The 230,686-nt window shown below is 68.0% G+C and carries 168 protein-coding genes and 9 tRNA genes (2 of these 177 running past the window's edge); 86 read left to right on the forward strand and 91 right to left on the reverse strand.

Annotated features, from left to right (window positions below; genetic code table 11):
- From pheA to A4F85_RS04945, 15 genes are all read left to right on the forward strand, one after another.
- Nucleotides 1-210, forward strand: the end of a protein-coding gene (gene pheA / locus A4F85_RS04875; RefSeq protein WP_013801628.1) for a prephenate dehydratase. Its footprint begins 891 nt before the window's first position; 210 of the gene's 1,101 nt are visible here — the last part of the coding sequence; the start codon falls outside the window, past its left edge; the stop codon is at nucleotides 208-210.
- The gene (locus A4F85_RS04880; protein ID WP_012206521.1) at nucleotides 210-1,088 is read left to right on the forward strand and encodes a prephenate dehydrogenase; all 879 of its coding nucleotides are present in this window, start codon (nucleotides 210-212) and stop codon (nucleotides 1,086-1,088) included. Before pheA ends, A4F85_RS04880 begins: the two co-directional genes overlap by 1 nt.
- Before the next feature lie 114 nt (nucleotides 1,089-1,202).
- Entirely contained in the window at nucleotides 1,203-3,230 is a 2,028-nt protein-coding gene (locus A4F85_RS04885) for a bifunctional 3-phosphoshikimate 1-carboxyvinyltransferase/cytidylate kinase (protein WP_063325832.1), read from the forward strand.
- A gap of 167 nt (nucleotides 3,231-3,397) precedes the next feature.
- Nucleotides 3,398-5,101: a 30S ribosomal protein S1 gene (gene rpsA / locus A4F85_RS04890; protein ID WP_288124655.1), complete on the forward strand. Its 1,704-nt coding sequence runs from the start codon at nucleotides 3,398-3,400 to the stop codon at nucleotides 5,099-5,101.
- A 90-nt stretch (nucleotides 5,102-5,191) separates the two neighbouring features.
- Nucleotides 5,192-5,533: an integration host factor subunit beta gene (locus A4F85_RS04895; RefSeq protein WP_063325833.1), complete on the forward strand. Its 342-nt coding sequence runs from the start codon at nucleotides 5,192-5,194 to the stop codon at nucleotides 5,531-5,533.
- Between the two features lie 80 nt (nucleotides 5,534-5,613).
- Complete coding sequence (locus A4F85_RS04900; protein ID WP_063325834.1) at nucleotides 5,614-5,934, forward strand: LapA family protein; 321 nt, start codon at nucleotides 5,614-5,616, stop codon at nucleotides 5,932-5,934.
- Nucleotides 5,924-7,099, forward strand: a complete 1,176-nt coding sequence (gene lapB / locus A4F85_RS04905) for a lipopolysaccharide assembly protein LapB (protein WP_034395011.1) — start codon at nucleotides 5,924-5,926, stop codon at nucleotides 7,097-7,099. Before A4F85_RS04900 ends, lapB begins: the two co-directional genes overlap by 11 nt.
- 260 nt (nucleotides 7,100-7,359) lie before the next feature.
- The gene (locus A4F85_RS04910) at nucleotides 7,360-7,761 is read left to right on the forward strand and encodes a ComEA family DNA-binding protein (RefSeq protein ID WP_063325835.1); all 402 of its coding nucleotides are present in this window, start codon (nucleotides 7,360-7,362) and stop codon (nucleotides 7,759-7,761) included.
- Between the two features lie 139 nt (nucleotides 7,762-7,900).
- Nucleotides 7,901-10,879 carry a monovalent cation/H+ antiporter subunit A gene (locus A4F85_RS04915; RefSeq protein WP_063325836.1) on the forward strand — a complete coding sequence of 993 codons (2,979 nt, stop codon included), beginning with the start codon at nucleotides 7,901-7,903 and terminating at the stop codon, nucleotides 10,877-10,879.
- Nucleotides 10,879-11,244: a Na+/H+ antiporter subunit C gene (locus A4F85_RS04920; RefSeq protein WP_012206529.1), complete on the forward strand. Its 366-nt coding sequence runs from the start codon at nucleotides 10,879-10,881 to the stop codon at nucleotides 11,242-11,244. The genes A4F85_RS04915 and A4F85_RS04920 overlap by 1 nt, the downstream gene beginning before the upstream one ends.
- Nucleotides 11,241-13,037 carry a monovalent cation/H+ antiporter subunit D gene (locus tag A4F85_RS04925; protein ID WP_012206530.1) on the forward strand — a complete coding sequence of 599 codons (1,797 nt, stop codon included), beginning with the start codon at nucleotides 11,241-11,243 and terminating at the stop codon, nucleotides 13,035-13,037. The genes A4F85_RS04920 and A4F85_RS04925 overlap by 4 nt, the downstream gene beginning before the upstream one ends.
- On the forward strand, nucleotides 13,034-13,525 hold the full coding sequence (locus tag A4F85_RS04930; RefSeq protein WP_012206531.1) for a Na+/H+ antiporter subunit E: 492 nt from the start codon (nucleotides 13,034-13,036) through the stop codon (nucleotides 13,523-13,525). The genes A4F85_RS04925 and A4F85_RS04930 overlap by 4 nt, the downstream gene beginning before the upstream one ends.
- On the forward strand, nucleotides 13,522-13,800 hold the full coding sequence (locus tag A4F85_RS04935; RefSeq protein WP_012206532.1) for a K+/H+ antiporter subunit F: 279 nt from the start codon (nucleotides 13,522-13,524) through the stop codon (nucleotides 13,798-13,800). Before A4F85_RS04930 ends, A4F85_RS04935 begins: the two co-directional genes overlap by 4 nt.
- Complete coding sequence (locus A4F85_RS04940; RefSeq protein WP_012206533.1) at nucleotides 13,797-14,180, forward strand: monovalent cation/H(+) antiporter subunit G; 384 nt, start codon at nucleotides 13,797-13,799, stop codon at nucleotides 14,178-14,180. The genes A4F85_RS04935 and A4F85_RS04940 overlap by 4 nt, the downstream gene beginning before the upstream one ends.
- Before the next feature lie 243 nt (nucleotides 14,181-14,423).
- A complete protein-coding gene (locus A4F85_RS04945) occupies nucleotides 14,424-15,293 on the forward strand; it encodes an LOG family protein (RefSeq protein ID WP_013801619.1) in 870 nt (289 codons plus the stop codon).
- 69 nt (nucleotides 15,294-15,362) lie between these two features.
- On the opposite strand, the gene A4F85_RS04950 is transcribed toward A4F85_RS04945, so the two are convergent.
- The 6 genes from A4F85_RS04950 to A4F85_RS04975 form a co-directional block, all read right to left on the reverse strand.
- Nucleotides 15,363-16,544, reverse strand: a complete 1,182-nt coding sequence (locus tag A4F85_RS04950; protein ID WP_013801618.1) for an MFS transporter — start codon at nucleotides 16,542-16,544, stop codon at nucleotides 15,363-15,365.
- Nucleotide 16,545: 1 nt separating this feature from the next.
- Nucleotides 16,546-18,036: a DNA recombination protein RmuC gene (locus A4F85_RS04955; RefSeq protein ID WP_034398730.1), complete on the reverse strand. Its 1,491-nt coding sequence runs from the start codon at nucleotides 18,034-18,036 to the stop codon at nucleotides 16,546-16,548.
- Between the two features lie 110 nt (nucleotides 18,037-18,146).
- Nucleotides 18,147-19,154 (reverse strand): 2-hydroxyacid dehydrogenase, encoded by a 1,008-nt coding sequence (locus A4F85_RS04960; protein ID WP_012206537.1) that lies wholly within the window; start codon nucleotides 19,152-19,154, stop codon nucleotides 18,147-18,149.
- A 37-nt stretch (nucleotides 19,155-19,191) separates the two neighbouring features.
- Entirely contained in the window at nucleotides 19,192-20,619 is a 1,428-nt protein-coding gene (locus A4F85_RS04965) for a sodium:proton antiporter (protein ID WP_063325837.1), read from the reverse strand.
- A gap of 61 nt (nucleotides 20,620-20,680) precedes the next feature.
- A complete protein-coding gene (gene pncB / locus A4F85_RS04970) occupies nucleotides 20,681-21,901 on the reverse strand; it encodes a nicotinate phosphoribosyltransferase (protein ID WP_013801614.1) in 1,221 nt (406 codons plus the stop codon).
- Between the two features lie 115 nt (nucleotides 21,902-22,016).
- On the reverse strand, nucleotides 22,017-22,478 hold the full coding sequence (locus A4F85_RS04975) for an acyl-CoA thioesterase (RefSeq protein WP_034394994.1): 462 nt from the start codon (nucleotides 22,476-22,478) through the stop codon (nucleotides 22,017-22,019).
- Between the two features lie 323 nt (nucleotides 22,479-22,801).
- On the opposite strand from A4F85_RS04975, the gene A4F85_RS04980 reads away from it, so the two are divergent.
- The 3 genes from A4F85_RS04980 (at nucleotide 22,802) to A4F85_RS04990 (ending at nucleotide 25,588) form a co-directional block, all read left to right on the forward strand.
- Entirely contained in the window at nucleotides 22,802-23,350 is a 549-nt protein-coding gene (locus A4F85_RS04980; RefSeq protein ID WP_013801612.1) for a phasin family protein, read from the forward strand.
- Between the two features lie 301 nt (nucleotides 23,351-23,651).
- Nucleotides 23,652-24,698: a Fe(3+) ABC transporter substrate-binding protein gene (locus tag A4F85_RS04985; protein ID WP_012206542.1), complete on the forward strand. Its 1,047-nt coding sequence runs from the start codon at nucleotides 23,652-23,654 to the stop codon at nucleotides 24,696-24,698.
- Between the two features lie 131 nt (nucleotides 24,699-24,829).
- Nucleotides 24,830-25,588: a 3-hydroxyacyl-CoA dehydrogenase gene (locus A4F85_RS04990; protein ID WP_013801611.1), complete on the forward strand. Its 759-nt coding sequence runs from the start codon at nucleotides 24,830-24,832 to the stop codon at nucleotides 25,586-25,588.
- Nucleotides 25,589-25,741: 153 nt separating this feature from the next.
- On the opposite strand, the gene A4F85_RS04995 is transcribed toward A4F85_RS04990, so the two are convergent.
- Both A4F85_RS04995 and A4F85_RS05000 read right to left on the reverse strand, forming a co-directional pair.
- Entirely contained in the window at nucleotides 25,742-26,584 is an 843-nt protein-coding gene (locus tag A4F85_RS04995; protein ID WP_063325838.1) for a hypothetical protein, read from the reverse strand.
- A 21-nt stretch (nucleotides 26,585-26,605) separates the two neighbouring features.
- Nucleotides 26,606-28,321 carry a cyclic peptide export ABC transporter gene (locus A4F85_RS05000; protein ID WP_063325839.1) on the reverse strand — a complete coding sequence of 572 codons (1,716 nt, stop codon included), beginning with the start codon at nucleotides 28,319-28,321 and terminating at the stop codon, nucleotides 26,606-26,608.
- Nucleotides 28,322-28,566: 245 nt separating this feature from the next.
- Here A4F85_RS05000 and A4F85_RS05005 point away from each other — a divergent pair, with 245 nt between their 5' ends.
- The 5 genes from A4F85_RS05005 to A4F85_RS05025 all read left to right on the forward strand — a co-directional run bounded on the left by A4F85_RS05005 (nucleotide 28,567) and on the right by A4F85_RS05025 (nucleotide 33,965).
- Entirely contained in the window at nucleotides 28,567-29,532 is a 966-nt protein-coding gene (locus A4F85_RS05005; RefSeq protein WP_063325840.1) for an alpha/beta hydrolase, read from the forward strand.
- Nucleotides 29,533-29,681: 149 nt separating this feature from the next.
- On the forward strand, nucleotides 29,682-30,794 hold the full coding sequence (locus A4F85_RS05010; RefSeq protein WP_063325841.1) for a GNAT family N-acetyltransferase: 1,113 nt from the start codon (nucleotides 29,682-29,684) through the stop codon (nucleotides 30,792-30,794).
- An 11-nt stretch (nucleotides 30,795-30,805) separates the two neighbouring features.
- Complete coding sequence (locus A4F85_RS05015; protein ID WP_063325842.1) at nucleotides 30,806-32,104, forward strand: lysine N(6)-hydroxylase/L-ornithine N(5)-oxygenase family protein; 1,299 nt, start codon at nucleotides 30,806-30,808, stop codon at nucleotides 32,102-32,104.
- A 214-nt stretch (nucleotides 32,105-32,318) separates the two neighbouring features.
- A complete protein-coding gene (locus tag A4F85_RS05020) occupies nucleotides 32,319-32,918 on the forward strand; it encodes an RNA polymerase sigma factor (protein WP_013801605.1) in 600 nt (199 codons plus the stop codon).
- A gap of 12 nt (nucleotides 32,919-32,930) precedes the next feature.
- Nucleotides 32,931-33,965: a FecR family protein gene (locus A4F85_RS05025; RefSeq protein WP_063325843.1), complete on the forward strand. Its 1,035-nt coding sequence runs from the start codon at nucleotides 32,931-32,933 to the stop codon at nucleotides 33,963-33,965.
- 76 nt (nucleotides 33,966-34,041) lie between these two features.
- Here A4F85_RS05025 and A4F85_RS05030 read toward each other — a convergent pair whose 3' ends face one another.
- From A4F85_RS05030 to folC, 27 genes are all read right to left on the reverse strand, one after another.
- On the reverse strand, nucleotides 34,042-36,441 hold the full coding sequence (locus A4F85_RS05030) for a TonB-dependent siderophore receptor (protein ID WP_063325844.1): 2,400 nt from the start codon (nucleotides 36,439-36,441) through the stop codon (nucleotides 34,042-34,044).
- A 180-nt stretch (nucleotides 36,442-36,621) separates the two neighbouring features.
- Nucleotides 36,622-55,164, reverse strand: coding sequence for a non-ribosomal peptide synthetase (locus A4F85_RS05035; protein ID WP_063325845.1), 18,543 nt, complete (start codon nucleotides 55,162-55,164; stop codon nucleotides 36,622-36,624).
- Nucleotides 55,164-65,153: a non-ribosomal peptide synthetase gene (locus A4F85_RS05040; protein ID WP_063325846.1), complete on the reverse strand. Its 9,990-nt coding sequence runs from the start codon at nucleotides 65,151-65,153 to the stop codon at nucleotides 55,164-55,166. The genes A4F85_RS05035 and A4F85_RS05040 overlap by 1 nt, the downstream gene beginning before the upstream one ends.
- 10 nt (nucleotides 65,154-65,163) lie before the next feature.
- Nucleotides 65,164-69,885, reverse strand: coding sequence for a type I polyketide synthase (locus A4F85_RS05045; protein WP_063325847.1), 4,722 nt, complete (start codon nucleotides 69,883-69,885; stop codon nucleotides 65,164-65,166).
- Nucleotides 69,885-75,224: a non-ribosomal peptide synthetase gene (locus tag A4F85_RS05050; protein ID WP_063325848.1), complete on the reverse strand. Its 5,340-nt coding sequence runs from the start codon at nucleotides 75,222-75,224 to the stop codon at nucleotides 69,885-69,887. Before A4F85_RS05050 ends, A4F85_RS05045 begins: the two co-directional genes overlap by 1 nt.
- Nucleotides 75,225-75,244: 20 nt before the next feature.
- Complete coding sequence (locus tag A4F85_RS05055) at nucleotides 75,245-76,234, reverse strand: TauD/TfdA family dioxygenase (protein WP_016450666.1); 990 nt, start codon at nucleotides 76,232-76,234, stop codon at nucleotides 75,245-75,247.
- Nucleotides 76,231-76,920 carry a 4'-phosphopantetheinyl transferase family protein gene (locus A4F85_RS05060; protein ID WP_012206557.1) on the reverse strand — a complete coding sequence of 230 codons (690 nt, stop codon included), beginning with the start codon at nucleotides 76,918-76,920 and terminating at the stop codon, nucleotides 76,231-76,233. The genes A4F85_RS05055 and A4F85_RS05060 overlap by 4 nt, the downstream gene beginning before the upstream one ends.
- Nucleotides 76,898-77,641: a thioesterase II family protein gene (locus tag A4F85_RS05065; RefSeq protein WP_063325849.1), complete on the reverse strand. Its 744-nt coding sequence runs from the start codon at nucleotides 77,639-77,641 to the stop codon at nucleotides 76,898-76,900. Before A4F85_RS05065 ends, A4F85_RS05060 begins: the two co-directional genes overlap by 23 nt.
- A 5-nt stretch (nucleotides 77,642-77,646) precedes the next feature.
- Nucleotides 77,647-77,931, reverse strand: coding sequence for an MbtH family protein (locus tag A4F85_RS05070; protein WP_034395838.1), 285 nt, complete (start codon nucleotides 77,929-77,931; stop codon nucleotides 77,647-77,649).
- Nucleotides 77,932-78,082: 151 nt separating this feature from the next.
- The gene (locus tag A4F85_RS05075; RefSeq protein WP_043824402.1) at nucleotides 78,083-78,607 is read right to left on the reverse strand and encodes a sigma-70 family RNA polymerase sigma factor; all 525 of its coding nucleotides are present in this window, start codon (nucleotides 78,605-78,607) and stop codon (nucleotides 78,083-78,085) included.
- Between the two features lie 717 nt (nucleotides 78,608-79,324).
- Nucleotides 79,325-79,401: transfer RNA gene (locus tag A4F85_RS05080), tRNA-Asp, on the reverse strand.
- Between the two features lie 44 nt (nucleotides 79,402-79,445).
- Nucleotides 79,446-79,521, reverse strand: a tRNA-Glu gene (locus A4F85_RS05085).
- 37 nt (nucleotides 79,522-79,558) lie between these two features.
- Nucleotides 79,559-79,634, reverse strand: a tRNA-Ala gene (locus tag A4F85_RS05090).
- Nucleotides 79,635-79,760: 126 nt separating this feature from the next.
- A complete protein-coding gene (locus tag A4F85_RS05095; RefSeq protein ID WP_013801593.1) occupies nucleotides 79,761-80,096 on the reverse strand; it encodes a P-II family nitrogen regulator in 336 nt (111 codons plus the stop codon).
- A gap of 16 nt (nucleotides 80,097-80,112) precedes the next feature.
- Nucleotides 80,113-83,202, reverse strand: coding sequence for an efflux RND transporter permease subunit (locus tag A4F85_RS05100; RefSeq protein WP_013801592.1), 3,090 nt, complete (start codon nucleotides 83,200-83,202; stop codon nucleotides 80,113-80,115).
- A 4-nt stretch (nucleotides 83,203-83,206) separates the two neighbouring features.
- Nucleotides 83,207-84,424 carry an efflux RND transporter periplasmic adaptor subunit gene (locus A4F85_RS05105; protein ID WP_034395847.1) on the reverse strand — a complete coding sequence of 406 codons (1,218 nt, stop codon included), beginning with the start codon at nucleotides 84,422-84,424 and terminating at the stop codon, nucleotides 83,207-83,209.
- A 41-nt stretch (nucleotides 84,425-84,465) separates the two neighbouring features.
- Nucleotides 84,466-85,896: a TolC family protein gene (locus A4F85_RS05110; protein ID WP_063325969.1), complete on the reverse strand. Its 1,431-nt coding sequence runs from the start codon at nucleotides 85,894-85,896 to the stop codon at nucleotides 84,466-84,468.
- A gap of 217 nt (nucleotides 85,897-86,113) precedes the next feature.
- Nucleotides 86,114-86,482, reverse strand: coding sequence for a hypothetical protein (locus A4F85_RS05115; protein ID WP_224986538.1), 369 nt, complete (start codon nucleotides 86,480-86,482; stop codon nucleotides 86,114-86,116).
- 283 nt (nucleotides 86,483-86,765) lie between these two features.
- A tRNA-Asp gene (locus A4F85_RS05120) sits at nucleotides 86,766-86,842 on the reverse strand.
- A gap of 44 nt (nucleotides 86,843-86,886) precedes the next feature.
- Nucleotides 86,887-86,962 (reverse strand) — tRNA-Glu (locus A4F85_RS05125).
- Between the two features lie 38 nt (nucleotides 86,963-87,000).
- Nucleotides 87,001-87,076 (reverse strand) — tRNA-Ala (locus A4F85_RS05130).
- Between the two features lie 70 nt (nucleotides 87,077-87,146).
- Nucleotides 87,147-88,553 carry a glutamate--tRNA ligase gene (gene gltX / locus A4F85_RS05135; RefSeq protein WP_063325850.1) on the reverse strand — a complete coding sequence of 469 codons (1,407 nt, stop codon included), beginning with the start codon at nucleotides 88,551-88,553 and terminating at the stop codon, nucleotides 87,147-87,149.
- Nucleotides 88,550-89,764 (reverse strand): O-succinylhomoserine sulfhydrylase, encoded by a 1,215-nt coding sequence (locus tag A4F85_RS05140; protein WP_063325851.1) that lies wholly within the window; start codon nucleotides 89,762-89,764, stop codon nucleotides 88,550-88,552. Before A4F85_RS05140 ends, gltX begins: the two co-directional genes overlap by 4 nt.
- Before the next feature lie 218 nt (nucleotides 89,765-89,982).
- Nucleotides 89,983-91,491 (reverse strand): amidophosphoribosyltransferase, encoded by a 1,509-nt coding sequence (gene purF, locus A4F85_RS05145; RefSeq protein WP_012206568.1) that lies wholly within the window; start codon nucleotides 91,489-91,491, stop codon nucleotides 89,983-89,985.
- A 133-nt stretch (nucleotides 91,492-91,624) separates the two neighbouring features.
- Nucleotides 91,625-92,116: a CvpA family protein gene (locus tag A4F85_RS05150; RefSeq protein WP_012206569.1), complete on the reverse strand. Its 492-nt coding sequence runs from the start codon at nucleotides 92,114-92,116 to the stop codon at nucleotides 91,625-91,627.
- A gap of 49 nt (nucleotides 92,117-92,165) precedes the next feature.
- Complete coding sequence (locus A4F85_RS05155) at nucleotides 92,166-93,101, reverse strand: SPOR domain-containing protein (protein ID WP_063325852.1); 936 nt, start codon at nucleotides 93,099-93,101, stop codon at nucleotides 92,166-92,168.
- 70 nt (nucleotides 93,102-93,171) lie between these two features.
- Nucleotides 93,172-94,494 (reverse strand): bifunctional tetrahydrofolate synthase/dihydrofolate synthase, encoded by a 1,323-nt coding sequence (gene folC / locus A4F85_RS05160; RefSeq protein ID WP_063325853.1) that lies wholly within the window; start codon nucleotides 94,492-94,494, stop codon nucleotides 93,172-93,174.
- A 79-nt stretch (nucleotides 94,495-94,573) separates the two neighbouring features.
- Here folC and A4F85_RS05165 point away from each other — a divergent pair, with 79 nt between their 5' ends.
- From A4F85_RS05165 to argG, 4 genes are all read left to right on the forward strand, one after another.
- Complete coding sequence (locus tag A4F85_RS05165) at nucleotides 94,574-94,951, forward strand: ArsC family reductase (RefSeq protein ID WP_063325854.1); 378 nt, start codon at nucleotides 94,574-94,576, stop codon at nucleotides 94,949-94,951.
- 127 nt (nucleotides 94,952-95,078) lie between these two features.
- On the forward strand, nucleotides 95,079-95,822 hold the full coding sequence (locus A4F85_RS05170; protein WP_063325855.1) for a glycine zipper 2TM domain-containing protein: 744 nt from the start codon (nucleotides 95,079-95,081) through the stop codon (nucleotides 95,820-95,822).
- Nucleotides 95,823-95,949: 127 nt separating this feature from the next.
- On the forward strand, nucleotides 95,950-96,267 hold the full coding sequence (gene ppnP, locus A4F85_RS05175) for a pyrimidine/purine nucleoside phosphorylase (protein ID WP_012206574.1): 318 nt from the start codon (nucleotides 95,950-95,952) through the stop codon (nucleotides 96,265-96,267).
- Between the two features lie 118 nt (nucleotides 96,268-96,385).
- Nucleotides 96,386-97,720, forward strand: coding sequence for an argininosuccinate synthase (gene argG, locus A4F85_RS05180; RefSeq protein WP_013801583.1), 1,335 nt, complete (start codon nucleotides 96,386-96,388; stop codon nucleotides 97,718-97,720).
- Nucleotides 97,721-97,787: 67 nt separating this feature from the next.
- Here the strand turns inward: argG and A4F85_RS05185 are convergent, their stop codons facing one another.
- Nucleotides 97,788-98,687 carry a LysR family transcriptional regulator gene (locus tag A4F85_RS05185; protein WP_063325856.1) on the reverse strand — a complete coding sequence of 300 codons (900 nt, stop codon included), beginning with the start codon at nucleotides 98,685-98,687 and terminating at the stop codon, nucleotides 97,788-97,790.
- 138 nt (nucleotides 98,688-98,825) lie between these two features.
- Here A4F85_RS05185 and A4F85_RS05190 point away from each other — a divergent pair, with 138 nt between their 5' ends.
- Together A4F85_RS05190 and A4F85_RS05195 are read left to right on the forward strand one after the other, a co-directional pair.
- Entirely contained in the window at nucleotides 98,826-99,695 is an 870-nt protein-coding gene (locus tag A4F85_RS05190; RefSeq protein WP_012206577.1) for an MBL fold metallo-hydrolase, read from the forward strand.
- A gap of 98 nt (nucleotides 99,696-99,793) precedes the next feature.
- Entirely contained in the window at nucleotides 99,794-100,159 is a 366-nt protein-coding gene (locus A4F85_RS05195) for an SPW repeat protein (RefSeq protein WP_034395872.1), read from the forward strand.
- A 96-nt stretch (nucleotides 100,160-100,255) separates the two neighbouring features.
- On the opposite strand, the gene murB is transcribed toward A4F85_RS05195, so the two are convergent.
- Nucleotides 100,256-101,356, reverse strand: coding sequence for a UDP-N-acetylmuramate dehydrogenase (murB, locus tag A4F85_RS05200; protein WP_063325857.1), 1,101 nt, complete (start codon nucleotides 101,354-101,356; stop codon nucleotides 100,256-100,258).
- A gap of 104 nt (nucleotides 101,357-101,460) precedes the next feature.
- Here murB and A4F85_RS05205 point away from each other — a divergent pair, with 104 nt between their 5' ends.
- The 3 genes from A4F85_RS05205 to A4F85_RS05215 are packed head-to-tail and all read left to right on the forward strand — an operon-like array spanning nucleotide 101,461 to nucleotide 103,676.
- On the forward strand, nucleotides 101,461-101,946 hold the full coding sequence (locus tag A4F85_RS05205) for a YajQ family cyclic di-GMP-binding protein (protein WP_012206580.1): 486 nt from the start codon (nucleotides 101,461-101,463) through the stop codon (nucleotides 101,944-101,946).
- 34 nt (nucleotides 101,947-101,980) lie between these two features.
- On the forward strand, nucleotides 101,981-102,646 hold the full coding sequence (locus A4F85_RS05210; protein WP_063325858.1) for a retropepsin-like aspartic protease family protein: 666 nt from the start codon (nucleotides 101,981-101,983) through the stop codon (nucleotides 102,644-102,646).
- 40 nt (nucleotides 102,647-102,686) lie between these two features.
- Nucleotides 102,687-103,676, forward strand: a complete 990-nt coding sequence (locus A4F85_RS05215) for an HD-GYP domain-containing protein (RefSeq protein ID WP_034395880.1) — start codon at nucleotides 102,687-102,689, stop codon at nucleotides 103,674-103,676.
- A 38-nt stretch (nucleotides 103,677-103,714) separates the two neighbouring features.
- On the opposite strand, the gene A4F85_RS05220 is transcribed toward A4F85_RS05215, so the two are convergent.
- The 9 genes from A4F85_RS05220 to ybaK all read right to left on the reverse strand — a co-directional run bounded on the left by A4F85_RS05220 (nucleotide 103,715) and on the right by ybaK (nucleotide 114,922).
- Nucleotides 103,715-104,683 carry a Bug family tripartite tricarboxylate transporter substrate binding protein gene (locus tag A4F85_RS05220; protein WP_043819635.1) on the reverse strand — a complete coding sequence of 323 codons (969 nt, stop codon included), beginning with the start codon at nucleotides 104,681-104,683 and terminating at the stop codon, nucleotides 103,715-103,717.
- Between the two features lie 92 nt (nucleotides 104,684-104,775).
- A complete protein-coding gene (locus A4F85_RS05225; RefSeq protein WP_063325859.1) occupies nucleotides 104,776-105,822 on the reverse strand; it encodes an amidohydrolase family protein in 1,047 nt (348 codons plus the stop codon).
- 180 nt (nucleotides 105,823-106,002) lie between these two features.
- Nucleotides 106,003-107,763 carry an FAD-dependent oxidoreductase gene (locus A4F85_RS05230; protein ID WP_063325860.1) on the reverse strand — a complete coding sequence of 587 codons (1,761 nt, stop codon included), beginning with the start codon at nucleotides 107,761-107,763 and terminating at the stop codon, nucleotides 106,003-106,005.
- Nucleotides 107,742-109,286 (reverse strand): polyamine aminopropyltransferase, encoded by a 1,545-nt coding sequence (locus A4F85_RS05235; RefSeq protein ID WP_013801576.1) that lies wholly within the window; start codon nucleotides 109,284-109,286, stop codon nucleotides 107,742-107,744. Before A4F85_RS05235 ends, A4F85_RS05230 begins: the two co-directional genes overlap by 22 nt.
- An 87-nt stretch (nucleotides 109,287-109,373) precedes the next feature.
- The gene (locus A4F85_RS05240; protein WP_063325861.1) at nucleotides 109,374-111,521 is read right to left on the reverse strand and encodes a TonB-dependent receptor; all 2,148 of its coding nucleotides are present in this window, start codon (nucleotides 111,519-111,521) and stop codon (nucleotides 109,374-109,376) included.
- Nucleotides 111,522-111,710: 189 nt separating this feature from the next.
- Entirely contained in the window at nucleotides 111,711-111,929 is a 219-nt protein-coding gene (locus A4F85_RS05245; protein ID WP_013801574.1) for a DUF350 domain-containing protein, read from the reverse strand.
- A gap of 18 nt (nucleotides 111,930-111,947) precedes the next feature.
- Nucleotides 111,948-113,480 (reverse strand): DUF4178 domain-containing protein, encoded by a 1,533-nt coding sequence (locus tag A4F85_RS05250; protein WP_063325862.1) that lies wholly within the window; start codon nucleotides 113,478-113,480, stop codon nucleotides 111,948-111,950.
- A 98-nt stretch (nucleotides 113,481-113,578) separates the two neighbouring features.
- Complete coding sequence (plsY, locus tag A4F85_RS05255) at nucleotides 113,579-114,259, reverse strand: glycerol-3-phosphate 1-O-acyltransferase PlsY (protein WP_013801572.1); 681 nt, start codon at nucleotides 114,257-114,259, stop codon at nucleotides 113,579-113,581.
- 168 nt (nucleotides 114,260-114,427) lie between these two features.
- Nucleotides 114,428-114,922, reverse strand: a complete 495-nt coding sequence (ybaK, locus tag A4F85_RS05260; protein ID WP_012206589.1) for a Cys-tRNA(Pro) deacylase — start codon at nucleotides 114,920-114,922, stop codon at nucleotides 114,428-114,430.
- 57 nt (nucleotides 114,923-114,979) lie between these two features.
- On the opposite strand from ybaK, the gene A4F85_RS05265 reads away from it, so the two are divergent.
- From A4F85_RS05265 to A4F85_RS05275, 3 genes are read left to right on the forward strand one after another with little or no spacing between them, the layout of a single operon-like run.
- Nucleotides 114,980-115,528, forward strand: coding sequence for a DUF2975 domain-containing protein (locus tag A4F85_RS05265; RefSeq protein ID WP_063325863.1), 549 nt, complete (start codon nucleotides 114,980-114,982; stop codon nucleotides 115,526-115,528).
- Nucleotides 115,529-115,530: 2 nt separating this feature from the next.
- Nucleotides 115,531-115,746, forward strand: a complete 216-nt coding sequence (locus A4F85_RS05270; RefSeq protein WP_013801570.1) for a helix-turn-helix domain-containing protein — start codon at nucleotides 115,531-115,533, stop codon at nucleotides 115,744-115,746.
- The gene (locus A4F85_RS05275; RefSeq protein WP_063325864.1) at nucleotides 115,743-116,360 is read left to right on the forward strand and encodes a hypothetical protein; all 618 of its coding nucleotides are present in this window, start codon (nucleotides 115,743-115,745) and stop codon (nucleotides 116,358-116,360) included. Before A4F85_RS05270 ends, A4F85_RS05275 begins: the two co-directional genes overlap by 4 nt.
- Nucleotides 116,361-116,377: 17 nt before the next feature.
- On the opposite strand, the gene A4F85_RS05280 is transcribed toward A4F85_RS05275, so the two are convergent.
- The 3 genes from A4F85_RS05280 to A4F85_RS05290 form a co-directional block, all read right to left on the reverse strand.
- Nucleotides 116,378-117,439: an aldo/keto reductase gene (locus A4F85_RS05280; protein WP_063325865.1), complete on the reverse strand. Its 1,062-nt coding sequence runs from the start codon at nucleotides 117,437-117,439 to the stop codon at nucleotides 116,378-116,380.
- Between the two features lie 104 nt (nucleotides 117,440-117,543).
- A complete protein-coding gene (gene hppD, locus A4F85_RS05285; RefSeq protein WP_063325866.1) occupies nucleotides 117,544-118,638 on the reverse strand; it encodes a 4-hydroxyphenylpyruvate dioxygenase in 1,095 nt (364 codons plus the stop codon).
- Between the two features lie 21 nt (nucleotides 118,639-118,659).
- A complete protein-coding gene (locus A4F85_RS05290; protein WP_063325867.1) occupies nucleotides 118,660-120,084 on the reverse strand; it encodes an amino acid permease in 1,425 nt (474 codons plus the stop codon).
- A gap of 320 nt (nucleotides 120,085-120,404) precedes the next feature.
- Between A4F85_RS05290 and A4F85_RS05295 the strand changes: the two genes are divergently transcribed.
- Nucleotides 120,405-121,052, forward strand: a complete 648-nt coding sequence (locus A4F85_RS05295; RefSeq protein ID WP_016449233.1) for a TetR/AcrR family transcriptional regulator — start codon at nucleotides 120,405-120,407, stop codon at nucleotides 121,050-121,052.
- On the opposite strand, the gene A4F85_RS05300 is transcribed toward A4F85_RS05295, so the two are convergent.
- From A4F85_RS05300 to A4F85_RS05315, 4 genes are all read right to left on the reverse strand, one after another.
- A complete protein-coding gene (locus A4F85_RS05300; RefSeq protein WP_016449232.1) occupies nucleotides 121,025-121,936 on the reverse strand; it encodes a LysR family transcriptional regulator in 912 nt (303 codons plus the stop codon). The genes A4F85_RS05295 and A4F85_RS05300 overlap by 28 nt on opposite strands.
- 83 nt (nucleotides 121,937-122,019) lie before the next feature.
- Nucleotides 122,020-123,111, reverse strand: a complete 1,092-nt coding sequence (locus A4F85_RS05305; protein WP_012206598.1) for an ABC transporter ATP-binding protein — start codon at nucleotides 123,109-123,111, stop codon at nucleotides 122,020-122,022.
- 6 nt (nucleotides 123,112-123,117) lie between these two features.
- A complete protein-coding gene (locus tag A4F85_RS05310) occupies nucleotides 123,118-124,857 on the reverse strand; it encodes an ABC transporter permease (protein ID WP_012206599.1) in 1,740 nt (579 codons plus the stop codon).
- A 77-nt stretch (nucleotides 124,858-124,934) separates the two neighbouring features.
- Nucleotides 124,935-126,263: an ABC transporter substrate-binding protein gene (locus tag A4F85_RS05315; protein WP_063325868.1), complete on the reverse strand. Its 1,329-nt coding sequence runs from the start codon at nucleotides 126,261-126,263 to the stop codon at nucleotides 124,935-124,937.
- Nucleotides 126,264-126,464: 201 nt separating this feature from the next.
- Here A4F85_RS05315 and A4F85_RS05320 point away from each other — a divergent pair, with 201 nt between their 5' ends.
- The 3 genes from A4F85_RS05320 (at nucleotide 126,465) to A4F85_RS05330 (ending at nucleotide 128,258) form a co-directional block, all read left to right on the forward strand.
- On the forward strand, nucleotides 126,465-126,779 hold the full coding sequence (locus A4F85_RS05320) for a type II toxin-antitoxin system HigB family toxin (RefSeq protein WP_013801561.1): 315 nt from the start codon (nucleotides 126,465-126,467) through the stop codon (nucleotides 126,777-126,779).
- An 11-nt stretch (nucleotides 126,780-126,790) separates the two neighbouring features.
- Nucleotides 126,791-127,177 carry a helix-turn-helix domain-containing protein gene (locus A4F85_RS05325; RefSeq protein ID WP_063325970.1) on the forward strand — a complete coding sequence of 129 codons (387 nt, stop codon included), beginning with the start codon at nucleotides 126,791-126,793 and terminating at the stop codon, nucleotides 127,175-127,177.
- 103 nt (nucleotides 127,178-127,280) lie between these two features.
- Complete coding sequence (locus A4F85_RS05330; protein ID WP_063325869.1) at nucleotides 127,281-128,258, forward strand: alpha/beta fold hydrolase; 978 nt, start codon at nucleotides 127,281-127,283, stop codon at nucleotides 128,256-128,258.
- A 55-nt stretch (nucleotides 128,259-128,313) separates the two neighbouring features.
- Here A4F85_RS05330 and A4F85_RS05335 read toward each other — a convergent pair whose 3' ends face one another.
- Nucleotides 128,314-130,848, reverse strand: coding sequence for a penicillin acylase family protein (locus A4F85_RS05335; protein ID WP_063325870.1), 2,535 nt, complete (start codon nucleotides 130,846-130,848; stop codon nucleotides 128,314-128,316).
- A gap of 185 nt (nucleotides 130,849-131,033) precedes the next feature.
- Here A4F85_RS05335 and A4F85_RS05340 point away from each other — a divergent pair, with 185 nt between their 5' ends.
- Entirely contained in the window at nucleotides 131,034-131,414 is a 381-nt protein-coding gene (locus tag A4F85_RS05340) for a hypothetical protein (RefSeq protein ID WP_034395933.1), read from the forward strand.
- Between the two features lie 148 nt (nucleotides 131,415-131,562).
- On the opposite strand, the gene A4F85_RS05345 is transcribed toward A4F85_RS05340, so the two are convergent.
- The 4 genes from A4F85_RS05345 to A4F85_RS05360 all read right to left on the reverse strand — a co-directional run bounded on the left by A4F85_RS05345 (nucleotide 131,563) and on the right by A4F85_RS05360 (nucleotide 136,368).
- Nucleotides 131,563-132,312 carry a sterol desaturase family protein gene (locus A4F85_RS05345; RefSeq protein WP_016449226.1) on the reverse strand — a complete coding sequence of 250 codons (750 nt, stop codon included), beginning with the start codon at nucleotides 132,310-132,312 and terminating at the stop codon, nucleotides 131,563-131,565.
- 19 nt (nucleotides 132,313-132,331) lie between these two features.
- A complete protein-coding gene (locus A4F85_RS05350) occupies nucleotides 132,332-133,324 on the reverse strand; it encodes an LD-carboxypeptidase (protein WP_013801556.1) in 993 nt (330 codons plus the stop codon).
- 379 nt (nucleotides 133,325-133,703) lie between these two features.
- Complete coding sequence (gene tadA, locus A4F85_RS05355) at nucleotides 133,704-135,131, reverse strand: tRNA adenosine(34) deaminase TadA (protein ID WP_082848112.1); 1,428 nt, start codon at nucleotides 135,129-135,131, stop codon at nucleotides 133,704-133,706.
- Nucleotides 135,100-136,368 (reverse strand): branched-chain amino acid ABC transporter substrate-binding protein, encoded by a 1,269-nt coding sequence (locus tag A4F85_RS05360; protein WP_063325871.1) that lies wholly within the window; start codon nucleotides 136,366-136,368, stop codon nucleotides 135,100-135,102. The genes tadA and A4F85_RS05360 overlap by 32 nt, the downstream gene beginning before the upstream one ends.
- 503 nt (nucleotides 136,369-136,871) lie before the next feature.
- Here A4F85_RS05360 and A4F85_RS05365 point away from each other — a divergent pair.
- Entirely contained in the window at nucleotides 136,872-138,878 is a 2,007-nt protein-coding gene (locus A4F85_RS05365) for a peptidase U32 family protein (protein WP_063325872.1), read from the forward strand.
- On the opposite strand, the gene A4F85_RS05370 is transcribed toward A4F85_RS05365, so the two are convergent.
- Both A4F85_RS05370 and A4F85_RS05375 read right to left on the reverse strand, forming a co-directional pair.
- Nucleotides 138,842-139,123: a hypothetical protein gene (locus tag A4F85_RS05370; RefSeq protein WP_063325972.1), complete on the reverse strand. Its 282-nt coding sequence runs from the start codon at nucleotides 139,121-139,123 to the stop codon at nucleotides 138,842-138,844. The genes A4F85_RS05365 and A4F85_RS05370 overlap by 37 nt on opposite strands.
- Before the next feature lie 10 nt (nucleotides 139,124-139,133).
- Complete coding sequence (locus A4F85_RS05375) at nucleotides 139,134-141,476, reverse strand: FdhF/YdeP family oxidoreductase (protein WP_063325873.1); 2,343 nt, start codon at nucleotides 141,474-141,476, stop codon at nucleotides 139,134-139,136.
- Nucleotides 141,477-141,604: 128 nt separating this feature from the next.
- On the opposite strand from A4F85_RS05375, the gene A4F85_RS05380 reads away from it, so the two are divergent.
- The gene (locus tag A4F85_RS05380) at nucleotides 141,605-142,063 is read left to right on the forward strand and encodes a GNAT family N-acetyltransferase (RefSeq protein ID WP_063325874.1); all 459 of its coding nucleotides are present in this window, start codon (nucleotides 141,605-141,607) and stop codon (nucleotides 142,061-142,063) included.
- A 12-nt stretch (nucleotides 142,064-142,075) separates the two neighbouring features.
- Here the strand turns inward: A4F85_RS05380 and A4F85_RS05385 are convergent, their stop codons facing one another.
- Entirely contained in the window at nucleotides 142,076-144,862 is a 2,787-nt protein-coding gene (locus tag A4F85_RS05385; RefSeq protein ID WP_063325875.1) for a LuxR C-terminal-related transcriptional regulator, read from the reverse strand.
- Nucleotides 144,863-145,044: 182 nt separating this feature from the next.
- Here A4F85_RS05385 and A4F85_RS05390 point away from each other — a divergent pair, with 182 nt between their 5' ends.
- The 15 genes from A4F85_RS05390 (at nucleotide 145,045) to A4F85_RS05460 (ending at nucleotide 161,529) form a co-directional block, all read left to right on the forward strand.
- Nucleotides 145,045-145,827 (forward strand): SDR family NAD(P)-dependent oxidoreductase, encoded by a 783-nt coding sequence (locus A4F85_RS05390; RefSeq protein WP_013801549.1) that lies wholly within the window; start codon nucleotides 145,045-145,047, stop codon nucleotides 145,825-145,827.
- A gap of 133 nt (nucleotides 145,828-145,960) precedes the next feature.
- A complete protein-coding gene (locus tag A4F85_RS05395; RefSeq protein WP_012206616.1) occupies nucleotides 145,961-147,145 on the forward strand; it encodes an acetyl-CoA C-acetyltransferase in 1,185 nt (394 codons plus the stop codon).
- Nucleotides 147,146-147,214: 69 nt separating this feature from the next.
- A complete protein-coding gene (locus A4F85_RS05400) occupies nucleotides 147,215-148,039 on the forward strand; it encodes an ABC transporter ATP-binding protein (protein ID WP_063325876.1) in 825 nt (274 codons plus the stop codon).
- Entirely contained in the window at nucleotides 148,023-148,748 is a 726-nt protein-coding gene (locus tag A4F85_RS05405; RefSeq protein ID WP_063325877.1) for an ABC transporter ATP-binding protein, read from the forward strand. The genes A4F85_RS05400 and A4F85_RS05405 overlap by 17 nt, the downstream gene beginning before the upstream one ends.
- A 5-nt stretch (nucleotides 148,749-148,753) precedes the next feature.
- Entirely contained in the window at nucleotides 148,754-149,626 is an 873-nt protein-coding gene (locus A4F85_RS05410) for a branched-chain amino acid ABC transporter permease (protein WP_063325878.1), read from the forward strand.
- Nucleotides 149,627-149,756: 130 nt separating this feature from the next.
- Nucleotides 149,757-150,785: a branched-chain amino acid ABC transporter permease gene (locus tag A4F85_RS05415; RefSeq protein ID WP_013801544.1), complete on the forward strand. Its 1,029-nt coding sequence runs from the start codon at nucleotides 149,757-149,759 to the stop codon at nucleotides 150,783-150,785.
- A 29-nt stretch (nucleotides 150,786-150,814) separates the two neighbouring features.
- Nucleotides 150,815-151,672, forward strand: a complete 858-nt coding sequence (locus tag A4F85_RS05420; RefSeq protein WP_063325879.1) for an enoyl-CoA hydratase-related protein — start codon at nucleotides 150,815-150,817, stop codon at nucleotides 151,670-151,672.
- A gap of 156 nt (nucleotides 151,673-151,828) precedes the next feature.
- Complete coding sequence (locus A4F85_RS05425; RefSeq protein WP_063325880.1) at nucleotides 151,829-153,037, forward strand: ABC transporter substrate-binding protein; 1,209 nt, start codon at nucleotides 151,829-151,831, stop codon at nucleotides 153,035-153,037.
- Between the two features lie 34 nt (nucleotides 153,038-153,071).
- The gene (locus A4F85_RS05430) at nucleotides 153,072-154,727 is read left to right on the forward strand and encodes a long-chain-fatty-acid--CoA ligase (protein WP_047326793.1); all 1,656 of its coding nucleotides are present in this window, start codon (nucleotides 153,072-153,074) and stop codon (nucleotides 154,725-154,727) included.
- A gap of 12 nt (nucleotides 154,728-154,739) precedes the next feature.
- Entirely contained in the window at nucleotides 154,740-155,822 is a 1,083-nt protein-coding gene (locus A4F85_RS05435; RefSeq protein WP_012206624.1) for a CaiB/BaiF CoA transferase family protein, read from the forward strand.
- A 9-nt stretch (nucleotides 155,823-155,831) separates the two neighbouring features.
- Nucleotides 155,832-157,394 (forward strand): long-chain-fatty-acid--CoA ligase, encoded by a 1,563-nt coding sequence (locus A4F85_RS05440; protein ID WP_063325881.1) that lies wholly within the window; start codon nucleotides 155,832-155,834, stop codon nucleotides 157,392-157,394.
- A gap of 25 nt (nucleotides 157,395-157,419) precedes the next feature.
- Nucleotides 157,420-158,568, forward strand: a complete 1,149-nt coding sequence (locus A4F85_RS05445) for an acyl-CoA dehydrogenase family protein (protein WP_063325882.1) — start codon at nucleotides 157,420-157,422, stop codon at nucleotides 158,566-158,568.
- 77 nt (nucleotides 158,569-158,645) lie between these two features.
- On the forward strand, nucleotides 158,646-159,536 hold the full coding sequence (locus tag A4F85_RS05450; RefSeq protein ID WP_063325883.1) for an SDR family oxidoreductase: 891 nt from the start codon (nucleotides 158,646-158,648) through the stop codon (nucleotides 159,534-159,536).
- 17 nt (nucleotides 159,537-159,553) lie between these two features.
- Nucleotides 159,554-160,366: a crotonase/enoyl-CoA hydratase family protein gene (locus tag A4F85_RS05455; RefSeq protein WP_063325884.1), complete on the forward strand. Its 813-nt coding sequence runs from the start codon at nucleotides 159,554-159,556 to the stop codon at nucleotides 160,364-160,366.
- A 260-nt stretch (nucleotides 160,367-160,626) separates the two neighbouring features.
- The gene (locus A4F85_RS05460; protein WP_063325885.1) at nucleotides 160,627-161,529 is read left to right on the forward strand and encodes a 3'-5' exonuclease; all 903 of its coding nucleotides are present in this window, start codon (nucleotides 160,627-160,629) and stop codon (nucleotides 161,527-161,529) included.
- Here A4F85_RS05460 and A4F85_RS05465 read toward each other — a convergent pair.
- Complete coding sequence (locus A4F85_RS05465; RefSeq protein WP_063325886.1) at nucleotides 161,526-162,704, reverse strand: GGDEF domain-containing protein; 1,179 nt, start codon at nucleotides 162,702-162,704, stop codon at nucleotides 161,526-161,528. The genes A4F85_RS05460 and A4F85_RS05465 overlap by 4 nt on opposite strands.
- 315 nt (nucleotides 162,705-163,019) lie before the next feature.
- Between A4F85_RS05465 and A4F85_RS05470 the strand changes: the two genes are divergently transcribed.
- Complete coding sequence (locus tag A4F85_RS05470) at nucleotides 163,020-164,309, forward strand: O-acetylhomoserine aminocarboxypropyltransferase/cysteine synthase family protein (protein ID WP_034395982.1); 1,290 nt, start codon at nucleotides 163,020-163,022, stop codon at nucleotides 164,307-164,309.
- A 63-nt stretch (nucleotides 164,310-164,372) separates the two neighbouring features.
- Here the strand turns inward: A4F85_RS05470 and A4F85_RS05475 are convergent, their stop codons facing one another.
- The 4 genes from A4F85_RS05475 to A4F85_RS05490 all read right to left on the reverse strand — a co-directional run bounded on the left by A4F85_RS05475 (nucleotide 164,373) and on the right by A4F85_RS05490 (nucleotide 168,855).
- Nucleotides 164,373-165,422, reverse strand: a complete 1,050-nt coding sequence (locus tag A4F85_RS05475) for a hypothetical protein (protein ID WP_063325887.1) — start codon at nucleotides 165,420-165,422, stop codon at nucleotides 164,373-164,375.
- An 86-nt stretch (nucleotides 165,423-165,508) separates the two neighbouring features.
- Nucleotides 165,509-166,807 (reverse strand): ergothioneine biosynthesis protein EgtB, encoded by a 1,299-nt coding sequence (egtB, locus tag A4F85_RS05480; RefSeq protein ID WP_063325888.1) that lies wholly within the window; start codon nucleotides 166,805-166,807, stop codon nucleotides 165,509-165,511.
- Nucleotides 166,794-167,852, reverse strand: coding sequence for an L-histidine N(alpha)-methyltransferase (egtD, locus tag A4F85_RS05485; RefSeq protein ID WP_063325889.1), 1,059 nt, complete (start codon nucleotides 167,850-167,852; stop codon nucleotides 166,794-166,796). Before egtD ends, egtB begins: the two co-directional genes overlap by 14 nt.
- Nucleotides 167,853-168,240: 388 nt before the next feature.
- Nucleotides 168,241-168,855, reverse strand: a complete 615-nt coding sequence (locus A4F85_RS05490) for an OmpW/AlkL family protein (protein WP_013801530.1) — start codon at nucleotides 168,853-168,855, stop codon at nucleotides 168,241-168,243.
- 230 nt (nucleotides 168,856-169,085) lie between these two features.
- Between A4F85_RS05490 and A4F85_RS05495 the strand changes: the two genes are divergently transcribed.
- The 6 genes from A4F85_RS05495 to A4F85_RS05520 all read left to right on the forward strand — a co-directional run bounded on the left by A4F85_RS05495 (nucleotide 169,086) and on the right by A4F85_RS05520 (nucleotide 176,614).
- The gene (locus A4F85_RS05495; protein ID WP_013801529.1) at nucleotides 169,086-169,601 is read left to right on the forward strand and encodes a sigma-70 family RNA polymerase sigma factor; all 516 of its coding nucleotides are present in this window, start codon (nucleotides 169,086-169,088) and stop codon (nucleotides 169,599-169,601) included.
- A complete protein-coding gene (locus tag A4F85_RS05500; protein WP_063325890.1) occupies nucleotides 169,598-170,635 on the forward strand; it encodes a FecR family protein in 1,038 nt (345 codons plus the stop codon). Before A4F85_RS05495 ends, A4F85_RS05500 begins: the two co-directional genes overlap by 4 nt.
- A 103-nt stretch (nucleotides 170,636-170,738) precedes the next feature.
- On the forward strand, nucleotides 170,739-173,210 hold the full coding sequence (locus A4F85_RS05505) for a TonB-dependent siderophore receptor (protein WP_063325891.1): 2,472 nt from the start codon (nucleotides 170,739-170,741) through the stop codon (nucleotides 173,208-173,210).
- 279 nt (nucleotides 173,211-173,489) lie between these two features.
- Nucleotides 173,490-175,004, forward strand: a complete 1,515-nt coding sequence (locus tag A4F85_RS05510) for a hypothetical protein (protein ID WP_063325892.1) — start codon at nucleotides 173,490-173,492, stop codon at nucleotides 175,002-175,004.
- A gap of 117 nt (nucleotides 175,005-175,121) precedes the next feature.
- Entirely contained in the window at nucleotides 175,122-175,742 is a 621-nt protein-coding gene (locus tag A4F85_RS05515; RefSeq protein ID WP_034396003.1) for a glutathione S-transferase family protein, read from the forward strand.
- A 617-nt stretch (nucleotides 175,743-176,359) separates the two neighbouring features.
- Entirely contained in the window at nucleotides 176,360-176,614 is a 255-nt protein-coding gene (locus A4F85_RS05520) for a hypothetical protein (RefSeq protein ID WP_012206639.1), read from the forward strand.
- A gap of 34 nt (nucleotides 176,615-176,648) precedes the next feature.
- Here the strand turns inward: A4F85_RS05520 and A4F85_RS05525 are convergent, their stop codons facing one another.
- The 8 genes from A4F85_RS05525 to A4F85_RS05560 all read right to left on the reverse strand — a co-directional run bounded on the left by A4F85_RS05525 (nucleotide 176,649) and on the right by A4F85_RS05560 (nucleotide 187,743).
- Nucleotides 176,649-177,455, reverse strand: coding sequence for a tetratricopeptide repeat protein (locus A4F85_RS05525; protein WP_063325893.1), 807 nt, complete (start codon nucleotides 177,453-177,455; stop codon nucleotides 176,649-176,651).
- A 32-nt stretch (nucleotides 177,456-177,487) separates the two neighbouring features.
- Entirely contained in the window at nucleotides 177,488-178,096 is a 609-nt protein-coding gene (locus A4F85_RS05530; RefSeq protein ID WP_063325894.1) for a hypothetical protein, read from the reverse strand.
- A gap of 307 nt (nucleotides 178,097-178,403) precedes the next feature.
- Nucleotides 178,404-179,381: a DUF808 domain-containing protein gene (locus A4F85_RS05535; protein ID WP_063325895.1), complete on the reverse strand. Its 978-nt coding sequence runs from the start codon at nucleotides 179,379-179,381 to the stop codon at nucleotides 178,404-178,406.
- Between the two features lie 128 nt (nucleotides 179,382-179,509).
- Nucleotides 179,510-180,742 carry a VWA domain-containing protein gene (locus A4F85_RS05540; RefSeq protein ID WP_063325896.1) on the reverse strand — a complete coding sequence of 411 codons (1,233 nt, stop codon included), beginning with the start codon at nucleotides 180,740-180,742 and terminating at the stop codon, nucleotides 179,510-179,512.
- Nucleotides 180,739-183,324 (reverse strand): DUF5682 family protein, encoded by a 2,586-nt coding sequence (locus A4F85_RS05545; RefSeq protein WP_063325897.1) that lies wholly within the window; start codon nucleotides 183,322-183,324, stop codon nucleotides 180,739-180,741. Before A4F85_RS05545 ends, A4F85_RS05540 begins: the two co-directional genes overlap by 4 nt.
- 51 nt (nucleotides 183,325-183,375) lie before the next feature.
- Nucleotides 183,376-184,458, reverse strand: coding sequence for an AAA family ATPase (locus A4F85_RS05550; RefSeq protein WP_012206645.1), 1,083 nt, complete (start codon nucleotides 184,456-184,458; stop codon nucleotides 183,376-183,378).
- Nucleotides 184,459-184,528: 70 nt separating this feature from the next.
- Complete coding sequence (locus A4F85_RS05555) at nucleotides 184,529-186,301, reverse strand: DUF5691 domain-containing protein (RefSeq protein WP_063325898.1); 1,773 nt, start codon at nucleotides 186,299-186,301, stop codon at nucleotides 184,529-184,531.
- On the reverse strand, nucleotides 186,298-187,743 hold the full coding sequence (locus A4F85_RS05560) for an SWIM zinc finger family protein (RefSeq protein WP_063325899.1): 1,446 nt from the start codon (nucleotides 187,741-187,743) through the stop codon (nucleotides 186,298-186,300). Before A4F85_RS05560 ends, A4F85_RS05555 begins: the two co-directional genes overlap by 4 nt.
- A gap of 478 nt (nucleotides 187,744-188,221) precedes the next feature.
- On the opposite strand from A4F85_RS05560, the gene A4F85_RS05565 reads away from it, so the two are divergent.
- Together A4F85_RS05565 and A4F85_RS05570 are read left to right on the forward strand one after the other, a co-directional pair.
- The gene (locus tag A4F85_RS05565) at nucleotides 188,222-189,541 is read left to right on the forward strand and encodes a putative DNA modification/repair radical SAM protein (protein WP_063325900.1); all 1,320 of its coding nucleotides are present in this window, start codon (nucleotides 188,222-188,224) and stop codon (nucleotides 189,539-189,541) included.
- Nucleotides 189,542-189,556: 15 nt separating this feature from the next.
- Nucleotides 189,557-190,396 carry a TIGR03915 family putative DNA repair protein gene (locus tag A4F85_RS05570; protein WP_063325901.1) on the forward strand — a complete coding sequence of 280 codons (840 nt, stop codon included), beginning with the start codon at nucleotides 189,557-189,559 and terminating at the stop codon, nucleotides 190,394-190,396.
- Between the two features lie 64 nt (nucleotides 190,397-190,460).
- Here A4F85_RS05570 and purL read toward each other — a convergent pair whose 3' ends face one another.
- Entirely contained in the window at nucleotides 190,461-194,495 is a 4,035-nt protein-coding gene (gene purL / locus A4F85_RS05575) for a phosphoribosylformylglycinamidine synthase (protein WP_063325902.1), read from the reverse strand.
- 177 nt (nucleotides 194,496-194,672) lie between these two features.
- Between purL and map the strand changes: the two genes are divergently transcribed.
- Nucleotides 194,673-195,488, forward strand: coding sequence for a type I methionyl aminopeptidase (map, locus tag A4F85_RS05580; RefSeq protein WP_063325903.1), 816 nt, complete (start codon nucleotides 194,673-194,675; stop codon nucleotides 195,486-195,488).
- A gap of 89 nt (nucleotides 195,489-195,577) precedes the next feature.
- Complete coding sequence (locus A4F85_RS05585; protein WP_197485450.1) at nucleotides 195,578-198,211, forward strand: [protein-PII] uridylyltransferase; 2,634 nt, start codon at nucleotides 195,578-195,580, stop codon at nucleotides 198,209-198,211.
- A 76-nt stretch (nucleotides 198,212-198,287) separates the two neighbouring features.
- Here A4F85_RS05585 and A4F85_RS05590 read toward each other — a convergent pair whose 3' ends face one another.
- On the reverse strand, nucleotides 198,288-199,781 hold the full coding sequence (locus A4F85_RS05590) for a nucleobase:cation symporter-2 family protein (RefSeq protein WP_063325905.1): 1,494 nt from the start codon (nucleotides 199,779-199,781) through the stop codon (nucleotides 198,288-198,290).
- Nucleotides 199,782-200,070: 289 nt separating this feature from the next.
- On the reverse strand, nucleotides 200,071-200,610 hold the full coding sequence (gene def / locus A4F85_RS05595; protein ID WP_063325906.1) for a peptide deformylase: 540 nt from the start codon (nucleotides 200,608-200,610) through the stop codon (nucleotides 200,071-200,073).
- 288 nt (nucleotides 200,611-200,898) lie between these two features.
- Here def and A4F85_RS05600 point away from each other — a divergent pair, with 288 nt between their 5' ends.
- The 4 genes from A4F85_RS05600 (at nucleotide 200,899) to A4F85_RS05615 (ending at nucleotide 201,680) form a co-directional block, all read left to right on the forward strand.
- A complete protein-coding gene (locus A4F85_RS05600; RefSeq protein WP_049801494.1) occupies nucleotides 200,899-201,267 on the forward strand; it encodes a YbaN family protein in 369 nt (122 codons plus the stop codon).
- 87 nt (nucleotides 201,268-201,354) lie between these two features.
- A tRNA-Asn gene (locus A4F85_RS05605) sits at nucleotides 201,355-201,430 on the forward strand.
- A 53-nt stretch (nucleotides 201,431-201,483) separates the two neighbouring features.
- Nucleotides 201,484-201,559 (forward strand) — tRNA-Asn (locus A4F85_RS05610).
- A 45-nt stretch (nucleotides 201,560-201,604) separates the two neighbouring features.
- Nucleotides 201,605-201,680 (forward strand) — tRNA-Asn (locus A4F85_RS05615).
- A gap of 44 nt (nucleotides 201,681-201,724) precedes the next feature.
- Here the strand turns inward: A4F85_RS05615 and A4F85_RS05620 are convergent.
- Nucleotides 201,725-202,051, reverse strand: coding sequence for a hypothetical protein (locus tag A4F85_RS05620; protein WP_012206656.1), 327 nt, complete (start codon nucleotides 202,049-202,051; stop codon nucleotides 201,725-201,727).
- 235 nt (nucleotides 202,052-202,286) lie between these two features.
- Between A4F85_RS05620 and aat the strand changes: the two genes are divergently transcribed.
- The 3 genes from aat (at nucleotide 202,287) to A4F85_RS05635 (ending at nucleotide 204,771) form a co-directional block, all read left to right on the forward strand.
- Nucleotides 202,287-203,072, forward strand: coding sequence for a leucyl/phenylalanyl-tRNA--protein transferase (gene aat / locus A4F85_RS05625; protein ID WP_063325907.1), 786 nt, complete (start codon nucleotides 202,287-202,289; stop codon nucleotides 203,070-203,072).
- Nucleotides 203,069-203,818, forward strand: coding sequence for an arginyltransferase (locus A4F85_RS05630; protein ID WP_012206658.1), 750 nt, complete (start codon nucleotides 203,069-203,071; stop codon nucleotides 203,816-203,818). Before aat ends, A4F85_RS05630 begins: the two co-directional genes overlap by 4 nt.
- 128 nt (nucleotides 203,819-203,946) lie before the next feature.
- Nucleotides 203,947-204,771: an IclR family transcriptional regulator gene (locus A4F85_RS05635; protein ID WP_013801509.1), complete on the forward strand. Its 825-nt coding sequence runs from the start codon at nucleotides 203,947-203,949 to the stop codon at nucleotides 204,769-204,771.
- Nucleotides 204,772-204,882: 111 nt separating this feature from the next.
- Here the strand turns inward: A4F85_RS05635 and A4F85_RS05640 are convergent, their stop codons facing one another.
- From A4F85_RS05640 to A4F85_RS05670, 7 genes are all read right to left on the reverse strand, one after another.
- The gene (locus A4F85_RS05640; RefSeq protein WP_013801508.1) at nucleotides 204,883-205,980 is read right to left on the reverse strand and encodes a serine hydrolase; all 1,098 of its coding nucleotides are present in this window, start codon (nucleotides 205,978-205,980) and stop codon (nucleotides 204,883-204,885) included.
- A gap of 119 nt (nucleotides 205,981-206,099) precedes the next feature.
- Nucleotides 206,100-207,638 (reverse strand): 2-isopropylmalate synthase, encoded by a 1,539-nt coding sequence (locus A4F85_RS05645; protein ID WP_063325908.1) that lies wholly within the window; start codon nucleotides 207,636-207,638, stop codon nucleotides 206,100-206,102.
- A gap of 99 nt (nucleotides 207,639-207,737) precedes the next feature.
- The gene (leuA, locus tag A4F85_RS05650; protein ID WP_063325909.1) at nucleotides 207,738-209,429 is read right to left on the reverse strand and encodes a 2-isopropylmalate synthase; all 1,692 of its coding nucleotides are present in this window, start codon (nucleotides 209,427-209,429) and stop codon (nucleotides 207,738-207,740) included.
- Between the two features lie 226 nt (nucleotides 209,430-209,655).
- Nucleotides 209,656-210,489: a CDP-diacylglycerol--serine O-phosphatidyltransferase gene (pssA, locus tag A4F85_RS05655; protein ID WP_012206663.1), complete on the reverse strand. Its 834-nt coding sequence runs from the start codon at nucleotides 210,487-210,489 to the stop codon at nucleotides 209,656-209,658.
- 210 nt (nucleotides 210,490-210,699) lie between these two features.
- The gene (gene ilvC / locus A4F85_RS05660; RefSeq protein ID WP_012206664.1) at nucleotides 210,700-211,716 is read right to left on the reverse strand and encodes a ketol-acid reductoisomerase; all 1,017 of its coding nucleotides are present in this window, start codon (nucleotides 211,714-211,716) and stop codon (nucleotides 210,700-210,702) included.
- 72 nt (nucleotides 211,717-211,788) lie between these two features.
- Nucleotides 211,789-212,280 (reverse strand): acetolactate synthase small subunit, encoded by a 492-nt coding sequence (gene ilvN, locus A4F85_RS05665; protein WP_012206665.1) that lies wholly within the window; start codon nucleotides 212,278-212,280, stop codon nucleotides 211,789-211,791.
- 154 nt (nucleotides 212,281-212,434) lie between these two features.
- A complete protein-coding gene (locus tag A4F85_RS05670; protein WP_043819761.1) occupies nucleotides 212,435-214,216 on the reverse strand; it encodes an acetolactate synthase 3 catalytic subunit in 1,782 nt (593 codons plus the stop codon).
- Nucleotides 214,217-214,493: 277 nt separating this feature from the next.
- Here A4F85_RS05670 and A4F85_RS05675 point away from each other — a divergent pair, with 277 nt between their 5' ends.
- From A4F85_RS05675 to A4F85_RS05700, 6 genes are read left to right on the forward strand one after another with little or no spacing between them, the layout of a single operon-like run.
- Nucleotides 214,494-215,066 carry an RNA polymerase sigma factor gene (locus A4F85_RS05675; protein WP_013801505.1) on the forward strand — a complete coding sequence of 191 codons (573 nt, stop codon included), beginning with the start codon at nucleotides 214,494-214,496 and terminating at the stop codon, nucleotides 215,064-215,066.
- Complete coding sequence (locus A4F85_RS05680; protein ID WP_063325910.1) at nucleotides 215,063-215,521, forward strand: DUF3619 family protein; 459 nt, start codon at nucleotides 215,063-215,065, stop codon at nucleotides 215,519-215,521. Before A4F85_RS05675 ends, A4F85_RS05680 begins: the two co-directional genes overlap by 4 nt.
- 20 nt (nucleotides 215,522-215,541) lie before the next feature.
- Nucleotides 215,542-216,393, forward strand: a complete 852-nt coding sequence (locus tag A4F85_RS05685; RefSeq protein ID WP_013801503.1) for a DUF3106 domain-containing protein — start codon at nucleotides 215,542-215,544, stop codon at nucleotides 216,391-216,393.
- Nucleotides 216,394-216,422: 29 nt separating this feature from the next.
- Complete coding sequence (locus A4F85_RS05690) at nucleotides 216,423-216,968, forward strand: RDD family protein (protein WP_034396055.1); 546 nt, start codon at nucleotides 216,423-216,425, stop codon at nucleotides 216,966-216,968.
- A 40-nt stretch (nucleotides 216,969-217,008) separates the two neighbouring features.
- Nucleotides 217,009-217,422 carry a diacylglycerol kinase gene (locus A4F85_RS05695; RefSeq protein WP_043819740.1) on the forward strand — a complete coding sequence of 138 codons (414 nt, stop codon included), beginning with the start codon at nucleotides 217,009-217,011 and terminating at the stop codon, nucleotides 217,420-217,422.
- Entirely contained in the window at nucleotides 217,419-218,012 is a 594-nt protein-coding gene (locus tag A4F85_RS05700; protein WP_012206672.1) for a TIGR00730 family Rossman fold protein, read from the forward strand. Before A4F85_RS05695 ends, A4F85_RS05700 begins: the two co-directional genes overlap by 4 nt.
- Before the next feature lie 101 nt (nucleotides 218,013-218,113).
- Here the strand turns inward: A4F85_RS05700 and A4F85_RS05705 are convergent, their stop codons facing one another.
- Nucleotides 218,114-218,452: a P-II family nitrogen regulator gene (locus A4F85_RS05705; RefSeq protein ID WP_012206673.1), complete on the reverse strand. Its 339-nt coding sequence runs from the start codon at nucleotides 218,450-218,452 to the stop codon at nucleotides 218,114-218,116.
- A gap of 71 nt (nucleotides 218,453-218,523) precedes the next feature.
- Nucleotides 218,524-220,173, reverse strand: a complete 1,650-nt coding sequence (locus A4F85_RS05710) for an NAD+ synthase (protein ID WP_063325911.1) — start codon at nucleotides 220,171-220,173, stop codon at nucleotides 218,524-218,526.
- An 86-nt stretch (nucleotides 220,174-220,259) separates the two neighbouring features.
- On the opposite strand from A4F85_RS05710, the gene A4F85_RS05715 reads away from it, so the two are divergent.
- On the forward strand, nucleotides 220,260-221,483 hold the full coding sequence (locus tag A4F85_RS05715) for a GNAT family N-acetyltransferase (protein WP_063325912.1): 1,224 nt from the start codon (nucleotides 220,260-220,262) through the stop codon (nucleotides 221,481-221,483).
- A gap of 3 nt (nucleotides 221,484-221,486) precedes the next feature.
- On the opposite strand, the gene A4F85_RS05720 is transcribed toward A4F85_RS05715, so the two are convergent.
- The 4 genes from A4F85_RS05720 to A4F85_RS05735 form a co-directional block, all read right to left on the reverse strand.
- On the reverse strand, nucleotides 221,487-223,313 hold the full coding sequence (locus A4F85_RS05720; RefSeq protein ID WP_082848114.1) for a methyl-accepting chemotaxis protein: 1,827 nt from the start codon (nucleotides 223,311-223,313) through the stop codon (nucleotides 221,487-221,489).
- A 491-nt stretch (nucleotides 223,314-223,804) separates the two neighbouring features.
- Complete coding sequence (locus A4F85_RS05725) at nucleotides 223,805-225,574, reverse strand: methyl-accepting chemotaxis protein (protein ID WP_063325913.1); 1,770 nt, start codon at nucleotides 225,572-225,574, stop codon at nucleotides 223,805-223,807.
- Between the two features lie 181 nt (nucleotides 225,575-225,755).
- A complete protein-coding gene (gene ppa / locus A4F85_RS05730; RefSeq protein ID WP_013801496.1) occupies nucleotides 225,756-226,283 on the reverse strand; it encodes an inorganic diphosphatase in 528 nt (175 codons plus the stop codon).
- A 153-nt stretch (nucleotides 226,284-226,436) separates the two neighbouring features.
- Nucleotides 226,437-226,979 carry an Mpo1 family 2-hydroxy fatty acid dioxygenase gene (locus tag A4F85_RS05735; protein ID WP_063325914.1) on the reverse strand — a complete coding sequence of 181 codons (543 nt, stop codon included), beginning with the start codon at nucleotides 226,977-226,979 and terminating at the stop codon, nucleotides 226,437-226,439.
- A 62-nt stretch (nucleotides 226,980-227,041) separates the two neighbouring features.
- On the opposite strand from A4F85_RS05735, the gene A4F85_RS05740 reads away from it, so the two are divergent.
- The 4 genes from A4F85_RS05740 to A4F85_RS05755 form a co-directional block, all read left to right on the forward strand.
- On the forward strand, nucleotides 227,042-227,878 hold the full coding sequence (locus tag A4F85_RS05740; RefSeq protein ID WP_013801494.1) for a Crp/Fnr family transcriptional regulator: 837 nt from the start codon (nucleotides 227,042-227,044) through the stop codon (nucleotides 227,876-227,878).
- A gap of 95 nt (nucleotides 227,879-227,973) precedes the next feature.
- Nucleotides 227,974-229,407 carry an aldehyde dehydrogenase family protein gene (locus tag A4F85_RS05745; protein WP_063325915.1) on the forward strand — a complete coding sequence of 478 codons (1,434 nt, stop codon included), beginning with the start codon at nucleotides 227,974-227,976 and terminating at the stop codon, nucleotides 229,405-229,407.
- Between the two features lie 75 nt (nucleotides 229,408-229,482).
- On the forward strand, nucleotides 229,483-230,091 hold the full coding sequence (locus tag A4F85_RS05750; RefSeq protein ID WP_063325916.1) for a DUF2889 domain-containing protein: 609 nt from the start codon (nucleotides 229,483-229,485) through the stop codon (nucleotides 230,089-230,091).
- A 24-nt stretch (nucleotides 230,092-230,115) separates the two neighbouring features.
- On the forward strand, nucleotides 230,116-230,686 hold the 5' portion of the coding sequence (locus A4F85_RS05755) for an SDR family oxidoreductase (RefSeq protein WP_063325917.1). 215 nt of this gene lie beyond the right edge of the window; the window shows 571 of its 786 coding nt (coding positions 1-571); its start codon is at nucleotides 230,116-230,118; the stop codon falls past the right edge of the window.

Genomic DNA, 230,686 nt, shown 5'->3' on the forward strand with positions numbered 1-230,686 from the left:
GTGCATGACCTGCTGGTGCCGCTCAAGAGGCACGGCGTGTCGATGACGCGCTTCGAGTCGCGTCCCGCGCGCACCGGCCAGTGGGAGTACTACTTCTACATCGACCTCGAAGGCCACCCGGCACAGCCCAATGTGGCCAGCGCGCTGGAAGAGTTGCGCGGCCTGTGCGCCTTCTACAAGGTGCTGGGCACCTACCCGGTATCCAAGTGATGCAGCCCTTTGAACAACTGGGCCTGATCGGCTGCGGCCTCATGGGCGGCTCGTTCGCCCTGGCGCTCAAGCAGGCAGGGCTGGTCAAGCGCGTCGTGGGCTACAGCAAGTCGCCTTCGACGACCGAACGCGCTCGCCAGATGGGCGTCATCGATGTGGAGGCCCCCTCCGCCCTGCTGGCCGCCGCCGGTGCCGACCTGGTGCTGCTGGCCGTGCCCGTGGCGGCGACCGAGGCCACGCTCAAGTCCATCAAGCACCTGGTCACGCCCGAGATGATGATCATGGACGTGGGCTCCACCAAGGTCGATGTGGTGCATGCCGCCCGCTCGGCCCTGCGCGACCAGCTCGGCTCCTTCGTGCCGGCCCATCCCATTGCAGGCAAGGAAGTCTCGGGCGTCGAGCACTCCGACCCCCAGCTGTACAAGGGCGCACAGGTCATCCTGACGCCCACCGAACGCACGCTGACCGACCACCTGCAAAAGGCCCGCTCCCTTTGGGAACTGCTGGGCTGCCGCGTGCGCGCCATGTCGCCCGAAGCCCACGACAGCGCCTTTGCCACGGTCAGCCACCTGCCGCATCTGCTGGCCTTCGCCATGATGCAAAGCGTGATCACCCAGCCCGACTCCGACGACGTGCTGTCCCTGGCCGGCCCCGGCTTCCGCGACTTCACACGCATTGCCGCAGGCGATCCCAAGATGTGGCGTGATGTGCTGCTGGCCAACAGCGAGCAGGTTCTGGCACAGTCGCGCCAGTTCCAGCAGGCGCTGCAGCAACTCGAATCCCTGATCCAGGCCGGTGACGGACAAGGTCTTGAAGACCGCCTGACCCTGGCCAGCGCCGCGCGCGCCCATTGGCGCATGGGCGCTCCGCGCCGCTGACGCGCAACGCAGGGCAAGCGCCAGACGCAAGCCCGGCGCACCCAAAGCGCTCCTGTGCATTGCGGCCGGCGCGGCCGCAATGCCTCCCGACAGCCTGTTTGCATCCGAATTGCCATGTTCAGTACCGCCTTTCTCGATATCCCCCCTCTTTCCCGCGCGCAGGGCACGGTGAGCCTGCCGGGCTCCAAGAGCATCTCGAACCGCGTGCTGCTGCTCGCGGCACTGAGCCAGGGCACGACCGTGGTCCACGACCTGCTTGACTCGGACGACACGCGCGTCATGCTCCGGGCCCTGCAGCAACTGGGCTGCACGGTGGAGCCCGCCACCATCACCCTTGGCCAGCCCGTGCGCATCACCGGCCTGGGCGGCGTCCTGCCCTCCGGCGCCAGTGCCGAGCTGTTCATGGGCAACGCCGGCACGGCCATGCGGCCGCTGACGGCAGCCCTGTCCGTGCTGGGCGGCGACTTCAAGCTCAGCGGCGTGCCGCGCATGCATGAGCGCCCCATCGGCGATCTGGTCGATGCGCTGCGCCAGCTCGGCTGCCGCATCGACTATCTGGGCAACGAGGGCTTTCCTCCGCTGCACATCCGCCAGCCCGATTTCTCGCAGTTGCCGCACAGCCCCATCCAGGTGCGTGGCGATGTCTCCAGCCAGTTCCTGACCTCGCTGCTGATGGCGCTGCCGCTGCTGGCCAACACGCGCGACATCACCATCGAAGTCGTGGGCGAGCTGATCTCCAAGCCCTACATCCACATCACGCTGGAATTGCTGGCCCGCTTCGGCATTGCCGTGCACAACGAGAACTGGCAGCGCTTCACCATCCCGGCCGGCAGCCGCTACAGCTCGCCGGGCGAGATCCATGTCGAGGCAGACGCCTCGTCGGCCAGCTACTTCATCGCACTGGGCGCCATCGCCTCGGACAGCGCCGAAGGCATCCGCATCCTCGGCGTGGGACTGGACTCCATCCAGGGCGATATCCGCTTTGTCGAGGCCGCGCGCGCCATGGGCGCCGAGGTGGAAGGCGGCCCCAACTGGCTGCGCATCCGCCGTGGCGCATGGCCGCTCAAGGCCATCGACCTGGACTGCAACCACATCCCCGATGCCGCCATGACGCTGGCCGTCATGGCCCTGTATGCCGATGGCACGACCACGCTGCGCAATATCGCAAGCTGGCGTGTCAAGGAAACCGACCGCATCGCGGCCATGACCAAGGAGCTGCGCAAGCTGGGCGCCGATGTCGAGGAGGGTGCGGACTACATCCGCATCACGCCGCCCGCGTCCACCGCCGCATGGCGTGCGGCCAGCATCCACACCTATGACGACCACCGCGTTGCCATGTGCTTCTCGCTGGCGGCCTTCAATCCGGCCGCCCTGCCCGTGCGCATCGAAGACCCCAAGTGCGTTGCCAAGACCTTCCCCGACTACTTCGAGGCCCTGTTCTCGGTCTGCGAGACGGCCCGCGCGCGCATTCCCGTGATCTGCATCGATGGCCCCACGGCCTCGGGCAAGGGCACGATTGCCGCCGAGGTCGCCCAGGCTCTTGGCTACCACCTGCTGGACTCGGGCGCGCTGTACCGGCTCACGGGGCTGGCCGCATCGCGCGCCGGCCTGGTGCTGGACGAACCGCACGCCCAGCAGATCGCCGTGCTGGCGCGCGAACTGCCCGTGCGCTTTGACGCCGAGCAGCGCATCTGGCTGGGTGACGAGGATGTCACCCTCATCCTGCGCAGCGAGGAGTCGGGCATGAACGCCTCGCGCGTCTCGGCCCTGCCTGCCGTGCGCGACGCACTGGTGGACCTGCAGCTGTCCTTCCAGCAGCTTCCGGGGCTGGTTGCCGACGGCCGCGACATGGGTACGGTGATCTTTCCCCATGCTCCCCTCAAGGTCTATTTGTCGGCCTCCGCCGTCTGTCGCGCCGAGCGCCGGCATAAGCAGTTGATTTCCAAAGGAATTGCCGCTAACATAAGCGCCCTTCGGGCTGACCTTGAAGCACGCGATGCGCGGGACATGAACCGCAGCGTCGCACCGCTCAAGCCCGCCCAGGATTCCATGCTGCTTGACAGCTCCGAGCTCTCCATCGAAGAGGTGGCAGAACAGGTGCTTTCGTGGTGGCAGGAACGCCAGCCGTTCGGCCGCGACTGATTGCCAGTTGCGCCGCACGGTCGGCAAACCCGCCCTCCGGGCCCAGACATGGCGGCACCGCCCCATGTACGGCCCGAGGTCCATAGACTCCAACACCGTGGTTGAACCCACAACACCTCCGCAAACAGTCCTAGAAACGCCTGGCAATAGTGCCGGCGGAAACCTGTTTGCGGGCAAGGAAATACATGTCTGAATCTTTTGCCTCCCTGTTTGAAGAATCGCTGCAACGCACGGAAATGCGTCCTGGCGAGGTCATCACCGCTGAAGTCGTGCGCGTTGAGCACAACTTCGTCGTCGTGAACGCTGGCCTGAAGTCGGAAGCCTACGTGCCAATCGACGAATTCAAGAACGACCAGGGAGAAATCGAAGTCCAGGTGGGCGACTTTGTGTCGGTCGCCATCGGCTCGATCGAAAACGGCTACGGCGACACCATCCTGTCGCGCGACACCGCCAAGCGCCTGGCCTCGTGGCTGGCTCTGGAAAAGGCCCTGGAATCGGGCGAATTCGTGACCGGCACGACCTCCGGCAAGGTCAAGGGCGGCCTGACGGTGCTGGTCAACGGCATCCGCGCCTTCCTGCCCGGTTCGCTGATCGACACCCGTCCGATCAAGGACCTGACTCCGTACGAAAACAAGACGATGGAGTTCAAGGTCATCAAGCTGGACCGCAAGCGCAACAACGTGGTGCTGAGCCGCCGCGCCGTGGTCGAAGCCTCGATGGGCGAAGAGCGCGCCAAGCTGATGGAAACGCTGAAGGAAGGCGCCATCGTTCAAGGCGTGGTCAAGAACATCACCGAATACGGTGCGTTCGTGGACCTGGGCGGCATCGACGGCCTGCTGCACATCACCGACATGGCATGGCGCCGCGTGCGTCATCCTTCGGAAGTCGTGCAGGCTGGCCAGGAAATCACCGCCAAGATCCTCAAGTTCGACACCGAGAAGAACCGTGTCTCGCTGGGTCTGAAGCAAATGGGCGACGACCCGTGGATGGGCGTTTCGCGCCGCTACCCCTCGAGCACCCGCCTGTTCGGCAAGGTCACGAACATTGCCGACTACGGCGCGTTCGTCGAGCTGGAACCCGGCATCGAAGGCCTGGTGCACGTCTCCGAAATGGACTGGACCAACAAGAACATTGCTCCGACCAAGCTCGTTACCCTGGGTGACGAAGTCGAAGTCATGGTGCTGGAGATCGACGAAGACAAGCGTCGCATCTCGCTGGGCATGAAGCAGTGCAAGGCCAACCCCTGGCAAGAGTTCGCGCAGAACACCAAGCGCGGCGACCGCGTCAAGGGCCCGATCAAGTCGATCACCGACTTCGGCGTGTTCGTGGGTCTGGCTGCCGGTATCGACGGCCTGGTGCACCTGTCCGACCTGTCCTGGAACGAGCCCGGCGAAGCCGCCGTGCGCAACTACAAGAAGGGCCAGGAAGTCGAAGCCATCGTGCTGGCCGTGGACGTCGAGCGCGAGCGCATCTCCCTGGGCATCAAGCAGCTGGACAGCGATCCCTTCACGACCTTCGTGACCGTGAACGACAAGGGCCAGATCGTGTCGGGCAAGGTCAAGACGGTGGACGCACGTGGTGCTGAAATCGACCTGGGCGAAGACATCATCGGTTACCTGCGTGCTTCGGAAATCGCCGTGGACCGCGTGGAAGATGCCCGCTCGGTGCTGAAGGAAGGCGACGAGATCACCGCCGTGGTGGTCAATGTGGATCGCAAGACCCGCAACATCCAGCTGTCGATCAAGGCCAAGGACCAGGTCGACCAGCAAGAAGCCATGGCTTCCCTGTCCGCTCAGTCGGCCAAGGAAAACGCCGGCACGACCAGCCTGGGCGCCCTGCTGCGCGCCAAGCTGGACAACTCCGACAAGTAATCAGCAGCCAGTCTGCTGACCGCTGAAGGTCGGATGCGACGGGCGCCTCCGGGCGCCCGTCGCCATTTCAACCCCTGATTCCTATCCTTGATGACCCGATCCGATCTCGTCGAAGAACTCGCCGCCCGCTTTGGCCAACTGAGCCAGCGCGATGCCGAGCAGGCCGTCAAGACGATTCTTGACGCCGTCAGCGATGCCCTGGTGCGAGGCCATCGCATCGAAATCCGCGGCTTTGGCAGTTTCTCGGTCAACCATCGCCCGCCCCGCATGGGCCGCAATCCCCGCAGTGGCGAGGCCGTCCACATTCCGTCCAAGCGCGTGCCGCACTTCAAGCCCGGCAAGGCCCTGCGCGAAGCCGTGGACCTGCGCCCCGGTGCGGTCATCGATACAGACAACACAGGCTCCGGCACAGGCACCGGCCCTGCCGCCTGAAAGCGGGCTGACCGGCTGCGCGCGCCGCAGCCGCCCTCTCCGCCAGGCTCTAGAATCGTTCCCGTCACACAAGGGAACACATGAAGTACTTCCTGTGGCTGCTCAAGGCGGCCATTTTTTTTACGCTGTTCGCTTTCGCCCTGAACAACCAGCAGGACGCGACGGTGCACTTCTTCTTCGGCACCTCCTGGACTGCGCCGCTGGTACTGGTGGTGCTGGCCGCCTTTGCACTGGGCCTGATCGTGGGCGTTCTGGGCATGGTGCCGCGCTGGCTCAAGCACCGCAACGCCGCGCGCTCGACCCAGGCCACGGTGCCTGCCGTGGCCGAGGCACCGGCAGCGGCCACAGCGCCCAAGCCCGCCCCATCCCCCATCCTGCCGGGCGACGTGCATGGAATTTGATCTGAGCTGGATATTGCTGGGCCTGCCCGTCGCCTTCGTGCTGGGCTGGCTGGCCTCGCGCTGGGACCTGAGGCAGATTCGCGCCGAAAACCGCCAGGCGCCCAAGGCCTATTTCAAGGGCCTGAACTTCCTGCTCAACGAGCAGCAGGACAAGGCCATCGACGCCTTCATCGAAGCCGTGCAGAACGACCCCGACACTTCGGAGCTGCACTTCGCGCTGGGCAACCTCTTTCGCCGCCGTGGCGAATACAACCGTGCCGTGCGCGTGCACGAACACCTGCTGTCGCGCGGCGACCTCAGCCGCGTGGACCGCGACCGCGCCCAGCACGCGCTGGCCCAGGACTTTCTGAAGGCAGGCCTGCTCGATCGCGCCGAGGACGCGCTGCGCCGCCTGGAAGGCACGGCCTTCGAGGCCGAAGCCCGCCTGGCCCTGCTGGCCATCTACGAACGCTCGCGCGACTGGACACAGGCCGCCGCCATTGCGCGCCGCATGCAGGAAGCCAACCAGGGCGACTTCAGCGGCCGCCTGGCCCACTACCTCTGCGAAGACGCCCAGGCCCTGTTGACCCAGGGCCAGCAGGCCGAGGCACTGCAGCGGCTGCAGCAGGCCATCACCACCGCCCCACAGGCCGCACGCCCGCGCCTGGAGCACGCGCAGCTGCAGCACCGCATGGGGCAATCGGCCCAGGCCCTGCACACGTTGGAAAGCCTGGCCGAGCAGTCCCCGGCTTCGCTGCCGCTGGCGGCTCAGCTGCTGGTGGACATTGCCGCCGCCACGGGCCAGCGCCAGCACATCCACCAACTGCTCAGCCAGCAGTACGAGCAGGCACCCTCGCTGGATCTGCTGCAGGCGCTGGTCGCGCTGGACGCTCAGATTGAAGAACAGAGCAACGATGGTGAAACCAAGGCACCGGGACGCGCACGCCTGGTCCAGCATCTGGACAGGGAGCCCTCCCTGGTGGCTGCCGCGCAGTGGCTGGCAGGCGAGAAGCTGGCCGAGGAGCAGTACCACCCGGCCGTGCAACGCGCGCTGGACCACGCGGCCAAGCCGCTGACCCGCTACCGCTGCGCGGCCTGCGGCTTCGAGGCACGCCAGCATTTCTGGCATTGCCCCGGCTGCCAGAGCTGGGACAGCTATCCGGCCCGGCGCGTCGAGGAGCTGTAATGCGGGGCAGGCGCGAGAGGCAGCTCCACCCCCTGCATCGCGTCACCCCCATTGGCAAACACGGCATGGACGGTGTATTTTCAGAGTATTCCTAGAAACCGCCTTGGCAGGCGCATGGCCATTGACTTTGCACACTTTCGGCCATGCCTGCACGGGCCTGCTGGCCCCCTTCACCGCCTAGCCGCACGCCAAGGCCCTGCATAAGATGCCTCTGGGTCGCAATGTTGCGGCCCTCAACATTTTGGGATCAGGAGGTTTGTATGTTCAGAAAACTGATGGCTGGCTTCATTGCACTGCTGTGGTCCGTGATGGCCCTGGCTGCCGTGGAGGTCAACAAGGCGAATGAAGCCGAACTGACATCCATCAAGGGCATTGGCCCGGCCATGTCGGCACGCATTCTCGAGGAGCGCAAATCCTCCGCCTTCAAGGACTGGCCCGATTTCATTGCACGCGTCAAAGGCGTGGGCGAACCGACCGCCGCCAAGTTCTCGGGTGAAGGCCTGACGGTCAATGGCACCAGCTACAAGGGCCAGGGAGCCAAGCCCGATGCAAAGGACACGGCGGCCAAGGACACCAAGGACACGGCAGCCAAAGGCGCAAAGCCGACCAAGGACCAGGCCTCCAAACCGGCCACGCCAGCCAAGGCCGGCGCGGCCTCCTGAGTACGCCAACTGTCTCTATCCAACCCGCTTCGGCGGGTTTTTCATGCGTACTACCCTCGGGGTATGCGCGGCCATAGCCTGAAACATGCTCAGGTTTTCATAGCGAAGCAAAAAACCTTGCCCGTAAAATGAACCGCCCATGCCCCTGATCACCCTCATCCTCCTACCCTTCATCGGCAGCCTGATTGCCGCAATGCTGCCCGCCAATGCGCGCAATACGGAGTCAACGCTGGCCGGCGTCATTGCTCTGGGCTGCGCCATCCAGACGGCATTGCTGTTCCCCCAGATCGCCGATGGAGAGGTGCTGCGCCAGGAGATCGAGTGGCTACCGGCACTGGGACTGAATCTGGTGATCCGCATGGACGGCTTTGCCTGGATGTTCTGCATGCTGGTGCTGGGCATAGGCTCGCTGGTGGTGCTTTATGCGCGCTACTACATGTCGCCGGCCGATCCCGTGCCGCGTTTTTTCTCGTTTTTTCTGGCCTTCATGGGCGCGATGGCGGGCGTGGTGCTGTCGGGCAACATCATCCAGATTGCCTTCTTCTGGGAGCTGACCAGCCTCTTCTCCTTTCTTCTGATCGGATACTGGCACCACCGCAAGGATGCGCGCCGGGGCGCGCGCATGGCGCTGACGGTGACGGGAACGGGCGGCCTGGCCATGCTGGCCGGCATGCTGGTGCTGGGCCACATCGTGGGCAGCTATGACCTGGACAACGTGCTCATCGCCGGCCAGCAGGTGCGCGACCACCAGTTGTATCTGGTCGCCCTGGTGCTGATCCTGCTGGGCGCGCTGACCAAGAGCGCGCAGTTCCCCTTCCACTTCTGGCTGCCGCACGCCATGGCCGCGCCCACGCCGGTGTCGGCCTACCTGCACTCCGCCACCATGGTCAAGGCCGGCGTCTTCCTGCTGGCGCGCATGTGGCCCGTGCTGGGTGACACCGATGCCTGGTTCTGGCTGGTGGGCGGAGCCGGCGCGGCAACGCTGCTCATCGGTGGCTATCTGGCCATGTTTCAGCACGATCTCAAGGGATTGCTGGCCTATTCGACGATTTCCCACCTGGGCCTGATCACGCTGCTGCTGGGCCTCAACAGCAAGCTGGCCGCCGTGGCTGCGGTGTTCCACATCATGAACCACGCGACCTTCAAGGCCTCGCTGTTCATGGCCGCAGGCATCGTTGACCATGAAAGCGGCACGCGCGACATCCGCCGCCTCTCGGGCCTGCGGCACATGATGCCCATCACGGCGACGCTGGCCTGCGTGGCCAGTGCGGCCATGGCGGGCGTGCCGCTGCTCAACGGCTTCCTGTCCAAGGAAATGTTCTTCGCCGAGACCGTCTACCTGGACGCTGCCCCCTGGGTGCGCACGGCCCTGCCGGTGGCCGCCACGGTGGCGGGCATGTTCAGCGTGGCCTATTCGCTGCGCTTCACCATCGACGTCTTCTTCGGCCCCAAGGCCACCGACCTGCCGCACGAGCCGCACGAGCCGCCGCACTGGATGCGCGTGCCCGTCGAGCTGCTGGTGCTGGCCTGCCTGGTGGTGGGCATGCTGCCGGCATGGGCGGTGGGCAGCTTCCTTGCAGCGGCCGCCACGCCCGTGGTCGGCGGCGATCTGCCCGAGTACAGCCTGGCCATCTGGCACGGCTGGAACATGCCCTTGATCATGAGCCTGGTTGCCCTGATTGGCGGCATCCTGCTGTACATGCTGCTGCGCTGGCAGCGCCAGGCCGGCCACATCGATAACGCACCGCTGGTGGGCACGCTCAGCGGCCAGCGCATCTTCGAGAACCTGCTGGCCCGCCTGTCCCTGCTGGGCCGCTGGTCGCGCCGGCGCCTGTCCACCATGCGCCTGCAGTGGCAGATGCTGTGGCTGGTCTGCACCGCCGTGCTGGCGGGCGTTCTGCCGCTGTGGCTGCAGGGCATCAAGCTGGGCGATCGGGGCATGCTGCCGCTGTCGCCCGCCTTCGTGCTGCTGTGGTCGGTGGGCATTCTCTGCGCCCTGGGCACGGCCTGGAAGGCCAAGTACCACCGGCTGACCGCGCTGATCATGCTGGGCGGCGCCGGCCTGTGCACCTGCCTGACCTTCCTGTGGTTCTCGGCGCCCGATCTGGCGCTGACCCAGCTGGTGGTCGAGGTCGCCACCACGGTGCTGATGCTGCTGGGCCTGCGCTGGATGCCCAAGCGCGACAAGAGCCTGCACATTCCCGTGCTGTCCGCCGAGCTACGAGCCCGCTCGCGCCGCATGCGCGACCTGCTGCTGTCGCTGGTGGCCGGGGGCGGCATGGCCTGGCTGGCCTTCGCCATGATGAGCCGCCCCTTCTATGACGGCGCCTCCACCTTCTTCCTCGAACATGCGCTCAGCGACGGCGGCGGCACCAATGTGGTCAACGTCATGCTGGTGGACTTCCGTGGCTTCGACACCTTCGGCGAAATCGTGGTGCTGGGCATCGTGGCCCTGGTGGTCTATGCCCTGCTGCGGCGCTTCCGCCCGGCGCGCGAGACGCTGGACCTGCCCGAACAGCAGCGCTACGTGCCAGGCGACCTGCAGACCGATCTGTTCAATCCGCGCAATGCCGGCGATACAGCCGTGGGCTACCTGATGGTGCCCGCCGTGCTGGTCCGCCTGCTGCTGCCTTTCGCGGCCCTGGTCTCGGTCTATATCTTCATGCGCGGCCACAACGAACCCGGAGGCGGCTTCGTCGCCGGCCTGGTGTTCTCGGTCGCCTTGCTGATGCAGTACATCATCTCCGGCACGCAGTGGGTCGAGGCCCACTTGCCGATCTTCCCGCGCCGATGGATCGGTGTCGGCCTGCTGTTCGCACTGGGTACCGGCATGGGCTCCATCGTGGCCGGCTATCCCTTCCTCACCAGCCACACCTTCCATATGACCCTGCCAGTCGTCGGCGACGTGCATCTCGCCAGCGCCCTGTTCTTCGACATCGGTGTGTTCTCACTGGTGGTGGGCGCGACCATGCTCATTCTGACGGCCATCGCCCACCAATCGGTGCGCAGCCACCGCTACCACGCCCGCCTGCTGGAGGAGCAGCAACAACAGGCCGAGGAGGCCGAAGCCGCCGTGCAACAGGCCACCGCCGCAGCCCTGGCGCGAGGAGGTTTCTGATGGAAGTCGTGCTTGCCATTGCCATCGGCGTACTGACCGGCTCGGGCGTGTGGCTGCTGCTGCGCCCACGTACCTACCAGGTCATCATGGGGCTGGCCCTGCTGTCGTATGCGGTCAACCTGTTCATCTTCAGCATGGGCCGCCAGGGCCTGGCCATTGACAAGGAGCCCGTGCTGCGGGCCGGCGTGCCGCAGGATCTCGCGCACTATGCCGATCCCATGCCCCAGGCGCTGGTGCTCACGGCCATCGTGATCGGCTTTGCCATGACGGCGCTGTTCCTCGTGGTGCTGCTGGCCTCGCGCGGCACCACGGCCACCGACCATGTGGACGGAGCCCATTCCCGCACCGAGCAGGAGATGCCATGAACGAGCTGACCGCCCGTCTCATGCCGCACCTGATGCTGGCGCCCATCGTGCTGCCCATGCTCTCGGCAGCGCTGATGCTGCTGCTGCGCGAGGAGCGCCAGCGCGTGAAGTTCGCCCTTGGCCTGGTGTCCACCGTGCTGGGCCTGGGCGTGGCCGTGCTGCTGATGCTGTGGACCGACCAGGCCGGCGCACCCGTCAACCTGGGCGTCTACATGCCGGGCAACTGGCCCATGCCCTTCGGCATCTCGCTGGCGCTGGACCGCCTGACCGGCATGATGCTGGTGCTGACCTACACGGTGGCCCTGGCCTCGCTGATCTTCTCCAGCGCCCGCTGGCACCGTGCGGGGATGCACTTTCACTCGCTGTTCCAGTTCCAGCTGATGGGCCTGAGCGGCGCCTTCCTCACGGCGGACCTGTTCAACCTGTTCGTGTTCTTCGAGATCATGCTCGCGGCCTCCTACGGCCTGTTGCTGCATGGCTCGGGCCGGGCGCGCATCCAGGCGGGCCTGCACTACATCGCCATCAACCTGGCCGCCTCGTCGCTGTTCCTCATCGGCGTGTCCATGCTCTACGGCCTGACCGGCACGCTGAACATGGCCGATCTGGCGCGCGCCATTCCCCAGATCAGCAGTGCCGACCGCGGGCTGCTGCATTCGGCAGCGGCCATCCTGGGCATCGCCTTCCTGACCAAGGCGGCCATGTGGCCGCTGAACTTCTGGCTGGTGCCGGCCTACAGCGCGGCCACCGCGCCCGTCGGTGCCGTGTTCGCGCTCATGACCAAGGTGGGCGTCTACGTGGTGCTGCGGCTGTGGACGCTGCTGTTCAGCTCCGAGGCCGGCTCCTCCGCCCTGTTCGGCAGCACCTGGCTGATCGTCGGCGGCATGCTGACCATGGCCTTCGGCGGCCTGGGCATGCTGGGCTCGCAGCGCCTGACGCATATCGCGGGCTTTGCGGCCATCCTGTCGTCGGGCACCCTGCTGGCTGCCACGGGCTTTGGCCAGAACGCACTGACGGCTGGGCTGCTGTACTACCTGCCCAGCTCCACCCTGGCCGTGAGCGCGCTCTTCCTGATTGCCGACGTGGTGGACCGCTGGCGCGTGGATGACGACGCGGGCGAGCCCTATGAAGACGATGAGGCGCCCTTCCTCAACGCCGAACTGCTTCCCACCGAGGGATTCAACCTTGACGAATCCGAAGAGGTGCTGATCGGCCGGGCCATTCCCGCCGCAGCCGCCTTCATCGGCCTGAGCTTCATGCTGGCCACCCTGGTGGTTACCGGCCTGCCCCCGCTGTCGGGCTTCGTGGGCAAGTTCGCCATGCTGTCTGCCCTGCTCAACCCGCTGGGCCTGGGCAACTCCAGCGGCTTCCAGGCCGGCTGGGCCGGCTGGGTGCTGGTGGCGCTGATGATCATCACGGGGCTGCTGGCCCTGCTGTCGCTGGTGCGCGCCGGCATACGCCACTTCTGGGCGACCGAGGAGCAGAACTCCCCCTCGCTGCGCGTGGTCGAAGGCCTGCCCATCGCCTTGCTGCTGGCCTGCTGCGTGGCACTGACGATGCGCGGCGGCGAGCTGATGGGCTACACCCAGCGCGCAGCCGATGCGCTGCTGGCACCCGATGTCTATGTGCGCTCCGTCATGGGCACGCAGCCCGAGCCCAGCCCGGCAGAAAAGAAGGCCCGCCTGGAAGCCGGCCCTGAAGGCGCGGCACGCGCCGCGGCCCAGGCCAGTGGCGCGCCCATACCCGCAGGCATAGGCGATGCAGGCACGACGGCGGGCAAGGAGGATTCCCGATGATGAAAACCCTGCTGCCCGCGCCGCTGCTGTCGGTGGCGCTGTTCCTGCTGTGGCTGCTGCTCAACCGTTCGTTCAGCAGTGGACAGATCCTGCTCGGCGCATTGCTGGGCCTGCTGCTGCCGCTGCTGCTGCGCGGCCTGCGCCCCTTGCCCGTGCGGGTGCGCCATCCGCTGACCATCCTGCGCCTGGCGCTGCGCGTGGTCTGGGACACCTCGGTGTCCAACTTCAACGTCGTGCGCTTCATGCTGTTTCCGGGCATGCGCAAGCACCCGGCCAACTTCGTGCGCATCCCGCTGGAACTGCGCGACCCCAACGGCCTGGCCGTGCTCGCCATGATCGTGTGCATCACGCCCGGCACGGCCTGGGCCGAGATCTCGCGCGACCGCTCGCAGCTCATGCTGCATGTGCTGGAGGTCGATGATCCCGAGGAGATCGTCCAGCACGTCAAGCGTTGCTACGAGCGCCCCCTGATGGAGATTTTCGAATGATGCCCTGGTTCCACTGGACTTTGATGTTCGCGCTGGGCCTGCTGGTCGCGGCCATGGGCTGCGCCGTGCTGCGCCTGCTCAAGGGCCCGCACGCCCAGGACCGCGTGCTGGCGCTGGACTGCATGTACCTCAACGGCATGCTGGCCATGCTGCTCATGGGCATCATCTACGACAGCACAAGCTACTTCGAGGCGGCCTTGCTGGTCGCGCTGTTCGGCTGCGTGGGCTCCACCGCCATGGCCAAGTTCCTGCTGCGCGGCGAGGTGATCGAATGACGCCGGAGACCACACTGCCGCTGTGGTGCCAGATCCTGGTTGCCGCGCTGGCGCTGGGCGGCGCCATCATCGCCTTCCTGGGCTCCATGGGACTGTGGCGGCTGGGCAGCTATTTCGAGCGCGTGCATGCGCCCTCCATCATCGCCACCATGGGCTGCTGGCTGATCATGCATGCCACCTGGATCTACTTTTCCGTCAGCGGCCAGAGCCTGGCCGTGCATGCGCTGCTGATTGCGGTCTTCATTTCCGTGACCGTGCCCATCACCACCATCTTCCTGATGCGCGCAGCCCTGTTCCGCGCGCGCCGTGCGGGCCAGGACGTGCCGCCGCCGCTGAGCACCGTCGTGCGCAACGAACCGGCCGAGCACCCGGACGTCTGAAATCGCTTGCAGCGCCTGAAAATGCCCGCCCATTGCCGGTGGCGGGCCCCAGGCCCAAGCCCTGCCCAACTGCTCAGCATACGAATCTGCCGCCGGCCCCGTCAATGCGCAAAGCAACGGATACGCGAGCCCCGCGGCTATGAGTTTGTGAGCGTATAGTGCAGTCATCATCTGCGCTGGCAACGCATTTGATGGAACGGCCACAGGCGTGGCCGCCCTGGGTTTTTCTGTGTACGAGGGTTCATGCAAATCTCTTCCCCCCTGACCGATACCGATCTGGCCAACGGCTGGTCGGCCCTTCACAACCAGGCGCACAACGGCATGGCATTGCAGCAGAATTCCAATCGCCTCGCCTTCGCGGACCCGGAATTCATGTTCCGCCGCGAGACCCGCGGCATCCGCATGCAGCTGGAGCTGCTCAAGCCCGACCTTGCGCAGATCGAACGCGGCATAGAAAACACCGTCGTGGTCTATGGCAGCGCGCGCTTCGTGGACCTGGAGCAGGCCGAGCAGCAACTGGCCGACGCGCAGGCCAGCGGCGATGCACAGCGCATTGCAGTGGCCGAGCGCGCCGTGCGCAACGCCCACCGCTACGAGCAGGCCCGCGCCTTCACGCGCATCGTGGCCGCCGACAGCCTGAACCAGCCGCCCGAGGAGCGCCTCTATATCTGCACCGGCGGCGGCCCCGGCATCATGGAGGCGGCCAACCGTGGCGCCCATGATGTGGGCGCACCCAGCATCGGCCTGAACATCGAGCTGCCGCACGAGCAAAACGGCAACCGCTTCATCTCGCCGGACCTGAGCTTCAAGTTCCACTACTTCGCCTTGCGCAAGATGCATTTCATGATGCGCGCCAAGGCCCTGGTGGCCTTCCCCGGCGGCTTCGGCACGCTGGACGAGCTGTTCGAGGTGCTGACCCTGATGCAGACCGGCAAGACGCATTCCGTGCCCGTGATCCTGTTCGGCACCGAGTTCTGGAAGCGCCTGCTCAACATCGACCTGATGATCGAGGAAGGCACGATCTCGCCCAAGGACCTGCAGCTGTTCCGCTATACCGATGATCCGGTGGAGGCCTGGGCGCTGATCAAGCAGTTCCACGCTGGCGGCTGGTAAGCCGCAGCGGCCGGCAGGCCGCCACCGCATCGCAAGGCGATCTGCGCACCAAGGCGCAGGTCGCCTTTTTCATTCCGGCTTGCGCGGCGGCAGCCCCATGAACCAGGCCGTGCGGATGCCCGAGGCCACGGCCGCGCCCACCACCCAGAACAGCGCAGACACCCCTATCAGCGCCCCCGCCGAGCCGAACAGCACGGGCATGGCCACGCTGGAGGCATTGATGGCCATGAGCCGCAGGCCCAGCGCCTCGCCATGGCGGTGCTCGGGCGTGATCTGGTGCAGCATGCTCATGACCATGGGCTGCACCGAGCCCAGCGAAAAGCCCAGCAGCACCGAGCACACGCCCATGGTCAGTGCCGAGTCCATGAAGGGGTACAGCGCAAAGACGAAGGCGGTGATGGCCATGGCGCCGGAGATCACGGCGCCTTCGCGCAGGCGCTCGGCCACCAGCGGCATGGCCAGGCGGATGGCGGCGGCCGCCACGGCAAAAATGCCCAGCAGCGTGCCGATGACCGAGGCGCTCAACCCCTTCTCATGGCCCAGCAGCGGCAGCACGAAAGTGTGCACATCCCAGCACGCCGACTGCAGCCAGTTGACCAGCAGCAGGTTGCGGAAGTTGCGGTCGCGCAGCAGGTCCCAGGCATGCTGCTTGGGGCCGCCGATGGGCGCGCGCACGGGCGGCAGCTCCTGCGTGTGGCGCACCCAGCTCCAGGCCAGCACGGGCACCAGGGCCAGCAGGCCGAAGGCGACGCGGTAGCCCATGGTGCTGCCCTCGCCGCCAAAATTCGCGTGATCGATCAGCAGCCCGGTGCTGAAAGGCCCGATGAAATTGGAGATGGCCGGCCCTATGGCCAGCCAGCTGAACACCTTCTTGAGCGCCAACGCATCGTGGGTGACCCGCCCCGCATGGCGCTGCACGGCAATCACCACCGCACCGCTGGCACCGCCCGTCAGCAGCGCCACCAGGCACAGCACGGGATAGACCGGAAACGCCAGCGCCAGCGCGCAGCCGCCGCTGGCCGCCAGCATGGACAGGAAAAACGGCTTACGAAAACCATGCTTGTCCGCAAAGCGTCCGGCCGGCAGCGCCAGGAACACCTGGGTCAGCGCAAACAGCGCCAGCAAGATCCCCACGGCCGCCGCGCTGTAGCCCTGCTGCAGCGCCAGCAAAGGCGCGGCCAGCCGCATGCCGGCCATGGTGGCGTGCACGCTGACCTGGGCCATGATGACTTTGAACAGCGCCAGATTCATCTCAGTCCTGCTCCGACCCTGGCTCCATGCCTGCCGCCGTGTCCTTGTCGTCCGGCAGACCGGGCAGCCCTGCGCTCGAGGCCGGCGCGGGCAGCTCCTGCACATCGCGCAATTGCCGCTGGATGGCGCGCGTGCGAACACCCACCTGCTCGAAGCGCTTGGCGGCGGCATCAATGGATTTGCGCGTGGCATCCACCACTTCGCCGAACTTGGCGAACTCGGTCTTGACCTGGCCCAGCACGGCCCAGACCTCGGAGGAGCGCTTTTCGATGGCCAGCGTCTTGAAGCCCATCTGCAGGCTGCTGAGCATGGCCGCCAGGTTGGCCGGGCCGGTGACCATCACGCGGCAGCCGTTTTGTACGGCCTCGACCAGGCCGGGGCGGCGCATGACCTCGGCAAACAGGCCTTCCGTGGGCAGGTAGAGCACGGCAAAGTCCGTGGTGTGGGGCGGGCTCACATACTTGCCATGGATCTTGCGGGCCTCGAACTTGATCGATGCCTCGAAGGCATTGCCGGCTGAGGCAATTGCGGCCTTGTCCGCCGCATCCTGGGCATCCAGCAGGCGCTGATACTGCTCGACCGGGTATTTGGCATCGATGGGCAGCCAGACCGGCGTCTCGTCGCTGCGTCCGGGCAGGCGGATGGCGAACTCCACCATGTCGTCGCTGCCGGGCACGGTCTTGACGTTGCGCGCGTACTGCTCGGGCGTGAGCACGTTCTCGATGATGGCGCCCAGCTGCAGCTCGCCCCAGGTGCCGCGCGTCTTCACATTGGTCATCACACGCTTGAGGTCGCCCACGCTGCCGGCCAGCGTCTGCATCTCCCCCAGGCCCTTGTGCACCTGCTCCAGCCGGTCGCTGACCAGCTTGAACGACTCGCCCAGGCGCTGCTCCAGCGTGGCATGCAGCTTCTCGTCCACCGTGCGCCGCATCTCCTCCAGCCGCGCCGCGTTGTCCGACTGGATGGTGGCCAGGCGCTCGTTGAGCGTGCCGCGCAGCTGTTCGGCATGGACCTGGCTGGATTGCGCCAGCCCGCCCAGCTGCTGCTGGATGTCGTTCTTGAGGGAGTCCAGCGTGCTGCGCGTGGTCTGCGCCAGCGCCTCGAAGCGCTCCTGCACATGGGCGTTGAAGCGCTGCGTGCTTTCGCCCTGGGCCTCGCGGGCCTGGGCGCTGTCGGCGGCCAGCCGCACGGTGAGCCGGCCCAGTTCCATGCGAAAGGCCGCCAGCGCCTCGCCTTGCTCGCGCCGCGCCGCCTGGGCATCGAGCTGGGCCTGGGCCAGATGGGCCTGCAGCTGCTGCGACACACGGTCCAGCCCGCCGTCGCTCTTGGCCACTGCCATCTGCGTGGCCTGGGCGCCGCGCTCGAGCTGCTGCAGCCGCACATCCAGCATCTGCAGCGCCTGCAGCAACTGCTGCGGCGCCACCCCGTCATCGCGCTGCGCCGAGCGCCTGCACAGCAGCCAGATCACGGCCGCCTGCCCCAACAGCAGCACGGCCCATGCCGCCCACCACACTCCGGATATCTGGGTCAAGATCTTGCTTCAGCTCCATGCAGCGGGAAGCGGCCAGGGCCTGCCTTCCCGCGATTGTCGGAATACGGCACTCAGGCCTTGGCGCGCGCGCCTGCGGCCGCCGCCTCGGGCTGGTTGACGGGCGTGCGCGGGCCCTTGCCGCTCAGAAAGTCGATCAGGTTGTCGGCTGCCAGCTCGGCCATGGCGCTGCGCGTGCCCATGGTGGCGCTGGCGATGTGCGGGGTCAGCACGACATTGGGCACGGTCAGCAGGTCGGGATGGACCGAGGGCTCGCCCTCGAACACGTCCAGGCCGGCGGCGGCAATGGTCCTGTCGCGCAGCGCCCTGGCCAGCGCCGCGTCATCGACGATGCCGCCGCGCGCGATGTTGATCAGCGTGGCCGTGGGCTTCATCCTGGCGATCTCGGCCGCGCCTATGGTGTGGTGGTTTTCCTTGGTGTAGGGCAGCACCAGCACCACATGGTCGGCCATGGCCAGCAGTTCGTCCTTGCCCACGTAGCCGGCCTTGCATTCGGCTTCCAGCTCGGGCGACAGGCGCGAGCGGTTGTGATAGACCACCTTCATGCCGAAGCCATGCGCCCCGCGTTTGGCAATGCCCTGGCCGATGCGGCCCATGCCGATGATGCCCAGCGTGCTGCCGTGCACTTCCGAGCCGGCAAACAGGTCGTAGCGCCAGGAGTTCCACTTTCCTGCGCGCAGGTAGTGCTCGCTCTCGGTCACGCGGCGGGCCGTGGCCATGAGCAGGGCGAAGCCGAAGTCGGCCGTGGTCTCGGTCAGCACGTCGGGCGCGTTCGTGCCCTGCACGCCCGCTGCCGTCATCGCGGGCACGTCGAAGTTGTTGTAGCCCACGGCCATGTTGGCCACGACCTTCAGGCGCGGGCAGGCCGCCAGCAGTGCCGCATCGATGGTCTGCGAGCCTGTGGTCAGCACGCCGTCCTTGTCCTGCAGATGCGCGGCCAGCTCCTGCGGGCTCCAGACCACGTCGTCCTGATTGGACTCGACCTCGAAGTGCTGCTCCAGCTTGCGCACCACCTCGGGCGGGATGGCGCGGGCGATCAGGATGCGGGGTTTGCTTGCCATGTCTGTCTCTTTCCTTGTCTTGGCGGGAGGCGGTTATTCAGCGGAACCAGATGAAGCTCATCAATACGAACAGCGGCACCAGAATGCCCAGCGACCAGGCCATGTAGCCGAAGAAGCTGGGCATCTTCACGCCGCGCTCCTCGGCAATGGCCTTGACCATCAGATTGGGCGCGTTGCCGATATAGGTGTTGGCACCCATGAACACCGCGCCCGCGGAGATGGCCGCCAGCGTGGAGGCCATCGTGGTCATCAGCTGCGCGGCGTCGCCCCCTGCGGTGTTGAAGAACACCAGGTAGGTCGGCGCGTTGTCGAGGAAGGAGGACAGCAGGCCCGTGGCCCAGAAGTACATCAGCGGATCGGGCGTGCCGTCGGCGCGCGTGACGGCGCCCACGATGGCGCCGAACGGCCCGCCCGTGCCCGCCTTGAGCATGGCGATCACGGGGATGATGGTCAGGAAGATGCCCGCGAACAGCTTGGCCACTTCCTGCATCGGCCCCCAGCCGAATTCGTTGGCCTGGTGCACGCTGCGCGGCGTGAGCCGCAGGGACAGCAGCGCCACCACGATCAGGCCCGCATCGCGCACCAGCCCCGGCAGGCCCACATGCGTGCCGGCCAGCACCAGCCCCGCATCGGTGCGCCACAGGCCGCTCATCAGCACCAGGGCCACCACGGCCAGCAGCAGCGCGAAGTTCACGCTGCCATCGAAGCCCAGGCGGCTGGCGCGGCCCGAGGCGTCGATGCTGGGCGTGGGATCGGGCAGGTCCGCCTCGCCGGCCTTGCGCAGCAGCCAGGTGTCGATCGCGTAGAACAGCGCCAGCAGCACGCCGACCAGGAACAGGGTCTCGGTGAAGATGTGGCGCACCGTCCAGAAGAAGTCCACGCCCTTGAGAAAGCCCAGGAACAGCGGCGGATCGCCCAGCGGCGTCAGCGAGCCCCCGGCATTGGAGACGATGAAAATGAAGAACACCACCACATGCACCTGGTGCCTGCGGTTGTCGTTGGCGCGCAGCAGCGGCCGGATCAGCAGCATCGATGCGCCCGTGGTTCCCATGAAGCTGGCCAGCACGGCGCCGATCGCCAGGATGGCCGTGTTCAGCCCCGGCGAGCCCTTGAGATTGCCGCGCACAAAGATGCCGCCCGACACCGTGTACAGCGCCGTCAGCAGGATCACGAAGGGCAGGTACTCGGCCAGCAGCGCATGCACCAGGTTGGCCAGGGCCGCACCCGTACCGAACACCGCTGCAAAGGGCAGCAGGAAGGCCAGCGCCCAGGCCGCCGTCAACTTGCCGAAATGCCGGTGCCAGAAATGGGGCGCCGCCAGCGGCACCAGGGCAATCGACAGCAGCATGCCCGCAAAGGGCACGCCCCAGAGCACCGACAGCTGGCCGCCATCGATCTCGGCCGCCAGGGCCCAGGAGGGCACGCAGGCGACAAGCAGCACCAACAATCCACGCAAGGCCTTCATGGTCCCGTCTCCTCTTTGTTCTGTATTCACTGTCCCCTCCTGGCAGCGGGCCGCGCAGCGATCAAGTCTGTGCTGCGGGCGCCGCGATCTCGAACACCTGGCGCAGATAGGCCAGGTATTTCTCGTCGTCGCACATGCTCTTGCCCGGCGTGTCCGAGAGCTTGGCCACGGGCTGGCCGTTGCAGCGCGTCATCTTGATGACGATCTGCAGCGGCACATGGTCGGGCGCGTCGCCCAGGTCATTGGTCAGGTTGGTGCCGATGCCAAAGGCCAGCTGGCAGCGCCCGTGGAAGCGCTGGAACAGCTCGATGGTGCGCGGCACCGTCAGGCCGTCGCTGAAGATCAGCGTCTTGGTCAGCGGGTCGATGCGGTTGGCGCGGTAGTGGGCCAGCAGCCGCTCGCCCCACTCGAACGGGTCCCCGCTGTCATGGCGCGCGCCATCGAAGAGCTTGCAGAAGTACAGGTCGAAATCGCGCAGGAAGGCCGACATGCCGTAGACGTCCGACAGCGCAATGCCCAGGTCGCCCCGGTACTCGCGCGCCCAGGACTCGAAGCCGAAGATCTGGCTGTCGCGCAGGCGCGGGCCCAGCGACTGGCAGGCCTGCAGGTATTCATGGGCCAGCGTGCCCAGGGGCCGCACGCCCAGCTTCATGGCATACAGCACGTTGCTGGTGCCCGCGAACTGCCCCTCGGACTCCGCGGATGCGCCGGGCCGGCCCAGGCGTGCGCACAGCACGCGCAGCACCTCTTCATGCCAGGCCCGCGAAAAGCGGCGGCGCGTGCCGTAGTCGGCAATCTTGAGCTGCTCCAGGCCCGGCTGCTGCAGCAGCGCGATCTTGGCATCCAGCCGGCGCCGGCCCTCGGGAAAATCGGGCACCGGCTGGGTGTTGCGGAAGTACACCTCGTTGACGATGGCCAGCACGGGAATCTCGAACAAGATGGTGTGCAGCCAGGGCCCGCGGATGGTGATGTCGATCTCGCCGCTGGGCAGCGCCTGCACCGTGACGCACTTCTCGTTGAGGTGGAACAGGCTCAGGAAATCGACGAAATCGCTCTTGATGAAGCGCAGCGAACTCAGGTAGGCCAGCTCTGCATCCTGGAACCGCAGGCTGCACAGCGAGCGGATCTCGGCCCGGATCTCGTTCACATAGGGCGCAAGCTGCACTCCGGGATTGCGGCACTTGAAACGGTACTCGACCTGTGCCCCGGGAAACTGGTGCAGCACCACCTGCATCATCGTGAATTTGTACAGGTCGGTATCGAGCAGGCTGGTGATGATCATGGACAGAGTCGGGCGGTAGGCGCCCAAGCGGTCAGATGGCAGACAGCTTTCGAGTGTAGGCCATCCACACGCCGCCGCGCTGCGAGCGGGCGCCTTGCATGCGCCCCGAACGCCATCAACCGCGCAGCAACGGCTCCAGCACCCGGCGCAGCGCCTGCGGAATCTGGGCAGGCCGGCGCGTCTGCCGGTCCACATAGACATGGACGAAATGCCCGGCTGCGGCCGACAGCGGCTCACCCTGCGCAAACAGCCCCACCTCGTAGCGCACGCTGGAGCCGCCGATGCGGGCCACGCGGATGCCGGCCTCCACCTCCTGCGGAAAGGCCAGCGGGGCGAAGTAATTGCATTGGGTCTCTATGACCAGTCCTATGGTCTCGCCCGCATGAATGTCCAGCGCGCCCTGCTCTATCAGATGGGCATTCACCGCCGTATCGAACCAGCTGTAATAGACGACGTTGTTGACGTGCCCGTAGACATCGTTGTCCGACCAGCGCGTGCTGATGCGTCGGAATGCCGCATAGGCCGAACGGGGCTGCGGCGCGGGGCGGCTCGGGGGCGATTCATTCATGGCGGCCATTGTGCCGCCGGCCGAATGCGCCCTGTCCCCGGACACTGTCGCCATCACGACGCGCACTGCCGCCAATCACTCGCCAGGCGAGTAAGCATGCCAACTGAAAAATGTCGTCAAACCGACATAAAACCAATTCAAAATCAAAGACTTACAAAAAACCCACAGCTTTCCGAATTTTTTTGCTGCACCGCAGCATCAGGTACTTGATTCCTTTTTTGCAATCCCTACAATAAGACCCATGCTGCACTGCAACATGACACTCAGTCAGGTCAGCGCAGGCAATTCCCCGTAACCCGAGACCCCTGTGGTCCGTTTTTCTGGAGACTGACATGAGCTTGACCCCTGACCAAATCCTGAGCGCACAAAAGGCCAACCTGGAAACCCTGTTCGGCCTGACGAGCAAGGCCTTCGAAGGCGTTGAAAAGCTGGTGGAACTGAATGTGACCGCCTCGCGCGCCGCATTGACCGAAGCTGCCCAGCACACCCAGGCTGTCCTGAGCGTCAAGGACGCACAGGAACTGCTGTCGCTGCAGGCCAACCTGTTCCAGCCCCTGGCTGAAAAGACCGCTGCCTACAGCCGTCACCTGTACGACATCGCCAGCGGCACCGGCGCCGAACTGGCCAAGACCTTCGAAAGCCAGGCTTCCGACCTGCAAAAGAACTTCAGCGCCCTGGTGGACACCACGGCCAAGAACGCACCCGCCGGTTCCGAAACCGCCGTTGCCGTGATGAAGAGCGCCGTGTCGGCTGCCAACAATGCCTTCGAGTCGGTGCAAAAGGCCGTCAAGCAGGCATCGGACCTGGCGGAAGCCAACTTCACGGCCGTGACCAACACCGCCAACGAAGCCGTCCAGTCGGCCCAGACCCGCAAGCGTTGATCACGCTGTCTTACAACAGGGCTGCGTGCAAGAATCAGTGATTACCCGCATAATTGCACGCATCCCGGGTCGAAAGACCTGACCAGTTGTCTCCTTGGATCCTCTTGAAACCCCCGTTTCTGGATCCTTTCAAACCCAGTCTTTGGACTGGGTTTTTTTTCGTGCGCTTTTTCGCGCGCCATGGCTCGCGGCCCACCAAGGACCACCGCGCACAAGCCCTTAGACGGGCCCCACCCTTTATTAAGAACAATTCGCGTTTGACCTATCATCGCGCTTTGCCAACAAAGAGAGGCCTGTCTTCATGTCGAAATCCCTGAAAGCCCTGTTTGCCGCTTGCGCCCTGGTGGCTGCCGGCACAGCCATTGCCGACTCCCAGGTCGTCAACCTCTACTCCGCGCGCCACTACTCCACGGACGAGGAGCTGTACAACGGCTTCACCAAGGCCACCGGCATCAAGATCAACCGCGTGGACGGCGACGACGCCGGCATCATTGCGCGCCTGAAGGCCGAGGGTCAGGCCTCGCCGGCCGACGTGATCCTGCTGGTCGATGCCGCACGCCTGTACCGCGGCGAGGTCGATGGCCTGTTCCAGCCCATCCACTCCAAGCTGCTGGAAGACGCCATCCCATCCAACCTGCGCGCCCAGCCCACGGCCGATGGCATCAGCTGGTTCGGCCTGTCCACACGCGCCCGCGTCATCGTCTACAACAAGGCCAAGGTCCAGCCCGCCGACGTGCAGAACTACGAATCGCTGGCCGATCCCAAGTTCAAGGGCCAGCTTTGCATCCGCTCGGGCTCGCATCCCTACAACCTGAGCCTGTTCGGCACCGTGGTCGAGCACATGGGCGACCAGAAGGCCGAAGGCTGGATCCAGGGCATGAAGGCCAACCTGGCCCGCCCGCCCAAGGGTGGCGACACCGACCAGATCAAGGCCGTGGCCTCGGGCGAATGCACCATCGGCGTGACCAACAGCTACTACCTGGCGCGCATGATGCGTTCGGGCAAGCCTGAGGACCAGGCCGTGGTCGGCAAGATCGGCGTGGTCTTCCCCAACCAGTCCAGCTGGGGCACGCACCTGAACATCGCAGGCGGCGCCGTGGCACGCCATGCCAAGAACAAGGACAACGCCGTCAAGTTCCTGGAGTACCTGGCCAGCCCCGCCGCCCAGAACTACTTTGCCAACGGCAACAACGAGTGGCCCGCAGCCAAGGGCGTGGAACTGGACAACCCTGCCCTCAAGGAGATGACCGGCGGCAAGCCCTTCAAGAGCGAGACCATCCCGATCACGGCCGTGGGCAAGAACATGACCAAGGTCCAGCAAATGCTGGACCGTGCCGGGTTCCAGTAACCCCCATCGCGCCCATCACCAGCCCGGCACTGCCGGGCTTTTTCTTGGGCGCGACATGGCTGCAGCCGGGGCTGCATGCATAATTTGAGAGTTACGTTTACGTCAACGTCAGATAACCAAGGAGACATTCCATGCAGATCAAGGACCGGGTATTCATCGTCACGGGCGGCGCCTCCGGGCTGGGCGAAGGCACGGCGCGCATGCTGGCGGCCGAGGGCGGCAAGGTGGTGATTGCCGACATGCAGGCGGACAAGGGCGAGGCCGTGGCGCGCGAGATCGGTGGCGTCTTCGTCAAATGCGACGTGAGCCAGGAGGCCGATGGCCAGGCCGTGGTGGACAAGGCCGTGAGCCTGGGCAAGCTGGCAGGCCTGGTCAACTGCGCAGGCATTGCGCCCGCCGAGAAGACCGTGGGCAAGAACGGCGCGCACAACCTGGCGCTGTTTTCCAAGACCATCACGGTCAACCTGATCGGCAGCTTCAACATGATCCGCCTGGCCGCCACCGCCATGTCGGCCAACGAGCCCGAGAGCACGGGCGAGCGCGGCGTGCTGATCTCCACGGCCAGCGTGGCCGCCTACGACGGCCAGATCGGCCAGGCGGCCTATGCGGCGTCCAAGGGCGGCGTGGTCGGCATGACGCTGCCCATTGCGCGCGACCTGGCGCGCAACGGCATCCGCAACATGACGATTGCCCCCGGCATCTTCGGCACGCCCATGCTGTTCGGCATGCCGCAGGAAGTGCAGGACGCGCTGGCCGCCGGCGTGCCCTTCCCCAGCCGCCTGGGCACGCCCCAGGACTACGCCAAGCTGGTGCGCCACATTCTGGACAACGACATGCTCAATGGCGAGGTGATCCGGCTGGATGGGGCCATTCGTCTGGCGCCGAAGTAAGCACCCCCTGAGCGGCTGCGCCGCTTCCCCCTCTCTTTCTCGCTTCGCGAGGGAGGGGGACGACACCCTAGCGGCGGGGCGGCGCGGCCGGCATAGGCCCTTGCTCGGTGTCCCTCGCGTTGGGCCGCGCCGTTTTTGGAGATACGCGCGTTGTCAGGCCATGGTGCGTGCAGGCTCTTTGGCCATCATCTCCAGCCCCTTGCACAATGCAGGGAACAGGCTGTGCTGGAAGTTGTTCCAGCGCAGTTCGAGGATGGTGTCTTCGGGATCGATGTCGGTGCCCAGCACGTCGGCGATGACTTCGCCGGAGTCGATGCCGTTGTCCACGTAGTGAAAGGATGCGCCGGTCTTGAACAGGGGCGGGACCTGGCGCTGTTCCATGGTCTTCCAGTCCACGATCTTGTAGCCCTGCGCGCCATGCAGCGCGTCCAGCGTGGCGCAGGCGCCCCGGCGTTCATAGGGTGACTCCAGCCGCGTGATGCCGGGGTGGATGTTGGCGATCCTGCGGTGGAACAGGGCCCCGGGCCGCACGAGCCGGTCCAGGATGACGAGCAGGCCGTCCAGCACCACCCGCTCGGCACCCAGCTGCACCAGCCTGTCCTGCAGTTGCGCCTCAAACATCTGCTTGCCCGCGGCGCGCTGCGGATCGTTCAGCGGCAGGCGCCGGTAGGAGGACGGCACGGCCATGAGCAGGTCATTGACCCTGCGCCCCTGGATGCGCAGGTCCGGCGGATAGAACCAGCGGCCGCCCGGCTGGTAGCTGAAGCCGTAGTCGCCGATTTTTTCCCGGTCGCGCGGCGAGGCCTCGTCGTCGTCGTGGATCACGGCCTCCAGGCTGTAGATATCGCCCAGCGGGCTGGTGTCCAGCAACTCGCCCAGGTATTCGAGCGGCGACTTCATGTAGCGCGTTGCGCCCTTGTAGGCGATGTGCTGGCCGGCCTGGTCGGCGGCGGCGTTTCTCAGGGACCAGATGTAGACGAGTTTTGTCTTTGCCATGTTCGTGGATTCAGCAGGAATTCAGATGTCGGCCAGCGCGCCTTGACTAGCGGGACTGGCCGATGCAGCCGCCACCGGCTGCGCCCCGTCTTGCGGCTGGACCATGCGGCCGGCCTCCATGCGCACGATGCGGTCGGCCAGGTGGAAGTAGCGATCGTCATGGGAGATGACCACCAGCAGGTGGCCCCTGGCGCGCAGCTCGGGCAGCAGCTCGGTGTAGAACAGGTGGCGGAAGCTCGGATCCTGGTCGGCCGCCCATTCGTCGAAGACCAGCACGGGCCGGCCCTCCAGATAGGCGTGGACCAGGGCCAGGCGCTTGCGCTGGCCGGTGGACAGGTCGATGGTGCTGAAGCTGCCGTTGCGCACGCTGACCTTGTGGGCGATCTCCAGCCGCTGCAGGTAGGGCAGCGCGGCCTCGGGCAGCGCGGCGGCCTGGCCCTCTTCGCCGCCGGCCACCAGGTCCTCGAACAGGTAGAAGTCCGAGAACACCGTGGTAAACAGCTGGCGGTAGTCGTCGCGCGCCAGGGCCGTGACCGGCTGGCCGTCATGCAGGATCTCGCCCTGCTGGGGCGCGTACAGGCCCAGCAGCAGCTTGATCAGCGTGGTTTTGCCCGAGCCGTTGTCACCCACCACAAAGACCAGTTCGCCCTTGCCCAGCTTCAGGTCGATGGGGCCGATCTCGAAGGCCTTGCCGCCTTCGGGCGCATCGAAGGCATAGCGCACGCCCCGCAGCTCCAGGCCGCGGTCCAGGCGGACCTCGCCGGGCGGGCTGTCCAGGTGCAGGTGCGGCTCGGGGCTGGCAAAGCGCGCCGACAGGTCGGCAATGCGCTGCAGCGCCACCTTGGCACGGCCCAGGTTGGGCAGCGCGCCCGCGATCTGGTCCATGGGGCCCTTGAGGAACAGCAGCACCAGCACGAAGCCGCTGAGCACCACGGGCTCGGTGGTGCGCAGCGCGGCCCAGCCCAGGATGAGGGCGATCAACAGAAAGAACAGCGCCGAACCGAAGGCCGAGGCCAGTACATAGGTGTTGATGGCGCGACCGTTGATGCGGCGGATGGCATCCACGGTGGAGCCAATCTGCCCGTCGAAGATGCGGCCCCGGCGCGCGCGGTGCATGCGCAGCTCCTTGGCGCCTTCGCTGATGGCGCGGTAGGCCTTGTGCAGCACTTCCTCGTGATCGCGCGCCTTCCAGAACCCCGCCACGCCGCGTGACTGCGCCAGCGCCTGCAGGCTCACGCCCAGCACCAGCGCCACCACCAGCATGGCAAACAGCGGCGGCGACAGCAGGGCCAGGTAGGCCAGGCAGCCCAGCGCAATGGCCAGGGCAATCACGTTGGAGGCCAGCACAAAGGCCACGTCGCTGATCATGTCCACGTCCTGCGTGAGCACGGGCATGAGGCGGTGCGTGCGGTAGCGCTCCAGCGCATCGATGGGCGCGGCCAGGATCTTGCTGGCCAGTTCCTTGCGCAGCTGCGCCACCAGGCGCTGCCCCACGAAATTGCCCGACATGTCCGACGTGGCCCGGCACACCAGCACGGTGGCGCACAGGGCGATGAAGGTCAGCAGCAGCCCGCCCGCCAGCCCACCGGGGCGGTTGAGCACCTGGTTGATGGTCGCCAGCAGCGCCACCGTGGCCCCACCCGCGCAAATGCCCGTGACCACGGACAGCGCCATCCACGGCAGGAAGGGCCTGAGCAGGCGCAGTACCTCGGAGGGCGGTCGGCTGGCGTTTTCCATAAGGGATTCCTCTGGCGCCCGTGGGCGCATGACCTTGCAATGCCGGCGCGGCCCGGCGTTTCCTGGAGCGCGGCGCACGGCGAGCGCTTCCTACTCCCTGCAAGACGTGCGTGCGCCAAAAATGTTCACCGCCCAGGCGATGAACAAATTCCGCCGCCCTGCGTCATCACGAAGAAGGGGCAGCGCGGGCGCCCTGCCCTGCACCGGCCCGCTTTGCCTTGTCTCCCGCACACCCGAAGGACGCCATGGCTCTCCACCCCGACCTGCAAGCATTTCTTGAACTCGCCAACGCCCAGGCATCCAGCCGCCCGCGCATGAGCCAGATGACGGCAGCGCAGGCGCGCGCCGCCTACGACAACGCCACGCTGGCGCTGGACCTGCCGGGCGACGATCTGCCCACCGAGGACCTGGATCTGCCCACGCGCGACGGCGCGCGCATCCGTGCCCGGCTCTACCGCGCAGCCCCTGAACACACAGCCGCGCCCTGCCTGCTGTTCTTTCACGGCGGCGGCTATGTGCTGGGCGGGCTCGAGTCGCATGACAGCCTGTGCCGCAGCCTGGCGCTGGGCACGCCCTGCAATGTGCTGGCCATCGACTACCGGCTGGCGCCAGAGCACCGCTTTCCCACCGCCTTCCTCGACGCACAGGACGCCCTGGCCTGGCTGCTGGCGCACGGCGGCCGCCATGGCCTGGACGCGCAGCGCCTGGCCATTGGCGGCGACAGCGTCGGGGGCACGCTGGCCACGGCCCTGTGCATCGCCGCGCGCGACGCGGGCATGCCCCAGCCCTTGCTGCAGTTGCTGCTCTACCCCTGCACGGCAGCGCAGCAGGACAGCGACTCGCATGCGCGCCTGGCCACCGGCCATCTGCTGGAAGGTGACACCCTGGCCTGGATGTTCGGCCAATACCTGCGCAGCGATGCGGACCGGCAGGACTGGCGCTTTGCCCCCCTGCAGGCATCCGACCTGGGCCGGCTGGCCCCCACGCTGATGGTGCTGGCCGAGTACGACCCGCTGATCGACGAAGGAAAGCGCTATGCCGAGCGGCTGCAGGCCGCCGGCGTGGCCGTGGACCTGCAGATCTACGCCGGCATGGTCCATGACTTTGCGCGGCTGGGCGCCCTCACCGAAGAGACCGAGGTGCTGCGCGACCGGCTCTGCAAGGCACTGGCCCATGCCTTCCAGGCGGCCCGCAGCCCGGCCCTGGCATGAACGGCCCTGGCATGAACATTTGCCGCTCCTGCGCGTCATCCCGGTCATGAGGCTGCGTTGTGTCCCTCGTGTCCCTTGTGCCCCTTGTGCCCTTGCCCGAGCCCCGACCCGTGTCCCGCACGCGGGGCACTCCATCTGAAAGAGTCCACGTGCGTCCAGTCGAAGCCACCGCTACACCGTCACCAGACGCCTCCGGCGCCAGCTACCTTGCGCATGCCGGCGCCGAGACGATCAGCGTCTTCGGCGATGGACAGCGGCTGCGCCTGGAACGTTCGGGGCCCGTGGATGCCGGCAGGCCCGGCAAGCCCAGTCTCTGGAACCTGTCGCCCACGGCCGCGCCAGGCCTGATGCAGCTGCAATGGCTGGGCCCCTGCTCGGGCATGCCCGAAGCGGATGAACTGCTGGCCGCGCTGCAGGCCGGCTTTGGCCTGCATCCCGATGCGCAAGCCATCGAACTGTCCCTGCCCCGGCTGCCGCCCGGCCTGCGCGACAGCATTGCCACAGTGCAGCCGGGCCAGGCCCCGTGCGTGGCAAGAAGCGTGCTGTGGCAGCAGCCCCTGTGGCTGCCCCGCCCGCGCCCGCCCTATGCCCTGCACTACACGATCAGCGAAGGCCGGCGCCACCCCGTGCGCCTGCACAAGCCGCGCGGCGAGGTCTACCGCCGCTTCATCCCCTGGCTGGGCCGCACGCTGAGCTTTCGCACCGTGGAGCCCGAGGCCGACCTGCCCCTCATCCACCGCTGGATGAACGACCCGGTCGTCGCGCATTTCTGGGAGGAAAGCGGCGACCTTGCCCACCACCGCGCCTACCTGCAGCGCATGGCCGGCGACCCGCATGCGCTGGGCCTCATCGGCTGCTTCGACGCCGAGCCCTTCGGCTACTTCGAGGCCTACTGGGCCAAGGAAGACCGCATCGCCCCCTTCTATGACGCGGGCGACCATGACCGGGGCTGGCATGCGCTGGTGGGGGAGGCGCGGTTTCGCGGCAGACCCTACCTGACGGCCTGGCTGCCCTCGCTGTCGCACTACCTCTTTCTGGACGACTGCCGCACGCAGCGCATCGTCGTGGAGCCGCGCGCCGACAACCGCAAGATGCGCAAAAGCCTGCCGCGCTGCGGCTATGCGCTGGTCAAGGAATTCGACTTCCCGCACAAGCGCGCCGTGCTGGGAGTCCTGCTCAGGGAACGCTTTTTCGCAGACGCCTTGTGGATACCGCAGACCGACGCAGCCGCGCCGGACGCACTGGACGCATCGACCCAATGAAAGGACCTTCCATGCAAACCCACCCGCTGATCGGCATCGGCTTCGGCCCCTCCAACATTGCCCTGGCCATCGCCCTCAAGGAGCGCGAAACCGCCGCGCGGGCCATGCACCCCGTCTTCATCGAAAAGCAGCCGCGCTTCGCCTGGCACCGGGACATGCTGCTGGAGCAGGCCCACATGCAGGTGTCCTTCCTCAAGGACCTGGCCACGCTGCGCAATCCCACCAGCCGCTTCACCTTCATCAACTACCTGCACGAGAAGGGCCGGCTGCAGGACTTCATCAACCTCAAGACCTTCTTTCCCAGCCGCCACGAATTCAACGACTACCTGGCCTGGGCCGCCTCCAAGTTCGAGGACCGCTGCGTCTACGGGCAGGAAGTCATCGAGGTGCTGCCTGAAAAACGCGACGGCAAGGTGGAGCTGCTGCGCGTGCGCTCGCGCGATGCGGCCGGCAACGTGCATGAGCGCCTGGGCCAGAACCTGGTCATGAGCATCGGCGGCACGCCCAGCATTCCCGAGCAGTTCAAGCCCCTGCGCGGCGATGCGCGCGTCTTCCACTCCAGCGCCTACCTGCGCAGCATTGCCGAGCATGCCAGGCCGCTGCGCATCGCTGTGGTCGGTGCGGGCCAAAGCGCCGCCGAAATCTTCATGGACCTGCATGGCCGCTACGCCACGGCCGAGATCGACCTGGTCATGCGCGCCCGCTCCATCCGCCCCTCGGACGACAGCCCCTTCGTCAACGAAATCTTCAACGCCGACTTCGTGGACCATGTCTACAGCCGCCCGCACGACGAGCGCGGCGCCCTGCTGCGCGAGTTCTGGCACACCAACTACGCCTGTCCCGACCTGGAACTGATCGAGAGCATCTTCAAGGTGTTCTATGAACAGAAGGTCGTCGGCGACACGCGCCACCGCTTCCTGCGCCGCCACGAGGTGCAGGACGTGCGCGCCGCCAGCGACGGCATCCACCTGGGGCTGCGCGATCTCAACAGCGGCATCGACCATGCATCGCGCTACGACGTGGTGGTGCTGGCCACCGGCTATGCGCGCGAGCACCACAAGACCCTGCTGGACCCGCTGGCCCCCTACCTGGGCGACTTCTCCGTGAGCCGCGACTACCAGGTGCACACCACGCCGGACTTTCGCCCCGCCATCTTCCTGCAGGGCGCCTGCGAGGGCTCCCACGGCCTCAGCGACACCCTGCTGTCCGTCACTTCGGTGCGCACCGGCGAAATCGGTGAAGCCCTGCTGGCAGCGCAAGCCCAAAGACCCGATGTTGCGCGCACAGAACAGCTGGCGCTGCAGGATTGAAAGATCGCACAGGGCATGATGGCGCAGGGATCTCCCATGCCATAATTTGAATGCAAACCATTTGCATTTGAATTTGAATCACCTGCGCCGCTGAATCCCATACCCGCTGCTGCTCCGCCCCGGCCCTGGCCGGGGTTGCAGCATCCGGTAGGCCCTTCTCTGTACGGACCCAGGGGTTCCAACCCATCGCCCTTGCGGAAAGGCAGGTATCCGGATGCGTGACCTGATCCAGGAACTCGTGGCTCACTATGGCGATCTGCGCCGCCAGCTCACGCGCGATCTCCGAGATCCGCACTATGCGGCCGACATCGCGCAATCGAGCTTCGAGCGGGTCTATGTGCACGCCCTGGGCCTGCGCAGCGGCAAGAAGGCCGAAACCCTGCCCGACGCCGGCATCGAATCCCCACGCGCCCTGCTGTTTCGCGTGGCACGCAATCTGTGCATCGACGATGCGCGCAAGCGCAAGACCGCCCAGGAATGGACGCGCCAGCAACTGGTGGTGCAGCACAGTGCGCCCTCCAGCGAAACCCTGGCCGCCCAGCGCCAGATCCTGAACCGCGTCGTCCAGGCGCTGGAAGGCCTGCCGCCTCGCCGGCGCGAAGTCTTCATCCTCTTTCGCGCCCATGGCTACACGCGCGCGGAAATCGCCGATCAGCTCAACATCACCGAAATGGCCGTCGCCAAGCACATGGTGCGCGCCACGCTGGACTGCTCGCGCGTGCTGGCCCAGCTGCGCTCCGAACTGATCGAGGACCATGCGCTGGGCAGCGCCATGGATTTCGACAACAGTACACTGACCGACGACGCATCCTGACTCCCCCTTTCCATGGCAAGTGCACCTAGCGAGCGCATGGTCGAGCATGCGCTGACGCTGATCGTTCAAAGCGAAATCGCTCCCGACCCGGTGGCCGACCAGGCCCGCCTGACCCTGGGCGAATGGCGCGGGAAATCAGCCCGGCACGATGCCGCCGCACGCGAGGCGCACCTGCGCTGGAACCTGCTGGGCGGCATGTCCGGCGGCCTGCGCGAGCAGTTCCAGGAAACCGCCCTGCTGGCCGACCGGGCCTCGCGCTCCACCCAGACCGTCCGGCGCCGCAAGCTGCTGCTGTCCTTCGCCGGGCTGCTGGGCACAGGCGCGCTGGCGGGCCGGGGCGCCTACTGGTACTGGCAGCAGCCCATACACACCTCGGCCTACGCCACGCGCAACTCGCAAATCCTCAAGATCACTCTGGCCGACGGCAAGCTGCCGCTGCAGGCCAGCCTGGTGGAACTGGCGCCCCAGAGCGCCATTGCCGTGACGCTCTACCGCCAGCGCCGCAGAGTGTCCATGGCCCGAGGCGAAGTGCGATTCGACGTGGCCCCCGATCCCGACCGGCCCTTCGAGGTCATCACGCGCGAGGCGCGCATCGAGGTCGTGGGCACGGTCTTCACCGTGCGCGACCGCGGCGGCCCCGTCACCGTGGGCGTGGAGCATGGCCATGTCAGGGTCCGCGTGCTGGGCAGGGATGCGCAGGATGCGACGGGCCCGGCGGCGGCAACGCTGGACCTGCTGCCCGGCCAGATCGTGGACATCCGCAACGGCCAGGCCGAGGCCGTGCGCCAGGCCGATGCCGCCACGCTGTCCGCCTGGCGCGAGGGCTGGCTGGTCTTCGAGAACACCCCGCTGGCCGAGGCCCTGGCCACGGTCAACGCCTACCGCACCCAGCCCATCGAAGCCGCCGATGCGCGCGTGGCCGCGCTGCGCCTGACCGGGCGCTTTCGCGCCAATGACTCGGCCGGCCTGCTGGCCGTGCTGCCGTCCATCCTGCCGCTGAGGGTGCGCCCGCAGGCCGGTGGCGGCGTGCAGCTGCAGGCGCTCTGAACGGCGCCTTCGGTTCCCAGACAAAGAAAAGGCCACGGCCGGATCGCTCCAGCCGTGGCCCATGGCCCATGCCCGCTTACCAGCGATAGGTGGCCGTGCCGATCACCTTGCGGGGCTCGCCGTAGAAGCAGCCGTAGGAGCAGCTGGCGATATAGGTCTTGTCGGTCAGGTTGGTGAGGTTCAGGGCGAAGCGCCAGGGTCCGGTGGTGTAGCTGACCATGGCATCCACCAGGGTGAACGCCGGCAGCGAGACCGGAACGCCATAGGCCAGGCCGCGTGTCTGGCCCAGGTACCTGGCGCCCATGCCCACCTTGAGGCCGGCAAGCCCGAAGTCTCCAAAGCTGTAGTCGCCCCACAGCGATATCTGGTTGTAGGGCACGCCGATGGAGCGCTTGCCCAGTTCGTCCGGCTGCAGGGGGCTTGCCTGCGTGGTGCGCGCATCCGTGTAGGCATAGGCGGCAATGATGTTCACATTGCGGCCGATGGAGCTTCGTGCCTCCAGCTCGAAGCCGCGGGAACGGACTTCACCGGCCTGTATGTTGAACGCCCTGCTGGCGTCCTGGGGATCGGGCACGAGAAGGTTCTGCCGGGTGAGCTGGAAGACCGCTGCCGAAACCATGGCCCGGGAGCCGCTGGGCTGGTAGCGGACACCGGCCTCGTACTGCTGCCCCGTCGTCGGCTTGAACCGCGATCCAAGGCGGTCCTGGCCCTGGGTGGGCTCGAAGGACTCGCTGTAGCTGAAGAAGGGGGCAAGGCCATTGGCGGCGAGATAGACCACGCCCAGCCGGCCCGTGAAGGCCGAGCTTTTCTCATTGGCCGCGCTCACGTCCCCGGTGAAGAAGTTCGTCTCGTTGAAGCGGACCTTGTCATAGCGGCCGCCCAGCAGAACCACCCACTTGTCATCGATCTTGATCTGGTCCTGCGCATAGATGCCAAGCCGCTTGTAGTCGTTCTTCCAGGACGAGCGGTAGTAGGGGGAGACAGGCCCCACCGGCTTGCCGTAGACCGGGTTGAAGACATCGAGGTCGGCGGCCTGCTGTTCATAGCGCTCGGTCTCGTGCTTTGGCAGGGCGTAGTCGAAGCCCACCAGCATGGTGTGCTTAATGCGGCCCTGGTCCAGCTGGTACTGCAGCGAGGTATCGGTCACGAAGGCCGACGAGCGGTCCCAGCGCGGCTGGTAGTAGCGCTCCACCACCGAGCGCTGGTCGGCGGACAGGCCCCAGCCGTCCGTGCTGAAGTAGCTGCTCTTTGCGTTGTAGTAGCGCATGCTGTTCCTGAGCTTGAGCTTTTCGGAAAAGGCATGCTCCAAGAGATAGCCGATGGAGTAGCGGTCCAGATCGAATTTGTCCCGTCCCGCCTCTCCAATGAAGCGGTTGCGGGGAATCTGTCCATTGATGTTGGGCAGCAGGGTGCCGTAGGCGGGCAGTCCGTAAACGTAGGTGGTGCGGTCCTTCTGGACCTCGGCCAACAGTGTCAGCGAGGTGTTCGCATCGGGCTGCCACTTGAGCGATGGGGCGACATAGGTTCTGTCATCGGGGACACGGTCGATGAAGCTGTCGCTGTCGCGCTTGAGCGCCACCAGCCGGTAGGACCATTTGCCCTCGTCGTCCAGGGCGCCCGCAAAATCACCCGACACCTGCTTGCGCCCGAAGCTTCCGGCGTCGATGTTCAGCTCCCGGATTTTTTCCGTGGTGGGCCGCTTGCTCACGGTGTTGACCACGCCGCCCGGGGAGACTGAGCCAAAGATCACCGAAGAGGCGCCCTTGAGCAGCTCGATGCGCTCCAGGCCGTAGGGCTCCTGCCGTCCGTCGTAGATGTTGGCCGTGAACAGGCTGCCGTCCCGGTACATGCCCGTGGTGCGGAACCCGCGCAGATACAGGCTGTCCGAGGTCCGGTCCAGGCCCTCGGCGCGGGTGACGCCGGCCGCGTAGCCCAGCGCATCCTGCAGGCTTTGCGACTTCAGCGTCTCGATCTCCTGGGCACCGATGACCGTGATGGACTGCGGTGTCTCCAGGATGGGCGTATCGGTCTTCGTGCCCGTTGAACTGCGCCGAGCGACATAGCCCTGCACGGGGCCGGCTGCAGTTTCGCTGTCCGTGACGTTGATGGTCGGCAAGGTCGCGCCGGAGACCGCGGGACGGCGGATGGCGAAGCCTCCGTTGTTCGTCCTGGTGGCTTCCAGGGACGTGCCGGCCAGCAGCTCCCGCAGGGCCTGCTCCGATGTCAGGCGGCCGTTGACGGCACGGGAACTGAGCCCGGCAACCAGGTCGCCTGCGGCAAACATCTGGGTTCCCGTCTGGCGGGACAGCTCGTTGATGGCCGAAGCCAGGGCCTGGGCCGGCACATGGATATCGAACACTTGGGCAGCCTCCTGCCCTGTGGCCTGGGCCACCGCCTCGGTGCTCCAGAACGAGACGGAACCAAAGGCCGTGGCAAGGGCCAGGCTCAGCAGATGTTGACGGTGCAAGGAAGGCATGGTCGAAGAATTTCCAAAGGCATTGAATGAGACTGGTTACCAACCGGGCACGGACCTCGGCGCTGGTTGTTGTGCATTCCAAAGACGTTCTGCGCAGAAAAATGGAGACAAGGTGTAACCCCGATTTCACGAAAAAACCGGGATGGGACGGGGGCGTCCTGCCCCCGTCCCCGGCTCACGTCAGTCCAGCGCGTACTCCAACGCCAATGCATCGAGGATTTCGGCCGTCAGCCCCTCGTTCCTCATGATGGTGTAGTGGTCGGCGCGGATCACCGCGCCCTCTGCCCTTTCGGCCCTTTCGGCACCCTCCTGGCGCAGCTGGTGCGCAAGCCGCAGCCGGTGCCCGGCCGCGGTTTCATCGCTCCACCAGAGGCTTGCCGCCGCTTGCACGGGCGCCAGGGCCTGCGCCTGCAGCGCCAGGTGCTTCAGGTGCAGGGTGGTCAGAAAGGCCTGGGCCAGGTCGGCGCCGTCCATGCAGGCATGGCCGCTGGGTCCCCCCGGTCCTTGCCTTGCAGCTTCGCGGCCCAGCGCGGCAGCCAGAAGATCGGCGCGGGGCGGCACCGATGCATCGATGTCCGCAAGGTCTTCGATGCGCGCCAAGGGCAGCATCTGCGAGACGAAGAGCCGGAAGTCATCCCACCACGACGGGGACCCGGCCGCATCGCCAGCAGGCACGAACGGATCCACCAGTCCCAGGAAACCCACCGTCTGTCCCTGGCCTTCGAGCCGGGCGGCGATCAAGGCCGCCAGGCTGCCGCCCAGGGACCAGCCGAGCAGGTGGTAGGGACCGGTGGGCTGTACCTGCCTCACCATCGCGCAGTAGTCGTCGGCCATCTGCTCCAGCGAGCGGTCGCGGTAGCCGGGATCGCCCAGGCTGCGGCAGGGTATGGCGTGGACGGTGCGCCGGTCCTGCAAGGCCCGCGCCAGCGGCTGGTAGTCAAATACCGTGCCGAACCCGGCATGCACGCAGAACAGCGGTGGCGCGGCTTCACACACGGCGTTGAGCGCCACGACGCCCCCAGATCCGCCGGCGCCGACTGAGCGAAGCTCCAGCAGGCCGGCAATGGTGGGCCGCTGCAGCAGGTCGCGCAGCTTGAAGTCCAACTGCGGATCGCCCAGCTTGCGCACCTTGGCGTGCATCCTGAGACTGAGCAGGGAGTCCCCGCCCAACTCGAAGAAGTTGTCGGTCTCGCCCACGCGTTCCACGCCAAGCACCTCCTGCCAGATGCGGGCCAGCGCCATGGCCGACGCTGTGGACGGTGGCACGTGAACCCGCCCGGCATCTGCCTGCGGCAGCGGCAGCGCACCACGGTCCAGCTTGCCGCTGACCAGTCTTGGCAAGGCGGGCAGGACCAGCGTATGGGCCGGCAGCATGTAGTCAGGCAGGTGCTCGCCTGTCTGCTGGCGGATGCGCTGGACCAGGGACTGCGCGGCGGTGCCCTCCTCGCCCACCACATAGGCCACCAGCTGCTTGCCTGTACCGGCATCCTGGACCAGCACGGCGGCATCGACCACGCCGGGCACGGCCCGGACGGCCTTCTCGACCTCGCCCAGCTCGATGCGGAAGCCCCGGATCTTGACCTGGTGGTCGGCCCGGCCTATGTACTCGATGTTGCCGTCCGGCATCTCGCGCACCAAGTCCCCCGTGCGGTAGAGGCGGCCGCCACCGCCGCCGAAGGGGTCGGCGACGAAGCGCTCGGCCGTCAGGCCGTGGCGCGACAGATAGCCGCGCGCCAGGCCATAGCCGCCGATGTACAGCTCGCCCACGACGCCGTGCGGCACCCGGTGCAGGTCGGCATCCAGGATGTGCACCGTGCGCTCGCCCACGGGCCGGCCGATGGGGGCGTAGGCGCAGTCGAAGGTCTCGCTGGCCTCGGCCTTCCAGATCAGCGGCGTCACCACCGTCTCGGTGGGGCCGTAGCCGTTGATGAGCAGGCGCGGGCGCAGGCTCTGGCGCACCTTGTCGTAGGCGGCCTTGGGCATGGACTCGCCACCGAAGACATACAACTCCACCGGCGGCGGCTCCTGCGACTGCTCTGCGGCCCAGTCCGCGATCTGCGCCAGATAGGCCGGCGGGAACGCGGCATTGGAGATGCCATGGTGGCGCAGGGCCTCGCAGGCCTGCTCCGCCGTCCACATCTGCGGCTCGCGCAGCACCAGGCCGGCGCCGATGCTCAGCGCCGTCAGCCAGCGCTCATGCGCGCCGTCGAAGGAGAAGGACATGAAATGCAGCTCGCGCGAGTTCGCCCGCATGCCGTAGATCCCGGCCGTGGCCGCGCAGTGCATGGACAGCGGCCCGTGCTCGACAACGACGCCCTTGGGCTGCCCGGTCGAGCCCGAGGTGTAGATCACATAGGCCAGGTCGCGCTCATGCACGGCATGGGCCGGCGCCGCGTTGCAGGCCTGGGTGAAGTCCACCTCCTCGGCCACCACCAGATGGGCCACGGCGGGCGTGCCCAGCTTGTGCAGCGCCGCCCTGTGGGCGATCAGGTGGGAGGCACCGCTGTCTGCCAGCATGAACCTCTGGCGTTCGGCCGGCGACGCCGGGTCCAGGGGCAGGTAGGCCGCACCCGCCTTGAGCACGGACAGCAGGCAGATCACCATTTCCAGCGAACGCTCCATGGCGATGCCGACGATGGCGCCGCGCCCCACGCCGGCCTGCACCAGGCGGTTGGCGAAATGGTTGCTGCGCGCCTGCAGCTCGCCATGGCTGATGGTTTGCTCGCCCATGACCAGCGCCACCGCACCCGGGTCCCGGCGCGCCTGCAGCGCCATGCCGGCATGCACGGGCAGGAACGGCGGGCGGCAGGCATCCGTGCCCATGCCCGTGCCTGTGCCCGCCGGCCCATCGCGGCCGGGCTCGGGCAGCAAGGCGATGTCCCGCAGGCAGTGCATGCCCTCGCTCGCCATGGACTCCAGCACCTGCACCAGTTGCCGCAGCAGGGCCTGCACGGTGTCATCGCCGAAGCTGCTCCGCTGGTAGATCATCTTGAGCGACAGCACATCGCCCAGCCGCACCTCCAGGTCCATGGGATAGGAGGTCACGTCGATGGCATGCGTCACCGCAAACCGCAGATGCGGGTCGTCATGCGCGGAGAGCACGGCATCCATGGGGTAGTTCTCGAACACCAGGATGCTGTCGAACAGGCCGCGCTGGCCCTTGCCCGCCCAGCGCTGGATGTCCGAAAGCGACGTCTGCTCATGCTCGCGCGAGGCCAGGTTCTGTGCCTGCAGCGTGCGCAGCCAGGGGCCCAGCTCCAGCGCGCCGTCGCAGGCCACGACCACCGGCAAGGTGTTGATGAACAGCCCCTGCATTCTTTCCACGCCGGCCAGCTCGGGCGGGCGGCCTGCCACCGTGGCCCCGAAGGCCACCGTGGCCTGGCCCGTGTACCGCGCCAGCACCAGCGACCATGCGGCCTGCACCAGGGTGTTGGCCGTCACGCGCTCGCGCTGGGCAAACTCCACCAGCTGCTGCGTGGCACCGGCCTCCAGCGCGGCGCCGGCCTCGTGGTGCCCCTGCCGGGCTGCAGGCAAGGCACCAGGCCGGGCAAGCGCATCCACCAGCAAGGTGGGCTCGTGCAGCGGCTGCACCAGGCGCCTCCAGTAGGCCTCGCTGGCCCCGTGGTCCAGGCCTTGCAGCCATGCGATGTAGTCGCGGTAGCTGGTGTCCACGGGCTCCACGGCAATGCCCTTGTAGTCGCGCAGCACCTCGCCCAGCAGGCTCGATGAACTCCATCCGTCCGTGAGCAGGTGGTGGGCGGTCCAGATGCAGTGGTGGCTGCCATCGGGCACCCGGACCAGGGCCAGCCGCATCAGCGGCGGCTTCCTGAGGTCGAAGGCCGCGAACTGCCCGGCGGCCAGCGCATCCAGGGCCCCCGCCACATCCTCGCTGTGCCGGCAGTCATGCTCGGTGATGTCCAGCAGGACCTGCCTGGCCACCCATTGCAGCGGCAGGGACGCATCGGCCAGGAAGCCGCTGCGCAGCACGGCATGGCGGTCCAGCACCGCCTGCCAGGCCTTTCGGAAGCGCGCGGCATCCAGGCCATGCGCGTCGATGCGCAGCTGGGTGACATAGGACAGCCCCGAGGGATCGGACAGGCTGTGGAACAGCATGCCCGACTGCATGGGAGACAGCGGATAGAGGTCCGCCAGATTGCCCGCAGGCAGGTCCAGGCCGTCCAGCTGCGCCTGCGTGACCCGGGCCAGCGGGAAGTCCGAGGGCGTCACCCCCTGCGCGCCGCTCAGGCAGTGGTCGATCAGGCCTTCCAGCTCCTGCCGGTAGCGCCCCATCCAGGCCTGCACATCGGCGGTGTCATGGCGGGCCGTGCTGAAGGCGGCCGTCATCACCAGCTCGCCGTCGTACACGCGGCCATTGATGGTGAACTCGTGCGACAGCGGCGCCGAGGCGTCGGCCGGCATGCCGCTGCCCTCGGCAGCCGGCAACCATTGAGCCGCGCTGTCAAAGCTTGCGTCGAACTGCCCCAGGTAGTTGAAGACCAGGCTGGCCTGGGGCAAGGCCCGCATGGCCTGCCTTTGCTGCGCCGTGCCCAGGTACTTGAGCACGCCATGGCCCAAGCCGTGCAGCGGCACTTCACGCAGGCTTTGCTTGACGCGCTTGAGCGCGTCGCCAGGGCCTGTGCCTGCATCGAGCGCCACCGGGAAGACGCTGGTGAACCAGCCCACGGTGCGCGAGACGTCCACGCCGGCCGACAGCTCCTCGCGGCCATGGCCCTCCAGGTCCACGAGGATGCGCTGCTGCCCGCTCCACGCGCACAGGGCGCGCCCCAGGGCGGCCAGCAGGATGTCGTTGATCTGCGTCCTGTAGGCCGCCGGCACGCGGCTGATCAGGGCCTCGGTGCGCTCGCGGTCCAGCCGCAGCTCGACGCTGGACTGCCATGCCAGGGTGTTGGCCCCCTCGGGGCGGGCACAGGGCAGGACGGCCGGCACCTGGGCCAGCGCCTGCCAGAAGGCCAGCTCGCCGCCGCATTGCGCGGCATGGGCCTGCAGCGCCTGCGACCAGCGCTGGTAGCTGGCGGTCTTGTGGACCCTGGCGGGCTCCAGGCCCTGCAGCCGGCTGGCATAGGCCGAACGCAGGTCTTCGAGCAGGATGCGCCAGGAGACCCCATCGACGACCAGATGGTGGGCCACCAGCAGCAGGCGCCAGCTGCCGTCGCCCACCTCGATGCACAGCCCGCGCAGCAGCGGCCCGTGGACGATGTCCAGGCTGCGCTGCGCCTGTTCGCACAAGGCCTCGATCGCGCCGACATCCCGTGCCTGGCGCACCCACAGCAGTTCCTGCAGGTCGGCCTCGGACGGGCTTGCGTAGGCCTGCTCCCAGGCGCCCTGCGCCGTGGGGCGAAAGCGCAGGCGCAGGCTGTCGTGCCGGGCCAGCAGGTCGGCCAGGGCCTGGCGCAGCGGCGCAGGCTGCAGCGGCTGCGTGCTGCGCAGCAGCAGGGCCTGGTTCCAGTGGGATCGCTGCGGCACGTCCGTTTCGAAGAACTCCGCCTGAATGGGCAGCAGGGGAACGCTCCCTTGGACCGGGGTCTCCTGCTCCACGGCATCGTCCTGCACGGGCTCGGCCACACGCGCCAGCTCGGCAATGCTTTGCCGCTCGAACAGCTGCCTTGGCGACAGCTTCCAGCCGAAGCGGCGCAGGCGCGAGACGATCTGCAGGCTGAGGATGGAATCACCGCCCAGCGCGAAGAAGTTGTCGCTGCGCCCCACCCGCTCCAGGCCCAGCACCTCGGCCCAGATACGGGCCAGCAGCGTCTCCAGTTCGCCCTCTGGCGCCTGGCTGGCGGCTGGCATGCCGAACGCGGGCAGGGCCTGCCGGTCCAGCTTGCCGTTGGCGTTCTGCGGCAACTGGTCCAGCACCATGATGGCGCCCGGCACCATGTAGTCGGGCAGTACCGTGGCCAGGCGCTCGCGCATCTCCTGCTCGTCCAGGGTCCGCCCGCTGCGGGCAGACACATAGGCCAGCAGTCGGGTGCCCGCCGGTCCCTCGCCGGCCACGACCACGGCCTCGCGCACATCGTCCAGCGCCAGCAGTTGCGCCTGCACCTCGCCCAGCTCGATGCGCAGGCCGCGGATCTTGACCTGGTGGTCCACCCGCCCCAGGTACTCCAGCTGGCCCTGCGCATTCCAGCGCACCAGGTCGCCCGTGCGATAGAGTCTTGCGCCATCGCGGCCGAAGGGGTCGGCGACAAAGCGCTCCGCGCTGAGCCCTGCCCGGTTCAGGTAGCCGCGCGACAGCAGGAGGCCGCCTATGCACAGCTCGCCGGCCACGCCCAGGGGCACGGGGCGCATCCGGTCGTCCACCGCCCACATGTGCCGGCCCACCAGAGGCCGGCCTATGGGAAGGTCCTGGGGCGCCGCGCCGGCGCCTTCCACCAGGCCCGTGCAGTCGAAGAGGGAGGCCGTGACGGTGGCCTCGGTCGGGCCATAGGCATTGAGCAGCCTCACATGGCCCAGCCCGGCATCGCGCCAGGCCTGCAGGCCGGCGCCCGGCATGGCCTCGCCGCCCACATGCACCTGCCTGAGCCGCCCGTACCCGCGCAGGCCCTGGCGCGCGAAATCCTGGACCAGCAGCAGCCAGTAGGCGGTGGTCAGATCGGCCACGCTGATCTGCCTGGCTATGAGTTCCCTGTGGAAGGTGGCGCTGTCCCAGAGTTCGGGCCCGCGCAGCACCATGGCCGCGCCGGCCACCAGCGGCGCGAACAGTTGCTCGATGCAGCCATCGAAATTCAGCGTGGCGAACTGCAGCACGCGGTCCTGCGGCGACAGCGCGGCAAAGCCGACGGCCAGCTGCGCCTGTTCGGCCAGGCAGCGGTGGGAGATGCCCACGCCCTTGGGGCGGCCGGTGGAGCCCGAGGTGTAGATCACATAGGCCAGGCATTCACCATGCACGGCGGCGCCGGGGTTGTGGTCGGGCCCCGGCATCGCGCCGATGGCATCCAGGTCCAGCGCCTTCACGCGACCGGCCACCTCCAGCCCCAGGCGGGACTGCGTGAGCAGGCAGGCCATGCCGCTGTCCTCGACCATGTGGGCCAGGCGCTCGGCCGGATAGCCGGGGTCCAGGGGCACATAGGCCGCGCCCGACTTGAGCACGGCCAGCACGGCAACCACCATCTCCACCGAGCGTTCCACCGCAATGCCCACGCGCACCTCCGCGCCCACTCCCTCGGCGATCAGGCGGTGCGCAAGGCGGTTGGCACGCCGGTTGAGCTGCGCATAGCTGATGCATTCGTCGCCAAAGACCAGGGCCGTGGCCTGGGGCCGCTCGTCCACCTGCTGCTCGAACAGCCTGTGCACCAGGGGCTGGGCGTCGCGGCTCTGCGGGTTGCATCCAGACTGCACCGATTGCGCCCATTGCGTCAGCTGCGCCCATTCATCCCGGTCCAGCAGCTCGATATCGCAGGCCGGCAGCGCGGGCGTTTCGGCCAGGGCCGCAACAATGCCTTCCACGGCGGCCAGCATGTAGGCGCACAGGCGCTGCGCGCCCACGGTCTTGCTGGCCTGCCCGACCAGGCGAAAGCCCTGGCCCAGGTCATCGATGGACATGTCCACCGGGTAGTTGGTGCGCTCCTGCCCGCCCAGGGCCGTCATGCCCTCCCACGCGCCCGAGCCTGCGTCCGCTGCGGCGCCCTCTTGCGGCGCCACGCTGTAGCGGTAGTTGAGCAGGGCCGAGAACAGCGGCGTTCCCCCCGCCACAGCGCTGCAGCGCTGCGCCAGCGACAGCGTGGCGTGCTCGTGGTGCATCAGCCCCGTCAGCAGCTCATGCGTCTGGCGCAGGCATTCCTGCACGCTGCGCCCGCCCAGCCGTATGCGCAGCGGCAGCGTGTTGATGAACATGCCCAGCGCACTGTGCGCGCCCTCCCCGCCCTGCATGCGGCCAAAGAGCACGGTGCCGAACACCACGTCGTCCTTGCCCGTGGTCCTGCCCAGCACCAGAGCCCAGGCCAGGTGGAACAGGCTGGCCGCACTCACCCCATGGCGCTGCGCCTGCCGGCGCAGCTCGCGCGACAGCGGTGCATCCAGCGCAAGCCTGGCCTCCTCCACCGCGCTGCCGTCGCCCTGCACATCCAGCAGGCCAAACGGCGCCGTGGGCTCATTCACATCGCCGAGCATGGCGCGGAAGAAGTCCTCATGCTCCCGGGTGCTCACGCCCAGCCGGGCCTGGGCCACGAAGCGCCTGAACGGCAAAGGCCTCGGCAGCTCCGCCTCGCGGCCCTGGGCCATCAGCGCGATCTCCTCGACGATGCGCTCCAGCGTCGTGTGGTCCAGCACAAGGTGATGCGTCAGCAGCTGCAGCAGCCAGCGTCCGTTGGGCGCATCCTGCGCCGCCACGGCGCGGATCATGGGCGCACGGCGCACATCGATGCGCTGCACGCGCGGGTCCAGCCGCTGCTGCAGTGCGGCGGCCACATCGCCTTCGTCCTCGCTTTCACCAAGCTCCAGCCAGTCGACCAGCACCTGTGCCTGCCGCCAGACCACCTGCACGGGCTCGGCCAGCCCTTCCCACAGCACGGCCGTGCGCAGGATGTCGTGGCGTGCGATGACCTGGTTGAGCCGCTGCACAAAGCCCAGCAGCCGCTCGCGCGTGTCAAAGCCCAGCAGCGTGGGCGTGGCGTAGGCGTCGCCCTGCTGGTGCAGGGTGTGGTGGAACAGAATGCCTTCCTGCAGCGGCGCCAGCGGATAGATGTCCTGGATGTTGGCCGCGCCACCGGGCACGGCGGCCTCGACCCGCGCGATCTCCTGCACGTCCAGCGCCACCAGCGTCAGCATGGCGGGCGTGATGGCCGTGCAGCCTTCGGGGATGCCGTTGGGCGGCACCTGCACCTGGGCGGCGCCATCCGCCTGCATCAGCTGCGCCGCAAAATCCGCCAGCTGCGGATGCTGGAACAGGCTGCGCACCGAGGCCGACAGGCCATGCGCGCGCATGCGTTCCAGCATGCCCATGGCCAGCAGCGAGTGTCCGCCCAGCTCGAAGAAGTTGTCACGCCGCCCCACGCGGTCCTGCCCCAGAAGCTCGGCCCATATCGCCGACAGCTGTTGCTCGACCCCGTTGTGCGGCGGCTCGTATCCACGCTGCGCCCATTCGGGCTGCGGCAGGGCCTTGCGGTCCACCTTGCCGTTGGCATTGAGCGCAAGCGCAGGCAGCACGACGATGGCCGAAGGCTGCATATAGTCCGGCAGCCGCCCGGCCAAAGCCTGGCGCAAGGTTTCGGCCAGCCCCGCATCGGCGTCCGGACCGGCCACATAGGCGACAAGGCGCGCGCCCGCCGCGCCCGACGTGGCTTGCGCCGCGACCACCACGGCCTCGCGCACGCCGGGCTGGGCCAGCAGATGGGCCTCGATCTCGCCCAGCTCGATGCGCAGGCCGCGGATCTTCACCTGGTGGTCCAGGCGGCCCAGGTACTCGATCTGGCCTTCGCCGTTCCAGCGCACCAGGTCGCCCGTGCGGTACAGCAGGCCGCCCTGCGTGTCCAGCGGGTCGGCCACAAAGCGCTCGGCCGTCAGTGCGGGGCGGTTCAGATAGCCGCGCGCCAGACCCATGCCGCCCAGGTACAGCTCGCCGGCCACGCCCTGTGGCGCCGGCCGCATGGCGCAGTCCAGCACATAGGTGCGGATGCCGCTGATGGGCTGGCCGATGGGAACCTGGCGCCGCCCGTCGTCGCGGCAGCGCCAGTGGGTGACGTCGATGGCCGCCTCGGTCGGGCCATAGAGGTTGTAGAGACCGGCCCCGGGCAGGAGCCCGAAGACGGCGTTCTGCGCCTCGGCCGGCAGGGCCTCGCCGCTGCACAGAATGCGCCTGAGGCCCGTGCATGCCGCCACGCCCGCATGCGCCACAAAGGCCTGCAGCATGGAAGGCACGAAGTGCACGGTTGTGACGCCATGGCCCGTGATCAGCGCCACCAGCCTTGCGGGGTCACGGTGATCGCCAGGCGCGGCCATCACCAGCCGGGCGCCGGCCATCAGGGGCCAGAAGAACTCCCAGACCGACACATCGAAGCTGAACGGTGTCTTTTGCAGCACGGCGTCCGAGGCATCGAGCGTATGGGCCTGCTGCATCCAGGCCAGCCGGTTGTGCAGGGCCGCATGCCGGTTGGCCGCGCCCTTGGGGCGGCCCGTGGAGCCCGAGGTGAAGATCACATAGGCCAGATGCTCCCCATGCACGGCAACCACCGGGTTGCGCTGCGATTCACCGGCCAGATCGATGCGGTCGATGACCAGCCACTGCAGATCCTCGCCTGCGGGCAGGCGCTCGCGCAGCGCGCTGTGGGTGAGCAGGCGCCGCACGGCGCCGTCTTCGATCATCTGGGCCAGCCGTTCGGGCGGGTGATCGGGGTCTAGGGGCACATAGGCGCCACCGGCCTTCATGATGGCCAGCAGGCCCACCACCATCTCGATGGACCGCTCCATGGCGATGCCCACCCGGGTCTCCGGCCTCACGCCCAATGCCATCAGCCGGTGCGCCAACTGGTTGGCGCGGCGGTTGAGCTGGTCGTAGCTCAGCACCTGATCGCCAAAGACCAGCGCCACGGCATCCGGCCGTGCCTGGGCCTGGCGCTCGATCAGCTGGTGCACGGGCTTCATTCCGGGTTCGGCTCGGGCGCCCAGGCTCCAGGCCTGCAGCTGCGCCCATTCCTTGCCGTCCAGCATGTCCAGCGCCGCAGCCTCCAGGCCGGGCTCGCTTTCCAGCGCGTGGACCAGGGAGGCCACGGCCGCCGCCATGTATCCACACAGCCGTTCAGCCCCCAGAGCAGCATCGGCCTGGGCCACGATGCCAAAGCCTTCGCCCAGGTCGTCGATGGACACGGTCACGGGATAGTTGGTGCGCTCCTGCCCGCCCAGCGCCGTCATGCCTTCCCACGCGCCCGCTGCGCCCCCCTCCTGCGGCGCCACGCTGTAGCGGTAGTTGAGCAGGGCAGAGAACAGCGGCGTTCCCCCCGCCACAGCGCTGCAGCGCTGCGCCAGCGACAGCGTGGCGTGCTCGTGGTGCATCAGCCCCGTCAGCAATTCATGCGTCTGGCGCAGGCATTCCTGCACGCTGCGCCCGCCCAGCCGACCGCCCAGCCGACCGCCCAACCGTATGCGCAGCGGCAGCGTGTTGATGAACATGCCCAGCGCGCTGTGCGCGCCCTCCCCGCCCTGCATGCGGCCAAAGAGCACGGTGCCGAACACCACGTCGTCCTTGCCCGTGGTTCTGCCCAGCACCAGCGCCCAGGCCAGGTGGAACAGGCTGGCCGCACTCACCCCATGGCGCTGCGCCTGCCGGCGTACGCTGCGCGCCAGGGGCTCGTCCAAGGCCAGCCTGGCCTCCTCCACCGCGCTGCCGTCGCCCTGCACATCCAGCAGGCCAAACGGCGCCGTAGGCTCATCCACATCGCCGAGCATGGCGCGGAAAAAATCCTCATGCTCGCTGGTGCTCACGCCCAGGCGCGCCTGGGCCACGAAGCGCCTGAACGGCAAAGGCCTCGGCAGCTCCGCCTCGCGGCCCTGGGCCATCAGCGCGATCTCCTCGACGATGCGCTCCAGCGTCGTGTGGTCCAGCACCAGGTGGTGGGTCAGCAGCTGCAGCAGCCAGCGCCCATTGCGCGCATCCTGCGCCGCCACGGCGCGGATCATGGGCGCGCGGCGCACATCGATGCGCTGCACGCGCGGGTCCAGCACGGCCTGCAGCCGGCTGGCCACGTCCGCAACCTCCCCTTCGCTACCCTTTTCGCTCTCGTCCAGCCAGTCGAGCAGCACCTGCGCCTGCCGGCAGACCACCTGCACGGGCTCGGCCAGCCCTTCCCACAGCACGGCCGTGCGCAGGATGTCGTGGCGTGCGATGACCCGGTTCAGGTGGGCCACAAAGCCCAGCAGCCGCTCGCGCGTGTCGAAGCCCAGCAGCGTGGGAGTGGCATAGGCGTCGCCCTGCTGGTGCAGGGTGTGGTGGAAAAGAATGCCTTCCTGCAGCGGCGCCAGCGGATAGATGTCCTGGATGTTGGCCGCGCCGCCGGGCACGGCGGCCTCAACCCGTGCAATCTCCTGCGCGTCCAGTGCCACCAGTGTCAGCATGTCGGGCGTGATGGCCGTGCATCCTTCGGGGATGCCGTTGGGCGGCACCTGCACCTCATGCCGGGGCAGGCCCTGCTCGCGGCGCAGCGCCAGCGCCAGATCCGCCAGCCGGGGGTGCTGGAACAGCGTGCGCACCTGCGTCACCCAGCCCTGGGCGCGCATGCGCTCCAGCAGCTTCAGGGCTAGCAGCGAGTGCCCGCCCAGCTCAAAGAAATGGTCCTGGCGCCCCACGCGCTCCACGCCCAGCACCTCGCTCCAGAGTGCGGCCAGACGCTGCTCGCCGTCGCCCACGGGCGCCTCGTAGTGCAGGCTGGCCAGCAGTTCAGGCTCGGGCAAGGCGGCCCTGTCCACCTTGCCGTTGGCATTCAGGGGAAGGCGGTCCAGCACCATGATGGCGGCCGGCACCATGTAGTCCGGCAGTTCAAGGGCCAGGCGCTCGCGCAGTTCGGCCGCCGTGACCTGCTGCCCTTCATGCGCCGAGACATAGGCCGCCAGGTGCATTCCGGCAGAGCCCTTGCGGGCCACGACCACGGACTCCCGCACCTGGGGCTGGGCCAGCAGCCGGGCCTCGATCTCGCCCAGCTCGATGCGAAAGCCCCGGATCTTCACCTGGTGGTCCAGGCGCCCCAGGTACTCCAGCTGGCCTTCATCGTTCCAGCGCACCAGGTCGCCCGTGCGGTACAGGCGGCCGCCGCCCTGGTCGAACGGGTCGGCGACGAAGCGCTCGGCGCTCAGGCCGGGGCGGCCCAGGTAGCCCTGCGCCAGCGCCTGCCCGCCCAGATAGAGTTCGCCGGCCACACCTGCGGGAACCAGTCCCAGATCCTGGCCCAGCACCAGGGCCTTGGTCGCGCTGACGGGGCGCCCGATGGGGACCGGGCTGCGGCCATCGTCGCGGCAGGTCCAGTGCGTCACGTGGATGGCGGCCTCGGTCGGGCCGTAGAGGTTTTGCAGGCTGACGCCGTGCAGGCGGCGCAGGGCCTCGCGCTGTGTCTCGGCCGGCATGGCCTCGCCGCCGCAGATCACATAGCGCAGGCGGGTCTCCTCCTCGATGCCTTCATGGGCCAGAAACGCCTGCAGCATGGCCGGCACGAAGTTCAGCGTGGTGATCTGGTGGCGGCGGATCAGCGCGACGATGCGCTCGGGATCGCGGTGGTCGCCGGGCCGGGCCACCACCAGGCGCACGCCTGCGGTCAGGGGCCAGAAGATTTCCCAGGCCGAGACATCGAAGCCGAAGGCCGCCTTGTGCAGCACCGCGTCGGCCCGCGTGAGCCGGTAGTGGTCCTGCATCCAGGCCATGCAATTGGACAGCGCGGCATGCCGGTTGGCCGCCCCCTTGGGCCGGCCGGTGGAGCCCGAGGTGTAGATCACATAGGCCAGATGGTCGCCATGGACCGCCACGCCGGGATTGTGGTCAGGCCCCGCGTCCAGGTCCAGGCCGTCGAGCTCGACCACGTTCAGCGCCTGCGCGAACGGCAGGCGCTCGCGTGCCTTGCGCTCGGTCAGCAGCAGGGCAATGCCGCTGTCCTGGGCAATGTGGGCCAGGCGGTCCACCGGATACTCCATGTCCAGCGGCACGTAGGCGCCGCCGGCCTTGAGCACCGCCAGCAGTCCCGCCACCATGTCCACCGAGCGCTCCAGCGCAACGCCCACGCGCACGTCCGGCCCCACGCCCAGGGCCATCAGCCGGTGGGCCAGCCGGTTGGCACGGGCGTTGAGCTGGGCCGAGGTCAGCGCCTCGTCGCCATGGACCAGGCAGACGGCATCGGGCTGCTCCCGCACGCGGGCCTCGAATTCCCGGTGCACGGGCAGGGCCTCAGGATGGGACTTGCCATTGAGGCTCCACTGCAGCAGCCTGTCCCGTTCATGCGCGGGCAGCACCGCAATCGCGGTCACGGGCTGGCCGGGGTCGCGCGCCAGGGCATCGGCCAGGCCGTCCAGCGCCTCGTGCATGTAGCCGCACATGCTGTGGGCATTCACCGCATCGATCACATGCGCAATCAACGTGAAGCCCTCGCCCGTGTCGTTGACCGACAGGCCGAACGGGAAGTTGGTGCGCTCGTGGCTTTGCAGTATCTGCACGCCGGTCCAGGCATCGCCAGCGTCCGCGTCCTGCAGCGCCGTGTGCCGGTAGTTGAGCAGGGCCGTGAACAGCGGCGCCCCGCCGGCCAGGCCGCTGCAGGACTGGGCCATCGACAGGCTGGCATGCTCGTGGTGCAGCAGGTCCGTCAGCGCGGCCTGGGTCTGGCGCAGGGCCTGGGCCACGCCACAACCGGCCAGGCGAACGCGCAGCGGCAACGTGTTGATGAACATGCCCAGCGCGCGGGCCGCGCCCTGCTGCGCCTGCATGCGGCCAAACAGCACGGTGCCGAACACCACGTCGTCCCTGCCGCTGGTCCTGGCCAGCACCAGGGCCCAGGCCAGGTGGAACAGCGCTGCGGCGCTGACGCCGTGGCGCCTGGACTGCTGCCGCAACCGGGCGGCAAGGCCGCCGTCAAGCACCTGCCGCACCTCGTTCGTGCGCGCTCCGTCGCCCTGGACATCGAGCAGCCCGAAGGGCGCCGTGGGCTCCTGCACATCGCCCAGCATGGCGCGAAAGAACGCCTCATGCCCGGCCGTGCCCTCGCCCGAACGCGCCTGGGCCACAAAGTGGCGGAACGGCAGCGGCCGGGGCAGCGCGCTGGAGCGGCCCTGCTGGATCAGCGCGATCTCGCCGATCACCTGCTTGAGCGTGGTGTTGTCGTCCACCATGTGGTGGGCCAGGATCTGCAGCAGCCAGCGCTGGCCCGGCGCGTCGTACGCGGCCAACAGGTGGATCAGCGGCGCCTTGCGCAGGTCGATGCGGTAGCCCTGTGCGCAGGCGGCCAGCCGGGCCAGCGCGTCCTGCGCGTCCTGCGCGTCCTGCGCGTCCTGCGATGGTGCCGCTGTTCCGCCCTCCTCCAGCCAGGACAGCGGCAGACGGGCCTGCCGGCAGACGACCTGCACGGGCGTCGCCAGGCCCTCCCAGAACACGGCCGTGCGCAGGATGTCATGGCGCGCGACCACCTGGTCAAAGCTCTCGGCAAACCGCTGCAGCCGCTCGCGCGAGTCAAAGCACAGCGTGTGCGAGGTGACATAGGCATCGCCCTCGGACTGCAGCAGGTGGTGGAACAGAATTCCCTCCTGCAGCGGCGCCAGCGGATAGATGTCCTGAATATTGGCTGCGCCACCGGGCACCGCAGCGGCAATGCGTGCAATCTCATCCTCATCCAGCGCCACAAGGGTCAGCATGTCCGGCGTAATCGCCGTGCAGCCTTCGGGGATGCCGTTGGGCGGCACATCGATCTCGCCGGCTACCTGCTCCCCTTGCTCACCCTGCTGCTCCTGCAGCACCGCCTGCGCAAACTCCGCCAGCCTCGGGTGCTGGAACAGCGTGCGCACCTGCACGCGCAGGCCCTGGGCGCGCACGCGCTCCAGCAGGCCCAGGGCGAGCAGCGAATGCCCGCCCAGCTCGAAGAAGCCGTCCTGCCGGCCCACGCGATCCACGCCCAGCACCTCGGCCCAGATCTGCGCCAGCGTTTCTTCGAGTTCACCTTGCGGTGCCTCGTATTCCTGCGCACTCGCCATCTCCGGCTCGGGCAGCGCCTTGCGGTCCACCTTGCCGTTGGCCGTCAAAGGCAGGGCGTCGAGCACGACGATGGCCGAGGGCACCATGTAGTCGGGCAGCACCTGGCCCAGTCGTCCCTTGAGCAGACCCTCTGCGATTTCTGCATTCAGCGACACATAGGCGATCAGTCTGGCACCGCCCGCCCCCTCCCTGGCCAGCACCACCGCCTCACGCACTTCAGGCTGGGCCAGCAGTTGCGACTGCACCTCGCCCAGCTCGATGCGGAAGCCCCGGATCTTGACTTGCTGGTCGGCACGGCCCAGGTATTCGAGTTCGCCCTGTGCACTCCAGCGCACCAGATCGCCTGTGCGGTACAGGCGCTCGCCCGTCTCGCTGAACGGGTTGGCAATGAAGCGCTCTGCCGTCAGCCCTTGCCTGTTGAGATAGCCGCGTGCCAGTCCTTCGCCCGCCACGTACAGCTCCCCGGCCACACCCTGCGGCAGCAGGTTCAGGCTGCCGTCGAGCACATACAGGCCCAGGTCTGGAATCGCCACGCCAACAGGGCTGCGACCACCCTCCAGATCCGCCTTGGTGATCTCCCGGTACGTCACATGCACCGTGGTCTCGGTGATGCCGTACATGTTGATGAGTTGGGGGCTCTGGTCACCGAAGCGGTCGAACCAGGGCCGCAGGCTCTCGGGCTCCAGCGCCTCACCGCCAAAGATCACCTGGCGCAGCGCCAGGCCAGCGCCGCCTTCTTCATCCTGCTCCACGGCATGGACCAGCTGCCCGAAGGCCGAAGGTGTTTGATTGAGAACCGTTACGCGCTCGGCACGCAGCAAAGCCAGGAAGTCCTGGGGCGAGCGGCTGACCCAGTACGGCACCACCACCAGCCGGCCCCCCGTGCACAGGGCGCCAAAGATCTCCCAGACCGAGAAGTCGAAGGCGTAGGAGTGGAACAGGGTCCAGACATCGCCAGGCCCGAAGCCGAACCAGGCATCGGTGGCATCCAGCAGCCGTGCCACGTTGCGGTGGCTCAGTTGCGCGCCCTTGGGACGGCCCGTGGAGCCCGAGGTGTAGATCACATAGGCCAGGCTGTCGGCCGAGACTTCAACCTGCGGATCGGTATCGGGTTCACCCGACAGGTCCAGCGTGTCGATCTCCAGCACCTGCAGCGCAGCAGCGCCGGGAATGCGCTCGCGCACCGCAGCCTGCGTCAGCACCAGGGCAATGCCGCTGTCCTCGACCATGTGCGCCAGCCGGTCGGCCGGGTAATCCGGGTCCAGCGGCACATAGGCGCCACCGGCCTTGAGGATGGCCAGCAGGCCGACCACCATCTGCACCGAGCGCTGCATGGCAATGCCCACGCGCGTCTCCGGGCGCACGCCCAGGGCGATCAGACGGCGGGCCAGGCGGTTGGCCCGGGCGTCGAGTTCTGCGTAGGTCAGTCGTGCGGACTCGCAGGTCAACGCCACCGCATCCGGCCGTTGCTGCGCGCTTGTGGCAAAGCGCTGGTGCAGGCAGGCGGGCTGCGCAGGGTTGAGGGCCGGTCCATTGCGGGTACTGCGGCGCGCACTGCGGTCCAGAAGCTGCGCCTGCTCATCGCCGGGCAGCAGTTGCACCTGGTCCAGCGCGCACTGCGGCGCATGCGCCAGCGCCTGCAGCAGCAGCGACAGATGCGCGCCCATGCGCTGCACCGTGGCCGGCTCGAAGCGCTCGCGCGCATAGGCAAAGCCCAGTTGCAGGCTGCCGTCGGCGCGGCGGCTGGCGTGCAGGGTCAGCTCGAACTGGGCGGCCAGGCCGTCCAGCTCCAGCTTCTGGATCTCCAGGCCCGCCAGGCCGGCCGCCTCTTCATGCTGGTAGTTCAGCATCACCTGGAACAGCGAGCTGCCGTCCAGGCTGCGCCGCGGCTGCAGCGCCTCGACCAGTTGCTCGTAGGGCAGGTCCTGGTGGGCCAGGCCCAGGCGGACCCGCTCGGCCAGCTGGGCCAGCAGCTCCTGCAGGCGCATGCGGGGATCGAGCCGGCCACGCATCACCAGCGTGTTGACGAAGAAGCCGACCAGCGGCTCGGCCTCGGGCTGGTTGCGGTTGGCCACGGGCACGCCTACGCGGATATCGGTCTCGGCGGTATAGCGGTGCAGCAGGGCCTGGAACCCGGCCAGCAGCGCCACGAAGAGGGAGGTACTCTGCTCGCGGGCGCGCTGCTCCAGTCCGGCCACCAGGCTGGCGGGCAGATCCAGCCGGTGCCAGGCGGCATGCCAGCGGGTCTCGGCGCCCGGCGCGCGGGCATGGTCGGCGGGCAGCTCCAGATGCAGGTCCTGACCCCCGGCCAGTTCGGGCAGCCAGTAGTCCAGCAGGCGCTGCCTTTCCCCGGCCTCCAGCCAGTCGCGCTGCCAGGCGGCGTAGTCGGTGTAGGCGATGGGCAGCGGCGGCAGGCGGGTCGGGCGCTGCTGCACCAGTGCCGCGTACAGGCCGGCGAATTCCTCCAGCAGGATCTGCATGGAGCGGCCGTCGGAGATGATGTGGTGCATCACCACCACCAGCAGGTGCTGGCGGCTGTCCAGGCGGACGGCGGCCACGCGCAGCAGCGGGCCGCGCGTCAGGTCAAAGGGCGCGAGGCACAGGCGCTCGGCTTCGGCCAGAGCCCGGTCGTGGCGCTGCGCGGCGGGCAAGGAGCTGAGGTCGATCAGCGGAAGCTCCAGCGCCAGCTGCGACACGATGCGCTGCCGCGCCAGGCCGTCGGGGCTTTCCTCGAACACCGTGCGCAGTCCACCGTGGCGCTCCAGCAGCACGCCGAACGCCTGCCGCAAGGCCGCCAGATCCAGCTCGCCATGCATCCACGAGGCCTGGGCGATGTGGTAGGCCGAGCTTTGCGGGTCCAGCTTCCACAGGAACCACTGGCGCAGCTGCGCATGGGACAGGGCTTCGGTCTGGTCAGACGATGGTGCGCGCACCGGGATGGGGAAATGCGAGAGATCCAGTCCCTCGGCCCGGATCTTTTGCAATGCCAGCGTGCGCTGGGCAGGGCTCAGGCTTGCAAAGCGCTCGGCGATTTGGCGCAGGCGGCCACGGTCCATCAGATATCTCCCAGAGTTTCGAGAAAGGAATCCAGCGCATCGAGCGCCTGCGCGTCCGCGCCTGTCGTGCCTGTTGCACCCGCAGCACCCGCGCCGCCAGGGGCCGGCAGGCGCACCAGGCCCGCCATGTCCTGCAGCACCGGGGTGCGGAAAATGTCATGGGCGGTCAGCCCCGCAGCGCCTGCCCCCTGCAGCCGCGCCAGCAGTTGCACCACCTTGAGCGAGTGCCCGCCGCGCTCGAAGAAGCTGTCGCGGCGGTCCACGCGGCCACCGCCCAGCAGCTCGGACCAGAGCCCGGCCAGCATTTCCTCGGCCTGCCCCGAAGGCGCCTCGTAGGACTGGCCGGCCGGTGCCTGCGCCGCAGGCAGCGCGGCACGGTCCACCTTGCCGCTGTTGTTCAGCGGCAGCGTGTCCAGCACCACGATGGCGGACGGCAGCATGTAGTCGGGCAGGCCGCTGGCCAGTCTTGCGCGCAGTGCCGCAGCGTCCAGGGGAGGGCCTGCATGCAGCGGTGCATGTAGCGACGCATGTAGCGATGCATGTAGAGATACGTGCGCCACAAGGCGCGTATCACTGCCGGACCCCGCTGCCGTGACCACGGCCTCGCGCACCTCGGGCTGGGCCAGCAGTGCGGCCTCCACCTCGCCCAGCTCGATGCGGTGGCCGCGGATCTTGACCTGGTGGTCCAGCCGGCCCAGGTATTCCAGCGCGCCATCGGCATTGCGGCGCACCAGGTCGCCCGTGCGGTACAGGCGTTCGCCAGCCGCGCCCGGTCCCGCGAAAGGATCGGCCACAAAACGCTCTGCGCTCAGGCCCGGCCGCTGCCAGTAGCCGCGCGCCAGGCCCTGGCCGCCAATGAACAGCTCCCCGGCCACGCCTTGCGGCACGCAGCGCAGTCCTTCGTCAAGCACCAGCAGCCGGGTGGCCGCGATGGCCTGGCCCAGCGTGGCGGCATCGCCCTGCACCTGCTGCAGGCTGGACCAGATCGTGGTCTCGGTCGGGCCGTAGAGGTTCCAGAGGTCCACGCCCGCCGCGCGCAGCAGGGCAATCAGGTCCGGCGCAAGCGCCTCGCCGCCGCACAGCGCCTTCAGGGGCCGTGCCGCCTTCCAGCCACCGGCCAGCAGCAGGCGCCAGCCCGAGGGCGTGGCCTGCATCACGCTGGCGCGGCTGCGCTCCAGCAGCGCCGCCAGCGCGGCCGCGTCGCGCACCTGTTCGCGCCCGGCTACCACCAACTGCGCGCCCACGGCCAGGGGCAGGAAGATCTCCAGGCCCGCAATGTCGAAGGACACGGAGGTCGTGGCCAGCACCACGTCCTGCGCCTGCAGGCCCGGCTGTGCCGCCATGGACTGCAGAAAGTTGGAGAAGGCCGCATGCCGCACCACTACGCCCTTGGGCCGGCCGGTGGAGCCCGAGGTGTAGATCACATAGGCCGCCTGGTCGCCATGCACCTCGACGCGGGGCGCGCGTTCCGTGCCTGCCTGCGGCCCTGGCTCCGATGGCTCCGATGGCTCCGATGCCTCCAGTACCTCCAGCTCCAGCACCTTCGGCACGCTGGCGGCGAGCAAGGCCAGCCGGCCCGGCGCCAGGCCCGAGGCCAGCACCAGGCAGGCCCCGCTGTCCTGCAGCATGTACTGCATGCGCTCATCGGGCAGGGCCGGATCGACGGGCACGTAGGCGGCGCCCGCCTTGAGGATGGCCAGCAGGCCGGCCACCATGGCGGCCCCGCGCTCGGCCACCAGGCCCACGCGCTGCCCGGGCCGCAGCCCCTGGGCGATCAGGGCCTGCGCCAGCCGGCTGGCCCGCCGATCCAGATCGTCGTAGCTGAACACCTGCCCGTCCGCGGTCAGCGCCGGGGCCTGGGGCTGCTGCCTTGCCTGCGCCTCGAACATGCGGTGCACCGGCAAGGCCTGCGGCCAGGACCGGGGGTTGCAGGCCTGCGCCAGCAGCGCCTGGCGCTCGGCCGGGGGCACCACGTCCAGCGTGCGCAGGTCGCAGCCGGGCTGCTGCTGCAGCGCCTGCACCAGCGCCTGCAGGGCCTGCTGCATGTAGGCGCAGACGCGCCCGGCCCCCACGCTGCGCACCACCTGGGCGACGAGCACAAAGCCCTGGCCGTCGTCATCCACGGCCATGCCCACGGGATAGTTGCTGCGCTCGGGGCGGCCCAGCACCTGCACGCCGGCCCGGGCCAGCTCTTGCGCAGCACCCTCTGCCGCGCCATGCCGGTAGTTCAGCAATGCACTGAACAGCGGCGTTCCCGCAGGCAGGCCGCTGCAGCGCTGAGCCAGCGACAGGCTGGCATGCTCGTGCTGCAGCAGGGCCGCAAGCGCCGCCGCCGTGCTGCGCAGGCCCTGGAGCACGCTGCCTTCGCCCAGCGGCAGGCGCAGCGGCAAGGTGTTGATGAACATGCCCAGCGCCTGCTGCGCACCGGCGCCGCCGTCCATGCGGCCCATCAGCACGGTGCCGAAGACCGGCTCCTGCCTGCCGCTGGTGCGGGCCAGTACCAGCGCCCAGGCCAGGTGGCAGAGCGCGGCGGGGCTGACCCCGTGCGCACGCGCTTGGCGGCGCATGCCCTGGGCCAGTGGGGCGTCCAACCGCAGGCGGGCCTCCTCCATGCCACGGCCATCGCCTTGCACATCCAGCAGGCCGAAGGCGGCCGTGGGCTCCTGCACATCGGCCAGCATGCGGCGGAAAAACCGCTCGTGCGCCTCGGCCGCCACGCCCTGGCGCGCCTGCGCCACAAAGCGCCGGAAGGGCACGGGCACCGGCAGCTCGGCCGCACGGCCCTGCTGAAGCCGCAGCACTTCCTGCAGCAGCAGGTCCAGCGTGATGCGGTCCATCACCAGGTGGTGACTCAGCAGCTGCAGCAGCCAGCGGCCTTGCCCGGCATCGTGCGCGGCCCGCGCCCCTATCATCGGCGCCTGCCGCACGTCCAGGCGCAGGTCGTGGCTGCCCAGTTGCTCCAGCATCTGCGGCACCAGCGCCTCATGTGCCTCATGCACCTCATGCGACCCATGCGCCTCATCCGCATCAGGCCACTGCAGCTGCAGCGGTGCCTGGCGCAGCACCACCTGCACCGGCTCGGACAGCCCTTCCCAGAGCACGGCCGTGCGCAGGATGTCATGGCGCGCAATCACCTGGTTGAGGCTGTGCACGAAGGATTGCAGCTGCTCGCGCGTCCCGAAGCTCAGCAGGTTGGGCGAGACGAACACATCGCCCCCGGACTGCAGCAGGTGGTGGAACAGAATCCCCTCCTGCAACGGCGCCAGCGGGTAGATGTCCTGGATGTTGGCTGCGCCACCGGGCATCGCAGCGGCAATGCGAGCAATCTCATCTTCATCCAGCGCCACCAGGGTCAGCATGTCCGGCGTAATCGCCGTGCAGCCTTCGGGGATGCCGTTGGGCGGCACATCGATCTCGCCGGTCACCTGCTCCCCTTGCTCACCCTGCTGCTCCTGCAGCACCGCCTGCGCAAACTCCGCCAGCCTCGGATGCTGGAACAGCGTGCGCACCTGCACGCGCAGGCCCTGGGCGCGCACGCGCTCCAGCAGGCCCAGGGCGAGCAGCGAATGCCCGCCCAGCTCGAAGAAGCCGTCCTGCCGTCCCACGCGCTCCACGCCCAGCACGTCCGCCCAGATCTGCGCCAGCGTTTCTTCCAACTCGCCCTGCGGTGCCTCGTATTCCTGTGCACTCGCCATCTCCGGCTCGGGCAGGGCCTTGCGGTCCACCTTGCCGTTGGCCGTCAAAGGCAGGGCGTCAAGCACGACGATGGCCGAGGGCACCATGTAGTCGGGCAGCGCATGGCCCAGCCGGTCCTTGAGCCAACCGTCTTCGGCTGGCGAATTCAGCGAGACATAGGCCACCAATCGCGCCCCGCCTGCGCTTTGCTTGGCCAGCACCACCGCCTCACGCACTTCAGGCTGGGCCAGCAGTTGCGACTGCACCTCGCCCAGCTCGATGCGGAAGCCCCGGATCTTGACCTGTTGGTCGGCACGGCCCAGGTATTCGAGTTCGCCCTGAGCGTTCCAGCGCACCAGGTCGCCCGTGCGGTACAGGCGCTCGCCGGACTCCGCGAAGGGGTTGGCAATGAAGCGCTCTGCCGTCAGTCCTTGCCTGTTGAGATAGCCGCGTGCCAAGCCCTCGCCCGCCACGTACAGCTCCCCGGCCACACCCTGAGGCAGCAGGTTCAGGCTGCCGTCGAGCACGTACAGGCCCAGGTCCGGAATCGCCACGCCCACGGGGCTGCGTCCGCCCTCCAGATCCTTCCGGGTGATCTCCCGGTACGTCACATGCACCGTGGTCTCGGTGATGCCGTACATGTTGACGAGTTGGGGGCTCTGGTCACCGAAGCGGTCGAACCAGGGCCGCAGGCTCTCGGGCTCCAGCGCCTCGCCGCCGAAGACCACATGGCGCAGCGCCAGGCCAGCGCCGCCCTGCTCGTTCACATCTTCCTGTTCAACCGCATACACCAGTTGCCCAAAGGCCGAAGGTGTTTGATTGAGAACCGTTACGCGCTCCGCACGCAGCAAAGCCAGGAAGTCCTGGGGCGAGCGGCTGACCCAGTACGGCACCACCACCAACCGGCCGCCCGTGCACAGCGCGCCAAAGATCTCCCAGACCGAGAAGTCGAAGGCGTAGGAATGGAACAGGGTCCAGACATCGTCAGGCCCAAAGCCGAACCAGGCATCGGTGGCGTCCAGCAACCGTGCCACGTTGCGGTGGCTCAGTTGCGCGCCTTTGGGGCGGCCCGTGGAGCCCGAGGTGTAGATCACATAGGCCAGGCTGGCCGGGTTCACTTCAACCTGCGGATCGGTACCGGGTTCGCCCGACAGGTCCAGCATGTCGATCTCCAGCACCTGCAGCGCAGCAGCGCCGGGAATGCGCTCGCGCACCGCAGCCTGCGTCAGCACCAGAGAGATCCCGCTGTCGGCCACCATGTGCGCCAGCCGGTCGGTCGGGTAGTCCGGGTCCAGCGGCACATAGGCGCCACCGGCCTTGAGGATGGCCAGCAGGCCGACCACCATCTCCACCGAGCGCTGCATGGCAATGCCCACGCGCGTCTCCGGCCGCACGCCCAGGGCGATGAGGCGGTGGGCCAGGCGGTTGGCCTGGGCGTCGAGTTCGGCGTAGCCGAGAACGTGGTGCTCGAAGGACAGCGCCTGCGCCCCGGCTCGCGCCAATGCCTGGCTGGCGAAGCGGCCGTGCAGCGTCTGCGCTGCGGCCGTCCGGCCGGCAGGCAGGCCGGCGGCGCGGCCCCATGCTTGCTGCCTGTGCAGTTCGGCCGCACCCAGCAAGGCGACCTCGCCCACCTTGCGGGTCGGATCATCGGCCAGCGCCTGCAGCATGGCCACATAGTGATCGGCCAGCGCGCCGATGGTGGCGGCCTCGAACAATTCGCGGGCATAGGTCAGGCGCAGATGCAGGCAGCCCTGCGCATCCTCGGTGGTGTCCACCGTCAGCTCGAACTGGGCGCCCTGCCCCTGCAGCGCATATTCCTGCAGCTCCAGCCCAGGCAGTTGCTGCAGCGCGCTGCGGTCCTGGCGCTGGTGGTTGAACAGCACCTGGAACAGCGGCTGGGTGCCGGCGTTGCGTTCGGGCTGCAGCGCCTCGACCAGTTGCTCGAAGGGCAGGTCCTGGTGGGCCTGCGCGCCCTGGGCGGCCTGCCGGGCCTGGTCCAGCAGTTGCGCCAGTCCCATGCGCCCGTCCAGCGTGGCGCGCAGAACCTGGGTGTTCACGAAAAAGCCCACCGTGCCCTGTGTTTCCACCCGGTGGCGGTTGGCAATGGGCACGCCCACGCGAATGTCTTCCTGGCCCGTGTAGCGGTGCAGCACGGCCTGCAGGCCGGCCAGCAGCAGCACGAACAGCGTTGCGTCCTGCGCCTGGGCGCGGCGGCGCAGGCTGCCGACCAGATCGGCCGGCAGCTGCAGACCATGGCTGGCGGCCACATGGTCCGCGCCGGGCCGGCGCGGGTGGTCGGTGGGCAGTTGCAGCACGGGGTGCGTATCGCCCAGCTGGGCGCGCCAGTAGGCCAGTTGCCGCTGCCGCTCGCCGGCCTCCAGCCACTGGCGCTGCCAGGCCGCGTAGTCGGCGTACTGCAGCGGCGGCAGGGGGGCGGCCTGCGGCACCTGTCCCTGGCACCGTGCGCGGTACTGCTGCACGAATTCATCCACGATGATCTGCATGGACCAGCCGTCGGAGACGATGTGGTGCATGGCCACGACCAGCAGATGCGCCTCGGCCGACTCCCGGATCAGGCCCACGCGCAGCAGCGGCCCGGCCTGCAGGTCGAAGGGCTGGCGGTGCACGGCAGCCGCCGCCTGGTGCAGTTGTTCCTGACGCTGCGCAGCGGGGAGTTCGGACAGATCCGTTTGCTCGACCCGCACACCGCCCTGTGCGGCGATCACCTGCACCACCTGCCCGTCCCCGCCCATGCGGAACACCGTGCGCAGCGACTCGTGGCGCGCCACCAGCGCGTCGAAGCTTTGCTGCAGCGCCAGCACATCGAGCGTGCCCAGCAGACGCAGCGCGCCGCTGATGTGATAGGCCGTACCGGCCGGCTCCAGCTGCCACAGGAACCATTGGCGCAATTGCGCAAAGGACAGCGGCAGCGGGCCACTGCGGTCGGCCCTGGGCAGGGGCGCCGCGCCTTCGGTCTGCTCGGCGCTGGCAACCGGCCCCTCCACCAGCCGTGCCACACCCGCTGGCGTCTTGCCCGTGAACAGCTGCTTGGGCGTGAGCTTGACGCCGCGCTTGCGGGCGCGCGCCACCAGCTTGAGCGCGAGGATGGAGTCCCCGCCCAGCGCGAAGAAGTCGTCATGCCGGCCCGCGCGCTCCAGGCCGAAGAGGTCGGCCCAGACGGCGGCCAGCGCCTGCTCGGCCTCGCCTTGCGGCGCCTCGAAAAGATCGGCGGCCGCCTGCTCCGGCACGGGCAGGGCCTTGCGGTCGATCTTGCCGTTGGCCGTCAGGGGCATGCCCTCCAGCACGGTGATGCTGGCGGGCACCATGTACTCGGGCAGCGCCTGCGCCAGCGCTGCGGCCCACCCCGGCCTGTCGGCGGGCACGCCGGCCTGGGGCACGGCATAGGCATGCAGCTGCATGCGCCCGTCCCCGCCCCCATCCCCATTCCCGTCCAGCCGCGCCACGACTTCGGCCTGGGCCACGCCGGGCACGGCCTGCAGCGCCAGCGCCACCTCGCGCAGCTCCACGCGGTAGCCGCGTACTTTCACCTGGTCGTCCATGCGGCCGAGGAACTGCAGGCTGCCATCGGCCAGCATGGTCACGCGGTCGCCCGTGCGGTACAGGCGCTCGCCCGGCCGGAACGGGCTGGCCACGAATCGCTCTGCCGTCTGCCCGGGCCGGGCCTGGTAGCCGCGCGCCAGGCCCGGCCCGCCCAGGTACAGCTCGCCGCTGGCGCCCAGGGGCACGGGCTGGAGGTCGGCATCCAGCACCAGGGCGCGGCTATTGGCCAGCGGCCTGCCCACGGGCAGGCTTTCGCCGCCGCGCAGCGCCTCGCCCGCCTCCTGGGTCAGGATGCCCACCGTGGTTTCGGTGGGGCCGTAATGGTTGAGCACGCGGCAGCCGGACCTGAGCGCGGCGATGCGGTCCACCAGCGGCCAGCGCGTGGCCTCGCCGCCCAGCACCAGGCGGCTGGCAGGCAGCACGTCAGCGGGCATGCCGGCATTCAGCAGCCCCTGCAGATGGCTGGGCACGATCTTGAGCACGTCCACGCGGTGCTCTGCCATGTAGCGCGCGAAGCCGTCGGGGTCGAAGGCCAGTTCGGGCGCCATCAGATGCAGCGCGCGCCCCGAGCACAGCGCGCCGAACAGCACGGTGTGCCCCAGGTCCGCCGCCACGGTCGAGACCATGGCCATGCTGCGCGCCGCATCGGGCAGGTCCAGCCGCTGCAGCACGGCCTGCACATAGTGGGCCAGCGCGCCGTGGCTGACGACCACGCCCTTGGGCTGCCCGGTCGAGCCTGAGGTGTAGATCACATAGGCGCCCTGTGCGGAATGCGGCGGCGCGGCCGGCGGCGCCTGCCCCGCAATGCACGGCTCCTGGCAGGCATTCAGGTCCAGGCTCAGCAGGGGAACGCCCGCGTCCCAGGCGGGCGCCTGCTGGCAGAGCATCAGCACCGCGCCGCTGTCGCGCAGCTGCCAGGCCAGCCGCTGCGCCGGCAGGCAGGGGTCCAGGGGCACATAGGTGCCACCGGCCTTGAGCACGGCGAGCAGGCCCAGCACAAAGGCGCAGCTGCGCTCGGCATGCAGGGCCACGCGCACATCAGCACCCACGCCGCGCGCCACCAGGGCCCGGGCCAGCTGGTCGGACTGCCGGTCCAGCTGCGCGTAGTCCAGGGCCGAGCCCGCATCCCTGACCGCCGTGCCATCGGGATGGGCCTGCACTGCGCGCGACCACAGCTGCAGCACGCTGTCGGTGCCAAAGGCCTGCACCGGGCCTGCAGACTCCGACACGCGGCCTGGCAGCGACAGCTCGCCCAGCCTGGGCTGCTTCTCGCCCATGGCGCCCATAGCGCCGCTGACCTGCCGCGCAAGGTCCTGGAATGCGGCCGCCATGTCGCGCACCACGGCTTGGTCGAACAGTTCATCGGCGTAGATCAGCACGCAGTCGATGCCGTCCTGCCGGTCGGTGAAGTCCAGGCTGAGGTCGAAATGCGCCTGGCCGCTGGAGACGGCCTGCATGGCGATCTCCAGGCCGGCGATGTGGCGCGCGGCCGAGGCATCCTCCTGCTGGGTGCACTTGACCTGGAACAGCGGGTGAACGCCCGGCTGGCGGGCCGGCTGCAGCGCCTCGACCAGCAGGTGGAACGGCAGGTCCTGGTGGGCCTGCGCGCCCAGCACCGCCTCGCGCACCTGCGCCAGCAGCGCGCCGAAGTCCTGCGCGGGATCGATGTGCGTGCGCAGCACCAGCAGGTTCAGGAAGTAGCCGATCAGCCCATGCGTCTCGGCCTTCTGGCGGTTGGCCACCGGCGTGCCCACGCGCAGCTCGCGCGTGCCGCTGAAGCGGTACAGCACCAGCTTGAGCAGGGCCAGCATCACCATGAACAGCGAGGCGCCATGCGCGCGGCCCAGGGCACGCACGCGGGTGGCCAGTGCAGCGGGGAGCGTGAACTCCAGGCGCTGCTCCTGTGCCTCCTGCACGGCCGCCCTGGCCTGCTTCATCGGCAGGGCCAGGGCCTCATGCTCGGTGCCCAGCCGGGCGCGCCAGTAGGCCAGCTGCCGCTCGCGCTCACCGGCATCGAACCAGCGGCGCTGCCAGACGGCATAGTCGGCGAACTGCAGGGCCATGGCCGGCAGGCGCGATGGCTGCTGCGTGCGCAGGGCCTCGTACAGGTGGAACAGCTCCTCGACCACGATGCCGTTGGACCAGCCATCGCCCGCAATGTGGTGCAGCGACAGGCCCAGCACATGCTCCTGCGCGCCCAGCCGGCACAGGACGGCGCGCAATGGCGTTTCCGTGTCCAGCGCAAAGGGCTGGCGGGCCAGCAGCAGCACCTGGCGCTGCGCCTCGGCCTGCGGATCGCCGTCCGTCCATGCGCCCAGATCGACATGGCGCAGGGGCACGGGCGCGGCGGGCTGGATGGACTGCCGGGGCTCGCCGTCCTCGCCGGCCGGATAGCAGGTGCGCAGGATCTCGTGGCGCTCGGCCAGGGCCTGCAGCGCCTGCTCCAGCGCCAGCGCATCCAGCGGCCCCTTGAGCGACAGCGATCCCACCATGTTGTAGGCGGGGCTGGCGGGCTCCAGCCGCCAGGTGAGCCAGAGGCTGCGCTGCGCGGGGGACAGGGCAATGGCCAGCGTGCGGTCGCAGCGGGTGATGGTATGGGCCGTGTTGCGGGTGTCGCCGTCCGGCAGGCCACCTGCACCACCTGCGTCAGATGCAGCGGGTGCACCGGATACGCCCCGGAGCCTCAGGGCCAGTGCGGCACGCTGCGCATCGGACAGGCGGGACTTGCGGGAATCGAGATCGTTCAGGGACATGGTGGTCTTCTCACGCAGATGCGAAGGCGGCAAGGGCATCGCCTTCATCGGTAACGGTGGCCTCGATCTCCTCGATCAGCCGGGTCTCCACCAGCACGGCCAGCTCGCCGACGGTGGGGGCCTTGAAGAAGGCCGCAGGGTGCAGCTCGACACCAAAGCGCTTTTTCACGCGGCCCAGGATCTGCAGGGCCAGCAGCGAGTCGCCGCCCAGCTCGAACAGGTTGTCGTGCACGCCCACCGGGGCAATGCCCAGCATGTCGGTCCACAGCGCGGCCAGGGCCTGCTGCAGTTCGCCTTCGGCCGCAACGTAGGCGGTCTGCAGCGCCGGGCGCGGATGGCCGCCACGGGCCTGCGATCCGTTGGCAGGTTCGGCGAAGGCTTCGGCGGCAGGTTCTGCCAGCGCATCCACCAGCCCGGCATCGATCTCGCCCAGGCGCTGCTGCAGGTCGGTGGTGGAGATGACCACCTGGTGCGGCACATCGCCGTTGACGATGCGCTCGAACACCGCTGCCGCTTCTGCGCCGCTCCAGCCTATTCCCTCGGGAATGCGCATGCCGGCGGCCATGCCCAGGTCACGCCAGGCGTCCCAGTCCACGGAGATGACGGGCCAGGCGCGCTGGCGGCTGGCCAGTGCCGCCAATGCATCCATGCAGGCATTGGCGGCGGCGTAGTCGCTCTTGCCCAGGCCTGCGGTGAGGCTGGAGATGGACGAGCACAGCAGCACGAAGTCCGGCGCCTGCATGTCCTGCATGTCCTGCATGTCCTGCATGTCCTGCATGTCCTGCGTGCCCTGCGTGCCCAGCAGGTCCAGCAGCAGCCGGGTGCCGCGCAGCTTGGGGGCGAACGTGCGCTCCACGCCGTCCCGCGTGCGGGTGGCCAGCATGCCGCTGTCGGCATGGCCTGCGGCGTGGACCACGCCATGCAGCGCGCCAAAGCGCTGGTGCGCCTGCGCCAGCGCCGCCTGCATCTGCGCGGCGTCGGCCACATCGGCGGCCAGGGTCAGCACCTGGGCGCCCTCGGCCTCCAGGGCCAGCAACTGCAGCAGTTGCTGGCGCAGGGTGCGCGGCTGCCCGTCATCGGCGGCCAGCGCCTCCCATTGGCTGCGCGCAGGCAGCGCCGTGCGGCCCACCAGCACCAGGCGTGCCTGCCAGTGCGCGGCCAGATGCCGGGCCAGCGCCAGGCCCACGCCGCCAAGGCCACCCGTGATCAGGTACACGCCCTGCCTGCGCAAGCGCGGCGCTGCGGCGTCCTGCCACTGCAGGGGCTCGTAGGTCTTGCGCCAGCGGTGGGCACCGCGCAGGGCGATGGCCGTGTCGGCCGCCCGCAGCCCATGCGGCGCGCGGGCTTCGTCCAGCAGCTGGCGCGCCAGCCGGGCCTGCATTGCGGGCGAACCAGCCTGCACCACATCGACGAAACGGCAGTCGATGGACGGGCATTCCTGCCCTATCGCCTTGCACAGCGGAAAGACGGCGGCCATCTCGGGGTTCAGCGCTTCCAGCCCGGTCACATCTTCCGAACCGCCTGCGGCCACCAGCAGCAGCCGCCGTGTGCGCGGGCCTCCAGCACCGTGCGCACGAGCCTCCAGCGCCTGCGCCAGCGCCAGCACGCTGTGAAAGCCGCGCTCCAGCGGCGCAGGGGCGGCCGCATCCATGGCCCACAGGTGGTAGATGGCGTCCACGGGGCCGAACTGCGCCTGCACCGCATCGAGCAAGTCCTCGCAATCGCGGCGCTCGCCGGGGCGCACAACATGCCGGCCCGGGGCCAGGCAGGCGGGGGCCGCGCCCGCTTCCACGCAGACCACATCGGTGCCCTGCGCGCGCAATGCGTGCACCAGGGCCTCGGCCGTGGCACTGCCGTCGCCAAACACCAGGGCCACCTGGGCTGCGGCTGCGGCGGTGCCTGCCGCCAACTGCAAGGGACTGCGCTGCCAAGCGGCTGCGTAGAACGGACCGGCGGTCGCCGAGGGACCTGCCGTGCCTGCCGCTTTCGGTGCATCGCCACCCTGCCCCGCCGCCTGCACCCAGAAGGAGCGGCGCTGGAAGGCATAGGTCGGCAGCGGCACGCGCCGACCTGGCCGCCCGCCCCGGCAGGCAGTCCAGTCGATGTCCATGCCCGCGCACCACAGGCCGGCAACGGCCTGCGCCAGCAGCTGCGCGCTGCGTGCGGTCTGCTGGGGATGGGCCTGGCTGGGCCAGATGCCGGCCGCCGTGGCGGCGCGCGCATGCTGGCGAGCCAGGGCGGTAAGGGCTTGGCCGGGGCCCACCTCCAGCAGCACGCGGCCCGGCTCTCGCACAAGCTCGTCCAGCCCGTCCGCAAAGCGCACGGTATGGCGCAGGTGGCGGGCCCAGTAGGCGGGGTTCATGGCCTGCTCGGCCGTGATGGGCTTGCCGGTCACGCTGGAGATGAAGGCCAGGCGCGGCGCATGCCGGGGCACGCTGGCCACCACCTGCTCCAGCTGCGCCAGCAGGGGCTCGGTCATGGCCGAGTGCGAGGCCACGGCAATGTGCAGCCGGCGGGCGGTGATGTCGCGCGCGCGCAGCGCCTCTTCGGCCGCCTCGATGGCGGCCAGCGGGCCGGACAGCACGCACAGGCGTTCGCCATTGACGGCACCCAGGTCGCAGCCCAAATCCAGCAGGGATTGCAGCTCGGCCTCGGCCAGGGGCACCGAGGTCATGGCGCCCTGCGGCAGCGACTGCAGCAGGCGGCCGCGCGCCGCGACGATGCGCAGGGCATGCGGCAGCTCGAACACGCCGGCCAGGCAGGCCGCCACATACTCGCCCAGGCTGTGGCCCAGCATGGACACGGGCTGCACGCCGCGTGCCATCCACATCCGGGCCAGCGCGTAGCCGATCACGAACAGGGCCGGCTGGGCCTTGTCCATGGCGGACAGCGCCGCGTCGGCCTCCACCTCTTCACCCGGGGCGGGGAACAGCCACTGGCGCAGGTCCCAGCCTGTTTCGGCCTGCAGCAGCTCGCAGCAGCGGTCCACCTCCTGCCGGAATACACCGCCGTCGCGGTACAGGTCCAGGCCCATGTTGGCGTGCTGCACGCCCCCGCCCGGGAAAAGAAAGACCACGCCGGGCGGCTGTGTCGGCACCTCGGTGGCCTGGCCTGCCGGCGCAGCAGCAGCAGCAGAAGCAGCAGCAGCGAGGTGCAGGCCCTCCACCGCCATGCCCATGCCGTCTGCCACCACGGCACGGCGATGGCCGAAGGCGCGGCGGCCCTGCTGCAGGGTGTGGGCCACATCGTCCAGCGACAGGCCGCTGCCGGCCTGCTGCAGATGGGCAGCCAGGTGGCGCGCCGCCTCGTCCAGCGCACGGGGGCTGCGAGCGGACAGCGGCAGCACCTGCCAGCCCCGGGCTGCATCCGCCTGTGTAAGCGAAGGGGCGGCAGAGGTGGCAGGGGCGGCAGCAGCCTCCTGCAGCACCACATGGACATTGGTGCCGCCAATGCCGAAGGCGCTCACGCCCGCGCGGCGCGGCGTGCCCGCCCGGGGCCAGGGCCTGGCCGCGGTGTTGACATGGAAGGGACTGCGCTCGAAGTCGATCTGCGGATGCGGCCGCTCGAAATGCAGGCTCGGCGGCAAGGTGGCATGCCGCAGCGAGAGCACCGTCTTGATCAGGCCCGTGACACCGGCGGCCGCATCGAGATGGCCGATATTGGTCTTCACCGAGCCGATGGCGCAGTAGCCCCTGCGCTGCGTGCTGGCGCGAAAGGCCTGGGTCAGCGCCGCGATCTCGATGGGGTCGCCCAGCGCCGTGCCCGTGCCATGGGCTTCCACATAGCCGATGGTGTCGGCCGGCACGCCCGCCAGGGCCTGCGCCGCGCGCACCACGGCGGCCTGGCCGTTGACGCCGGGCGCCGTGAAGCCTACCTTGTCTGCGCCATCGTTGTTGGCGGCGCTGGCCAGGATGACGGCGTGGATGGTGTCGCCGTCGCGCAGCGCATCGTCCAGGCGCTTGAGCACCACAATGCCCGCGCCGCTGCCCTGCAGCGTGCCTGCGGCCTGGGCATCGAAGGCGCGGCAATGCCCGTCCGGCGAGAAGATGGCGCCGGCCTGGTAGCGGTAGCCGCCGTTTTGCAGCAGGTTGAGCGAGACGCCCCCGGCCAACGCCATGGCGCATTCATGGCCCAGCAGTGCCTGGCAGGCGGTGTGGACGGCCATCAGCGAGGTCGAGCAGGCCGTCTGCACGGTAACGGCCGGGCCGCGCAGGTCCAGCTTGTAGGCCACGCGCGTGGCCAGGGCATCGGCCATGTTGCCGCTCATCAGACCCAGCAGATCGGCGACCTGGGCGCCAGGGCCCGGCGCATGTCGGGGCAGCAGATGGCGCATCAGGTAGACGCTGGCGCCCGTGCCCGCATACACGCCGATGGCGCCGGGATAGCGCCGGCCCTCGTAGCCCGCGTGCTCCAGCGCCTGCCACGCGCATTCCAGGAAAAGGCGGTGCTGCGGGTCCAGCTGCTCGGCATCGCGCGGGGTGTAGCCGAAGAAGTCGGCATCGAAGAGGTCCATGCCGGCCAGCGGCACGCCGGCCTTCACGTAGCCTGCATCGTCCAGCAGGGCCTGGGGCACGCCCAGGGCGCGCAGCTCATCGTCGCTGTAGCGCTTCACGGACTCGACGCCGTCACGGATGTTGGCCCAGAAGCTGTCGATGTCGTCGGCGCCCGGAAAGCGCCCGGCCATGCCGATGACGGCGATCTCCAGGCCAGTGGTTTCGGAGGAAGAAGGCATCAGAGGGTCCTTTCGATGTGGCGCTTGCGCTGCAGCAGCGCCTCGCGGCGGCGCTGGGCCGCGTCCATGCCGTCCCGGGCGGCGGCCGCCTGCGCGGCGCCGTCGCCCTCGCCCTCTGCGCCCTGCTCGATGCGCCGCGCCAGGGCCGACACCGTGGGGTGCTTGAAGAGATCGACCAGGGACAGCTCCCGGCCCAGCCGCGACTCCAGCAGGCCATGCACGCGGATGAGCTGCAGCGAATGCCCGCCCAGGTCGAAGAAGTTGTCGCTGGCGCCTATGCGCTCCACGCCCAGCACCTGGGCCCAGAGGGCGGCAATGGTCTCGGCCACGCCGCCTTCGGGCGGCTCGTAGGCCTGGCGCTCCAGGGCCGGCAGGGTGGGCGCCTCGGGCAGCGCCTTGCGGTCCACCTTGCCGTTGGCGTTCAGCGGCAAGGCATCCAGCACGGTGATGGACGAGGGCAGCATGTAGTCGGGCAGGGCTGCGGCCAGCGCGCTGCGCAGCGCGGCCATATCCAGGCACTGCCCCTGCTGCACCGAGACAAAGGCGGCCAGCCGCGCGCCGTCGGCCGCCTGGCGGGCGACCACCACGGCCTCGCGCACGGCGGGGTGGGCCAGCAGTTGCGCCTCCACCTCGGCCAGCTCGATGCGAAAGCCGCGGATCTTCACCTGGTGGTCCACGCGGCCCAGGTAGTCGATCTGGCCGTCGCCGCGCCAGCGCACCAGGTCGCCCGTGCGGTACAGGCGCTCGCCCGTGCGGCTGGCGGGGTCGGCGACAAAGCGCTCGGCGCTCAGGCCCGGCCGCCGCCAGTAGCCGCGCGCCAGGCCCACACCGCCCAGGTACAGCTCGCCAGCCACGCCGCGCGGCACCTCGTTGAGCGCGGCATCCAGCACATGGGTGCGCAGCCCGGCCACGGGGCGGCCTATGGGCACAGACAGCGCGCCCTCGTCCCGGCAGTCCCACCAGGTGACCTCGATGGCCGCCTCCGTGGGGCCGTAGAGATTGAGCAGGCGGGTGCCGGGGAAGGCCTGCAGCACGGCCGCCTGCAATTCGGCGGACAGGGCTTCGCCGCTGCAGATGATGCGCTGCAGCCCCTGGCAGGTGGCGGCCGCCGGGTGCGCCATGAAGGCCTGCAGCATGGACGGCACGAAGTGGATGGTGCTGACCTGGTGGCGCGCTATCAGCTCGGCCAGGCGCCGGGGATCGCGGTGGTCGCCAGGGGCGGCCAGCGCCAGGCATGCGCCGGTGGTCAGCGGCCAGAAGAACTCCCAGAAGGAGATGTCGAAGCCGAAGGGCGTTTTCTGCAGCACCGTGTCGCCCGCGCCCAGCGGCTGATGCATCTGCCCCCAGGCCAGGCGATTGCACAGCGAACGGTGGCGATTGGCCGCGCCCTTGGGACGCCCGGTAGAACCCGAGGTGTAGATCACATAGACCAGGCTGTCGCCATGCAGGGCAACGGCCGGGTTGTGGGCCGGCAGGTCCTGCAGCCGGGACGCCAGACCCGGCACATCAACCCATTGGGCACTGCAGTGGGCCGGCAGGCGGTCACGCACCTGCGGCTGCACCAGCACCAGGGACACGCCGCTGTCCTCCAGCATGTAGGCGATGCGGTCGGCCGGGTGCTCGGGGTCGATGGGCACATAGGCCGCGCCGGCCTTCATGATGGCCAGCAGCCCCACGACCATCTCGATGGAGCGCTCCATGGCAATGCCCACCGGCACGCCGGGCCGCACGCCCGATGCGATCAGGTGATGCGCCAGCCGGTTGGCGCGCACATTGAGCTCGGCGTAGCCCAGCGTGGCCTCGCCCAGGCACAGGGCCGGGGCATCGGGGCTGCGCGCCACCTGCTGCTCGAAGCGGCGGTGCACGATGTCGCCGCCGTGCAGGACCTGGTCATTGCAGCTCCAGGCCGCCAGTTGCTGGCGTTCGTCGGGACCCAGCAGCGGCACTTCGTCCACGGCACATTGGGGCTGGCGCGCCAGTGCGTCCAGCATGGCCGCATAGTGGGCGGCCAGGCGCTGCATGCTGCCCGGCTCGAACAGCTCGCGGGCATAGACCAGGCTGATGCCCAGGCTGCCATCGGAGCGCTCGCGCACTTCCACGGTCAGCTCGAACTGCGCATCTGCGGCCGCCAGCGGCTGGCCGGCCACCGTCCAGCCCGGCACCTGCTGCAGCGCGTGCCAGTCCTCCACCAGATGATTGAACAGCACCTGGAACAAGGGGCTGTGTGCCAGGCTGCGCTGCGGCTGCAGCGCCTCCACCAGCTGCTCGAACGGCAGATCGTGGTGGGCCTGCGCGCCCTGCGCCGCCTCGCGGGCCTGCTGCAGCACGTCGGCCAGGCGCATGCGCCCGTCGATGCGGTTGCGCAAAACCAGGGTGTTGACGAAAAAGCCGACCACGCCCTGCAGGTCGGCATGCGCGCGGTTGGCCACGGGCACGCCGACGCGGATGTCCTCCTGCCCCGTGTAGCGGTACAGCAACGCCTGCCATCCTGCCAGCAGCAGCGTGAAGAGCGTGTCTCCCTGCTGGCGGGCCTGCGCGCGCAGCGCCTGCAAGGTCGCGCCGGGCAGCTCGAAGCTGTGCCGCCCCGCACGATAGCGTGCCAGCGCCTGGCGAGGATGGTCGGTGGGCAGGGCCAGCACAGGCTGGGCCTCGCCTGGGGGCACCTGCAACCGTTCCAGCCAGTAGGCCAGCGAGGCCTGCTGGCCTTGCTGGGCCTGCTGAGCCTGCTCCCGCTGCCAGACGGCGTAGTCCACGTACTGCAGCGCCGGGCCGCTGTCCGGGGCGCCGGCATACAGCGCCGCCAGATCTTCCAGCAGGATCTGCATGGAGGCGCCATCGGAGACGATGTGGTGCATCACCAGCGCCAGGATGTGCTCATTGGCCTGCAGCCGCACCAGGGCAGCCCGGGCCAGCGGCCCCTGCTGCAGATCAAAGGGCTGGGCGCACAGCGCCTGCAGCCATTGGGCGGCGTGCTCCTCGCACTTCGCGGGATCGCCCTGCGCGGCATCCAGCCACTGCAGCTCCAGCCTGCCCTGGGGGTCTAGGCGCTGCTCGACCTCCCCATCGGGCCGGGCGTTGAATACCGTGCGCAATGAACCGTGCCGTTCGGCCAGGCCCTGCACGGCCGCACGCAGGGCGCCTGCATCCAGCGGCCCGGTGATGCGCAGGGCGCCCTGCACGTGGTAGGCCGTGCTGCGCGTATCCATCTTCCAGAGAAACCATTGGCGCTGCTGGGCCGGCGTCAGCGGCAGGGGCGTGGCGCGACGGGCCTCGGCCAGCGGGGCAATGCGCTGCAGCGCCGTGCCCGGCTGGCGCTGTTGGCACAGCCGGTCGATGTCCTGCGCCTGGTCGCGCAGCCGCGGGTGCTCGAAGACCCGCCCGGCCGGATACTCCAGGGCCCATTGCCGGCAGATGCGCGCGGCCAGCCGCACGGCGGCCAGGGAGTTGCCGCCTTGCGCGAAGAAGTTGGCCTCGCCGGCCGGCCCGTGCTGGGCATCGCCACCGAGCACCTCGCGCCACAGGCCGGCCAGCGTGCTTGTGGTGGGATCTGCCGCGCCCGCCTCCTGCGGTGCCTGGCTGCCGCCGCCCGCGAAGCGGCCCGACTCGAACACGGCCCAGGCATCCAGCGTGCGCGCGGACCAGCCCTGGCGGCAGGCTGCGCGCTGCAGCTTGCCGCTGGAGGTGCGGGGCAAGGCGCCGGGGTTGAGCAGCACGACCACCGTGGGTGCCTCGCCGCACTGCGCGCCCACGGCGGTGCTCAGTGCATCGACCAGGGCCTGGGCCGGCACCAGTTTTTGCATGCCGAACGAGACTTCGGCAGCAATGCCTATGCCTTCCCTGCCATCGATGTCCACCGCAAACGCGGCCACGCGTCCCTTGCGCACGGCTTCGACCTCGGCCTCGACCACGCGCTCGATGTCCTGCGGGTAGAGGTTGTGCCCGCGCACGATGATCAGATCCTTGATGCGGCCCGCCACATGGACCTGCCCGCCGTGCACGAAGCCCAGGTCGCCCGTGCGCAGCCAGCGCCGGCCTGCATGCTCGACAAAGGCCTGCTGCGTTTGCTGCGGCTTGCCCCAGTAGCCCTGGCTGATGCTGGGGCCGTGCGCCCAGATCTCGCCCACGCGCCCGGGCTCCAGCACCTGCAGGCTGTGCGGATCGACGATGTTCACCGCATGGCCGGGAACGGCAGGGCCGCAGCCCACCAGCGGGGTGGTCTGCGAGGCGCCGGAGCTTTCCTCGGCCCGGCCCTGCGCCAGGGCCTCGGTATCGAAGGACGTGATCGTGGCGCCTGCGCCGCAACTGCCGCCGGTGATGAACAGGGTGGCTTCGGCCAGTCCGTAGCAGGCATAGGCCGCGTCGGGCCGCAGGCCGCAGGCGGCAAAGCGCTGCGCGAAGGCCGTGACGGTGTCGGCACGCACGGGTTCGGCGCCCGTGTAGGCCAGCCGCCAGCTCGACAGGTCCAGCTGCGCCAGCTGCGACGGCTTGATGCGCTCCAGGCACATGCGGTAGGCGAAGTCGGGGCCGCCGCTGATGGTGGCGCGGTGGCGCGAGATCAGCTCCAGCCAGCGCACGGGCCTTTCCAGAAAGAGGCGCGGCGAGGTCAGCACCAGCGGCAGCCCGCTGTACAGCGGCTGCAGCAGTCCGCCGATCAGGCCCATGTCGTGGTACAGCGGTGCCCAGGACATGAAGCGGTCGCCCGCGCCGATGTCCATGCGCTGCTGGATGGCAGCCTCGTTGGCGATGAGGTTGCCGTGGCTGACCATCACGCCCTTGGGCGCCGAGGTGGAGCCCGAGGTGTATTGCAGGAAGGCGATGTCGTCGGCAGCCGGCGCATGGGGCCGCCAGGCGTCGGCATCGGCCAGGTCCACCTGGTCGGCGGCCACGGCGGCAATGCCTGCAAAGCGCGCATCGGCACCGGGCAGGGCCTGCATCACTTCGGCCGTGCTGATCACGCAGGCCGCGTCCGCGTCGCCCACGATGCCCAGCAGCCGCTCCAGATGCTGCACGCGCAGCGATTCCAGCGGCGGCACCGGCACGGCGATCACGCCCGCGTAGAAGCAGGCCAGCATGCTGGCGGCGTAGTGCTCGTCGTTGTCCATCATCACCAGGGCGCGCGCGCCCACGGGGCACAGCTGCTGCAGCCGGGCGGCCAGCGCGCGCACGCGGCGGTCGAACTCGCCGTAGCTGTGGCTGCGCTCGACCACGCGGCCGTCCTGCACGGCGGCCACGGTGAGCCAGATGTCGTCGGGCCGCTGCTGCGCCAGGCCCCTCAGATGCTCGACCAGGCTGGCCGGCGCCTGGCCTGCTGCCGCGATTGCACTTTGTCCACTCAGCATGTCAGCTGCCTCCCGGGTTCTCAGAAACGGTCCAGATTGCTGCGCGGCTCGGCCATGGCGACGATGACCTTGCGCGGCCCCTTGAAGGGCGAGCGGGCATGGGCCACGAGCATGTTGTCCAGCATCAGCACGTCGCCCTGCTCCCAGGGGAAGCTGACGGTCTCGGCATCCAGCGCGGCGCGCACCTCGGCAAAGATGTCGTCGCCGATGGTGGAGCCGTCGGCGAAGAAGGTGTTGCGCGGCAGGTTCTCGATGCCGTAGACCTCCTCCAGCACCTCGCGCTCCTCGGGCTCGCGCGCCGAGATGTGGAACAGGTGGGCCTGGTTGAACCAGACCATCTCGCCCGTGACGGGGTGGCTTTCCATGGCCTGGCACAGCTGGCGCGTGCGCAGGCCGTCGTCCTCCTTCCATTCCCAGTCCATGCGCGCATGGCGGCAGAAGGCCTCGACCTCGGCGCGGCTTTCGGTGTTGAATACCTTCTGCCAGGGCACGTCCATCTCGCCGAAGTTGCGCACGTACAGGATGCCGGGCTCGAACAGCTCGCGGATGCGCGCCGGAATGCGGCGGTAGACCGCACGGCTGTCGGCAATCGGCGTCTCGCCGCCCTCGGGCGATGCGGTGACGCAGTGGAACCAGATCTTCATGGGCCATTCGCGCGTGTAGGCCTGCTCGTTGTGCAGCGGAATGCTCTGGTGGGCCGGGTATTCGGTGGAGGTGTAGACGCCCGCGCCGCTGGAGGCCTCGACCGCGCTGCGCGGCGTGGAGGCGAATTCGTACTTGAGCAGCGGATGGCCAAAGGCCGAGGCGAAGCGCTGGAAAGTCTCCACATCGGGCACGCCAAAGCCGCGCAGCAGCACACCGCCCGTGGTCAGCAGCGCCTCGTCGATGTCGCGGCGCAGCGGCGGCAGCGCGGCCAGCAGGTCCTGGCCCGGCTGGGCGGGCGTGATGAGCTGGGGAAGCAGCGAGCCCGCGGGGGCCTTGCGCTCGAAGCGCTGGAGGGTTTCGTTCATGTCGATTCCTTGGTGCGCCACGCAAGAGCTGCCGCGTAGCCCGGCGGCGCTGGCAGCGCCATCGCTTGAAAACCATTCCAGTCGGGGACCGCGCAGGCGATGGCCAGCCGTCCGTCCCCTCCCGGGCTGATGCCTATGGAGCGCAGGTGGTCGGCCACGCCGATGCCGATGGCCTTGAGCACGGCTTCCTTGCCCACCCAGCGCTGGTAGAAGGCCGCCAGCCGATCAGGCGCACGGCGCACGCTGGCGCGTTCCTGGTCGGTGCAGACGGCGTCGAGCATGACCTCGGCATCGAGGTCGGGCTTGTGCTGCTCGATGTCCACGCCCAGGTGCAGCACGCCACCGGGGTCGGCCAGCGCGATCAGCGCATGGCCGCCCGAATGCGAGACGTTGAAGAGCGGTGCCCGCAGCGGGTCCTCGTCGACAAAGGGCTTGCCGTGGACGCCGACCGCCAGCGGCACATCGGCCGGGCAGCAGCCCAGCCTGCGCCCCAGCAGCCGCCGCGTGGCAGCGCGCGTCTGTGCGAAGCGCAGCCGGTCGGCGGCCCGCACGAAGCGCGCGGCGCGACCGCGCTCCTCAGGGGTCAGGTGCGGCAGGCTGTCGCTCAGTTCGGCCGACAGGTCCAGGTCCAGCCTGAAGACCTCGATGCCCTGGCTCATGGCCTCACGCACGGACACGAGCTGCATGGATGCCTCCCTGGAGTGACTGGGACCCGGCCAGGCGCTGCGCCAGCACGGCCAGCACATCGCCTTCGCGCTGCCTGATGAAGAAATGCCCGCCCTCGAACCAGTCCAGCGTGAAGGCCTCGGCAGCCTCCTGCGACCAGGCCTGGACGCGGGGCGCCTCGATGTCGTCCTGCCGCCCCGCAAAGACGTGCACCGGCAGCGGCAGGCCCGCAGCGGGCACATGGCCGAAGCTCTCGCAGACGCGGTAGTCGGACCCCAGCACATCCAGCGTGATGCGCATGAGCTCGTGGCTGGCAAACACCTCTTCGGGCGTGCCGCCCTGCCTGCGCAGATCGGCAATCAGCGCCGCATCGTCGCCCTTGCCCGCAAAGCGCTCGGGATCGCGGCAGGCCGGTGCCGGGCTGCCCGAGGCAACCAGGGCCAGCGGCAGCTCCCTGCCCTGCTCGCGCAATTGCCGCGCCATGCCGAAGGCCAGCAGCGCGCCCATGCTGTGGCCCAGCAGCGCAAAGCGGCCGCGCATGGCCTGGCGCTGCTCGGCGCACAGCAGCGAGACCAGTTGCCCGAAGTCCTCGACCGCAGGCTCGCCCAGCCGGCTGCCCCGCCCCGGCAGCTCCACCGGCGCAATGCGGATCCAGTGGGGCAGCAGCCTGCGCCAGCGCAGGTACATGGTGGCGCTGGCGCCTGCGCACGGCAGGCACAGCAGGGTCAGCGGCGCGTGCATGCGCGTCAGCCCGCTGCGGTTTCGATCACGGTATCGGTATCGCTTTGCAGCGCGGCGCCGGCACCCGCCTGCTCCTGCTGCTGCATCCACACGCGCAGCGACTTGGGCCGCATGTCGGTCCAGGTGGCGTCCACGTAGTCGAGCACGGTTTTCTTGTCGCCCTTCACGCCCTCCACGGCGGTCCAGCCGCCGGGCACGGCCTTCCAGTGCGGCCAGATGGAATACTGTTCCTCGTGGTTGACCAGAACGATGAAGGTTTCGTCTTCGCGGTCGAAGCAGCTTGTAGACATGCAGGCGTCCTTTATGCGGTTGAACATCGGTGAGGCCAGTACCGGATCGCGGCGACCCGGTACTGCGCCTCTGTTGAACATGACGTTCCGAACCCGAAACTGTTCACGCCGCGTGCGCGCCGGTTCCGGGTCATGCGCGGGGCTGCACCGTTCAATGGTGGTCCAGCAGCGAGCGGTGGACATGGATGGCCTTGCAGGCGTCGGCAATCCTGGCGTTCACCAGGCCCAGCGCACACTCCATGTGCTCGGCGATCTGGCGCTGGGTGAGGCCCTTGATGCGGTACAGCTCGAAGGTCTCGCGGGTCTTGGGCGGCACCTCGTCCAGGGCCTGGTCGATCAGGCGTATGGCCTGGGACTCGAACAAAAGGCGCTCGGGCGAGCGGCTGTCCGGTATCTCCAGCGTCTCCACATCCACGCCGTGGGTACGGTAGCTGTTCTCGCGCTCCTGGCGGCGCAGGTAGTCCAGCGCCATGTTGCAGACGGCGCGCGTCCAGTAGGCGGCGGGCTTGGCGATCTCGGCATCGCTGCGCATCTCGGCAACGCGCAGATAGGTGTCCTGCACGGCGTCGTCGGCCAGTTCAGGATTCCTGAGAATTCTTCGCGCGACCCTCACCAACTGTCCACGCGAAGCAATGAAAACCTCTTCCAGCGAAGAATGTGTGTGATTCAAGGACACGATGCAGTTCCTCTCGCAAGCTAGGCAAGAACGTCAAGGGGAAATGTCGACCGCAGGTCGATGGACTGCCGGCGCGCCGCCCGTGCAAAAAGACGGGAACGGGACTCGGCACAGGCGGAAATCGGCGGCACGACCGCTGACCACAGGGCATCAGTGCACGCCGATGCGCATCGGCGTGACTTGGGGAGACGGGCCTTAGATCGGCCTCATACCGGCTTCATGGCGGCTTCATGGCGGCGGCCGACCTCGCCGGGCCCATGCGTCCTGGAACAGGATCGGCAAGGGCCGTGCGGCCTTGCAGACGTGCTGAAACTTGAACCGGGACCAAGGCATGCAGTGGTGCTCCTTTAACGTTTTCCAGAACATGAAATGAGAAGCATTAACAGCTCCGGTGACAAAACCGGGTCTGGATCGGCATCTCGTACCTGTCTGGAAGACGTCCCGCCAAGGCAAACGAAGACACGGCTATCGGCATTGGAAAATCGGCAGCCGGTGCCTATGGATTCCCGTCCCCATGGCTTTCCCTCGCCATGGATGATGGGCCTGGATCATGACGGACTGGTGATGCCCCAAGCGCAGCGCGGGGGCACAGAAGGGCTGGGGGCGCAGGCAGGAAAAGCGAACGGAGCGCAGCCTGCTGCTGCAACCTGCAGACGAAAAAAAGCCACCTTGCGGTGGCTTCTTGTCTGTGCAGACGCTGGGTTTGCACAAGGAATCTGGCGGAGTGGACGGGACTCGAACCCGCGACCCCCGGCGTGACAGGCCGGTATTCTAACCAACTGAACTACCACTCCTGGCAGGCTGCTTTTGCGCTCTTGCGAGCCAAGTGCTGCAAACTTGGCGACCCTACGGGGATTCGAACCCCGGTACTCACCGTGAAAGGGTGATGTCCTAGGCCTCTAGACGATAGGGTCAATCCTAGAACTTGCGTAAATACTCAAGTCTCAATTTTGGTGGAGGTAAACGGGATCGAACCGATGACCTCTTGCATGCCATGCAAGCGCTCTCCCAGCTGAGCTATACCCCCTTGCTGCAACGTTGCACTGCTTCGTTGCTGCGATTCAAAAATTGTAGCACAGCGTTTTTGGGGCAATTCCGGAATGCATGACTTTTTTATGTTGCCCTGCATTCCGGCGCCCTGCTCAAGCCCGGGTCAGGCCAGGCTTTGCCCATCGCGTATGCGGTGGATCTCGGCGATGTCCACCACCCAGACCAGGCCGTCGCCGACCTGGCCCGAATGGCAGGCCGTGGTGATGGCCGCACGGATAGGCTCGACCATGGAGGCCTCGGCCAGCACGCAGACCATGATCTTGTCGGAGAAGTCGGTCAACTCCTCCTTCACGCTGCGCTTGTCGATGGCGGCCGGGGCCGTGAAGCCCTCGGCACGGAACAGCGTCACGCCGGGGAAGTTGGGAATGGCACGCAGCGCGTCGCGCAGGCGCTCCAGGCGGCTGGGGCGCACGATGGCCCGGATTTCCTTCATGGTCATTGCAGTGTCTCCTTAATCAGGCTTCCAGCGGTTTTTCGTCAAACCAGCGGTACAGGGTCGGCAACACCACCAGCGTAAGCAGGGTGGACGAGATCAGGCCACCGATCACGACGATGGCCAGCGGGCGTTGCACCTCCGAGCCGGGGCCGGTGGCGAACAGGAAGGGCACCAGGCCCAGCAGCGCGACGGTGGCCGTCATCATCACGGGGCGGAAGCGCTGCACGCAGCCTTCGCGCACGGCCTCGGCCACGTCCATTCCATCCTCGCGCAGCTTGCGGATGCAGCTGACCAGCACCACGCCGTTGAGCACCGCAATGCCCCACAGCGCGATGAAGCCCACCGATGCCGGCACGCTCACGTATTCGCCCGTGACGAACAGGCCTATCAGTCCCCCGATGGAGGCGAAAGGCAGCACCAGGATGATCAGCCCGGCCAGCTTGACCGAATTGAACAGCACGAACAGCAGGAAGAAGATGGCCACGATGGTCAGCGGCACGATCACCTGCAGCGTGCCCATGGCGCGCTCCATGTTCTCGAACTGGCCGCCGTACTTGAAGTAGTAGCCGTCGGGCAGTTGCACTTCCTTGTCGATGCGCTGCTGCACTTCGGTCACGAAGCCGCCCAGGTCGCGCCCTTCCACGTTGGCGCCCACGACCACGCGCCGCTTGCCGCCTTCGCGGCTGATCTGCGCGGGTCCGTCCACCAGTTCGATGCGGGCCACGCTGTTGAGCGGAACCTGCGCGCCGGTGCTGGTGGTCAGCAAGGTGGCGCCGACAGCCTGGGGCGAGCCACGGAAGGGCTCGGGGAAGCGCACGACCACGTTGTAGCGGCGCTCGCCCTCGTAGACCGTGGTCACGTCCTTGCCGCCGATGGCCGACTCGATCACGCCCTGCACGTCGGTGACGTTCAGGCCGTGGCGGGCAATGGCCTTGCGGTCGATATCCACCGTGAGCGCCTGCTGGCCCGACAGCCGCTCGACACGGATGTCGGTGCTGCCCGGCACGCTCTTGAGGATGCGGGCCACCTGTTCGGAGACATCGCGCAGATCGTCCAGCTCGTCACCGAAGACCTTGATGGCCAGTTGCGAGCGCACGCCCGTGACCATTTCATCCACGCGCTCGGAGATCGGCTGGGACAGCACGATCTGCACGCCCGGGATCGAGGACAGGCGCTGGCGGATGTCTTCGTCGATCTCGTCCTGGGTGCGGTCGGACTCGGGGTCCAGCAGCACGATGGGGTCGGACTCGTTGGGGCCTGCGGGATCGGCCGGCGATTCACCGCGTCCGAGCTTGGAGACCACGCTGAGCACGCCGGGCACCTCGGCCACGGCCTTCATCGCCGCCATTTCCATGCGGATGGACTCGTCCAGCGAGATGCTGGGCACGCGGTTGATCTGCGGCGTCAGCGCGCCCTCCTTCATGGTGGGCATGAAGGACTTGCCCAGCAGCGGGAACAGTCCCAGCGAGCCCAGCAGCAGCGCCACGGCCACGGCCAGCGTGGCGCGGTTGCGCGCGGTGGCCAGGTCCAGCAGGCGCAGGTAGTGGCGCTTGAGGAAGGCGATCAGGCGCGTGTCATGGTCCGCGCCGCCCTTGAGGAAGTACGAGCACAGCACGGGCGACAGGAACAGCGACACGGCCAGCGAGACCGCCAGCGAGATCGCGATGGTCAGCGCCAGCGGGCCGAACATCTTGCCTTCGATGCCCTGCAGCGTCATCAGCGGCAGGAACACCAGGATGATGATGGCGATGCCGAAGATGGTGGGCGTGGCCACCTCGGTGGTGGCCGAGAGCACGGTGCGCACGCGTGCGCCCATGCTGTCGCCGGCCTGGCCGAGCTTGTGGAACACGTTCTCCACCACCACCACGGTGGCATCGACCATGAGGCCGATGGCGATCGCCAGCCCTCCCAGCGACATGAGGTTGGCCGAGATGCCCCAGCGGTTCATCATGATGAAGGTGGTCAGCGGCGTGATGATCAGCGTGGCCACCACGATCAGGCTGGAGCGCACGTCACCCAGGAAGACGAAGAGCACCACGACCACGAGCAGGATGCCCTCGATCAGCACCTTGCCCACGGTCCACAGCGCCGAGTCGACCAGGTCGGTACGGTCGTAGTAGGGAACGATCTGCAGGCCGCCGGGCAGCATGCCCTTGGAGTTGATCTCCTGCACGCGCTCCTTCACGCGGGTGACCACTTCCTTGGCATTGCCGCCGCGCATCATCAGCACGATGCCGGAGACGCCTTCGGTATAGCCGCCCTTGATGATGGCGCCCTGGCGCACTTCCTGGCCCAGCTGGACCTCGGCCACATCGCGCACGAAGACCGGCACGCCGCCATCCTGCTTGAGAACGATGTTGCCGATGTCCTCCAGCGACTGGATCAGGCCCACGGCGCGGATCAGGTACTGCTCGGTGACCTGGGGCAGGATGCCGCCGCTGGCGTTGGCGTTGTTGTCGGCGATGGCCTGGACCACATGGCGCACGGACAGGCCGTAGTGGCGCAGCCGGCCGGGGTCGACCTCCACCTGGTACTGCTTGACGTAGCCGCCCTGCGAGTTGATTTCGGCCACGCCGGGAATGGAGCGCAGCAGCGGGCGCGCCACCCAGTCCTGGATGGTGCGGCGCTCGGTCAGCTCCTCGGGCGTGAGGGCCCGCTTGCCGTCGTCGGGATGGTCCAGCGTGTACTGGTAGACCTCGCCCAGGCCCGTGGACACCGGCCCCAACACGGGGATGATGCCTTCGGGCATGCGCGGCGTGACCTCCATCAGCCGCTCGGTGACGAGCTGGCGCGCAAAGTACACGTCGGTGGTATCGGTGAAGACCAGGGTGATGATGGACAGGCCGCTCTTGTTGAGCGAGCGCATCTCCACCAGGCCCGGCATGCCGGTCATGGCGATTTCCAGCGGCACGGTCACGAAGCGTTCGATTTCCTCGGGCGAGCGGCCTGGCGCCTCGGTGGCCACCTGGACCTGGACGTTGGTCACGTCAGGAAAGGCATCCACCGACAGATTCATGGCGGCGCGCAGGCCAAAGCCGCACAGCACCAGCGAGAGCACGATCACGATGAGTCGCTGGCTCAGTGCGGCCCGGATCATGGAAGCGATCATGGGCTTACTCCAGCTCTGCGCGCTTGCGCTCGTTGTTCAGGTGGAAGGCGCCCGTGGTGACGATGACCGTGCCATCGGCCACGCCCTTGTTCACGGGGCGCATGCCGCCGCTGGCGGTGCCCAGCTCGACGGGCGTGAGGCGGTAGTGGTTCTCGCCCTTCTTGACGAAGACATGGTCGCGGTCGTTCTCGCGCACCACGGCCTCGGCCGGCACGGCCAGCAGCTGGCGCACCTCGCCCTGGATGCGCATGGTGGCCAGCATCTGGGGCTTGAGGTCGCGCTCGGTGTTGTCCACCTGGGTGCGGATGGTGACGGTGCGGGTCTCGGGCGTCACGGTGTCGCCCACATGCACGATCTGGCCGGACAGCACGCGCTCGCCCAGGGCGGGCACGGCGATCTCCACGGCCTGGCCGGCGCGCACGCCGCTGGCCATCTGCTCGGGAATCGCGCCCACCACCCAGACACTGCTCAGGTCGGCCACGGTGAACAGCGGATCGCCGGGCTGGGTCACCTGGCCGGAGCTGACCTTGCGCTCGATCACCACGCCGGCCCCTGTGGACAGAACGGCCGCATGCGACTGCAGCGTGCCCTTGTCGCGCAGCTGGGCGATGGCGCTGTCGGGAATGCCGATCAGGCGCAACTGGTCGCCGGCAGCGCGCTGCTCGGCACGGGCAATCGACAGCTCGGACTCGCGGCGCTGCAGCTCGGCCGAACCGATGACATCAGCCGCGATCAGCTGGCGCGCGCGCTCCACGCCGCGCTCGGCCAGCGTGGCGGCGGAGTGTGCACGCAGATAGGCCAGCTGGGCGGTGGTCAGCTCGGGGCTGGCCACGCGGGCCAGCACCTGTCCCGCGCGCACGCGGTCGCCCACTTCGACCAGCACCTCGGTCACGCGCCCCGTGGCGGCCGCGCCAATGCGGGTGACCTGGCGCTCATTGGCTTCGATGCGGCCGGACACCTCCTGCAGCAGCGCGATCTGCGCCTGCGCCACGGGCTTGACGGCGAAGTTGGGAGCCATCTCAGCGGTCACACGGACCTCCATCGGGTCCTGCTCCTGGGCAGCGGCCGCTGCGGGCGCCGCCTTGGCTTCGGCCTCTTCGTTCTTGCCGCAGGCGCTCAGCGCCAGCGTTGCGGCCAGCAGGCCGGCCAGGGCCAGGGAGTTCACCAAGGTGCTGCTGCCTGCGCGGGCGGCGATGGGTTTCGGATGCATATTCAAGGACATGTTCGTTTCTGATTTCGGGTGTGAGGCAGGGACGGCGCGCTTCACAGCGCGGACGGATCGTCGTAGCGGCCCGCGAGGTATTCGAGCTGTATGCGCGCCGCCTGCAGCTGGTAGCGCGCATCGAGCAGGTCTGCACGGATGGAGCGCAGCACGCGCTGCGCATCGAGCACATCGAGAATGCCGCGCTCGCCGAAGCGGTAGGCGGCCTCGGCCACGCGCAGGGCCGACTCGGCCTCGCGCACCGAACCCTGGCTCAGTGCCTGGGTGCGCAGTCGTGCCATCTCCAGCTCCTTCCAGGCCTGCAGCGTCTGCTGGCGCAGCTCGATCTGCCGGCCTTCCAGCTGCAGACGCGCGCGCTCCAGCTCGGAGGCCGCCTCGTCGATGGGGCCGCGGTGCTGGTCGAGCAAGGGGATCTGGATGCTCACGCCCACCGTGTTCAGGCGCACGTCGGGCTCGCGCGTCTGGCCGTAGCGCAGCTCCACACCCGGCCAGCGCGAGGCCTTGGCACCGTCAAGCCGCGCCTGGGCACGCTCGACCTCCGCCTTGAGCTGGCGCAGTTCGGGATGCTCCATGGGATCGATCTCGCCCATGTCCTCGATGCGCAACGGATCCTCCAGCGACACATCCAGGCGGAAGCGCACGGGCAGCTGGCCTGCGGCCAGGCGGCCCAGCGACAGCTGCGCCTGCTCGGCGCGCAGCCTTGCGGTCTGCTCCTGCTGGCGCGCCTGGATGATTTCGGCATCGGCCTTGATGATTTCGTAGCGGGCCGCCTCGCCGCTGTCCACGCGGACGCGCACGCGCTCATGGGCCTGCTCCAGAAGGCGCACCGCCTCCTTGGCGGCCTCCACCTCCGCCTCGCGCAGCACCATTTCGTAGGCGCGCAGCCGCACCTGGGCCACCAGCGCATTGCGCGTGGTCGCCACGAAGTGCACCGAGCCCTGCTCGCCTGCCCTGGCGGCCTCCACGCGTGCACCGCGCACGGCGGGGTTCTCGATGGGCAATGCCACGGCCCAGCCCTGCACCGTGCCGGCCGCCGCGCCGGGCACGCGGGCGCTGTTGCGGCCCTGGTTCCATTCGAGCTTGGGATTGGGCAGCGCCGAGGCGCTGACAACGCCTGCGCGCGCCGTGGTCCGCGACTGCTCGACGGCGCGCAGATCGGGGTTGTGGTCCAGCACGGCGCGAACGACCTCGTTCAGGCTCAGCTGGGGCAGGCGCTGTGCGGCGGCCGAAGCCACCGAAGCCGTTGAAGCTGTCGATGCGGCCTTAGGCGTGACCGGGACGCGGGCCGCTGCGGCCTCGGCGGCTGCAGCCGCGGCGGGTGCCGCCTGGGTCATGGGAGGCTGGGATGCCTGTGCCGAGGCACCGGCCCCCCAGCCCACCAGCAGGCTGCAGATCGCGCCTTGCAAGGCCTTGCGCGAAAAGGATGGAAAACGAGCGGGGGCCATTCCCGCCAATACCGTTGGATTCACCATGGCATGCATCTGCCGCGAAACGACAGTCGAGGGGTTGAGTAAGAGATGGGCCCTCCCCTGCGGACAATGCGGGGACGGGCATGGCCGGGCCGTGCGCAGTCAGCGCGCGGACGACGGCATGGCATGCGCGCCAGCAAGGCGCGCACGAGCAGTGATCAGGCAGTGGGATGCGTCAGCCGACAAGGGGCGCAGGGCATGCCTGCGCCGCAATATGCGGTCAGCCGAGCAGGGAAGGTCTTGGAGGGCGCAGCAGCTGGCCCGGAGCGGGCGACAGGTGCGCCTGGGAATAGGTCGAAGGCGGGGCCCACAGCGACACCACCTGCACGGCGATGGGCTCGGGCGGCCAGTACATCTCGGCGGAGCGGTCCTCGCCACAGGCCAGCAGGGCCAGCAGTTGGCGGGTATTGCCGCCGTGTGCCGTCAGCTCGGCAAACTCCGTCTCGTCGTCTTCCTCGACTTCCGCGAGTTCTTCGAGGAATTCCTCATCGATGGTCACGATGGGGTGGTGCGCCAGCAAGCCATCGCTTTCCAGTCCATCGGACGATGCCGACGCCGCCACCTGTCCACAGAAGATGGACAACAGCATCAGCAAGGAAAACAGGAACGATGGCGCAAGGCGCATGGGGCGAGACGAAGGCGGGAGCAGTGAAAGTGAATGTCCCGTGATCGGGACACCATCTATTGTTACGAATGTTGAGGCAAAGTTCCGGGTTTGCCCTTAAAAAATCTGTGGCAAAGCCCGCTTTTCGCACATGCTTGCCTGCCGCCAAGCGAGGCAGCCATGCAGGCGAGCTGCACGCGGCAGAAACAAAAAAGCCACCTTGCGGTGGCTTCTTGTCTGCGCAGACGCTGGGTTTGCACAAGGAATCTGGCGGAGTGGACGGGACTCGAACCCGCGACCCCCGGCGTGACAGGCCGGTATTCTAACCAACTGAACTACCACTCCTGGCAGACAGCTTTTGCGCTCTTTCGAGCCAAGTGCTGCAAACTTGGCGACCCTACGGGGATTCGAACCCCGGTACTCACCGTGAAAGGGTGATGTCCTAGGCCTCTAGACGATAGGGTCAATCCTAGAACTTGCGTAAATACTCAAGTCTCAATTTTTGGTGGAGGTAAACGGGATCGAACCGATGACCTCTTGCATGCCATGCAAGCGCTCTCCCAGCTGAGCTATACCCCCTTCATGCTGCAATCGCTGCTTCTTGTTAGTTGCTGCGTTTGCATCAGAGACTCGAATTATAGACAGGTTTTTAGCGGTTTTTCAAACGGGCCAGAATTTTTTCACGACCCAGCAGCTCCAGCACCGCGTCCACCGAAGGCGTGTGCGCCGTGCCCAGCGTCAGCACGCGCACCGGCATGGCCAGTTGCGGCATCTTCAGGCCCTGGGCCTTGAGCACTTCCTTGATCAGGGCGGCAATGGCTTCCTTGCTCCACTCCACCGAGGCGACGCCTTCGGCGAAGGCGTCCAGGGCGGGCACCACGGCGTCGGTCACATGCTTGGCCAGGTCTTCGGCGTTGCGGTCGAAGGCGTCCACATAGAACAGACGCACCCAGCCGGCCAGATCGACCAGGGTTTCGCAGCGGTCCTTGAACAGGGCGCAGATGCGCGGCAGGCGGTCGTCTGCGTCGAGCAGCGCCTGGTCCAGGCCGGTCTTGAGCACGAAGGGGCGCACTAGCTCTGCCAGGGCCGCATCGTCCAGGGCCTTCAGGTGCTGGGCGTTGACCCAGCGCAGCTTGGCCTCGTCGAACTGGCCTGCGCTGCGGCCCAGATGGTCGAGGTTGAACCACTCCAGGAACTGGGCGCGGCTGAAGATTTCGTCATCGCCGTGGCTCCAACCCAGGCGGGCCAGATAGTTGACCATGGCGTCGGGCAGGTAGCCTTCGTCGCGGTACTGGGTGACGGCCTTGGCGCCGTTGCGCTTGCTCATCTTCTCGCCCTGCTCGTTGAGCACGGTGGGCAGGTGGGCGAACACGGGCACGCTGGCGCCCAGCGCCTCGAAGATGTGGATCTGGCGCGGCGTGTTGTTGACGTGGTCGTCGCCACGGATGACATGGGTGATGGCCATGTCCATGTCGTCCACGCAGACGCAGAAGTTGTAGGTGGGCGTGCCATCGGGGCGCGCGATCACCAGGTCGTCCAGCTCGCTGTTCTGGAACTCGATCCGGCCCTTGCACTTGTCTTCCCAGGCCACGACGCCGCCCTGCGGCGTCTTGAAGCGCAGCACGGGGCGCGCGCCTTCGGGCACGGGCGGCAGCACCTTGCCTTCTTCAGGGCGCCAGGTGCCGTCGTAGCGCGGCTTTTCCTTGTTGGCCATCTGGCGCTCGCGCAGGGCGTCGAGTTCTTCCACGCTCATGTAGCAGGGGTAGACATGGCCCGACGCCTGCAGGCCGGCCAGCACCTCCTTGTAGCGGTCCATGCGCTGCATTTGATAGAACGGACCTTCGTCATGGTCCAGCTGCAGCCAGGCCATGCCTTCGATGATCACGTCCACCGAGGCCTGGGTGGAACGCTCCACGTCGGTGTCCTCGATGCGCAGGATGAAATCACCACCCGTGGCGCGCGCGAAGGCCCAGGGATACAGGGCCGAGCGGATGTTGCCCAGGTGGATGAAGCCCGTGGGAGACGGGGCAAAACGGGTTCGTACTTTTTGTGTCATTGCAGGGTATCCAGTCCGCGGGACAGATCGTTCTTGATGTCGCCCAGGTATTCCAGTCCGACGGAGATGCGCAGCAGGCCCTGGCCGATGCCGGCGACGCGGCGCTGCTCTTCGCTCAGGCGGCCATGCGAGGTGCTGGCCGGGTGGGTGATGGTGGTCTTGACGTCGCCCAGGTTGGCCGTGATCGAGCACACCAGGGTGCTGTCGGCCACATGGAAGGCATTGGCGCGCAGTTGCTCGGCGCCCTCGCCCACCACGTCGAAGGACAGCACGCCGCCGCCCATGCCGTTTTGCTGGCGCATGGCCAGCTCGTGCTGCGGGTGGCTGGCCAGGCCCGGGTAGTAGACACGGGCGACCTTGGGATGGGCCTCCAGCCAGGTGGCCAGCTCCAGCGCGGCGGCGCTTTGCGCCTTGACGCGCAGGGACAGCGTCTCCAGACCCTTGAGCACCACCCAGGCGTTGAACGGCGCCAGGTTCAGGCCGCCGCTGCGCAGGAAGGTCCCCATGACCTTGTCCACCAGTGCCGTCGTGCCACAGACGGCGCCCGACATGACGCGGCCCTGGCCGTCCAGCAGCTTGGTGCCGGAGTGCACGACCAGGTCGGCACCGAACTGCGCGGGCCGCTGCAGCGCGGGCGAGGCAAAGCTGTTGTCCACCGCCAGCAGCGCGCCATGGGCGTGCGCCAGTTCGGCCAGCGCGGCGATGTCGCACAGGTCGGTCAGCGGGTTGGTCGGCGTCTCGGCGAACAGCAATCGCGTGTTGGGACGGATGGCGGCCTTCCAGGCCTGCACATCGGTCTGCGAGACAAAGCTGGTCTCGATCCCGAAGCGCGCCATCTCGCCGCCCAGCAGCTTGATGGTGGAGCCGAACATGGACTGCGAGCAGATCACATGGTCGCCCGCCTTGAGCGTGGTCAGCGCGACCAGCAGGATGGCCGACATGCCGGTGGACGTGGCCACGGCGCATTCCGTGCCCTCCATGGCGGCCAGGCGCTGCTCGAAGCTGGTCACCGTAGGGTTGGAGGTGCGGCTGTAGGTGTAGCCGGGCTCTTCGTTGGCGAAGCGGCGCGCTGCCGTTGCGCAGTCGGGCTGCACGAAGCTGCTGGTCATGTACAGGGCTTCGCTGTGCTCGCCCCACTGGCTTCGTTCCACGGCCACGCGCAGGGCCAGCGTATCGGGATGCAGGCCTTCGGGAAGTGTCTTGTTCGTCACGTTGATGGTCCTTGGGGTCGGGCGCGGCCCGCCGATGGCGGCGGTGCCCGGAAAAAAGGAGCTAGAAACACTTGTCACCTGGGGACTTGCTGGGCGTTGCAGCCTGCAGTCCTCCAGCACCAGCGCTTTTAGCTCATTTGTCAAAAAAGGGCGGGCCTCAGGCCCGCCCCGTATTGTCACTGAAGCCCGATCGCTCTGACTCAGGCTCGGGCTCGGGCTCAGGCTTCCTGGGCGTTGGGCAGGGACAGGCGCGAGGCGTCGCTGGACTCTTCCTCGCCGCCGCGGTTGCGGCCTTCATTGAGTGCCGTGACTTCGTCCTCGGAGATGTCGCCCGTGATGTAGACGCCATCGAAGCACGAGGCCTCGAAGCCCTGCACCTGCGGGTTGATCTTGCCCACGGTCTGCTTCATGGCGGCCACGTCCTGGTAGATCAGCGCGTCGGCACCGATGACCTGGCGGATTTCCTCGACCGTGCGGCCATGCGCCACCAGTTCGGCGCGCGTGGGCATGTCGATGCCGTAGACGTTGGGATGGCGCACCGGAGGCGCTGCCGAGGCCAGGTAGACCTTGACGGCACCGGCATCACGCGCCATCTGCACGATTTCCTTGGAGGTGGTGCCGCGCACGATGGAGTCATCCACCAGCAGCACCTTGCGGCCCTTGAACTCGCTGCCGATGGCGTTGAGCTTCTGGCGCACCGATTTCTTGCGCGAGGACTGGCCCGGCATGATGAAGGTCCGGCCCACGTAGCGGTTCTTGACGAAGCCTTCGCGGTACGGAATGCCCAGCAGCTGGGCCAGCTGCATGGCGCTGGGGCGGCTGGATTCGGGAATCGGGATGATGGCGTCGATCTCGTTGGGCGGCACGGTGGAGACCACGCGCTTGGCCAGCGTCTCGCCCATGTTCAGGCGGGCCTGGTAGACGGAGATGCCATCCAGCACGGAGTCCGGGCGGGCCAGGTACACGTACTCGAACACGCAGGGGTGCAGCTCGCTCTTTTCAGAGCACTGGCGGGTTTCGACCTGGCCGTCGCTGTGCACGAACACCGCCTCGCCCGGGGCGACATCGCGCTCGAGCTGGTGCAGCGTGCCTTCCAGGGCCACGGACTCGCTGGCCAGCATCACCGAGCCATCGGCACCGCGGCCCATGCACAGGGGGCGGATGCCGAACGGGTCGCGGAAGGCCAGCAGGCCGTAGCCGGCGATCAGCGCGATCACCGCATACGAGCCCTTGATGCGCTTGTGCACGGCGCTGACGGCCTGGAACACGTCTTCGCTCTTGAGCGGCGCGCCACTGCTGGCGCGGGCCAGCTCGTGGGCCAGCACGTTGAGCAGGACTTCGGAGTCGCTCTCGGTGTTGGTGTGGCGGTGGTCGGTGTCCGACAGCTCCTCGCGCAGCTGCTTGGCATTGGTGAGGTTGCCGTTGTGCACCATGACGATGCCGAAGGGCGCGTTCACGTAGAAGGGCTGGGCCTCTTCCTCGCTGGTCGCGTTGCCGGCCGTCGGGTAGCGCACCTGACCCAGGCCCACCGTGCCCGGCAGGGCACGCATGTTGCGGGTGCGGAACACGTCGCGCACCATGCCCTTGGCCTTGTGCATGAAGAACTTGCGCTCCTGCTGGGTCACGATGCCTGCGGCATCCTGGCCACGGTGCTGCAGCAGCAGCAGGGCGTCATAGATCAGTTGATTCACGGGCGCGGTGCTGACTACACCAACGATTCCACACATAGTTGCGTTCCATCCGTTTGCGAAGGTCGCCCTTCGCTGTCTGGGCCGTAGCAGCCACCCATTGGCCACGCCTGCGCCCGATTTCTCTATCCAAACTGTTTCTGCCAGCCGACTCCTGCGCTGCAGCGCCTTGTCATGCAGCCGGCAGATAGCGTCCCCATTCCTGCGGCAGCTGTGGCAAAACCACAGCCAGCGCCTGCATCAGCCATGGCGCCAGGGCTGAATCCTGCCACCACTGCCCCTGGTGCAGCGGCGTGTAGCTGATCACCATCGTTGCCACCAGGGCCAGCAGCGCCCCGCGCAGCACGCCGAACAGCGCGCCCAGCGTGCGGTCGACGGGCCTCAGGCCCACCGCCTCGATCAGCCGGCGAGACAGCCAGGACACCAGGCCCCAGCCGAACAGCGCCAGCACGAACAACAGCACAAAGCCTGCGGCGTAGCGCAGCTGCATGTCCCAGTCCTGCATGGGCAGCCACAGCGCCACGTCGGCCGCCCAGATGCGGGCCACGACAAAGGCCACCAGCCAGCCCAGCAGAGACAGCACCTCGTACACCAGCCCACGCCAGGCGCCAAGCAGCATCGAGGCCAGCACGCAGGCCAGCAAAACCCAGTCCACCGTGGACATACGCTATTTCTGTGCGCCCGTGCTGCTTTGCAAGATGTACGTCACCGCGTCAGAGCTTGATCACCGACGCCGGCAGGCCCTGGCCCTTGACGCGCGCCGCCGCCTTGTCGGCTTCGGCACGGCCGTTGAACGGGCCCACACGCACCCGCGTGCGCTTGCCGTCCTTGGTGTCCACCACCTGCGTGAAAGTCTTCAGGCCCGCCAGCTCCAGCTTGGCGCGGATTTCCTGGGCCTTGCCGGCGTCGGAGAAGGCACCGACCTGCACGATGAAGCGTTCGTCCGTCGCCGCGGCCGCCGTTGAAGCGGCGGGCGCGCTGCGTCCTTCCAGCAGGGCCCGGGCACGGGCGGCATCATCGCTCCTGGACGGCTCGGGCTTGGGTTCGGGCTTTGGCTTAGGCTCGGGTTTCGGCTCGGGCTTGGGCTCCGGCTTGTGCTCGGGTTTGGCCGGCTCAGGCTTGGGCTTGGGTTCCGGCTTGGGCTCGGGCTTGGTCTCAGGCTTGGCGGCGGGCTTGGGTTCCGGCTTTGCCTCGGGCTTCGCTTCAGGCTTGACCGGAGCCACCTGGGAAACGGGAGGCGCCACAGGCACGGACGGCACGGACGGCGTCGAAGGCCTACCCATGGGAACCTCTTCCTCATCAGCACCCAGCGAGGCCTGGGCCGACACGCGGCCCGTCGGCGCAGCCGCGCCATGCGAATGGGCGTCCACGGCATTGGCGCCGGGCACGACCAGGGGCGCAACCTTGTCGCGGTCAGGAATCTCGATGGGGATGTCTACGGGAATCGGACGCGGCTGGGTGTCGAACAGCAGGGGGAAACCCACCACGCCCGCCAGGACCAGCACGGCAGCGCCGATGAGGCGGTGGCGCGCCCGACGGCGCATGACATCGACGCTTTCCGCCTGTCCCAGCCGTGTGGGCCGCCTCGATGCGGACGACGAATCACCGTCGTCTTTTTTGCCGGGCCAACGAAAATTGAAAAATGCCATGGAGTGCGGACTCGTTCATATCGGCCACCACAGCGGCCACGATGGCCGCCTGCGGTGCGGATCACTGGATTCAGGTGCCCAGATGCTTGGCGTTCAGCCGGGGCGGGCCGTCCTGCAGCACGCCGCCCACCGTGAAGAACGAGCCAAAGACCACGATTCTATCAGTGGGACCTGCGGCCAGAACCGCTGCATCCAGCGCCAGCTGCGGGTTTGCGAAGGTGGCCACCGACAGCTCGCGGGGCACGCCGGGCGCGGGCGGCAGGGCTTCGATCTTCTGGCGCAGCACTTCGGCGCTTTCGGCACGCGGCGTGGGCAGGTCGGTCAGGTACCAGCGGTCGATCAGCGGGGCGATCCTGCACAGCATGGGCGCCAGGTCCTTGTCATGCATGGCGCCGAACACCGCATGCGTGCAGGGGAAGTAACCCATGGCGTCGAGGTTGGCCGTCAGCGCCGCCACCGAATGCGGGTTGTGCGCAACATCCAGCACCAGCGTGGGCTGGCCCGGAATGATCTGGAAACGCCCTGGCAGCTCGACCATGGCCAGCCCCGTGCGCACGGCCTGGGCCGTGACCGGAAGGCGGCTGCGAATGGCTTCGAGCGCGGCCAGCGCACCCGATGCATTGACCAGCTGGTTGGCGCCGCGCAGCGCCGGATAGGCCAGGCCCGCATAGCGCCGCCCGCGTCCCGCCCAGCCCCACTGCTGCTTGTCGCCCGAGAAGTTGAAGTCCTGGCCCAGGCGCCAGAGATCGGCGCCAATGGCCTGTGCATGGTCCAGCACGCTTTGCGGCGGCATGGGATCGCTGACCACCACCGGCCGGCCGGCGCGCATGATGCCGGCCTTCTCGCGGCCGATGCTCTCGCGGTCCGGGCCCAGGAATTCCACATGGTCGATGTCGATGCTGGTGATGACGGCGCAATCGGCGTCGATCACATTGGTCGCATCCAGCCGTCCGCCCAGGCCCACTTCAAGAATCGCCACATCCAGCTTGGACTGGCTCATCAGCCGCAGGATGGCCAGCGTGGTGAATTCGAAATAGGTGAGCGCCACTTCCGTGCCCTGCACGCGCGCCTGCTCCACGGCCTCGAACTGCGGCAGCAGCTCGGCGGCCTTCACGATCTCGCCGCCCACGCGGCAGCGCTCCTCGAAATGCACCAGATGCGGCGATGTGTAGACGCCGGGACGAAAGCCCGACTGCAGCGCCACGGCCTCCAGCATGGCGCAGGTCGAGCCCTTGCCATTGGTGCCTGCCACCGTGATCACGGGGCAGTCGAAACGCAGGTCCAGGCGCTGGGCGACTTCGCGCACGCGATCCAGGCCCAGCGCGATATTCTTGGGGTGCAGGCGCTCGCAATATGCGAGCCATGCATCCAATGTGGGAAATGAGGTGTGCATACTGCGCGCTATTGTTACCCAGGGACAGTGTCCTTATGGGGTCCTCGCCATCCGCGGACTGCGGCAACTGCAACCAATCATGACCACCTCAAACACTGTGACGCTCTACGGCATTCCCAACTGCGACACCGTCAAGAAGGCCCGCGCCTGGCTTGCCGACCAGGGCATCGCCTACGAATTCCACGACTTCAAGAAACAGGGCGTCCCTGCCGCTCAACTGCCTGCCTGGATGCAGGCCGTGGGCTGGGAAAAGCTGCTCAACCGCCAGGGCACGACCTGGCGCAAGCTCGATGCCGACACCCAGGCCGGCGCCCAGGATGCGGCCGGTGCCGCAGCCCTCATGCAGCAGCAGCCCAGCGTCATCAAGCGCCCGGTCGTCCAATGGCCGCAGGGCCGCATCACCGTGGGTTTTGCGCCCGATACCTGGGCAGAGCTGGCCCACGAGGGCAAGCGCTAACATTGCCGTCAAGCCTGGAACAGCTTATTACGTGGATTTACGCGGCCGCAAACTGCTTTTCGGGCCCGAGGAATACACTTGCATGGAGCCTGGCAGGAAGTACCGCCAGCGCAACAGGAGTGCAATCATGAAATCCCTGGTTCTTTTGACGCTGGCGGCCACGACCGCCACCGTAGCCCTGGCCCAGGAACAAGGCCGGGTGCTTTCCGTGACCCCGGTGACGCAACAGGTGGCCGTGCCCCAGCAGGTCTGCCGCGATGAGAACGTCTACTCGGGCCAGCGCAGCACCTCGGGCGCGGGCGCCGTGCTGGGTGCGCTGGCGGGCGGCGTGGTGGGCAACGCCATTGGCCACGGCGGCGGACGCGCTGCGGCCACGGCAGCCGGCGTGATTGGCGGCGCCATGCTGGGCAACCAGGCTGAAGCCTCGGGGCAGCAGCCCCAATACCAGACGGTGCGCAACTGCACCACCCAGACCTACTACCAGAACCGCGCCGTTGCCTACGACGTGGTCTATGAGTACGCGGGCCGCAACTACACGACGCGGACCGCCACGCCGCCTGGCGACTGGATTGCACTGAGCGTGCAGCCCGCAGCCAACAGCGGCGCCTACGGCAGCAATGGTTACTACAGCACCAACCAGCCGCCCCAGGCCGCGTACTCCACCACGCCCATGCCGCCGCCCGTGGTCTATGAAAACAATTACTACGGCGGTGGTTACTACCCGGCCCAGCCGGTGCAACCGGTGTATTCGGCCGGTGACTATGTGGCGCCCGTGGTGATTGGTGCAGCCCTTGCTGCCGGCGTGTACTACGCCTCGCGCCCCAGCTATCACGGCTGGCGCGGCGGCTACCGCCATGGCTGGCGCCGCTGAGGCCGCCATGCGCTCGCCCCGCAAGCCCCGACAAGGGGCTTTTTGCATGGCGGCGGCCAGCACGTACGGGCAGCGGCCGGGTGCTGGCCTAAAATGGGCGGTTTAGTCCACCCTCTGCCCAGCTTCCATGACCACCGAAACCATCTCTGGCATCACCCTGACCACCAAGGCCAATGTCTATTTCGACGGCAAATGCATCAGCCACGGCTTCACGCTGGCCGATGGCACGAAGAAGTCTGCCGGCGTGGTGCTGCCCAGCCAGCTGACTTTCGGCACGGCCGCTGCCGAGATCATGGAATGCGTGGCCGGCTCCTGCGAGTACAAACTCGACGGCTCGGACCAGTGGCTGACCTCCAAGGCCGGCGAGTCCTTCCAGGTGCCTGCGAACTCCAAGTTCGACATCCGCGTGACCGAGGCCTACCACTACATCTGCCACTACGCCTAAGCGCCTGAGCGCCTGAGCAGACCGACGCATTCGACCTGACGGCGCCCAGGCGCCTTCCGTGTTTTCCGGCAGCCGCGTCCCGCACGCTAGCCGCCATCGTTATTGAGAGAAGCATCGTATGGAAACCATCCTGCAAAACGTTCCCGTCGGCCAGAAGGTCGGCATCGCCTTCTCGGGCGGCCTGGACACCAGCGCTGCCCTGCGCTGGATGAAGAACAAGGGCGCCCTGCCCTACGCCTACACCGCCAACCTGGGCCAGCCCGACGAGGCCGACTACGACGAAATCCCCCGCAAGGCCATGGAGTACGGCGCCGAGCAGGCCCGCCTGATCGACTGCCGCTCGCAGCTGGCCGGCGAAGGCATTGCCGCCATCCAGGCCGGCGCCTTCCACATCTCCACGGGCGGCATCACCTACTTCAACACCACGCCCCTGGGCCGTGCCGTGACCGGCACCATGCTGGTGGCCGCCATGAAGGAAGACGACGTCAACATCTGGGGTGACGGCTCGACCTTCAAGGGCAACGACATCGAGCGCTTCTACCGCTACGGCCTGCTGACCAACCCCGCGCTGAAGATCTACAAGCCCTGGCTGGACCAGACCTTCATCGACGAGCTGGGCGGTCGCGCCGAGATGTCGGCCTTCATGACCAAGGAAGGCTTCGGCTACAAGATGAGCGCCGAGAAGGCCTACTCGACCGACAGCAACATGCTGGGCGCCACGCACGAGGCCAAGGACCTGGAGTTCCTGAACAGCGGCATCCGCATCGTCAACCCCATCATGGGCGTGGCGTTCTGGAAGCCCGAAGTCGAGGTCAAGGCCGAGGAAGTGTCGGTGACCTTTGACGAAGGCCGCCCCGTGGCCATCAACGGCAAGGAAATCGCCGACCCCGTGGAGCTGTTCCTGGAAGCCAACCGCATCGGCGGCCGCCACGGCCTGGGCATGAGCGACCAGATCGAGAACCGCATCATCGAAGCCAAGAGCCGCGGCATCTACGAAGCCCCCGGCATGGCCCTGCTGCACATCGCCTACGAGCGCCTGGTGACCGGCATCCACAACGAGGACACCATCGAGCAGTACCGCATCAACGGCCTGCGCCTGGGCCGCCTGCTGTACCAGGGCCGCTGGTTCGACCCGCAGGCCATCATGCTGCGCGAAACCGCCCAGCGCTGGGTGGCACGCGCCGTGACCGGCACCGTGACGCTGGAACTGCGCCGCGGCAACGACTACTCCATCCTGAACACCGAATCGCCCAACCTGACCTACGCTCCCGAGCGCCTGTCGATGGAAAAGGTCGAGGACGCGCCCTTCAGCCCCGCCGACCGCATTGGCCAGCTGACCATGCGCAACCTGGACCTGATGGACACGCGCGACAAGCTGGCCATCTACTCCAAGGCCGGCCTGCTGTCGCTGGGCACCAGCACCGCCCTGCCCCAATTGGGCGGCAAGGAATAAGCCACTCTGCGGCGCCCTGCCGCAGATTGCCAAGAGCCGCCGCAAGGCGGCTTTTTTTACGCCCCTGCTACCAGCGCGCGCCCTCGAAGCGCTGCACGAGAAAATCCAGCAGCGCGCGCACGGCCACCGGCAGGTGGCGGCGGGAGCTGTACAGCGCATGCACGGTCAGCGGCTGCGGGCGCCAGTCCGGCAGCACCAGCTCCAGCTGGCCGGCCTGCAGCATGGGCTGGACCAGGTAGGTGGGCTGGAAGGCGATGCCCGCACCCTCGACGGCAGCGGCGGCCAGCACGGTGGCTTCGTTGGCGTTGAACCAGGTGGTGACGGCGATCTGCTGCTCATCGCTCTCATCGTCACGCCGAGTCAATTGCCAGACATTGCGGCCCACGCGCATATGGCCCAGGCAGCGGTGGGCCTGCAACTGGGCCGGTGTCTGCGGCCGCCCTGCCGCGTCCAGGTAGGCAGGCGAAGCCACCAGCACCGATTCGCACACAGCCAGCGGCCGGCCGATGAGTGCGGCGCCCGGATCGGCGCTGATGCGTATGGCCAGGTCGATGCGCTGCTGCACCAGGTCCAGCGCGCCGTCGTCCACCAGCAGGTCGATCTTGAGGTGTGGGTGCAGCCGCATGAACTGCGCAATGGCCGGCCCCATCTGCGCATGGCCGAAGGACATGCTGCAGGTCACGCGCAGCAGGCCGCGCAACTGGCTGTCGCCGGCGCGCATCTCGCCTTGCACCTCATCGGCCAGGGCCAGCATCTGCTGGCTGTAGCGCAGGCACTGCGCACCGGCATCGGTGAGCGAGACGCGGCGCGTGGTGCGGTGCAGCAGGCGTGCGCCCAGCCACTGCTCCAGCGACTCCACATGCCGCGTGGCCATGGCACGCGACAGGTCCAGCCGCTCGGCCGCCGCCGTGAAGCTGCCGCATTCGGCCACCGTGGCAAACACCTGCATCGCCAGCAATCGGTCCATGGATCTGCTCGATTTCTGCAACAAACAAGCGCATATTCTGCGGTTTATCTGCTCGATTTCAAAAACTAAAGTACGACACATGGCAGCACGGCGCTGCCACCCGTTTTCTGTCTTGTGCTTTTTTCAAAGGAAATCGACATGCTTCGCACCACCGTGCTTTCGCTCACCCTGGCCCTGTCGGCCGGCCTGTCCCATGCCCAGGCGCCCGCCCCGCTGCAGATGAAGGTCTACCAGGCCGACGAACACAGCTTTGCCGTGACCTCCACCCTGATCACCGGCGCCAAGGAGGCCGTGGTCGTGGACAGCGGCTTCACCCGCGCCGACGGCCTGCGCATTGCCGCCAATGTGCTCGACAGCGGCAAGCAGCTGACCACCATCCTCATCAGCAATGCCGACCCCGACTACTACTTCGGCGCCGAGGTGCTGAAGAACCTGTTCCCGCAGGCCAAGGTCGTGGCCACGCCCGCCGTGCGCGAGAAGATCGAGTCCAAGCTGCAGGGCAAGCTGGCCTTCTGGGGCCCCAAGATGGGCGCCAACGCCCCCAGCCATCCCGTGCTGCCCGAGGCCCTGCAGGGCAATACGGTGACCGTGGACGGCCAGACGCTGGAGCTGCGCGGCACCACCGGCCCGCTGGCACACCGCCCCTATGTCTGGGTGCCTGCGCTGCAGGCCATCGTCGGCAACGTGGGCGTGTTCGGCAACCTGCATGTCTGGACGGCGGACACGCAAAAGAGCGCCGAGCGCAAGGCCTGGCTGGCGCAGCTGGACGAGATGCAGGCCCTCAAGCCCGCCGTCGTCGTGCCCGGCCACATGCAGGCCGGCACCGCCATGGACGCCAGCGCCATCGCCTATACACGCGACTATCTCCAGCGTTTCGAGGCCGCCGCCGCCAAGGCCGCAAACAGTGCCGAGCTGATTGGCGCCATGAAGCAGGCCTACCCGCAGGCCGGCATGGCGCTGTCGCTGGACATTGGCGCCAAGGTGAACAAGGGCGAGATGCCCTGGTGAGCAGGCACTTTCACAAAAATCCTCATGGAACCTGCATGCTGCGGCCTTGATCCAACGAGTTGCCGCCCTCATTCGTCGTGGCGGCAGGAGGTGCAGCCATGAAATACATGAAGCATTGGCAGGACCCGATCAATGTCCTGCTGGGAGCCTGGTTGGCGGTCTCGCCCTGGGTGCTCGGGTTCCAGGACCAGATGGCGCCCACGGCCAATGGCGTGGTCATCGGCCTGGCGCTGATTGCCGCTGCGCTGGGGGCCATCTTCATGCCCCGCGCGTGGGAGGAATGGACCGAAGGCCTGCTGGGGCTGTGGATGGTGATCTCGCCCTGGGTGCTGGGCTATGCGGGCCAGATGGATGCCATGCGCAATGCCGTCGTGTCCGGCGTGGTGGTCATGGTGCTGGCGCTGTGGGTGCTGATGACCGACAAGGACTACATGAGCTGGCGCAGCAGCCACTCCGCCCACTGATGCGCTGAAGCACTGAAGCGCTGATACAAAGCAAGCAAAGCGGCCCGCAGGCCTCCATGGTCTGCGGGCCGCTGTTTTCTTGAGGCCGTCGATCGATCAGACCACGACGGGCTCGGGCTCCAGGCGGATGCCGAATCGCTCGTAGACGCTGGTCTGTATCGCGCCGGCCAGCGTCATGACCTCGCCGCCGGTGACGCTGCGGTCCACGCTGTGCCGGTCGCCCCGATTGACCAGCACCAGGGCCTGCTTGTCATACACCCCGGCGCGGCCCATGGATTTGCCCTTCCAGCCGCAGGCATCGATCAGCCAGCCGGCGGCCAGCTTGATGGAGCCGTCGTCCATGGGGTAGTGCACGATCTTGGGCTCGCGCGCAATGATGTCGGCGCACTGCTCGGGCGTCACCGTCGGGTTCTTGAAGAAGCTGCCTGCGTTGCCGATCTGATCCGGATCGGGCAGCTTGGCGCGGCGGATCTCGCAGACCCAGTCGAAGATCTGGCGGGCCGTGGGCTCGGCCACGCCGGCCTCGGCCTGGCGGCGCTGCAGGTCCAGGTAGCCCAGGCCGGGCTTCCACTCCTTGGGCAGGGCCAGGCGCACGCGCGTGATCACGGCGCGGCCCTTGAGGCCCATGCCGCGCGGCGGCACGCCGCTCATGCGCGCCCGCGCCACGGGCGTGGGCTCGGCCGGGGCGTGCTTGAACACCGAGTCGCGGTAGCCGAAGGCGCATTGCGCGGCATCCAGCGTGAAGGATTCGCCCGTGGCCAGGTCGATGGCATCCAGCGACTCGAAGCGGTCCTGCAGCTCCAGCCCGTAGGCGCCGATGTTCTGCACCGGCGATGCGCCCACGGTGCCCGGAATCAGCGCCATGTTCTCCAGGCCGCCATAGCCCTGCGACAGGGTCCAGGCCACCAGGTCGTGCCAGCGCTCGCCGGCACCGGCCTCGACGATCCAGTGGCGATCGGTCTCGCGCAGCAGGCGCATGCCCGCTATCTCCATCTTGAGGACCACGGGATCGACATCGCCCGTGATCACCACGTTGCTGCCGCCGCCCAACACGAACACGGGCTGGCGGCCCCACAGCGGATCGGCCAGGAAATGGCGAATATCCTCATCGCTGCGCACACGCACCAGGGTGTGGGCACGGGCGGCGATGCCGAAGCTGTTGCAATGCTGCAGCGGAACATTTTTCTCGACTAACATCAGCCGGATTGTCGCACCGCGTCCCCACGCCTCCGGCACCGTGCCCGCATCGCCCGGTCCCGCGCTGCGATACTTTTTCAGAACATTTACAGGAAATATTTGCCATGCCTTCTTTTGACACCGTGTGTGAAGCCGACTTCGTCGAAGTGAAGAACGCCGTGGAGAACACCGCCAAGGAAATCGGCACGCGCTTCGACTTCAAGGGCACCTCGGCCGCCATCGAACTCAAGGACAAGGAAATCACGCTGTTCGGCGATGCCGACTTCCAGCTGCAGCAGGTCGAGGACATCCTGCGCAACAAGCTGACCAAGCGCAGCGTGGACGTGCGCTTCCTGGACATCCAGAAGGCACAGAAGATCGGCGGCGACAAGCTCAAGCAGACCATCAAGGTCAAGAACGGCATCGAGGCCGAACTGGGCAAGAAGCTGCAAAAGCTGATCAAGGACAGCAAGCTCAAGGTGCAGGCCGCCATCCAGGGCGACGCCGTGCGCGTCACGGGCGCCAAGCGCGACGACCTGCAGGCCGCCATGGCCCTGATCCGCAAGGACCTGGCCGACCACCCGCTGTCCTTCAACAACTTCCGCGACTGATCGCCCGGCAATCCACCCCTCCAGCACAAGCCCCATGCGCCACCTGCGTGCCGTACTTCTGAGCCTGGCCGGCGTGGCCGCTGCGCTTCCGCCGCTGGCGACAGCGCAGTCCGTGGCACTCCGCGGCGTGCTGGGCAACAAGGCCCTGCTAGTCATCGACGGCGGCACGCCACGCGCTCTGGCGGCCGGCGACAGCCTGCAGGACGTGCGCGTGCTGCAGGTATCGGGCGACACGGCCGAGGTGGAAATCAAGGGCCGCCGCCAGACATTGCGCCTGGGCGAAGCGCCCATCAGCCTGGGCGGCCGGGGCGCGGCAGCGGGCGATCCCGCGCTTGGCCGGCGCGTGGTGCTCAAGGCCGACAACCGGGGCCATTTCATCGAACGCGGCCAGATCAATGGCAAGACCATGGTCTACATGGTGGACACGGGCGCCAGCTCGGTCGCCATAGGCCGGTCCGACGCCGAACGCATGGGCCTGCCCTTTCTCAAGGGCCAGCCCGTGATGATGCGCACCGCCAACGGCGACGCCCAGGGCTGGAGCCTGCGGCTGGACTCGGTGCGCGTGGGCGATGTCGAGGTCTTTGGCGTGGACGCCGTGGTCGCCCCTCTTGCCATGCCCTATGTGCTGCTGGGAAACAGCTTTCTGGCCCACGTCCAGATGACCCGCCAGGGCAGCGAGATGGTGCTGGAGCGGCGCTGATGCGGCCTGCACGCGCCCCGTTTTCCGCACCCCGCCACCGATGAGCCGACGCCCCGACGATTCCTACGAAGACCTGCTGGGCCTGTGGTCCGACCTGGAGGCCGCGCTGTCCGTGCTGCTGTCCGCGCCGCTGCAGGTGCAGGGCTTCCTGGTCAAGCTGCAGCAGATCGACCTGTGGCTGCAGGAGTTGATCGCCCACGACAGCGATGCCGCGCTGTACCTGATGTTCCAGCGCGCCTGCTCCTCCACCGTGGGCTACAGCGCTTCCCATGCCCTGGTCTGCGCCTGCCTGTGCCATGTGCTGGCGCGCGAGCTGCGCCTGAACGAGACCGAGCACCGCACCCTGGTACGCGGCGCGCTGACCATGAACATCGGCATGAACGCGCTGCAGGACGAACTGGCGCTGCAGCGCGAGCCGCTGACCCCCGCCCAGCAGCAGGCCGTGCAGCGCCATCCGCTGCAAAGCCAGGCCCTGCTGGCGCGGCTGTTCGTCAACGACGCGCTGTGGCTGGAACTGGTGGCCCGCCACCATGAAGCCGTGCCCCAGCAGCCCTTGGCCACACTGCCCCCGGTGCAGCGCCTGGTGCGCATCCTGGGCACGGTGGACCGCTACGCGGCCCTGATCAGCCCGCGCAAGTCACGCGAAGGCCGCAGCGCCGCCGAGTCGCTGCGCGCGCTCACCCAGCAGCAGCGCTACTCCGACGAGGTGGGCTTTGCGCTGGTGCGCGCCGTGGGCCTGTGCCCGCCGGGCACCTATGTGCGGCTGGACAACGGCGACATCGCCGTGGTGCTGCGCCGTGGCGAGCCGCCGCAGCCGCCGCTGGTGGCCAGCGTGATCGGCGCCGATGGCGCCAGCCTCTACCCGCCCGTCATCCATGAAGGCGAGGACGGCCCCCGCATCCGCTCGGCACTGGCACGCGCCGCTATCACGCTGGAGCTGGACCCGCGCACGCTGGCGCAGCTGGGCGTGCTCGCCGCACGCGGCAGCCAGTCGCTGTACCGCATGGTGCAGGTGCCGGGTCCGCTGTAGCGCGTCCTGCCGGCCGGCCATCGGCCTTAAATCGGTCGTCAATCGGCCTTGATGCCCGCCTGCCGGATCACGGCGCTCCAGCGCTGTATCTCGTTCTGCACCCATTGCGTGGCCTGCTCGGGCGTGTTCGCCACCACGGACAGCCCCATCTCCGCCATCTTCCGGCTGGCCTGCGGCTGGGCCAGTGCCGCGTTGAATTCCTTGTTCAACCGGGCGACGGCGGCCGCAGGCGTGCCGGCCGGGGCGCCTATGCCAATCCAGTAGTCGATGTCCATGGCGGGGATGCCGGCCTCTTTGGCACAAGGCACATCAGGCAGCGTTGCATTGCGCTCCGAGCCCGTCACCATCAGTGCCCTGAGCTTGCCGCTTCGGATGTAGGGCAGCGCCGTGGGGACCGAAGTGATGAGGGCCTGCACCTGGTTGCCCATCAGGTCGGCCAGCACGGCGCCCGCGCCCTTGTACGGCACATGGACCAGGTCCGCGCCCGTTGCGCTTTTGAACAGCTCGCCGGCCAGGTGGGTGTTGGTGCCGTTGCCGCCAGAGCCGTAGTTGAGCTTGCCGGGCTGCGCCCTGGCCAGCGCAATGAACTCGCCCACGCTGCGCGCCTGCACCTGGGGGTTGACCACCAGCACATGGGGCACCTTCACCGCCGTGGTGACCTGGGTGAACGCCTTGCGCGGATCGAAGGGCAGGTTCGGCATCAGGCCGGCTGCAATGGCATAGGACAGCTCCACGGTCAGCAGCGTCTGGCCGTCGGGCGCGGCACGTGCGGCCGCGCTCCAGCCCACCACGCCGCCACCGCCGGTGCGGTTGTCCACCACCAAGGCAGAGCCCAGTCCCGGCGCGGCGAACTGTGCGATCACGCGCGTCACCAGATCGGCGCTGCCGCCCGGCGCATACGGCACGATGATGGTCACGGGCTTGCCCTGGGCCGCCGCCCAGGTGGGGGCGAGGCAGGCTGTGCCGGCCAGCGCCAGCATGGCGCGACGAGAGATGAGGGATGGCATGGCGGTCTCCTTGGAATGATGGCTTGGACGAATAAGTCGGGTGAGATGGGATCGATGGGGCAGGCGAGGCAGATGGCTCCTGTGATGCAGCGTCATTCGCGCTGCGCCTGGCCCAGCCGGTACACGCGGCTTGCCGTTCCTTCGAAAAGGGCCTGGCGCTCGGCGGCACTTGCGCCCGCCGCCAGCCGCTTGAAGGCGTTCCAGCAGGTGGCGTAGCTGAAGGAGCCCTTGTCCACCGGGAAATTGCTCTCGAACATGCAGCGGTCGGCGCCGAATGCCTCGATGCAGGTCTCCATCCACGGTCTCCAGGCCGCAGCCAGTTGCTCCGAGGCCGCAGGCCTGTCCGCTTTCTCGAAGCCGAATCCGTTGATGCGCATGCCCAGCCCGCCGAGCTTCACGTACACATTGGGCAGCCGGGCCAGGGCCTGCATGGAGGTCTTCCAGCGCTCGAACACCTCGGCATGCCGGCCTTCATAGGCGCCGATGCGCGCCACGCCCCCGCAGTGGTTGATGATCACGGCCGTCTGCGGAAAGGCCAGTGCCAGGTCCAGCAGCTCCGGCAGCTGCGGAAAAAGCAGCCAGGCATCGAAGGAAAGCCCCAACGGCGCCAACTGCGCCACGCCCTGCCGGTAGGCCCGGTCCAGCAGCAGGCCCTGCGGCGCGGCGGTCAGGGGATTGACCAGGGAACTGTCCGCGTCCCAGGTCGCCAGGTGCCGGATGCCACGAAAGCGCCCCTTGCCGGCCTCCAGATGGGCCAGCAGCACCTCGCGCACCGCCGCACCGGCGCGCAGGTCCGCATATCCGACGATGCCCTGCGCAAGGGCACAGGCCGCATGGCCTTGCCTGTGCTCTTGCACGTCCTGCACGCCCTCCGCCGCCTGCACCACGAACTCGGTCTCGCCCACCGGCTGCATCGCCTGCGGGCCGGCAGTGCGGTAGCGCGTCAGCGCCTGCATGTAGACCGAGGCACGGACCCTGTGGCCCGAGCCCGCGTCGGCCAGGTACTCGTCCGCCAGGTAGCGCCAGCCCGGTCGATCGTAGAAATGGTGGTGGGCATCGACGATGGCCAGCGATGGCTCAAGGATCTCCTCCTCGTGCAGGCCCAGCCAATCCGGCCTCACCGGTAGATAGTTGCCCATGTGCGTTTCGTAGCCTTTTTCAAAGTTCTATCTTACAGAATCAAGATCTATCAAATAGAACTATAGCCAGGCATCTACGGCACACGGACAAGGGCAAACCCGCTGGCGGACGCGGCCAGCGACGAACCGGCAGCAGCTTGCCCGGCGATCAGGAATCCACGAAAGAGGTTGGTATGGAGATCAGGCGCCAGCCCACAGGCCCGCATGGTGGCCGCGCGTGAAGGCCTCTTCCAGCACCGAGTAGCCGGCCCAGTCGGAATGCGCGAACCACAGGCGTCTCGTGCCCGGCGTGGGCAGCAGGGCCACGCGCTCGCCGGCGCACTGAGCGCTGCGGCCCCGGTGGTGCGACTGCAGCGCCACCTGGCTGAGCAGTTGCTGGTCGCCAGGCCGGGGAATGGCCATGGCGTGGCCGTAGCGCGTGATCTCCATGCGCGTGGCCTTGTGCAGCAGGTCGGGATGGGGGACGAGCAGGCTGCCGACGATGCGGTCCCGCCAGAAGCCGAAGGGCTGGCCCAGCAGTTGCGCACGCCCGTCAGGCCAGTCGCCCAGCGCCTGGTAGTAACTGAGCACCGTGGGCCGGGGCGTGAGCCGGTCCAGGCCCTGGTGGCCCGCGTCCACGTAGCCCAGACCGCCCGCATTCGGATCGGCAAACAGCACGTTGTCCCAGGCAGGATCGGCGCCGGGCCGGTCGGCCAGCGGCCGCTGCAGATGGATGTTGGCCACCAGCCAGGGCGCCCAGTCCAGCCGGCCCGCCACCGCGCGCAGGAAATCCGGCGCATCGCGCACCACGCGTGCCGCGATGAAGCTGGGCAGGGCCACGACGCAGCGCGCGGCCAGCCAGCGCTCGTGCTGCTGGCGGCCATGATGGTAGACGTCGATCTCCACACCGTCGGCACCTTCGGCGATGGATAGCACGCTGCAATCCGTCTGCAGGTCGGTGGAGCCCAGCCCTGCCACCAGCTGCTGCGACAGCCAGCCATTGCCCTGGGGCCAGGTCAGCACGGCATCACCCGCGTCTTCGGCCGTGCGCTCGTCCTGGCGGCGCGGGGCCGAGAAGCCATGGCGGCTGGCGAAATAGTGAATGCCTGCCCAGGCCGATACGCGCGCCAGGCCCGCGCCAAAGTCGTCGCGGCAGCAGTACTCCAGATACCAGATCAGCTGCGCATCATCGATGCCCTGGTTGACCAGCCATGCCTGCATGGTCTGGCCGTCCAGCGCGGCATGGGCGGCGGGCAGCCGGCCCTCGCGCTGCCAGACACGGATGGACGGCATGGCAAAGGCCGCCCTGTCCATCTCCTGGGCCACGCTGCGCGCAAAGAGTTCGTACTGCTCCAGCGTGCGCGGCGCCACGCCATCGACGGGCAGCAGGCCCTCATGCCAGGCGCCCTGCCAGAACAGGCGCTCCTGCGGGCTGTGGCACAGATGGCGCTCGTCGTACTGCCAGCGGCCTGCGCGGCGCTGGCGCAGGCCCAGAGCCTCCAGCCAGTCCTGCACCTCGGCCGCATCGTCGCCGGGCAGGGGCAGATAGTGGGCACCCAGCGGACAGGGCAGGCCCGCAATGCTGCCGCCCTGGCTGTTGCCACCCATGGCCTGCTGCGTGTCCAGCAGGGCCACGCCCTGCACACCCGCCAGCTCCAGTGCGCGCGCGGCGGCCAGGCCTGCCATGCCGCCGCCGGCAATCACCACCTTGGCACGGTGCACCACGGCCGGCGGCGGCAGCGCCAGGCCCTGGGCCAGGCGCTGCCAGAACGCGCGCAAGGCATGGCCGCGCTCCAGCGCCACGCCGCTGAATCCGCCGGGCAGGTCTTCAAGCCGCGGTGGCGTTGGCGTACAGCCGGACAGGCCCAGGCCCAGGGCTGCACCGCCGGCCAGGCCCTGCAGCCATTGGCGCCGGCTCCACAGGGGCGAGAGGCCGGTGCTCAACGCTCCACCCTGCCCCATTCGCGCTCGTAGGTGTTGACCAGCACCTGGTTGGACAGGCGGTTGACCTCGGCCGGCACACGCGCCATGTCCAGCGGGAAGTCGAACATCAGCGCCATGGTCTGCGCGCTCAGAAAGCGCAGGCCCGCAGGCAGGGCATCGGGCTCGCGCCAAGGCCGGTGGCTGGCGATGACGAAGCCCCATTCGCCAAAGCTGGGCACATGGGCGTGGTAGGGCGTGGCCTGCAGGCCGATGGATTCGATGGTCTGCACCACGGTCCAGTAGCTCTTGCGTGCGATCAGGGGCGAGGTGGTCTGCACCACGGCGTAGCCGCTGGCCGCCAGGCGCTTGTCCAGCAAGGCATAGAAGCTGTTGGTGAACAGCTTGCCGATGGCGAAATTGGTCGGGTCGGGGAAATCGACGATGACCACGTCGAAGGTCTCCCCGCCCTGCTGCAGCCAGTGGAAGGCATCGGTATTGAGGATGTGCACGCGCGCATCGCTGAGCGCTTCGCCGTTGAGCCGGCGCAGCATGGCGTTGTCCTTGAACAGGTCCGTCATGGCCGGGTCCAGCTCCACCAGGGTGACCGACTCCACCGAGGGATACTTGAGCACCTCGCGCACGGCCATGCCGTCGCCGCCGCCCAGCACGGCCACGCGCTTGGGCGCGCCATGCGCGGCCATCACGGGGTGGACCAGGGCCTCGTGGTAGCGGTACTCGTCGCTTTGGGCGAACTGCAGGTTGCCGTTGAGGTACAGCCGCGCGCCCTGGCGCCCCTGCGTCACCACGATGCGCTGGTAGGGCGAGCTGCTGGAGAGCACGATGCGGTCCTGGTAGAAATGGTCGTCGGCCAGGCGCGTCAGATGGTCGGCGCCCCAGATGCCCGTGCCCAGCAGGGCCAGCACGGCCGCGCAGGCCAGGGCATGGGCGCGCGGGCGCCGCAGCTCATGCCGAAACAGCAGCAGTGCCCAGACCGCCACCGCCGCATTCATGAAGCCGAACAGCAGCCCCGTGCGCACCAGGCCCAGCTTGGGCACCAGCAGCAGCGGAAATGCCAGCGACACGGCCAGCGCGCCCAGGTAGTCGAAGGTCAGCACCTGGGACACCAGGTCCTTGAGCGTCACATTGCGCTTGAGGATGCGCATCACCAGCGGAATCTCCAGCCCCACCAGCGTGCCCACCACCAGCACCATGCCGTACAGCAGAAAGCGGAAGGCGCCGGGCGCGTAGGCATTGGCAATGAACAGCGTGGCCGGCAGCGCGCCGCCGACCAGGGCCACCATCAGCTCGATGCGCAGAAAGTGCGCGGGCAGATGGTCCTCGAAATAGCGCGAAAGCCATGAGCCGATGCCCATGGCGAACAGGTAGCTGCCGATGATGGTGGAGAACTGCAGGACCGAATCGCCCAGCAGATAGGAAGCCAGCGCACCCGCAGCCAGTTCGTAAAGCAGGCCGCAGGCCGCGATCACGAAGACGCTGACCAGCAGGGCGATGTCGATGGGACGCGCCGGCTGCGCGCCGGCAAGAGGGGCTGAGGTTTGCACGGCCGGTATTGTGCGCGATGCGCCCCTTCCCGCGTGCAACGGACACCGTGCAAAGCGGGAAGGAGCGCAGCGCCTCGGGCGCCGCCGTCAGAACTGGTAGTTGGCGCTGACCAGAACGCTGCGCGGTGCGCCTGGCATGGAGCTGGAGCGCCAGTACTGCTTGTCGAACAGGTTGGACAGGGCCACGGTCACCGTCCAGGCGTCCTGGCGCCAGCCCACCAGCGCATCCCAGCGCGTGTAGCCGGGCAGGAGGGCCGTGTTGGCGGCGTTGGTGAAGCGGCTGCCCGTGTAGGTCACGCCGACTTCGCCATACCAGGGGCCCTTGGGCGCATAGCGCAGGAACAGGTTGCCGTTGCGCTTGGCCGTGTCACGCAGGTACAGGCCCACGTTGGCGGGGTTTTGCGCGTCTTCAGCCACCTTGGCCTCCATGAAGGCCACGCCGCCTCGCACATACCAGGAACTGGCCACGCGGCCGGCCGCGCTGAACTCGATGCCGCGCGAACGGTCCTTGCCCCGGATGGCCCAGGTGTAGGGATCGTTCTCGGGATCGGGGCGGTAGCGGATGTTGTACTTCTCCAGCTGGTAGACGGAGACCTGGGTGGACAGCGCACCACCCAGCCAGTCGCTCTTGACGCCGACCTCGGACTGGCGCGAGTACTGGGGCTCGTCGTCCGGCACCGCGCCCACGGCGGTTTCCACGGTCAGGATGCCGCGGCCGCCATAGGGCGAGTAGCTCTTGTTCCAGGACGCATAGAAGCTGTGCTCACGCACCGGCTGCCACACCACGCCCACGCGCGGGCTGAAGCCGTTGCCGTCGGTCTTGCGCGTGAGATTGGCGATCCTGTTGGTGCTCTGGAAGTCGTAGCTGTCGTAGCGCAGGCCCAGCAGCAGCTTCCACTGCTCGGTCAGGCTGACCAGGTCCTGCATGTACAGCGCCTGGCCCTTGCCCTTGTGATAGTTGTCCTGGGTCGGATTGCCCTGCGCCGGACGGCTGGGCCAGACGATGGGCTGCAACGGATCGTAGGAGAAGGTGCTGCCGGGCTGGCCGACGCGCGGCGCGCGCTCTTCCTCGCTGGCCTCCAGGCCCACCAGCAGATCGTGCTTGATGCTGCCCGTGCTGAACTTGCCCGTCAGGTCCAGCGTGTTGGACAGCGTGGTGTTGCGGGTCTGCTGCCAGGCGTAGTTGGGCGTGATCTTGCCGGTCGCGGCGCGGTAGGTACCGGCGAAATAGTGGTCGAAGTCCTGGCTGGCCTCGCGCTTGCTGGCCACCCAGCGCAGGTTCCAGCGGTTGTTGAAGTCATAGGACAGATCGGAGCGCAGCACGCGCAGGCGATCTTCCACGTAGTCGCCCGGCGCCGCGAAGCCCTTGCGGATGGAAACGCCGGCTGGCAACTGGTCATAGACCGGACCGCGATCGGGCACGCGCCAGACGTTGTCATAGGTGTACTGGCCGGTCCAGCGCCATCCCGTGCGGGTGTCCACCAGGATGCTGGGCGAGACCATCTCGTTGCGGTTGCGTATGCCTTCGCGGAAGCTGTGGGCCTGCTCGCGGTCGGCCGTCAGGCGCACGGCCACGTTCTCGTTGAGCACGCGGTTGATGTCGATGGTGCCGCCCACGTTGTCCCAGGAGCCGCCGCGCAGCGTGATGCTGCTCTTGGCGTCGAAGCGCGCCTGCTTGCTCACCATGTTGACCACGCCGCCGCCCGCGCTGCGGCCGTAGAGCACCGAGGCCGGTCCCTTGAGGATCTCGATGCGCTCCACATTGGCCGTGCTGCGGCGCACCTGGCCGCTTTCGCGCACGCCGTCGCGGTAGATGTCGCTCTCGTCGGCCTTGAAGCCGCGGATGTACACGCCCTCGCCACGCATGTCGTAGGTGGTGTTCACGCCCGGCACGCCGTCCAGCATGGTGGCCAGGTCGTTGATGCCGTAGCTCTTGTATTTGTTGACCTCCAGCGTATCGATGGTCTGCGGGATGTCCTTGGGCGCCAGGTAGGTCTTGGTCGCCGTGGTCACGCCTTCGGGGCGCACGTCGTCAGGGTCGTACTGGGAGGCGTTGACCTGCAGCGTGGGCAGGGTGTGGGCCTGTTGAGGCTGCGTCTGCGCCTGGGCCGGATCGGCTGAAACGGCTGGAGCGGCCTCCTGGGCATGGACCGCGCCCGCCAGCGCGGTGGTGATGATGCCAGCGGTCACACCCGCTAAAAGCCTTGCCCTGCGGGCGGCTTGATGGTCTGTCATGGAAACCCTCTCTTCGAATGAAGGGGGCGATTCTATTTAGAATGCAAACGAATATCATTTGCAAACTCACTATCAACAAGGAATTTGTTGCGACGCAACAACGCCGCCATGCGCAGCGCAGCCGCACCTTTTCAGGCGGGCTGCGTGTCGGCGGGAGATGGGGAGTGCGGGGGGCCAGGCGGCCCCCGTTCAGTGGATGGCGGCAGCGACGATGATGCTGATGCCCAGACACATGGCGGCCACCACCATGGCCAGCGCCTTGTTGTGCTTCTCGACGATCTCGGCCCACATGTCCACGGGCGTGATCTTGTCGATGATGATGAAGCACAGCCAGAACACCACCACGCCCACCAGCGCATAGAGGATCGAGCCGAAGAAGGCGGCGGGGTTGAACCAGTCGAAGTTCATGATCAGTTTCTCCGTTGTTTACTTGTGGCTGCCGCCCGAGGTGTAGCCACCCCAGGAGCCGCCGCTGCTGCGGGTGTAGCTGTTGCAGTTGGGATCGGTGTTCGGGTTGCAGTTCGGGCGCGACATGCAGCCGCGCAGCATGACGAACACCAGCCACAGGATGACCAGGCCGATGACGATGGTCCACAGGCCGAAGCGGCTGCCCGACATCACGCCGACCTGCGAGCGGTCCCGCAGCTGCTTGAGGCCGAAGGCCGTGGCCAGCGTGGTGGCCGAGACGGCGCTGCCATGCGACCAGGTGGTCTCGCCGTTCTCGGTCTCGCTGGCCAGAAAGGCCTTGTTCTGCGCGCCTGCGCTCACATAGTCCACATTGCGCGTGATCTGGCCGCGCTGCACGGGCCAGTAGAACTCGCCCAGCGCATAGGTGGTCTCGGCCGTGTAGCGCGATTCAAGCTGATATTGCCGGCCCATGTACTTGGCCGTGCTGCGGTTCTTGGAGAGCTTGGGCACGCCCGTGGTCACGCGGGCCATGCTCCAGCCATCGGAGGAATCGACCAGGAAGGCGAAGCCGGCCTTCTGGCTGAACAGCAGGTATTCCTCCCAGCCAAAGCTCTCGTCGTCGCCGGCCTCCTCGCCCATGCGGTGCTGAAAGCCCACCACCTGCCATTGCAGGCCTTCCAATGCGCCCTTGCTGCCCAGGGGGATGGCGGGGCGCACGGGCTCGTTCTGTTCGGCATAGGACAGCTCCTTGCCAATGCCCTGGCTCAGGTCCACCAGCGATCCGCAACTGGGGCAGCTCAGGCTCTTGGTGGTGGTGAAGCGCACAGGCACCACGGCGCCGCACTTGGGGCAGTTGAAGTGCCTGCCCTGCTCGCCCTTGAGCGAGGCGCCGTCGCGCAGGCCCTGCAGCCTGAGGTCGTCCAGCACCACGCGTTCGCCCAGGCTCAGCGCAGGCGGCTGGGCCGAGAAGTCCACGGACAGGACCTGGCCCTGCTCGCTGCGCAGCTCCACCAGCCGGTACGGCGTGCCGGGCTCGGGCAGCTGCGCCAGCTCGCCCTGGGCCGATACCAGCCGCGCGTTCTGCACGCTGCTGACCGTGAAGCTCTTGCCGCCCAGCACGCGCTGCGAGCCCAGCAGCCAGTCGGAGGCCTTGAACGGCCCGTTGCGCAGGGCCTCGGCCTCCCAGGGCCAGGACCAGACGAACTGGCCGTTGTCCTCGCTCAGAAAGCCCAGCGCGCCATCGCTGAACGCGGCCACCCATTCGCTCCAGGCGCCCGCCTCGCTCTTGAGCTGCAGCCGCCCGACCAGGGTGAAGTGCTCGGGCTTGCCGTTGCGCAGCATCTGGCCCGTGGCGCCGATGCGCAGGGGGCTGTAGTCCTCGAAGACCTCGGCCATGGAGCCGCGGCGCTGCAGCACATCGCCCTGGCGCACCACGGTGCTGCGGCAGAACTCGCAGACGGCGTAGCTGGCCTGGGCGCTGGAAAATTCCACGGGCGCGCCGCAGCCGGGGCAAGGTGCGCGGTAGACGCGCTGCGATGGACTCGATGCCATGTGGGAAGGTCGTCAGTGGTGAGAGAGCCTGGAGCGCGGCTGGCCGGCCACGCCATTCACGCAAGCTGCGCCCGTGGAGCGCAGCGCGGTGGCGGCGGTCAATGCGGCTTGCCTTTGGCCGTGCCGGGCTTGGCCGCGGCGGCTGCCGGGTCGGCCTTCTTGCTGCCCAGCCTGGATTCCTTGCCGGCCATCAGGCGCTGGATGTTCTCGCGGTGGCGCCAGATCAGCAGGGCCGCCATGGCGACGATGGCGGCGGCAATCGGCGTCTCGGCATACCAGACCACGCCACTGCACAGGAGGTAGTAGACGGGGGCGAACACGGAGGCCACCAGGGCCGCCAGCGAGGAATAGCGGAAAAACACGGCAATGATCAGCCAGGTCAGCGCCACCGCCAGGCCCAGCCAGACGCTGATGCCCAGCAGCACGCCCAGGGCCGTGGCCACGCCCTTGCCGCCCTTGAAGCGGAAGAACACCGGGTACAGGTGGCCCAGGAAGGCGGCCAGCGCCACCATGGCCACCGTGCCGTCGCCCAGGCCGAAGCGGCTGCCGAACCATTGCACCAGGGCCACGGGCAGCCAGCCCTTGGCGGCGTCCAGCAGCAGGGTGACGGCTGCGGCCGCCTTGCTGCCGGAGCGCAGCACATTGGTGGCGCCGGGGTTGCCGCTGCCATAGGTGCGCGGATCATTCAGGCCCATGGCCCGGCTGACGATGACGGCGAACGACAGCGAGCCGATCAGGTAGGCCGCCACGGTGGCGAGAAGGGGGTAGAGCGCGTTCAATTGAAGTCCTTGGCCGGTCTGTGGAGCGCCGGCGCGCGATCCGGCCGGCCATGATGGCCCGCCCTCCCTGATCGCCGACACATGTTTTTCATCAGGACCTGCGCGAACCCGTTGGAGGCGGTGGCCGCCTTCCCGTGTGCGCAAGTCATGTTCATTTCTTCAGGGCATCTATTCTGCCAGCGCGCAGTGCACGGGCCGTGCATCCAGCAGCTGCACGCAGACCTGCGGGTCCAGCTGCACCAGAAAGCCCCGGCGCCCGCCGTTGATGGCGATGCGCGGCAGCGCCAGGATGCTCTCTTCGATATAGACCGGCATGTCCCGGCGCGTGCCGAAGGGCGAGGTGCCGCCGACCAGGTAGCCGCTGTGGCGGTTGGCGACTTCGGGCTTGCAGGGCTCCACGCTCTTGGCGCCGATCTGCCGCGCCAGGTTCTTGGTGGAGACCTTGCAGTCGCCGTGCATGAGCACGATCAGCGGCCTGGCGTCCTGGTCCTGCATCACCAGGGTCTTGACCACCATGTGCTCGTCCAGGCCCAGGCTGGCCGCGCTGTGCTCGGTGCCACCGTGTTCCAGGTACTCATAGGGGTGCTCGGTGAACTCCACCTTGTGGGCGCGCAGCAGCTGCGTGGCCGGTGTCTCGCTGACATGAGAGTTTTTCTTGGACATGAATTTTTTATCGTTTTACAATAATTTTTTATCGATTCATCAATACAAGGCTGTGCCATGAACTATACGCCCCACGCCGCGGGCAACGCCCTGAGGCGCCACTCCCAGGCGGCGCGCATCCTGATTGCGCTCGGTGCCGTCGCGCTGCTGGCCCTGCCGGCAGCCGCCCTGCTGTCGCCGCAAGATCTTTCGGGCCAGGCGAAAGGCCTGCTGGGCATGCCGCCCGGCCAGCCGCTGGACATGGCTGCGCGCTGGCGCACCGCACTGGTCAGCCTGCTGCCCGTGGGCTGCGGCCTGTATGCGCTGCGCCAGTTGTGGACACTGTTCGGCGAGTACCTGCAGGGCCGTGTCTTCGGCCAGCAGGCGCAGCACGCCCTGATGCGCTTTGCCTGGACGGTGCTGGCGGGCGCGCTGGCCCTGCCCTTCACGCGCGCGCTGATGTCGGTGGCGGCCAGCATGGGCAATCCGCCAGGGCAGCGCTTCGTCACGCTGGGCCTGTACTGGCACGATGGCCTCCTGGTCCTGCTCGGCGTGGTGCTGGTCTCCATCGCCCATGTGATGCTGCAGGCGCGGCGCATCGCCGACGAGAACGCGGGATTCGTCTGAGCATGCCCATCATCGTCCACCTCGATGTGATGCTGGCGCGCCGCAAGATGCGTTCGCGCGAACTGGCCGAGATGGTCGGCATCACCGAACAGAATATTTCCCTGCTCAAGAGCGGCAAGGTGCGCGGCGTGCGATTCGACACGCTGGAGCGCATCTGCGAGGCGCTCCAGTGCCAGCCCGGTGACCTGCTGGAATGGGTGGCAGGGCCCGAGGCTTGAGCAGCGGACGGCTGCGGCTGATCGCGGGCCTGCTGCTGTCGCTGCTGCTGCACGGGGCGCTGCTGTGGCAGGGTCTGGCCCCGGACATTGCGCGGCCCGGCACCGGGCAGGCCGAGGCGCACCGCCTTCAGGTCGTCTGGGTCGAGACGCCGATGCCGACGCCGGCCCCCTCTCCTGCTCCAACGGCTGCCCGGCCCGGACCGGCGCCCGCGCCCGCGTCCCCGTCTACGCGACGGCCGGACACCGCCGCCGTCGCACCGCCATCAAGGCAAGGCGCAGGGGCTGCAAAGGCCACGGAGCAGGCCGCGACAGCCGCCGCGCCGCAAGCGCCTGTCCCCGCCGACACCGAGGCCGTCCCGGACACCGCGCGCAGCGCCAGGGCCATGGGCCGCCTGCTGGACTCGGCCGCAGGCCGCGAGGCCGTGCAGTCGGCGGCCCGGCAAGGCCTGGTCAGGCCCCAGATCCATGCGCAGCGCGAGGACCCGCTGGCCAGCGGCATGCGCGAGGCCGCCCAGGGCGATTGCATGAAGGGCGAGTTCAAGGGCGGCGGCATGGGCCTGCTGAGCCTGCCCATGCTGGCGGCCGCTGCGCTCAAGGGCGAGTGCAGCCGCTGAAGGCGCAGGGCCTAGGCCTATTGCGCGGGGTCGCGCACTTCCCAGCGGATGGCGTCGATGGCCGACAGCAGTTCGGGCGACAGTTGCGTGCCCCAGGCGTTCAGGTCCTCATCGAGCTGGGCTACCGAGGTCACGCCGATGATGGTGCTGGCCACCTGCCACTTGGTGTAGCAAAACGCCAGCGCCAGCTGCGTGGGCGTGAGGCCATGCTCGCGCGCCAGCGCGTTGTAGCGGCGCGCGGCGGCCAGGGCTTCGGGCCGGCCCCAGCGCTGCTTGCGCACGGACTCGTAGCGCGCAATGCGTGCGGCCTGCGGCGCAGCGGGATCGGTGGGCGCATGCACGTCGAACTTGCCCGTGAGCAGGCCGAAGGCCAGCGGCGAATAGGCCAGCAGCGACACGCCCAGGCGGTGGCAGCTTTCGTCCATGCCGTTTTCCCAGCTGCGGTTGAGCAGGCAGTAGGCGTTCTGCACCGAGGCCACGCGCGGCAGGCCGTGCTGCTCGGCCAGGCGCACGAATTCGTGCACGCCCCAGGGCGTTTCATTGGACAGGCCGATGTGGCGCACCTTGCCTTCCCGGACCAGGCGGCCCAGCGCCTCGAGCTGCTCGTGGATGCCGGTCTGCGAGCTTTCCTTGGACGGGTCGTAGTACAGCTGGCCGAAGGCCGGCACATTGCGCTCGGGCCAGTGGATCTGGTAGAGGTCGATCACGTCCGTGCCCAGGCGGCGCAGGCTGCCTTCGCAGGAGGCGGCGATGTCGGCCGCCGTCATGCCCTTGCCCTCGCGCACCCAGGGCATGCCCCGCGAAGGACCGGCCACCTTGGTGGCCAGCACGACCTTGGCGCGCGCGCCGGGGCGCTGGGCGAACCAGCGGCCGATGATGGTCTCGGTGGCGCCGCAGGTTTCGGCGCGTGCGGGCACGGCATACATCTCGGCCGTGTCGAAGAAGTCCACGCCGCGCTCCAGCGCGCGGTCCATGATGGCGAAGGCCTCGGCCTCGCCGACCTGCTCGCCGAACGTCATGGTGCCCAGGCAGATGGGGCTGACTTGCAATGCGCTTTGACCGAGCGCCACCGGTTGCATCGAGGGGGAATTCATGGGCACCGAGTGTAGGGCCGCCCGTGTTTACCCTGACGACAGCGCGCCCACCCGGCCAGGGCCGGGCGGGCGCGCTGCGTCCGTCGGGATCAGGCGCCCTGCGGTGCCTCGGCCTGCAGCACGCCGCGGTTGATCTGGTCGCGCTCCATGGACTCGAACAGGGCCTTGAAATTGCCTTCGCCGAAGCCTTCGCGGTAGTTGCCCTTGCGCTCGATGAACTCGAAGAACACGGGGCCCAGCATGGGCTGGGAGAAGATCTGCAGCAGCAGGCGCGGCTGGCCGCCCTCGGTCGTGCCGTCCAGCAGGATGCCGCGCGCCTGCAGCTCGCCCACGGGCTGGCCGTGGCCGGGCAGGCGGCCTTCCAGGTTCTGGTAGTAGATGTCGTTGGGCGCGGTCAGCAGCGGAATGCCGGCCATCTGCAGCTGGTCGATGGAGTCCAGCAGGTTGTCCGTCAGCAGGGCGATGTGCTGGATGCCCTCGCCATTGAACTGCATGAGGAACTCCTCGATCTGGCCGCCGCCCTGGCGCGATTCCTCGTTCAGCGGAATGCGGATCAGGCCGTCGGGCGCCGTCATGGCCTTGGAGGCCAGGCCGGTGTACTCGCCCGAGATGTCGAAGTAGCGGATCTCGCGGAAATTGAACAGCTTGCTGTAGAAGTCCGCCCAGTAGGTCATGCGGCCACGGTAGACGTTGTGCGTCAGGTGGTCCACCACGTGGAAGCCGTGGCCCTTGGGGTTGCGGTCCACGCCGGGCAGGAACTCGAAGTCGATGTCGTAGATGGACTTGCCTTCGTCGAAGCGGTCGATCAGGTACAGCGGCGCGCCGCCGATGCCCTTGATGGCCGGCAGGCGCAGCTCCATGGGACCCGTGGGGATCTCCACCGGCTGGGCGCCCAGTTCCAGCGCGCGCTTGTAGGCCTGGTGCGCGTCCTTGACGCGGAAGGCCAGGCCGCAGGCCGAGGCGCCGTGCTCGGCCGCGAAATAGGCGGCCTGCCCCGGCTCATTGTTGATGATGAAGTTGATGCCTCCCTGGCGGTACAGCAGCACGTTCTTGGAACGGTGCTTGGCCACCAGGGTGAAGCCCAGCTTCTCGAACAGCGGCTCCAGCACGCCGGGCGCGGGCGACGCGAATTCCACGAATTCGAAGCCCATCAGGCCCATCGGGTTGTCGAACAGGTCTGCCATGGTTGGTTCTCCTTGAAGGTTTCAACGGGGGATGTGCGCGGGTTCCAGTACGGATTCCAGCACAGGCGTGGGACGTTGGCGGAACACGAGGCGATAGGCCCCGTAGACCACCAGGACCCAGATCGGAATGGCGAGCGCGGAGGACCGCACCGACGGTGTCAGCAGCATCACGCCCACCACCAGGGCCATGGCGGCCAGGCAGATGGCGTTGGTCAGCGGCGCGGCCGGTGCGGGAAAGCCCAGCACGGTCTTGCGCGCCACATGCGCCCGGCGAAAGCGCCAGTGCGCCACGATGATGATGGTCCAGGTGATCACCAGGGCCGCCACGATCAGCGACATCAGCAACTCCAGCACACCGGCCGGCGCCACATAGTTCAGCACGATGGCCAGCGCCGTGAAGATGGCCGGATAGACGATGGCCCGCACCGGCACGCCGCGGCGGTTGACCTGCATCAGCGAGCGCGGCGCATTGCCTTCGCTGGCCATGCCGTACAGCAGGCGGCTGTTGCTGTAGACCATGCTGTTGTAGACCGACAGCGTGGCCGTGAGGATCACGAAGTTCAGCAGGTGGGCGGCCGTGTTCTCGCCCAGGCCCGAGAACACCAGCACGAAGGGGCTGCTGCTGTAGGTGTCGCCGCCGGCCTTGAGCTGGCCCAGCAGGTCGGTCCAGGGCATCAGCGACATCAGCACGGCCATGGAGCCGATGTAGAACACCAGCACGCGATAGATCAGCTGGTTCACGGCCTTGGGGATGACGGTGCGCGGCTGGTCGGTCTCGGCCGCCGCGAAGCCCAGCATCTCCACGCCGCCGAAGGCGAACATGATGAAGGCGAAGGCCATCACCAGGCCTGAGAAGCCGTTGGGGAAGAAGCCGCCGTGCGTCCACAGGTTGCGCACGGTCTGCTCGGGCCGGTCGGCGCTGAACAGCAAATACACGCCCGCAGCGATCATGGCCAGGACGGCCGCGATCTTGATCAGCGCGAACCAGAATTCGAACTCGCCATAGGCCTTGACGTTGATGAAGTTCACGCCGTTGATCAGCACGAAGAACACCGCCGCCGTCACCCAGGTGGGTATGCCGGGCCACCAGAACTGGATGAACTTGCCTGCGGCCGTCAGCTCCAGCATGCCCACGAGCACATACAGCGCCACACAGTTCCAGCCCGCCAGAAAGCCCGCGAAGCGGCCCAGGTAGCGGTTGGCGAAATAGCTGAACGAGCCCGCGTTGGGCTCCTCGACCAGCATCTCGCCCAGGAAACGCATGATGAAAAAGATGATCAGCCCGCCAATGGCGTAGCCGAGCAGCACGGACGGGCCGGCCAGCTCGATGATGCCGGCCGAGCCCAGGAACAGGCCCGTGCCGATGGTGCCGCCCAGCGCGATGAGCTGGATATGGCGGTTCTTGAGCCTGCGCTCCAGATGGCCCTGCGAAGAAGAACTGTGCATCAAGGGGGTGCTCCGGCTCTCAGCAAGGCGCGCGGCGGCGCAGGGGTTGGAACACTTCGGTGGTCTTCACGGCAATGTCTCCTCGTGGGGTGCCTGTTGGAATGCGGGGCCTTGTGCGCCCCTTGTTGATGGGTATCAACTATAAAAAACAATAAATTATTATTTCTTGTAATTTATCCCTATGGACAAGCCCAAGAAGAAGGAGTAGCGAAGGCGATCGACGCATTGCCACCCGCCATGCCGCACTCCGGCAACGGTTGAACGCCCGCAACAAACAAAAACAATCTACTATTATTTTTTTGCCCTCTGGAGCCCAGAACATGACGACGTCCGCCACGCAGCGGCGCGCACGCACGCCGCAGACCGAGCGTGTGGAGACAACGCAACGCAAGATCATCGACTCCGCCCTGGCGCTGCTGCGCGAGGGCGGCTTCAAGAGCGCCACGCTGCAGGCCATCGCGCGCGGCGCCGATGTGTCGCTGGGCGCGCTGCAGCACCACTTCGAGAGCCGCGATGCGCTGATGGAGCGGCTGGTCATCGAGGTCATGGAGCCGCTGAGCGACCAGGGCACGGTCTGGCCCGACAAGGCCCTGCCCCTGCGCGAGCGTGCCGAGGCCTTCGTCACCCTGGCCTGGGACAACATCTTCGGCGCGGCCAACTACCAGGCGGCCTGGAGCATGTTCTTCGGCTGCAAGGCCTCCCCCTCGCTGTTCGACCGCGTGGACGCGCGCCGGGTACATGTGGACAGCGTGTTCTACACCCGCTTCCTGGACGTCTTCCCCGAGATCGCGGCCCACCATCCCCGCCCCCAGGGCTTTGCGGCCATGGCCTTCGCCATCCTGCGCGGCACCGGCGTGCTGGAGCTGTTCGAGGTGGGCGAGCAAGAACGCCAGGGCAGCCTCGATGCGCTGGTCGAGGCCATCGTCCAGGCAGGCACCCCTCAGGCCGGCGGCGGCGCCGCCGCCTGAACCTCGGTCAGTCCCCAGACCCTGCGCAGCTGCGACAGCGTGGCCACCAGGGCCGGGTCGTGCTCGGCCTCGCGCGGGTGGATGAAGCCCAGCTGCGCCGACACGCGCGCATGCGGCCAGATGGCCACGCAGCCATGCTCGGCCGCGGCCAGGGCGCGGTCCTCGCGCAGCAGCGCCAGGCCCAGGCCGGCGCGCACCAGGCTCTCGGGCGCGGCGGCGGCATCGCTTTCCACGATCTGATTGGGGCTCAGCCCCTGGCGGGCGAACAGCGCCAGCAGCAGGGCCTGCTCATGGTGCTGCGCAGGCGCGCCAATCCAGGGCAGTTGCGCCAGGTCCTTCCAGCCCGATTGCAGGACGCGCTCGCGCAGCGCGGGCGGCGCCGCCACGCGGTAGTGCAGTGTCTGCAGCACCAGGGCACCCAGGTCGCGCGGCATGTGGGCGCCGATGTAGAACGCGCCCTGCAGGCCGCCGGCCGCGACCTGCGCGCGCAGCTCCTCGGCCCAGCCCTGGCGTGTCTTGATGTCCAGCAGCGGCAGCGCCTCCACCAGGCCGTGCAGCAGCGAGCCCAGGCGCAGCGCCTCGGGGTCGGCCACCGTGCCCAGCAGCAGCTGGCCGGTGATCTCGCCCTGCAGCTCGCGGGCCTGGCCCTGCAGGCGTCCTGCCGCATCCAGCACCTGCCGGGCGGGCTCCATCAGGGCCTCGCCAGCCCGCGTGAGGCTGATGCGGCCCGGGCGCCGGTCGAACAGCGCCACGCCCAGCTCTTCCTCCAGCGCCTTGATCTGGGCTGTGATGGCGGGCTGCGTCAGGTGCAGGGCCTCGGCCGTGCGCGTGACGCTGCCCAGCGTGGCCGCCGTGACGTAGGCGCGCAGCTGATACATCTCCATGGGCGGCCAGCCTAGCGCAGGCGCCGGGGCCTGCGGCCCGGGCAGGCCCGGGTGTCAGGGAACATCCCTAGCCGTCTCATCGTTCACTCATCGAGGTAGCGCAGCTGCGTGGGCTCGATGCCCAGGCGCACCGGCATGCCCATGGGGAACATGGCAATGCCCGCGTAGTGCGCCTGGTCGGCGACCACGGCCACCTCGCCCACGCGCACGCGGTAGCGCGAGAACTCGCCCAGGAATTCGGCGCTCTCGATCTGCCCTTCCACCCACACGCGCGAGGCATCGCCCGCATCGTCGCGCACCGCAATCTGCACCTGGTGCGGCCGGAAGGCCAGCGCCGCGCGCCCCGGCACGGGCGGCTGGGCCGGGCGCGGCAGGGTCAGCGTGCCCAAGCCCGGCACCTTGAAGACCAGCGACTCGCCTATCGTTGGCAGCACCTCGCCCTCCAGCACATTGGCCGTGCCGACAAAGCCCGCCACGAAGCGGTTGGCCGGATAGTCGTACAGCCCGGCCGCCGAGCCCACCTGCTGCAGCACGCCCTTGTCCAGCACGGCCATGCGGTCGGCCGTGGTCATGGCCTCTTCCTGGTCGTGGGTGACGAAGATGGTGGTCAGGCCCAGCTTGCGCTGCAGGCTGCGCAGTTCCTCGCGCATCTGCACGCGCAGCTGCTTGTCGAGGTTGGACAGCGGCTCGTCCAGCAGCAGCAGCTTGGGCGCGATGACCACGGTGCGCGCCAGCGCCACGCGCTGCTGCTGCCCGCCCGACAGCTGGCCCGGGCGGCGCTGCGCGTACTGCGACAGGCCCACCAGCTCCAGCACCTCGCCCACCTTGCGGCGGATGGTGTCGCGGCTTTCGCGGCGCTCGACCAGGCCGAAGGCCACGTTGTCGTACACCGTCATGTGCGGCCACAGCGCGTAGTTCTGGAACACCATGCCGATGTTGCGCGCATGCGGCGGCACGCCCGTGATGTCCTGCCCGCCCACCAGCAGCTCGCCGCGCTGGTGCCGGTTGAAACCCGCGATCAGCCGCAGCAGCGTGGACTTGCCCGAGCCCGAAGGCCCCAGCAGCGCGAAGAACTCGCCGGGCTCGATCTTGAGGTTGACGTCGCGCAGCACTTCGTTGCTGCCGTAGCTCAGGCTGATGTGCCTGCATTCGAGGGAGACAGGGTCCAGGTGCATGGCGTTTCACTCCGAAGTCGATTGCACGGTGGCGCGCGAGCGCTCCACGAAGCGGTGCGAGAAATACGTGCCCAGGCCGACCACGACCACGGCCAGCACGCCCAATGCCGCACCGGGCCCGCGCCCCGAGATGCTTTGCATGTACAGGTAGATGCCGTAGCTCATGGGCGCCTGGCTCTGGGCCGAGGCCAGCATGATGGTGGCCGACAGCTCCACCGCCGCCGTGATGAAGCTGGTGACGAAGCCGGCCAGGATGCCGCCGGCCATCAACGGCACCATCACGCGCCGTATCACGCTGGTGCGGCCCGCGCCCAGGCTTTGCGCGGCCTCCTCCAGCGAGATGTGCACCTGCTGCAGCGCCGCCATGCACGAGCGCAGCGCATACGGCAGCCGCCGCACCGCATAGGCCAGCATGATCAGCACCCAGGTGGTGACGATGGGCGTATCGGTGAAGGGCAGGTTCACGCCCTTGAACAGCCGCAGGTAGCCGATGGCCAGCACCAGCCCCGGAATCGCCAGCGCCACCGAGGCCAGGTAGTCCAGCCACTGCCGGGCAGGCAGCCGGGTGCGCAGGATCAGGTAGGCGATGGCGGTGCCGATCACCACGTCGATGCCCGCCGCCATCAGGCAGTACAGCAGCGTGTTGCCGATCATGTAGCCCGAGTCGGTGAACACCGTGGCGTAGTGCTCCAGCGTGTAGCTGTCGGGCAGCACCGAGAAGCTCCAGACCTTGGAGAACGACATCAGCAAGATGCCGATGTGCGGCGCCAGCACCACCAGCAGCACCAGGGCGATCCAGCCATAGGCCAGCAGCGCCTCCCAGGCCGACAGCCGGCGCTTTTGCAGCGCGCTGCCGCCCTTTTGCAAGGTGGCGTAGTCCTTGCCCTTCATCACCCGCGCGGCCAGCCACAGGGCGACGATGGAGAACGCGATCATGATCACGCTGATCACATAGCCCAGCGGATCATCGAGCCCCACCGAGGTGATGCGCAGATAGGCCTGGGGCGCCAGCATATTGGTCACGCCCATCACCAGCGGCGTGCCCAGGTCGTCGAACACTTTCACGAACACCAGGGCCGCGCCCGCCAGGTAGCCGGGCATGGCCAACGGAAAGATCACGCGCCGGAACAGCCGGAAACCGCGCGAGCCCAGGTTCAGCGCCGACTCCTCCATGGCCCCGTCGATATTGCGCATGGCCGCCACGAGGTTGAGCAAGATGAACGGGAAGTAGTGGATGCTCTCCACGAAGATCACGCCCGTCAGCCCCTCCATGATGGGCACGGTGAAGCCGAACCAGTCGTCCAGCAGCAGGTTGACCGAGCCGCTGCGCCCGAAGATCAGCTGCAGCGCCACCGCCCCCACGAAGGGCGGCATGATCAGCGGCAGCACGCCCAGCGTCTGTATCAGCAGCGCGCCCCGGAACTCGAAGCGCACCGTCAGGTAGGCCAGCGGCACGGCGATCAGGCTGGCGAAGAACACGCTGGCCAGGGACACGCCCAGGCTGTTGAAGAACGACTCGCGGAAGACGGTCTGGCCGAAGAAATTGCCGAAGTGCCCCAGCGTGAGCCCGCCGCCTTCATTGACGAAGGCGGTGTAGACCACCATGCCCACGGGCACGATGAGAAAGGCCAGCAAAAAGGCCAGGATCAGCGCGAAGGCCAGCCACGGCCCCCAGCCCGACGGAATGCGCCGTGCGCGCGCAGCAAGGGGGGCGGCGCCGGGCGCCGCCATGGAATCGATGCTCATGCGAATGCTCCGCAGCGAAAGAGACTGTCAAGGGGAGTGCATGCAGGCGCCCGGTGCCGGGCCCCTGCGCCCGCCACTTACCGGGCCAAGCCGCGCGCCTCGGCGGCCCGCTTGCCTGCGCGCTCGTAGTTGGCACGCGCCTTGTCGGCCCACATCTGCTCCAGGCCCGTCAGCTCCTTGGACACGGCCACGTCGCGCCGGCTCTTGCGGAACAGCTCCAGGAACTGTTCGTCCTTCACATTGGCTTCGCCCACCAGCGGCGAGTAGGCGATGTCGCGCGCTTGCGCCAGCAGCTCCTGCCCCTTGGCATTGGGCTTGGCCTGCAGGGCCTTGTGCGCCTCCTGGATGGCGCGCGTGGCCGCCTGCAGCTCCTTGAGGCGGAAGGTCACCATCTGATCGAACAGGCTGATCACCACGGCATAGCGCGACTCGGACAGGTTGGCGTCGAACTGCACCTTGGCGCGCTGCGCCACCTCCTGCGGCACGGGGTAGCCGGCCGGCGCCTTGAGCTGGCTGTAGGGCAGGATGGGCAGGCGGCTGATCTTGGGGTCGAACAGCAGCTGCTGGCCCGGCACCGACATGGTGAAGGCCATGAACTTGCGCGCCTCATCGGCATTCTTTGCACCCGCGATCAGCGCGATGTTGGCCGGCACCACGGCCGTCATCGCCGGATAGGCGAAGTCCACCGGGAAGCCCGAGTACTTGCCCGCCAGCCCGAAGAAATCGATCACGATGCCTATGCCGTACTGGCCGTTGTTCACGCCATCGGGCACGGCAAAGCTGCGGTCGGTCACGGCAGCGGCATTGCCCATCATGGACAGCAACTGGCGCCAGCCCTTGTCCCAGCCCTCGCCCTGCAGGATGGTCTCCACCGTCAGCTGCGTGGTGCCCGAGCGCGAGGGCGAGGAGATGGCGATGTGGCCGAAGTACTCGGGCCGCGTCAGATCGCTCCACTCCTTGGGCGCCGCCAGCTTGTGCGCCTTCAGGTAGCGCGTGTTCCACATGATTCCGTAGCCGGCCAGCGCCTGGCCGTAGTACAGGCCCTGCGGGTCGTTAAGCGGGTAGTTGCCGATCTTGGCGGGCGCGGCCGGATTGCGCGTCTCGGGCGCGGCGGTCAGCAGCTTGTTGCGCGCCAGCACCTCGAAGGCATCAGGGGCGCTGGCCCACATGATGTCGGGCCGCTGGCCCTCGGGCAGCTCGCGCACATAGGCCACGGCGGCCGTGGTGTTCTTGTTCAGGATCTCGATCTTGATCCCCGGATTGGCCGCCTCGAAGGCCTTCTGGTAGGCCGTGGTCAGCTCCTTGGGAAACGAGGTCAGCACCGTCACCGTGCCGGCCTGGGCCGCCATGGCGGCGCCCCACAATCCTGCGGCCATGGCGGCCGTCAGCCATCTGCGTTGCTGCATTGCTGTCTCCTTCGGGTTGTTGTGCGGTCAATCTGCAACCCACTGTAGGCAGCGCCGGCCCGGCCGGCCAATCATTGTTTCTGATGCCGTGCATCAGCGGCGGCGGCGCTCGGGTTAACCCGGCGCGAAAGCACAAGCACGGCAAAGAGCACAAAGACCATGCCGGCAGCCTCAGTCCCAATTTGGGACTAACATCCACCCATGCACATCGTGGCCCGTTCCACCCTCGTCAATTTCTACAGCAGGCCGGAGCATGCGGATGCCAAAGGACCGCTTGAGGCGTGGTTCGACATGGCCACCCGCGCGCAGTGGACCTGCCCCCAGGACGTGAAGGACCAGATCGGCAATGCCAGCATCGTGGGCAACAACCGGGTCGTGTTCAACGTCAAGGGCAACGACTACCGCCTGATTGCCGCCATCGCCTACAGGCAGCAGTGGCTGTACATCAAGTTCATAGGCACGCACGCGCAGTACGACAAGGTGGATGCCGCCACAGTGGACCAGAGCCTGCAATGAAAGGAATGACCATGGAAATCCGCCCCATCCGGACCGAGCAGGATTACAGGACAGCACTGACCGAGATCTCGCAACTGATCGACAAGGACCCGGCCTCGGGAACGCCCGACGGCGACAGGCTGGACATTCTCGGAACGCTGGTTGAGGCCTACGAGGCAAGGCAATACCCCATCGCTCCCCCCGACCCTATCGATGCGCTGCGCCTGCTCATGGAGTCCCGGGGCATGACGGTCAAGGACCTAGTGCCCTACATCGGGCAGACCAACCGCATCTACGAAATACTCAACCGCAGCCGCCCCCTGACGCTGAACATGCTCTACAGGCTTCATGACCTGGGCATACCGGCCGAGAGCCTGCTGTCCCGCCCGCGCACCGCCGCCTCGGAAAGCCACGGCTGATGCCCACCCCGGCCGGGAGCCGTGCTGGCGCACCGGGAAATCCCCAGCCACCGCTGTCCCGCCCCTGACTGCTGCACAGCAGCAAACCGGAATAATCGGCGGGATGCTGCAAGCCCCCTCTTCCCTCTCCGCCCCGGCCGCTGAAGAAGCGCCCATCTACGCTCCCACACGCCCCTGGCGCTCGCGCATGGTGCCGGTGCGCACCATGGAGTACCACGTGCGCGAGTGGGGGCCGGTGGATGGAGATCCCGCGCTGGCGCCGCTGGTGCTGGTGCACGGCTGGATGGATGTGGCGGCCTCCTACCAGTTCGTGGTCGATGCCTTTGGCGAGGCCTTCATGGCGGGGCGCCGCATCATTGCGCCGGACTGGCGCGGCTTCGGCCTGAGCCGGCCGGCCTGGCCTGCCGACCGGCATGACTTTGCCGACTACCTGGGTGACCTGGACCACCTGCTGGACACCCTGGTGGGCGATGCGCCCGTGGACCTGGTGGGCCACAGCATGGGCGGCAACGTGTCCATGATGTACGCGGGCGCGCGGCCTGCGCGCATACGCCGGCTGGTCAATCTGGAGGGTTTCGGCATGCCGGCCACCCGGCCAGACCAGGCGCCTGCGCGCTATGCGCAGTGGATGGACGAGTTGCGCCAGCTGCGCAGCGGCGGCATGGAACTCAAGAGCTATGACAGCGTGCAGGACGTGGCGCGCAGGCTGATGAAGACCAACCGCCGCCTGCCCGGGGACAAGGCGCTGTGGCTGGCCCACCACTGGGCGGCGCCCGATGCGCAGGGCCGCTGGGAAATCCTGGGCGACACGGCGCACAAGCTCATCAGCGCGCAGCTGTTCCGCGTGGAAGAAATCCTGGCCCTGTACCGGGCGATCACGGCGCCGGTACTGGCCGTCGAGGCCAGCGACGACAGCCTGGGCATGTGGTGGAAGGACCGCTACACGCTGGCCGAGTACCACGAGCGCATCGGGCAGATTGCCGACTGCCGCACGGCCGTGGTCCAGGACGCCGGCCATATGCTGCACCACGACCAGCCGGCGGCGGTGGCCGGGCTGATCGAGCAATTCCTCAGCACCTGAGTCCTGCGCGCGCCGCTACTGCAGCCTAATGCAACCTACTGCAACCTACTGCAACCTACTGCGGCCGCAGCATCATCGAATGGCGCCAGCGCGCGGGCGCCATCTGCAGCGGCCGGTAGCGGCCGTCGGCCCATTCGGCAGACATGTCCGCATAGCGGCTGGACAGGGCCACGCCGCTTTGGCCGGTCTGGTAGATGAACAGCGAGCGCTCGGGCTCGGCCAGGTCGTAGATGGCGCGCAGCGATGCCGCATGGCGGTTGGCGAACGGCGCCCTGGCATCGCCGGGCAGGTACTGGCCCACGTTGACGGTGTAGCTGTCGCCGCCCGAAGGCACGCTGACATTGAAGATGCCCGCCAGCAGCCCCACGCTGCCCAGCGGCCGGTGGCTGCTCAGGGCCGCATGCGCCGTGCCCCAGCGCCAGCGGCCCAGGTCGCTGCCCTGCATGGACTGCAGGCGCACCAGCGCCCGGTCCAGCGCCTGGCTGACCTGGGCACTGCAGCCTGCAGCCGCGCACCACCAGCCGTCGCGGCGTTCCAGCATGCCTTCGATGCCTGCGCGGTAGTCGCGCTTGCCATAGGTGGCCGCAAAGGTCTGCGCACCAATGCGCGGGATCACCAGGCCGCGCGTCAGTTCGTCCACCCAGGCGGCAAAGATCAGGGGCGCGGCCTGCGCAGCGTCCATGCGGCCGTCGAACTGCGCCATCACCCGGCGCGCCTGCGGGGCCAGCGGATGTGTGGCCGGCGCTTCGTCCAGGGCCTTGAGCATTTGCGGCAGCAGGGCGCGGGCGGCCAGCGAGGTCTGGTCGTTCTGGATGGAGGCCATGCTGACCATGTCGTGCCTGTCCTTCGCCTCGATGAGCTCGGAGATGCGGCGGTGCCGGTACGGCAGGCTCCAGTCCTGGGTGAGGAAGTGGGCATAGCCCTCGCGCGTGATGCGCTGGTTGGCGGTGGCCAGATAGCCCAGCGCCGTTCCATCGTCCTGTGGAGCCTGGTCGTAGGGCAGCCAGCCCTGCCAGTCGTAGCGTGCCTCCCAGCCCGGCGCGGGCGCCACGCCGTGCAGGTCGTTGTCGGCCGCACGCAGCGGCACCCGGCCTGCGGCCTTGAAGCCGATGGCGCCATGCACATCGGCCGCGACGATGCTCTGCATGGGCGAGTGATAGTCGGCAAAGGCCTCGAACAGCTGGGCCACGCTGCGCGCCTCGTTGGCCCGCAGGCCCGCCTGCACAGTGAGGTTGTCGGTGTCCAGCGCCGCCCAGCGCAGGGCCACGGCGTAGCGGCGCTTGTCGAGCACGGCCTCGTACTGGGGCTGCACATCGCTGATCACAGGGCCGTGGCGCGTGCTGCGCAGCGTGAGCTGCACATCGGCCCGGCCCTTGACCCTGATGCGCTCGCTGCGCTCGGTGAAAGGCGCCCAGCCGTCCGGCGTGCGGTAGCGGCCCGGGTTGCCTGGATCGATCTGCTCCAGGTACAGATCCTGCACATCGGGATTCGTGTTGGTGAAGCCCCAGGCCACCTCGCGCGTGCGCCCCAGCACCACGAAGGGCAGGCCCGGCAGGGTGGCCCCCACCACGTCGATGGGCGACAGCGGCGTGCCGTCCTGCGCCTGGCCGGCAGGCGACTGCAGGCGCGCGTAGTACCAGATGGCGGGCGCGCTCAGGCCCAGATGCGGATCGTTGGCCAACAGGGGTTTGCCGCTGGCCGTGCGGCTGCCCGACAGCACCCAGTTGTTGCTGCCCTTGCCGTCGTTGGTGCCCGCATCGCGCACCATGTCGCGGGACCAGCGGGCCCAGGCATCGCTCGCCTCGCTGGCGGCTGCCACCTTGGGCGCAGACGCAGCCTGTGCCTCCTGGCGGTACACGCCCAGCCCCCGGTAAAGCGCGGCCAGATCGGTGGAGGTGGCCGGCGCCTCGCCCGGATAAGGCGGCATCAGCTGCCACAGCTGCTGTGTGTCCAGTTGCGAGAGCGCGGCCAGCCGCGCGAATTCGTTGCCCCAGTTGCCGCCCAGGTCCAGCGCCATCATCAGCGCCCAGCCCACGCTGTCCTCGGGCGCCCAGGCCGAGTTGTCGCCGCCGCCCGGCGACGTGTCCAGCAGCATGAACTCGGGCACCTGCGGGTGCTGGCGCATGGGCAGCGCCGCATAGAAGGCCGCGATGCCTTCGCTGTAGGCCTGCAGCGCCTCGCGCGCGTTGGCGGGCAGGGATGCGTACTGGCGCCGCGCCGCGCCGCGTATGTCCAGCGCGCGCATGAGCTTGTCGGTATCCAGCGTGGCCGGGCCGAGGATCTCGGACAGCGTGCCATGCATCAGGCGGCGGTTGAACTCCAGCTGCCAGCCGCGCTCCTGCGCATGCACATGGCCCAGCGCGCGCCACAGGTCCTGCGGCGAGAAGGCGCTGATATGGGTGACGTCGGCATCATCGCGCCGCACGCGCACGGGCTGCTCCAGCCCGGCCAGCGTGAGCTGTCCGTCAAGCACCGGCTGCACGCGCACGGCATAGATGGCCAGCGCGCTGCCGGCCAGCAGGGCCGAGCCGACCACCGCCACGGCGCCCACACCCCACCACCGCGAGTTCAGGATTCGCATGATTCCCATTCTTTTCCCCACCCTCTGCTTTTTTCGTATCGTAGTGTTGCAGTTTGTAGCATATGCGCGCGCGACATGCTCACATTGCTCACGACAGAAAGCCGCGCCTGCGGGGCGCAGGCTTCAGGCGACAATCACTGCCGGCCCTGCGCACATGGATGCAGGGCAACCGACAGAAACAGGAAGTACGTGGAATGTGGCCTTTCAGCCTCTTGAAGAAGCTCACCCAGGACCCGCCCGTGGGCCAGCCCCGTGGTGACTACATCGGCTGCTACCTGCTGGGCACCGAGGCGCCGGGCCAAGCCGGCGTCAGCTACGTCTCGCTGGCCACCACGCGCGAGCAGCTGGAGGCCGACGCCCGCGCCTATCTTGAAGGCTTCGTGCGCGACCACCCCGAGGCCGCCGACACCGACCTGTCCGCCATCCACTCCCTGCTGGAGAACCTGCCCCAGCGCCTGGACGCCCACCTGTCCGGCGACACGCGCGTGCCGCTGGCCGAGCAAGGCGGCACCGTGCTCTTCCTGCGCACCGGCATGCGCGCCCGCCGCAAGGAAAACGGCCGCTACCTCGAATAGCAGTCAGCCCCCCGCCACCGTGCAGAGCCTCAAAAACTGGCGCGGCCAAGAACAAGGGACAGCGAGCAAGGGCCTACGCCGGCCGCGCCGCCCCGCAGCGAGGCTGTCGTCCCCCCCGCGAAGCGAGAGGGGGAAGGCGCGCAGCGCCTCAGGGGGAGTTCTGCTTGTGCACGTCTTGCCAGCGCAGCATGTCGGTCACGCGCTCGGCCTTGTCGGCATCAAAGCCCAGGCGCTCCACCCGCTCGGCCGGATTGGCCCAGGTGCCGAACAGCAGGTCCCAGACGGGCAGGCCGTAGTTCTGCGCATGGTGGCCGTACTGGTGGTGCACGGTGTGCATCTCGGGCCGCTGCACGATGTATCCCAGCCAGCGCGGCGTGCGGATGTCGGCATGCAGGAACAGGTCGAACGCCCCCGTGAGGCCGATGGCGAAGGCGGCAGCCAGCGGGCTGGCCCCCAGCACCCAGTAGCTGGACAGCGCGCTCAGCAGTACGGCGGCCGCCGTGTCCATGGGGTGGGCGAAAAACGCCGTGAGCGCCTCCACGCGCGGCGCGCTGTGGTGCAGCTGGTGGAACAGGCGCCACAGCGTGTCCGACCGGTGCGTGGCGCGGTGCCACCAGTAAAAGACAAAGCTGGTCAGCACAAAGCTCAGCGCGCCCACGGCCCAGGCCGGCCATTGCCGGCCCACGTCCAGCAACGCATGGCGGCGGATGCCGTCCGAGAACAGATGGCCTACCGCCAAGGTGGTGGCCAGCGTGCCCAGGCCCAGCAGCGTGGACAGGATCAGCCAGCGCCGGTCGCAATGGTTGCGCGAGGCCGGCGCGATCACCTCGCGCGTGAAGATGCCGACGAACATCAGCGCCAGCAGCGGGTAGGCCGCGAACTCCCACATCTGCAGCATGCCGTCCGCTCCCTTGCGCTCAGTGCACGTGGCCCCAGTAGATCAGCGCATCGCGCCCTTCGACCGACAACGACACGGGCGCGCCCACGGGCAGCATCACCTTGGTCGGCACATGGCCGTAGGGCAGGCCCTGCAGCACGGGGCACTTGACCTGGCTGCGCAGCCAGTCGATCACGGTCTGCAGCTTGAAGCCCTTGTCATGCGAGCTGAGCTTGAACTCGCTGAACTGGCCGAACACGATGGCCTTTTGCTGGGCCAGCACGCCGGCATGCAGCAGCTGGGTCAGCATGCGTTCCACGCGGTAGGGATGCTCACCCACGTCTTCCAGGAACAGGATGCCGCCCTTGATCTGCGGGAAGTAAGGCGTGCCCAGCAGGGAGACCAGCACGGCCAGGTTGCCGCCCCACAGCGTGGCGCCGCCGCTGATGTAGAAGTCCTTGACGGCGGGCTTGCCGTCTTCGCGCAGGCCGATCTTCGGCATCTGCCAGCCCGCGCCCTCGCCCTGGCCGCTGAGCAGGTCGTTGAAGCAGTCCAGCATGATGTCGTCCACGCCGCCCTCATCGTCGGGGCGGCCGAAGTCGTGCACCAGCAGCGGGCCGGCCCAGGTGGTGGCGCCGGTCCTGGCCAGCAGGGCCAGCGACAGCGCCGTGAAGTCGCTCAGGCCCACGAAGCGCGTGCCGCCTGCGATGGCCTTGGCCACGGCCTTGTACTTGATGCCCGGCAGGATGCGCGTGAGGCCGTAGCCGCCGCGCGTGGGCAGCGCCAGGTCGGCACCGCTGGCCGCTGCGCGCTCGATGGCCGCCAGGCGCGTGGCGTCGTCGCCGGCAAAGCGCTGGTGGCTGCTCAACGCGTCGGCATCGATCTCCACCTGGTGGCCCATGGCCTCCAGGCGGCGCACGCCGCGCTTGAAGCCGGCCTTGTCGCGCACGGCACCGGCAGGCGAGTAGATGTAGATGTGGCGCGGACCCTGGTCATGCGCATGGCCGCAGCAGCTGCCGTCGGCGGCATGCACATGGCCATGATCGTGGTCGTGCTCGTGGCTGTGGGCAGCGCCATGATCATGTGCCGCAGCATGCGAATGCTCCTGTGCACGGTCATGGCCATGGCCATGTGGATGTTCGTGCCCGTGGGCACAGCAAGTGCCGTCGGCGGAATGCACATGTTCGGGCGCGTGATCAACGGGTGCAGGCGCGGCAGCGGCTGCCTTTTTGCGGGGCGTGCCGGGCGTGCCGGGCGTGCTGGGTGTGCCGGGCGTGCTGGAAGAGCGGGAACTGCGCGAAGTGGCCAAGGTGGTTCCATGCCGGCCCTGGCCGGCATGCTCCATATTGCAAGGGGAGTGAAGACGGGGACCTGCCGCTGCGCAGCCCCGGCAAGGGGCCGGCGGCGCAGGCCTACGGGCGGAAGTATTCCACAGCACCGTCCACCATGCCGGCAGCGCACAGGGGAACCCAATGGCCGCACGGGGATAGGCGCAGTTGCGCTGGCGGCAGCTGTGGCAGTGCCTGCAGCCAGGCCTGGCGCCATGCGGGCGCAGGCATCAGCGCATCGTGCTCGCCGCCCTGCACCCACAGGCGCTGCTGTTGGCTCCACTGCACCAGCAACTCCATCGGCAGCGGCGGCATTTCGGCCTGCACGCGGGGCCATGCCTGCAGCGCGGCGCGGTGGCCGGGTTGGGAAAACGGCAGGTTCCAGGCCTGCGGCTGTGCGCCAGCCTCCCTGCCCACCTCGTGCATGGCGCGGCCCACGGGCCATGACGGCTTGCGCGCTGCCTGCGCAAACCATTGCACGCAGGCATCGGGCGCCGGACCTGCAGGCCAGGCATTCATGAGCCAGGCGCCGCAAAAACGGGCGGGCTCGGCCTGCGCCACGGCCAGGCCCAGGCGCGCGCCATCGTCATGGCCGACCAGCACGATGCTTCGCAGGTCCAGCGCCAGCACCAGCTCGCGCAGCACTTGCACATGCCAGGCCGCGCTGTGCGCCTTCTCCTTCTTGGGCTGGTCGCTGCGGCCAAAGCCCGGCAGGTCGGGGACCACCACGCGATGGCCGGCCTGGAGCCAGCCGGGCAGCATGGGCTGGAACAGCTGGCCCCATGAGGGGCTGCCGTGCAGGCACAGCCAGGTCAGCGGCGCATCGTGCGGTCCTTCATCGACCACGGCCAGGCGCAGGCCTGCCAGCGCCGGCAGGTCGCTGCGCCACTGCGGCTGGGCAAAGCCGCCAAAGGTGGAATCCGCATGGCGCAGCGACGTGTCCTTGAGCGGATGCGGCTGGGCCGCGCGCTGCTCGGCGCGGCGCGTGCGAAAGAAGTCCGACATCAGGGCCGCGCATTCCCCGGCCAGCACGCCGCGCGTCACCTGCGTGTGGTGGTTGATCTGCGGCAGCGCAAACACGTCCAGCACCGATCCGGCCGCGCCCGTGCGCGGCTCGGCCGCGCCATAGACCACGCGGCCCAGGCGCGCATGCAGCATGGCGCCGCTGCACATGGTGCAAGGCTCCAGGGTCACGTAGAGCGTGCAATCGTCCAGCCGGTAGTTGCCCAGGCGCGCGGCCGCATCGCGCAGCGCCAGCACCTCGGCATGTGCCGTGGGGTCGCCCTGGGCCACGGGCGCATTGCGGCCCCGGCCGACGATGGCGCCGTCCTTGACGATGACGGCGCCCACGGGCACCTCGCCCGCCTGGGCGGCGGCACGCGCCAGCTCCAGGGCGGCGCGCATCCAGGCCTCGTCGTCGGCCTGCGGCAGTGGACGGTGCTCGGCAGTCAAGGTGTCACAGTGTCCGGGCGACAGGGGGTCAGGGCAGCGGCTTGCGCACGCCCTGCGCATAGTGGTAGAGCGTGACGACCGGCGCCTGCAGCTCGCCCTGGGGCGTGAAGGCAATCGGCGCCGTCACGCCGTCATGCCGGGTCTGGCGCAGATAGGGGATATAGGCATCGGGCCGGATGGAGTCGGCCCGCACCATGGCCTGGGCCAGCACCATGGTGGCGTCGTAGGCGTAGGGGCTGAAGACCTGGTACTGGTCGGGAAAGCGCTGGTCGTAGCGCTGCTTCCAGGCAGCGCCGCCCGGCATGCGCTCCAGCGGGCTGCCGCCCACGGCGCAGGTCACATTGCGCAGCGGGGACGTGTTGCCCGCCAGCTCGGGCAGGCGCAGCGTGCACAGGCCGTCGCCGCCCAGCAGGCGCACCTTGTCCATGGCCAGCTGGGCCATCTGCCTGAGCATGGGGCCGGCCTGGGCGTCCAGGCCGCCGAAGAAGATGGCGTCCGGCTTCTTGCCCTTGATGGCGGTGAGGATGGGCACGAAGTCGGTGGCCTTGTCGCCGGTGAACTGCTTGTCCACGATCTCGATGCCCTGCTCGCGCGCCTCGGCCTCGAACAGCGCCACGATGCCCTGGCCGTAGGCCGAGCGGTCATCGATGATGGCCGCGCGCTTGACGCCCAGCTTGCCCACGGCGTGCGCGACCAGCGCATCGACCATGGCGCGGTCGTCGGCGATCACGCGGTAGGTGGTGTCGTAGCCCGCCTGGGTGATGGCCGGGTTGCTGGCTGCGGGCGTGACCATGACGATGCCGCAGTCGTGGTAGATGGATGTGGCCGGCAGCGTGGTGCCCGACTGCAGGTGGCCGACCACGGCCGCCACCTTCTTGTCGCACAGGCGCCGGGCCAGGGCCACGGCCTGGCCGGGGTCGCCGCCATCGTCGCCGGCCTCCAGCTTCCAGCGCAGCTTGCGCCCGCCGATCTCCAGCCCCTTGGCGTTGAGATCGTCCAGGGCCATGCGCACGCCGTTTTCCTCATCCTTGCCCAGGCTGGCGATGGGGCCGGACACCGGCCCCGCATGGGCAATGCGCACCACCAGGGGCGCATCGGCTGTACCGGGAGCAGCAGGCGCAGCGGGTGCAGCAGGTGCAGCGGCCGCACCGGGTGCAGCCGCCGCAGCGGAAGCCCCTGCCGACTGCCCGTTGGCCGGGCCGCTTCCCGGCAGCGCCCAGGCCAGGCCGCCGCTGCCCAGCATGGTGCACAGCAGGGCCGGGCCGGCCCACGGGAAATGGCGAATCGAGGCGTGCATGGCAACTCCTGGAAAAAACGGTCAATCTGTGAAACAGGCGCCCTGGCAAACGAAATCCGCTGCGGCGTGGCCCACTCGGGCGCTGCCCGGCCGGGCAAGGCCTGGCGCAAAAAGCGCGCATCAGGCCCGGGGCGGGGCAGGCACGGGCCGGGGTATCCGGCATGGCGGCCCGGCCCGTGCAGTGCGCATCCTAAAGGATAGGCAAAAACCGGCGCCGCCCGCCAGGGCATCGGGCGCATACCCCCTGGCGCGCGTTTTTTCGGGGCTGCGGCGATAATGCTGCGCCTCACCGCAAGCGGGCTGCGAGGTTTTCGTCGCCGGACCGCCCCAAGAGTGGGGGCCTTTTTTTGTCGCCGGGCCGCCCCAAGACAAAAAGCGGCCCCCTTGGGGGGCAGCGGACCTTGCGCAGCAAGGGTAGCGTGGGGGCCAGTTTCCCCCGCATTGCGCCCGACGCCCGGCCCCCACGCCGGTGCGGGTACGAACACAGAACACCACAAAGCCCCATGTCCCTCCTGCCCCACCAGCTCGAACTCCTGTCACCCGCGCGCGATGCCGACATCGGCATCGAGGCCGTGAACCATGGCGCCGACGCCGTCTACATCGGCGGCCCGGCCTTCGGCGCACGCGCCACGGCGGGCAACGACATCCGCGACCTGCAGCGGCTGATCAACCACGCGCACCGCTTCGGCAGCCGTATCTTCATCACGCTCAACACCATCCTGCGCGACGATGAACTGGAGGCCGCGCGCAAGATGGCCTGGCAGATCTACGAGGCCGGTGCCGACGCGCTGATCATCCAGGACATGGGCCTGCTGGAGCTGGACCTGCCGCCAATCCAGCTGCACGCCAGCACCCAGACCGACATCCGCACACCCGAGAAGGCGCGCTTTCTGCAGGACGCCGGCCTGTCGCAGATCGTCGTTGCGCGCGAGCTGGACCTGCAGCAGATCGCCGCCGTGCGGGCGGCCACCGACCCGGCGCGCACCACCATCGAATTCTTCGTGCACGGCGCGCTGTGCGTGGCCTACTCTGGCCAGTGCTACATCACCCACGCCCACACGGGCCGCAGCGCCAACCGCGGCGACTGCAACCAGGCCTGCCGCCTGCCCTACGAGGTGCTGGACGCCAGCGGCCGCATCATCGCCCACGAAAAGCACGTGCTGTCCATGAAGGACAACAACCAGAGCGACAACCTGCGCGCCCTGATCGACGCCGGCGTGCGCAGCTTCAAGATCGAGGGCCGCTACAAGGACATGGGCTACGTGAAGAACATCACGGCCCACTACCGCAAGCTGCTGGACGAAATCATCGAAGAGCGCGAGTTCTCCGACACGCCCCTGGCGCGCTCATCCTCGGGCAGCACCACGTTCAGCTTCACACCCGACCCCGACCAGAACTTCAACCGCGAGTTCACCGACTACTTCGTCAACGGCCGCAAGGACGACATCGGCGCCTTCGACACGCCCAAGACACCGGGCCGCGCCATCGGCTGGGTCACCAAGGTGGGCGAGAACTTCGTGGAGATCGAGACATCGAGCCGCGACACCGAACTGCACAACGGCGACGGCCTGTGCTACTACGACCTGCAAAAGGAACTGGTGGGCCTGCAGATCAACCGCGCCGAGTCGGTGGATGCGAAGAAGTCGCTGTGGCGCCTGTTCCCCAAGGACCCAATCGCCGGCTTCAAGGACCTGCGCAAGGGTCTGGAGGTCAACCGCAACCGCGACATGGCCTGGGTGCGCACGCTGGACAAGAAGTCCAGCGACCGCCGCATCGGCCTGTGGGCCGAACTCAAGGAAACGCCCGACGGCTTTGCGCTCACGTTGACCGACGAGGATGGCTTCACCGCCACCGCCGCCATCGTGCAGGAACACCAGGCCGCCACCGACGCAGCCCGTGCCGAGGCCACGCTGCGCGAGCAACTGGGCCGCTTCGGCGCCACCATCTTCTCCGTGCATGACATCGGCCTGCAGCTGAGCCAGCCCTGGTTCGTGCCGGCCTCGGCCCTGAACCAGCTGCGCCGCGACGCCGTCGCCGCGCTGGAGGCCGCGCGCCAGGCCGGCTTCGTGCGCCTGCCGCGCTCCCTGCCCGTGGAGCCGCCCGTGCCCTTCCCCGAGGACACGCTGACCTATCTGGCCAACGTCTACAACCAGAAGGCACACGACTTCTACATCAAGCACGGCGTCAAGGTCATGGACGCGGCCTACGAGAGCAAGGAAGAAGAAGGCGAAGTCAGCCTGATGATCACCAAGCATTGCGTGCGCTTTTCCATGAGCCTGTGCCCCAAGCAGGCCAAGGGCGTCATCGGCGTCAAGGGCACGATCAAGGCCGAGCCGCTGCAGCTGATCAACGGCAAGGAAAAACTCACGCTGCGCTTCGACTGCAAGCCCTGCGAGATGCACGTGGTGGGCAAGATGAAGCGCGCGGTGATCGTCCAGCACGCCAAGGAAATGCAGGAGTTTCCGATGCAGTTCTACCGCACGCGTCCCGTGCCTTCGGCCAGCGCCTGACAGGCCTCGGCCTCCACCCACAAGCGCCCGCGCTCCGTCAGGGCCGCCAGCCACCGCCCCTCTTCCTGCTCCAGCCTGACCCAGCCCGGCCCCGGTGTGCCGGCAATGGGCGCATCGCCCATCAGCGCCAGGCAGCGCATGAGCACGCTGGCGCCCTGCCCCAGGCGCTTGCCCAGCCTGGGCAGGGACATGGGTGCGGGCTCGGTGGCCAATTCGCGCAGGATGGAGGCGGCCAGTTCTTCCATGCCTTGCACTTCAGGCCGCCATTTCTTCCAGCGCGGGAGATGGCACGGCAGGCAGCCTGTGCGCCACCAGCTGCACGGGAATGGACTTGGAGCTGGGCGTGCCCGCCACTATCGCCGTGGCTGACAGTGGCACCAGCGGATTGGTCTCTGGATAGTAGGCAGCGATGCAGCCGCGCGGAATGTCGTAGGCCACGAGCCTGAAGCGCTCGGCGCGGCGCTGCTGGCCGTCATCCCACACCGTCTGCAGGTCCACCCAGTCGCCATCCTTCATGCCCAGGGCGCGGATGTCCTCGGCATGGATGAAGACCACGCGGCGCTGTCCGAAGACGCCGCGGTAGCGGTCGTCCATGCCGTAGATGGTGGTGTTGTACTGGTCGTGCGAGCGCGTGGTGAACAGCGTGAACACCGGCGATGCGCCGGGGCTGCGCGCGGCGCGTGCGCGGTGCACGGGCGTGTCGCGCGGCACGGCGTGCACGAAGAAGCCGGCCTTGCCCTGGGGCGTCTCCCAGATGCGCTCGCTCGCCGCATTGCGCAGCTTGAAGCCTCCCGGCACGGCCACGCGCGCGTTGAAGTCGTGGAAGTCGTCGAAGACCTGCTCGATCAGCTCGCGTATGCGTGCATAGTCGCCGGCCAGCTCCAGCCAGGGCACGGGCCGCTGCGCGCCCAGCGTGGCGGCGGCCAGGCGCGCGACGATGGCGATCTCGCTGAGCAGGTGCTCCGACGCAGGCGGGTTGATGCCGCTGGAGATGTGGACCATGCCCATGGAGTCCTCCACCGTCACGCCCTGCGGGCCGGTGGCCTGCATGTCGATCTCGGTGCGGCCCAGGCAGGGCAGGATCAGCGCCTCACGGCCGTGCACCAGGTGGCTGCGGTTGAGCTTGGTGGTCACATGTACGGTCAGGTCGCAGCGGCGCAGCGCCTGCCAGGTGGCATGCGTGTCGGGCGTGGCCGCCGCGAAGTTGCCGCCCAGCGCAAAGAAGACCTTGCCCCGGCCCTCGAGCATGAGGCGGATGGACTCGACCACGTCCACGCCGTGGGCACGCGGCGGCTCGAAGCCGAAGACCTGCTGCAGCCGGTCCAGCAGCGCGGCCGGCGGCTTCTCCCAGATGCCCATGCTGCGGTCGCCCTGCACATTGCTGTGGCCGCGCACCGGGCAGGCGCCTGCGCCGGGGCGGCCGATGTTGCCGCGCAGCAGCAGCAGGTTGACCAGCATCTGCACGGCGGCCACCGAATGCATGTGCTGCGTGATGCCCATGCCCCAGCAGACGATCGTGCTGCGGGCGGCGATGTAGACCTCGGCCGCCGTCTGCATCTGCGCACGGCTCAGGCCGGACTCGGCCTCGAGCAGGCCCCAGTCCTCGGCCCGCAGGTCCTCGGCCAGGGCCTCGAAGCCGGTGGTGTGTTCGGCGATGAAGGCATGGTCCAGCACGCCGCCGCACCCTTGCCCCAGTGCATCGTCCTGCGTGATCACATGCTTCATGATGCCCTTGACGGCCGCGATGTCGCCGCCCACGCGCAGTTGGAAGTAGTGCGTGCTGATGGGCGTGGCGCCCAGGGTGGCCATCTCCAGCTTGCTTTGCGGGTCCTGGAAGCGCTCCAGCCCGCGCTCGCGCAGCGGGTTGAAGCTCAGGATGCGCGCACCGCGCTTGTGGGCTGCGCGCAGCTCGCCCAGCATGCGCGGGTGGTTGGTGCCGGGGTTCTGGCCGAAGATGAAGATGGCATCGGCCTGCTCGAAATCGGCCAGCTGCACCGTGCCCTTGCCCACGCCGATCTGCGGCTTCATGCCGCTGCCGCTGGGCTCGTGGCACATGTTGGAGCAGTCGGGGAAATTGTTCGTGCCGTAGGCGCGCACGAACAGCTGGTAGAGAAAAGCCGCCTCGTTGCTGGCGCGGCCCGAGGTGTAGAAGATGGCCTGGTCAGGGTCGGGCAGCGCGTTCAGGTGGCGGGCAATCAGCGCAAAGGCGTCGTCCCAGGCGATCGGCCGGTAGCGGTCGCTGGCCGCGTCATACACCATGGGTTCGGTGAGCCGGCCCTGGTCCTCCAGCCAGAAATCGCTTTGCGCCATGAGCTCGGCCACCGTGTGCCGGGCAAAGAATTCGGGCGTCACGCGGCGCGCCGTGGCCTCGGCCGCCACGGCCTTGGCGCCGTTCTCGCAGAACTCGAAGGTGGAATGGTGGTTGCGGTCGGGCCAGGCGCAGCCCGGGCAGTCGAAGCCGTCGGGCTGGTTGGCCGACAGCAGGGTCTTGGCGCCCTTGACGGCGATATCCTGGCGCATCAGGGCCTGGCTCACGCTGCGCAGTGCGCCCCAGCCGCCAGCGGCCCCCTTGTAGAACTCGATCTTTTGTTCGGACATGGGCCGGGAGTGTTCCGCCTGTCCATGATCCAGGTCAAATCACATCTCCAAATGGAGAGATTCAGCAAAGATATGAGCACGGCATCCTTGCCCTGCGCCATGCTGGCAACCTCCGCCCCGGACCACCGATGAACTCCACAGCCATACACACCGCCATCCCCGAAGACGCCGCGCTGATCGCCCCGCTGTTCGATGCCTACCGCCAGTTCTACGAGCAACCTGCGGATGCCGACGCGGCGCTGGCCTTCATCACGGCGCGGCTGGAGCGCGGCGAATCCGTGATCCTGCTGGCCCGCCGACCGGACGGCAGGGCCCTGGGCTTTTGCCAGCTCTATCCCTCGTTCTGCTCTGTACTGGCCGCGCCCATCTACGTGCTCTACGACCTCTTCGTGGCGCCCGATGCGCGCCGCCTGGGCGTGGGCCGCGCCCTGCTGCTGGCGGCCGAAGCCCATGCACGCGCCACGGGCCATGCACGCATGGACCTGACCACGGCACGCAACAACCTGCGCGCCCAGGCGCTGTACGAGTCGCTGGGCTGGGTGCGTGACGAAGTGTTCCTGACCTATGCGCGCCATCTGCAGGCTTGAGCCGCCAGCGGCCTAGCGCAAAACCCGCAGCTCCCGCGCCAGCGCCACGGCCTGGGTGCGGCTGCGCGCGCCCAGCTTGAGGTTGATGCTGCGCAGGTGGGTGCGCACCGTGCTGTCGGAGACGAAGAGTTTCTCGGCCATGGCCGCATTGGAGTAGCCCGAGGCCAGCAGTTCCAGCACGCGCAGCTCCTTGCGGGTCAGGGGCTCGGCAAGCACCGTGGCTGGCGCCGGGCCCTGGGGCGCATCCGCTGCCTGCAGCTCGGGGGGATCGGCGGGCTCGGCAGGCTCGCCCAGGGCAGACAGCAGCCGCTGCGCATGGGCGGCCGCCTCCGGCTCCGCCGGTTCCGTGCGGCGCGTCAGTGAAGGCGTCTGTGAAAGCGACAGTGAAGGCGACAGTGAAGGCGACAGCACACGCTGCAGCACGGGCGCGAGCAGCGGCCCCTCATCGAGCATCAGGCGCACAAAGCCTTCGCTGGCACCGTGGCGCAGCGGCTGGGCAAGCATGGCGGCTGCGGCGTCCATGTCGCCGCAGCCCGCCTCGGCCAGCGCGCACAGCACCTGCAGCTTGAGGCTGCGGTGGCGGCGCCCGCGCAGTTGCGCATCGGCCAGCAAGGGGGCGATGGCATCGCGCACGGTACGGCAGTCGCCAAAGTGCAGCCCCCAGCGCAGCCGGGCGATGGCGATGTCCTCCACCTCGTGCGGCGGCAGGCGCAGGCGTTCCACGCGCGGCCATACGCCGGGATCGTCGGCACGCTCCAGCGCCTCGGACGCGGCGGCCCGGTTGCCCTGCAGCACGAAGATGCGCGCATGCTCCAGCCGCGCGCTGGCCGTCACACGGGGCAGCTGGCGTTCATGCCCCAGGTACTCCAGTTCGGTCAGCAGGCCGAAGGCCGCATCCACATCGCCGCGCACGAAGGCAATGCGCGCACGCATGCGGTAGCTGGAGATCACATGGTCGGGCAGGCCCACGTCGCGGGCCAGCGGCAGGTAGACGTTGAGCAGGTGGTCGGCGCCATCGAGGTCGTTGGTCTCGTAGAGCACGCCGGCATGCAGCACGCCGGCCCAGGCATTGCCGTTGGTGGGGTTGTAGGAGGCGCTGCGCGGCGTGGCGGCCAGCGCCACGCGAAAGCGCGACGCCGCCTGCCGCAGCCGCCCGCCCGACAGGTCCAGCACGCCCTCCATGGCCTCGGTGTACATGCGGCTGAACAGGCTGCCGGCCTGGGTGCTGCGCGCCGCGTCCAGCAGGCGGTGGGCCTCCTCGGCATCGCCCAGCACCGACACCACGTAGGCCATGGCATTGGTCAGCGAGCTGTCTGCAAACGGCCGGCAGCTGGGCAGGCAGGCCAGCGCCTGGCGGCCCAGGGGCGCCGCCTCTTCCACGCGGTCCATCATGGCCAGCAGCAGCGGCTGCAGGGCCATGACCAGCGCCTGCGCGGCGGGGTCTGCGGCCATGCGGGGCCGCAAGGCGTCCAGCCGCTGCTGCGCCTGCCAGGGGCCGCGCGTGAAGCAGTCGGCATAGGCGGCCACGGCCTGCAGCAGCGGCTCGCGCGCCATCAGCGGCGCCGGCATGGCCGAGAACCAGCGCGACAGCAGGCGCATGCGGCCCTGCTCCATCAGCGCCTCGGCATGGCGCGCCAGCAGGGACAGGGCATGCGGCAGGTCGCCGCCTTCCAGCGCATGCTCGATGGCGGGCACGGGCCGGCCGCAGGATTCGTACCAGCCGCTGGCCGCCAGGTGAAGTCGCGTCAATTCACCGGGCTGCTCGCGCAGCAGCTGTGCGCGCAGGAAGTCGGCAAACATGCTGTGGTAGCGCCAGCTGTGCCCGCCCTGGCCACCCTGCGCCTCGTCGGCCAGCGGCACCAGGAACAGGTGGGCCTGCTCCAGCGCCTGCAGCATGGCGGCGCCGTCGGCGCGCGGCACCAGGGCCTGGCAAACCTGGGCGTCCAGCGTGCGCAGGATGCTGGTGCGCAGCAGGAAGTCGCGCACGGACGCGGGCTGCTGGGCCAGCACATCCTCGGCCAGGTAGTCGGCCACGGCGCGCTCCGAGCCCGAGAAGCGCTCGATGAAATCACTGTGCAGGCCATGGCGCTCCAGCGCCAGCGAGGCCAGCCACAGCGCGCCTATCCAGCCTTCGGTCTTGTCCAGCAGCCGCGCCAGGGCCTCGCGCGGCAGCGGGCAGCCGCGCAGGCGAAAGAACTCCTCGGCCTCGCCCACGGAAAAGCGCAGCAGCGCCGCATCGATCTCCAGCAACTGGCCACTGGTGCGCAGCCGCCCCAGTCCCAGGGCCGGCAGCGCGCGAGAGCCTATGACCAGGCGCCCGCGCTCGGGCAGCTGCTCCATGAGCTGGCGCACCAGGCCGAGCACGGCATCGTTGTGCAGCACCTCGAAATCATCGATGAACAGCGCAAAGGAGCGGCCCTCGCCGGCCAGCGCATGCAGGGCCTGGGACAACTCGCCGGCGCCTTGCGACGGCCCCACCCCCAGGGTGCGCACGGCCGCGCCCAGGCACTGCAGAAAGCGCGAGACATCGTTGTCGGCGGCATCCAGCGTCAGCCACGCCGTGGCCTGGCCCTCGGCCTGCAGGCGCTCGCGCATCTGGCGCATGGCCGTGGTCTTGCCGAAGCCGGCAGGGGCGCGCACCAGCACCACGCGGGCGCGCAAGGCCTCGGGCCAGCGCGCGGCAACAGCCAGCCGGGCCACCTGGGCGGCAGCGGCGCGCGGCGGGCTCAGCTTGGCCTGCGGCACGTAGCCGGAACCCGGACCGGGGCCGGAGGAAGGGGTGGGCGCTGGGGGCTGCATGCAGGCAGGAGGCACTGTGAAGGGGTGAGGCACCGGGCACTTTCGTCGGTTTCGACGATGGCGGCAAGACGGGGCGATTCCTAGACTTGAAGGCAGATCATAGGTGGCGAACCGCCCCCTGTCCCGATCCAAGGCGACAGGCAACGGCGCGCCGCCAACGCACCAACCAAGGAGACCTTCACATGCAGCTTGACGCAAGCATCAGCGCCGTCGTCACGGGCGGGGCATCGGGCCTGGGCGCGGCCACCGCGCGCCGCCTGGCCGCCAGGGGCGTGCGCGTCGCCCTGTTCGACCTCAACGAGACGGCCGGGCAGGCGCTGGCGCGCGAGACAGGCGGCCTGTTCTGCCGCGTGGACGTGACCGACGAGGCCAGCGTGGACGCGGGCTTTGCCCAGGCCCGTGCGGCCCATGGGCAGGAGCGCATCCTGGTCAACTGCGCGGGCACGGGCAATGCCGTCAAGACGGCCAGCCGCGACAAGGCCACGGGCGAGATCCGGCACCTGCCTGTGGCCAATTTCGACCGCATCATCCAGATCAACCTGGTGGGCACCTTCCGCTGCATCGCCAAGTCGGCGGCGGGCATGCTCACGCTGGAGCCGCTGGCCGACGGCGAGCGCGGCGCCATCGTCAACACCGCTTCGGTGGCGGCGCAGGACGGGCAGATGGGCCAGGCCAGCTACTCGGCCAGCAAGGCCGGCATCACGGGCATGACCCTGCCCATCGCGCGCGACCTCATGGGCGAGGGCATCCGCGTGAACACCATCCTGCCCGGCATCTTCGACACCCCGCTGCTGCAGGGCGCGCCCGACAACGTGAAGGCGGCGCTGGCCGCCTCCGTGCCCTTCCCCAAGCGGCTGGGCCAGCCCGACGAATACGCCCACCTGGCCGAGACCATGATCACCAACGGCTACTTCAACGGCGAGTGCGTGCGCCTGGACGGCGCCATCCGCATGGCGCCGCGCTAGGCGTACCGCCCAGTCACCACGGCAGGCACCGTCCCCGCGTTTTCCCTGGCCGGAATCGTCGCTTGCGACGATGCCCGGCCCGCGCCGGCCGGGCCACCATCCCCCCAGGAATACAGGAACAGGAGACATATCCATGGCACAGGCATACATCGTCGCCGCCACGCGCACGGCGGGCGGCAAGCGCGGCGGAAAGCTCTCGGGCTGGCATCCGGCCGATCTCGCGGCCCAGGTGCTGGACGAGCTGGTGCGCCGCAGCCAGGCCGACCCGGCCCAGGTCGAGGACGTGATCATGGGCTGCGTCAGCCAGGTGGGCCAGCAGGCGACGAACGTGGCGCGCAACGCGGTGCTGGCCTCGTCCCTGCCCGAGTCCGTGCCGGGCACCACGGTGGACCGGCAGTGCGGGTCGTCCCAGCAGGCCCTGCATTTCGCGGCCCAGGCCGTGATGTCGGGCAGCATGGACATGGTGATCGCCGCTGGCGTGGAGAGCATGTCGCGCGTGCCCATGGGCACGCCCAACGCCCTGCCCGCCAAGGCCGGCCTGGGCGTGTACATGAGCCCGGCCATGCAGCAGCGCTATCCGGGCGTGGAGTTCAGCCAGTTCATGGGCGCCGAGATGATGGCCGGCAAGTACGGCCTGGCCAAGGACCAGCTGGACGCCTATGCGCTGCAAAGCCATGAGCGCGCCGTGCAGGCCGCGCGCGAGGGCCGCTTCGACCGCGAGATCCTCGCCGTGCAGGCGCGCAGCGCCGAAGGCGGTGCCGAGGGGGAAGGCCAGCCGCACACGGTGGATGAAGGCATACGCTTCAACGCCACGCTGGAGGGCATTGCCGGCGTCAAGACCATCCGCGAAGGCGGCTGCGTGACCGCCGCCACGGCCAGCCAGATCTGCGATGGCGCCAGCGGCGTCATGGTGGTCAGCGAGCGCGGCCTCAAGGCCCTGGGCGTGCAGCCGCTGGCGCGCATCCACCACATGAGCCTGCTCGGGCATGACCCCGTGATCATGCTGGAGGCCCCCATCCCCGCCACCCAGGCCGCGCTGAAAAAGGCCGGCATGCGCATCTCCGACATCGACCTGTACGAAGTCAACGAGGCCTTCGCCCCCGTGCCCCTGGCCTGGCTGCAGGCCACGGGCGCCGATCCGGCGCGGCTCAACGTCAACGGCGGCGCCATTGCGCTGGGCCATCCGCTGGGCGCCTCGGGCACCAAGCTCATGGCCACGCTGATCCACGCCCTGCATGCGCGCGGCGGGCGCTACGGCCTGCAGACCATGTGCGAGGGCGGCGGCATGGCCAACGTCACCATCATCGAGCGCCTGTAGGCGCCGCCATGCCACCGTGCGGCCGGAGCGGCCCGCGCCGGTCGCCCACCATCGGGGGGAGGGAAAGCCATGAGCCAGGACTCGCAGCCCCTGCTGCGCATCGAAGGCGTTTCGCTGCGCTTCGGCGGCATCGTCGCGCTGGACGGCGTGAGTTTCGATGTTGCGGCAGGCCAGATCTGCGGCCTCATCGGCCCCAACGGCGCAGGCAAGAGCAGCCTGTTCAACTGCCTGTCGCGGCTGTATGCCTGGCAGGCCGGCCACATCCGCTTTCGCGGCCAGCCGCTGGCCACGCTGGCGCGCCACCGCATGGCCGCGCTGGGCATGGGCCGTACCTTCCAGAACCTGGCCCTGTTTTCCAGCATGACGGTGGCCGACAACGTGCGCCTGGGCACGCACAGCCACCAGCACGCCGGCTTTGTGCGCGATGCCCTGCGCCTGCCCGGCGTGCGCCGGCGCGAGGAAGAAGCCCGCGCCCAGGCGCAGTCGCTGATGGCCCTGCTGGACCTGACGGGCGTGGCAGAGCGCCGCGTGGCCGACCTGCCCTTCGGCACGCAAAAGCGCGTGGAGCTGGCGCGCGCCCTGGCCTGCCGCCCGCAGTTGCTGCTGCTGGACGAGCCGGCCTGCGGCCTCAACCATGAGGAGCTGGCCGGCCTGGGCGACCTGATCCTGTCGCTGCGCGACCGGCTGGGGCTGACCGTGCTGCTGGTGGAGCACCACATGGGCCTGGTCATGCGCGTGAGCGACAAGGTCGTGGCGCTGAACTTCGGCCGCAAGATCGCCGAAGGCACGCCGGGCGAGGTCCGCGCCCATGCCGAAGTCATCCGCGCCTACCTGGGTTCGGACATGCAGCCACAGGATCAGGACAGGGAGGTGGCGCATGCCGGCACTGCTTGAAATCCGCGGACTGCATGCGGCCTACGGGTCGGTGCGCGTGCTGGACGGCATCGACATGGACCTGGCCGAAGGCCGCGTCACGGCCCTGCTGGGCGCCAATGGCGCGGGCAAGACCACCACGCTGCGCGCCATCTGCCGCCACCTGGTGGACACGCGCGGCGAGGTGCGCCTGGCCGGCGAACGCATAGACCGGCACAGCACCGAGCGCATCGCGCGCCAGGGCGTGGGCCATGTGCCCGACGGGCGCGGCACCTTCGCCCAGCTCAGCGCCGAGGAGAACCTGCGCCTGGGCGCGCAGGCCCGGCCCACGCGCGCTGCCCGTGCCGACGTGGGCAGCGATATGGAGCGCATGTTCGGCTACTTCCCCCGCCTGCGCGAGCGCCGCACCCAGCAGGCCGGCACGCTGTCGGGCGGCGAGCAGCAGATGCTGGCCATTGCCCGCGCCCTCATGGGCCGCCCGCGCCTGCTGCTGCTGGACGAGCCCTCCTTCGGGCTGGCGCCGCTGGTGGTGCGCGACATCTTCGGCATCCTGCGGCGCATCAATGAGGAACAGGGCACGACCATCCTGCTGGTGGAGCAGAACGCGCGCCTGGCGCTGGAGCTGGCGCACAGCGCCTACCTGCTGGAGACCGGCCGCATCGTGCTGCACGGCCCCAGCGAAGCCATGCGCCGCAACGACGCGGTGCGCCAGGCCTATCTCGGGGAGTAGCGGCCATGGACGCCTTCATCCACCAATTGCTGGCCGGCCTGGCCACGGGCGGCATCTACGCCACCGTGGCGCTGGCCCTGGTCATGATCTACCAGGCCACGCACCACATCAATTTCGCGCAGGGCGAGATGGCCATGTTCTCCACCTTCATCGCCTGGGCGCTGCTGCAGGCGGGGCTGCCGTACTGGTGGGCCTTCCTGGCCACGGTGGCGCTGTCCTTCGTGCTGGGCGCGGCGGTGGAGTTCGCCATCATCCGCCCCATGCGCAAGGCGGCGGACCTGGCCCAGGTGGTGGTCTTCATCGGCCTGCTGATCGTCTTCCACAGCCTGGCCGGCTGGATCTTCGGCTACACAATCAAGGAGTTTCCCAGCCCGTTCCCGGCCGACGCCTGGTATGGCAGCGCCCTGATGTCGGCCCACGAGGTGGGCACCATCTTCGTGGCGCTGGCCATCGTGGCCCTGCTGTTTGCCTTCTTCCGGCTCACGCCGCTGGGGCTGGCCATGCGCGCGGCCGCGCAGAACCCGGCCTCCTCGCGCCTGGTGGGCATCTCCGTGGGGCGCATGCTGATGCTGGGCTGGGGCCTGGCCGGCGCCATCGGCGCGGTGGCCGGGATGATGGTGGCGCCCGTGGTCTTCCTCGATCCGCACATGATGAGCGGCGTGCTGCTGTATGCCTTTGCGGGCGCGCTGCTGGGCGGCATCGACAGCCCCGCGGGCGCCGTGCTGGGCGGCTTCATCGTGGGCGTGCTCGAAAACCTGGTGGGCAGCTACGTGGTCGGCACCGAACTCAAGCTTTCTGTGGCCCTGGTGCTGATCGTGGGCGTTCTCATCGTGCGGCCGGCCGGGCTGATGGGCCGCAAGGTCGTCAGGAGGGTTTGAACAATGTTCCCCCTGAGCGGCTACGCCGCTTCCCGTTGCACGGCGCCCCCTCTCTCGCTACGCGGGAGGGGGACGACATCCTCGCTTTTGGGCCACGCCAGTTTTGTGCCCAACGCCCTGGAGAACAATGATGTCCACACGATCCGCCTCCTCGTCTGACGCACTGGTCGCCGCCACCAGCGCGCGCCGCCCCCTGCCCCTGGGCACGGTACTGATCGCGGCGCTGGCGCTGGCGGCCTGCTCGCTGGTCTTCGTGGCCAAGGGCTACCAGCTGTTCCAGGCCACCATGGTGCTGGCCTATGCCGTGGCCCTGGTGGGGCTGAACATCCTCACGGGCTACAGCGGCCAGATCTCGCTGGGCCATGGCGCCTTCTTCGCCATAGGCGCCTATGCGGCGGGCATCCTGATGGACCGCGCGGGCCTGGCCTACTGGCTGGCCGTGCCTGCAGCGGGCCTGGTGAGCCTGGCGGCGGGCTACCTGTTCGGGCGGCCCGCGCTCAGGCTGGAAGGGCTGTACCTGGCGCTGGCCACCTTTGCGCTGGGCGTGGCCATGCCCCAGCTGCTCAAGTACCGCCACCTGGAAGCCTGGACCGGCGGCGTGGGCGGCATCGTGCTGACCAAGCCCGAGGCGCCCTGGGGCCTGCCGCTGGATGCCGACCAGTGGTTCTACCTCTATGCATTGGCCGTGGCGGCGCTGCTGTTCTGGATGGCGCGCAACCTCATAGACAGCGGCAGCGGCCTGGCGCTGCGCGCCATCCGCGACCACGCCATGGCAGCCGAGGCCATGGGCGTGGACAACGCGCACTGCAAGTCCATGGCCTTTGCGATTTCGGCCGGCTACACGGGCGTGGGCGGCGCGCTGTCGGCCATTGCCGTGCAGTTCGTGGCGCCCGACTCCTTCACCATGTTCCTGTCGATCTCGCTGCTGGTGGGCGTGGTGGTGGGTGGCGTGGGAACGCTGTGGGGCGCGCTGTTCGGCGCCCTGTTCATCATGTTCATCCCGGGGCTGGCCGAGCAGGTCTCCAAGGCCGCGCCCTGGGCCGTCTACGGCACCGTGCTCATCGTCTTCATGTTCGCCATGCCCGGCGGCGTGATGGGCCTGCTGCACCGGCTGGGCCGGCCGGGCCGGCGCCTGCCCCGGCAGCGGCCGCGTGCCTGACTTTCCATCCCCACCCACAGGAGTCCCCCATGAATTCCAGTCCGGCCGTCCGCATGGAACGCCACGGCAACAACGACGACAACGGCGAGATCGCCCTCATCGTCCTCCAGGACAGCGCCCGCATGAATCCGCTGGGCAGGCCCTTGCAGGTGCGGCTGCGCGAACTGCTGGCCGAGGTGCGCGAGGACACCTCCCTCCGCGCCCTGGTGCTCACCGCCGAGGGCCGGGGGTTTTGCGCGGGCGCGGACCTGTCGTCCATGGGCGGCGCACAAGGCGGGGCACAAGGCGGGGCCCAGGCCGATGGCCGCACGCTGGGCGCGCAGACGGCCGACAACATGCAGCAGTTGTCCAACCGCCTCATCCTGGACCTGCAGCAGCTGCCCGTGCCCGTGGTCTGCGCCATCAACGGCGCGGCAGCCGGGGCCGGCGTGGGCCTGGCCCTGGCTGGCGATGTGGCGCTGGCGGCGCGCTCGGCCTACTTCTACCTGCCTTTCCTGCCGCGCCTGGGCATCGTGCCGGACCTGGGCACCACCTGGTTCATCGAGCGGCGGCTGGGCCGTGCGCGCGCCATGGGCCTGTCCCTGCTGGGCGACAGGCTGGGCGCGCAGCAGGCTGCCGACTGGGGCCTGGTCTGGGCCTGCGTGGACGACGAGGCCCTGCGCGAGCAGGCCCTGGCCACGGCCGCACGCCTGGCGCGGCTGCCGGCCGGCGCCGTGCTGGAAGCCCGCCGCGCGCTGGACCACGCAGCCGCTTCCACGCTGGAGCAGCAGCTTCACTACGAGGCCGAACGCCAGCGCGAGCTGGTGGGCGCGCCGGCCTTCATGGAGGGCGTGCAGGCCTTCATGCAAAAGCGCGAGCCCGTGTTCGCGCCACGCCAGCCGGGCTGACCGCCGCGCCTTCCCGACGCACCTTCCCGACACACCTTGCTGCGCCCGCACATGCATTCGTCGGAATCGACGATGGGCGAGCGCCGGGCCGGTTCCTACCATGGACCGGCCACCACAAGAAAAGCGGGCACGGCGCCCGCAAGCCAGGAGACAACCATGCGCAACACCATCGCCCGGGGCCCCTGGGCCCTGATCGCCTGCCTGGCGCTGGCCCTGCCGGCCATCACCCAGGCGCCAGCCCAGGCCCAGAAGAAGTACGACACCGGCGCCAGCGACACCGAGATCCGCATCGGCAACTTCGTGCCCTACTCGGGCCCGGTGTCGGCCTACGGCACCATCGGCAAGGCCCATGCGGCCTACTTCGCCAAGATCAATGCCGAGGGCGGCATCAACGGCCGCAAGGTCACCTACCTCTCGGCCGACGACGCCTACAACCCCGCCCAGAGCGTGGAGCAGACGCGCAAGCTGGTCGAGCGCGACGGCGTGCTGCTGATGTTCGGCGCGCTGGGCACCTCGCACAACCAGGCCGTGCATCGCTACATGAACCAGCGCAAGGTGCCCCAGCTGTTCGTCTCCACGGGCGCCACACGCTGGGGCGATCCGAAGAACTTCCCCTGGACCATGGGCTGGCAGCCCACCTACCAGCTCGAAGGCCGCACCTTCGCCCAGCACATCCTGGCCACGCGGCCCCAGGCCAAGGTGGCCGTCCTGATGCAGAACGACGACTTCGGCAAGGACTACCTCAAGGGCGTGCTCGACGGCTTTGGCGAGCAGGCCAAGCAGCGCATCGTCGTGCAGCAGACCTACGAGGTCGGCGACCCCACGGTGGACAGCCAGATGGTGGCGCTCAAGGGCTCGGGGGCGGACACCTTCATCAACATCAGCACGCCCAAGTTCGCGGCCCAGTCCATACGCAAGGCCGCCGACATCGGCTGGAAGCCTGCGCACTACCTGGTCAGCGTCTCGCTGTCCATCAGCTCGGTGCTCAAGCCTGCGGGCCTGGACAACGCGCGCGGCGTGATGACAGCCAGCTACCTGCGCGAGCCCTCGGACCCCACCAACCAGGGCACGCCCGAGCTGGCCGGCTACCTGGCCTTCATGAAGCAGTTCTACCCGGCCGGCGACCCCAACGATTCGCTCAACGTCATCGGCTACTCCCAGGCCCAGACCCTGGTGCAGGTGCTCAGGCAGGCCGGCGACGAGCTCACGCGCGCCAACATCATGAAGCAGGCCTCCAGCCTGAAGATGGACCTGCCCATGCTCTACCCGGGCATCAGCCTGCAGACCGGTGGGGACGATTTCTTCCCCATCAAGAAGATGCAGCTCGTGCGCTTCGACGGCAGCCGCTACGCGCCCGTGCAATGACCCCGGCCTTCAGGACAACGACAGGAGACACCCCATGCCCGCCTTGCAAGGACTGATGCAGGACCGCCCGCTCATGATCTCGTCGCTGATCGAGCATGCGGCGCGCTTTCACCCGCACACCGAGATCGTCTCGCGCCTGCCGGAAACTCGGGACGGTGGCCTGCACCGCACCGACTGGGCCGGCATGCGCCGCGCCTCCTGCCAGGTGGCCAACGCCCTGCAGTCGCTGGGCGTGCAGCCTGGCGAACGCGTGGGCACGCTGGCCTGGAACAGCTGGCGCCACCTGGCGCTGTACTTCGGCGTCTCGGGCAGCGGCGCGGTGCTGCACACCATCAACCCGCGCCTGTTTCCCGAGCAGATCGAATACATCGCCAACCATGCCGAGGACCGGGTGCTGTTCTTCGACGTGACCTTCGCGCCGCTGGTGGAAAAGCTCGCACCGCATCTGAAGACCGTCACCACCTATGTCTGCATGAGTTCGCGCGAGCACATGCCCGCGCTGGACCTGCCCGACCTGCACTGCTGGGACGAGCTGGTGGGCAACCAGAGCGAGGACTTCGAGTGGCCCGAGTTCGACGAGCGCACGGCCTCCTCGCTGTGCTACACCTCGGGCACCACGGGCCACCCCAAGGGCGTGCTGTACTCGCACCGCTCCACCGTGCTGCACACGCTGATGGAGCTGGCGCCCGACACCTTCGGCCTGAACGCGAGCGAGACCGTGATGCTCATCGTGCCCATGTTCCATGCCAACGCCTGGGGCACGCCCTATGCGGCGGCCATGGCCGGCGCACGGCTGGTGCTGCCCGGCCCTCACCTGGACGGCCAGAGCGTCTACGAGCTCATGCGCGACGAGAAGGTCACCTTCTCGCAGGGCGTGCCCACCGTGTGGCTGATGCTGTTCCAGTACCTGGATGCGCATCCCGACATCGACCCGCGCGCGCTGGGCGTCAAGAGCATAGGCATCGGCGGCGCGGCCGTGCCGCGCGCCATGCTGGAGCGCTTCGAGAACCAGTTCGGCGCCCAGGTCGTGCAGGGCTGGGGCATGACCGAGACCAGCCCCATCGGCGTGGTCAGCAAGCTGCTGCCCCGGCACGACGCGCTGTCGGGCGAGGAACTGGTCAAGGTCAAGCTCAAGCAGGGGCGCGGCGTCTGGGGCGTGGACCTCAAGATCGTGGACGACGACGGCCGGCCCCAGCCCTGGGACGGCCAGGCCCGGGGACACCTGCGCGTGCGCGGCCCCTGGATCGCCAGCGGCTACTTCAAGGGCGAAGGCGGCTCGCCCGTCGATGAGGAAGGCTTCTTCACCACGGGCGACGTGGCCACCATCGATGCCGACGGCTTCCTGCAGCTGGTGGACCGCGCCAAGGACGTGATCAAGTCGGGCGGCGAGTGGATTTCCTCCATCGACGTGGAGAACGCCGCCATGGGCCATCCCGGCGTGGCCGAGGCCGCCATCATCGGCGTGGCCCATCCCAAGTGGCAGGAGCGGCCGCTGCTGCTGGTGGTGCCGCGCGCAGGCCACAGCGTCAGCCGCGAGTCCATGCTCGACTTCCTGTCCACGCGCATCGCCAAATGGTGGCTGCCCGACGACGTGCTGCAGGTGGCCGAGCTGCCGCACACGGCCACGGGAAAACTGCTAAAGACCAAGCTGCGCGAGCAGTACAAGAACCATCCACTGCCCACGGCCTGAAAGGAGACCTCCATGCCAGGACCGCTTGAAGGCGTGCGCGTTGTCGAGTTCGCGGGCCTGGGCCCGGGGCCGTTCTGCGCCATGCTGCTGGCCGACATGGGTGCCGAGGTGCTGCGCATCGCGCGGCCCGGCACGCCGGTCGATGCACAGGACATCACCACGCGCAGCCGCAGCCAGGTCGAGATCGACCTGCGCGGCGAGGAAGGCCAGGCCTCGGCCCTGGCGCTGATCGCACGCGCCGATCTGCTGATCGAGGGCTTTCGGCCCGGCGTGATGGAGCGCCTGGGCCTGGGGCCCGAGCCCTGCCTGGCGCGCAACCCGCGCCTGGTCTACGGCCGCATGACGGGCTGGGGCCAGCACGGGCCGCTGGCGCATGCGGCGGGGCATGACATCAACTACATCGCCATCTCCGGCGCGCTGCACGCCATCGGCCGCGCGGGCGAGGCGCCCGTGCCGCCGCTCAACTACGTGGGCGACTTCGGCGGCGGCGGCATGCTGCTGGCCGTGGGCCTGCTGGCCGCCCTGCACGAGGCCGGGCGCAGCGGCCGGGGCCAGGTCATCGATGCGGCCATGACCGATGGCACGGCCCTGCTGTCGGCCTTCATGTACGGCTTCAAGGCCAAGGGCCAGTGGAGCAACCAGCGCGGAGAGAACCTGCTGGACGGCGGCGCGCACTTCTATGACACCTATGCCTGCGCCGACGGCAAATACATCGCCATAGGCGCCATCGAGCCGCAGTTCTACGCCGAGCTGCGCCAGCGCTGCGGCATACAGGACCCGCTGTTCGACGCGCAGCTGGACGCCGCACGCTGGCCCCTGCTCAAGCTGCGCCTGGCCGACGTGTTCCGCACGCGCACGCGCCAGCAGTGGTGCGAGCTGCTGGAAGGCAGCGATGCCTGCTTCGCCCCCGTGCTCGACTGGGACGAGGCGCCCCAGCACGCCCACAACCGCGCGCGCGCCACGTTCACCGAGGCCGGTGGCGTGCTCCAGCCCGCGCCGGCGCCGCGCTTTTCGCGCAGCGTGCCCGAGCAGCCCCGCCCCCCGCGCGCCGCCAGCCTGCAAGACACGCTGGCCGCCTGGAATGCCCGCTCCTGAGGAAACCCCATGCCCATGTATCTCACCCAGGCCATCCACAAGGGCCGCCGCGAAAAGGCCGGTGCCACGGCGGCCATCTGCGGCGAAGAGCAGGCCAGCTGGTCGCAGCTTGCGCAGCGCATCGAACGCTGTGCCGGCCTGCTGCGGGCGCTGGACGTGGCGCCCGGCGACCGCGTCGGCATGATGGGCCTGAACTCCATCCGCTACCTTGAATACTTCTATGGCTGCTGGTGGGTGGGCGCCGCGGTCAACCCCGTCAACATCCGCTGGAGCGCGCACGAGGTGGCCTACTCGCTGGACGACTGCGACACGCGCGTGCTCTTCGTGGACGATGCCTTCGCGCCCCTGGTGCCCCGGCTGCGCGAGCTGTCCTCCAGCCTGCGCACCGTGGTGTTCTGCGGCACGGGCGCCGCGCCCGAAGGCGCGCTGCACTACGAGCAATTGCTGGCCGCCGCCACGCCCTGCGCCGACGCGCTGCGCAGCGGCAACGACCTGGCTGCCGTCATGTACACAGGCGGCACCACGGGCCGGCCCAAGGGGGTGATGCTCAGCCACGACAACCTGTTCATCAACGCCCTGTCCAATGCCAGCAACGTGCCGCGCCAGCATGTGAAGGTGGGCATGGTGGTCACGCCCATGTTCCATGTGGCCGGCTGCGGCCTGGCCCTTCTCATGGCCCAGCGCCTGGTGCCCCAGGTCATCGTGCCGGCCTTCGACGAGCTGGCCATCCTCGCCGGCGTGCAGCAGCACGGCGTGAAGGAGCTGTTCCTGGTGCCCACCATGATCCGCCGGCTGATCGAGCATCCGCGCCTGGCGGAGTTCGACCTGTCCAGCCTGCGCCTCATGCTCTATGGCGCGGCGCCCATAGACGCCAGCCTGCTGGAGCGCGCCATGCAGGCGTTGCCCGGCGCCGACTTCGCCCAGGCCTACGGCATGACCGAGCTGTCGCCCACCATCGTGTCCATGGGCCCGGCCGAGCACCGCCCCGGCCCGCAGCGTGAGCGCCTGCTGCGAGCGGCCGGCCGGCCCGTGACCATTGCCGAGGTGCGCATCGTCGATGGCGAGGGCCGCGAGCTGCCGCCCGGCGAGGTGGGCGAGATCACGGCGCGCGGCCCCATGGTCATGCAGGGCTACTGGAACAAACCTGCCGAGACAGCCGCCGCGCTCAAGGACGGCTGGATGCACACGGGCGACATGGGCCGGCTGGATGCCGACGGCTACCTCTTCGTCGTGGACCGGCTCAAGGACATGATCGTCAGCGGCGGCGAGAACGTGTACTCGGCCGATGTCGAGAACGCCATCGCCCAGCTGCCCCAGGTCGCCATGTGCGCCGTCATCGGCGTGCCCGACGAACGCTGGGGCGAGCGCGTGCACGCCGTGATCGTCGCGCGCGAGGGTCAGCCGCTGACCGAGGCCGAGGTCATCGCCCACTGCCGCGAACGCATCGCGGGCTACAAGTGCCCACGCTCGGTGGAGTTCCGCGCCGAGCTGCCGCTGTCGGCCGCCGGCAAGCTGCAGAAATTCCAGCTGCGCGAACCCTACTGGCAGGGCCGCGAACGCCGCATCAACTGACCCCCACGAACCACCAGGCCACGCCATGCCACTGCAACTGACACGCTCCTGGAGCACCCCCGAGCTGGAAAGCCTGCGCGCCACCGCCGTGCGCTTTCTGGAAACCGAAATGCAGCCCCAGGACGAGGCCGCGCGCCAGCGCGGCAACGTGGGCCATGCCATCTGGCGCCGCGCCGGCGAGCTGGGCCTGCTGTGCACCGACATCCCCGAGGAATACGGCGGCGGCGGCGGCGACTTCCGCCACGAGGCCGTGATCCACGAGGAGATGGCGCGCCGCGCCCTCTCGGGCATGAGCAACTCCGTGCACTCCATCGTGGCCCACTACCTGCTCAACCATGGCACCGAGGCGCAAAAGCGCAAGTACCTGCCCGCCATGGCGCGCGGCGAGCTGGTGGGCGCCATCGCCATGACCGAGCCCGGCGCGGGCTCGGACCTGCAGGGCGTGCGCACGCGCGCAGAACTCAGGGACGGCCGCTACCGCATCAACGGCAGCAAGACCTTCATCACCAACGGCCTGCTGGCCGGCCTGATCCTCGTGGTCTGCAAGACCGACCCGGCCCAGGGCGCGCGCGGCACCTCCATCCTCATCGTGGAGACCCGGGACTGCGCGGGCTTTCGCGTGGGCCGCGTGCTGGACAAGATGGGCATGAAGGCCCAGGACACCTCGGAGCTTTTCTTTGATGACGTGACCGTGCCGCAGGACGCGCTGCTGGGCGGGCGCGAAGGCCAGGGCTTCTACCAACTCATGGGCGACCTGCCCTACGAGCGGCTGATCATCGGCCTGGCCGCACTGGCCTGCATGGAAGGCGCCTACGAGGCCACGCTGGCCTACGTGCGCGAGCGCCGCGCCTTCGGCCAGGCCATTGCCGACATGCAGAACACCCGGTTCAAGCTCGCCGAGGTGGCCACCACGCTGACCGTGAGCCGCGCCTTCATCGACCGCTGCGTGGAGCAGTTGGTGGCCGGCACGCTGGACACGGCCACGGCCTCCATGGCCAAGCTCTGGGGCTCGGAAGCGCAGGGCCGCGTGCTCGACGAACTCGTGCAGCTGCATGGCGGCTACGGCTACATGAACGAATACATGGTCACCCGCATGTACGCCGATGCGCGCGTGCAGCGCATCTACGGCGGCACCAGCGAAATCATGAAGGAAGTGATCTCGCGCGTGCTCTGACGCTCTGATCCCCTGGCGGCGCCAAGCGCTGCCGCAGTCCCCCTATCCCTTCCCCGGCAGCACAGGAGACAGCAGCCATGACCCTCGACGACCTCATCTACAAGCCCGGCCTGCTCAAGGGCGAACGCATCCTCGTCACTGGCGGTGGCACCGGCCTGGGCCGCGTCATGGCCGAGGCCTTTCTCATGATGGGCGCCGACATCTACCTGTGCGGCCGGCGCGGCGCCGTGGTCGAGCAGACAGCGCAGGAGCTGATGCAGCAGCACGGCGGCCGGGCCGTGGGCCATGCCTGCGACGTGCGCCAGCCCGAGGCCGTAGAGCAGATGATCGAGGCCATCTGGGCCGACGGCGGCGCGCTCACGGGCCTGGTCAACAACGCGGCCGGCAACTTCGTCAGCCGCACCGAGGACCTGTCCATGCGCGCCTTCGACGCCGTGGCCAACATCGTCATGCGCGGCAGCTTCAACCTCACGCTGGAGTGCGGCCGCCGCTGGCTGGCCGAGGGCCGCAAGGCCAGCGTGCTGTCCATCCTCACCACCTGGGTCTGGAACGGCTCGGCCTTCACCGTGCCCTCGGCCATGGCCAAATCGGGCGTGCATGCCATGACGCAGTCGCTGGCCGTGGAATGGGGCAACCGGGGCATACGCTTCAACGCCATCGCGCCGGGCCTGTTCCCCACCGAAGGCATGAGCGCGCGGCTGAACCCGCAGGGCGGCGAGCATGTGCGTGCCGACAACCCCATGGGCCGCAACGGCCGCATGCCCGAGCTGGCCAACCTGGCCGTCTTCCTCATGAGCCGCCAGGCCGAGTACCTGACGGGACAGACCATCGCCATAGACGGCGGACAATACCAGGCGACGGGCGGCAACTTCGCCGGGCTGGCCAGCTGGAGCGACCAGGACTGGGCGAATGCGCGCAGCGCCATCGAATCGCGCAACGCGGCCGACCGCCAGCAAAGAACCGCATAGACACAAGGAGACAAGCCATGAGCCAAGAACGCGTGCGCATATCGGTGGACCACGGCGTGGCCGAGGTGACCCTGGCCCGGCCCGACAAGATGAATGCGCTGGACCCCGCCATGTTCGACGCCCTGATCGACGCATTGGCGCGGCTGCGGGACACGCCCGGGTTGCGCGCCGTGGTGCTGCATGGCGAAGGGCGCGCCTTCTGCGCGGGCCTGGACATGGGCAGCATGGCCGGCATTGCCGACGGCCAGCAGACGGCGGACATGACGGACCTGGCTGCGCGCACGCACGGCATGGCCAACCGCTTCCAGCAGATCTGCTGGGGCTGGCGCGAACTGCCCGTTCCCGTGATCGCCGCCGTGCACGGCGTGGCCTACGGCGGCGGCCTGCAGCTGGCGCTGGGTGCGGACATCCGCCTGGTGGCCGATGATGCGCGGCTGTCCATCATGGAAATCAAGTGGGGACTGGTGCCCGACATGGCCGGCTGCGCGCTGGCCGCGCCGCTGGTGCGCGGCGATGTGCTGCGCGAGCTGGTCTACACCGGCCGCATCGTGTCCGGCCCCGAGGCCGTGGCCCTGGGCCTGGCCACGCGCGTGAGCGCTGCGCCGCTGGAGGAAGCGCGCCACCTGGCCCGCCAGATCGCGGCCAGCAGCCCGCACGCCATACGCGCGTCCAAGCGGCTGATGCAGCTCAGCGAAACCGCTTCTCCCGCAGACATCCTGCTGGCCGAGGCGCAGGAGCAGCAGGCCCTGCTGGGCAGCTCCAACCAGGCCGAGGCCGTGCGCGCCGGCCTGGAAAAGCGGGTGCCGGTCTTCAACGATCAAGGCCTTTAGACACCTTTTGAAACAGCCGCCGGACCCTGCATCGGGGTCCGGCGCAGCCATCCGCAAATACCCTTATTCGACGCCCTTTCGCCACTGCGCTGATTTTTTAGGCATTCCGTGGAAAGCCTTGCAGGGCGCGGATTCGGCAAGTTACACCCGGAGTTTTCCACAACTCCGTCCACACGCACCGGGGATAAAAACCCGGTGCCTGAGGGGCATGCAAGTGCAGGCATACTTGACGGCTTGCCTCGGCTTCCCCCTCTTTTCCCATGCCCCGCCTGCACGCTCCCAGCAAGGATGACAGCCGCCTGCTGCCACCTTTTGCCGCCCTGCCCGAGCGCTGCATCCACGTGCCCGCCACCGACGCCGAATTCGCGGCCGCACGCGCCGCGCTGATGGCGGCGCCCGTGCTCGGTTTCGATACCGAGAGCAAGCCGCTGTTCCACGCCCACCAGACCGACACCGGCCCCCATGTGGTGCAGTTGGCCACCTGCGACCAGGCCTGGCTGCTGCAGCTGCACCATGCGCAGGCACGCGCGCTTGCGGCCGACGTGCTGGCCAGCGAGTCCATCTGCAAGGCCGGTTTCGGCCTGGACCATGACCGCAGCGCGCTGCCCGCGCGCCTGGGCGTTGCGCTGCACAACGTGATCGACCTGGACCGCGTGTTCAAGCGCCACGGCTATGCCAGCTCGGTAGGCGTGCGCGCGGCCGTGGCCCTGGTGCTGGGGCAGAACTTCCACAAGTCCAAGAAAATCTCCACCTCCAACTGGGCTGCACCGCAGTTGAGCCTGGCCCAGCGCCACTACGCGGCCAACGACGCCCACGGCGCCGCCATGGTGCATGCCGCCCTGCCCGCCTGGGAACAGCGCCAGCCGGCCGTGGCCGAACGCCCCGCCAGGCCCGCCAGGCCTGCGCCTGACCCCCGCGGCCCCGGCAGCTCCAGCGGCCCGCGGGGACCACGCAGGCCCCACGCGCCACGCGAGCAGGACGCACCGCGCGAGCCGCATGTGTCGCACGAGCCGCATGTATCGCACGAGCAGCACAAGCCGCATGAGCCACATGAGCCACATGTACCGCGCGAGTCCAGCGCCCCGCGCTCATCGCCACGCCCGTCCCGCACCCCACGCCTGCTGCAGGCGCCGGTCACACCGGGCAAGCCAAGCCCTGGCTAGGCATCTTCCTCTTGCGGCACCAGCCGCACCCGGTCGCGGCCTGCGCGCTTGGCCTCGTAGAGCATGGCGTCGGCACGCGCCAGCGCCTGCTCCAGCGTCTGGCCCTGGGCCATCCAGGCCACGCCAAAGCTGGCCGTGATGCGTATCTCGTCGGGCAGCGCGCTGAAGCCCATCAGGCGCAGCTGGGTCTGGATGCGCCGGGTGATCCATTGCGCGGCCAGCGGGTCGGCGTGCGGCAGCAGGGCCACGAACTCCTCCCCGCCAAAGCGTGCAACCAGGTCCTGCTGGCGTGTGCTGCGCAGCAGCAGGCGCGCAAAGCGCTGCAGCACCTCGTCGCCCGCCGCATGGCCCCAGCCGTCGTTGACCCGCTTGAAATGGTCCAGGTCGCACACCAGTACGGCGGCCGACAGCTGCGGCTGCTCGGCCAGCCGGCGCTGCACGGCCTCCTTGAAGGCGCGCCGGTTCAGCAGCCCGGTCAGCGGATCGCGGTCGCGCTCCTCGTGCAGCTCCTGCACGGTGTCGCGCACCGCTGCGGCCAGGAAGAGCATGGCAAACAGCAGGCCGAACACCAGCAGGCTCAGCTGCAGCGCCATCCACGAGGAAGAAATGCCCAGCCATTCCCCGGCTGCGCTGGCCGATACCGAAGCAGCACGCGGCGTCACCCACAGCGTGCGGACGAAAAAGCTCAGCGCAAAGACCACGAACACCCACAGCAGCAGCCGGTCCCAGCCTGTGCAGGGATGCCTGCGTGGCAGCCGCCACAGCGGCAGGGCCAGTTGCAGGCCCAGGCCGAAATTGAGCACATGCTGGCGCGCCTGGGCATCGGGCACGGCCCAGGCGTAGTAGCCCAGCACCACCAGCACCGCGCCGCCAAAGCCGGCCGCCAGCGGTGCATCCGGTCGCACGCCCTGGCGTATGGCCATGGCCTCGGTGATGAACCAGGCCGCGCACAGTTGCAGCGCGGCCGTCGTCAATGCATTGACGGGAACGGCCGCAGGCCGCTCCAGGATCTGCAGCAGCAGCGCCAGGCTGAAGCCGGTGAAGGCGAAGGACATGCTGCGCAACTCGCGCCGGGCACGCAGATGCCGCCAGCAGACATAGAAACAGCCGGCCAGCAGCAAGGTGCACAGGGGCACCGCCAGCGCCAGAAGATGTCTTGCTGTCAACGTCACCATCAACTCCCTGATGGAGTCTAGCGATCAGGTCACGTTACAACACGTCGTTAACAAAAATACACATTCACTCACGGTTCTGGCGATGGCAGGCCGGGCATATCTGCGCGTGGCAGAGGAGCAACCGGGCTGCGGCGTATATGTTCGTAACCAACGCATCGTTGGGCACCGGAGGCCGGCACGCCACAATGCCAACCGTCCTCCGCTAGTAAAACCTCAGGACTTACGCAAACAGGATGCGGGAACGCGCCGCTCCCCATGGCAAATGGCCCGCCCGTGCCCTTCTTGCGTAAGCCGTCACCAGAAAGGCAATCTTCCATGCGCATCGAAACCCTGGCCGTCCACGCCGGCTACTCGCCCGACCCCACCACCAAGTCGGCCGCCGTGCCCATCTACCAGACCGTGGCCTACGCCTTCGACAGTGCCCAGCATGGCGCCGACCTGTTCGACCTCAAGGTGGCCGGCAACATCTACACGCGCATCATGAACCCCACCACCGACGTGCTGGAAAAGCGCGTCGCGGCGCTGGAAGGCGGCATTGCCGCCGTGGCCGTGGCCTCGGGCATGGCCGCCATCACCTATGCCATCCAGGCGATTGCCGAGGCCGGCGACAACATCGTCTCGGCCAGCACGCTCTACGGCGGCACCTACAACCTGTTCGCCCACACCTTCCCGCAGCAGGGCATCACGGTGCGCTTTGCCGATCCGCGCGACCCGGCCAGCTTTGCCCAGCACATCGATGAGAAGACCAAGGCCATCTTCATCGAGTCCATCGGCAACCCGCTGGGCAATGTCACCGACATCCGCGCGCTGGCCGACGTGGCCCACGCCCATGGCGTGCCGCTGATCGTGGACAACACCGTGCCCAGCCCCTATCTGCTGCGCCCCATCGAGCACGGCGCCGACATCGTCGTGCACTCGCTGACCAAGTACCTGGGCGGCCACGGCAACAGCGTGGGCGGCGCCGTCGTGGACAGCGGCAAGTTCCCCTGGGCCGAGCACAAGACACGCTTCAAGCGCCTGAACGAGCCCGATGTCAGCTACCACGGCGTGGTCTACACCGAGGCCCTGGGCGAGGCCGCCTACATCGGCCGCGTGCGCGTGGTGCCGCTGCGCAATACCGGCGCCGCACTGTCGCCGCACAACGCCTTCCTCATCCTGCAGGGCATCGAGACGCTGGCCCTGCGCATGGACCGCATCTGCGAGAACACCCAGAAGATCGCCGAGACGCTGCAAAAGCATCCCAAGATCGAATGGGTGCGCTACGCCGGCCTGCAGGACCACCCCGATCACGCCCTGGTGAAGAAGCAGCTGGGCGGCCGCGCCTCGGGCATCCTCTCGTTCAGCCTCAAGAACGGCAGCGGCGACAGCGACACGCGCGCCGCCGGTGCGCGCTTCCTGGATGCGCTGCAGCTGTTCACGCGCCTGGTCAACATCGGCGACGCCAAGTCCCTGGCCACGCACCCGGCATCGACCACGCACCGCCAGCTGGACGCCGAGGAGCTTGCCAAGGCCGGCGTGACCGAAGGCATGGTGCGCCTGTCCGTGGGCATCGAGCACATCAGCGACCTGCTGGCCGACCTGGAGCAGGCGCTGGCCAAGGTCTGATTCCCGCGCAAGGGCGGGCCGGACTGCGCGGCGGCCCGGCCCTTGCAGGCAGGCCCTGGCTTGTCAGCGCCGCTTGGCGCGCTCCCGCACTTGCTGCGAGGAGTAGAAGATCAGTGGATCGGGCGTGCGTTGCGGGTTGGCGCAGGGCTCGATGGCATGGCCCTTGGGCGGGGCGCAGCGGGCCAGGTCGCGCAGCTGGGCCTGGGTGCGTTCGGCGTGGCGCGCGGCCGTCTCGCCTTCGGACGGGCGGCTGCCGGGCACGATGAGGCGCAGCTCCATCTTGCGGATGGCAGGCTCCACGGCATAGGTGCCCTGGTACTGCATCACCACGCGGCGCTCGGCCAGGTCCACCGTCGCCAGTACGGCGCGCATGGGCACGGGAATCATGGCGCCCGACTGGTAGCGCACCAGCACGAAGGGCGCGAAGGGCTTGGGAATCTTCAGCTCCAGTGTCTGGCCCTTGCCGCGCGCATCGGCGCGCACGCGCAGCTGCCCGCCGTCGGGCAGGTAGCGGTCCAGCCGCCAGCCCGTGGATACACGCTGCGCACCCACGCAGGGCGCGTAGTAGTACTCGGTGGCGTCGGCATCCTTGCCCGTGTAGAGCATCTGGGCACCTTCATGCTCGGTGAGCGCCTTGGCGGCCACGTCCGCACCGTCGGCCCTGGCGCCAACCAGCGTGCCGCCGCGCACGAACACGCCCGTGTACGGGAACCAGGTGGTGCGCTGGTTGGCCACGGCGCCATAGGGCTTGCATTCGGTGGACATGCTCTGGTCCTGCATGTCGGCCTGGGGCGCCACGGGCTCGCCGCCGTGGCCGCCGCCCTGGTCGGCCAGGCTCAGGCGGCCATCGGTCTCGATGGTGAAGGTGGCCTTGGCCACCATGGAGTAGTAGCGGCCGGCAGCGTCTTCGCCGATCAGCAGCAGGCTGGGCAGGGGCGTGAGGTTGGCGACCTCGGGTTCGGCGTGCGGCGCATCGGCCGGGGCCTTGGCGGGCACCTCGGGCCGGGGCTGGTCCTGTGGCTGGCTGGGCGCCGGTGCCTGGGGCGGCGCAGTGGCACAGCCGGCAAGGACCAGGGACAGCGGCATGGCAAGAACAAGCGAACGCAACAACATGGAACTCCCTCGGATCATTGAGGCCGACGATGCTACTGCATGCGCCGGCGCGCGATGCAATGCCAGGCAACGCGGCACGGGCAGGCTCAGGCCAGATCCCTTGCCAGCCGCAGGCCGGTCATCTGCCAGCGCGCCTGGGTGGGGAAGAAATTGCGGTAGCTGGCGCGCGCATGGCCGGGCGGCGTGAGGCAGGAGCCGCCACGCAGCACGTACTGGTTGACCATGAACTTGCCGTTGTACTCACCCACCGCGCCCTCGGCCACCACAAAGCCCGGGTAGGCGGTGTAGGCCGACTGGGTCCACTCCCAGACCTCGCCCAGCGCATGGCTGCCGGTCTGCATGGCGCGCGGGTGCACGGGGCCGGGCGGCTCGCCGTGCTGCGGGCGCTGCGCCATCTGCGCGGCAAGGGCCGCCTCCCATTCCGCCTCGGTGGGCAGGCGCGCGCCGGCCCAGCGCGCATAGGCATCGGCCTCGAAGTAAGAGAGGTGGCAGACGGGCCTGCGCCCGTCCAGCGCCAGCGCGCCATGCAGGCTGAATTCCTGCCACATGCCGTCCATCACGCCACCGGCCTGGCGCCGCCAGTACCACGGGTGCTCCAACTGCTGCGTGCAGCGCCAGTCCCAGCCTTCGGCCAGCCACCACTGCGGCTGGGCATAGCCGCCATCCTTGACGAAGCGCAGGAACTCGGCATTGCTCACGGGCCGCTGCGCCATCTCGCAGCCCTGCAGGAACACCTCGTGGCGCGGGCGCTCGTTGTCGAAGGCAAAGCCCTCGCCCGCATGGCCCACGGCATGCATGCCGCGCGGCACGGTCAGCCACTGCAGCGGCGGGGGCAATCCATCGGGCTCTTGCGGCGCAGGCACGCCCTCTTCCTGCGCTCGGTACGCAGGCCACAGCGGGTGGCAGGACAGCAGGTGCTTGATGTCGGTCAGCAGCAGCTCCTGGTGCTGCTGCTCATGCTGCAGGCCCAGCTCCAGCAGCGCGGCCAGCCGCGCAGGCGGCTGCGTGCCCCAGTCCTCGAACATCTGCAGCATGCGCTGGTCCACGGCCTCGCGGTAGGCCAGCACCCGCGCCAGCGAGGGGCGCGTCAGCAGCCCGCGCTGCGCACGCGGATGCCGCTCGCCCACCTGCTGGTAGTAGGAGTTGAACAGCACGCGAAAGTCGGCATCGAAGGGCGGCACGCCGGGCGCGTGCTCGGCCAGCACAAAGGTCTCGAAGAACCAGGTGGTATGCGCCAGATGCCATTTGGCCGGGCTGGCGTCTGGCATGGACTGCACGCAGGCATCCTCGGCCGACAGGGGCGCGGCCAGCAGTACGGTGCTCTGGCGCACGGCCTCGTAGCGCTGCACCCAGCGGAAGACGGCGGGCATTTCACGCATGGGCATGGATCACGGCAAACCACTGGCGCTCATCCGTCCAGACCTGGCAGGGGCCGAAGCCCGCGCAGGCCAGCATGCCCAGGAATTCGGGCAGCGGGTATTTGTAGCTGTTTTCGGTGTGGATGGTCTCGCCGGCCGAGAAATGCCGCAGCCCCTGCGGCCAGCCCACGATCAGCGGGCGGCGCGCGCGCAGGTGCATCTCGATGCGCGAATGCTCGGCGTTGAAGAAGGCCACATGCTCCCAGTCGTCCGGGTTGAAGTCGCTGCCCAGCAGGCTGTTGACGTGGCTGAGCAGGTTCAGGTTGAAGCGCGCCGTCACGCCCTGGGCATCGTCATAGGCGGGCTCCAGCCATTGCGTGGACTTGGGCAGGTCTATGCCGATCAGCAGGCCGCCGTCGTCGTTGACCATGGCACGCATCTGGCCCAGCATGCGCTGGGCCTGTACCGGGTCGAAATTGCCGATGGACGAGCCCGGATAGAACAGCAGCCGCCCGGCCTGCGGGATATGGGGCGGCAGGGTCAGCGGCTCGGTGATGTCGGCCGTGACGGCATGGGTCTGCAGCTGCGGAAATTCCTCGGCCAGCCGGCGCACGGACTGGCGCAGGAACGCGCCCGCAATGTCCACGCCCACGAAATGCCGTGGCCGCAGGCTGCGGCACAGGGCGCGCACCTTCTCGCAATTGCCGGCGCCCAGCTCGATCAGCACCTCGCTGCCGCGCAGGGCCTCGGCCATGGCGGCGCCAGAGTCGGCCAGGATGGCGGCCTCGGTGCGCGTGGGGTAGTACTCGGGCAGCCGCGTGATCTGCTCGAACAGGTCGCAGCCGCGCGCGTCGTAGAGGTATTTGGGAGAGACCTGGGCCTGGGGCTGCATCAGCCCGTGCTGCAGTTCGGCGCGGGTCGCGCGCAGTGCGTGGTCCGCCCATTCCGGGGCCGCCTCGCGCCTGCCGCCCTGGGCGGGCGCACGCGGCGCCGAAGGCAAAGGCAGCGGCACGCGCTGGGCGCGCGATGCCAGGGCAGAGGAAGACACGGTCGAATCGTGGGCAGACAGCATGGTGGGGGCCTCGCGTTGTGCGCCGCCCGCCGCAGCATGGTGAATGCCGCATCCCGGCTTGCAGCAGGGCGCGGTCGCCAAGGGGCGGACAGCCAATGGTGACTGACGCCTGCAAACGGCAAGCGAGCCTCGCAAGACTCGCACCGGCAGGCCGAGGCACCAGCCTAGGCGCCTGCCCATGGCATGCGGGTAGGACAGTTTCCCCCGCGCGTGATTTTTTCGTGACCTGTCCGGTGGTGCGCCGCAGCATGTCCGCAGCAGGCGAAAGCGCCGGTTCGGACGAAAAAAATCCGGTATGCCGCGAACGGCATACCGGACCAAGTACCCATCCTTGCCTCACTACGCGCTGCCGGATGAAGCAGCGCGTGCCTCACTCATGATCCGGAGATCAGAAGCGATAGCCCAGTCCCACACCGACCAGCACCGGGTTCACCTTGAAGGTGCCCACCTTGGTGCCGGCGGAGCTCACGTCCGTTTCAATGAAGACCTTCTTCACGTCGAAATTCAGCGACCAGTTCTTGTCCAGCGCGTAGTCGAAACCGATCTGCAGCGCGCCGCCGAAACTGTTCTTCTTGATCGAGGGGTTCAGCGCGGCCTGCACGGCAGGGTTGAAGCTCACGCTCGAAAAGCGGGTGTAGTTCACACCGGCGCCGACGTAGGGCTTGAAGGCGCCGAAATTGGTGAAGTGGTATTGCGCCAGCAGCGTGGGCGGCAGGTGCTTGAGGCTGCCGATCTGGCCCAGGCCGTTGGCACGCAGGTCGTGCTTTTGCGGGTAGGTCAGCACCAGCTCGGCCGCGATGTTGGGCGTGAAGAAGTAGGACACGTCCAGTTCGGGCATCCACTTGTTGTTGATCGACAGACCCAGACCCGTGCTGTCCTTGTTGGCGCTGTCCAGATTCACGGCGCGCACGCGCACCATCCAGGGGCCTTCGGCCTGCTGCGCAAACGCGGCACCCGACGACAGGGCGCAAACGGCAGCAACGGCGAGCAGAGTTCTTTTCATGATGGAGAGTCTTGGAGTAGCCCGGGGCAAATCCCGTAGCTGTATTGCATCAGGGGCGGACGTGGCCGATCTTGTCCTAGCTCAAACCCGAAGGTGCGCAGCCCCGCATGGCCGGATCGCGTTGGATGCATGCAACGCATTGCGCGGCGGGCCAGTTGCGGGCAGGCTGCAGCCATTGCTCAAATAGAATGCGAATCATTATCAAATCCGCATTCCCAGGAACCCGCCCCATGGCCGCCGCGCCTTCGCACCCCGACATCGCCCTGCTCTACAGCGACCACCACGGCTGGCTGGTGGGCTGGCTCAGGCGCAGGCTGGGCAATCCCTGCGATGCGGCCGACCTGGCCCAGGACACCTTCGTTCGCGTGCTGGGCAAGCCCCAGTCCCTGCATGGCGTGCGCGAGCCGCGCGCCTGGCTCACCACCATCGCCCACGGCCTGGTCGTGGACCACACCCGCCGCGCCGCGCTGGAGCGCGCCTGCCTGGACGCCATCGCCAGCCTGCCCGAGCCGCTGGCGCCCTCGGCCGAGGAGCGCCATCTGCTGATCGAATCCCTGGTGCGCATGGACAACCTGCTGGCCGGCCTGCCGCCCAAGGCCCGCAGCGCCTTTCTGCTCTCTCGCCTGGAAGGCCTGAGCTACCCGGAAATCGCCCTGCAGCTGGGCGTGTGCCTGAGTTCCGTCGAAAAATACATGGCCACCGCCATACGCCACTGCCTTGCCCTGCGCAAGGAACTGACGGCGTGAGCACAGACCAGGCCCCCCAGACGCTGGAACAGGCCATTGCCTGGGCCGTGCGGCTGGCCTCCGGCACGGCCACCGATGCCGACCGCGCCGCCTGCCAGGCATGGCGCAGCAGCCACGCCGCGCACGAACAGGCCTGGCAACAGGTCCAGGCGGTGGAGGCCCAGTTCGCCCTGCCCGCCGGCCAGGCGGGACTGGCCCACGGCGTTCTGCGGTCCGCTGGTCCAGGTCCGGCGCGAGGCCGGCGCGCAAGCCTGCAGCGGCTGCTGTTCCTGGGCCCTGCTGCCCTGCTGCTGGGATCCATGGCATGGCGTTGGGCTGCACCGCGCGAGCAGATCGCGCTGGACACGGCCATCGGTGAGCGCCGCAGCACCCTGCTGGCCGACGGCAGCCGCCTGCACCTGGCACCGGACACGCTGGTGCAGGTGGATTTCACCTTGCTGCGCCGCGTGGTGCGCCTGGCACGCGGCGAGATCTTCATCGACACCGGCAGCGACCCGCGCTCCCTCGCGGGCCGACGCTCCTTCTGGGTGGAAACGCCGCTGGCCCGCTTCGAGGCCCTGGGCACCAGCTTCGGCGTGCGCCACGAAAAACACCCGGACACGGCCACGCGCCTGTACGTCACCGAGGGCCGCGTGGCCATCCATGTCAGGGCGCTGGACGGCACTGCGCCAGGCCCCCTGGACGCCATCGTCGCCACCTCCGGCGAAACCCATGTGCTGCACGCCGGCCAGCACCGCCCTGTTCGCCTGCTCGACGAAGGCCTGGTGCCCGACGCATGGACCGACGGCGTGCTTGTCGCCCGCCGCATGCGCCTGGACGCCTTCATGACCGAGCTGTCACGCCAGACCGGCATTCCCATGGAATGCGCCGACGACGTGGCTGCCCTGCATGTTTCAGGCGTATTCCAGCTGGACGGGCCGGATCCGGCGGGTCGTGCGCTGGCCGCCATTGCCCGCACGCTGCCTGTGCGTGTGGAGCGCGGACAAGGTGCGGCCAGCGGTGCCCACAGCGCCATGCGCCTGGTCAAAGCCTGATCCGGAATTTTTTTCAGGCAGTCATTACGGGTTTCACACCGCCCGTTCGGCATAGGAGCAAAGACATCGCTTTTTCCTTTGCCGCTTCTCAAGGACTGCCTCCATGCCCAGCCTGCCCAGTACCCGCCACGCTGCCCATCCGCCTTCCTGTACACGCCCCACGGCCCTGGCCACGCAGGCCTTGGCGCTGGGCCTGTTGATCACGCTGGGCCTGCCAGCGACCGCTCTGGCCCAGAGCCCGAGCTCCGCCCCGGATGCCAGGTCCATCCGGTTCGACCTGCCGGCCGGTGATCTGGAGACCAGCCTGCACAGCCTTGCGCGCCAGGCAGGCATCACCCTCTCGTTCGATCCAGCCCTGGTCCAGGGCCGACAGTCGGCGGCGCTGAGCGGCACGCGCGGCGTGCAAGAAGGGCTTGCTGCCCTGCTCGCCCCGCACCAGCTGCAGGCCACGCGCACGGCCGAAGGCGGCTGGGCCGTGCACCGTGCGCGGCCCGGGGCCGCGGCCGAGCATGCACTGCCTACCGTGAACGTGCTGGCCGATGCCGAGCATGAAAGCGCCTGGGGCGCCGTGCCCGGCTACGCGCCGCGCCGCAGCGCCTCGGCCATGAAGATGGATGTGCCGCTGCTGGAGACGCCGCAGCAGGTCAGCATCATCGGCGAGGCCCAGATCCGCGACCAGGCCATCTCCAGTGTGGCCGAGGCCGTGCGCTACAGCGCGGGCGTGCGTCCCATGGACTACGGCGTCACCGATGACGACGTGGCCGTGCGCGGTTTCTATCTGACCGGCACGGGCCTGTACCGCGACGGCATGCGCATGGTCCACAACGGCTTCATGACCAACCTGGAGCCATATGGGCTGGAGCGGCTGGAAGTCGTGCACGGCCCGGCCTCGGTGCTGTACGGCCAGTCCGCGCCCGGTGGCCTGATCAATGCCGTCACCAAGCGCCCGCGCGCCGGCATGCAGCGCGAAGTGGGCGTGGAATTCGGCAGCCACGACCGGCGCCAGCTCACGGCCGACATCGGTGGCGCCATCAATGAACAGGGCACGGCACTGGCCCGGCTGACCGTGCTCAAGCGCGAATCGGGCACGCAGTGGAATGGCCTGCGCGCCGATCGCAGCTACATCGCCCCCTCCTTCACGCTGCTGGGCGAGCGCACCAGCCTCACCCTGCTGGCGCAGTACCAGGAGGACGAAACCGGCTTCGTCATCCCCTACTACCGCCAGACGCCTGCGGGTTGGTCGGCCACGGACATCAACGTCAGCGGACCGGGATCTGGCCACCACAAGCGCAATGCCAGCGTGGGCTGGCTGCTGGAGCACCGCCTGAACGACCAGCTCACGCTGCGCAACAACCTGCGCTACCTGGACGGCCGCAACGACCGGCGCGAGATGCGCAACCGGGGCCTGACGGCCGACCAGCGCGGCATGGCACGCCTGGCCATGGTGCGGCCCGACGCCGAACAGACCTGGGTCATGGACACGCAGATCGAAGGGCGCCACCGGACGGGTGCCGTCTCGCACCAGTGGGCCGTGGGCTTCGACTACTACCGCTCCAGGCTCGACTGGCGCATCTACTCGCTCAACGGCGCCGTGGCGCCGCTGGACCTGGTCAACCCCATCCACATCGCGCCGAACTGGAATGACAACTACCTCAGCGACCGCGCGCTGGCCCGCACGCACCAGGCAGGTCTGTACGTGCAGGACCAGATCAAGTTCGGCGAGCGCTGGGTGCTCAGCGCCGGCCTGCGCCGCGACAGCGCACGCATAGACACCGACTACGACGCGCGCGCCGCAGCCAACGCGCCCTTCGCCATCACCACCGTGCGCCGCACCGACAGCGCCGTCACCGGGCGACTGGGCCTGATCTACCTGGCGCCCAGCGGCCTGGCTCCCTATGTGTCCTTCAACAACTCCTTCCAGCCGCCGCTGACCACGGTCACGGCCACCGACGCCAACGGCAGGCCCTACGAGCCCGAGACTGCGCGCCAGTTCGAGGCCGGCCTGCGCTACGCGCCGCCATCGGCCGGCTACACGCTCAGCGCCGCCGTGTTCGACCTGCGCAAGCGCAATGTGCGCACGCCATCCACACTCAACCCTCGCTTCGACGTGCAGACCGGCGAAGTGCGCAACCGGGGGCTGGAGCTGCAGGCCCAGGGCGAGATCGGCGGCGGCTTCTCGGCCATTGCGGCCTATACCTACCTCGACTCCAAGGTCACGCGCAGCAACAACGCCATCGAGATCGGCGCGCGCCCCGGCGCCACGCCGCGCCATGCCGCATCGCTGTGGGGCAAGTACCAGCGCGGCGCCCTGGAGCTGGGCCTGGGCCTGCGCCACATCAGCGCCACGCCTGGCGAGCTGCCCATGGACGGCGTGAAGACCCCCATGAACGACGCCTACACGCTGTGGGACGCCATGGCCGCCTACACCACCGGCCCGTGGCGCTTCTCGGTCAACCTCAGCAACCTCACCGACAGGCAGTACCGCACGCAATGCAACACCTTCCGTGGCGGCGCGCAATTTTGCGCGCTGGGCTTCGGGCGTGAGGTGCGTGTGGCTGCGGCCTATCGGTTCTGAGTGCCGCCATTGCTGCCGGCCAAAGCGGGAGCAATGCAGGCCCCGCTCTTGGAACAACGCCTGGCGGACAGCAGCAGACAGCCCACTCGGCATGCATCTGCAGCACGCTCGGTGCAGCTTCCATCCGGCACAGCGCATCGCGGACCTGCTCGTCTGGATCGGATGGCGTTGCGCCGCCGCAGCTGCATTGGTTCAGGCGCGCACGACGCCATCGACTTGACATTTCGCCCAGTCCACACCGCGCTCTGCTGGCGACAATCAGGCCTTTGAAAGGCGCGCATGCACTACGGCAAATCCCAGGCCATTGGAGACAAGAGCATCTTCATCATCGACACCGCCATGAGCGTGGTCGATGGCCGGCTCTACTACGAGTACTGCAACAAGGGGGACAGCACAACGTCCTTTCTGCGCGCCGTTGATGTGGCCACCGGCAACGTGCTCTGGGACCACCGCATGCGTGAGAGCGAGGGCATGTCGTGGTTCGTGGACGAGCGGCATCTGATGCTTTGCGACCAGGTGCTTGATGCCCGCACCGGCGAATGCCTGTTCGACTTCCATGCCGTGCCGGGCATGCAGGCCAGGCATTGGCCCGTTCCCGTGGAGCTGGACGCGCATCGCTGGCTCGTCGCGATGGAAGAGAGCAGTCCCGAGGGCCGCTATCTGCTGCTGGACCGTCGCAACTGGCAGGGCAGCACGCTGGCGCTGGGCCTGCAGGGTGTGTTTGTGCTGGAGGGGGCGGTCTACGGCTGGATCGTCCACCCTGAGCGCTCGGAGCTGCGGCGCTGGCATGAAACCGACGGGCACACCGAGCATGTGCTGTGGGTGGACAGTGCGCGCAACCTGTACTCGCCCGTCATTTCAGGCGCGTGGGCCGTGTTCGGCCCCGGCAGCAGAGACCACGTGGACATCGATGCACCCTGGCTTCGCATCCATCCTTGCAGCGGCGAAGTCCTGGCCATCACACCTCCCGTTCAACCTGACGATGAGCGCCGGCATGTGCATGCCCAGCGGGCAGCGCATCGTGACGGCGTGGTCTATTTCTGCTTTGCACGCCAGGGCATGTATGGCTATGACATTCGCAGCAACCGTTTCGGACCGTGCCTGTCGCCTACCCATGTCAGCGCGCCGCAATGCCATGCCGGCGTCCTCTATGGAATACAGGACAGGCACGAGGACGGCATGGAGCGGGCCTATCTTGTCGCCGTGGACCCGGACACCGGCACCCCGCTTTGGGAAACCCCGTGCAGCAGCCGCAACTACAGGCATCTGAGCGTGAGCGAATGCGGTGTCTTTCTGGGCATTGCGGGCGGCAAAATCCAGCACCTTCCGCCAGCGGGCCGCAGGCGCAGCACCCAAACGGCAGAGCCTGCCAAACGCGCCAAAAGCGCCAAGGCTGCCACCCAGCCGGTGCGCACCGTGCCACCCGAGTCTCCCTACGCACACATGCTGGACGACGCGCCCACGCTGCTCGATGCCCTGCAGGCGCGCGCCTGCGCGCAGAGCCCGGATAGCACCCTCACGGCCGTGGCCGTCTCCAGACCCTGGGCCATGGTGGCCTGCGTCGAATATGGCGAGGACCCCGACTTCCCCAATCTGCGCCTGCTGGATCTGCAGACCGATGCCTGGATCGCGCTCGACTGCAACGACCTGATCGACGCACCCATGATTGAAGGCATCACGTTCGTGGATGGCCAGGACGGGAAGCTGGACCTGCTACTGCATGACGGCGGCCGCCACACCATCCACATTGACCTGCCCGCACGCACCGTGCGTTGGAATGCCGAGCAGGCATAAGCAAAGACGCAGATGCCGCTTGCACGGCCGTGCGATACGCACTAAGTTGGAGGGCCGGCCCGGCCATCGGCGCCGGCTGCAGAATCTGCACGTATCCCATTCCTGCCCGTCTCTTTCATGACCACCCTCAAGCTCTACTACGCGCCCGGCACCTGCGCCCTGGCCACCCGCATCGCCCTGATCGAAGCCAATGCGCCGCACGAAGTCATCAAGCTCGACTTCCCCAAGGGCGAGCAGCGCAGCCCCGAATACCTGGCCATCAATCCCAAGGGCCGCGTGCCCGCCCTGGTGACCGAGCGCGGCGTGCTCACCGAAACGCCGGCCCTGCTCGCCTACGTTGCGCGCCGCTTCCCCGAGGCCCGGCTCGCCCCGCTCGACGATGCGTATGCCTTTGCCCACATGCAAGATTTCCACAGCTACCTGTCCTCCACCGTGCACGTGGCCCACGCCCACGGGCGCCGCGCAGGCCGCTGGGCCGATGACGAAGCGGCCATTGCCTCCATGCAGCGCAAGGTGGCAGCCAACATGGCCGAATGCTTTGGCGTGATCGAACGCCATTACCTGGGCGATGCCCCCTGGGTGCTGGGCTCGGACTATTCCGTGGCCGATGCCTATCTGTTCACCATTGCCGGCTGGCTGGAAGGCGACGGCGTGGACATCGCCGGCTTCCCCAAGGTGCAGGCGCATTTCAAGCGCATGGGCGAGCGCGCTGCCGTGCGAGGCGCACTGGGGAGCTGAGAGGGGGAGGCTGCCCGCGATACCCGCAATGAAGGTGCTTGGGTCAGGTATCTATCGCAGGTTTGCGGCAGATGCCGTCCACTTGCCGATTCATCAGGAAGGAACGCTGGCGCGCAATGCCTTGCCCACATCGGCAGCGCCTCGGCCAGCACCTGGCTGCGGAAGGCCTCCGGCAAGGCACTGGGCGTCAGCCCATCGACCGACATGCCCAGCAGGCGCTGCAGTTCCTCCTGGATGGCGGCCTCATCCATCAGGGTCGCACGGTGGGACTCGACCACATGGCGAATCCCGGTACGGTTCAAAGCCAGCGCTTCGGAAGGTTTCATGCATTCCTCGCCATGCATGGCCATCGCACAGCAGATGCCGCGTCGAGTGCATCCACTCCAGGTCGCCGGGTCAAAGCGCCTTGCAACCGCCTCGGCACATCCGCCACATTCAACAGAAAATCCAGCATCTCTGAAAGCCATTCGTAAATTTCCCTTGGCAGTCCACCAAGCCCCGGGCCTCTACCGCCGTCCGCAAGCCTTGCCTACAGTCGCCAGGACAGGCAGGGGCGTTGCACAAGGCGGCGCCTTTCGCCATTCCAGAAACGACGGGTTCAGACGACAGGGTGGAGCATGCAAAGACAAGCCAGGGTGATTGCCATCAACAACCAGACGGGGCTCATCGGCCTGCAGCCGGAGGGAGAGGACAGCTGCGTGCTGGCGCAGCAGCTCGATACCCGCCCCGTGAATACGGGCCAGATGCTGTCAGGGGAGATGGACAGCGTGGGTATGGAGACGTTTGTGAACGCGCAGACGCAGGACCGCATCGAGGTCTTCGTCGAGGCCTACGGGTTGTCTGCAGAGGCCGTGGAGCTCGCCCTGCGCTGAGCGGGCTGCAGGGCGGAATGTGCAGGTGCCAGCGTCAAGGCCGCGCCCACTGCGCCAGCGTGTGCCGCGCCAGGGCCTCGACATCCAGCGGAGACTGCGGGTCTAACGCAAGCTCTCCCAGCATCACCATGGCCTCTGGGATCTGGTTGCGTTCGCGCAGCACCATGGCCTTGTTCAGAAGCAGAAAGCCGCGGGTCTCGGCATCGGGGCCGGCCTTCAGGCCGCTGTCCAGCAGGGCGAGACGTTTTGCGGGGTCGTCCTCCAGATGGGCGGCGGTCTTCCAGGCGGGAGCGAAGCCGGGCGTCTCGCGGGTCATGGCCAGCGCGGCCTGGCGCGCCTTGTCGCGGTCGGTTTCCCACTCCAGGGCAAGGTAGCGCAGGTAGGTGCCTTGGGGGAGCTTGCCGTCACGCTCCATGCGCAGGCTGTGCACGGCCGTCTTGGCGGTGAAGAAGCCCCTGGGCGCCAGTGCATCCACGCGCCGGTAATGCCGATAGGCCGCGTCAAAGTCCTTTTGCAGCAGGTAGGTGAATGCAGCGTCGTAGACGGGATAGGGCCAGCGGGGCGCCAGCTTCGAGGCGGTCTCGAAATGTGCCAGGGCGGTGCGGTAATCGCCGTTCTGCCCTGCAGCGCGGCCCAAGGAATGGGCATCGCGCGCGGCCTGGCTGACGGGTGTGGCGGAGGGCAGCTCCCAGCTGAAGCGGCCATCGGCCTTGTCCAGGTCGCTGCGCCTGAGCACGCGGCCGGCGCTGTCCTTGAACACGATGTCGTCGGCCGCCAGGGCTGGCGCCGGCGCCAGCAGTTGCAATGCCACAGCCGCGGCAGCAAGCAAGGAGAACTTCATGGTGTATCGGGCCTTGTTGGGAAGCCCCGATATTAGGGCGCAGCCCCTGTGGTGCTGACGGCAGGCAGGGATTTCACTGCGCAGGCAGGCGGGGCAGGCCGGCTCCTGGCCCGGCCGCGCTTGCGGGCCAGGTGATTCATTTGCCATTCCAGCGATTCGGTGTCGAAGTCGAAGGCGTCGAGCAAGGCAATGGCTTTTCGGGCCTCCCTGAAGTCGATGTCCGTGATGGGCGGGCCATGCATCAGCGACAGGTCATGCTTGAGCAGCCACTCCTGCAGATCGGCCAGGGCGATGATGGAGACGCCCTGGTTGATGAGCTGTGACGCGCTGACCTGCGCGAGCACGGCCGGCGTCAGCTGCCTGGACGAGCGCAGGCCCAGCACCTGCTTGAGCTTGGCCACCAGCGGCGTGCGCAGCTCGAACTGGGGCAGGCTCTCGAAGTGGGCCAGGGATTCGAGGTACAGCTGCGGCTCCGCGTGGATGGCGGCCAGGTCGTTGGGCAGATGCAGCAGCTCGCAGATGCGGTTGAGCGCCGTGCGCGCGCGCTCGGTGCTGAGTTTCTCGGCCCTGCCCGCTTGCGCGAGCGTGCAGCCGGCGATGACGGACCGCAGCACGCTGGCCTTGGTGAGGTTGGAAATCATGGAGTCCCCCTGATGAACACCCAGGGACCGGTGCGGATGCGAATTCAGCCGCCCGGTCCCGACAACGGCTCCGCTGCGGCAATGGGCCGCTCCCGGAGCCTCGGCGGCCGGCAGGCGCAAACGCATTGCGCCGCCGCCAAGGGACAGGAGGACGCCTGGCCTTGCGGAGTTCCAGGGGGAATGCATGTGCTTGCGCCCACAGTCAAATGCGATGCGCCGAAGCGAAAATTCCATGCAAACGGGGGCCGTACGGCCCCCGTGGCGTGCCTTGCCGGCTCCAGGGCCGGCGGGCGATGTTTGCCGCGACTCAGCGGCGGCGCAGGCGCTTGATGCCTTCGACAGCCGCCAGCACGATGGCACCGGCCACGATGCCGGCCACCGCGTTGAGCACATTCACCGCCAGCACGCGCCACAGGCCGCCCAGCGCACCCTGGGCCGCGGCCTCGCCCAGGCCCTCCACGGCGTGGTGCAGCGCAGGCACGCCGTGCACGAGAATGCCGCCACCCACCAGGAACATGGCGGCCGTGCCCGCAACGGACAGCCCCTTCATCAGCCAGGGCGCGGCGGCGACGATGCCCCGGCCCAGCGCGCGGGCCGCGGCGCTGGCACGCTGGCCCAGCCACAGTCCCAGGTCATCGAGCTTGACGATGCCGGCCACCAGGCCATAGACGCCCACGGTCATGATGAGGGCAATGCCCGCCAGCACGGCGACCTGCTGCCCGAACGGCGCCGAGGCCACGGTGCCCAGCGTGATGGCGATGATCTCGGCCGAGAGGATGAAGTCGGTGCGCACGGCGCCCTTGATCTTGTCCTTTTCCATGGCGACGAGATCGACGCCCGCATCGGCATTGGCCTGGGTCAGGCGCTCGCGCTCCACGGCATCTTCCTCGGGCGAATGCAGGAATTTGTGGGCCAGCTTCTCGCAACCCTCAAAGCACAGAAAGGCACCGCCGACCATGAGCAGCGGCGTGACAGCCCAGGGAATGAAGGCGCTGATCAGCAGCGCCGCCGGCACGAGGATGGCCTTGTTGATCAGCGAGCCCTTGGCCACGGCCCAGACCACGGGAATCTCGCGCTCGGCCCGCACGCCCGTGACCTGCTGGGCGTTCAGGGCCAGGTCATCGCCCAGCACGCCGGCCGTCTTCTGTGCAGCCACCTTGGTCATGACGGACACATCGTCGGCCATGGCCACGCTCTTGCGTGCCGCCACCTTGGTCATGAGGGCCACGTCGTCCAGGATCGCTGCAATATCGTCCAGCAGCATCAGCAAACCAGCACCAGCCATCGCATTACTCCAGTGAATTGTTCGGGGAACTTCTTTTTGCCTGGGCGCCATCATGGGGCCTGGGCATGTCCTGCCCATGTAGGAGATGCCCGGCGGCCAGCCCGGTCACGGGGCCGACCGGCCGTCCGTCACTTGCTGGTCTTGAAGCCCTGCCCTGCCGCCCAGGCCGCCACGTCGTCGCGGCGGATGGCGGCGGCCATGAGCTGCGGGAAGGCGTCCGGCGTGCAGGCGAACGAGGGCACGCCCAGCGCGGCCAGCTTGGCGGCCAGTTGCGCGTCGTAGGCGGGGGCGCCTTCGTCGCTGAGCGCCAGCAGGGTGATGAACTGCACGCCCGACTCCACCAGTTCGGAGGCGCGGCGCAGCAGGCCGCTTTCCACACCGCCTTCGTAAAGGTCGGAGATGAGCACGACGATGGCGTTGCGCGGCTCGCTGATCAGGCCCTGGCAGTAGCCCACGGCACGGTTGATGTCGGTGCCGCCGCCCAGCTGCACGCCAAAGAGCACGTCCACGGGGTCGGAGAGCTTGTCGGTCAGGTCCACCACCGCCGTGTCGAAGACCACCAGCTTGGTACTGACGGCCGGCAGGCTGGCCATGACGGCACCGAAGATGCTGGAGTAGACGACGGAGTTGGCCATGGAGCCGCTCTGGTCTATGCACAGGATGACTTCGCGCTGCGGGCGGCGGACCTTGCGGCCGTAGCCGACCAGGGTCTCGGGCACGATGGTGCGGTAGTCGGGCTGCCAGTGGCGCAGGTTGGCGCGGATGGTGCGGTTCCAGTCGATCTCGGAGTGGCGCGGACGGCGGTTGCGCTGGCTGCGGTCCAGCGCGCCCGAGACGGCGCTGCGCATGGGCTCCTCCAGGCGGCGCATGAGGTCGTCCACCACCTTGCGCACGACGATGCGCGCGGTCTCCTTGGTGTTCTGCGGGATGACGGAGCCCAGGGAGATGAGGTCGGCCACCATGTGCACGTCGGGCTGCACATGCTCCAGCATTTCGGGCTGGAGCATGAGTTCGCGCAGGTTCAGGCGCTCCATGGCGTCGCGCTGCATCACCTGCACGACCTGGCTGGGAAAGTACTTGCGGATGTCGCCCAGCCAGCGCGCCACGCTGGGCGAGGAGTTGCCCCGCCCGCCGCGGCGCGAAAGGCCGCCGTCCTTGTTGTCCTCTTCGTAGAGCGCGGCCAGGGCCTTGTCCATCTCGTCGATGGAGCTGCCCTTGGGGCCCAGCCCGCCGCAGCTGGCCTCGGACGGCTGGCCCAGCACCAGACGCCAGCGTTGCAGGCGGGTGGTGGGCTGGAGGGCGGTCTCCTGCGGGTCGGCGCCGGCAAGGGATGCGTCGTTCACGGTGGCAGCGGTGTTCATGGCTGGGCCTCCTGCAGGCGGGTCAGCGGTTGCGCGGGCAGGTTCAGGCCCAGCAGTTGATCGAGTACGGGAATGGCGAGCACGGCACGCGCCTCGTTCCAGGCGCCGTCGTTCCCATCGCCTGCCGCACCTGCGGCACCCGCGGCACCTGCGGATGCAGCCGCCACGGCCGCACTGCCCTGGCCGCGCCGGGCCTTTTCGCCCAGGCTCTGGCGGTCATGGTTGGAGAAGGCCGAGAAGCTGCGGCGCACCAGGGGCAGGATCTGGGTGAACTGGGTCTCGCCCAGCTGCGCCAGCCAGGCATCGACGGCACCCCAGATGGCGTCGTCGTGCAGCAGCACCAGGGCCTGGCGGTTGAGAAAGCCGTCCAGCCAGGCGGCAGCGTCCAGCGGCGGCACGCCCAGCGAGAGATTGCGGCCCAGTTGCGTGGCCACGGCCTCGCTGTCCAGGCGGTGGGCATCGAGCAGCAGGCGGCAGGCCGCGCCGCGCAGCAAGGCGGCGCCCGCGTCGCCCATGGCAATGCTGCGCAGGGCGCCGAACCAGGCTTCGCGCGGCTCTTCGGCATCGCGCAGGCGCAGGGCCTCGTGGGCCTGCAGCACCGTGGCCTGCATGTGTCTTGCAGCGTCTTCATCCAGCGCCATGCAGGCCAGGGGCAGGCCAATGGCGGCACGCAGCGCCATGCTGTCGATCACCGTGGCCAGGGCCTGGGTATCGGTCTGGCGCACGCTGCCGTAGCGCAGCACATTGGCCAGCGGCGGCAGCGCCTGCATGAGCTGGGAAACATCGCCGGTGCTGGCCGAGCGGTCGGCCAGGTCGTGCATGAGGGCATCGACCAGGTGCGGCAGGTCGGCCAGCAGGGCGTCGTCGATGGTCTTGGCCAGCTCGGGCAGCGGGGTCTCGGGCGTCAGCGCCTGGCGCACCTTGGCGGCGGCGGCCTGCACCAGGGTGCCGCCGTAGCGGCTGGCCTCGATGATGCGCACGGCCAGCTCGGGCTCCCACTGCAGCTGCCAGCTTTCGCGGAAGGTGCCGCGGTTGCGCTGCTGGTCGGTGGTGACGCTGCCCCACTCTATGCCCAGCAGGCGCAGGCGGTGCAGGAAGTGGCTGCGTTCGCGGTCCGTGTCCTTGCGCAGGTCCAGGGCCAGGACCTTGGCGGCCGCCTCGGGCTTGAGGCGCAGGCTTTTTTGCTGCTGCTCGATGTCGCGCTGCAGCGGCACCTGGGGCACGTCGGCGGGCACGCCGCCGATGCGGTCGCCCACGCTGAGTTCGCGCTCGATCAGGCGCAGCGGCGTGCGCTCGCCCATGCTGATGACGGTGATGATGGCCTCGTCCAGCTCGGGCAGGCCGGGGCTGGCATGGCCGCGCAGGGCCGCAAGGCTTTCGGCCAGGCGCGTGGCCTCGATGATGTGGGCGCTGGAGCAGTCCAGGTCCTTGGAGCGCAGCAGATGGGCCACGCGCGCCAGCCAGCCGACGGTGCGCTGGGTGCTGGCGCGTGCCGGGTCGGCAGCAGGTGCGGACTGAGACAAGGACTCGGGCACAGGCTCGGAGCAGCGCCACAGATGTTCATACCAGCCCGGCGAATCCACGCCCGCGCCATAGCCGCTGGACGAGCACAGGTTGCGGTAGGTCCAGGGCGCCCAGGTGGCCTGGACCTTGGCCTTGGGCAGGCCCTTGAGCGTGGCGGCATCGGCCTTGGCGGTGACCTGGGCCTGCAGGGCAGGCACATGCCATGCGCCGCAGACCACGGCAATGCGCTGGTGGCCGGCCTTGACGGCCTCGCGCATGCACTGGCGCATCCAGGCTTCGCGCAACGCCTCGCGCTGGGCGTGGCGTTCTCCGCGCACTTCGTTGGGCAGCTCGGCGCGCACCACGGTCATGGCTTCGGCAATGCCCTCGAACAGGGTGGCGCCGTCGCCGCGTTCCTCGACCATGCGGTTCCACCAGCTTTCGCCGTCGGGGTAGCCAGCGGCCTCGGCCAGCAGGTCCAGCGGATCGTGCCAGTCCTGCGGGGACGGTGCCGAGGGATCGACGGCCAGGTCGGCAGCCGGCACGGACTGCGTGGTGTCGTCGCGGTCCAGGGCCTCGGCGGCATTGCTCTGGAGCTGGCTGCCGTCTGCCGCAACGGCGACGGAATCGGAGCCGGAGCCGGAGCCGGCATCTGCATCCTGGCCTTCATCGGCCGCATCCGCGCCTGCATCAGCTGCATCTGCTGCCGCCGCCTCGGCCCGGCGCCGCTCCTGCTCGGCCATGTCCAGCGCCATGCGGTGGGTCTGGGGCAGGTCGATGAAACGCGTGGCCACGCCCTGGCGCGCCGCCCATTGCAGGGCCTGCCATTCGGGCGAGAACTCGGCATAGGGATAGAAGGCGGCATGGGCCGGACTGTCCTGCACATAGACCAGCATGGCCACGGGCGGCTGCAGGTCGGCATGCTGCAGCATGGGCAGCAGGGACTCGCCCTCGGGCGGCCCCTCCACCAGCAGGCAGTCGGGCTGCAGCTGCTCCAGGGCCTGCAGCAGGCTGCGCGCGCAGCCCGGGCCATGGTGGCGGATGCCGAAGAAATGAAGCGGATTGGCAGAGGTGGCCATACAGGGGATGCGCAGAGGGTGCGGTCGGTCAGCGGTGCGGGACTGGGGGCTTCAGAGCTGCTCGCGGCAGGCGCGGTACAGGTCCTTCCAGTCGCTGCGCTCCTTGACCACGGTCTCCAGGTATTCCTTCCAGACCACGCTGTCCTGCACCGGGTCCTTGATCACGGCGCCCAGCAGGCCCGAGGCCACATCGCCCGCGCGCAGCACGCCGTCGCCGAAATGCCCGGCCAGCGCCATGCCGCTGTTGATGACCGAGATGGCCTCGGCCGTGGACAGCGTGCTGCTGGGCGACTTGACGCGCACGGTCTTGCCGTCTTCGGTCTGGCCGTTGCGCAGCTCGCGGAAGATCTGCACCACGCGGCGCACTTCCTGCAGGGCCGGCGGCTCGGCGGGCAGGGCCAGGGCGCGGCCCTGCTCGGCCACGCGCTTGGTGACGATCTGCACCTCTTCGTCCTGCGAGGCCGGCACGGGCAGGATGACGGTGTTGAAGCGGCGCTTGAGCGCGCTGGACAGCTCGTTCACGCCCTTGTCGCGGTTGTTGGCCGTGGCGATGACCGAGAAGCCCTGCACGGCCTGCACTTCGCTGCCCAGCTCGGGCACGGGCAGGGTCTTTTCGGACAGCACGGTGATCAGCGTGTCCTGCACATCGGCCGGGATGCGGGTCAGCTCTTCGATGCGGGCGATCTTGCCCAGCTTCATGGCATTGACCAGGGGGCTGGGAATCAGCGCCTTCTCGGACGGGCCGTGGGCCAGCAGCTGGGCATAGTTCCAGCCGTAGCGCAGCTGCTCCTCGCTGGTGCCGGCCGTGCCCTGCACCAGCATGGTGGAGTCGCCGCTGACGGCGGCCGACAGGTGCTCGGACACCCAGGACTTGGCCGTGCCCGGCACGCCGTACAGCAGCAGGGCGCGGTCGGTGGCCAGGGTGGAGACGGCGATTTCCATCAGGCGCGGATTGCCGATGTACTTGGGGCTGACCTCGAAGCCGTTGCCGAGCTTGCCGCCCATCAGGTACTGGAGCACGGCCCAGGGCGAGAGCTTCCAGTTGGGCGGACGCGGACGGTCGTCCACCTTGCGCAGGGCTTCGAGTTCTTCGGCGAATTGCTGTTCGGCATGCTGGCGCAGGACTTGGCTCATGGTGTGCTTCCGGGAAGGGGTAAGGGTTGGATTCGGTTCGGTTCGGGGTATGCGGCAGGACGGGCGCGGCTCACGCCGGGCCGCGCAGGGCAACAAAGGCCTGGTGCAGGCCCAGTCGCAGATCGACGATGCGCTCCAGATGGCCGCGCATGCGCTCCTCGTCCCAGGGCCGCACGCGGCTGCGTTCGAGGCGCGCCTGCTGCTGGGGCGTGAGGGGAATGCTTGCCGGTGCGGCAACTGCAGCGGCTGTGGCGGCAGCGGCGGCCGTGACTGCTGCCGCAGCAGCAGCAGGTTCGGTTTGCGGCTCGGGCTCAGGCTCGGGCTGCGCATCCAGCACCGAGGGCTTGCGCCACAGTTCGGCAAAGCGCTCCAGCGCGGTCACGTCCAGCATGCGCGCACAGGACAGCAGGGCCTGGTCGGCGCGGTAGCTGTGCCAGTTGCCCGTGATCTGCTTGCCGCCCACGGCCACGTGCAGTGCCTCGGTCAGCCGCGCAGACAACGCGGGCGAGAGCAGTTCGGCGCCGCCCAGCGACTGGGACATGCCTTCGATGGCGTCGATGAGCTTGTGCCTGTCGCGCTCGAACTGGGCAATCCAGCGGGACTCGCGTTCCTCGCGGGACAGCCGGGCCATGAGGGCGGGCAGGAGGGCGTCGTGGCGCATGTCGCGGCCCATGGTCTGGGCGGCATCGATCCATTCCACGTCCAGCTGGTACTGCAGGGCCTGCACCCAGCCCTGGCGCAGCGAGGATTTCCAGTCGCTGCGCCGGCTCCACTCCATCACTTCCAGGGGCGTCAGGCCCAGGGCGCGGGTCCAGAAGGACACGGGCGTGAGCTGCACCATCTGCTCCAGCAGCCAGGCCTTCTTGCCGCCACGGTGGTAGGCGTCGGGCTTGAGCGTGATGCCGTCGCGCTCCCATTCCTTGAGGCCTTCTTCGGGAGGCTCCACGATCCACTGGCCCTTGTCGTCCTGCTGCAGCATGGACTGCATCCAGCCCATGACGCGCTGGCTGTGCGCGCTGTCCGGCAGGCACGAGAGCATTTGCGCGGCGTTCTCGCGGATCTCCTTGCTGCGGTCGGACAGCAGTTTTTCGAGCAGCGGCTCATCGTCCATGCCCAGCCCGACGGCCAGGGCCTGGACCAGGGGCAGGCGCTCCTTGGCGCCCAGCTCCTTCAGGCTGCCTTCCAGCCGCGTGCGGGCCTTGGCGGCATCGGTTGCGCGCTCGCTGCGCAGCAGGGCCACGCGCTGCTCCACCGAGCCCTCCTGCCAGACCAGTTCGGGGTCGGCGGTTTCCTCCACGCCGCTGGCATAGCCCCATTGCGGGTTGAGCGCGCCCAGCCAGCGCCCGCGCTCGCCCAGCACGGGGGCCAGCCACTGGCGCAGCTCCACGGACTGGCGGCCCTGCTCCAGCGCAGGCACCAGCAGGTCATGGGGCAGGCGCTGGCCGGCCTGGTCCAGGGTGCGCAGCATGGAGGCCTGCAGCTCGAACGGGCCGTCCTTGAGCACGTCGCCCATCAGGGTGTGCAGGCGCGCATCGGCAGGCGCGGTGCGCGACTCCGCAGGCGCTGCGGCCGGCACGGCCAGCGGTGCCGTCAGGCGCACCTGCGCGCCAGGCTGCCAGCCGGCCCGCTCGAACACGGCCGCCACGGCGCTGGCCCGCAGCAGTTGCTGGGCAGGCGAGTCACCGGCCACGTCAGCGCGGGGCTGCAGCGCGGCCTGCACGGCCTGCTGCGACCCGCTTGCGGACGGGTCCACGCCTGAAGCCAGCGCAGGCGGCACGGCCAGCCGGTCCGAGCCGACCATGGCCGATTGCTGCAGCGCAGCCCAAAGTTGTGCGTTGCTCATACCGGATCACCCTGGTTCTGCCAGATACATTGCTGGGCGGTTTCGCCCTCGCGGGCCTGCCAGGCACTCAGCAGCCGCCAGCGGCCCACGGCCGGGCCGGGCTCCCATTCGCCAAACAGCTGCATGGGCGCACCGCCGCTGAGCGCCAGCAGGCGCCAGGCCTCGGCATCGTCAATCGCCACGGGAACGGGCTGCACTGGCGCCGCCGTGCCAGGGGCGACCGGCGATGCATCCAGCGCCTGGGGCCAGGCCGCAAACCACTGGCCCTGGGCGGGCACCAGCCGCAGCCGGTCCTGGCACAGCGGCTGCGTGGCCTGCAGCGGGTTGGCAGCAATGCGCTGGCCCAGCAGTTGCAGGACGTCGCCCCCGGCCGATGTGGCCAGCGGACTGGCGCCATCGGCAGGCAGCGCAGGCCCGTTGCCATTGGCCGCAATGGCGCGCAGCGGCGCGTGGCCCGGATAGAAATTCAGCGCGCAGCCGTAGCGATGGCCAGGCACCCAGGCCGATTCAAAGCCGCGCCCGCCCTGCGCATAGTCCAGCACCAGGGCCATGCGCCCCGTGCGCTGGCCCTGCAGCCAGACGCGCCGCTCCATGAGCCGGCCTTCGCGCTCGATCATGCGCAGGCCGGCCACCAGCCATTCGTCCTCGACCAGCTGGCCCCTGGCCTGCACCTCGGCCTTGTCCATGGGCCAGCCCAACGCGGCCATCACGTCGGCCTTGACCTCGGGGCTGAGCGATTCGCGGCGGCGCACGGCGTCGATGATCAACTGCCAGTGACCCAGCTGCACCAGCATGTCGCGCGGCCAGTCTCGGTGGCTGTCCACCAGATCCCGGCAGTCCTTGATGCGCGCCGCCATGCCGGTGGCCTGCGCATCGACCATGCGCGCGGCCATGGTGTTCCAGCGCTGGCGCATCTGGGAGTCTCCAGCCTGGTTGGCCAGGCCCGCACGCACCATGTCCTGCATCCACAGCGACAGTTCCTGCAGGCCGGCTTCGACCTTGTCCCAGCGCTTGTCCTCGCGCCTGGCCTGCTGTTTGGCCGCGACCTCGGGATCGGGTGGCGGCTCGGCCGCTGCGGCGGCAGCCTTGGCCTCTTTCTTCTCGGCCTTTTCCTGGCGGCTGTCCAGCCAGGTCTGCACCCAGGCGGGCGGATCAACGCCTTCGGGGACTTGCCCGCCGGCACGCATCAGCATCAGCGCCAGCCCGTGCTTGCAGGGGAATTTGCGGCTGGGGCAAGAGCATTTGAAGGAAGGCCCCGACAGGTCCACCTGGGTCTGGTAGGGCTTGCTGCCGCTGCCCTGGCATTCACCCCAGACCGCCACATCATTGGCGCCCATGGCGGGCCATTTGGCGGGCGATTGCAGGCCCTTGGCGGCCTTGCTGGATGAGGCGTCCGGCGACAGCGCCAGCACTTCGCTCTCTGTTCCTAATACACGCGACACCGAAGCTCCCTCTCCAAGTGTTTGTCATCGCCGGGCGCATTGAATGAAACGGCACCGCCCGGCAAACCCGAAAGCCTATCAGCAATAGTTATCGGCAATTTGAAACAATTCACAACAACACCCAACCTCTCTCCCATGAATGGGAACCCCCCATGGCGTGCAGCCAGCTGCGCTATATCAGCGCGTGCATTGATGACACCAAGCCATGCCAACCTTCAGGCATTGCAAAAGACGCAGGAAACACGCATTCACCATTTCCTGCGATGCACATCGCCACCCATTGAAAGCAAGCACTCATTCCGCACTGAAAACGGTTTCATTCCATTGCACTGGCAACCATTGCAATCCGCTGCCCATTGCGATAGCGCGACAGTGCGTTCCACCCGCAGCCAGGCAAGGCCGGACCAGACCCTGGCTGGGGGATGGGCTCTCAGGAAACCGGACGTGCCAGGCAAATATACTGTATATTTATACAGCCATGGAGCTGCAACGCAAACTTTTCATCCTCGCCGACGCCGCCAAGTACGACGCCAGCTGCGCCTCCAGCGGGTCGCAGGGACGCGACTCGCTGGACGGCAAGGGCATGGGCTCGGTCACCGGCATGGGCATCTGCCACAGCTATGCGCCCGACGGGCGCTGCATCTCGCTGCTCAAGATCCTGCTGACCAATGTCTGCATCTTCGACTGCCGCTACTGCATCAACCGCAAGAGCTCCAACGTGCAGCGCGCCCGCTTCACGGTGGCCGAGGTGGTGCAGCTGACGCTGGACTTCTACCGGCGCAACTGCATCGAGGGGCTGTTCCTGTCCAGCGGCATCATCCGTTCCAGCGACTACACCATGGAGCAACTGGTGGAAGTGGCGCGCCGCCTGCGCGAGGAGCATGACTTTCGCGGCTACATCCACCTCAAGACCATCCCGGATGCCGCCCCCGAATTGCTGGCCCAGGCAGGCCGCCATGCCGACCGCCTGAGCATCAATGTGGAACTGCCCACGGCCAGCGGCCTGGCGCAGTTCGCGCCTGAAAAGGATGGGCAGCGCATACGCCAGGCCATGCAGGGCGTGGACCGGCATGTGCAGGCCTGGCGCGCGGCCACGCGCGAGCAGCGCCTGGCGCAGTCCCTGCCCGGCGCGCCCGCGCAGCGCGCCGCCGTGCCGCGCTTTGCGCCGGGCGGGCAGAGCACGCAGATGATCGTGGGCGCCGACCGCGCAACCGATGCCGACATCCTCGAATCCAGCCACACGCTGTATGCAGGCTACGGCCTGCGCCGCGTGTACTACTCGGCCTTCAGCCCCATTCCCGATGCCTCGCGCGATCTGCCGCCGCAGGCGCCGCCCCTCATGCGCGAGCACCGGCTCTACCAGGCCGACTGGCTGATGCGCTTCTACGGCTACGGGGCGGGCGAGATCGCGGCGGCCAGCCGCCACGGCATGCTGGACCTGGAGATCGACCCCAAGCTGGCCTGGGCACTGGCCAACCGACAGCAGTTCCCCGTGGACCTCAACCGTGCGCCGCGCAGCCTGCTGCTGCGCGTGCCGGGCCTGGGCACGCAGACGGTGGACCGCCTGCTGGCGGCGCGCCGCGTGCGCAGGCTGCGGCTGGACGATCTGCTGCGGCTGCGCGCCCCCGTGCAAAAGGCCCTGCCCTTCGTGCTGATCGACGGCCACCGGCCCCTGCTGGGCGAGACCGACTCGGCCGCGCTGCGCACCCGGCTGATCGCGCAGTCGCAGGCCAGCCAGGCCCAGGCGCGGCACAGCGGCATGCGCGTGCAAAGCGCGCTGCAGGCCAGCCTGTTCTAGCGCCTGGAGCACGCCATGCAAGCACAGGCTCTCACCATCGAACTCGACAGTCCCGACGACTGGCCCGGCTTTCGCGCAGCCTGCAGGGCGCTGCTGGCCCATGGCGCCGACCCCGCTGTGGTGCGCTGGCGGTGGCCCGACACGCGGGGTGCGCAGCAACTTGGCGCGGGGGTGGATCTGTTTTCCAGCGCGCCGGAGCAGGCCATGCCCGCCTCGGCACTCGCCGGGCTGGCCGGCCCCGGCGAGGCAGGGCTGTCCCTGTCGGACACCCAGATGTCCGCGCTGCGCCATGCCTGCATGCACCGCGCGGCGGGCCGCTTCGAGCTATGCCACCGATGGCTGGCGCGCATGCAGGCCCGGCCCGAACTGCGGCTGGATGCGCTGGATGCGGACTGGCGCGCCATCGAGGCCCTGGCCCGCCCCGTCTCGCGCGAGATCCACAAGATGCACGCCTTTGTGCGCTTTCGGACCACGCAGCGACCGGACCAGCCCGATCTGCACATTGCCTGGTTCGAGCCCGAGCACCACATCGTGCGCGCGGCAGCGCCCTTCTTCTGCAAGCGCTTTGCCAACATGCACTGGGCCATCCTCACACCGCAATGCAGCGCGCACTGGGACGGCCATGCGCTGCGCCTGGCGCCCGGCGCGCGCCGCAGCGATGCCCCGCCAGCCGACGCGGGCGAGGCCCTGTGGCTGACCTATTACGCCAGCACCTTCAACCCGGCGCGCCTGAAGGAGCAGGCCATGCTGCGCGAGATGCCGCGCCGCTACTGGCACAACCTGCCCGAGACGGTGCTGATCTCCACCCTGGTCCAGCAGGCCCGCGCGCGCACAGGGCAGATGCTGGAGCAGTAAGGACAGACGCAAAAGACAAAGGCCCCGAAGGGCCTTTGTCTGCTTTGCAGCGTCGCTCAGTGCATCAACCCAGCCACTTGCGGGCGTTGCGCCACACGCGCATCCAGGGGCTGAATTCCGACTTGTCGCCGTTGGTCCAGCTCATCTGCACGTTGCGGAACACGCGCTCGGGGTGGGGCATCATGGCCGTGAAGCGGCCATCGGCCGTGGTCACTGCCGTCAGGCCGCCGGCCGATCCATTGGGATTGAACGGGTACTGCTCGGTGGCCTTGCCGTGGTTGTCCACATAGCGCATGGAGGCGATGGCCTTGTCCGCATTGCCGCGGAAGCGGAAGTTGGCAAAGCCTTCGCCGTGGGCCACGGCGATGGGCAGGCGGCTGCCGGCCATGCCCTGCAGGAACAGGCTGCGCGACTCCAGCACTTCCACCATGGACAGGCGCGCCTCGAAGCGGTTGCTCTGGTTCTGCGTGAAACGCGGCCAGTCCTGCGCACCGGGAATGATGTCGGCCAGCTCGGCAAACATCTGGCAGCCGTTGCACACGCCCAGGCCGAAGGTGTCGCTGCGGCCAAAGAACTGCTGGAACTGCGCGGACAGGCTGTCGTTGAAGGTGATGGAGCGCGCCCAGCCGATGCCGGCGCCCAGCGTGTCGCCGTAGCTGAAGCCGCCGCAGGCCACCACGCCGGCGAAGTCCTGCAGCTGCGCGCGGCCGCTTTGCAGGTCGGTCATGTGCACGTCCACCGCGTCGAAGCCGGCTTCGGTGAAGGCGTAGGCCATTTCCACATGGGAGTTCACGCCCTGCTCGCGCAGCACGGCCACGCGGGGGCGCGCGCCCAGGTTCAGGAAGGGTGCGGCGGGGTTCTCGGCCGGGTCGAACGTCAGGTGCAGGTGCATGCCCGGGTCCGCAGGCTCGCCGGCTGCGGCGTGCTCGCTGTCGGCGCAGGCCGGGTTGTCGCGCTGCTGGGCAATCTTCCAGCTGACGGCATCCCAGACCTGGTGCAGGTCGCTGAGCGAGGCGCCGAAGACGGACTTGGCATCGCGCCAGACCTGCAGTTCGCCCTTGCCCGCATCGACCTTGGACGAGACGGGGCGCGTCTTGCCGATGATGTGGCTGCAGGTGGACAGGCCATGCTCGCGCAGGGTCTGCAGCACGGCGGCGCGGTCGGCAGTGCGGATCTGCAGCACGGCGCCCAGCTCTTCGTTGAACAGTGCGCGCAGCGTCATGTCGTCGCGGCGGCCGCTGATCTGGGAGGCCCAGTTCTTGCCTTCGCCCGAGTCCATGCGGCTGTCGCTGATGCCGTCGCCTTCGGTGACCAGCATGTCCACGTTGATGGCCACGCCCACATGGCCGGCAAAGGCCATCTCGGCCACGGTGGCCAGCAGGCCGCCGTCGCCCTTGTCGTGGTAGGCCAGGATCTGGCCCTTGGCGCGCAGGTCATTGACGGCATCGACCAGGGCAATCAGGTCCTTGGCGTCATCGAGGTCAGGCGTTTCATTGCCGGACTGGCCCAGCACCTGGCCCAGGATGGAGCCGCCCATGCGCATCTTGCCGCGGCCCAGGTCCACCAGGACCAGGGTGCTGTCGTCTTCCGAGGCGTCCAGCTGGGGCGTGAGCGTGCCGCGCACATCGTCGATGGAGGCGAAGCCCGTGATGATCAGGCTGACGGGCGAGGTCACCTTCTTGACCTGGCCGCCCTCGTTCCACTGGGTGCGCATGGACAGGCTGTCCTTGCCCACGGGGATAGAGATGTCCAGCTGCGGGCACAGCTCCATGCCCACGGCCTTGACGGTGGCGTAGAGCGCCGCGTCTTCGCCGGGCTCGCCGCAGGCGGCCATCCAGTTGGCCGACATCTTGACCTTGGACAGCTCGATGGGCGCGGCCAGCATGTTGGTGATGGCCTCGGCCACGGCCATGCGTCCCGACGCCGGGGCGTTGATGGAGGCCAGCGGCGTGCGCTCGCCCATGGCCATGGCCTCACCCTTGAAGCCACGGTAGTCGGCCAGGGTCACGGCCACGTCGGCCACGGGCACCTGCCAGGGGCCGACCATCTGGTCGCGGTGCGTGAGACCGCCCACGGCGCGGTCGCCAATGGTGATCAGGAAGCGCTTGGAGGCCACGGTGGGGTGGGCCAGCACGTCGATCACGGCCTTTTCCAGGGGCACGCCGGTCAGGTCCATGGGCGGCAGCTCGCGCTGCACGGTGGCCACGTCGCGGTGCATCTTGGGCGGCTTGCCCAGCAGCACGTTCATGGGCATGTCCACGGGGAACTTCTGGTCGCCCGAGGCCACCGCCGTGTCCTCCAGCACCAGCTGGCGTTCTTCCGTGGCCGTGCCGATCACGGCGAACGGGCAGCGCTCGCGCTCGCAGAAGGCCGTGAACTCGGCCAGCGATTCGGGAGCGATGGCCATCACATAGCGTTCCTGGCTTTCGTTGGACCAGATTTCCTTGGGCGCCAGGCCGGATTCCTCCAGGTTGACGGCGCGCAGGTCAAAGCGCGCGCCGCGGCCCGCATCGTTGGTCAGCTCGGGGAAGGCATTGGACAGGCCGCCGGCACCCACGTCGTGGATGGCCAGGATGGGGTTCTTGTCGCCCTGGGCCCAGCAGTGGTTGATGACCTCCTGGGCGCGGCGCTCGATCTCGGGATTGCCGCGCTGCACGGAGTCGAAGTCCAGCTCGGCCGCGTTCGTGCCGCTGGCCATGGAGCTGGCAGCGCCGCCGCCCATGCCGATGCGCATGCCGGGGCCGCCCAGTTGGATCAGCAAGGTGCCGGCGGGGAACTCGATCTTCTGAGTCAGTTCGGAGTCGATCACGCCCAGGCCGCCCGCGATCATGATGGGCTTGTGGTAGCCGCGCATCACGGCATCGGCACCGACGCCGACCTGCTGCTCGTACTCGCGGAAATAGCCGGTCAGGTTGGGACGGCCGAATTCGTTGTTGAAGGCCGCGCCACCGAGCGGGCCCTCGATCATGATCTGCAGCGGGCTGGCGATGTGCTCGGGCTTGCCCACTTCGCTGCCCCACAGCTTGGAGACCGTGAAGCCCGACAGGCCGGCCTTGGGCTTGGAGCCGCGGCCCGTGGCGCCCTCGTCGCGGATCTCGCCGCCCGCGCCGGTCGATGCGCCGGGGAAGGGGGAGATGGCCGTGGGGTGGTTGTGCGTCTCCACCTTCATCAGCACGTGGTTGACGGCCTGCTTCTTCTGGTAGCTGGGCGCCTTGATCTTGTCCAGGGCCGCCTCGAAGGTGGCGACGAAGCGCTCGACCTCATGGCCTTCCATGATGGAGGCGTTGTCCGAGTAGGCCACCACCGTGTGCTGGGGCGAGACCTGGTGCGTGTTGCGGATCATGCCGAACAGGCTCTTGTCCTGGGCCTCGCCGTCGATGGTGAACTGGGCGTTGAAGATCTTGTGGCGGCAGTGCTCGCTGTTGGCCTGCGCGAACATCATCAGTTCCACATCAGTGGGATTGCGCTGGAGGCCCTTGAAGGCATCGACCAGGTAGTCGATCTCGTCGTCGGCCAGGGCCAGGCCCCATTGGCGGTTGGCAGTCTCCAGCGCGGCACGGCCGCCGCCCAGCACATCGACGAACTCCATGGGAGCGGCGTCCAGGGCGGAGAACAGTTGCTCGGCCTCGGCGCGCGTGGCGAAGACCGACTCGGTCATGCGGTCGTGCAGCAAGGCGGCGATCCGTGCAGTCTGCTCAGCCGAAAGCTCAGGCGCGCTGCCCAGCACATTGCTCAGCAGGCCGGTCTTGAAGGCGATGCGGTATTCGGTGATGCGCTCCACGCGGAACACGCCCAGGCCGCAGTTGCGGGCAATGTCCGTGGCCTTGGAGGCCCAGGGGGAGATCGTTCCCAGGCGCGGCGTGACCACCAGGGCGGCACCGTCGGCCGGTCCTTCATAGGGGTCTCCATAGGTCAAGAGCGCCTGGAGGCGCTCTTGCAATGCGGGCGTGGGTGCGGCGTCCGTGGCCACCAGGTGCACGAAGCGCGCGGCAATGCCGGTGATTTTGGGATGGATGGAGACCAGTTCGGTCAGGAGCTGCTGGGCGCGGAACGAGCTGAGAGCGTTTCCACCCTCCAACTGTGTCAGATGCAAGGTCACGTGGCGGCCTGTTGGGTGAGGAGGCTTGTGAAAAGCGCCCTGCGGCCCCGCCCTCCGGGGGCTGGCTGCAAGGCGCTGAATCGGTGAGGCCGCTATTTTACCGGGCTGAGCCGTCCCGATGGCGACAGCCGCCCCTTACCCCTGCACGCCCGAAGGCGCAATGGGATAATTGCGGGCATGAGCATCACCATCAAGAGCGCTGAAGACATCGCAGCCATGCGCGTGGCCTGCCGCCTGGCTTCGGAAGTGCTGGACTACATCACCCCCCACATCAAGCCCGGCATCACCACGGCCGAGATCGACCGCCTGGGCGCCGAATGCATGGCGCAGCAGGGCACGGTCTCCGCCACCATCGGCTACCAGCCGCCCGGCTACCCTCCCTACCCCGGGCACCTGTGCACCTCGGTCAACCATGTGGTCTGCCACGGCATTCCCAATGACAAGCCGCTCAAGAAGGGCGACATCGTCAATGTGGACGTCACGGTCATCACCAAGGACGGCTGGTACGGCGACAACAGCCGCATGTTCATGATCGGAGAGTGCTCCATCGCAGCCAAGCGCCTGTCGGCACTGACCTTCGACGCCATGTGGCTGGGCATCCAGCAGGTCAGGCCCGGCGCCACGCTGGGCGACATCGGCAACGCCATCCAGACCTTTGCCGAAGGCCACGGCCTGTCGGTGGTGCGCGAGTTCTGCGGCCACGGCATCGGCCAGAAGTTCCACGAAGAGCCCCAGATCCTGCACTACGGCCGCCCCGGAACGGGCACCGTGCTGGAAGAAGGCATGGTCTTCACCGTCGAGCCCATGCTCAACCTGGGCAAGCGCGAGATCAAGGAGCTGGGCAAGGACGGCTGGACCATCGTGACCAAGGACCACAGCCTCTCGGCCCAGTGGGAACACACCCTGGTGGTGACCAAGACGGGCTACGAAGTCATGACCCTGTCGGCCGGCTCGCCCGTGCTGCCCCCCTTCGTTACCACCACGAGCTGCTGAGGCTCGGCATGTTTCTTGCGTGATGCGCAGGCAAAATGGCATGGCGTCCGGGGCACCCGCTCCCGGCGCCTTCCCTGCCCTCGCCGCGCATGAAACAGACCACTGACCACACTCCTTCCCACGCTGCGCCCTCTGCCCCGGACTCGCTGGAGCAGTTGCGCGTGCAGTACGCCCGGGATCGCGGGCGCTGGATAGGCTCGCTGCTGGCGCCCACCATGGGCCGGCGCGGCGTGCGCCTGGTGCTGCAGCACCTGAGCGATCTGGCCGACACGCTGCTGCGCGCGCTGTGGCATCGCGCCGGCATGCCGCCCGAGGCCTGCCTGGCCGCCGTGGGCGGCTTCGGGCGCGCCCAGCTGTTTCCCTATTCCGACATCGACGTGCTGGTGCTGCTGCCAGCCGCTGGCACGGCAGATGCCGAGCTGGCCTCGCGCATCGAGAAATTCATCGGCAGTTGCTGGGACGCGGGCCTGGAAATCGGCTCCAGCGTGCGCACGCTGGCCGAATGCCTGGAGGAATCCGAGCGCGACCTGACGGTGCAGACCGCCCTGCTCGAATCACGCCGCATCTGCGGCAGCGAGCCGCTGTTCGCCGAGTTCCAGACGCGCTACCAGGCCCAGATGAATGCGCACGCCTTTCTGTCCGGCAAGCTGCTGGAAATGCGCCAGCGCCACAACAAGTACGAGAGCACGCCCTACTCGCTGGAGCCCAACTGCAAGGAATCGCCCGGCGGCCTGCGCGATCTGCACACCATGATCTGGCTGGCCCGTGCCGCAGGCCTGGGCAGCAGCTGGCAGGCCCTGGCCGGCAAGGGGCTGATCACCGATTTCGAGCGCCGGCAGCTCGAGGACAACGAAGCCCTGCTGAGCCTGATACGGGCTCGCCTGCATGCGGTGGCGGGCCGGCATGAGGACCGCCTGGTCTTCGACCAGCAGACCGCCGTGGCCGAGGCCTTTGGCTACCGCTCCACCTCGGCCGAGGGGCGCAAGCTGGCCATGCGCGCCAGCGAGACGCTGATGCGCCACTACTACTGGGCGGCCAAGGCCGTGACCCAGCTGTGCCAGATCCTGCGGCTGAACATCGAGGAGCGGCTGAACCCGCGCCCCACGCCGCGCATCCGGCTGAACTCGCGCTTCTACGAGAAGGCCGGCACTATCGAGGTGGCCAGCGACGATCTCTACGAGCGCGAGCCGCACGCCATCCTCGAAACCTTCCTGATGTACGAGACCCATGTGGGCCTCACCGACCTGTCGGCGCGCACGCTGCGCGCGCTGTACGGCGCGCGGGACCTGATGGATGCGGCCTTCCGGCGCGACCCGGTCAACCGCGCCACCTTCATGAAGATCCTGCAGCAGCCCAGCGGCATCACGCACGCCATGCGGCTGATGAACCAGACCTCGGTGCTGGGGCGCTACCTGTGGCCGTTCCGGCGTATCGTGGGCCAGATGCAGCATGACCTGTTCCACGTCTACACGGTGGACCAGCACATCCTCATGGTGCTGCGCAATGTGCGGCGCTTTTTCATGGCCGAGCATGCGCATGAGTACCCGTTCTGCTCCCAACTGGCCAGCGGCTGGGACAAGCCCTGGCTGCTGTACGTGGCCGCGCTGTTCCACGATATCGGCAAGGGCCGGGGCGGCGACCACTCCATCATCGGCGCCGTGGAGGCCAAGCGCTTTTGCCGCGCCCACGGCATTGCGCGCGCCGACGCCGAGCTGATCGAATTCCTCGTGCGCGAGCACCTGACCATGAGCCAGGTCGCACAAAAGCAGGACCTGTCGGACCCCGAGGTGATCCAGGCCTTTGCCGAGCGCGTGGGCAACGAACGCAACCTCACGGCCCTATATCTGCTGACCGTGGCCGACATCCGCGGCACCAGCCCCAAGGTCTGGAGCGCCTGGAAGGGCAAGCTGCTGGAGGACACCTATCGCCTGACCTTGCGCGTCATGGGCGGACGCGCGCCCGATGCTGCTGCCGAAATCGAGGCCCGCCGCCGCGAGGCCCTGGTGCAGCTGGCACTGACAGCCCAGCCCTTCGAATCGCACAAGAAGCTCTGGGACACGCTGGGCGTGGACTATTTCATGCGCCACGAGGCGGCCGACATCGCCTGGCACACGCGCCACCTGTCGCGCCATGTGGGCACCACCCGCCCCGTGGTGCGCGCGCGCCGCTCCCTGGCCGGCGAGGGGCTGCAGGTGCTGGTCTACGCGCCTGACCAGCCCGATCTGTTCGCGCGCATCTGCGGCTACTTCGACCGGGCGGCCTTCTCCATTCTGGATGCGCGCGTGCACACGGCCCACAACAGCTATGCGCTGGACACCTTCCAGGTGGTCGCGCCCGCCATGCAGGAGCAGTACCGCGAGCTGATGCACATGGTCGAGAACGACCTGGTCGCCGCGCTGATGCAGGGCGGGCCGCTGCGCGAGCCATCTCCCCGGCGCCTGTCGCGCCGCGTCAAAAGCTTCCCCTTTGCGCCGCGCGTCACGCTGCAGCCCGACGAGAAAGCCCAGCACTGGCTGCTGTCCATCTCGGCCACGGACCGCGCCGGCCTGCTCTACACCGTGGCGCGCATCCTGGCCCAGCACCACCTGAGCGTGCAATTGGCCAAGGTCAGCACGCTGGGCGAGCGCGTGGAAGACAGTTTTCTGATCGAGGGCGCCGAACTGCAGAACAACCAGCGCCAGCTGCTCATAGAAACCGAGCTGCTGCAGGCCCTGACGGTCTGAGCTTGCGGAGAAAAAAAGGCCCGCCCTGTCAACCAGGGCGGGCCTTTTGCATCCAGGCGCGGGGCGGGTGCGGCCGTCAGTGCATGGCGGCCGCAGGCGCCGACACCGTGGCCACTTCCTTGCCCTCGCGGTCATAGAGCTTGCCGTCGACCACCCGGTCGCCATCGGCCAGGGCAGACAGCACGGCCTCGCTGAGCACGCGCTCAGAACCTGCGCCGAACACCGAAGGCTCCTCGGGGTTGCCCTGCTTGAAGTGGTTGAAGACCAGGTTCAGCAGCAGCACGGTCACCGCCGTGGAGCTGATGCCCGAATGGAACATGGTGGCGAACCAGTCCGGGAAGTGGTGATAGAAGTCCGGCTTGACCATGGGCAGCACGCCCATGCCGATGGACGCCGCCACGATGATCAGGTTCATGTTGTTGTGATAGTCCACCTTGGCCAGCGTGCGGATGCCGCTGGCCGCCACCGTGCCAAAGAGCACCAGGCCCGCGCCGCCCAGCACCGAGGGCGGCACGCAGGCCACGATGCGCCCCATGATGGGCAACAGTCCGAAGGCGATCAGGATCAGGCCGCTGAAGGCCACCACATAGCGGCTCTTGATGCCCGTGACCGCGACCAGGCCCACGTTCTGGGCAAAGGCGCTCTGCGTGAACGAGCCGAAGAACGGGGCCACCACGCTGGACAGCATGTCGGCACGCAGGCCGTCGGCCAGGCGGCGCGAATCCACGCGGGTGCCCACGATGTCGCCCACGGCCAGGATGTCCGCCGAGGTTTCCACCAGGGTCACCAGGATCACGATGGACATGGAAAGCGTCGCCGCCAGGCTGAAGGTCGGCCAGCCGAAGTGCAGCGGCATGGGCACGGCGAACCAGGCGCCGCTGCCCACCTCGGAAAAGTCGGACTTGCCGATCATGGCCGCCACCGCCGTGCCGATGACGATGGCCAGCAGGATGGACAGGCGCGAGATCATGGCATTGCCCAGCTTGCTCAGTGCCAGCACGATGACCAGCGACAGGCCCGCCAGCCCGATGTTGCCCATGCTGCCGTAGTCGGCCGCCTGGGGATTGCCGCCCATGGCCCAGTGGGCCGCCACCGGCATCAGCGACAGGCCGATGATGGTGATCACGCAGCCATTGACCAGCGGCGGGAAAAACCGGGTGAGCTTGGAAAAAATGGGCGCAATGATCAGGCCGAACACCGAGGCAAAGAGCACGGCGCCCAGCACGCCCTGCATGCCGCCGCCTGTGTGCAGGATGCTGACCATGGTGGCCACGCCCGAGAAGGACACGCCCTGCACCAGCGGCAGGCGCGAGCCGAAGAACGGAATGCCCAGCGTCTGCAGCAGCGTGGCCAGCCCGCCCATGAAAAGGCAGGCCGTGATCAGCAGGCCCGTGTCGGCCGCCGACATGCCGGCCGCATTGGCCATGACCAGGGGCACGGCCACGATACCTCCGTACATGGTCAGCACATGCTGCAAACCATAGAGGGTGTTGGCCGTGAGGCCGAGTTGCTCGTCCTCCGGGCGGGTGTCTGTACCCAGGGCCGGCGCATTGCCAGAACTTTTTTCCATCGCTGTCTCCTTGTCCTCTTGTTCACAGAACGCCGGACAAGTACGCGGCAGCCGGATGGCGGCAGGCGCGCCCCCGCGCACCTTTTGCCGCCGACCCGATAGGCCGCGCTCTCCTGCATCCTGCATCGCGAAGCCCGGTGGCTGCTTGGCAGCTCTTGGCGGGCGAACGCACACAATCCCCGCCTTGGCGGGAAGTGCCAATGTACGGCGCCAGCATGGAAAAATTGTCTACCGATTTGTATACAAAGACCTGACCGAAGATCCTTGAATACGGGCAGCGCCCGCCCGCTCAGTCGTCCTCGGCCGCGCTGATGCCGGGGAACAGCACATCGGTGAAGCCGAACTGGCTGAAGTCACGCATGCGCATGGGATAGAGCTTTCCCCAGAGGTGATCGCACTCATGCTGGACCACGCGCGCATGAAAGCCATCCACCGTGCGGTCGATGGCATCGCCAAACACATCGAAGCCCGTGTAGCGGATATGGTTCCAGCGCGGCACCATGCCGCGCATGCCGGGTACGGACAGGCAGCCTTCCCAATCCAGTTGCTCGTCCTCGCCCATGGGAGTGATGACCGGGTTGATGAGCACGGTGCGCGGCACCACGGGCGCATCGGGGTAGCGCGGATTGGGCAGGCCGGAGCCGAACACCACCATCTGCAGGTCCACGCCAATCTGCGGCGCGGCCAGTCCCGCGCCGTTGGCTGCATGCATGGTGTCCAGCAAATCGCTGAGCAGCAGGTGCAGATCGTCGGTGTCGAATTCGGTCACGGGCTGGGCGACGCGCAGCAGGCGCGGATCGCCCATCTTCAAAATGGTGCGGACAGTCATGGCAGTGCAAGGCTATAGGGAAATGGTGGGTTGCCAAGCATAGCGGCCGCCCGGCTCCCGGCCGCCCCCTGGCCACCTCTTGGCCGCCTCTTGGCCGCCATGGCCACAGCGCGCTGGCACAATCGCAGCATGCCCAGCACCGCCAGAGAGTCATCCACCGCGTCCCCAGAGGACCGTGAGGCAGGCGCGCAGCAAATACCCACGGCACAGGCCCTGGAGCCCGAGGCCACTGCGCAGGCAGGCACGGCGCCGGCCTTCCATGATGACGATCCCCCTCCCCTGCACCGCATGCCGGCCGCCCCGTTGCGCTGGGCGCTGCAGCTGTTTGCCTGCCTGAGCCTGGCCACGGGCATTGCCGGCATCTTCATTCCAGGATTGCCCACCACGGTGTTCGTGCTCATGGCCGGTTGGGCCGCGGCGCGCAGCTCGCAGCGCATGCACACATGGCTGTGGCGCCATCGCCTGTTCGGCCCCATGCTGCGCAACTGGGCACGGGGCGGCTGCGTGAGCCGGCGCGCCAAATGGAGCGCCAGCGCCATGATGAGCCTGTGCGCCGTCATACTGCTGTGGACACGCCCGCCCGCCTGGGTGCAGGCCGTGGCGCTGACCTCCATGGGCTGCGTGCTGGTGTGGCTGTGGTTCAGGCCCGAGCCGTGAGAATGAAGGCCTGCAGCCGGCCTTCCTGAAAAAATTCCCCCGAGTTTTCTGTGACGTGTTTTTTACGTCATATAATCTAGGTCTTGTTCCTCAATAGCTCAGTTGGTAGAGCGCCGGACTGTTAATCCGTAGGTCCCTGGTTCGAGCCCAGGTTGAGGAGCCAAAAGAATTTCAAGATCTTGCAACCGCACAAGATCTCTGTCGATAGACGTGTATTCCTCAATAGCTCAGTTGGTAGAGCGCCGGACTGTTAATCCGTAGGTCCCTGGTTCGAGCCCAGGTTGAGGAGCCAAATTTCAGTGGCCTTGCAATCGCACAAGACCCAACGCCAACATATTCCTCAATAGCTCAGTTGGTAGAGCGCCGGACTGTTAATCCGTAGGTCCCTGGTTCGAGCCCAGGTTGAGGAGCCAGATGAAAAGCCCGCATGCCAACGCATGCGGGCTTTTTTGTTGGGTCAGGCTGCACGCACCATGCCCACGGTGGGCGTATTCGGCGGCGATGGAGTTGCGGCGGGCTCCACGGTGACGGGCTTGCTGTGCCTGGCATGTGCGCGGCGCGAGACATGGGCAGCACGGGATTGCTCGACACCCTCTTCCCATGCGCGCAGCTCTTCTTCCAGCCGTGCGGCACGTTCCGCATACATGTCAGCAGAGGACTTGTAGTACTCCGCTGCAATGGTGTGCTCCAGCATCGCCATGCGGGCTTCCTGCAGGTAAGCCCGGGTGCGACGGATATAGCGCGGCTCGGCAAGACTTGCGCCAAAGATTTTGCTGAAAAACATCGCTCATCCTCCTTCGATGCCTTCACAGCGAAAGCCAAGCATCCGCAAGAAGACGGAACCAGCATAGCCCAAGCCTGCCAGGCGGCACTGTCCCCTGGCGCGACAAGGCCGCGTAGGAGGTTCACTTACCCCGGCCAGGCGATGCCCTCGCATCCACGCAGCCCTCTTGCGCATGGTTTGTGCAAGACTGCGGCTGCAGAGAATACGAATTCATTTCCTCCGTCCGCACCCGATCATGTCCCATCCCCTCCCATGGCTCATCCCCCACCAGGCCTTCCCTCCTGTGGAAACGGCATGGGGCCCCAACGACCCCATTCCGGGCCTGCTGGCCGCAGGCGGCACGCTGGATGCGGCGCACCTGCGCATCGCCTACAGCCAGGGGATTTTCCCCTGGTTCAGCGAAGGCCAGCCCACGCTGTGGTGGTCGCCCGATCCCCGCATGGTGCTGCAGACATCACAGTTCCGGCTGCACCGCAGCCTGCGCAAGACATTGCAGCGCTTTCGCGCCACGCCAGGCTGCGAGATCCGCATCGACAGCGCGTTCGAGACCGTGATGCAGCACTGCGCCCAGACGGTGCGCCATGACCAGGATGGCACCTGGATCGTGCAGGAAATTCTTGACGCCTATGCCGACCTGCACCACCAGGGTGCAGCCCACAGCGTGGAGACCTGGGTGGACGGACGCCTGGTGGGCGGCCTGTATTGCGTAGCACTGGGCCGCGCCGTGTTTGGAGAATCCATGTTCGCGCATGCCACCGACGCATCCAAGATCGCGCTGGCGGCCCTGGTTGCGCTGTGCAGACACCAAGGCGCCGTGCAGATCGATTGCCAACAGGCCACGCAGCATCTGGCCTCGCTGGGGGCGCGCGAAATGCCGCGCGCCCGGTTCCTGCAAACCGTGGCCGAGCAAAGCCAGCTGCCGCCCATGCGCTGGCAGTTCGAAAACGTATACTGGGACGCGTTGCTGCCACCGTCCGGTGAGGCTGGCGACACATCACCGGCTGCCGCCAGCACACCATGACGCACCCGAACGATCTTCCGCTGCAGGCCCTGCAGTTCTATGCCACCGCCGCCTACCCCTGCAGCTATCTCGATGGCAGGCTGGCGCGTTCGCAAGTGGCCACGCCCAGCCACCTGATCCAGAACAGCGCCTATTCGGAGCTGGTTTCACTGGGTTTTCGCCGCAGCGGAATGTTCACCTACCGGCCGTATTGCGACGGATGCCGCGCCTGCGTGCCGATGCGCATCCTGGTCCACGACTTCCGCCCCGACCGCAGCCAGCGCCGCGCCGCCGCGCGCCACGCCGATCTCACGGCATCGATCCAGCGCCTGCACTACTCGAACGAGCACTACCAGCTGTATCTGCGCTACCAGCAAAGCCGCCACAGCGGCGGAGGCATGGACCATGACAGCGTGGACCAGTACACCCAGTTCCTGCTGCAAAGCCGCGTCAACTCGCGCCTTGTGGAGTTCCGCACGCCCGCAGCCGATGGCGGCATCGGCACGCTGAAGATGGTCTCCATCCTCGATGTGTTGGAAGACGGGCTGTCTGCCGTCTACACCTTCTACGAACCCAACGACCCCGCCAGCTACGGCACCTTCAATGTGCTGTGGCAGATCGACCAGGCCCGGTCCATGAGCCTGCCCTATGTCTACCTGGGCTACTGGATCGCCGACAGCCAGAAGATGAATTACAAGGCGCGCTTCCTGCCCCATGAAGTGCGCGTTGACGAGCGCTGGCAGCGCGTGGATCAGCTGCCGCGCTGATACAGCGTCACTCCACGCCTTTTCAGCGACATTTCTTATGCGCATAGCCGCTGTTTGCTGGCGGCACATATGCCGCCATGCCATGGCCGCCGCTAGAATGACCGAATGCCGAAACTCCACTCCGCCTCATGAAAAAAAACGATAACGCGGCCTCCCCCAAGCCCAGCGTCCAGGTCCTGGAACGCATGTTCACGTTGATCGACGTGTTGGCCTCGCGCGAGGAAGCGGTATCGCTCAAGGAGATCAGCGAGCGCACCGGCCTGCACCCCTCCACCACGCACCGCATCCTCAACGATCTGGCCATTGGCCGCTTTGTCGATCGCCCCGAATCGGGCAGCTACCGCCTGGGCATGCGCTTCCTGGAACTGGGCAATCTGGTCAAGGCCCGCCTGAGCGTGCGCGAAGCGGCCCTGATCCCCATGCGCCAGCTGCACAAGCAGATCCAGCAGCCGGTCAGCCTCAGCGTGCGCCAGGGCGATGAAATCGTCTATGTGGAACGCGCCTACAGCGAGCGCTCCGGCATGCAGGTGGTGCGCGCCATCGGCGGCCATGCGCCGCTGCACCTGACGTCCAACGGCAAGCTGTTCCTGGCGGCCGACGATGCGCAACAGGTCCGCGCCTACGCCACGCGCACCGGCCTGCCCGGCAAGACGCACTTCAGCATCACGCGGCTGGCCGACATGGAAAACGAGCTGGACAAGGTACGCCACCATGGCGTGGCCCGCGACAACGAAGAGCTGGAACTGGGCGTGCGCTGCATGGCCGCCGGCATCTACGACGACCAGGGCAAGCTGGTGGCCGGCCTGTCCATCTCCGCTCCCGCCGACCGGCTGGACGAAAGCTGGATGTCCAAGCTCCAGTCCACCGCACAGGAGATCTCGGGCGCCCTGGGCTTCAACGCAACCCGCCCGGCGGCACCGCCACCCAACCCCTACGCGCGCAGCAGCCACTGAACAGCCATCGGCCCCATTGGCATTGGCCAGGGGCCATTGGCAACACACACCTCTGCGCACCAGAAACGACAAAGGCGCCATCGGCGCCTTTGTCGTGAGGGGAAAGAAAACTCAGCCCTTGACCTTGTGGATCATGGGATCGCCAGCCACCTGCCCCATGGACTCCACCCAGTGGCGCACGCGCTCGGCATCGCCGAGGCGGCTGAACTTTCCGGCCGAATCCAGGAAGACCATGATGATCTTGCGGCCAGCCACCTGCGCCTGCATGACCAGGCAGCGGCCTGCCTCGGAGATGTAGCCGGTCTTTTGCAGACCGATGTCCCAGGTGGGACTCATCACCAGGCGGTTGGTGTTGTTGTACTGCAGCGTGCGGCGGCCCACGGCCACCTCATAGCCGGGCGAGGTGGTGTACTCGCGCACCAGCGGATCGCTGTGCGCCACATTGACGAGCACGGCCAGATCACGGGCACTGGACTGGTTGCGGCTGGACAGCCCGGTGGGCTCCACGTAGCGGGTATCGGTCATGCCCAGCAGACGGGCCTTGGCATTCATCTGCTGGACAAAGGCATCAAGGCCACCAGGGAAAGTGCGGCCCAGGGCATGGGCAGCGCGGTTTTCACTGGACATCAGGGCCAGGTGCAGCATTTCACCGCGCGTGAGCGTGGTGCCGACGGCCAGGCGCGAGCTGCTGCCCTTTTCGGTATCCACGTCGTCCTGCGTGATGGTGATGGTTTCATCCATCGGCAGATGGGCCTGGGAAATCAGCAGGCCGGTCATCAGCTTGGTCAACGAGGCGATGGGCAAGACGGCATGGTCGTTCTTGCTCAGCAGCACCTCATGGGTGTCCTGGTCCAGAACCAGGGCCACGCTGCTCTTGAGATCCAGAGGATCGGCCACCGCATGCAGACCGGCCATCTGGCCGAAGGACAGGCGTGGCTCGTAGGCAACGGCGCGAATGGGGCTGGCCACGCTGCGTGCAGCGACGCGGCTGGGCTGGCGCGCGCTCTTGGCAACGCGCTTGCCTTGGGGAGCGGCCGTGGCGCGCTCCTTCACCGCCTTCTTCTTGACAGGGGCCACGGCCACCTGTTTCTTGGCAACTTTCTTGGCAGGCGCGGCATATGCGCCCGGAGCAGCAAGAGCACAACTCAGGGCCAGAAAGGACATGACCTGAGCAAATCGACCGAGGCGGGCACGGCGTAGGGTGGGCATGAGAAATGCTCCAAGCAGCAAGAATTTGTGACTAGACCTTACATTAATCGAAAAAGTCGCACTGTGACAATAACTTGTGCGACTTTTCGATAATTTAAGTGAAATTATAAGGCGAGTGCTTACCCCTGCGCAGCCACGATCTCTGCATTGCTGTGTAATTTGTTCAACGCGCTCAGATAGGCCTTGGCAGAAGCCACGACGATGTCAGGGTCGGCGCCCACGCCGTTGACCACGCGCCCGCTGCGCTGCAGGCGAACAGTCACTTCGCCCTGGCTTTCGGTGGAGCCGCTGATGGCGTTGACCGAGTACAGCAGCATCTCGGCACCGCTCTTCACCTCGGACTCGATCGCCTTGAACGAGGCATCGACCGGGCCATTGCCGTCGGACTGGGCCTTGATCTCGCGGCCGTCGCGGCTGAACACCACCGACGCGTGTGGGCGCTCACCTGTCTCGCTTTGCTGGGCCAGCGAGATGAACTGGAAGGGGTCGGCCTGCTGATGCGCGTCCTGCTCGGTCACCAGGGCCAGGATGTCCTCGTCGAAGATCTCGCTCTTGCGGTCGGCCAGCTCCTTGAAGGCGGCAAAGGCGGTATTGATCGCAGCTTCGCTGTCCAGTTCCACGCCCAGCTCGTGCAGGCGCTGCTTGAAGGCGTTGCGGCCGCTGAGCTTGCCCAGCACGATCTTGTTGGCGCTCCAGCCCACGTCCTCGGCACGCATGATCTCGTAGGTGTCGCGCGCCTTGAGCACGCCGTCCTGGTGAATACCGGAGGCGTGGGCGAAGGCGTTGGCCCCCACCACGGCCTTGTTGGGCTGCACCACGAAGCCGGTGGTCTGGCTGACCATGCGGCTGGCGGCCACGATGTGCAGGGCGTCGATGTTGACGTCTAGGCCAAAGTAGTCCTTGCGCGTCTTGATGGCCATCACCACTTCTTCCAGCGAGCAGTTGCCGGCGCGCTCACCCAGGCCATTGATGGTGCATTCGATCTGGCGGGCGCCTCCGAGCTTGACGCCGGCCAGCGAGTTGGCCACGGCCATGCCCAGATCGTTGTGGCAGTGCACGCTCCAGACCGCCTTGTCGCTGTTGGGCACGCGCTCGCGCAGGTTCTTGATGAAGGCGCCGTAGAGCTCGGGAATGGCATAGCCCACGGTGTCGGGCACGTTGATCGTGGTTGCGCCCTCGGCGATCACGGTCTCGATGACGCGGCACAGGAAATCCGGGTTGCTGCGGTAGCCATCCTCCGGGCTGAACTCAATGTCGGCAATCAGGTTGCGCGCAAAGCGCACGGATTGGCGCGCCTGCTCCAGCACCTGCTCGGGCGTCATGCGCAGCTTTTTCTCCATGTGCAGCGCGCTGGTCGCAATGAAGGTATGGATGCGCGCGCGGTTGGCGTCCTTGAGGGCTTCGGCCGCACGGGCGATGTCACGGTCATTGGCCCGCGCCAGCGAGCAGATGGTGGAGTCCTTGATGGCGCGCGCAATGGCCTGCACCGACTCGAAGTCACCGTTGGAGCTCGCCGCAAAACCGGCCTCAATCACATCGACCTTCAGCCGTTCGAGCTGGCGCGCGATGCGCAGCTTCTCGTCGCGGGTCATGGAGGCACCGGGCGACTGCTCGCCGTCACGCAAGGTGGTGTCGAAAATGATCAATTGGTCGGTCATGGGGAGTCTCGTCTTTCTTGTGGATGCGAAGCCCCTGCCCACGGGCAGGCGATGAAAAAAGCCGGTGCGCTTGTGGCTGCACCGGCTCGGGAACGAAATTCAGGCGGCGACCGCCTCCTGCTCCACCGCATTCTCGGCGGAGGGAACACGCTGCAAGCCCGACATGATGGCCCGGAACGAGGCAGAGACGATATTCGCATCGACCCCGACGCCGTAGCACACGTGGGAATCGTCCACGCGCAGTTCCACATAGGCGATGGCCTTGGCGTTGGCGCCTTCGCCAATGGCGTGCTCGGCATAGTCCAGAACGCGTACTGCGCGGCCGCTGTGCTCGCTCAGCGCCTGCACGAAGGCATCGATCGGGCCCGTGCCCTCGGCTTCAATCGTGCGCTTGCCGCCCTCGACGGCCAAGTCGGCCGACAGGCTGACCACACCATCGTTCTCGCTCAGCCGGTAGTGCGGCGCCTGCACGGATTGCAGGCCGTATTCGCGCTGGAACAGATTCCACAGGTCGGCGGCAGCCAATTCCTTGCCGCTGGCATCCATCTCGCGCTGCACGACCTGGCTGAACTCGATCTGCAGGCGGCGCGGCAACTGGAGGCCATATTCGCTTTCAAGCAGATAGGCGATGCCACCCTTGCCCGACTGGCTGTTGACGCGAATGACGGCTTCATAGCTGCGACCGAGGTCCTTGGGATCGATGGGCAGATAGGGCATGTCCCAGACGTCGCCTTCCTTGCGGTCGGCGAAGGCCTTCTTGATCGCATCCTGGTGCGAGCCAGAGAACGAGGTGTAGACCAGGTCGCCCACGTAGGGATGGCGCGGGTGCACGGGCAACTGGTTGCAATGCTCGACCGTGCTGCGGATGCCGTCGATATCGGAGAAATCCAGCCCGGGCGACACGCCCTGGATGTACATGTTCAGCGCCACGTTGACCACGTCGAGGTTGCCCGTGCGCTCGCCGTTGCCGAACAGGCAGCCTTCGAGGCGGTCGGCACCGGCCATCAGCGCGAGCTCGGCCGTGGCCGTGCCGGTGCCGCGATCGTTGTGGGGATGGACGGACAGCACGATGGAATCACGGCGCTGGATGTGGCGGTGCGTCCACTCCACCATGTCGGCAAACAGATTGGGCGTGGAATGCTCCACCGTGGTGGGCAGGTTGATGATGCACTTGTGCTCGGGCGTGGGCTGCCATACATCGGTGACGGCATCGATGACGCGCTTGGAAAACTCCAGCTCGGTGTCCGAATACATCTCGGGCGAGTACTGGAAGGTCCATTGCGTCTGGGGGTAGCCGGCAGCAATCTCGTTGAACATGCGGGCATTGGTGGTGGCCAGCTCGACGATCTCGTCTTCACTCATGTTCAACACCACGCGGCGCATCACGGGCGCGGTGGCGTTGTACAGATGGACGATGGCACGGGGCACGCCTTCGAGCGCTTCGAAGGTACGGCGGATGAGGTGCTCGCGCGCCTGGGTCAGCACCTGGATGGTCACGTCATCGGGAATGCGGTTTTCCTCGATGAGCTTGCGCATGAAGTCGAACTCCACCTGCGAAGCGGAGGGAAAACCGACCTCGATCTCCTTGAAGCCGATCTTCACCAGCTGCTCGAACATGCGCATCTTGCGATCGATGTCCATGGGCTCGATCAGCGCCTGGTTGCCATCGCGCAGATCCACGCTGCACCAGATCGGAGCCTTGGTAATCGTCGCGTCGGGCCAGCTGCGATTTTGCAGACGCACGGGAGCGAAAGCGAACGGACGGTACTTGGTCGAAGGGTTTTGCAACATGGCTGAAGTGCTTTCTATCGTCTAGGTAAAAACAAGACCCACCTGCTCCAGCGACCCCACAAATGCAAAACGGCCCGTCGCTGGTGCAAACGGGCCGTGAAAGTAGGTATGTACGCGCGCGCTACTGTCTCTGCCCGTTGGACATCAGTAGTAGAGCTAGCGACAGGTATTGCATTCGGACGACTTTAGCACAGGTTCACAAAGGCTGTGAAGATGCTGCGCCGCATCACTTGTGCAGGCCGCGCTCCTCGGGCTCGTCGGTCGAAGTGCTGATGACGCTGGTGCGCTGGCCCTTGGCCTTGCGCCAGGCGTAGACGCCATAGCCCGAGAAACCGTAGAGCAGGAACACGCCGAACAGCACGATGGGCGGGTGGATGTTGATGATGGCAATGCCCAGCGCAATCAGCACGATGGCGGCAAACGGCACGCTCTTCTTGAAGTGCACGTCCTTGAAGCTGTAGAACGGCACATTGGTGACCATGGTCAGGCCCGCGTACAGCGTCAGGAAGAACATGATCCAGGTGATCTGCGTCCAGCTCAGCCAAGCATCCTGTCCGCGCAGCAGGCCCGCTTCGTCCAGCAGCCAGATGAAGCCCGTGACCAGCGCCGCCGCGGCAGGCGAAGGCAGGCCCTGGAACCAGCGCTTGTCCACCGTGCCGGTATTCACGTTGAAACGCGCCAGCCGCAGGGCGGCGCAGGCGCAATAGACAAAGGCGGCAATCCAGCCCCAGCGACCAATGCCCTTGAGCGCCCACTCATAGGCGATCAAGGCGGGAGCGGCGCCGAAGGACACCATGTCCGACAGCGAGTCCATCTGTTCGCCAAAGGCGCTTTGCGTATTGGTCATGCGTGCCACGCGCCCGTCAAGACTGTCCAGCACCATGGCGCAGAACACGCCTGCGGCAGCCAGTTCAAAGCGGCCATTCATGGCCATCACGATGGCGTAGAAGCCACCGAACAGCGCAGCCAGTGTGAACAGGTTGGGCAGGATGTAGATACCCTTGCGGCGCTTGCGCACCACCACGCCCTCAATCTCGTTGGACTCATTGTGGTTTTGCATCAATCCAGCCTCCAGCACAGCGCCTACGGGCGCGGGCAGCTATTAAAACGATAGTATTCTAAGGGAGCGGACTGCGCCGCCCCGAAAGGGTCAGTGTACCTGCGCGCCGCCCCCCTTCCCTGCACGAAAAAGGCCACCCATCGGGGTGGCCTTGTCCTGCACCTTGCGTAGGCCGCTTGCGCGACCCAGGCAAGATGGAATGCAGCAATCTCAGTTGCGGCTCTGGTCAACCAGCTTGTTCTTGGAGATCCAGGGCATCATGGCGCGCAGCTGGCCACCGACCTTCTCGATGGCGTGGTCGGCGTTCATGCGGCGGCGGGCCGTCATGCTCGGGTAGTTGGTGCGGCCTTCCTGGATGAACATCTTGGCGTATTCGCCGGTCTGGATGCGCTTGAGGGCAGCACGCATGGCTTCGCGCGACTTGTCGTTGATGACTTCGGTACCCGTCACGTACTCGCCGTACTCGGCGTTGTTCGAGATGGAGTAGTTCATGTTGGCGATGCCGCCTTCGTACATCAGGTCCACGATGAGCTTGAGCTCATGCAGGCACTCGAAGTAGGCCATTTCGGGAGCGTAGCCGGCTTCGGTCAGGGTCTCGAAGCCCATCTTCACCAGTTCCACCGCGCCGCCGCACAGAACGGCTTGCTCGCCGAACAGGTCGGTCTCGGTTTCTTCCTTGAAGTTGGTCTCGATGATGCCGCCCTTGCCGCCGCCGTTGGCCATGGCATAGGACAGGGCCAGGTCACGGGCCTTGCCGGACTTGTCCTGGTACACAGCGATCAGCGAAGGCACGCCGCCGCCCTTCAGGTACTCGGAACGCACGGTGTGGCCAGGACCCTTGGGGGCGACCATGATCACGTCCAGATCGGCGCGGGGCACGACCTGGTTGTAGTGGATGTTGAAGCCGTGGGCAAAGGCCAGCGTGGCGCCTTGCTTGATGTTGGGGGCCACGTTGTTGTTGTAGACCTCGGGGATGTTCTCATCCGGCAGCAGGATCATGACCAGGTCGGCGGACTTCACGGCGTCATCGACTTCCGCGACGGTCAGGCCAGCCTTGGCGACCTTGTCCCAGGAAGCGCCGCCCTTGCGCAGACCGACCACGACCTTCACGCCGCTTTCGTTCAGGTTTTGCGCGTGTGCGTGGCCCTGGCTGCCGTAGCCGATGATGGCAACGGTCTTGCCCTTGATCAGGCTCAGGTCACAGTCCTTGTCGTAGAAAACTTTCATGTTGGCTCCAGGCTTCGTGTGTGTAGGGGTTGAAAAGGGGAAGGGGACAGGTTTCAGGTGCGTTGCAGCGCATCAAACGCGCAGGATGCGTTCGCCGCGGCCGATGCCGCAGGAGCCGGTGCGCACGGTTTCCAGAATGGCCGTGCGGTCCAGCGCCTGCAGGAAGGCGTCGTTCTTGGATTGGTCGCCGGTCAGCTCGACCGTGTAGCTCTTTTCGGTCACGTCGATGATGCGGCCGCGGAAGATGTCCGCCATGCGCTTCATCTCCTCGCGTTCCTTGCCCACGGCGCGGACCTTGACCATCATGAGCTCGCGCTCGGTATAGGAGCCTTCGGTCAGGTCCACAACCTTGACGACTTCGATCAGGCGATTCAGGTGTTTGGTGATCTGCTCGATCACGTCTTCGGAGCCATTCGTCTGAATGGTCATGCGCGACAGCGATGCGTCTTCCGTGGGGGCCACGGTCAGCGATTCGATGTTGTAGCCGCGGGCCGAGAACAGGCCCACCACGCGCGACAAGGCTCCCGGCTCGTTTTCGAGCAGCACGGCAATGATGTGTTTCATGAAAGAAAGATTCCTCTTTTCGCTGCCCTCCCCCGGCGCCGGTAAACGTCGGGCTTGGCAGGCAATAGATTCGTCAAAGGGGCCGCCTCGAGGACGGCTCACTGGAACGGATGCGGCAGGAATGAACCCGGGCAAATCCCGCAAGGGACCATGCTCAGAGGTCGTCAGCTCCCAGCAGCATCTCGGTGATCCCACGGCCGGCCTGCACCATGGGGAACACATTCTCGGTGGGATCGGTACGGAAGTCCATGAACACCGTGCGGTCCTTGAGCTTGCGTGCCTCGCGCAGGGCGGGCTCCACGTCCTCGGGGCGCTCGATCAGCATGCCCACGTGGCCATAGGCCTCGGCCAGCTTCACGAAGTTGGGCAGCGAGTCCATGTAGCTGCTGCTGTAGCGGCCCGAGTACTCGATCTCCTGCCACTGGCGCACCATGCCCAGGTAGCGGTTGTTCAGCGACACCACCTTGACCGGCGTGTTGTACTGCAGGCAGGTGGCCAGCTCCTGGATGTTCATCTGGATGGAGCCTTCACCCGTGATGCAGAACACCTCGGATTCAGGCTTGGCCAGCTTGATGCCCATGGCGTAGGGCAGGCCCACGCCCATGGTGCCCAGGCCGCCGGAGTTGATCCAGCGGCGCGGCTCGTCGAAGCGGTAGTACTGCGCAGCCCACATCTGGTGCTGGCCCACGTCGGACGTGATGTAGGCATCGGCGTCGCGGGTCATGTTCCACAGCGTCTCCACCACGTACTGCGGCTTGATGACCGAGCCATCGCCACGGCTGTACTGCAGGCAGTCGCGGCTGCGCCAGCCTTCGATGGTCTCCCACCATTGGCCCAGGGCCGCTGCGTCGGGACGGGCACTTGCCTCGCGGATCATGGAGATCAGCTCGGTCAGCACCTCCTTGACGTCGCCCACGATGGGCACGTCCACCTTCACGCGCTTGGAGATGGAAGAGGGATCGATGTCGATGTGGATGATCTTGCGCTCCACCGACATGAAATGCTTGGGGTTGCCGATCACGCGGTCATCGAAGCGTGCACCCACCGCCAGCAGCACATCGCAGTTCTGCATGGCATTGTTGGCTTCGATGGTGCCGTGCATGCCCAGCATGCCCAGGAACTTGCGGTCGCTGGCCGGATAGGCGCCCAGGCCCAGCAGCGTATGCGTGACCGGGTAGCCCAGCATGTCCACCAGCGTGCGCAGCTCGTTGCAGGCATTGCCCAGCAGAACGCCGCCGCCCGTGTAGATATAGGGTCGCTTGGCGGCCAGCAGCAACTGCAGCGCCTTGCGGATCTGGCCGGCATGGCCCTTGCGCACCGGGTTGTAGGAGCGCATCTCCACCTTCTCGGGGTAGCCGGCGTAGAGCGCCTTCTTGAAGGACACGTCCTTGGGAATGTCCACCACCACGGGGCCGGGACGGCCGGTGCGCGCGATGTGGAAGGCCTTCTTCATGGTGTCCGCCAGCTCGCGCACATCCTTCACCAGGAAGTTGTGCTTGACGATGGGGCGGGTGATGCCGACGGTGTCGCATTCCTGGAACGCATCGGTGCCGATGTAGGCCGTCGAGGTCTGGCCGCTGATCACGACCAGGGGAATGGAATCGGTGTAGGCGGTGGCAATGCCGGTCACGGCGTTGGTCAGGCCGGGACCCGAGGTCACCAGGGCCACGCCGACTTCACCCGTGGCACGGGCAAAACCGTCTGCCGCATGCACGGCCGCCTGTTCATGGCGCACCAGCACATGCTGAATGGAATCTTGTTTGTAGAGGGCGTCGTAGATGTACAGAACCGCACCGCCCGGATAGCCCCAAAGCTGCTTGACACCTTCGGCCTGCAAGGACTTGACGAGGATCTCGGAGCCCATCAGCTCCTGGGATGCATGGGACTGCGACGCCGCTGCTGCCGCGCTGGAGTACTCGGCTTTGGAAATTTCCATGATCAACCTTTGTGAATTTCTCTAACGAAAAACCTTGGGTGCCCCTTGCCTGAAGCCCTTGTGAGGCCGGTGCGGGACTTAGGACCAACAGACATGGGCGAGTGAGTAAACGCCGGACCGTGACCCGTTTGCCTTTTTGAATTGCAGCAGACATTATCGCACTGCAACAAGCCTGCGCGCCATCCTGCGAAAAAAATTGACAGTGCGGTGCGATAATCAGGCCCCGCACCCGTTCAGCCCCTCATCAACGAGCCCCTCATCCGGGCCTGCGTTCCTTTTGGCAACCGAGCAAGAACTATCCGACTTCCTCAAAAGCGTAGAAAAGCGAGCCTTCAAGCGCAGCTTTTTTCACGTCCGGGATGAGGAGGCGGCGCTGGACATCGTGCAGGACAGCATGCTCAAGCTGGCGCAGCACTATGGCGACAAGCCCATCAACGAGCTGCCCATGCTGTTCCAGCGCATCCTGTCCAACAGCACGCTGGACTGGTTTCGCAGGCAAAAAACGCAGAACGCCCTCTTCACCCGCATGAGCGACCTGGAGGCGTCGGCCGGCGACGATGCGGACTTCGACTGGCTCGAAACCTATGCCGACTCCGGCCAGAACGGCGAAACCGCCCGCAGCGCCGAAGATCTGACCGAGCGGGCCCAGATTTTGCAAAGCATTGAAAAAGAGATACAGGAGCTTCCAGCACGTCAACGCGAAGCTTTCCTGATGCGTTATTGGGAAGAGATGGACGTCGCGGAGACCGCTGCCGCGATGGGGTGTTCCGAAGGAAGTGTAAAAACACATTGTTTCCGCGCCATCCAGACATTGAGCAAGGCACTGAAGGCCAAAGGAATCGAGCTATGAAGACTGCGCCCACTCTCACTCTCCACAGCGAAATGGCGGCCGACCGCATCGCACGCCGGATCACCGCGCGCCTGGGTGACGGCGAGGCGTTGCTGCCATACGACATCACCGAGCGGCTGCGCGCTGGGCGCGAGCGCGCCCTTTCCGTTCGCCGGCGCGAACTGCGCGCTGCGCCCTTGCAGGCTGCCAGCGCAACCCAGGCCCAGGGCGGCACGCTGACGCTGGGCTCGGGCGACGAGGGCGGCACCTGGTGGCGCGCTCTGATCTCGGCCGTGCCGGTGCTGGCGTTGATCGTTGGCCTGGTGGTCGTCAACGTGCAGACGGACCAGACAGGTCTGACCGAGGTTGCCGAGGTGGATACCGCCTTGCTGACCGATGATCTGCCGCCCGCCGCCTATGCCGACCCCGGCTTCATCCAGTACCTGAAGACTTCGGCCACCAACACGGAACGCTGATCCCCGCCTTGCCTGCCTGCATGCCCACTGATTCACGCGCCGCGTTCCACCGCTCAGCCGCCGCCATCCTGGCGGCGGTGCTGTTGATGGCGCTGGCCTGGACCGGCTGGCGCGTCGTGCAGCAGGTACGGCTGGCACCCAGCACCGTCTCGCCGGCCACGATCGCAGCCTCCAAGACCCTGCACGGTGATGCAGCCACACGCCAGCGCGCCACGGACCTGGCCTCCGGCCCGCGCTGGGCAGAGCTGACACCAGCGCAGAGCAGTGTGCTTGAACCCCTGTCCGAGCGCTGGTCCATGATGGATGCGCTGCAAAAGCGCCGCTGGATGGCGCTGGCCGAGGGCTGGGACAAGCTCAGTGAAAAAGAGCAGGAAAAGCTGCGCGATCGCATGCAGACCTGGTCCAGCCTCAGCGCCCAGCAGCGCAGCCAGGCCCGCCTGAATTTCGCCCTGACCAACCGCCTGGCCACGGACAAGCGTGCCCAGTGGGAGGCCTACCAGGCGCTCAGTGACGAGGAAAAACGCCTGCTGGCCGCGCGCGCCGCGCCCAAGGCCAAGGGCGCCGCCACGGCCATAGAGCCCGTTGCGCCCAAGCGGCTGGCGCGGATTCCGGCGGCCTCGGTGGCTCCGGCCACCATTCCGAATCCGCCGAAGATTCCGCCCGCCACCATCTACAACCCGCCGCTTCCGGTACCCCCTGCCCCATCGCCTGCGGCCGTGGAAACCCATCCCGTGCGCCCGCCGGCGCTGGTGGAGACGGCGCCGGTGGAAGTGCCCTCGGCCACGCCCATGCCCTTGCCGCCCATGGAACTGCATGACAGCCCCGATGCTGCATCCCAGCCATCGCACGGCGAAGCGCCCCTCTCGCATTGACGCACTGACGCACCGATCTCCCCGTCCGCATGACGAACGCCACATCCCCCGCCTCCACCACGGCAGCCGCAATCGCAGCCTCCCCACAGATGGCCCCGCGACTGGCGCGGCGCATGGCCTGCTGGCTCTACGAGGGCATGCTGCTGTTCGGCGTGGTCTTCATTGCAGGCTATCTGTTCGGCACCCTGTCGCAGACACGCAATGCCATGGACAACCGCCATGCGCTGCAGGCCTTCATGTTCGTGGTGCTGGGCATCTATTTCGTCTGGTTCTGGTCCAAGGGCCAGACGCTGGCCATGAAAACCTGGCACATCCGCCTGGTGGATGCAGCGGGCCAGCCCGTCAGCCAGTTGCGCGCGCTGCGGCGCTATGTGTTCAGCTGGATCTGGCTGCTGCCGCCGCTGGCTGCCTATTCGACCGGCGTGCCCGCACTGACCACGCTGATGCTGCTGGTGCTGTGGGTGGCGCTCTGGGCGCTGCTCAGCCGCTTTCATCCGCGCCGGCAGTTCTGGCATGACGCATGGGCTGGCACCCAGTTGATCCACCAGGCCCCGGCCCCCAGGAAAAAGCGCTGACAGGCCCAGAGGCAGCGTCGCATCTCCTACACTCGCAAGCATGCCCGCCGCATCTCCCGACCCGACCGACAGTGCACCTGTCAATCCCCAGAAAAGCCGCACAGGCCTGACGCGTGTCTGGCACGCAGCAGGCTATTCGCTCTCAGGCCTTCGCGCCGGATGGAATGAAAAAGCCTTCCGCCAGGAAGCGCTGGCCGCCATCGTGCTGATCCCTGCCGCCTTCTGGCTGGGAAGCAGCTGGATCGAGGTCGCACTGCTGGCGGGCACCGTCTTGCTGGTGCTGATCGTGGAGCTGCTCAACAGCGGCATCGAGGCCGTGGTCGATCGCATAGGCCCCGAATGGCACGTTCTGTCCAAGCAGGCCAAGGACATGGGCAGCGCGGCCGTGATGCTGGCGCTGCTGCTGTGCGCCGGCGTCTGGCTGGCCGCCCTCTATCAACGGTTCATTGCATGACAAATCCCACGTTTTCCATTTGTGTGTATTGCGGCTCGCGCCCCGGCGACCAGCCCGGATTCATCGAGGCGGCCCGCGCCACCGGCCGCTGGATCGGCGAGCACGGCGGCCAGCTGGTCTATGGAGGCGGCCGCAGCGGCCTGATGGGCGAGGTGGCCGAGGCCACGCGGCAGGCCGGCGGCCGCGTCGTGGGCGTGATTCCGCAGGCGCTGGTGGACAAGGAACTGGCCAACCATGCCTGCGATGAACTGCACATCGTCCAGACCATGCACGAGCGCAAGGCCATGATGGCCGAGCGCAGCGATGCCTTCGTCGCCCTGCCCGGCGGCATAGGCACCTTCGAGGAATTGTTCGAGGTCTGGACCTGGCGCCAGCTGCGCTACCACGACAAGCCCATCGGCCTGCTCAATGTGGATGGCTACTACGACAGCATGCTGCAGTTCCTGCAGACCTGCGTGGGCCATGGCTTCATGGGCGAGTGGCAGATGGGACTGATCGAAAGCGGCAGCGACATCCCCACGCTGCTGCAATCCCTGGTGCAGAACGCCGGCACGGGCCTGGAGACTGCGCCCTTGCGCGCCGTGATCTGAACAGAAGCGGAAACGGAAACGGCCACCCTTGAGAGGATGGCCGCCAGCGTCGAGATATCAGGAATGCAGGGCGCCGAATGCGCCCTGCCCTGCTATCGGACTCAAATGGCTCCGTCGTCGAGCTCGCCGGTACGGATGCGCACCACGCGCTCCACGGCCGTGACGAAGATCTTGCCGTCACCGATCTTGCCCGTGCGCGCCACGTTGACGATGGCATCCACGCAGCGGTCCACGTCCTCGGTGCGGACCACGACCTCGATCTTCACCTTGGGCAGGAAGTCCACCACGTACTCAGCGCCGCGGTAAAGCTCGGTATGGCCCTTCTGGCGGCCAAAGCCCTTGACCTCGGTGACGGTCAGGCCGTTGACGCCGCAGTCGGCCAGTGCCTCGCGGACCTCTTCCAGCTTGAACGGCTTGATGATGGCGGTGATCATTTTCATGGGGTGAACTCCTCAGTGCATGCAATACGGGGCAAGACGGCTGGCTGGGAAACCCCGCCGCCTCAGGTGCTTCAAGCGCGAAAGCGGTTGGTTATGGGGTAGCGCCAATCCTTGCCGAAGCTGCGGCGCGTCAGTCGCGGCCCCACGGGCGCCTGGCGGCGTTTGTACTCGTTGATCTGGATCAGGCGCGTCACTCGCTCCACATCGGCGCTGGCGTATCCGTCGGCCACGATGGAGGCGATGCTTTCGTTATTTTCCATGTAACGGCGCACGATGGCATCGAGCACCTCATAAGCGGGCAGGCTGTCCTGGTCTTTCTGGTCAGGGCGCAGTTCGGCGCTGGGCGGGCGCGTGATGATGCGATCCGGGATGGGGTCCAGACCCGTGCCGAACGGATCGTTGGCATTGCGCCAGCGCGCCAGCGCAAAGACCTCGGTCTTGAGCACGTCCTTGATCACCGCAAAGCCGCCCGCCATGTCGCCATAGAGCGTGCAGTAACCGGTGGACATCTCGCTCTTGTTGCCCGTGGTCAGCACCACGGAGCCGAACTTGTTGGACAGGCCCATCAGCAGGGTGCCGCGGATGCGGGCCTGCAGATTCTCTTCGGTCGTGTCCTCGGCGTGGCCCGCGAAGGCCGGGGCCAGGGCGGCCTTGAAGGCCTCGAACTGCGGTGCGATGGAGATTTCGTCATAGCGCACGCCCACGCGCTCGGCCATGTCACGCGCATCGATCCAGCTGATGTCGGCCGTATAGGGCGAAGGCATCATCACCGTATGCACCTTGTCCGCGCCCAGGGCATCGACTGCAATCGCCAGCACCAGGGCCGAGTCGATACCGCCCGACAGGCCCAGCAGGGCGCCGGGGAAACGGTTCTTGCCCACGTAGTCGCGCACGGCCAGCACCAGGGCGGACCACAGCGCCGGCAGGTGCCCTGGCTGCGCAATCACCTCGCCTGACAGCACCAGCGCATGCCCGCCCGTGCGGACCTCCACCCGCGGCAAGGCCTCGGCAAAGGCCGGCGCGCGCGCGGCAATGGAGCCGTCCGCCTGCACGGCAAAGGAGCAGCCATCAAAGACGATTTCATCCTGGCCGCCAACCAGATGTGCGTAGACCAGGGGCAGGCCGGTCTCGCGCGCACGCGCGGCCAGCGTGGCTTCGCGTTCGGCCTGCTTGCCCTCATGAAAGGGCGAGGCATTGATCACGGCCAGCAATTGCGCGCCGGCCTGGGCGGCGGCGCGTGCGGGTTCGGGATGCCAGGCGTCCTCGCAGATCAGCAGGCCCACGCGCACGCCCTGCACTTCGATCACGCAGGGCGATTGGCCGGCAACAAAGTAGCGCTGCTCGTCGAACACGCCGTAGTTGGGCAGGCATTGCTTGGCATGGCTGCATTCCACGCGCCCGTCGCGCAGCACGCTGGCCGCATTGCGCAACGCGCCAACGGCGCCCTGGTCGCGCCAGGGATGGCCCAGCACCAGCGCCAGGCCCGGCCATTGCGCGGTCTCCAGCGCAAGCTGCTGCACGGCCTGGTCGCAGGCATCCAGAAAGGCGGGGCGCAGATACAGGTCTTCGGCCGCATAGCCGCACAGGGCAAGCTCGGGCGTCAGCAGCAAGCGTGCTCCCGTGGCATAAGCTTCACGGGCTGCGGCAATGATTTTCTGGACATTGCCGGGCAGGTCGCCCACGACAAAGTTGAGCTGGGCAGTGCAGATGGAGAGCGTCATGGAATGCAATGGAGCCAACAGGGCCGACAAGGCCACCCCACAGCGAAAGGCGGCAGCGCGCGTCACACCGGCCTGCAAGGAATGGCATGGCTGAAACCGCAATTATCACCCGCGTGCTGGACAGCGTGCAGCAGCTCGATGCCCAGGCCTGGAATGCGCTGCTGGCATCGCAGGCCGCGCCCACTCCCTTCATGCGCCACGAGTACCTGAGCGCGCTGGAATCCAGCGGCAGCGCCGTGCCGCAAACCGGCTGGGCCGGCCGCGTGGTCACGCTCTGGCAGGGCGGCGAGCTGGTCGCCGCCTGCCCGGTCTACGCCAAGGCGCACTCCTATGGCGAGTACGTGTTCGACTTTGCCTGGGCACGTGCTTACGCCCAGCACGGGCTGGACTACTACCCCAAGGGCGTGCTGGCCGTGCCTTTCACGCCCGTGCCGGGCAGCCGCCTGCTGGCGCGCACGCCCTTGCTGCGTGCAGCCCTGGTGCGCGCGGTGCGCGAATGGGCCCAGGCGCAGCAGCTGTCTTCGCTGCACCTGCTGTTCAGCGATGCCGAGGATCTGGCAGCCTGCGATGCCGACGGCTGGATGCAGCGCAGCACCGTGCAGTTCCACTGGAGCAACCAGGGCGCCGATGGCGCCGGGCACAGCGATTTCGACCACTTTCTGGCGACGCTGAACCAGGAAAAGCGCAAGAAGATACGCCAGGAAAGGCGCAAGGTGCATGAGGCCGGCGTGCGCTTTCGCGCCCTGCACGGGCCGGACATGGGCGCACAGGACTGGGCCTTTTTCTACCGCTGCCACGAGCGAACCTACCTGGAGCATGGCAACGCCCCGTACCTCGAACCGGCCTTCTTCGAGGCCATGGCGCGCCAGATGCCCGAGGCCTGGCTGATGTTCATCGCCGAGCGCGACGGCCAGCCCATGGCCTGCAGCCTGATCGCGCTGGATGCTGCGGCCGCAAGGCTGTCAGCGGGCCATCCAGGCGGACGCGCCCACGCGCCGCAGACCCCGCAGGGAACGGCCTACGGCCGCTACTGGGGCGCACTGGAGCGCGTGGATTGCCTGCATTTCGAGGCCTGCTACTACCAGCCCATCGCCTGGTGCATAGAACGCGGGATTGCGCACTTCGAGGGAGGCGCGCAGGGCGAGCACAAGATGGCACGGGCGCTGTTGCCCGTGGTCACCCCCAGCGCCCACTGGATTGCCCACCCGTCCTTTGCCGATGCCATCTCGCGCTTTCTGGACCGCGAGGGCGAGGGCATGGCCGGCTATCTGCAGGAGCTGCAGGCCCACAGCCCGCTGCGCCAGGGGTAGGGCTCAGAAGGTTTCCCAGTCGTCATCGCCCTGGCCGGGCTGGCGTGGTGCCGGCTTGCCGGCCTGCGTGGGTCCGGCGCGCGGCCGGATGGGGGGCGTGGCATCGCGCTCAAGCCGGCGTGCCAGCGTCTCGCCGCCTGCAGGCGCACCGCCGCCGCCCAGGGCCGCAGGCCGCGCAGGGCTGGCGGGTGGGGCAGGCCGGACAGGCGGGGCTGCGGGGCGCGCTGCGGGGCTGGCCGGTGCCGCCACCCTGTGCGGCACATGCGCATGGCTGTCCGTGGCGCCACGGGGCAACTGGAAGACGGCCACGGCCTCGACCAGGTCCTGCGCCTGCTTGCGCAGCGAGGCAGCGGCGGCCGCGCTTTCCTCGACCAGGGCCGCGTTCTGCTGCGTGGTCTGGTCCATCTGCGTGACGGCTTCGCCAACCTGGGCCACGCCGGAGCTCTGCTCGGTGCTGGCCGAGCTGATCTCGCCCATGATGTCGGTGACCCGGCCGATGGCGGCCACCACTTCGGTCATGGTCGTGCCTGCGCGGTCCACCAGTTGCGAGCCCTGCTCCACACGCTCCACGCTGGCCGTGATCAGCGCCTTGATTTCCTTGGCGGCCTCGGCGCTGCGCTGCGCCAGCGATCGCACCTCGCCCGCGACCACGGCAAAGCCCCGACCCTGCTCACCTGCGCGGGCCGCCTCCACGGCAGCATTGAGCGCGAGGATGTTGGTCTGGAAAGCAATGGAGTCGATCACGCCGATGATGTCGCCGATGCGCCGGCTGCTGTCGTTGATGCCCTTCATGGTCTCCACGGCCTCGGCCACCACGTCGCCGCCACGGCGCGCAACGCTGGATGCATTGAGCGCCAGTTGATTGGCCTGGCGTGCGTTGTCGGCGTTCTGGCGCACGGTGGAGCCCAGCTCCTCCATGGAGGCTGCCGTCTGCTCCAGGGCGCTGGCCTGCTCTTCCGTGCGGCTGGACAGGTCGGCATTGCCCGAGGCAATCTGCGCGCTGGCCGAGGCCACGCCTTCGGCGTTCTGGCGCACGCTGCGCACGGTCTGCACCAGGCTGGACTGCATGCGCTGCAGCGCGCCCAGCAGCAGGCCGGTTTCGTCATGGCGGTCGATGCGGATGGTCCCGCCCAGGTCGCCGTTGGCCACGCGGTCTGCGGCATCGACCGCATGCGCCAGCGGCGCGCGGATGGAGCGCGTCAGCCACAGGCCGGCCAGCACGGCCAGCAGCACGGCAGCCAGCGCCGCCACGCTGAGGACGACGACCGAGCGCCCGTACACGGCCTCGGCGTTGCGGCTTTCCTGCAAGGCGGCATCACTGTTGAGCTTGACCAGCAGATCCAGCGTGTTCGACGAATCGTTGTAGAGCTTCAGCGACTCGCCGCCCAGCACCGCCTGGGCCTTTTCCTTCTCGCCCTGGCGCGACAGCGCCAGCACCTGCTGGCTCAGTTGCTGGTAGCGCTCGCGCTCCTGGACCAGTTGCGCGTAGAGCCTGCGTTCTTCGTCCGATGACAGCAGCGGCTCATAGGCCTTCTTGCGCTCGGCCAGGCGGCGCTGCAGTTGTTCCAGCTGCTTTTCCGAATCGGTCTTGTAGGCGGCATCGTCATTGTTGACATGGCGCACTTCCAGAAGGCGCGTGCGCACGACATCGGTGCCGATCTGGTTGATCACTTCCACGCTGGGCATGGCGTTGCCCGTGATGACTTCCATGCTGGCGCGCATGGCGCGCAACTGCACCAGCGCCGCAGCCACCACAGCCAGCAGCAGCACCACCAGCAGGCCGAAGGTGCCCAGCATGCGCGTTGAGATCTTGAGGTTTTTCACGTTCATCTTTCTTGTCGAAGTCCTGCCATCTTGTTGTGCCTAGCTTTGTGTTGCGCCATGGACAGGCGTCAGCCAGGCCCGGCGCGGACTTCGCAAAAACAGATCTGCCGCAACCGCGCAAGTCGGCTTGTGGGCAAGGATCGGAGAGGGAGAGCCACCGCGGTGGCGCGGTCCGCTGGAAGACTGATTACCGCCAGGCGTGGCGGCCATGAGAACAAGGTGATCACGGGATACCCCTTCGTTCCTAGGGAGCGGCACCAGAAGCCGCCATTGTTCACGCTGTAAGAATAGGACTACATCCACTTACATTCTGCCAGTATCCAGGCATTGTTCAGGACAAGTTCAGGGACTGGTAGTAGGCAGAAACCTTCACTGGCAGATTTGTGCCACAGCCTCTCGCTCCCGTCTTGCGCCAGCTCAGCGGCAGACGCAAAGGAAAGCGGCCCCATGCAAAGCATGGGGCCGCCAGAAAAGGAAGCTCAGCTGCGCGTGAGGCCTCAGAACGCGGCCCACTCCTCATCGTCGGCGGTGGTCGTCTTGGTGGCCTTGGTGGCCTTGGCCGGGGTGGCCGCAGCGATCTGTTGCGCCGGCCCGGCGGCCATGGGAGCCAGGGCCGGACGCGATGCCAGGGAGGCAACAACCGTTGCGCGCGATGCTGCGGCAGTCGCCACAGTGACAGCTGGCGCATCGGCAGCCGCCGTGCGGAATACCGAGACCGAGGCCACCATGGCCTGTGCCTGCTGCTGCAGCGACTGGGCGGCGGCGGCGCTTTGCTCCACCAGGGCCGCGTTCTGCTGCGTGGCCTGGTCCATCTGCGTGATGGCATCGCCCACCTGGGCCACGCCCGCGCTCTGCTCGCTGCTGGCCGCGCTGATCTCGCCCATGATGTCCGTCACGCGCCGGATGGCGGTGACGATTTCCGACATGGTCTCGCCGGCCTTGTCCACCAGTTGCGTGCCCTGCTCCACGCGCTGCTCGCTGGCCTGGATCAGCGCCTTGATCTCCTTGGCCGCCTCGGCGCTGCGCTGGGCCAGCGAACGGACCTCGCCCGCCACCACGGCAAAGCCCCGGCCCTGCTCGCCAGCGCGGGCCGCCTCCACGGCCGCGTTCAGCGCCAGGATATTGGTCTGGAAGGCAATGCCGTCGATCACGCCGATGATGTCCGCGATCTGGCGGCTGCTGTCGTTGATGCCCTTCATGGTGTCCACCACCTGGGCCACGACTTCGCCCCCACGCGCGGCGATGCCCGATGCGGAGGCCGCCATCTGGTTGGCCTGGCGCGCACTGTCGGCGTTCTGCCGCACGGTGGCGCCCAGTTGCTCCATGGAGGCTGCCGTTTCCTCCAGCGCGCTGGCCTGGCTTTCGGTGCGCGCCGACAGATCGGCATTGCCCTGGGCGATCTCACCGGCGGCCAGTGCCACGCCCTGCGCGTTGCCACGCACCTCGCCCACCAGCTCGGCGAGCTTGCGGCGCATGTCTTCCTGTGCGTTGATGAGCTGGCCCATTTCGTCGCGGCGGCGGCTGGTGACCGGCGTCTCCAGATGGCCGGCCGCCACGTTGCGCGCCACATGGACGGCCTGGGCGACGGGGCCGGTCACGGCACGCGTGATGGCCCAGCCCACCAGGGCGGCAATGGCAACCACCACGGCCAGCGTGCCCAGCACCCAGATGCGGGCGAGGTCAAAGCCGGCCTGCGCCTGCTGGCGGGCCTGCTCGCCCGCCTCGCGCTGCAGGGTCAGCAGGCGGCCGGCGCTTTCGGCCAGCTTGCCGAACTGCGCCTCGGATTCGCCGGCGAACATCAGCCCCATCTCGTCGGCCATGAAGGCCTGCTCCTCGGTGGTCGAATAGTTGCCGGCACGCGCGCGCTCCAGCAGGCGCGCATGCATGGCCAGGAACTGCTGCTTGAAGCCGAGGTAGTCGTCAAAGGCCGCGCGCAGGGCCTGCTGGTCTATCAGCGCACGCAGAGCCGTCTCATGCTCGCCGATGGTCTGCAGCCGGTCCTGCACCTGCTTGGCAAAGCCATCGACCTCGCCCAGGCTGCGCGCCGAGGCGATGCCGGCCTCGTGGCGGCGCAGGCGGTTGTACTCGGAGCGCATGGCGCCCGCATGGAACATGCTGGGCAGGGCCACATCCGACAAATGCAATGCGTTGCGGTGCATCTGCGCCAGTTGCAACCAGGCCACCGCCCCCAGGATGGCCGAGAACAGGACCATGACGAGGAATCCCATGCCCAGCTTCGTGCCCATGCGCCAATCTGCCAACTTCATTTGCTCGCTCCCGGGCTGATGGCTCGCACCAGCGCCTGATTGATCTGTCCAAACCCTGATCCACGACAAAACAAAAAACGCACCCGGCGCGTAGGCAACGGGTGCGTTTCAAATTGTATCAACTGCGAAGCGGGCATTTACCTCAGCGCAGTTGAGACTCCCTCAACGGGAGTGAAAAGGATCAGCCCTTGTAGTTGGCGATGCCGTCCACGACTTCCTTCTTGGCCTCGTCCACGCCCTTCCAGCCCAGCACCTTGACCCACTTGCCCTTTTCCAGGTCCTTGTAGTGCTCGAAGAAATGCTGGATCTGCTTGAGGGTGATCTCGTGGATGTCTTCCAGCGTGTTGATCTTGTCGTAGGCGGGCAGCAGCTTTTGCGTGGGCACGGCCAGGACCTTGCCATCCACGCCGGACTCGTCTTCCATCAGCAGGATGCCGATGGGGCGGCAGGCCACGACCACGCCCGGGGGCAGCGGGAAGGGCGTCATCACCAGCACGTCCACCGGATCGCCGTCGCCGGACAGCGTCTGGGGCACATAGCCGTAGTTGGCCGGATAGTGCATGGCCGTGCCCATGAAGCGGTCCACGAAGACGGCGCCGCTTTCCTTGTCCACTTCGTACTTGATGGGGTCGGAGTTGGCCGAGATCTCGATCACGACGTTGAAGGATTCAGGAGCGTTCTTGCCCGGTGTGACTTTGTCGAAAGACATGATGGATGAGGAGAGTTGAAACAAAAAAGCCCCCGCAGGGGGATAGCAGCGTGATTTTAGGCGCAGGCACACGCCCCCACGGATGGCTCCGCAGGAACGCCTGCCATGCTACGGCGGCAAGCCTGCGCCAAGCTTGCAGCGCCCGGGCCGTTTTCAGGCGTGTGCGCCGCCCGCGCGCCGCTGCACGGGACCGCTGCGCTGCTCCACCGCATGCTGCACTTCGCGGCGCAGGCCCAGGGCAAAGCCCAGCTCGGCCAGCACGAACAGCGGCCCAATGACCAGGCCCACGATGTCATCCAGGAAAGCCGGCTTGCGGCCCTCGTAGTAATGGCCCACGAACTGGATCACCCAACCCACGGCGAAGATGCCCAGGCCCCAGCCCAGCCAAGCCCCCATCGGCAGCATGGCGATGGGCTGGGCCAGCGCCAGCATCAGGGCAAGCACCAGGGCCATGGCGATGCCGTAGCGCAGGTCCAGCAGACAGTAGTAGATGCCTGCCGCCAGTGCCGCCAGCAGGGCCAGGCTCAATGGCAGCTCGGGCAGGCCCTCGCCCAAGGGGGCAGCCCACTGCAGGCGGGCCAGCAAAATCACCACCGCCCACATGATCAACGGCACGCCGACGAAGTGCGTGAGGATGTTGCGTGGATCACGGTGATAGTCCGCGTACTGGGACAGTTGGTCGATGAGGGTTTTCATAGGCTGCACCTGCGGTGGATGTTGCGCAACCATGGTGGTGTCATCAAGGATTGGCGTCTGTCATGGATCCGACACAAGCCTCATCGCACACCTCGGGCTTACCCGCACCCGCCCCGGCAGCTCCGGCAGCCCACGCCGCCCCGCGCGGCGTACGGCGCCGTGCTGCGGCCGGCCCGCCGGGCATGGCCGATCTCTGGGCCACCATCGAGGCGGGCCGCTGGTTCCACGCCCTGCCGCCGGAGCTGGGCGCACAGCTCAAGGCACTGGCCCAGCCCCGCACGCTGGCGGCAGGCGACTGGCTGTTCCGGCGCGGCGACCCGCCCTGCGGCCTGTATGCGGTGGCGCGTGGCGCGCTCAGCATCTCGGGAACGGCTGCCTGCGGCGAGCAGGCCCGCACGGCGCTGCTGACCCTGGTGGAGCCTCCCATGTGGCTGGGGGAAATCGCGCTGTTCGATGGAGCCGAGCGCACCCACGATGCCCAGGCAGCCACGGCCTGCACCGTGCTGCACGTGCCCCAGGCCCCACTGCAGGCATGGCTGGCGGCCCATCCCGAACACTGGCAGGTGCTGGCCTTGCTGCTGACCGACAAGCTGCGCGTGTGCCTGATGGCGCTGGAGGAGCACACGCTGCTGCCTGCGCCGCAGCGCCTGGCGCGGCGCCTGGTGCGCATGGCCGAAGGCTTTGACCAGTGGCAGCCGGACGGCCAGGGCCGCCAGCGCTGGCGCCGCGAGCTGGATGTTTCCCAGGAACAGCTGGCGCGCATGCTGGGCCTGTCGCGCCAGACCACCAACCAGATCCTGCAGGAGCTGCAGCAGGCCGGTTGCCTGCAACTGCGGCGCGGCAAGATGGAGGTGCTGGACCGGCAGGGCCTGCGCGACGCGGGCTGGCCCGAGGACTGAAGCCACTGAAGCCGCTGTAGCCACCAAGGCGATCGAGGGGACGCAGCAACGCCCGGGACTGGACAAGCGGCGCGGGCACCCCACAATCGGGCTCCATGCAATACCACTACATCGGCAATGCGTCCGTGCCCACGGAGTCGGGACGCACGATCCCCGTGCTGGACCCATCGGACGGGCAGGCTTTCGACGAGCTGCAGCGCGGCTCGCCCCAGGACATCGACCTGGCCGTGCGTTCGGCGCGCGAGTGCCAGGACAGCGTCTGGAGCAAGCTTTCTGCCGCAGAGCGCGGTCGCCTGCTGATGCGCCTGTCGGGCAGCGTGCTCCAGCATGCCGATGAGCTCACGGCCATTGAGCAGCGCGACTGCGGCAAGCCCACGCGCCAGGCCCGTGCCGACGTGCTGGCGCTGGCGCGCTACTTCGAGTTCTATGCCGGCGCCTGCGACAAGCTGCACGGTGAGACCCTGCCCTACCAGCAGGGCTACAGCGCCCTGACCTGGCGCGAGCCCCACGGCGTGACCGGCCACATCGTGCCCTGGAACTATCCCATGCAGATCCTGGGGCGCAGCGTGGGCGCGGCGCTGGCCACGGGCAATACCTGTGTGGTCAAGCCCTCGGAAGACGCCTGCCTGTCCGTGCTGCGCGTGGCGCGGCTGGCCACCGAGGCAGGCTTTCCAGCCGGCGCCTTCAACGTGGTCACCGGCCTGGGTCACGAGGTGGGCGAGGCCCTGGCGCGCCATCCCGGCGTAGACCACCTGAGCTTCACGGGCAGCCCCGGCGTGGGCACGCTGATCCAGCAGGCGGCTGCCGAGCGCCACTGCCCCGTCACGCTGGAGCTGGGCGGCAAGAGCCCGCAGATCGTGTTTGCAGACGCGGACCTTGATGCCGCCGTGCCCGCCATCGTCAACGCCATCGTGCAGAACGCGGGCCAGACCTGCTCGGCAGGTTCGCGCGTGCTGATCGACTCGCTGATCTACGAGCCGCTGCTCGAACGCCTGGGCCAGGCCTTCGAGGCGCTGCGCGTGGGCCCGGCCGCCATGGACCTGGACCTGGGGCCGCTGATCCGCGCCAGCCAGCAGCAGCGCGTCTGGGATTTCCTGTCCGACGCCCAGGTGGCCGGCATTGCCGTGGTGGCGCAAGGCCAGATCGTCGAGGATGCGCCCGACAGCGGCTTTTACCAGGCGCCCACCCTGCTGCGCGACGTGCCGCCCGAGCACCGGCTGGCGCAGGAAGAGATTTTCGGCCCCGTGCTCTGCGCCATGCCCTTCCATGACGAGGACCATGCCGTGCAACTGGCCAACGGCACGGCCTACGGCCTGGTGGCCGGCCTGTGGACGCGCGACGGCGCGCGCCAGCTGCGTCTGGCGCGGCGCCTGCGCTGCGGCCAGGTCTTCATCAACAACTACGGCGCCGGTGGCGGCGTGGAGCTGCCCTTCGGCGGCGTCAAGTCCAGCGGCCATGGCCGCGAAAAGGGCTTCGAGGCGCTCTACGGCTTTACCACGCTGAAGACCGTCGCCATACGGCATGGCTGATCTTTGCGCATGACGGAAAATCGCGGGATGCCCGGCGCCAGCCGGCAGCCCGCGACAGAAAGAACAGCTTCCCCCATGCCCTTGTCCCCCATTCCCGACCGCACGCCCCAGCATGAACGCGACGTGCGCTACCGCAGCTACGCCCGCGCCGACGGCCTCTGGGATATCGAAGGCGAGCTGCGCGACAGCAAGACCCATGACATCGAACTGAGCGGCGGCCGCCACATGCCCGCCGGCACGGCCATACACCACATGTGGATACGCACCACGGTCGATGCCCGCCTGACGGTGCAGGCCATCGAGGTCGTCATGGATTCCCACCCGCTGGGCCACTGCCCCGAGGCCACGCGGGCCCTGCAGAAAATGGTGGGCTGCAGCATGGCGCGCGGCTGGCGCAAGGCCATCAACGAGAACCTGGGCGGCGTGGCCAGCTGCACGCATCTGCGCGAGCTGCTGTTCAACATGGCCACCGCCGCCTTCCAGTCCGTGCCGGGCGTCTTTGGCGATGCCGACCCCAGCCAGCCGCCACGCCACCTGGGCCAGTGCCTGGGCTGGGACTTCAACGGCCCCGGCGTGGCCCGCTATTACCCGCAATTCGTGGGCTGGCAGCCCGGCACAGGCGGCGCGACCCCGATCCCGGCGACCACAGCAACCACAGCAACCACCGAAACCCAGGGGGCCTGACCCCCGACCGAGGAGCAAAGCCCGATGCGTGTCCAGGACAAATCCATCATCGTCACAGGCGCCGGCAGCGGCATCGGGGCCGGCATAGCGCAGCGGCTGGCCGCCGAAGGTGCCCGGGTCATCGTCAACGACATCGACCGCGAGGCCGGCACGCGCGTGGCACAGTCCATCACCGCCGAAGGCGGCCGGGCACTTTTCGTGCAGGCGGACATGACACGCAGCGAACAGGTCAAGGCCCTGGTGGAGGCCACGCTGCAGGCGCATGGCCGGCTCGACGCCTTCATCAACAACGCGGGCTGGACGCACCGCAACCGCCCCATGCTCGAAGTCAGCGAGGCCGAGTTCGACCGCGTCTACGCCATCAACGTCAAGAGCATCTACCTTTCTGCCGTGCACGGCGTGCCCGCCATGCGCGCCAACCCGGCGCTGGCCGATGGCCTCCCTGGCGGCGGCAGCTTCATCAACATCGCCTCCACGGCCGGCCTACGCCCTCGGCCGGGGCTGACCTGGTACAACGGCTCCAAGGGTGCCGTCATCATCACCAGCAAGTCCATGGCGGCCGAGCTCGGGCCCGAGAACATCCGCGTCAACTGCA

This window comes from Delftia sp. GW456-R20 (genome assembly GCF_001622915.1).
In the GTDB taxonomy this organism is placed as follows: domain Bacteria; phylum Pseudomonadota; class Gammaproteobacteria; order Burkholderiales; family Burkholderiaceae_C; genus Comamonas; species Comamonas acidovorans.

Excerpts from the sequence above, each read along its gene's own strand:
- A4F85_RS05000 (WP_063325839.1), bottom strand. The coding sequence starts at position 28,321 with ATGGAAAACGCCAGCCGACCGCCCTCCGAGGTACTGCGCCTGCTCAGG.
- A4F85_RS05490 (WP_013801530.1), bottom strand. The coding sequence starts at position 168,855 with ATGAAAAGAACTCTGCTCGCCGTTGCTGCCGTTTGCGCCCTGTCGTCG.
- A4F85_RS05325 (WP_063325970.1), top strand. The coding sequence starts at position 126,791 with ATGGAAATCCGCCCCATCCGGACCGAGCAGGATTACAGGACAGCACTG.
- A4F85_RS05695 (WP_043819740.1), top strand. The coding sequence starts at position 217,009 with ATGCCCGCCGCATCTCCCGACCCGACCGACAGTGCACCTGTCAATCCC.
- A4F85_RS04915 (WP_063325836.1), top strand. The coding sequence starts at position 7,901 with ATGCCCCTGATCACCCTCATCCTCCTACCCTTCATCGGCAGCCTGATT.
- A4F85_RS05170 (WP_063325855.1), top strand. The coding sequence starts at position 95,079 with ATGAAATCCCTGGTTCTTTTGACGCTGGCGGCCACGACCGCCACCGTA.
- A4F85_RS05745 (WP_063325915.1), top strand. The coding sequence starts at position 227,974 with ATGCAATACCACTACATCGGCAATGCGTCCGTGCCCACGGAGTCGGGA.
- A4F85_RS05365 (WP_063325872.1), top strand. The coding sequence starts at position 136,872 with ATGTCCCTCCTGCCCCACCAGCTCGAACTCCTGTCACCCGCGCGCGAT.
- A4F85_RS05555 (WP_063325898.1), bottom strand. The coding sequence starts at position 186,301 with ATGAGCAACGCACAACTTTGGGCTGCGCTGCAGCAATCGGCCATGGTC.
- A4F85_RS05740 (WP_013801494.1), top strand. The coding sequence starts at position 227,042 with ATGGATCCGACACAAGCCTCATCGCACACCTCGGGCTTACCCGCACCC.
- A4F85_RS05635 (WP_013801509.1), top strand. The coding sequence starts at position 203,947 with ATGAAAAAAAACGATAACGCGGCCTCCCCCAAGCCCAGCGTCCAGGTC.
- A4F85_RS05030 (WP_063325844.1), bottom strand. The coding sequence starts at position 36,441 with ATGCCTTCCTTGCACCGTCAACATCTGCTGAGCCTGGCCCTTGCCACG.
- A4F85_RS04945 (WP_013801619.1), top strand. The coding sequence starts at position 14,424 with ATGCAAATCTCTTCCCCCCTGACCGATACCGATCTGGCCAACGGCTGG.
- A4F85_RS05450 (WP_063325883.1), top strand. The coding sequence starts at position 158,646 with ATGACCCTCGACGACCTCATCTACAAGCCCGGCCTGCTCAAGGGCGAA.
- A4F85_RS05305 (WP_012206598.1), bottom strand. The coding sequence starts at position 123,111 with ATGCACCTGGACCCTGTCTCCCTCGAATGCAGGCACATCAGCCTGAGC.
- A4F85_RS05185 (WP_063325856.1), bottom strand. The coding sequence starts at position 98,687 with ATGGACCGATTGCTGGCGATGCAGGTGTTTGCCACGGTGGCCGAATGC.
- A4F85_RS05110 (WP_063325969.1), bottom strand. The coding sequence starts at position 85,896 with ATGGTGAATCCAACGGTATTGGCGGGAATGGCCCCCGCTCGTTTTCCA.
- A4F85_RS04965 (WP_063325837.1), bottom strand. The coding sequence starts at position 20,619 with ATGAAGGCCTTGCGTGGATTGTTGGTGCTGCTTGTCGCCTGCGTGCCC.
- A4F85_RS05230 (WP_063325860.1), bottom strand. The coding sequence starts at position 107,763 with ATGGGGCAGGGTGGAGCGTTGAGCACCGGCCTCTCGCCCCTGTGGAGC.
- A4F85_RS05190 (WP_012206577.1), top strand. The coding sequence starts at position 98,826 with ATGCTTCGCACCACCGTGCTTTCGCTCACCCTGGCCCTGTCGGCCGGC.
- A4F85_RS04885 (WP_063325832.1), top strand. The coding sequence starts at position 1,203 with ATGTTCAGTACCGCCTTTCTCGATATCCCCCCTCTTTCCCGCGCGCAG.
- A4F85_RS05055 (WP_016450666.1), bottom strand. The coding sequence starts at position 76,234 with ATGAACGAAACCCTCCAGCGCTTCGAGCGCAAGGCCCCCGCGGGCTCG.
- A4F85_RS04980 (WP_013801612.1), top strand. The coding sequence starts at position 22,802 with ATGAGCTTGACCCCTGACCAAATCCTGAGCGCACAAAAGGCCAACCTG.
- A4F85_RS05370 (WP_063325972.1), bottom strand. The coding sequence starts at position 139,123 with ATGGAAGAACTGGCCGCCTCCATCCTGCGCGAATTGGCCACCGAGCCC.
- A4F85_RS05720 (WP_082848114.1), bottom strand. The coding sequence starts at position 223,313 with ATGAACGTGAAAAACCTCAAGATCTCAACGCGCATGCTGGGCACCTTC.
- A4F85_RS04930 (WP_012206531.1), top strand. The coding sequence starts at position 13,034 with ATGATGAAAACCCTGCTGCCCGCGCCGCTGCTGTCGGTGGCGCTGTTC.
- A4F85_RS05415 (WP_013801544.1), top strand. The coding sequence starts at position 149,757 with ATGTCCACACGATCCGCCTCCTCGTCTGACGCACTGGTCGCCGCCACC.
- A4F85_RS05360 (WP_063325871.1), bottom strand. The coding sequence starts at position 136,368 with ATGCACGCCTCGATTCGCCATTTCCCGTGGGCCGGCCCGGCCCTGCTG.
- A4F85_RS05710 (WP_063325911.1), bottom strand. The coding sequence starts at position 220,173 with ATGACGCTCTCCATCTGCACTGCCCAGCTCAACTTTGTCGTGGGCGAC.
- A4F85_RS05440 (WP_063325881.1), top strand. The coding sequence starts at position 155,832 with ATGCCCATGTATCTCACCCAGGCCATCCACAAGGGCCGCCGCGAAAAG.
- A4F85_RS05335 (WP_063325870.1), bottom strand. The coding sequence starts at position 130,848 with ATGGGAATCATGCGAATCCTGAACTCGCGGTGGTGGGGTGTGGGCGCC.
- A4F85_RS05310 (WP_012206599.1), bottom strand. The coding sequence starts at position 124,857 with ATGAGCATCGATTCCATGGCGGCGCCCGGCGCCGCCCCCCTTGCTGCG.
- A4F85_RS05330 (WP_063325869.1), top strand. The coding sequence starts at position 127,281 with ATGCTGCAAGCCCCCTCTTCCCTCTCCGCCCCGGCCGCTGAAGAAGCG.
- A4F85_RS05495 (WP_013801529.1), top strand. The coding sequence starts at position 169,086 with ATGGCCGCCGCGCCTTCGCACCCCGACATCGCCCTGCTCTACAGCGAC.
- A4F85_RS05105 (WP_034395847.1), bottom strand. The coding sequence starts at position 84,424 with ATGTCCTTGAATATGCATCCGAAACCCATCGCCGCCCGCGCAGGCAGC.
- A4F85_RS05315 (WP_063325868.1), bottom strand. The coding sequence starts at position 126,263 with ATGCAGCAACGCAGATGGCTGACGGCCGCCATGGCCGCAGGATTGTGG.
- A4F85_RS05045 (WP_063325847.1), bottom strand. The coding sequence starts at position 69,885 with ATGCCTTCTTCCTCCGAAACCACTGGCCTGGAGATCGCCGTCATCGGC.
- A4F85_RS05725 (WP_063325913.1), bottom strand. The coding sequence starts at position 225,574 with ATGAAGTTGGCAGATTGGCGCATGGGCACGAAGCTGGGCATGGGATTC.
- map (WP_063325903.1), top strand. The coding sequence starts at position 194,673 with ATGAGCATCACCATCAAGAGCGCTGAAGACATCGCAGCCATGCGCGTG.
- A4F85_RS05670 (WP_043819761.1), bottom strand. The coding sequence starts at position 214,216 with ATGGAAATTTCCAAAGCCGAGTACTCCAGCGCGGCAGCAGCGGCGTCG.
- A4F85_RS05585 (WP_197485450.1), top strand. The coding sequence starts at position 195,578 with ATGAAACAGACCACTGACCACACTCCTTCCCACGCTGCGCCCTCTGCC.
- A4F85_RS05735 (WP_063325914.1), bottom strand. The coding sequence starts at position 226,979 with ATGAAAACCCTCATCGACCAACTGTCCCAGTACGCGGACTATCACCGT.
- A4F85_RS05505 (WP_063325891.1), top strand. The coding sequence starts at position 170,739 with ATGCCCAGCCTGCCCAGTACCCGCCACGCTGCCCATCCGCCTTCCTGT.
- A4F85_RS05155 (WP_063325852.1), bottom strand. The coding sequence starts at position 93,101 with ATGGCATTTTTCAATTTTCGTTGGCCCGGCAAAAAAGACGACGGTGAT.
- A4F85_RS05535 (WP_063325895.1), bottom strand. The coding sequence starts at position 179,381 with ATGGCTGGTGCTGGTTTGCTGATGCTGCTGGACGATATTGCAGCGATC.
- A4F85_RS05600 (WP_049801494.1), top strand. The coding sequence starts at position 200,899 with ATGCCGGCCGCCCCGTTGCGCTGGGCGCTGCAGCTGTTTGCCTGCCTG.
- A4F85_RS05210 (WP_063325858.1), top strand. The coding sequence starts at position 101,981 with ATGCGCCACCTGCGTGCCGTACTTCTGAGCCTGGCCGGCGTGGCCGCT.
- A4F85_RS05070 (WP_034395838.1), bottom strand. The coding sequence starts at position 77,931 with ATGTCTACAAGCTGCTTCGACCGCGAAGACGAAACCTTCATCGTTCTG.
- A4F85_RS04895 (WP_063325833.1), top strand. The coding sequence starts at position 5,192 with ATGACCCGATCCGATCTCGTCGAAGAACTCGCCGCCCGCTTTGGCCAA.
- A4F85_RS05205 (WP_012206580.1), top strand. The coding sequence starts at position 101,461 with ATGCCTTCTTTTGACACCGTGTGTGAAGCCGACTTCGTCGAAGTGAAG.
- A4F85_RS05525 (WP_063325893.1), bottom strand. The coding sequence starts at position 177,455 with ATGAAGTTCTCCTTGCTTGCTGCCGCGGCTGTGGCATTGCAACTGCTG.
- A4F85_RS04995 (WP_063325838.1), bottom strand. The coding sequence starts at position 26,584 with ATGGCAAAGACAAAACTCGTCTACATCTGGTCCCTGAGAAACGCCGCC.
- A4F85_RS04985 (WP_012206542.1), top strand. The coding sequence starts at position 23,652 with ATGTCGAAATCCCTGAAAGCCCTGTTTGCCGCTTGCGCCCTGGTGGCT.
- ilvC (WP_012206664.1), bottom strand. The coding sequence starts at position 211,716 with ATGAAAGTTTTCTACGACAAGGACTGTGACCTGAGCCTGATCAAGGGC.
- A4F85_RS05300 (WP_016449232.1), bottom strand. The coding sequence starts at position 121,936 with ATGGAGATGTATCAGCTGCGCGCCTACGTCACGGCGGCCACGCTGGGC.
- A4F85_RS05700 (WP_012206672.1), top strand. The coding sequence starts at position 217,419 with ATGACAAATCCCACGTTTTCCATTTGTGTGTATTGCGGCTCGCGCCCC.
- A4F85_RS05685 (WP_013801503.1), top strand. The coding sequence starts at position 215,542 with ATGCCCACTGATTCACGCGCCGCGTTCCACCGCTCAGCCGCCGCCATC.
- A4F85_RS05340 (WP_034395933.1), top strand. The coding sequence starts at position 131,034 with ATGTGGCCTTTCAGCCTCTTGAAGAAGCTCACCCAGGACCCGCCCGTG.
- def (WP_063325906.1), bottom strand. The coding sequence starts at position 200,610 with ATGACTGTCCGCACCATTTTGAAGATGGGCGATCCGCGCCTGCTGCGC.
- A4F85_RS05150 (WP_012206569.1), bottom strand. The coding sequence starts at position 92,116 with ATGTCCACGGTGGACTGGGTTTTGCTGGCCTGCGTGCTGGCCTCGATG.
- argG (WP_013801583.1), top strand. The coding sequence starts at position 96,386 with ATGGAAACCATCCTGCAAAACGTTCCCGTCGGCCAGAAGGTCGGCATC.
- A4F85_RS05395 (WP_012206616.1), top strand. The coding sequence starts at position 145,961 with ATGGCACAGGCATACATCGTCGCCGCCACGCGCACGGCGGGCGGCAAG.
- pncB (WP_013801614.1), bottom strand. The coding sequence starts at position 21,901 with ATGATCATCACCAGCCTGCTCGATACCGACCTGTACAAATTCACGATG.
- murB (WP_063325857.1), bottom strand. The coding sequence starts at position 101,356 with ATGTTAGTCGAGAAAAATGTTCCGCTGCAGCATTGCAACAGCTTCGGC.
- ilvN (WP_012206665.1), bottom strand. The coding sequence starts at position 212,280 with ATGAAACACATCATTGCCGTGCTGCTCGAAAACGAGCCGGGAGCCTTG.
- A4F85_RS05165 (WP_063325854.1), top strand. The coding sequence starts at position 94,574 with ATGACCACCTCAAACACTGTGACGCTCTACGGCATTCCCAACTGCGAC.
- A4F85_RS05640 (WP_013801508.1), bottom strand. The coding sequence starts at position 205,980 with ATGCCCACCCTACGCCGTGCCCGCCTCGGTCGATTTGCTCAGGTCATG.
- A4F85_RS05565 (WP_063325900.1), top strand. The coding sequence starts at position 188,222 with ATGGAGCTGCAACGCAAACTTTTCATCCTCGCCGACGCCGCCAAGTAC.
- A4F85_RS05245 (WP_013801574.1), bottom strand. The coding sequence starts at position 111,929 with ATGAACTTCGACTGGTTCAACCCCGCCGCCTTCTTCGGCTCGATCCTC.
- A4F85_RS04960 (WP_012206537.1), bottom strand. The coding sequence starts at position 19,154 with ATGGCAAGCAAACCCCGCATCCTGATCGCCCGCGCCATCCCGCCCGAG.
- A4F85_RS04920 (WP_012206529.1), top strand. The coding sequence starts at position 10,879 with ATGGAAGTCGTGCTTGCCATTGCCATCGGCGTACTGACCGGCTCGGGC.
- A4F85_RS04910 (WP_063325835.1), top strand. The coding sequence starts at position 7,360 with ATGTTCAGAAAACTGATGGCTGGCTTCATTGCACTGCTGTGGTCCGTG.
- A4F85_RS05100 (WP_013801592.1), bottom strand. The coding sequence starts at position 83,202 with ATGATCGCTTCCATGATCCGGGCCGCACTGAGCCAGCGACTCATCGTG.
- A4F85_RS05705 (WP_012206673.1), bottom strand. The coding sequence starts at position 218,452 with ATGAAAATGATCACCGCCATCATCAAGCCGTTCAAGCTGGAAGAGGTC.
- purF (WP_012206568.1), bottom strand. The coding sequence starts at position 91,491 with ATGTGTGGAATCGTTGGTGTAGTCAGCACCGCGCCCGTGAATCAACTG.
- A4F85_RS04975 (WP_034394994.1), bottom strand. The coding sequence starts at position 22,478 with ATGGCCGCCATGAATGAATCGCCCCCGAGCCGCCCCGCGCCGCAGCCC.
- A4F85_RS05410 (WP_063325878.1), top strand. The coding sequence starts at position 148,754 with ATGGACGCCTTCATCCACCAATTGCTGGCCGGCCTGGCCACGGGCGGC.
- A4F85_RS05035 (WP_063325845.1), bottom strand. The coding sequence starts at position 55,164 with ATGGACCGTGGCCGCCTGCGCCAAATCGCCGAGCGCTTTGCAAGCCTG.
- A4F85_RS05620 (WP_012206656.1), bottom strand. The coding sequence starts at position 202,051 with ATGTTTTTCAGCAAAATCTTTGGCGCAAGTCTTGCCGAGCCGCGCTAT.
- A4F85_RS04880 (WP_012206521.1), top strand. The coding sequence starts at position 210 with ATGCAGCCCTTTGAACAACTGGGCCTGATCGGCTGCGGCCTCATGGGC.
- A4F85_RS05715 (WP_063325912.1), top strand. The coding sequence starts at position 220,260 with ATGGCTGAAACCGCAATTATCACCCGCGTGCTGGACAGCGTGCAGCAG.
- A4F85_RS04950 (WP_013801618.1), bottom strand. The coding sequence starts at position 16,544 with ATGAATCTGGCGCTGTTCAAAGTCATCATGGCCCAGGTCAGCGTGCAC.
- A4F85_RS05405 (WP_063325877.1), top strand. The coding sequence starts at position 148,023 with ATGCCGGCACTGCTTGAAATCCGCGGACTGCATGCGGCCTACGGGTCG.
- egtB (WP_063325888.1), bottom strand. The coding sequence starts at position 166,807 with ATGCCCATGCGTGAAATGCCCGCCGTCTTCCGCTGGGTGCAGCGCTAC.
- A4F85_RS05020 (WP_013801605.1), top strand. The coding sequence starts at position 32,319 with ATGCGTGACCTGATCCAGGAACTCGTGGCTCACTATGGCGATCTGCGC.
- A4F85_RS05425 (WP_063325880.1), top strand. The coding sequence starts at position 151,829 with ATGCGCAACACCATCGCCCGGGGCCCCTGGGCCCTGATCGCCTGCCTG.
- leuA (WP_063325909.1), bottom strand. The coding sequence starts at position 209,429 with ATGTTGCAAAACCCTTCGACCAAGTACCGTCCGTTCGCTTTCGCTCCC.
- A4F85_RS04935 (WP_012206532.1), top strand. The coding sequence starts at position 13,522 with ATGATGCCCTGGTTCCACTGGACTTTGATGTTCGCGCTGGGCCTGCTG.
- A4F85_RS05025 (WP_063325843.1), top strand. The coding sequence starts at position 32,931 with ATGGCAAGTGCACCTAGCGAGCGCATGGTCGAGCATGCGCTGACGCTG.
- A4F85_RS05545 (WP_063325897.1), bottom strand. The coding sequence starts at position 183,324 with ATGGCCACCTCTGCCAATCCGCTTCATTTCTTCGGCATCCGCCACCAT.
- A4F85_RS05005 (WP_063325840.1), top strand. The coding sequence starts at position 28,567 with ATGGCTCTCCACCCCGACCTGCAAGCATTTCTTGAACTCGCCAACGCC.
- A4F85_RS05095 (WP_013801593.1), bottom strand. The coding sequence starts at position 80,096 with ATGACCATGAAGGAAATCCGGGCCATCGTGCGCCCCAGCCGCCTGGAG.
- A4F85_RS05050 (WP_063325848.1), bottom strand. The coding sequence starts at position 75,224 with ATGCTGAGTGGACAAAGTGCAATCGCGGCAGCAGGCCAGGCGCCGGCC.
- A4F85_RS05460 (WP_063325885.1), top strand. The coding sequence starts at position 160,627 with ATGCCCCGCCTGCACGCTCCCAGCAAGGATGACAGCCGCCTGCTGCCA.
- A4F85_RS05220 (WP_043819635.1), bottom strand. The coding sequence starts at position 104,683 with ATGCCATCCCTCATCTCTCGTCGCGCCATGCTGGCGCTGGCCGGCACA.
- A4F85_RS05445 (WP_063325882.1), top strand. The coding sequence starts at position 157,420 with ATGCCACTGCAACTGACACGCTCCTGGAGCACCCCCGAGCTGGAAAGC.
- A4F85_RS05270 (WP_013801570.1), top strand. The coding sequence starts at position 115,531 with ATGCCCATCATCGTCCACCTCGATGTGATGCTGGCGCGCCGCAAGATG.
- A4F85_RS05385 (WP_063325875.1), bottom strand. The coding sequence starts at position 144,862 with ATGCAGCCCCCAGCGCCCACCCCTTCCTCCGGCCCCGGTCCGGGTTCC.
- A4F85_RS05240 (WP_063325861.1), bottom strand. The coding sequence starts at position 111,521 with ATGACAGACCATCAAGCCGCCCGCAGGGCAAGGCTTTTAGCGGGTGTG.
- A4F85_RS04900 (WP_063325834.1), top strand. The coding sequence starts at position 5,614 with ATGAAGTACTTCCTGTGGCTGCTCAAGGCGGCCATTTTTTTTACGCTG.
- A4F85_RS05320 (WP_013801561.1), top strand. The coding sequence starts at position 126,465 with ATGCACATCGTGGCCCGTTCCACCCTCGTCAATTTCTACAGCAGGCCG.
- A4F85_RS05530 (WP_063325894.1), bottom strand. The coding sequence starts at position 178,096 with ATGATTTCCAACCTCACCAAGGCCAGCGTGCTGCGGTCCGTCATCGCC.
- A4F85_RS05430 (WP_047326793.1), top strand. The coding sequence starts at position 153,072 with ATGCCCGCCTTGCAAGGACTGATGCAGGACCGCCCGCTCATGATCTCG.
- hppD (WP_063325866.1), bottom strand. The coding sequence starts at position 118,638 with ATGGCAGACCTGTTCGACAACCCGATGGGCCTGATGGGCTTCGAATTC.
- A4F85_RS05040 (WP_063325846.1), bottom strand. The coding sequence starts at position 65,153 with ATGTCCCTGAACGATCTCGATTCCCGCAAGTCCCGCCTGTCCGATGCG.
- aat (WP_063325907.1), top strand. The coding sequence starts at position 202,287 with ATGTCCCATCCCCTCCCATGGCTCATCCCCCACCAGGCCTTCCCTCCT.
- A4F85_RS05590 (WP_063325905.1), bottom strand. The coding sequence starts at position 199,781 with ATGGAAAAAAGTTCTGGCAATGCGCCGGCCCTGGGTACAGACACCCGC.
- tadA (WP_082848112.1), bottom strand. The coding sequence starts at position 135,131 with ATGCGCAGGGCGTGCGCAAGCCGCTGCCCTGACCCCCTGTCGCCCGGA.
- A4F85_RS05250 (WP_063325862.1), bottom strand. The coding sequence starts at position 113,480 with ATGGCATCGAGTCCATCGCAGCGCGTCTACCGCGCACCTTGCCCCGGC.
- A4F85_RS05195 (WP_034395872.1), top strand. The coding sequence starts at position 99,794 with ATGAAATACATGAAGCATTGGCAGGACCCGATCAATGTCCTGCTGGGA.
- A4F85_RS05280 (WP_063325865.1), bottom strand. The coding sequence starts at position 117,439 with ATGCAACCGGTGGCGCTCGGTCAAAGCGCATTGCAAGTCAGCCCCATC.
- A4F85_RS05215 (WP_034395880.1), top strand. The coding sequence starts at position 102,687 with ATGAGCCGACGCCCCGACGATTCCTACGAAGACCTGCTGGGCCTGTGG.
- A4F85_RS05380 (WP_063325874.1), top strand. The coding sequence starts at position 141,605 with ATGAACTCCACAGCCATACACACCGCCATCCCCGAAGACGCCGCGCTG.
- lapB (WP_034395011.1), top strand. The coding sequence starts at position 5,924 with ATGGAATTTGATCTGAGCTGGATATTGCTGGGCCTGCCCGTCGCCTTC.
- pssA (WP_012206663.1), bottom strand. The coding sequence starts at position 210,489 with ATGCAAAACCACAATGAGTCCAACGAGATTGAGGGCGTGGTGGTGCGC.
- ybaK (WP_012206589.1), bottom strand. The coding sequence starts at position 114,922 with ATGTCCAAGAAAAACTCTCATGTCAGCGAGACACCGGCCACGCAGCTG.
- A4F85_RS05400 (WP_063325876.1), top strand. The coding sequence starts at position 147,215 with ATGAGCCAGGACTCGCAGCCCCTGCTGCGCATCGAAGGCGTTTCGCTG.
- A4F85_RS05750 (WP_063325916.1), top strand. The coding sequence starts at position 229,483 with ATGCCCTTGTCCCCCATTCCCGACCGCACGCCCCAGCATGAACGCGAC.
- A4F85_RS05690 (WP_034396055.1), top strand. The coding sequence starts at position 216,423 with ATGACGAACGCCACATCCCCCGCCTCCACCACGGCAGCCGCAATCGCA.
- A4F85_RS05455 (WP_063325884.1), top strand. The coding sequence starts at position 159,554 with ATGAGCCAAGAACGCGTGCGCATATCGGTGGACCACGGCGTGGCCGAG.
- ppnP (WP_012206574.1), top strand. The coding sequence starts at position 95,950 with ATGACCACCGAAACCATCTCTGGCATCACCCTGACCACCAAGGCCAAT.
- A4F85_RS05065 (WP_063325849.1), bottom strand. The coding sequence starts at position 77,641 with ATGCACGCGCCGCTGACCCTGCTGTGCCTGCCGTGCGCAGGCGCCAGC.
- A4F85_RS05435 (WP_012206624.1), top strand. The coding sequence starts at position 154,740 with ATGCCAGGACCGCTTGAAGGCGTGCGCGTTGTCGAGTTCGCGGGCCTG.
- A4F85_RS05520 (WP_012206639.1), top strand. The coding sequence starts at position 176,360 with ATGCAAAGACAAGCCAGGGTGATTGCCATCAACAACCAGACGGGGCTC.
- A4F85_RS05060 (WP_012206557.1), bottom strand. The coding sequence starts at position 76,920 with ATGCAGCTCGTGTCCGTGCGTGAGGCCATGAGCCAGGGCATCGAGGTC.
- A4F85_RS04925 (WP_012206530.1), top strand. The coding sequence starts at position 11,241 with ATGAACGAGCTGACCGCCCGTCTCATGCCGCACCTGATGCTGGCGCCC.
- A4F85_RS05015 (WP_063325842.1), top strand. The coding sequence starts at position 30,806 with ATGCAAACCCACCCGCTGATCGGCATCGGCTTCGGCCCCTCCAACATT.
- A4F85_RS05420 (WP_063325879.1), top strand. The coding sequence starts at position 150,815 with ATGAATTCCAGTCCGGCCGTCCGCATGGAACGCCACGGCAACAACGAC.
- A4F85_RS05375 (WP_063325873.1), bottom strand. The coding sequence starts at position 141,476 with ATGTCCGAACAAAAGATCGAGTTCTACAAGGGGGCCGCTGGCGGCTGG.
- A4F85_RS05630 (WP_012206658.1), top strand. The coding sequence starts at position 203,069 with ATGACGCACCCGAACGATCTTCCGCTGCAGGCCCTGCAGTTCTATGCC.
- A4F85_RS05645 (WP_063325908.1), bottom strand. The coding sequence starts at position 207,638 with ATGACCGACCAATTGATCATTTTCGACACCACCTTGCGTGACGGCGAG.
- A4F85_RS04940 (WP_012206533.1), top strand. The coding sequence starts at position 13,797 with ATGACGCCGGAGACCACACTGCCGCTGTGGTGCCAGATCCTGGTTGCC.
- A4F85_RS05345 (WP_016449226.1), bottom strand. The coding sequence starts at position 132,312 with ATGCTGCAGATGTGGGAGTTCGCGGCCTACCCGCTGCTGGCGCTGATG.
- egtD (WP_063325889.1), bottom strand. The coding sequence starts at position 167,852 with ATGCTGTCTGCCCACGATTCGACCGTGTCTTCCTCTGCCCTGGCATCG.
- A4F85_RS04990 (WP_013801611.1), top strand. The coding sequence starts at position 24,830 with ATGCAGATCAAGGACCGGGTATTCATCGTCACGGGCGGCGCCTCCGGG.
- A4F85_RS05470 (WP_034395982.1), top strand. The coding sequence starts at position 163,020 with ATGCGCATCGAAACCCTGGCCGTCCACGCCGGCTACTCGCCCGACCCC.
- A4F85_RS05475 (WP_063325887.1), bottom strand. The coding sequence starts at position 165,422 with ATGTTGTTGCGTTCGCTTGTTCTTGCCATGCCGCTGTCCCTGGTCCTT.
- A4F85_RS05290 (WP_063325867.1), bottom strand. The coding sequence starts at position 120,084 with ATGCACAGTTCTTCTTCGCAGGGCCATCTGGAGCGCAGGCTCAAGAAC.
- A4F85_RS05115 (WP_224986538.1), bottom strand. The coding sequence starts at position 86,482 with ATGCTGTTGTCCATCTTCTGTGGACAGGTGGCGGCGTCGGCATCGTCC.
- gltX (WP_063325850.1), bottom strand. The coding sequence starts at position 88,553 with ATGACACAAAAAGTACGAACCCGTTTTGCCCCGTCTCCCACGGGCTTC.
- A4F85_RS05510 (WP_063325892.1), top strand. The coding sequence starts at position 173,490 with ATGCACTACGGCAAATCCCAGGCCATTGGAGACAAGAGCATCTTCATC.
- A4F85_RS05465 (WP_063325886.1), bottom strand. The coding sequence starts at position 162,704 with ATGGTGACGTTGACAGCAAGACATCTTCTGGCGCTGGCGGTGCCCCTG.
- A4F85_RS05680 (WP_063325910.1), top strand. The coding sequence starts at position 215,063 with ATGAAGACTGCGCCCACTCTCACTCTCCACAGCGAAATGGCGGCCGAC.
- A4F85_RS05265 (WP_063325863.1), top strand. The coding sequence starts at position 114,980 with ATGAACTATACGCCCCACGCCGCGGGCAACGCCCTGAGGCGCCACTCC.
- folC (WP_063325853.1), bottom strand. The coding sequence starts at position 94,494 with ATGCACACCTCATTTCCCACATTGGATGCATGGCTCGCATATTGCGAG.
- A4F85_RS05390 (WP_013801549.1), top strand. The coding sequence starts at position 145,045 with ATGCAGCTTGACGCAAGCATCAGCGCCGTCGTCACGGGCGGGGCATCG.
- A4F85_RS05515 (WP_034396003.1), top strand. The coding sequence starts at position 175,122 with ATGACCACCCTCAAGCTCTACTACGCGCCCGGCACCTGCGCCCTGGCC.
- A4F85_RS05570 (WP_063325901.1), top strand. The coding sequence starts at position 189,557 with ATGCAAGCACAGGCTCTCACCATCGAACTCGACAGTCCCGACGACTGG.
- A4F85_RS05295 (WP_016449233.1), top strand. The coding sequence starts at position 120,405 with ATGACGACGTCCGCCACGCAGCGGCGCGCACGCACGCCGCAGACCGAG.
- ppa (WP_013801496.1), bottom strand. The coding sequence starts at position 226,283 with ATGTCTTTCGACAAAGTCACACCGGGCAAGAACGCTCCTGAATCCTTC.
- A4F85_RS05540 (WP_063325896.1), bottom strand. The coding sequence starts at position 180,742 with ATGAACACCGCTGCCACCGTGAACGACGCATCCCTTGCCGGCGCCGAC.
- A4F85_RS05550 (WP_012206645.1), bottom strand. The coding sequence starts at position 184,458 with ATGAGCCAAGTCCTGCGCCAGCATGCCGAACAGCAATTCGCCGAAGAA.
- A4F85_RS05225 (WP_063325859.1), bottom strand. The coding sequence starts at position 105,822 with ATGGGCAACTATCTACCGGTGAGGCCGGATTGGCTGGGCCTGCACGAG.